The 225,976-nt window shown below is 67.6% G+C and carries 203 protein-coding genes and 2 tRNA genes (2 of these 205 only partly in view); 112 read left to right on the top strand and 93 right to left on the bottom strand.

The window, feature by feature from the left end; all coding sequences use genetic code 11:
• The 5 genes from murJ to ACEN8G_RS05140 form a co-directional block, all read left to right on the top strand.
• Positions 1-1,046 carry the 3' portion of a murein biosynthesis integral membrane protein MurJ gene (gene murJ, locus ACEN8G_RS05160; RefSeq protein ID WP_413416351.1) on the top strand. 520 nt of this gene lie to the left of the window's left edge, so 1,046 of the gene's 1,566 nt are visible here — the last part of the coding sequence; the start codon falls outside the window, past its left edge; the stop codon is at positions 1,044-1,046.
• Between the two features lie 18 nt (positions 1,047-1,064).
• Entirely contained in the window at positions 1,065-1,367 is a 303-nt protein-coding gene (locus ACEN8G_RS05155; RefSeq protein WP_413416350.1) for a hypothetical protein, read from the top strand.
• A 402-nt stretch (positions 1,368-1,769) separates the two neighbouring features.
• The gene (gene trpS, locus ACEN8G_RS05150) at positions 1,770-2,759 is read left to right on the top strand and encodes a tryptophan--tRNA ligase (RefSeq protein WP_413416349.1); all 990 of its coding nucleotides are present in this window, start codon (positions 1,770-1,772) and stop codon (positions 2,757-2,759) included.
• A 202-nt stretch (positions 2,760-2,961) separates the two neighbouring features.
• Positions 2,962-4,005 (top strand): CAP domain-containing protein, encoded by a 1,044-nt coding sequence (locus ACEN8G_RS05145; RefSeq protein ID WP_413740748.1) that lies wholly within the window; start codon positions 2,962-2,964, stop codon positions 4,003-4,005.
• 89 nt (positions 4,006-4,094) lie between these two features.
• Positions 4,095-4,352, top strand: a complete 258-nt coding sequence (locus ACEN8G_RS05140) for a hypothetical protein (RefSeq protein WP_413418942.1) — start codon at positions 4,095-4,097, stop codon at positions 4,350-4,352.
• A gap of 183 nt (positions 4,353-4,535) precedes the next feature.
• Here ACEN8G_RS05140 and dnaA read toward each other — a convergent pair whose 3' ends face one another.
• From dnaA to mutM, 3 genes are all read right to left on the bottom strand, one after another.
• The gene (dnaA, locus tag ACEN8G_RS05135; protein ID WP_413418940.1) at positions 4,536-5,891 is read right to left on the bottom strand and encodes a chromosomal replication initiator protein DnaA; all 1,356 of its coding nucleotides are present in this window, start codon (positions 5,889-5,891) and stop codon (positions 4,536-4,538) included.
• Between the two features lie 457 nt (positions 5,892-6,348).
• Positions 6,349-6,612 (bottom strand): 30S ribosomal protein S20, encoded by a 264-nt coding sequence (rpsT, locus tag ACEN8G_RS05130; protein WP_183994207.1) that lies wholly within the window; start codon positions 6,610-6,612, stop codon positions 6,349-6,351.
• Positions 6,613-6,733: 121 nt separating this feature from the next.
• A complete protein-coding gene (gene mutM / locus ACEN8G_RS05125) occupies positions 6,734-7,543 on the bottom strand; it encodes a bifunctional DNA-formamidopyrimidine glycosylase/DNA-(apurinic or apyrimidinic site) lyase (protein WP_413418938.1) in 810 nt (269 codons plus the stop codon).
• Between the two features lie 182 nt (positions 7,544-7,725).
• On the opposite strand from mutM, the gene ACEN8G_RS05120 reads away from it, so the two are divergent.
• From ACEN8G_RS05120 to ACEN8G_RS05075, 10 genes are all read left to right on the top strand, one after another.
• Complete coding sequence (locus tag ACEN8G_RS05120) at positions 7,726-8,457, top strand: class I SAM-dependent methyltransferase (protein ID WP_413418936.1); 732 nt, start codon at positions 7,726-7,728, stop codon at positions 8,455-8,457.
• Positions 8,458-8,587: 130 nt separating this feature from the next.
• Positions 8,588-10,123, top strand: coding sequence for a 2-polyprenylphenol 6-hydroxylase (gene ubiB, locus ACEN8G_RS05115; RefSeq protein WP_413414764.1), 1,536 nt, complete (start codon positions 8,588-8,590; stop codon positions 10,121-10,123).
• On the top strand, positions 10,120-11,235 hold the full coding sequence (locus ACEN8G_RS05110) for a hypothetical protein (protein ID WP_413414765.1): 1,116 nt from the start codon (positions 10,120-10,122) through the stop codon (positions 11,233-11,235). Before ubiB ends, ACEN8G_RS05110 begins: the two co-directional genes overlap by 4 nt.
• Positions 11,232-11,711, top strand: a complete 480-nt coding sequence (locus ACEN8G_RS05105) for a hypothetical protein (protein WP_413414766.1) — start codon at positions 11,232-11,234, stop codon at positions 11,709-11,711. Before ACEN8G_RS05110 ends, ACEN8G_RS05105 begins: the two co-directional genes overlap by 4 nt.
• On the top strand, positions 11,708-12,886 hold the full coding sequence (coaBC, locus tag ACEN8G_RS05100; protein ID WP_413414767.1) for a bifunctional phosphopantothenoylcysteine decarboxylase/phosphopantothenate--cysteine ligase CoaBC: 1,179 nt from the start codon (positions 11,708-11,710) through the stop codon (positions 12,884-12,886). The genes ACEN8G_RS05105 and coaBC overlap by 4 nt, the downstream gene beginning before the upstream one ends.
• Positions 12,876-13,688 (top strand): alpha/beta hydrolase, encoded by an 813-nt coding sequence (locus ACEN8G_RS05095; RefSeq protein WP_413414768.1) that lies wholly within the window; start codon positions 12,876-12,878, stop codon positions 13,686-13,688. The genes coaBC and ACEN8G_RS05095 overlap by 11 nt, the downstream gene beginning before the upstream one ends.
• Positions 13,688-14,134 (top strand): dUTP diphosphatase, encoded by a 447-nt coding sequence (dut, locus tag ACEN8G_RS05090; protein WP_413414769.1) that lies wholly within the window; start codon positions 13,688-13,690, stop codon positions 14,132-14,134. The genes ACEN8G_RS05095 and dut overlap by 1 nt, the downstream gene beginning before the upstream one ends.
• Positions 14,135-14,160: 26 nt before the next feature.
• Positions 14,161-14,496, top strand: a complete 336-nt coding sequence (locus tag ACEN8G_RS05085) for a hypothetical protein (protein ID WP_413414770.1) — start codon at positions 14,161-14,163, stop codon at positions 14,494-14,496.
• On the top strand, positions 14,493-15,251 hold the full coding sequence (locus tag ACEN8G_RS05080; protein ID WP_413414771.1) for a HesA/MoeB/ThiF family protein: 759 nt from the start codon (positions 14,493-14,495) through the stop codon (positions 15,249-15,251). The genes ACEN8G_RS05085 and ACEN8G_RS05080 overlap by 4 nt, the downstream gene beginning before the upstream one ends.
• A gap of 42 nt (positions 15,252-15,293) precedes the next feature.
• Positions 15,294-16,292 carry an NAD-dependent epimerase/dehydratase family protein gene (locus ACEN8G_RS05075; protein WP_413414772.1) on the top strand — a complete coding sequence of 333 codons (999 nt, stop codon included), beginning with the start codon at positions 15,294-15,296 and terminating at the stop codon, positions 16,290-16,292.
• A gap of 85 nt (positions 16,293-16,377) precedes the next feature.
• Here ACEN8G_RS05075 and ACEN8G_RS05070 read toward each other — a convergent pair whose 3' ends face one another.
• Entirely contained in the window at positions 16,378-16,572 is a 195-nt protein-coding gene (locus tag ACEN8G_RS05070) for a hypothetical protein (RefSeq protein ID WP_413414773.1), read from the bottom strand.
• A gap of 208 nt (positions 16,573-16,780) precedes the next feature.
• Positions 16,781-17,179 (bottom strand): hypothetical protein, encoded by a 399-nt coding sequence (locus ACEN8G_RS05065; protein WP_413414774.1) that lies wholly within the window; start codon positions 17,177-17,179, stop codon positions 16,781-16,783.
• Positions 17,180-17,432: 253 nt separating this feature from the next.
• Here ACEN8G_RS05065 and ACEN8G_RS05060 point away from each other — a divergent pair, with 253 nt between their 5' ends.
• The 4 genes from ACEN8G_RS05060 to ACEN8G_RS05045 all read left to right on the top strand — a co-directional run bounded on the left by ACEN8G_RS05060 (position 17,433) and on the right by ACEN8G_RS05045 (position 19,337).
• Positions 17,433-17,840, top strand: a complete 408-nt coding sequence (locus ACEN8G_RS05060; protein WP_413414775.1) for a DUF2314 domain-containing protein — start codon at positions 17,433-17,435, stop codon at positions 17,838-17,840.
• Positions 17,841-17,965: 125 nt separating this feature from the next.
• The gene (locus tag ACEN8G_RS05055) at positions 17,966-18,568 is read left to right on the top strand and encodes a TetR/AcrR family transcriptional regulator (protein ID WP_413414776.1); all 603 of its coding nucleotides are present in this window, start codon (positions 17,966-17,968) and stop codon (positions 18,566-18,568) included.
• 17 nt (positions 18,569-18,585) lie between these two features.
• Complete coding sequence (locus ACEN8G_RS05050; RefSeq protein WP_413414777.1) at positions 18,586-18,930, top strand: DUF3817 domain-containing protein; 345 nt, start codon at positions 18,586-18,588, stop codon at positions 18,928-18,930.
• Positions 18,930-19,337: a CopD family protein gene (locus ACEN8G_RS05045; RefSeq protein ID WP_413414778.1), complete on the top strand. Its 408-nt coding sequence runs from the start codon at positions 18,930-18,932 to the stop codon at positions 19,335-19,337. The genes ACEN8G_RS05050 and ACEN8G_RS05045 overlap by 1 nt, the downstream gene beginning before the upstream one ends.
• A 170-nt stretch (positions 19,338-19,507) precedes the next feature.
• Here ACEN8G_RS05045 and galU read toward each other — a convergent pair whose 3' ends face one another.
• Positions 19,508-20,380, bottom strand: a complete 873-nt coding sequence (gene galU, locus ACEN8G_RS05040) for a UTP--glucose-1-phosphate uridylyltransferase GalU (RefSeq protein WP_413414779.1) — start codon at positions 20,378-20,380, stop codon at positions 19,508-19,510.
• A 114-nt stretch (positions 20,381-20,494) separates the two neighbouring features.
• On the opposite strand from galU, the gene wecB reads away from it, so the two are divergent.
• Both wecB and wecC read left to right on the top strand, forming a co-directional pair.
• A complete protein-coding gene (gene wecB, locus ACEN8G_RS05035; RefSeq protein WP_413414780.1) occupies positions 20,495-21,631 on the top strand; it encodes a non-hydrolyzing UDP-N-acetylglucosamine 2-epimerase in 1,137 nt (378 codons plus the stop codon).
• A complete protein-coding gene (gene wecC / locus ACEN8G_RS05030) occupies positions 21,615-22,910 on the top strand; it encodes a UDP-N-acetyl-D-mannosamine dehydrogenase (RefSeq protein WP_413414781.1) in 1,296 nt (431 codons plus the stop codon). The genes wecB and wecC overlap by 17 nt, the downstream gene beginning before the upstream one ends.
• An 8-nt stretch (positions 22,911-22,918) precedes the next feature.
• Here wecC and ACEN8G_RS05025 read toward each other — a convergent pair whose 3' ends face one another.
• Positions 22,919-23,959, bottom strand: coding sequence for a peptidase M48 family protein (locus ACEN8G_RS05025; protein WP_413414782.1), 1,041 nt, complete (start codon positions 23,957-23,959; stop codon positions 22,919-22,921).
• A gap of 405 nt (positions 23,960-24,364) precedes the next feature.
• On the opposite strand from ACEN8G_RS05025, the gene ACEN8G_RS05020 reads away from it, so the two are divergent.
• The 6 genes from ACEN8G_RS05020 to ACEN8G_RS04995 all read left to right on the top strand — a co-directional run bounded on the left by ACEN8G_RS05020 (position 24,365) and on the right by ACEN8G_RS04995 (position 31,211).
• Complete coding sequence (locus tag ACEN8G_RS05020; protein WP_307118343.1) at positions 24,365-24,595, top strand: hypothetical protein; 231 nt, start codon at positions 24,365-24,367, stop codon at positions 24,593-24,595.
• A 240-nt stretch (positions 24,596-24,835) separates the two neighbouring features.
• Positions 24,836-25,609: a metallophosphoesterase family protein gene (locus tag ACEN8G_RS05015; protein ID WP_413414783.1), complete on the top strand. Its 774-nt coding sequence runs from the start codon at positions 24,836-24,838 to the stop codon at positions 25,607-25,609.
• Between the two features lie 148 nt (positions 25,610-25,757).
• Entirely contained in the window at positions 25,758-26,420 is a 663-nt protein-coding gene (locus ACEN8G_RS05010; RefSeq protein ID WP_413414784.1) for a polysaccharide biosynthesis/export family protein, read from the top strand.
• A gap of 25 nt (positions 26,421-26,445) precedes the next feature.
• The gene (locus tag ACEN8G_RS05005) at positions 26,446-28,638 is read left to right on the top strand and encodes a GumC family protein (RefSeq protein WP_413414785.1); all 2,193 of its coding nucleotides are present in this window, start codon (positions 26,446-26,448) and stop codon (positions 28,636-28,638) included.
• On the top strand, positions 28,628-29,854 hold the full coding sequence (locus ACEN8G_RS05000; RefSeq protein WP_413414786.1) for a tetratricopeptide repeat protein: 1,227 nt from the start codon (positions 28,628-28,630) through the stop codon (positions 29,852-29,854). Before ACEN8G_RS05005 ends, ACEN8G_RS05000 begins: the two co-directional genes overlap by 11 nt.
• Position 29,855: 1 nt before the next feature.
• Positions 29,856-31,211 carry an O-antigen ligase family protein gene (locus ACEN8G_RS04995; protein ID WP_413414787.1) on the top strand — a complete coding sequence of 452 codons (1,356 nt, stop codon included), beginning with the start codon at positions 29,856-29,858 and terminating at the stop codon, positions 31,209-31,211.
• Between the two features lie 13 nt (positions 31,212-31,224).
• On the opposite strand, the gene ACEN8G_RS04990 is transcribed toward ACEN8G_RS04995, so the two are convergent.
• The gene (locus ACEN8G_RS04990) at positions 31,225-32,343 is read right to left on the bottom strand and encodes a glycosyltransferase family 4 protein (RefSeq protein ID WP_413414788.1); all 1,119 of its coding nucleotides are present in this window, start codon (positions 32,341-32,343) and stop codon (positions 31,225-31,227) included.
• 103 nt (positions 32,344-32,446) lie between these two features.
• Between ACEN8G_RS04990 and ACEN8G_RS04985 the strand changes: the two genes are divergently transcribed.
• The 3 genes from ACEN8G_RS04985 to ACEN8G_RS04975 all read left to right on the top strand — a co-directional run bounded on the left by ACEN8G_RS04985 (position 32,447) and on the right by ACEN8G_RS04975 (position 35,242).
• Positions 32,447-33,580, top strand: coding sequence for an EpsG family protein (locus ACEN8G_RS04985; protein ID WP_413414789.1), 1,134 nt, complete (start codon positions 32,447-32,449; stop codon positions 33,578-33,580).
• A 103-nt stretch (positions 33,581-33,683) separates the two neighbouring features.
• Complete coding sequence (locus ACEN8G_RS04980; RefSeq protein WP_413414790.1) at positions 33,684-34,667, top strand: Gfo/Idh/MocA family protein; 984 nt, start codon at positions 33,684-33,686, stop codon at positions 34,665-34,667.
• Complete coding sequence (locus tag ACEN8G_RS04975) at positions 34,664-35,242, top strand: acyltransferase (protein WP_413414791.1); 579 nt, start codon at positions 34,664-34,666, stop codon at positions 35,240-35,242. The genes ACEN8G_RS04980 and ACEN8G_RS04975 overlap by 4 nt, the downstream gene beginning before the upstream one ends.
• Before the next feature lie 6 nt (positions 35,243-35,248).
• Here ACEN8G_RS04975 and ACEN8G_RS04970 read toward each other — a convergent pair whose 3' ends face one another.
• Positions 35,249-35,794 (bottom strand): serine O-acetyltransferase, encoded by a 546-nt coding sequence (locus ACEN8G_RS04970; protein WP_413414792.1) that lies wholly within the window; start codon positions 35,792-35,794, stop codon positions 35,249-35,251.
• A gap of 203 nt (positions 35,795-35,997) precedes the next feature.
• Here ACEN8G_RS04970 and hisH point away from each other — a divergent pair, with 203 nt between their 5' ends.
• Genes hisH through ACEN8G_RS04955 form a run of 3 tightly spaced genes read left to right on the top strand, consistent with a single transcriptional unit; the run spans position 35,998 to position 38,515 of the window.
• Positions 35,998-36,609, top strand: coding sequence for an imidazole glycerol phosphate synthase subunit HisH (gene hisH, locus ACEN8G_RS04965; protein WP_413414793.1), 612 nt, complete (start codon positions 35,998-36,000; stop codon positions 36,607-36,609).
• Positions 36,603-37,376 carry an AglZ/HisF2 family acetamidino modification protein gene (locus tag ACEN8G_RS04960; protein WP_413414794.1) on the top strand — a complete coding sequence of 258 codons (774 nt, stop codon included), beginning with the start codon at positions 36,603-36,605 and terminating at the stop codon, positions 37,374-37,376. The genes hisH and ACEN8G_RS04960 overlap by 7 nt, the downstream gene beginning before the upstream one ends.
• Entirely contained in the window at positions 37,373-38,515 is a 1,143-nt protein-coding gene (locus tag ACEN8G_RS04955) for an N-acetyl sugar amidotransferase (RefSeq protein ID WP_413414795.1), read from the top strand. Before ACEN8G_RS04960 ends, ACEN8G_RS04955 begins: the two co-directional genes overlap by 4 nt.
• A gap of 6 nt (positions 38,516-38,521) precedes the next feature.
• Here the strand turns inward: ACEN8G_RS04955 and ACEN8G_RS04950 are convergent, their stop codons facing one another.
• From ACEN8G_RS04950 to ACEN8G_RS04940, 3 genes are read right to left on the bottom strand one after another with little or no spacing between them, the layout of a single operon-like run.
• The gene (locus ACEN8G_RS04950; RefSeq protein WP_413414796.1) at positions 38,522-39,082 is read right to left on the bottom strand and encodes an acyltransferase; all 561 of its coding nucleotides are present in this window, start codon (positions 39,080-39,082) and stop codon (positions 38,522-38,524) included.
• Positions 39,079-40,356 carry an oligosaccharide flippase family protein gene (locus ACEN8G_RS04945; RefSeq protein WP_413414797.1) on the bottom strand — a complete coding sequence of 426 codons (1,278 nt, stop codon included), beginning with the start codon at positions 40,354-40,356 and terminating at the stop codon, positions 39,079-39,081. The genes ACEN8G_RS04950 and ACEN8G_RS04945 overlap by 4 nt, the downstream gene beginning before the upstream one ends.
• Before the next feature lie 37 nt (positions 40,357-40,393).
• Positions 40,394-41,407 carry an SDR family NAD(P)-dependent oxidoreductase gene (locus ACEN8G_RS04940; RefSeq protein WP_307118327.1) on the bottom strand — a complete coding sequence of 338 codons (1,014 nt, stop codon included), beginning with the start codon at positions 41,405-41,407 and terminating at the stop codon, positions 40,394-40,396.
• A gap of 126 nt (positions 41,408-41,533) precedes the next feature.
• Between ACEN8G_RS04940 and ACEN8G_RS04935 the strand changes: the two genes are divergently transcribed.
• Positions 41,534-42,844 (top strand): glycosyltransferase family 1 protein, encoded by a 1,311-nt coding sequence (locus tag ACEN8G_RS04935; RefSeq protein WP_413414798.1) that lies wholly within the window; start codon positions 41,534-41,536, stop codon positions 42,842-42,844.
• A 9-nt stretch (positions 42,845-42,853) separates the two neighbouring features.
• On the opposite strand, the gene ACEN8G_RS04930 is transcribed toward ACEN8G_RS04935, so the two are convergent.
• From ACEN8G_RS04930 to ACEN8G_RS04910, 5 genes are all read right to left on the bottom strand, one after another.
• Positions 42,854-44,668 (bottom strand): hypothetical protein, encoded by a 1,815-nt coding sequence (locus tag ACEN8G_RS04930; protein WP_413414799.1) that lies wholly within the window; start codon positions 44,666-44,668, stop codon positions 42,854-42,856.
• Positions 44,669-44,789: 121 nt separating this feature from the next.
• Positions 44,790-45,923 (bottom strand): glycosyltransferase family 4 protein, encoded by a 1,134-nt coding sequence (locus ACEN8G_RS04925; RefSeq protein WP_413414800.1) that lies wholly within the window; start codon positions 45,921-45,923, stop codon positions 44,790-44,792.
• 54 nt (positions 45,924-45,977) lie between these two features.
• Positions 45,978-46,937: a Gfo/Idh/MocA family oxidoreductase gene (locus ACEN8G_RS04920; RefSeq protein ID WP_413414801.1), complete on the bottom strand. Its 960-nt coding sequence runs from the start codon at positions 46,935-46,937 to the stop codon at positions 45,978-45,980.
• Positions 46,934-47,437 carry an acyltransferase gene (locus ACEN8G_RS04915; protein ID WP_307118322.1) on the bottom strand — a complete coding sequence of 168 codons (504 nt, stop codon included), beginning with the start codon at positions 47,435-47,437 and terminating at the stop codon, positions 46,934-46,936. Before ACEN8G_RS04915 ends, ACEN8G_RS04920 begins: the two co-directional genes overlap by 4 nt.
• Before the next feature lie 2 nt (positions 47,438-47,439).
• Positions 47,440-48,612, bottom strand: coding sequence for a DegT/DnrJ/EryC1/StrS family aminotransferase (locus ACEN8G_RS04910; RefSeq protein ID WP_413414802.1), 1,173 nt, complete (start codon positions 48,610-48,612; stop codon positions 47,440-47,442).
• 206 nt (positions 48,613-48,818) lie between these two features.
• Between ACEN8G_RS04910 and asnB the strand changes: the two genes are divergently transcribed.
• Entirely contained in the window at positions 48,819-50,834 is a 2,016-nt protein-coding gene (asnB, locus tag ACEN8G_RS04905; protein WP_413414803.1) for an asparagine synthase (glutamine-hydrolyzing), read from the top strand.
• Positions 50,835-50,837: 3 nt separating this feature from the next.
• Here the strand turns inward: asnB and ACEN8G_RS04900 are convergent, their stop codons facing one another.
• The 6 genes from ACEN8G_RS04900 to ACEN8G_RS04875 all read right to left on the bottom strand — a co-directional run bounded on the left by ACEN8G_RS04900 (position 50,838) and on the right by ACEN8G_RS04875 (position 56,827).
• Positions 50,838-52,385, bottom strand: a complete 1,548-nt coding sequence (locus tag ACEN8G_RS04900; protein ID WP_413414804.1) for a hypothetical protein — start codon at positions 52,383-52,385, stop codon at positions 50,838-50,840.
• 1 nt (position 52,386) lies between these two features.
• Positions 52,387-53,658, bottom strand: a complete 1,272-nt coding sequence (locus ACEN8G_RS04895) for a nucleotide sugar dehydrogenase (RefSeq protein ID WP_413414805.1) — start codon at positions 53,656-53,658, stop codon at positions 52,387-52,389.
• Positions 53,659-53,747: 89 nt separating this feature from the next.
• Positions 53,748-55,031, bottom strand: coding sequence for a sugar transferase (locus ACEN8G_RS04890; protein ID WP_413414806.1), 1,284 nt, complete (start codon positions 55,029-55,031; stop codon positions 53,748-53,750).
• A gap of 180 nt (positions 55,032-55,211) precedes the next feature.
• Entirely contained in the window at positions 55,212-55,814 is a 603-nt protein-coding gene (locus tag ACEN8G_RS04885; protein WP_413414807.1) for an FKBP-type peptidyl-prolyl cis-trans isomerase, read from the bottom strand.
• A gap of 93 nt (positions 55,815-55,907) precedes the next feature.
• Complete coding sequence (rpsU, locus tag ACEN8G_RS04880) at positions 55,908-56,114, bottom strand: 30S ribosomal protein S21 (protein ID WP_010545388.1); 207 nt, start codon at positions 56,112-56,114, stop codon at positions 55,908-55,910.
• A 143-nt stretch (positions 56,115-56,257) separates the two neighbouring features.
• Positions 56,258-56,827, bottom strand: a complete 570-nt coding sequence (locus ACEN8G_RS04875; protein ID WP_413414808.1) for a DUF3617 domain-containing protein — start codon at positions 56,825-56,827, stop codon at positions 56,258-56,260.
• 89 nt (positions 56,828-56,916) lie between these two features.
• Here ACEN8G_RS04875 and ACEN8G_RS04870 point away from each other — a divergent pair, with 89 nt between their 5' ends.
• From ACEN8G_RS04870 to ACEN8G_RS04855, 4 genes are all read left to right on the top strand, one after another.
• Complete coding sequence (locus ACEN8G_RS04870; protein WP_413414809.1) at positions 56,917-58,206, top strand: MFS transporter; 1,290 nt, start codon at positions 56,917-56,919, stop codon at positions 58,204-58,206.
• Positions 58,207-58,473: 267 nt separating this feature from the next.
• Positions 58,474-59,220, top strand: coding sequence for a response regulator (locus tag ACEN8G_RS04865; RefSeq protein WP_413414810.1), 747 nt, complete (start codon positions 58,474-58,476; stop codon positions 59,218-59,220).
• 3 nt (positions 59,221-59,223) lie between these two features.
• On the top strand, positions 59,224-60,486 hold the full coding sequence (locus ACEN8G_RS04860; protein WP_413740747.1) for an ATP-binding protein: 1,263 nt from the start codon (positions 59,224-59,226) through the stop codon (positions 60,484-60,486).
• 89 nt (positions 60,487-60,575) lie between these two features.
• A complete protein-coding gene (locus tag ACEN8G_RS04855) occupies positions 60,576-61,487 on the top strand; it encodes an intradiol ring-cleavage dioxygenase (protein WP_413419356.1) in 912 nt (303 codons plus the stop codon).
• Positions 61,488-61,595: 108 nt separating this feature from the next.
• Here ACEN8G_RS04855 and ACEN8G_RS04850 read toward each other — a convergent pair whose 3' ends face one another.
• The 3 genes from ACEN8G_RS04850 to ACEN8G_RS04840 form a co-directional block, all read right to left on the bottom strand.
• Entirely contained in the window at positions 61,596-61,985 is a 390-nt protein-coding gene (locus ACEN8G_RS04850; protein WP_307118310.1) for a response regulator, read from the bottom strand.
• A gap of 74 nt (positions 61,986-62,059) precedes the next feature.
• Complete coding sequence (locus ACEN8G_RS04845) at positions 62,060-64,525, bottom strand: ATP-binding protein (RefSeq protein WP_413415508.1); 2,466 nt, start codon at positions 64,523-64,525, stop codon at positions 62,060-62,062.
• Complete coding sequence (locus ACEN8G_RS04840) at positions 64,525-65,874, bottom strand: putative bifunctional diguanylate cyclase/phosphodiesterase (RefSeq protein ID WP_413415509.1); 1,350 nt, start codon at positions 65,872-65,874, stop codon at positions 64,525-64,527. The genes ACEN8G_RS04845 and ACEN8G_RS04840 overlap by 1 nt, the downstream gene beginning before the upstream one ends.
• 533 nt (positions 65,875-66,407) lie before the next feature.
• On the opposite strand from ACEN8G_RS04840, the gene ACEN8G_RS04835 reads away from it, so the two are divergent.
• From ACEN8G_RS04835 to ACEN8G_RS04825, 3 genes are read left to right on the top strand one after another with little or no spacing between them, the layout of a single operon-like run.
• Positions 66,408-67,724: a UDP-glucose dehydrogenase family protein gene (locus tag ACEN8G_RS04835; RefSeq protein ID WP_413415510.1), complete on the top strand. Its 1,317-nt coding sequence runs from the start codon at positions 66,408-66,410 to the stop codon at positions 67,722-67,724.
• 25 nt (positions 67,725-67,749) lie between these two features.
• The gene (locus ACEN8G_RS04830) at positions 67,750-68,574 is read left to right on the top strand and encodes a carbon-nitrogen hydrolase family protein (RefSeq protein ID WP_413415511.1); all 825 of its coding nucleotides are present in this window, start codon (positions 67,750-67,752) and stop codon (positions 68,572-68,574) included.
• Positions 68,571-69,944 (top strand): glutamate--cysteine ligase, encoded by a 1,374-nt coding sequence (locus ACEN8G_RS04825; RefSeq protein ID WP_413415512.1) that lies wholly within the window; start codon positions 68,571-68,573, stop codon positions 69,942-69,944. Before ACEN8G_RS04830 ends, ACEN8G_RS04825 begins: the two co-directional genes overlap by 4 nt.
• Here the strand turns inward: ACEN8G_RS04825 and ACEN8G_RS04820 are convergent.
• On the bottom strand, positions 69,941-70,225 hold the full coding sequence (locus ACEN8G_RS04820) for a hypothetical protein (protein WP_413740746.1): 285 nt from the start codon (positions 70,223-70,225) through the stop codon (positions 69,941-69,943). The genes ACEN8G_RS04825 and ACEN8G_RS04820 overlap by 4 nt on opposite strands.
• A 188-nt stretch (positions 70,226-70,413) precedes the next feature.
• Between ACEN8G_RS04820 and ACEN8G_RS04815 the strand changes: the two genes are divergently transcribed.
• Genes ACEN8G_RS04815 through nagA form a run of 3 tightly spaced genes read left to right on the top strand, consistent with a single transcriptional unit; the run spans position 70,414 to position 73,302 of the window.
• Positions 70,414-71,307 carry a BadF/BadG/BcrA/BcrD ATPase family protein gene (locus ACEN8G_RS04815; protein WP_413415514.1) on the top strand — a complete coding sequence of 298 codons (894 nt, stop codon included), beginning with the start codon at positions 70,414-70,416 and terminating at the stop codon, positions 71,305-71,307.
• Positions 71,297-72,178, top strand: coding sequence for an N-acetylmuramic acid 6-phosphate etherase (locus ACEN8G_RS04810; RefSeq protein WP_413415515.1), 882 nt, complete (start codon positions 71,297-71,299; stop codon positions 72,176-72,178). The genes ACEN8G_RS04815 and ACEN8G_RS04810 overlap by 11 nt, the downstream gene beginning before the upstream one ends.
• Complete coding sequence (nagA, locus tag ACEN8G_RS04805) at positions 72,175-73,302, top strand: N-acetylglucosamine-6-phosphate deacetylase (protein WP_413415516.1); 1,128 nt, start codon at positions 72,175-72,177, stop codon at positions 73,300-73,302. Before ACEN8G_RS04810 ends, nagA begins: the two co-directional genes overlap by 4 nt.
• Positions 73,303-73,453: 151 nt before the next feature.
• Here the strand turns inward: nagA and rfbB are convergent, their stop codons facing one another.
• Both rfbB and rfbA read right to left on the bottom strand, forming a co-directional pair.
• Positions 73,454-74,536: a dTDP-glucose 4,6-dehydratase gene (gene rfbB, locus ACEN8G_RS04800; protein ID WP_413415517.1), complete on the bottom strand. Its 1,083-nt coding sequence runs from the start codon at positions 74,534-74,536 to the stop codon at positions 73,454-73,456.
• Entirely contained in the window at positions 74,533-75,456 is a 924-nt protein-coding gene (gene rfbA, locus ACEN8G_RS04795; RefSeq protein WP_413415519.1) for a glucose-1-phosphate thymidylyltransferase RfbA, read from the bottom strand. Before rfbA ends, rfbB begins: the two co-directional genes overlap by 4 nt.
• 403 nt (positions 75,457-75,859) lie before the next feature.
• Between rfbA and cysD the strand changes: the two genes are divergently transcribed.
• From cysD to ACEN8G_RS04775, 4 genes are all read left to right on the top strand, one after another.
• Complete coding sequence (gene cysD, locus ACEN8G_RS04790) at positions 75,860-76,804, top strand: sulfate adenylyltransferase subunit CysD (RefSeq protein WP_413415520.1); 945 nt, start codon at positions 75,860-75,862, stop codon at positions 76,802-76,804.
• 166 nt (positions 76,805-76,970) lie between these two features.
• Complete coding sequence (cysN, locus tag ACEN8G_RS04785) at positions 76,971-78,884, top strand: sulfate adenylyltransferase subunit CysN (RefSeq protein ID WP_413415357.1); 1,914 nt, start codon at positions 76,971-76,973, stop codon at positions 78,882-78,884.
• Complete coding sequence (locus tag ACEN8G_RS04780; RefSeq protein ID WP_413415356.1) at positions 78,881-79,606, top strand: 3'(2'),5'-bisphosphate nucleotidase CysQ; 726 nt, start codon at positions 78,881-78,883, stop codon at positions 79,604-79,606. Before cysN ends, ACEN8G_RS04780 begins: the two co-directional genes overlap by 4 nt.
• Before the next feature lie 104 nt (positions 79,607-79,710).
• The gene (locus ACEN8G_RS04775) at positions 79,711-80,862 is read left to right on the top strand and encodes an SET domain-containing protein (RefSeq protein ID WP_413415355.1); all 1,152 of its coding nucleotides are present in this window, start codon (positions 79,711-79,713) and stop codon (positions 80,860-80,862) included.
• A gap of 166 nt (positions 80,863-81,028) precedes the next feature.
• On the opposite strand, the gene ACEN8G_RS04770 is transcribed toward ACEN8G_RS04775, so the two are convergent.
• Both ACEN8G_RS04770 and ACEN8G_RS04765 read right to left on the bottom strand, forming a co-directional pair.
• Positions 81,029-82,888: a CHASE4 domain-containing protein gene (locus tag ACEN8G_RS04770; RefSeq protein WP_413415354.1), complete on the bottom strand. Its 1,860-nt coding sequence runs from the start codon at positions 82,886-82,888 to the stop codon at positions 81,029-81,031.
• On the bottom strand, positions 82,888-84,783 hold the full coding sequence (locus ACEN8G_RS04765) for a putative bifunctional diguanylate cyclase/phosphodiesterase (protein WP_413415353.1): 1,896 nt from the start codon (positions 84,781-84,783) through the stop codon (positions 82,888-82,890). Before ACEN8G_RS04765 ends, ACEN8G_RS04770 begins: the two co-directional genes overlap by 1 nt.
• A gap of 159 nt (positions 84,784-84,942) precedes the next feature.
• Between ACEN8G_RS04765 and ACEN8G_RS04760 the strand changes: the two genes are divergently transcribed.
• Genes ACEN8G_RS04760 through ACEN8G_RS04750 form a run of 3 tightly spaced genes read left to right on the top strand, consistent with a single transcriptional unit; the run spans position 84,943 to position 88,343 of the window.
• A complete protein-coding gene (locus ACEN8G_RS04760; RefSeq protein WP_413415352.1) occupies positions 84,943-85,815 on the top strand; it encodes an HpcH/HpaI aldolase/citrate lyase family protein in 873 nt (290 codons plus the stop codon).
• Between the two features lie 36 nt (positions 85,816-85,851).
• Complete coding sequence (locus ACEN8G_RS04755) at positions 85,852-87,990, top strand: PAS domain S-box protein (RefSeq protein WP_413415351.1); 2,139 nt, start codon at positions 85,852-85,854, stop codon at positions 87,988-87,990.
• Positions 87,987-88,343: a response regulator gene (locus tag ACEN8G_RS04750; RefSeq protein ID WP_413415350.1), complete on the top strand. Its 357-nt coding sequence runs from the start codon at positions 87,987-87,989 to the stop codon at positions 88,341-88,343. The genes ACEN8G_RS04755 and ACEN8G_RS04750 overlap by 4 nt, the downstream gene beginning before the upstream one ends.
• Positions 88,344-88,630: 287 nt before the next feature.
• Here the strand turns inward: ACEN8G_RS04750 and ACEN8G_RS04745 are convergent, their stop codons facing one another.
• Positions 88,631-96,226 carry an IPT/TIG domain-containing protein gene (locus ACEN8G_RS04745; protein ID WP_413415349.1) on the bottom strand — a complete coding sequence of 2,532 codons (7,596 nt, stop codon included), beginning with the start codon at positions 96,224-96,226 and terminating at the stop codon, positions 88,631-88,633.
• Positions 96,227-96,706: 480 nt separating this feature from the next.
• Here ACEN8G_RS04745 and ACEN8G_RS04740 point away from each other — a divergent pair, with 480 nt between their 5' ends.
• Positions 96,707-97,342: a phage tail protein gene (locus ACEN8G_RS04740; protein WP_413415348.1), complete on the top strand. Its 636-nt coding sequence runs from the start codon at positions 96,707-96,709 to the stop codon at positions 97,340-97,342.
• A gap of 58 nt (positions 97,343-97,400) precedes the next feature.
• Here ACEN8G_RS04740 and ACEN8G_RS04735 read toward each other — a convergent pair whose 3' ends face one another.
• Entirely contained in the window at positions 97,401-97,691 is a 291-nt protein-coding gene (locus ACEN8G_RS04735; protein WP_413415347.1) for a DUF6916 family protein, read from the bottom strand.
• Positions 97,692-97,811: 120 nt separating this feature from the next.
• On the opposite strand from ACEN8G_RS04735, the gene ACEN8G_RS04730 reads away from it, so the two are divergent.
• Entirely contained in the window at positions 97,812-98,366 is a 555-nt protein-coding gene (locus ACEN8G_RS04730) for an N-acetyltransferase family protein (RefSeq protein ID WP_413415346.1), read from the top strand.
• Here ACEN8G_RS04730 and glmS read toward each other — a convergent pair.
• Genes glmS through glmU form a run of 3 tightly spaced genes read right to left on the bottom strand, consistent with a single transcriptional unit; the run spans position 98,353 to position 101,969 of the window.
• Positions 98,353-100,176, bottom strand: coding sequence for a glutamine--fructose-6-phosphate transaminase (isomerizing) (glmS, locus tag ACEN8G_RS04725; protein ID WP_413415345.1), 1,824 nt, complete (start codon positions 100,174-100,176; stop codon positions 98,353-98,355). The genes ACEN8G_RS04730 and glmS overlap by 14 nt on opposite strands.
• A gap of 30 nt (positions 100,177-100,206) precedes the next feature.
• Positions 100,207-100,611: a hypothetical protein gene (locus ACEN8G_RS04720; RefSeq protein ID WP_413415344.1), complete on the bottom strand. Its 405-nt coding sequence runs from the start codon at positions 100,609-100,611 to the stop codon at positions 100,207-100,209.
• Complete coding sequence (gene glmU, locus ACEN8G_RS04715) at positions 100,611-101,969, bottom strand: bifunctional UDP-N-acetylglucosamine diphosphorylase/glucosamine-1-phosphate N-acetyltransferase GlmU (protein ID WP_413415343.1); 1,359 nt, start codon at positions 101,967-101,969, stop codon at positions 100,611-100,613. The genes ACEN8G_RS04720 and glmU overlap by 1 nt, the downstream gene beginning before the upstream one ends.
• Before the next feature lie 73 nt (positions 101,970-102,042).
• Here glmU and ACEN8G_RS04710 point away from each other — a divergent pair, with 73 nt between their 5' ends.
• Complete coding sequence (locus ACEN8G_RS04710; RefSeq protein WP_413415342.1) at positions 102,043-102,726, top strand: HAD-IA family hydrolase; 684 nt, start codon at positions 102,043-102,045, stop codon at positions 102,724-102,726.
• 85 nt (positions 102,727-102,811) lie between these two features.
• On the opposite strand, the gene ACEN8G_RS04705 is transcribed toward ACEN8G_RS04710, so the two are convergent.
• The 5 genes from ACEN8G_RS04705 to ACEN8G_RS04685 form a co-directional block, all read right to left on the bottom strand.
• Positions 102,812-103,177, bottom strand: a complete 366-nt coding sequence (locus ACEN8G_RS04705; protein WP_307118282.1) for a VOC family protein — start codon at positions 103,175-103,177, stop codon at positions 102,812-102,814.
• An 84-nt stretch (positions 103,178-103,261) separates the two neighbouring features.
• The gene (locus tag ACEN8G_RS04700) at positions 103,262-104,272 is read right to left on the bottom strand and encodes a nucleotidyltransferase family protein (RefSeq protein WP_413415341.1); all 1,011 of its coding nucleotides are present in this window, start codon (positions 104,270-104,272) and stop codon (positions 103,262-103,264) included.
• Complete coding sequence (locus ACEN8G_RS04695; protein WP_413415340.1) at positions 104,269-105,114, bottom strand: HprK-related kinase A; 846 nt, start codon at positions 105,112-105,114, stop codon at positions 104,269-104,271. The genes ACEN8G_RS04700 and ACEN8G_RS04695 overlap by 4 nt, the downstream gene beginning before the upstream one ends.
• Complete coding sequence (locus tag ACEN8G_RS04690; RefSeq protein WP_413415339.1) at positions 105,111-105,380, bottom strand: HPr-rel-A system PqqD family peptide chaperone; 270 nt, start codon at positions 105,378-105,380, stop codon at positions 105,111-105,113. The genes ACEN8G_RS04695 and ACEN8G_RS04690 overlap by 4 nt, the downstream gene beginning before the upstream one ends.
• A gap of 318 nt (positions 105,381-105,698) precedes the next feature.
• On the bottom strand, positions 105,699-106,085 hold the full coding sequence (locus ACEN8G_RS04685; protein WP_307118278.1) for a hypothetical protein: 387 nt from the start codon (positions 106,083-106,085) through the stop codon (positions 105,699-105,701).
• A 245-nt stretch (positions 106,086-106,330) separates the two neighbouring features.
• Here ACEN8G_RS04685 and ACEN8G_RS04680 point away from each other — a divergent pair, with 245 nt between their 5' ends.
• The 11 genes from ACEN8G_RS04680 to ACEN8G_RS04630 all read left to right on the top strand — a co-directional run bounded on the left by ACEN8G_RS04680 (position 106,331) and on the right by ACEN8G_RS04630 (position 117,014).
• Entirely contained in the window at positions 106,331-107,527 is a 1,197-nt protein-coding gene (locus ACEN8G_RS04680) for an ATP-binding protein (protein ID WP_413415338.1), read from the top strand.
• Between the two features lie 93 nt (positions 107,528-107,620).
• Positions 107,621-108,652: a substrate-binding domain-containing protein gene (locus tag ACEN8G_RS04675; protein ID WP_413415337.1), complete on the top strand. Its 1,032-nt coding sequence runs from the start codon at positions 107,621-107,623 to the stop codon at positions 108,650-108,652.
• A 52-nt stretch (positions 108,653-108,704) separates the two neighbouring features.
• On the top strand, positions 108,705-110,081 hold the full coding sequence (gene pstC / locus ACEN8G_RS04670; protein WP_413415336.1) for a phosphate ABC transporter permease subunit PstC: 1,377 nt from the start codon (positions 108,705-108,707) through the stop codon (positions 110,079-110,081).
• On the top strand, positions 110,074-111,372 hold the full coding sequence (gene pstA / locus ACEN8G_RS04665) for a phosphate ABC transporter permease PstA (RefSeq protein WP_413415335.1): 1,299 nt from the start codon (positions 110,074-110,076) through the stop codon (positions 111,370-111,372). The genes pstC and pstA overlap by 8 nt, the downstream gene beginning before the upstream one ends.
• The gene (gene pstB, locus ACEN8G_RS04660) at positions 111,372-112,160 is read left to right on the top strand and encodes a phosphate ABC transporter ATP-binding protein PstB (protein WP_413415334.1); all 789 of its coding nucleotides are present in this window, start codon (positions 111,372-111,374) and stop codon (positions 112,158-112,160) included. The genes pstA and pstB overlap by 1 nt, the downstream gene beginning before the upstream one ends.
• Positions 112,161-112,171: 11 nt before the next feature.
• Entirely contained in the window at positions 112,172-112,873 is a 702-nt protein-coding gene (phoU, locus tag ACEN8G_RS04655; protein ID WP_413415333.1) for a phosphate signaling complex protein PhoU, read from the top strand.
• Between the two features lie 19 nt (positions 112,874-112,892).
• Positions 112,893-113,585: a phosphate regulon transcriptional regulator PhoB gene (gene phoB / locus ACEN8G_RS04650; RefSeq protein ID WP_086128782.1), complete on the top strand. Its 693-nt coding sequence runs from the start codon at positions 112,893-112,895 to the stop codon at positions 113,583-113,585.
• Between the two features lie 206 nt (positions 113,586-113,791).
• Positions 113,792-114,085: a hypothetical protein gene (locus ACEN8G_RS04645; RefSeq protein WP_307118271.1), complete on the top strand. Its 294-nt coding sequence runs from the start codon at positions 113,792-113,794 to the stop codon at positions 114,083-114,085.
• 110 nt (positions 114,086-114,195) lie between these two features.
• Positions 114,196-114,609 (top strand): Fe-S oxidoreductase, encoded by a 414-nt coding sequence (locus ACEN8G_RS04640; RefSeq protein WP_307118270.1) that lies wholly within the window; start codon positions 114,196-114,198, stop codon positions 114,607-114,609.
• A 194-nt stretch (positions 114,610-114,803) separates the two neighbouring features.
• Positions 114,804-115,697, top strand: a complete 894-nt coding sequence (locus ACEN8G_RS04635) for an SDR family NAD(P)-dependent oxidoreductase (RefSeq protein ID WP_307118269.1) — start codon at positions 114,804-114,806, stop codon at positions 115,695-115,697.
• 207 nt (positions 115,698-115,904) lie between these two features.
• Positions 115,905-117,014, top strand: a complete 1,110-nt coding sequence (locus tag ACEN8G_RS04630; protein WP_413418899.1) for a hypothetical protein — start codon at positions 115,905-115,907, stop codon at positions 117,012-117,014.
• Positions 117,015-117,105: 91 nt separating this feature from the next.
• On the opposite strand, the gene ACEN8G_RS04625 is transcribed toward ACEN8G_RS04630, so the two are convergent.
• A complete protein-coding gene (locus ACEN8G_RS04625) occupies positions 117,106-117,999 on the bottom strand; it encodes an EamA family transporter (RefSeq protein WP_413418897.1) in 894 nt (297 codons plus the stop codon).
• Between the two features lie 109 nt (positions 118,000-118,108).
• Here ACEN8G_RS04625 and ACEN8G_RS04620 point away from each other — a divergent pair, with 109 nt between their 5' ends.
• A complete protein-coding gene (locus tag ACEN8G_RS04620) occupies positions 118,109-118,591 on the top strand; it encodes an Lrp/AsnC family transcriptional regulator (protein WP_413418895.1) in 483 nt (160 codons plus the stop codon).
• Between the two features lie 142 nt (positions 118,592-118,733).
• Here the strand turns inward: ACEN8G_RS04620 and ACEN8G_RS04615 are convergent, their stop codons facing one another.
• Together ACEN8G_RS04615 and epsC are read right to left on the bottom strand one after the other, a co-directional pair.
• Complete coding sequence (locus ACEN8G_RS04615) at positions 118,734-119,072, bottom strand: DUF2794 domain-containing protein (protein WP_413418893.1); 339 nt, start codon at positions 119,070-119,072, stop codon at positions 118,734-118,736.
• Positions 119,073-119,762, bottom strand: a complete 690-nt coding sequence (epsC, locus tag ACEN8G_RS04610) for a serine O-acetyltransferase EpsC (RefSeq protein ID WP_413418891.1) — start codon at positions 119,760-119,762, stop codon at positions 119,073-119,075.
• 156 nt (positions 119,763-119,918) lie between these two features.
• On the opposite strand from epsC, the gene ACEN8G_RS04605 reads away from it, so the two are divergent.
• The 6 genes from ACEN8G_RS04605 (at position 119,919) to ACEN8G_RS04580 (ending at position 125,532) form a co-directional block, all read left to right on the top strand.
• The gene (locus tag ACEN8G_RS04605; protein ID WP_413418889.1) at positions 119,919-120,680 is read left to right on the top strand and encodes a sulfite exporter TauE/SafE family protein; all 762 of its coding nucleotides are present in this window, start codon (positions 119,919-119,921) and stop codon (positions 120,678-120,680) included.
• 231 nt (positions 120,681-120,911) lie between these two features.
• Complete coding sequence (locus tag ACEN8G_RS04600) at positions 120,912-121,094, top strand: hypothetical protein (protein WP_413414379.1); 183 nt, start codon at positions 120,912-120,914, stop codon at positions 121,092-121,094.
• A gap of 267 nt (positions 121,095-121,361) precedes the next feature.
• On the top strand, positions 121,362-121,925 hold the full coding sequence (gene ahpC, locus ACEN8G_RS04595; protein WP_413414378.1) for an alkyl hydroperoxide reductase subunit C: 564 nt from the start codon (positions 121,362-121,364) through the stop codon (positions 121,923-121,925).
• 238 nt (positions 121,926-122,163) lie between these two features.
• A complete protein-coding gene (gene ahpF / locus ACEN8G_RS04590) occupies positions 122,164-123,741 on the top strand; it encodes an alkyl hydroperoxide reductase subunit F (protein ID WP_413414377.1) in 1,578 nt (525 codons plus the stop codon).
• A 60-nt stretch (positions 123,742-123,801) separates the two neighbouring features.
• Complete coding sequence (locus ACEN8G_RS04585; RefSeq protein WP_413740745.1) at positions 123,802-124,554, top strand: hypothetical protein; 753 nt, start codon at positions 123,802-123,804, stop codon at positions 124,552-124,554.
• A 72-nt stretch (positions 124,555-124,626) separates the two neighbouring features.
• Complete coding sequence (locus tag ACEN8G_RS04580) at positions 124,627-125,532, top strand: hydrogen peroxide-inducible genes activator (RefSeq protein ID WP_413414375.1); 906 nt, start codon at positions 124,627-124,629, stop codon at positions 125,530-125,532.
• A gap of 91 nt (positions 125,533-125,623) precedes the next feature.
• Here ACEN8G_RS04580 and ACEN8G_RS04575 read toward each other — a convergent pair whose 3' ends face one another.
• From ACEN8G_RS04575 to ACEN8G_RS04530, 10 genes are all read right to left on the bottom strand, one after another.
• The gene (locus ACEN8G_RS04575; protein ID WP_413414374.1) at positions 125,624-125,806 is read right to left on the bottom strand and encodes a hypothetical protein; all 183 of its coding nucleotides are present in this window, start codon (positions 125,804-125,806) and stop codon (positions 125,624-125,626) included.
• 63 nt (positions 125,807-125,869) lie between these two features.
• Positions 125,870-126,307 carry a molybdenum cofactor biosynthesis protein MoaE gene (locus ACEN8G_RS04570; RefSeq protein WP_413414373.1) on the bottom strand — a complete coding sequence of 146 codons (438 nt, stop codon included), beginning with the start codon at positions 126,305-126,307 and terminating at the stop codon, positions 125,870-125,872.
• Positions 126,304-126,555: a molybdopterin converting factor subunit 1 gene (gene moaD / locus ACEN8G_RS04565; protein ID WP_413414372.1), complete on the bottom strand. Its 252-nt coding sequence runs from the start codon at positions 126,553-126,555 to the stop codon at positions 126,304-126,306. Before moaD ends, ACEN8G_RS04570 begins: the two co-directional genes overlap by 4 nt.
• On the bottom strand, positions 126,555-127,106 hold the full coding sequence (pgsA, locus tag ACEN8G_RS04560; protein ID WP_413414371.1) for a CDP-diacylglycerol--glycerol-3-phosphate 3-phosphatidyltransferase: 552 nt from the start codon (positions 127,104-127,106) through the stop codon (positions 126,555-126,557). The genes moaD and pgsA overlap by 1 nt, the downstream gene beginning before the upstream one ends.
• Before the next feature lie 207 nt (positions 127,107-127,313).
• Positions 127,314-129,335 (bottom strand): glycoside hydrolase family 97 protein, encoded by a 2,022-nt coding sequence (locus ACEN8G_RS04555; RefSeq protein WP_413414370.1) that lies wholly within the window; start codon positions 129,333-129,335, stop codon positions 127,314-127,316.
• A gap of 23 nt (positions 129,336-129,358) precedes the next feature.
• Positions 129,359-130,399, bottom strand: coding sequence for a cupin-like domain-containing protein (locus ACEN8G_RS04550; protein WP_413740744.1), 1,041 nt, complete (start codon positions 130,397-130,399; stop codon positions 129,359-129,361).
• Positions 130,392-131,834, bottom strand: coding sequence for a tryptophan 7-halogenase (locus ACEN8G_RS04545; RefSeq protein WP_413414368.1), 1,443 nt, complete (start codon positions 131,832-131,834; stop codon positions 130,392-130,394). Before ACEN8G_RS04545 ends, ACEN8G_RS04550 begins: the two co-directional genes overlap by 8 nt.
• Positions 131,831-133,393, bottom strand: a complete 1,563-nt coding sequence (locus tag ACEN8G_RS04540; protein WP_413414367.1) for a tryptophan halogenase family protein — start codon at positions 133,391-133,393, stop codon at positions 131,831-131,833. The genes ACEN8G_RS04545 and ACEN8G_RS04540 overlap by 4 nt, the downstream gene beginning before the upstream one ends.
• A gap of 67 nt (positions 133,394-133,460) precedes the next feature.
• Complete coding sequence (locus tag ACEN8G_RS04535) at positions 133,461-136,817, bottom strand: TonB-dependent receptor (RefSeq protein ID WP_413414366.1); 3,357 nt, start codon at positions 136,815-136,817, stop codon at positions 133,461-133,463.
• A 493-nt stretch (positions 136,818-137,310) separates the two neighbouring features.
• The gene (locus ACEN8G_RS04530) at positions 137,311-138,855 is read right to left on the bottom strand and encodes an MFS transporter (RefSeq protein WP_413414364.1); all 1,545 of its coding nucleotides are present in this window, start codon (positions 138,853-138,855) and stop codon (positions 137,311-137,313) included.
• 58 nt (positions 138,856-138,913) lie between these two features.
• Here ACEN8G_RS04530 and ACEN8G_RS04525 point away from each other — a divergent pair, with 58 nt between their 5' ends.
• Together ACEN8G_RS04525 and ACEN8G_RS04520 are read left to right on the top strand one after the other, a co-directional pair.
• On the top strand, positions 138,914-139,927 hold the full coding sequence (locus ACEN8G_RS04525) for a LacI family DNA-binding transcriptional regulator (RefSeq protein WP_307118247.1): 1,014 nt from the start codon (positions 138,914-138,916) through the stop codon (positions 139,925-139,927).
• 223 nt (positions 139,928-140,150) lie between these two features.
• The gene (locus tag ACEN8G_RS04520; protein ID WP_413414363.1) at positions 140,151-141,422 is read left to right on the top strand and encodes an MFS transporter; all 1,272 of its coding nucleotides are present in this window, start codon (positions 140,151-140,153) and stop codon (positions 141,420-141,422) included.
• 27 nt (positions 141,423-141,449) lie between these two features.
• On the opposite strand, the gene ACEN8G_RS04515 is transcribed toward ACEN8G_RS04520, so the two are convergent.
• Positions 141,450-141,620, bottom strand: coding sequence for a hypothetical protein (locus ACEN8G_RS04515; protein WP_183994034.1), 171 nt, complete (start codon positions 141,618-141,620; stop codon positions 141,450-141,452).
• A gap of 81 nt (positions 141,621-141,701) precedes the next feature.
• Positions 141,702-142,709 carry a LacI family DNA-binding transcriptional regulator gene (locus tag ACEN8G_RS04510; protein WP_413414362.1) on the bottom strand — a complete coding sequence of 336 codons (1,008 nt, stop codon included), beginning with the start codon at positions 142,707-142,709 and terminating at the stop codon, positions 141,702-141,704.
• An 84-nt stretch (positions 142,710-142,793) separates the two neighbouring features.
• Between ACEN8G_RS04510 and ACEN8G_RS04505 the strand changes: the two genes are divergently transcribed.
• Both ACEN8G_RS04505 and ACEN8G_RS04500 read left to right on the top strand, forming a co-directional pair.
• Positions 142,794-143,546, top strand: a complete 753-nt coding sequence (locus ACEN8G_RS04505; protein ID WP_413414361.1) for a kinase — start codon at positions 142,794-142,796, stop codon at positions 143,544-143,546.
• A 141-nt stretch (positions 143,547-143,687) separates the two neighbouring features.
• A complete protein-coding gene (locus ACEN8G_RS04500; RefSeq protein WP_413414360.1) occupies positions 143,688-144,647 on the top strand; it encodes a helix-turn-helix transcriptional regulator in 960 nt (319 codons plus the stop codon).
• A 394-nt stretch (positions 144,648-145,041) separates the two neighbouring features.
• Here the strand turns inward: ACEN8G_RS04500 and ACEN8G_RS04495 are convergent, their stop codons facing one another.
• The 3 genes from ACEN8G_RS04495 to ACEN8G_RS04485 all read right to left on the bottom strand — a co-directional run bounded on the left by ACEN8G_RS04495 (position 145,042) and on the right by ACEN8G_RS04485 (position 167,443).
• A complete protein-coding gene (locus ACEN8G_RS04495; protein WP_413740743.1) occupies positions 145,042-164,226 on the bottom strand; it encodes a YDG domain-containing protein in 19,185 nt (6,394 codons plus the stop codon).
• An 11-nt stretch (positions 164,227-164,237) separates the two neighbouring features.
• Complete coding sequence (locus ACEN8G_RS04490; protein ID WP_413414357.1) at positions 164,238-165,950, bottom strand: ShlB/FhaC/HecB family hemolysin secretion/activation protein; 1,713 nt, start codon at positions 165,948-165,950, stop codon at positions 164,238-164,240.
• Positions 165,951-166,282: 332 nt separating this feature from the next.
• Positions 166,283-167,443 (bottom strand): helix-turn-helix transcriptional regulator, encoded by a 1,161-nt coding sequence (locus tag ACEN8G_RS04485; protein WP_413740742.1) that lies wholly within the window; start codon positions 167,441-167,443, stop codon positions 166,283-166,285.
• 213 nt (positions 167,444-167,656) lie between these two features.
• Here ACEN8G_RS04485 and ACEN8G_RS04480 point away from each other — a divergent pair, with 213 nt between their 5' ends.
• On the top strand, positions 167,657-168,337 hold the full coding sequence (locus ACEN8G_RS04480) for a response regulator (RefSeq protein WP_413414355.1): 681 nt from the start codon (positions 167,657-167,659) through the stop codon (positions 168,335-168,337).
• Positions 168,324-170,252: an ATP-binding protein gene (locus ACEN8G_RS04475; RefSeq protein WP_413414354.1), complete on the top strand. Its 1,929-nt coding sequence runs from the start codon at positions 168,324-168,326 to the stop codon at positions 170,250-170,252. Before ACEN8G_RS04480 ends, ACEN8G_RS04475 begins: the two co-directional genes overlap by 14 nt.
• Positions 170,253-170,258: 6 nt before the next feature.
• Here the strand turns inward: ACEN8G_RS04475 and ACEN8G_RS04470 are convergent, their stop codons facing one another.
• Positions 170,259-171,230, bottom strand: a complete 972-nt coding sequence (locus ACEN8G_RS04470; protein WP_413414353.1) for a GlxA family transcriptional regulator — start codon at positions 171,228-171,230, stop codon at positions 170,259-170,261.
• A 109-nt stretch (positions 171,231-171,339) separates the two neighbouring features.
• Between ACEN8G_RS04470 and ACEN8G_RS04465 the strand changes: the two genes are divergently transcribed.
• The 3 genes from ACEN8G_RS04465 to ACEN8G_RS04455 all read left to right on the top strand — a co-directional run bounded on the left by ACEN8G_RS04465 (position 171,340) and on the right by ACEN8G_RS04455 (position 173,084).
• Complete coding sequence (locus ACEN8G_RS04465) at positions 171,340-171,981, top strand: HD domain-containing protein (RefSeq protein WP_413414352.1); 642 nt, start codon at positions 171,340-171,342, stop codon at positions 171,979-171,981.
• Between the two features lie 97 nt (positions 171,982-172,078).
• Positions 172,079-172,861 carry an HAD-IIA family hydrolase gene (locus tag ACEN8G_RS04460; RefSeq protein WP_413414351.1) on the top strand — a complete coding sequence of 261 codons (783 nt, stop codon included), beginning with the start codon at positions 172,079-172,081 and terminating at the stop codon, positions 172,859-172,861.
• A 97-nt stretch (positions 172,862-172,958) separates the two neighbouring features.
• Complete coding sequence (locus tag ACEN8G_RS04455; RefSeq protein ID WP_413414350.1) at positions 172,959-173,084, top strand: hypothetical protein; 126 nt, start codon at positions 172,959-172,961, stop codon at positions 173,082-173,084.
• A 99-nt stretch (positions 173,085-173,183) separates the two neighbouring features.
• On the opposite strand, the gene ACEN8G_RS04450 is transcribed toward ACEN8G_RS04455, so the two are convergent.
• Together ACEN8G_RS04450 and ACEN8G_RS04445 are read right to left on the bottom strand one after the other, a co-directional pair.
• A tRNA-Ala gene (locus tag ACEN8G_RS04450) sits at positions 173,184-173,259 on the bottom strand.
• Positions 173,260-173,342: 83 nt separating this feature from the next.
• Positions 173,343-173,663 (bottom strand): FYDLN acid domain-containing protein, encoded by a 321-nt coding sequence (locus ACEN8G_RS04445; protein ID WP_413414349.1) that lies wholly within the window; start codon positions 173,661-173,663, stop codon positions 173,343-173,345.
• 102 nt (positions 173,664-173,765) lie between these two features.
• Here ACEN8G_RS04445 and aroA point away from each other — a divergent pair, with 102 nt between their 5' ends.
• The 3 genes from aroA to cmk are packed head-to-tail and all read left to right on the top strand — an operon-like array spanning position 173,766 to position 176,772.
• Positions 173,766-175,091, top strand: coding sequence for a 3-phosphoshikimate 1-carboxyvinyltransferase (gene aroA, locus ACEN8G_RS04440; protein ID WP_413414348.1), 1,326 nt, complete (start codon positions 173,766-173,768; stop codon positions 175,089-175,091).
• Positions 175,088-176,074 carry a proline iminopeptidase-family hydrolase gene (locus tag ACEN8G_RS04435; protein WP_413414347.1) on the top strand — a complete coding sequence of 329 codons (987 nt, stop codon included), beginning with the start codon at positions 175,088-175,090 and terminating at the stop codon, positions 176,072-176,074. Before aroA ends, ACEN8G_RS04435 begins: the two co-directional genes overlap by 4 nt.
• 59 nt (positions 176,075-176,133) lie before the next feature.
• On the top strand, positions 176,134-176,772 hold the full coding sequence (cmk, locus tag ACEN8G_RS04430) for a (d)CMP kinase (protein WP_413414346.1): 639 nt from the start codon (positions 176,134-176,136) through the stop codon (positions 176,770-176,772).
• Between the two features lie 15 nt (positions 176,773-176,787).
• Here cmk and ACEN8G_RS04425 read toward each other — a convergent pair whose 3' ends face one another.
• Both ACEN8G_RS04425 and ACEN8G_RS04420 read right to left on the bottom strand, forming a co-directional pair.
• Entirely contained in the window at positions 176,788-176,994 is a 207-nt protein-coding gene (locus tag ACEN8G_RS04425) for a helix-turn-helix domain-containing protein (RefSeq protein WP_413414345.1), read from the bottom strand.
• Positions 176,995-177,003: 9 nt separating this feature from the next.
• Entirely contained in the window at positions 177,004-177,498 is a 495-nt protein-coding gene (locus ACEN8G_RS04420; RefSeq protein WP_413414344.1) for a DUF2975 domain-containing protein, read from the bottom strand.
• Positions 177,499-177,578: 80 nt separating this feature from the next.
• Here ACEN8G_RS04420 and ACEN8G_RS04415 point away from each other — a divergent pair, with 80 nt between their 5' ends.
• The 6 genes from ACEN8G_RS04415 (at position 177,579) to ACEN8G_RS04390 (ending at position 183,455) form a co-directional block, all read left to right on the top strand.
• Positions 177,579-178,856 carry an aspartyl protease family protein gene (locus ACEN8G_RS04415; RefSeq protein WP_413414343.1) on the top strand — a complete coding sequence of 426 codons (1,278 nt, stop codon included), beginning with the start codon at positions 177,579-177,581 and terminating at the stop codon, positions 178,854-178,856.
• 301 nt (positions 178,857-179,157) lie between these two features.
• Complete coding sequence (gene rpsA / locus ACEN8G_RS04410; protein WP_307118226.1) at positions 179,158-180,870, top strand: 30S ribosomal protein S1; 1,713 nt, start codon at positions 179,158-179,160, stop codon at positions 180,868-180,870.
• A gap of 178 nt (positions 180,871-181,048) precedes the next feature.
• Positions 181,049-181,327, top strand: coding sequence for an integration host factor subunit beta (locus tag ACEN8G_RS04405; RefSeq protein ID WP_116838546.1), 279 nt, complete (start codon positions 181,049-181,051; stop codon positions 181,325-181,327).
• Positions 181,328-181,379: 52 nt separating this feature from the next.
• Positions 181,380-181,466, top strand: a tRNA-Leu gene (locus ACEN8G_RS04400).
• A 112-nt stretch (positions 181,467-181,578) separates the two neighbouring features.
• On the top strand, positions 181,579-183,039 hold the full coding sequence (locus ACEN8G_RS04395) for an ABC transporter substrate-binding protein (RefSeq protein ID WP_413414342.1): 1,461 nt from the start codon (positions 181,579-181,581) through the stop codon (positions 183,037-183,039).
• 20 nt (positions 183,040-183,059) lie between these two features.
• Positions 183,060-183,455, top strand: a complete 396-nt coding sequence (locus ACEN8G_RS04390) for a DUF4112 domain-containing protein (RefSeq protein WP_413414394.1) — start codon at positions 183,060-183,062, stop codon at positions 183,453-183,455.
• 219 nt (positions 183,456-183,674) lie between these two features.
• Here ACEN8G_RS04390 and ACEN8G_RS04385 read toward each other — a convergent pair whose 3' ends face one another.
• The 3 genes from ACEN8G_RS04385 to nadC are packed head-to-tail and all read right to left on the bottom strand — an operon-like array spanning position 183,675 to position 185,694.
• Entirely contained in the window at positions 183,675-184,115 is a 441-nt protein-coding gene (locus ACEN8G_RS04385; protein WP_413414341.1) for a hypothetical protein, read from the bottom strand.
• Positions 184,116-184,117: 2 nt separating this feature from the next.
• The gene (locus tag ACEN8G_RS04380; protein WP_413414340.1) at positions 184,118-184,840 is read right to left on the bottom strand and encodes a ribonuclease T2 family protein; all 723 of its coding nucleotides are present in this window, start codon (positions 184,838-184,840) and stop codon (positions 184,118-184,120) included.
• The gene (gene nadC / locus ACEN8G_RS04375; protein ID WP_413414339.1) at positions 184,840-185,694 is read right to left on the bottom strand and encodes a carboxylating nicotinate-nucleotide diphosphorylase; all 855 of its coding nucleotides are present in this window, start codon (positions 185,692-185,694) and stop codon (positions 184,840-184,842) included. The genes ACEN8G_RS04380 and nadC overlap by 1 nt, the downstream gene beginning before the upstream one ends.
• 224 nt (positions 185,695-185,918) lie before the next feature.
• On the opposite strand from nadC, the gene ACEN8G_RS04370 reads away from it, so the two are divergent.
• Positions 185,919-186,911, top strand: coding sequence for a phytanoyl-CoA dioxygenase family protein (locus ACEN8G_RS04370; RefSeq protein ID WP_413414337.1), 993 nt, complete (start codon positions 185,919-185,921; stop codon positions 186,909-186,911).
• Positions 186,912-187,070: 159 nt separating this feature from the next.
• Here ACEN8G_RS04370 and nadA read toward each other — a convergent pair whose 3' ends face one another.
• From nadA to ACEN8G_RS04340, 6 genes are all read right to left on the bottom strand, one after another.
• A complete protein-coding gene (gene nadA / locus ACEN8G_RS04365) occupies positions 187,071-188,090 on the bottom strand; it encodes a quinolinate synthase NadA (protein WP_413418484.1) in 1,020 nt (339 codons plus the stop codon).
• A gap of 51 nt (positions 188,091-188,141) precedes the next feature.
• Positions 188,142-188,912: a hypothetical protein gene (locus ACEN8G_RS04360; protein WP_413418486.1), complete on the bottom strand. Its 771-nt coding sequence runs from the start codon at positions 188,910-188,912 to the stop codon at positions 188,142-188,144.
• A 181-nt stretch (positions 188,913-189,093) separates the two neighbouring features.
• Positions 189,094-189,798, bottom strand: a complete 705-nt coding sequence (locus tag ACEN8G_RS04355) for a DUF4230 domain-containing protein (protein WP_413418488.1) — start codon at positions 189,796-189,798, stop codon at positions 189,094-189,096.
• On the bottom strand, positions 189,795-190,661 hold the full coding sequence (locus ACEN8G_RS04350) for an MBL fold metallo-hydrolase (protein ID WP_413418490.1): 867 nt from the start codon (positions 190,659-190,661) through the stop codon (positions 189,795-189,797). Before ACEN8G_RS04350 ends, ACEN8G_RS04355 begins: the two co-directional genes overlap by 4 nt.
• Before the next feature lie 136 nt (positions 190,662-190,797).
• Entirely contained in the window at positions 190,798-192,411 is a 1,614-nt protein-coding gene (locus ACEN8G_RS04345; protein WP_413418492.1) for a M56 family metallopeptidase, read from the bottom strand.
• Positions 192,408-192,776, bottom strand: coding sequence for a BlaI/MecI/CopY family transcriptional regulator (locus ACEN8G_RS04340; protein WP_307118212.1), 369 nt, complete (start codon positions 192,774-192,776; stop codon positions 192,408-192,410). The genes ACEN8G_RS04345 and ACEN8G_RS04340 overlap by 4 nt, the downstream gene beginning before the upstream one ends.
• 526 nt (positions 192,777-193,302) lie before the next feature.
• Between ACEN8G_RS04340 and ACEN8G_RS04335 the strand changes: the two genes are divergently transcribed.
• The gene (locus tag ACEN8G_RS04335; protein ID WP_413740741.1) at positions 193,303-194,508 is read left to right on the top strand and encodes a hypothetical protein; all 1,206 of its coding nucleotides are present in this window, start codon (positions 193,303-193,305) and stop codon (positions 194,506-194,508) included.
• On the opposite strand, the gene grxD is transcribed toward ACEN8G_RS04335, so the two are convergent.
• The 14 genes from grxD to ACEN8G_RS04265 all read right to left on the bottom strand — a co-directional run bounded on the left by grxD (position 194,505) and on the right by ACEN8G_RS04265 (position 205,324).
• Entirely contained in the window at positions 194,505-194,828 is a 324-nt protein-coding gene (grxD, locus tag ACEN8G_RS04330) for a Grx4 family monothiol glutaredoxin (RefSeq protein WP_183993931.1), read from the bottom strand. The two genes, ACEN8G_RS04335 and grxD, sit on opposite strands and share 4 nt — an antisense overlap.
• A gap of 6 nt (positions 194,829-194,834) precedes the next feature.
• Positions 194,835-195,074 carry a BolA family protein gene (locus ACEN8G_RS04325; RefSeq protein WP_184169471.1) on the bottom strand — a complete coding sequence of 80 codons (240 nt, stop codon included), beginning with the start codon at positions 195,072-195,074 and terminating at the stop codon, positions 194,835-194,837.
• Complete coding sequence (locus ACEN8G_RS04320; protein ID WP_413418497.1) at positions 195,074-195,397, bottom strand: DUF1476 domain-containing protein; 324 nt, start codon at positions 195,395-195,397, stop codon at positions 195,074-195,076. Before ACEN8G_RS04320 ends, ACEN8G_RS04325 begins: the two co-directional genes overlap by 1 nt.
• Positions 195,398-195,571: 174 nt before the next feature.
• Complete coding sequence (locus tag ACEN8G_RS04315; protein WP_413418873.1) at positions 195,572-196,567, bottom strand: NADPH:quinone oxidoreductase family protein; 996 nt, start codon at positions 196,565-196,567, stop codon at positions 195,572-195,574.
• Entirely contained in the window at positions 196,530-197,159 is a 630-nt protein-coding gene (gene leuD / locus ACEN8G_RS04310; RefSeq protein WP_413418871.1) for a 3-isopropylmalate dehydratase small subunit, read from the bottom strand. The genes ACEN8G_RS04315 and leuD overlap by 38 nt, the downstream gene beginning before the upstream one ends.
• A gap of 146 nt (positions 197,160-197,305) precedes the next feature.
• Entirely contained in the window at positions 197,306-198,748 is a 1,443-nt protein-coding gene (gene leuC / locus ACEN8G_RS04305; RefSeq protein ID WP_413418869.1) for a 3-isopropylmalate dehydratase large subunit, read from the bottom strand.
• Positions 198,749-198,814: 66 nt separating this feature from the next.
• The gene (locus tag ACEN8G_RS04300; protein ID WP_413418867.1) at positions 198,815-199,666 is read right to left on the bottom strand and encodes a c-type cytochrome; all 852 of its coding nucleotides are present in this window, start codon (positions 199,664-199,666) and stop codon (positions 198,815-198,817) included.
• A 65-nt stretch (positions 199,667-199,731) separates the two neighbouring features.
• Positions 199,732-200,568: a c-type cytochrome gene (locus ACEN8G_RS04295; RefSeq protein ID WP_413418865.1), complete on the bottom strand. Its 837-nt coding sequence runs from the start codon at positions 200,566-200,568 to the stop codon at positions 199,732-199,734.
• A gap of 62 nt (positions 200,569-200,630) precedes the next feature.
• Positions 200,631-201,593, bottom strand: a complete 963-nt coding sequence (locus tag ACEN8G_RS04290) for an NAD-dependent epimerase/dehydratase family protein (RefSeq protein ID WP_413418863.1) — start codon at positions 201,591-201,593, stop codon at positions 200,631-200,633.
• Positions 201,594-201,737: 144 nt separating this feature from the next.
• Positions 201,738-202,421 (bottom strand): ferritin-like domain-containing protein, encoded by a 684-nt coding sequence (locus tag ACEN8G_RS04285; RefSeq protein WP_413417759.1) that lies wholly within the window; start codon positions 202,419-202,421, stop codon positions 201,738-201,740.
• A 127-nt stretch (positions 202,422-202,548) separates the two neighbouring features.
• Positions 202,549-203,199, bottom strand: coding sequence for a 3-oxoacid CoA-transferase subunit B (locus ACEN8G_RS04280; protein ID WP_413417761.1), 651 nt, complete (start codon positions 203,197-203,199; stop codon positions 202,549-202,551).
• Positions 203,199-204,236, bottom strand: coding sequence for an HAD family acid phosphatase (locus ACEN8G_RS04275; RefSeq protein WP_413417763.1), 1,038 nt, complete (start codon positions 204,234-204,236; stop codon positions 203,199-203,201). The genes ACEN8G_RS04280 and ACEN8G_RS04275 overlap by 1 nt, the downstream gene beginning before the upstream one ends.
• Positions 204,233-204,940 (bottom strand): CoA transferase subunit A, encoded by a 708-nt coding sequence (locus tag ACEN8G_RS04270; protein WP_413417765.1) that lies wholly within the window; start codon positions 204,938-204,940, stop codon positions 204,233-204,235. Before ACEN8G_RS04270 ends, ACEN8G_RS04275 begins: the two co-directional genes overlap by 4 nt.
• Before the next feature lie 102 nt (positions 204,941-205,042).
• Positions 205,043-205,324 carry a hypothetical protein gene (locus ACEN8G_RS04265; RefSeq protein WP_413417767.1) on the bottom strand — a complete coding sequence of 94 codons (282 nt, stop codon included), beginning with the start codon at positions 205,322-205,324 and terminating at the stop codon, positions 205,043-205,045.
• Positions 205,325-205,540: 216 nt separating this feature from the next.
• Between ACEN8G_RS04265 and ACEN8G_RS04260 the strand changes: the two genes are divergently transcribed.
• The 3 genes from ACEN8G_RS04260 (at position 205,541) to ACEN8G_RS04250 (ending at position 207,329) form a co-directional block, all read left to right on the top strand.
• Positions 205,541-206,056: an outer membrane protein gene (locus tag ACEN8G_RS04260; protein ID WP_413417769.1), complete on the top strand. Its 516-nt coding sequence runs from the start codon at positions 205,541-205,543 to the stop codon at positions 206,054-206,056.
• A 149-nt stretch (positions 206,057-206,205) separates the two neighbouring features.
• Positions 206,206-206,883 carry a hypothetical protein gene (locus tag ACEN8G_RS04255; RefSeq protein ID WP_413417771.1) on the top strand — a complete coding sequence of 226 codons (678 nt, stop codon included), beginning with the start codon at positions 206,206-206,208 and terminating at the stop codon, positions 206,881-206,883.
• Positions 206,880-207,329: a DUF4952 domain-containing protein gene (locus ACEN8G_RS04250; protein WP_413417773.1), complete on the top strand. Its 450-nt coding sequence runs from the start codon at positions 206,880-206,882 to the stop codon at positions 207,327-207,329. Before ACEN8G_RS04255 ends, ACEN8G_RS04250 begins: the two co-directional genes overlap by 4 nt.
• A gap of 7 nt (positions 207,330-207,336) precedes the next feature.
• Here ACEN8G_RS04250 and ACEN8G_RS04245 read toward each other — a convergent pair whose 3' ends face one another.
• Positions 207,337-208,089, bottom strand: a complete 753-nt coding sequence (locus ACEN8G_RS04245; protein ID WP_413417775.1) for a glutathione S-transferase family protein — start codon at positions 208,087-208,089, stop codon at positions 207,337-207,339.
• Between the two features lie 96 nt (positions 208,090-208,185).
• Between ACEN8G_RS04245 and ACEN8G_RS04240 the strand changes: the two genes are divergently transcribed.
• The 3 genes from ACEN8G_RS04240 to ACEN8G_RS04230 all read left to right on the top strand — a co-directional run bounded on the left by ACEN8G_RS04240 (position 208,186) and on the right by ACEN8G_RS04230 (position 211,068).
• The gene (locus tag ACEN8G_RS04240; RefSeq protein WP_413417777.1) at positions 208,186-209,019 is read left to right on the top strand and encodes an energy transducer TonB; all 834 of its coding nucleotides are present in this window, start codon (positions 208,186-208,188) and stop codon (positions 209,017-209,019) included.
• 81 nt (positions 209,020-209,100) lie between these two features.
• Positions 209,101-210,753, top strand: coding sequence for a thiamine pyrophosphate-binding protein (locus ACEN8G_RS04235; protein ID WP_413417779.1), 1,653 nt, complete (start codon positions 209,101-209,103; stop codon positions 210,751-210,753).
• Between the two features lie 75 nt (positions 210,754-210,828).
• Positions 210,829-211,068 carry a hypothetical protein gene (locus ACEN8G_RS04230; RefSeq protein ID WP_307118192.1) on the top strand — a complete coding sequence of 80 codons (240 nt, stop codon included), beginning with the start codon at positions 210,829-210,831 and terminating at the stop codon, positions 211,066-211,068.
• A gap of 129 nt (positions 211,069-211,197) precedes the next feature.
• On the opposite strand, the gene ACEN8G_RS04225 is transcribed toward ACEN8G_RS04230, so the two are convergent.
• Entirely contained in the window at positions 211,198-211,686 is a 489-nt protein-coding gene (locus tag ACEN8G_RS04225) for a winged helix-turn-helix transcriptional regulator (protein ID WP_413740740.1), read from the bottom strand.
• Positions 211,687-211,755: 69 nt separating this feature from the next.
• Between ACEN8G_RS04225 and ACEN8G_RS04220 the strand changes: the two genes are divergently transcribed.
• Positions 211,756-212,562 carry an SDR family NAD(P)-dependent oxidoreductase gene (locus tag ACEN8G_RS04220; RefSeq protein ID WP_413417783.1) on the top strand — a complete coding sequence of 269 codons (807 nt, stop codon included), beginning with the start codon at positions 211,756-211,758 and terminating at the stop codon, positions 212,560-212,562.
• A gap of 151 nt (positions 212,563-212,713) precedes the next feature.
• On the opposite strand, the gene ACEN8G_RS04215 is transcribed toward ACEN8G_RS04220, so the two are convergent.
• Positions 212,714-212,917 carry a CsbD family protein gene (locus ACEN8G_RS04215; protein WP_413417785.1) on the bottom strand — a complete coding sequence of 68 codons (204 nt, stop codon included), beginning with the start codon at positions 212,915-212,917 and terminating at the stop codon, positions 212,714-212,716.
• 90 nt (positions 212,918-213,007) lie between these two features.
• On the opposite strand from ACEN8G_RS04215, the gene ACEN8G_RS04210 reads away from it, so the two are divergent.
• Entirely contained in the window at positions 213,008-213,604 is a 597-nt protein-coding gene (locus tag ACEN8G_RS04210; protein ID WP_413417787.1) for a class I SAM-dependent methyltransferase, read from the top strand.
• Positions 213,605-213,738: 134 nt separating this feature from the next.
• Here ACEN8G_RS04210 and ACEN8G_RS04205 read toward each other — a convergent pair whose 3' ends face one another.
• Both ACEN8G_RS04205 and thiS read right to left on the bottom strand, forming a co-directional pair.
• Complete coding sequence (locus tag ACEN8G_RS04205; RefSeq protein ID WP_413418875.1) at positions 213,739-214,536, bottom strand: alpha/beta hydrolase; 798 nt, start codon at positions 214,534-214,536, stop codon at positions 213,739-213,741.
• Positions 214,536-215,543, bottom strand: a complete 1,008-nt coding sequence (gene thiS / locus ACEN8G_RS04200) for a sulfur carrier protein ThiS (protein ID WP_413418877.1) — start codon at positions 215,541-215,543, stop codon at positions 214,536-214,538. The genes ACEN8G_RS04205 and thiS overlap by 1 nt, the downstream gene beginning before the upstream one ends.
• 188 nt (positions 215,544-215,731) lie before the next feature.
• Between thiS and aroQ the strand changes: the two genes are divergently transcribed.
• From aroQ to ACEN8G_RS04170, 6 genes are all read left to right on the top strand, one after another.
• Entirely contained in the window at positions 215,732-216,166 is a 435-nt protein-coding gene (gene aroQ / locus ACEN8G_RS04195) for a type II 3-dehydroquinate dehydratase (RefSeq protein WP_413418879.1), read from the top strand.
• A gap of 34 nt (positions 216,167-216,200) precedes the next feature.
• On the top strand, positions 216,201-216,686 hold the full coding sequence (gene accB, locus ACEN8G_RS04190) for an acetyl-CoA carboxylase biotin carboxyl carrier protein (protein ID WP_413418881.1): 486 nt from the start codon (positions 216,201-216,203) through the stop codon (positions 216,684-216,686).
• Positions 216,687-216,691: 5 nt separating this feature from the next.
• Complete coding sequence (gene accC / locus ACEN8G_RS04185) at positions 216,692-218,047, top strand: acetyl-CoA carboxylase biotin carboxylase subunit (protein WP_413418883.1); 1,356 nt, start codon at positions 216,692-216,694, stop codon at positions 218,045-218,047.
• Between the two features lie 103 nt (positions 218,048-218,150).
• Positions 218,151-218,489, top strand: a complete 339-nt coding sequence (arsC, locus tag ACEN8G_RS04180) for an arsenate reductase (glutaredoxin) (protein ID WP_413418885.1) — start codon at positions 218,151-218,153, stop codon at positions 218,487-218,489.
• A gap of 261 nt (positions 218,490-218,750) precedes the next feature.
• Positions 218,751-219,830: a diguanylate cyclase domain-containing protein gene (locus ACEN8G_RS04175; protein ID WP_413418887.1), complete on the top strand. Its 1,080-nt coding sequence runs from the start codon at positions 218,751-218,753 to the stop codon at positions 219,828-219,830.
• Between the two features lie 215 nt (positions 219,831-220,045).
• On the top strand, positions 220,046-220,924 hold the full coding sequence (locus ACEN8G_RS04170) for an AraC family transcriptional regulator (protein WP_413417571.1): 879 nt from the start codon (positions 220,046-220,048) through the stop codon (positions 220,922-220,924).
• A 38-nt stretch (positions 220,925-220,962) separates the two neighbouring features.
• Here ACEN8G_RS04170 and ACEN8G_RS04165 read toward each other — a convergent pair whose 3' ends face one another.
• Positions 220,963-221,346 (bottom strand): PAS domain-containing protein, encoded by a 384-nt coding sequence (locus ACEN8G_RS04165; protein WP_413417573.1) that lies wholly within the window; start codon positions 221,344-221,346, stop codon positions 220,963-220,965.
• A gap of 377 nt (positions 221,347-221,723) precedes the next feature.
• Here ACEN8G_RS04165 and purL point away from each other — a divergent pair, with 377 nt between their 5' ends.
• From purL to ACEN8G_RS04140, 5 genes are all read left to right on the top strand, one after another.
• Positions 221,724-223,943 carry a phosphoribosylformylglycinamidine synthase subunit PurL gene (gene purL, locus ACEN8G_RS04160; RefSeq protein WP_413417575.1) on the top strand — a complete coding sequence of 740 codons (2,220 nt, stop codon included), beginning with the start codon at positions 221,724-221,726 and terminating at the stop codon, positions 223,941-223,943.
• A 37-nt stretch (positions 223,944-223,980) separates the two neighbouring features.
• Positions 223,981-224,391, top strand: a complete 411-nt coding sequence (locus ACEN8G_RS04155; protein ID WP_413417577.1) for a hypothetical protein — start codon at positions 223,981-223,983, stop codon at positions 224,389-224,391.
• 66 nt (positions 224,392-224,457) lie between these two features.
• A complete protein-coding gene (locus ACEN8G_RS04150; RefSeq protein ID WP_413417579.1) occupies positions 224,458-225,126 on the top strand; it encodes a nitroreductase family protein in 669 nt (222 codons plus the stop codon).
• Positions 225,127-225,157: 31 nt separating this feature from the next.
• Positions 225,158-225,601 (top strand): hypothetical protein, encoded by a 444-nt coding sequence (locus ACEN8G_RS04145; protein WP_413417581.1) that lies wholly within the window; start codon positions 225,158-225,160, stop codon positions 225,599-225,601.
• Positions 225,602-225,976, top strand: partial view of a DUF418 domain-containing protein gene (locus tag ACEN8G_RS04140; RefSeq protein WP_413417583.1) — the start only. 879 nt of this gene lie beyond the right edge of the window; 375 of the gene's 1,254 nt are visible here — the first part of the coding sequence; its start codon is at positions 225,602-225,604; the stop codon falls past the right edge of the window.

Raw genomic sequence — 225,976 nt, 5'->3', positions numbered from 1 at the left:
TCGCGATGGTGACCGCCCTGTTCGTCTTCCACGGCACGCCCGAGGAGACGGCGCGCGCCCAGGCGATCTCGATCCCGATCGGCGGCCTGATCCAGCTGCTCTGGCTGTGGTTCGCCTGCCGCGCCGCCGGCGTGTCGCTGCGCCCGCGCCTGCCCCGGCTCGATCCCGAGGTGAAAAGGCTGATGAAGCTGATCCTCCCTGCCGCGCTCGGCGCCGGGGCGGTCCAGCTCAACCTCGTCATCTCCACCGCGCTCTCCGGCTATCTGCTCGGCGAGGGCTCGATCTCGTTCATCTATTATGCCGACCGGCTCAACCAGCTGCCGCTCGGCATGATCGGCATCGGCCTGGGTACCATCCTGCTCCCCACCGTCTCGCGCCTGCTCGGCGCCGGCAAGGATGCGGAGGCGATGGAGACCCAGAATCGCGGCATGGAGCTGGCGCTGTTCCTCACCCTGCCCGCGATGGTCGCGCTGATCGTCGCCGCCGAGCCGATCGTTCGCGGGCTGTTCCAGTACGGCCACTTCACCGCCGACGACACGGTGAAGTGTGCCTGGGCGCTGGCCGGCTTCTCGATCGGCCTGCCCTCCTATGTGCTGGTCAAGGTGCTGACGCCCGGCTTCTATGCCCGGCAGGACACCCGCACCCCGGTGCGCTTCGCCACCATCTCGGTTGCGGTGAACATCGCGGCGAATCTCACGCTGATCCCGCTGATCGGCCATATCGGCCCGCCGCTGGCGACCGCGCTGTCGTCCACCGTCAATGTCTGGATGCTTTACGCCGAGCTGCGGAAGCGCGGCCATTTCGTCGCCGACGCCCAGCTCAAGCGCCGCCTCCCCCGCCTCGCGCTCGCCGCGCTGCTGATGGGCGCCGCGATCTTCGGCTTCGACCGGCTGCTCGATCCGTGGCTGAGCGGGCAGCTCTGGCAGCGTTACGCAGCACTGGTGGTGCTGGTCGGCGCCGGCGTGGCGATCTATGCTGTCGCCTGCTTCGTGACGCGGGCCTTCCGCCTGTCCGACCTCAAGGCATTGGTCCGCCGTCGCCGCTGACATTCCGGAAGGATGCCGATGCTGGTCCTAGCCGCCGCACTGCTGCTCGACCCCGCCCCGGAACGCTGCGCTACCGTGCGCGGAAACTACCAGATCTTTGCCGATGGCGACGCACTCCGGATCCAGGGCAGCCGGCATCGGCTCCGCGTCGTGGTGCCGGCGCTCGACAAGGAACTGACCCGGCGCGGCTGGATCGAGACTGTCGCACACGGCACCTTCCGCATCTGCGCCGCCAATCTGCGCGATCCGCTGAAGCTTACCATCCGTGATCGGGTTCGCGTCACGCGCTATTCCGGCATCGGCTACCGCACGCGCCGCTAGCGTGCTTTTGTCGAAGGTGAAGCGCACGGTTACCGCTGCAGACTGTACCGTTCCCCGGCGAAGGCCGGGGCCCAGTTGCAACGTCGTTCGAGAGGTTTGACCACCCTAACCAGGTCCGTCGAGACTGGGCCCCGGCCTTCGCCGGGGAACTGAAGGGGGCGATCGACCTACCCGCCCCAATCCGTCATCCCGACGAAAGTCGGGATCTCGTGCGGCGCCTTCCCCGCGCTACGGCATGGGATCCCGGCGTTCGCCGGGATGACGAAATGGGTCTTACCCTCGTGATACCCTTCGACTAGGACGCCTCGTCCCTGACATCATCGTGCGGCTGCGTCCCCGCCGTCTCGGACCCGCGGCCCGTCCAAAGGCCGAACGGTCAGCCCGGGCGTGGAAGGAATGAACATGCGTGTCGTCTCCGGCATCCAGACCACCGGCAATCTCCACCTCGGCAACTATCTCGGGGCAATCAAGCAGTGGGTGGCGATGCAGGACCAGGGGGAGTGCCTCTTCTTCCTCGCCGATCTCCATGCGCTGACGGGCAATATCTCGCCGCAGGAGCTCGCCAATTCGACGATCGAGATGGCCGCGACGCTGATGGCGTCGGGCATCGACGATCGCGCCATCCTGTTCAACCAGGCGCGCGTTCCCGCGCATGCCGAGCTGTGCTGGATCCTCAACGGCACCGCGCGCATGGGCTGGCTGAACCGCATGACCCAGTGGAAGGACAAGGCCGGCAAGAACCGCGAGGGTGCCTCTGTCGGCCTGTTCACCTATCCGGTGCTCCAGGCGGCCGACGTCCTCGTCTACAAGGCGACCCATGTCCCCGTGGGCGAGGACCAGAAACAACATCTCGAGCTGGCCCGCGACATCGCGACCAAGTTCAACACCGACTATGAGGTCGACCTCTTCCCGCTGCCCGAGCCGTTCATCTCCAAGGCGGCGCCGCGGATCATGTCGCTGCGCGACGGCAGCGCCAAGATGAGCAAGTCCGATCCCTCGGACCTGTCGCGCATCAACCTGTCCGACGATGACGACACGATCGCGCAGAAGTTCAGGAAGGCGAAGACCGATCCCGAGCCACTGCCCGATTCGTTCGACGCGCTCGCCGAGCGCCCCGAGGCCAAGAACCTGGTGACGATCTTCGCCGCGCTGTCGGACCGCGATCCCCAGTCGGTGGTCGCCGAGTTCGCCGGCCAGGGCTTCGGGTCGTTCAAGCCGGCGCTCGCGGATCTCGCCATCGCGACGCTCTCGCCGGTGCGCGAGCGGCTCAACCAGCTGCTGGGCGACCGCGAGGCCGTCGGCGCGCAGCTCGCCAAAGGTGCGGCGCGTGCGAGCGAACTCGCCGCCCCGACGCTGCTCGCCGCGCAGAAGGCGGTCGGGCTGCAGGTGTAAAGCCTACCTACTACTTCGTCATCCCCGCGAAGGCGGGGATCCAGGGTAACAGAGCGACGTCCCTGGCGACTCTGGATCCCCGCCTCCGCGGGGATGACGGTAGAAAAACGCATGCAAAGGCCCTTCCCTCCCCGGAATTTACCGAACTCCAACAAGGGAACAGTTACAGGTACCGCCGGGTTTCTGTGCCGGAGAGTGCTTGATGCGTAGACTGATCCCCCTGCTCCTTCTCGGGAGCGCGATCGCGGGCTGCAGCGGCGGCGGAGGCTCGGACGGCGGCACCGTCGTCACGCCGACGCCGACGCCGACCCCCACGCCCACCACGACGCCCACGCCTTCGCCGACGGCGACCCCCACCCCGACCAGCAACGAGCCGGCCACGGGCTCCGATTTCCTCAGCTCGGTCGCGTTGCTCTACAGCGCCCAGCCGAACATCGCCGCCTGCCAGGCGGGCACGCTCAAGGCCGAGGTCGGCGCGCGCGTGCTGGCGACGCTCAACGATATCCGCGCCCATCACCGCCTGCCCGCCGTCACCTATGCCGCTGCCGACGAGCCGGCCGTCCAGCAATCGGCGCTGATGATGGCCGCCAATGGCCAGCTCAGCCATTTCCCGCCGAGCAGCTGGGCCTGCTACACCAGCGCCGGCGCCACCGCGGCGGGGCAGAGCAACATCTATCTGGGCACGGGCGGGCTGCGCTATTCGCAGGATGCCGACATCCTGATCGGCTGGCTCACCGACACCAACAACATCACCGCGAACAATATCGGCCATCGCCGCTGGCTGCTCTACCCCTTCCTCTCGACCATCGCTTATGGCCGCGTCGCCGGGGTGTGGCAGACCAGCAACCGGGCCGACGGCGCTTCGATCAAGGTGATCAACTCCACCCAGAACACCGCCGGCCCGCTGCCCGACTATGTCGCCTATCCGTTCGAGGATTATCCTGCCCGCTATTTCGAGAATGGCGCGCTGCTCTCCTTCGGCGTGATCGCCAACAAGAGCTCCAATTTCGGCGCGAACCAGACGGTCAATTTCTCGGGTGCGACGATCGCCGTCCGCGTGCGCGGCGGCGCGGCGCTCAGCGTGTCGAACATCTCGTTCGACAATGAAGGCTATGGCCTGCCCAACAACCTGCAATGGAGCGTGTCCGGGCTCACGGCGAACACGACTTATGACGTCACGATCAACAACGTCGTCGTCAACGGTACCGCACGCAACTACAGCTATTATTTCAAGCTGGTGCCCTGATCGGAGCAAATCCGCCATTTCCGTTGCAGATCGACTAGGTTGCGGCGCCACCGCAACCTAGCCTGTGCTTTCCACAAAGGGAGGCACTTATGCGCAAGAAGATCGGTTACGCGCTCTCACTGCTCGCCGCTGCCGGTTTCCAGGCCGTCCTCGCCCAGCCGCTCCAGGCCCGACCGAACCTCGAATGCGCCAACCCGCCCTCGGTCACCTGCACCAGCTACCGCGCCCGCGGCTTCTCCAGCTATGGCGACTGCGTGACCTATTACAGCGAATATTGCCCGCTGCTCGAAAGCGGCGAAGGCGGCTGCGTCTATGATCCGCGAATCGGCCAGACGATCTGCTGGTAAGGCGCAGGATAGGATCGGTCCCCGAGGGAAATCGTATCCCACTTATGTCTAGACAAAAAGGCCGGAGCTCCCTGGGAGCCCCGGCCTTTCCGTTTTGAAGGGTGGAGGCGTGACCGATCTGCGTTGCCCCGCTCTCAGCTCCTCCACCCCGCCCGCCCCTGAAAGGAGCGGGATTGTAGCCTGTTAGCCCTCCAGCGTGCGCATCAGCGTGCGCACGGCGGTGTCGATCTCCACGTCCTTGGCGCGCAGGTCCTCGATGCGCTTCACCGCGTGGATCACGGTCGAATGGTCGCGATTGCCGAACTTGCGCCCGATCTCCGGCAGCGAGCGCGTGGTCAGCCGCTTGGCCAGATACATCGCGATCTGGCGCGGCCGGGCGATGGCGACGGCGCGGCGCTCGGAGATCAGGTCGATCTGCTTCACCTCGAAATGCGCCGAGACCGCGCGCTGGATCTCGTCGATGGTGATTCGGCGCTGGGCCGAGCGCAGCACTTCGCCGAGCACATTGGTGGCGAAGTCGATCGTGATCACTTCGCTGTTGAGCTGGGCATAGGCGACCAGGCGGTTGAGCGCCCCCTCGAGCTCGCGGACATTGGTGGTGATTCGCGCCGCGAGCAGGTCCATCACCTCGTGCGGCATGCTCACCGCCGGCATGTCGAGCAGCTTGCGGCCGACGATCGCGCGGCGCAGCTCCAGCTCGGCCGGCTTGATGTCGGCGACCAGGCCCGAGCCGAGACGACCGGCGAGGCGCGGCTCGAAGCCTTCAAGCGCCTGCGGAGCCCGATCCGCCGCGATCACGAGTCGCTTGCCCGAGGACATGAACTCATTGACCGTGTGGAAGAATTCCTGCTGCGTCGCGTCCTTGCCGCCGATGAACTGCAGGTCGTCGATCATCAGCAGGTCGACCGAGCGCAGCCGCGCCTTGAACGCGTGGGTGTCCTTGTTGCGCAGCGCCTGGACGAATTCGAACATGAAGCGCTCGGCGGTCACGTAGGTCGCGGTCGCTTCCGGATTCGCGTCCAGGAACGCATGGCCGATCGCGTGCATCAGGTGCGTCTTGCCCTGGCCCGTGCCGGCATGAAGATAGAGCGGGCTGAACTGCGGCGCGCCCGGCTGCGCCATCGCCTTGGCGGCGTTGCAGGCGACGCGGTTGGTCGCGTCGATGACGAATCGCTCGAAGGTGAAGCGCTGGTCGAACTGCGGGCGCTCGACCGCGGCCGCCGCCACCGGCGCCGAATCGGCGACCGGCGCCACCGGTGCCGCGCTCAGGACGCGCTTGGGCTCTTCCGCCACCGTTTCGATCGAGACGGCGCGCACCGCCGGGATCTGGCCCCGGAACTCAAGCAGCAGCCGCTCGGCATAGTGGTTCTTCACCCACTGCGTCATGAACGCCGAGGGCAGGCCCAGACGAACGATCTCGGCATTGCTGCCTTCGATCAGGACGACCGGCTTGAGCCACTGGTCGAACAGGCGCTGGCCCGCAGAGCGCCGCAGATTAGCGCGCACATGCGACCAAGCCTTGGCAACCGCAGCTTCCATTCCGTCCCGATCCAAGGCCTGAACCTGAGTCACCCTGACGCACCCCTCCTTCGCGGGAAGCAGCTGCATCCCGCGCGCCAATTCAATCCGACAAGAGGCCCCCCGACACCGGACATCCCCGGTCCCTGTGTAGAGGGCTTCGCTAACACCCCGGCGAGAGCTCGCCTGGGAGGTCTGTTTTAGGAACCCCTTTCTGAGTCGATCAAGGGGGTCGGCTGTAAAGATACTGAAATAGTTTTGTTGACTCGCCGTAACCCACGGAAAACCGTGGGCACTATCTAACAAACCCATGAAAACACTGGCTTCTTCAGATTATTGCAAGTCCAAGACACTGCGACTCGCGCGAATCTCAGGGTTCCAGAACACTAACCACGATTCGTTCCGCAAGCCCTTTCGGACACGACAAAAACCCCGCGGAACCGGGGTCCCGCGGGGCTTTGTTACGGAAAAGTTACGGTTATGCCAGCGCTTCGACGCGCTTGTTCAGACGCGCAAACTTGCGCGAAGCCGTATTCTTGTGAAGCACGCCCTTGGCGACGCCGCGCGCCATCTCCGGCTGCGCAGCGGCGAGCGCGGCAGCGGCCGCAGTCTTGTCGCCGGCCTCAAGGGCCGACTCGACCTTCTTCACGAAGGTGCGGATACGGCTCACGCGGGTGCCGTTGATCTCCGCGCGGCGCGCATTGCGCCGGATACGCTTCTTCGCTTGCGGCGTATTCGCCATGCCGTGTCGTTCCTAGCTCGAAATGTTTAGGGCGCGGGGAACATGCCGCCACGCCCGGAAAGACGGGCCCCTTAACCCCACAGGTGATTCGGGTCAACCGTCTCGTGCCCCAAGGCCGGGATTACTTCTGGCACCGCGGGCACCAGAAGGTCGACCTGCCCGAATCGACACGCCGCTCGACCAGCCCGCCACAACCGCACGGCTCGCCCTCCCGACCGTACACCCGCCATTCCTTGGCGAAATAGCCGAGCTCGCCGTCGGGCTGCGCATAATCGCGAATCGTCGAGCCCCCCGCAGCGATCGCGCTCTCCAGCACGTCGCGAATCGCCACGACCAGCTTCTCCAGCCGCGCCCTGCTGATCGTTCCGGCTTCCCGGACCGGCGAGATGCGCGCGATATAGAGCGCCTCGCACACATAGATATTGCCGAGCCCCGCCACCACGCGCTGGTCGAGCAGCAGCGCCTTCACCGGCGCCACCCGGTCCTTGAACATCCGCGCGAGATGCGCGGCGTTGAAGTCCAGCCCCAGCGGCTCAGGCCCCAGCGCGACGAAGGGCGGCCAGGCGGCCAGCTCGGCGGTCGGCACCAGGTCGACCGAGCCGAATCGCCGCGGATCGTTGAGCGCCAGCCGGTGATGCTGCGTCTCCAGCACCATGTGATCATGCTTGCCGATCTCGCCCGGATCGATCCGCCAGCGCCCGGACATGCCGAGATGGAAGATCAGCGTGTCGCCGCGATTCGTCTCGATCAGCCCGTATTTCGCCCGCCGGCCCATGGCCGTCACGGTCGCGCCGGTCAGCCGCTGACCCAGTCCTTCTGGAAAGGGCCGGCGCAGGTCGCCGCGGTGTAGAGTGACGCGGGTGATCGTCTCGCCCTTGAGCACGGGCTCCAGCCCGCGGACGGTGGTCTCTACTTCGGGGAGTTCTGGCATGGCCCGTCCGTACCCGTCCCGTCACCCCGGCGAAAGGCTCTCCTGAGCAAAGTCGAAGGACCGGCATCTCGTGCGGCACCTCCCCGCACCACCGCCTGAGATCCCGGCTTTCGCCGGGATGACGGAAGTGCTGTGTGCGGCAGGGCTTTGCGCGACGCATATGCCCCGCTAGAGCCGCTCGCATGACCGACACCGTCTCCTTCGGCTACGAAGACGTGGCCCCCGAGGAAAAGACCCGCCGCGTCGGCGAGGTCTTCTCCAGCGTCGCGGCCAAATACGACCTGATGAACGACGCCATGTCGGGCGGTCTCCACCGCCTGTGGAAGGACAAGTTCGTCCGCCGGGTGAAGCCGCGCGAAGGCGAGCATATCCTCGACATGGCGGGCGGCACCGGCGACATCGCCTTCCGCATGGCCCCTTCGGGCGCCGCGATCACCGTCGCCGACATCAACCCCGAGATGCTCGCCGTCGGCGTCGAGCGCGCTGCCGAGCGCGGGATCGACGGGCTGGTGTGGAGCGAGGCCAATGCCGAGACGCTGCAATGGCCCGACAAGTTCTTCGACGCCTACACCATCGCCTTCGGCATCCGGAACGTCACCGACATCCCCAAGGCGCTGCGCGAGGCACACCGCGTGCTCAAGCGCGGCGGACGCCTTTATGTGCTGGAGTTCTCGACCACCCAGTGGCCGGGCTTCGCCGAGGTGTACGACGCCTATTCGCACAAGCTCGTCCCCAAGCTCGGCCAGATGCTGGCGGGCGACGCGGACAGCTATCGCTACCTGATCGAATCGATCCGCCGCTTCCCGAAGATGCCCGAGTTCGAGCGGATGATCCGCGACGCCGGCTTCACCCAGACCAAGGTCGAGCCGCTGCTCGGCGGGCTCGTCGCGATCCATTCGGGCTGGAAGATTTGATGGCATGCATTGCACTTGAGCCCCTCCCCTTCAGGGGAGGGGTTTGGGGTGGGGCATGTGTCTCACCGAGACCTGAGCTCGCGGACAGCCCCCACCCCAACCCCTCCCCTGAAGGGGAGGGGCTAGTAAGGTGACCGCCCCCGCCATCCATCTCTGGCGCCTGCTCAAATGGGGCCGCATCCTCGCGCGCCACGGTGCCCTGCGCGGCATCGAGCAGGATCCGCACACGCCCCGGCCTGTCCGCCGCGTGGCCCGCATCGCCCGCTTCGGCGCGCGCGTGCCCAAGGTCCCCCATTATGCCGATGCGTTCCAGGCGATCGGCCCCGCGGCGATCAAGCTCGGCCAGACGCTCGCCACCCGGCCCGACCTGGTCGGCGACGAGGCCGCGCACGACCTGCTCCGCCTGCAGGACGCGCTACCGCCGCTCCCCTTTGCGGTGATCCGCCAGCGCATCGAGGGCAGCTTCGGCCGCCCGCTCGAGACCTTCTTCGCCGAATTCGACGAGCATCCCGTCGGCGCCGCTTCGATCGCGCAGGTCCACCGCGCGATCACCACCGATGGCCGCCAGGTCGCGGTGAAGGTGCTGCGCCCAGGCATCGAGGCCGAGTTCGCCAAGGCGATCGACACCTATGAATGGGCCGCCGCCCAGGTCGAGGCGATGGGCGGCGAGGCCTCGCGCCTGCGCCCGCGGCTGGTGATCGAGACATTCAAGCGCTGGACCGCGCGCGAGCTCGACCTGCGCCGCGAAGCCGCCTCCGCCTCGGAGCTGGCCGAGGGGATGCAGGCCGAACCGGACTTCATGGTCCCCCAGATCGACTGGCAGCGCACCACCGGCAAGGTGATGACGCTCGAGTGGATCGACGGCATCAAGCTCTCGCACCGCGACCGCATCGTCGCCGCCGGCCATGATCCCAGCGTCCTCGCCAGCCGGCTGATCAAGGCGTTCCTCCGCCAGGCGATCGCCGAGGGCTTCTTCCATGCCGACATGCACCAGGGGAATCTCTTCGCGCTCCCCGACGGCCGCATCGCCGCGATCGACTTCGGCATCATGGGCCGGATCGACCGCCGCGCCCGCGTCTGGCTGGCCGAGATCCTCTACGGGCTGATCACCGGCAACTACAAGCGCGTCGCCGAGATCCATTTCGAGGCCGGCTACGTCCCCCCGCACCACAATGTCGCCGAGTTCGCCACCGCGCTCCGCGCCGTCGGTGAGCCGATGCGCGGGCTACCGGTCAAGGACATGTCGATGGGCGCGATGCTCGACGGCCTGTTCTCGATCACCCGCGACTTCGACATGCAGACCCAGCCGCACCTCCTGCTTCTCCAGAAGACGATGGTGATGGTCGAGGGCGTGGCGCGCACGCTCGATCCCGACATCAATCTGTGGGACGTCTCGGCCCCGTTCGTGCGCGAATGGATCCGCACCGAGCTCGGCCCCGAGGCCAAGATCGCCGACCGGCTGGTCGAGGATATCCGCACCCTCGCCCGCCTGCCCGACCTGATCCGTAACATCGAGCTGCGCTTCCCCGCCCCGGGCGGCGCCCCGCCCGCGCCGCCGCTCAAGGAGATCGAGCGGATCCGCGTGGTCGGCGGCTGGCGCTATGCGGCAGTGGCGGTGCTCTCCGGCGCGGTCGGCGCGGCGATCATGATGTACCTGCTGTCGTGAAGCTGCCCGCGGTCCAGTGGCTGGCCGAGCCGACGCGCTTCGCCGCGCTGAACCGCGGCCGCGCCCGGATCGCGCTCGCCCTTCTCGGCCTGTTCCTGCTGCTCTCGCTGACTGCCCTGGTCACCGCCGGCCCGCCCCCGGTGAGCGGCGATCCGGCCAAGCGCGCCGACGACCAGAGCGACGTCGTCCTCTATGAGAGCATCGTCGCCGGCGTCGCGCATGGCGGCAATTACTATGCCGTCACCGCCGATGCGCTGCGTGCCGGCAATTATCCACTGCGCCCGTTCGTCACCTTCCGCCTGCCCGGCCTGGCCACGGTCGAGGCGCACCTGCCGCGCCTGGCGATCCTCGGCCTGCTCTATGCCCTGGTCGCCTCGGTCTTCGCCGTCTGGGCTATGAAGCTGCGCAAGGGGATGACGCGCTGGCCGCCGATGGCGATCGGCCTCACCTTGCTCGCCGGCGGGCTGATGGCCTTCGTCCAGCCCGATCTCTGGGCGTTCCACGAGATCTGGGCGGGCCTGCTTGTCGCCCTCGCCCTCGGCATCCGCCGGCCCGGCCGCTGGATCGAGGCGGTCGGCATCGCGTTGATCGCCATGCTGATCCGCGAGACCGCCGCGCTGTTCGCCCTGGTCATGCTCGCCACCGCCTGGTTCGAGGGCCAGCGCCGCGAGGCGATCGGCTGGGCCGCCGCGCTGGCCTGTCTCGCCGTCGCGCTCGGCTTCCACGCCCATGCCGTCGGCCAGGTCACCAGTGCCGCCGATCCCGTCTCGCCCGGCTGGGCGGGGCTGCACGGCTATGGCTTCTTCGCCAAGGCGATGGTGCTGTCGAGCGCGCTCCAGCTCTTCCCGATGGCGCTCGCCGTGCTGCTCTTCACCCTCGCGCTGTTCGGCTGGGCGGGCTGGCGCGACCAGGCCGCCGGCCGCGTCTTCCTCACGCTGGCTGCATATGGCGTGGCGCTCGGCCTGTTCGCGCGGCCCGATACCTTCTATTGGGCATTGATGGTCGCCCCGCTCTCGCTGATCGGCCTGGCCTTCGTGCCCGACGCCCTGCGCGACCTGTTCCGCCAGGCGCTCGACAGGCGCAGGATCACCGTGACAAAGGTGGCGCGATGAGTGACGTCGGGCCCGGCACGCGCGCACAGGGATCCTGGCTGCTGGCCTGGCTGGCCGGCGCGGGTGCGGCGCTTCTGCCCGGCCTGCTCGTGATGTCCGCCCTGGTGCAATGGTACGCCGTGGAAGCCCCGGACAACACTGCCGAAGGCCTGGACGGATGGATCAGGACGCTTGCCGTCCTCTATCTGCCCTTGGCGGTTGTGGTGTTGCTGAGCGCGTTGTGCCTGGTCGCGATGGCGGCGCTCGCCGAACGCGACACAGCCAAGCCAGCGACCCTCTGGTGCCTGCTCGGTTTGATAGCGACCACGCCGTCGGCGTTCTTCCTGTGGATGATGCAGCATCTCGCGAAATGCCCCGGGAGCTGCGGCGCGGTGAGTGAATTCCATTATGCCTGGCCCGGACTGCTCACCTACGTCTTCGGGCTGCTGGGCACCCTCGCCGCCTATCGCGTTCGCCATGGAGTCTGGCACGCATGACCAAGAAGATCCTCCTGATCGTCGGCGGCGGCATCGCTGCCTACAAGGCGTGCGAGCTGATCCGCCTGTGCCGCAAGGCCGGGATCGAAGTGAAGTGCGTGCTGACCGCCGGCGGCCAGCATTTCGTCACCCCGATGACGCTGGCGGCCCTGAGCGAGAACCAGGTCTACACCAACCTCTTCGACCTCAAGGACGAGGCCGAGATGGGCCATATCCAGCTCAGCCGCGAAGCCGATCTGGTCGTGGTCGCGCCCGCCACCGCCGACCTGATGGCGAAGATGGCCGCCGGCATCGCCGACGATCTTGCCACCACCCTGCTGCTCGCCACCGACAAGCCCGTGCTCGCCGCGCCCGCGATGAACGTGCGCATGTGGCAGCACGCCGCCACCCGCCGCAACGTCGCCACGCTGCGCGGCGACGGCGTGACTGTGCTCGAACCCGATGAGGGCCCGATGGCCTGCGGCGAATACGGCCCCGGCCGCCTGCCCGAGCCCGAGGCGATCCTGCGCGCGATCCAGGATCACGGCGGCAGCGGCAGCCGCAAGCTCACCGGCAAGCACATCCTCGTCACCGCCGGCCCCACCCATGAGCCGATCGACCCGGTGCGCTACATCGCCAACCGTTCCTCGGGTAAGCAGGGCTATGCCATTGCCGGCGCGCTCGCCGCGCTGGGCGCCCGCGTCACCCTGGTCTCCGGCCCCGTCACCCTCGCCACCCCGCCGGGCGTCACGCGCGTCGATGTCGAGACCGCGCAGGACATGGCCAATGCCGTGGCGCAGGCGCTCCCCGCCGATGCGGCGGTGATGGTTGCCGCGGTCGGCGACTGGCATGTCGAGGCGGCCGCGCAGAAGCTCAAGAAGGAAGGCGGCGCCCCGCCCACGCTCCACCTCTCGGAGAACCCCGACATCCTCGCCATGCTCGCCGCCAGCCCACGCCGGCCGGCGCTGGTGGTGGGCTTCGCCGCGGAAACCGAGCGGGTCGTCGATCATGCCGTCGCGAAAAGGACTCGCAAGGGCGCGGACTGGATTGTCGCCAACGATGTTTCGGGCGATGTGATGGGCGGTGAAGCCAATGCCATCCATCTCGTCACCGCCGACGGTGTCGAACACTGGGAAAGACTGCCCAAGCAAGACGTCGCCCGCCGGCTGGCGGAGCGTATCGCCGATGCGCTCTAGCCTCGCGCTGCTGCTGCTCGGCGCAAGCCTCGCCGCCTGCTCGCCGCGCGCGGGTGCCCCCGCCGAGCCGCCCGCACCCGTCAACGGCCTGTACAGCCAGAGCTTCGGCAACACGCCCGCGAAGCAGGTCCGCACGATGATCGTCGTGCTGCACGGCGATTCGCCGGCGGCCAAGCCCGATTATCACTACGCCTTTGCCCGCGCCGCCTCTGAAGCGGTGCCGGACAGCATCGCGGTCGCGCTGCTGCGCCCCGGCTACGAGGATCCGCAGGGCCACCGCTCGCCCGGCGAGCGCGGCGAGACGACCGGCGGCAATTACACCGCCGACCGGATCAATGCGGTCGCCGCGACGATCCGCCATCTCCAGCGCCGCTACGCCCTGGCCCGCACCGTGCTGGTCGGCCATTCGGGCGGTGCCGCGATCGCCGCCGATCTCGCCGCGACGCATCCCGGACTGGTCGACGGCATCGTCCTCGTCTCCTGCCCCTGCGCGCTGCCGGAGTGGCGCAAGCACATGAAGAAGGTGTCGCCGACGCCGCTCTGGGACGCGCCCGTCACCAGCCTCGATCCGGTCCAGCTGGTCGGCGGCATGGCACCCAGCCTGCGTGCCGCGGTTCTGGTCGGCGCCGACGACAAGACCACGCCGGTGCGCTTCTCGCGGACCTTCGCCGAGGCCCTGTCTCTGCGCGGCATCGCCACCGACTATCGTATCATCCCCGGCAAGGACCATGAGCTGCTCGGCGATCCCGAAGTGATCTCCGCGCTCCAGCGCCTCGCCGCCGCCCTGCCTGGAAAGTCCTGATGCTCGCTCCGATCCGTATCACCCTGCAACGCCTCTCGCATGGCGAGGGCCTGCCGCTTCCCGCCTATGCCACCGCGGGCGCCGCCGGCATGGACGTGGTCGCGGCCGAGGATTTGGTGCTCGCCCCCGGCGCGCGCCATGCGGTGGCGACCGGCTTCGCGATGGCGATCCCGCCCGGCTACGAGGTCCAGGTCCGCCCGCGCTCGGGCCTTGCGCTCAAGCACGGCATCACCTGCCTCAACACCCCCGGCACGATCGACAGCGACTATCGCGGCGAGGTTAAGGTGATCCTCGCCAATCTCGGTGACGCGGCCTTCACCGTCGCGCGCGGAGACCGTATCGCACAACTCGTGCCCGCGCCGGTCCAGCACGCGGAGCTCGAGGAGGTGGGGACGCTCGACGAAACGGCGCGAGGCATCGGGGGCTTCGGATCGACGGGTACGTGAGCGGATTTTTGCTTCTTGCCGCGGCGATGCAGACATCGCCGCTCAACTGGGATGCGCTGCCGCCCCTCCCCTGGCGCGCGCCCCCCATCGTCACGCCGGACATGCAGGCCTTCGTCCAGCGTGAAGTGAAGCTGCGCAGATGCGCCACGGCCAAGCCCGGCACGCTCGAAGTCGCGGTCGCGGTGCTGGTCGACGAGAATGGCAGCATCCGCACCACGGTGCCGCGCGCCATCGCCTGCCCCTCGGTCGAGCAATATGCCGCCGCGCTCGCCGCCGGCTTCGCCCGCAACAACCTGCTCCCGCGCCCCGGCGCGACCGAGCAATGGTACCGCACGACCCTCAGCTTCACCTGGACCAAATGACTCTCTCCGACGCGGAGCTGGAGCGCTACGCCCGCCATATCGTGCTGCGCGAGATCGGTGGCGGCGGGCAGATGCGGCTGAAGGCAGCGCGCGTGCTGGTGATCGGCGCGGGCGGGATCGGCTCGCCGGCGATCGAATATCTTGCAGCGGCGGGCATCGGCACGCTCGGCGCGGTCGATGACGATCAGGTCTCGCTCTCCAACCTCCAGCGCCAGACGCTCTATGCCACCACCGACGTCGGCCGGGCCAAGGTCGAGGCAGCCCGAGCCCGCGTCGCCGCGCTCAATCCCAAAATCCTGTTCACCGGCTTCGACCAGCGCATCGACGCGCGCAATGCCGATGCGCTGATCGAGAGTTTCGCGCCCGACGTGATCCTCGACGGCTGCGACAATTTCGCCACCCGCCTCGCCGTCGCCGACGCGGCGCTCCGCCACCGCATCCCCCTCGTCTCCGCCGCGGTCTCCGAGTTCGAGGGCCAGCTCGGCGTCTTCCGCGGCTGGGAGGCGGACAGGCCCTGCTATCGCTGCTTCGTCGGCCATGATCCCGAGCGCCCGGGCATCAGCTGCGCCGAACAGGGCGTGCTCGGCGCGCTGACCGGGGTGATGGGCAGCCTCGCCGCGCTCGAGGCGATCCGCGCCATCGCCCCCTTCGGCGAGGACCCGGCCGGCAAGCTCCTCCTCGTCGATGCCCTCGCCTTCCGCTTCCGCACCCTCACCCTGCCGAAGGACCCCGGCTGTCCGTCCTGCAGCCAATAGAGAAACTGGACTTCCCCCCCTGCTTGGGGCACCTGCCGCGCCATGATCCGCGTCCTCGTCACCGGCTCGGCCGGCTTCATCGGCTTCCACACCGCCAGCAAGCTGCTCCAACGCGGCGCCACGGTGCTCGGGGTCGACAATTTCAGCGACTATTATGATCCGGCGCTGAAGGAAGCGCGCAACGACGTGCTGTCGAACCACCCGAACTTCCGGGTGGCGCGCGTCTCGATCGACAATATGGAGGCGTTCGGCGCCGCCTGGGCCGAGTTCCAGCCCGATGTGGTGATCCACCTCGCCGCCCAGGCGGGCGTGCGCTATTCGATCGACAATCCGGAAAGCTACGTCGCGGCCAATCTGATCGGCAGCTTCAACGTGCTCGAGCTGGCCCGCCGCCACAAGACCGGCCACCTGCTCGCCGCCTCGACCAGCTCGGTCTATGGCGCCAACACCGACATGCCGTTCACCGAGACGCAGCGGACCGCCACCCCGATGAGCTTCTACGCCGCCACCAAGGGCGCGACCGAGCTGATGGGGCACAGCTACGCGCACCTCTACAAGACGCCGATGACCTTTTTCCGCTTCTTCACGGTCTATGGCCCGTGGGGTCGGCCGGACATGGCGCTGTTCAAGTTCACCAGGGGCATCCTCGCCGGCGAACCGATCGACATCTACAACAACGGCGAGATGGTCCGCGACTTCACCTATGTCGAGGACCTGGCCGAATCGATCGTCCGGCTGACGGAGGCGGTGCCGGGCAGCGTGCCGGTCGAGGGCGACAGCCTCTCCCCCGTCGCGCCCTTCCGCGTGGTCAATATCGGCGCCGGCCAGCAGACCCAGCTGATGGACTATATCGCCGAGATCGAGCGCGCGCTCGGCAAGGAAGCGATCCGGAACTTCATGCCGATGCAGCAAGGCGACGTGCCGGCCACCGAGGCAAGCTCTGCGCTGCTCCGGAACCTCACCGGCTACGCCCCGTCCACCCCGCCGAGCCAGGGCGTGCCGGCGTTCGTGACCTGGTACCGCGAGCATTACCAGGGCTAGGGCGTACCGACATTCGGCTTTTCCTGCTCCCCGGCAAAACCAGCCACTGCATCCGGATGTCGATACGAGCCAGGCCCACAGCCCGTCAGCTTGCGCCCCAATTGCGGCCATCCGCTTGCCAGCGCATACCGGCAATATGGAAGCTGTTTTCGTCCTTCATCATGTCCGGTCCGATGACGAATTTGGCGACGACGCCAAGCTTATCGGGGCGTATCGAACGGAGAGTGACGCACTGGCCGCAATAGAACGCCTGTCCAATAAGCCAGGGTTCGCGGATCATCCCGAAGGCTGGCAGATCGACTGTTATGCGCTGAACCAAGACCATTGGACCGAAGGGTTCGTAATGGTATAGTCGAGCGACGGCCAACCACCCAATTGTCGCTCGCCCAGCCGGGCAGCCGCTCGTCAGAAGCGGACAGGCGTCCAACGCCCAAAGTCTGCCATTGTGCTGCTCGGATCAGTGCCGGAAAGCGGACGCCTCTTGTTGATCAGGAGCGCCCGGGTTTGCATTTCCCGGTTATCGACCACCCACCATCGAGACCGCCTCCGGAAGCTTTGAAGATCAGGCTCTTTCGATCGAGGTGGAAGACTGCCGTGTAACCCGGGTCATGGTGGGGAACGCTTCGAACCTGAACCTGCACAATCTCACTGCTCATTGTGACGGCGCAGGTGGCCCCCTGAATGCAGAATTCATAGTCTCCGTCGCGAATGGAGACCTGCTGACCTTCACCTTCGATGCGATACTTGGTCTCACTGATTTTTCGAACGCCCTCATTGCCCTGTGATCTACCAGTTCCCACGCAGGTGAGCCTGAAGGATTCCGAATGAGCCGGTTTGCTGCCCGTAGCTACGGCGAGAGCAGCAACAATCCCGATCAGCGTTTTCATTCACCCCTCCGCGCATTTGTGCGTCAGCTCGCTGTCGAGCATGCCCCGAAACGCTCTGTCTGCAAGCCACCTAATTGCGGACATGCAGCCTACGCCATACTGATTTCAAAGCTGCCGGGCTGCTAACCGCCCCAATTGCGCACCCTCGACTGAGCTAAGAGGGCTTCCACGCAACCGATTGGGTAGGATGATGTGGCCTTTCCGAAAGAAGTCCGTGCCAGAAATCTCCTGGTTCAGTGGAGAAAGCGCCGAGATGAACGAGGCGATCGCTGAGGCTCAGGCCACATTTCCCCACTTCTCGGACGTGCTCGCCGGAAAGGGTGACCATCCGTCACTGCCCGATTTGGCGCTTGTGAAATATGGCTTCAGGGCAACCAGGCCGGGCGCCGTGGTGGAGCACATCTTTGTCGGCGACGTCGTCGCGAAGGACGGAGATCTTTGGGGCGTGGTCAACGCAGACCCCGCATACACGGATGAAGTTGCCGAAGGGGACCTCATAAAGATCGACAGAGATAGGGTTTCGGACTGGCTCTACGTCATCGATCAAAAGGGAACGGGCGGCTTCACATTCAAGCTGATGTGGAAGAACTTCTCGCCGGCGGAGCGGGATGCCTACCGGGATCAAGCTCCCTTTGTCTGGTTGGTGAACCAATTTTCCTGATCTGGATGCAGCTAAGCGACATCGCCTGAGGCACGCGACCTCGCGGCCACCCTCCATCCATTCGCATCCTCCTTTAGCCCGCAACCACGCTTGCAAAATAGCACGACCGTTCGTACTAAATCAGAATGAAAGCAGAGACGACTCGAACCCGAGTGATCGAAGAAGGGCTGCAGACGCTCAGCCAGGGCGGGCTCGCGGCCGTCACCATCGGGCGGCTGGCGGAGGCGACCGGGCTGTCCAAGAGCGGGCTGTTCGCGCATTTCCGGTCGCGCGAGGCGTTGGAGCTCGCCCTGCTCGACGAGACCGTCCGGCTGGCCTGGCGCAACGTCGTCGAGCCGGCGATGCGTAATCCCGAGGGGCTGTCGCGGCTGATGGCGCTGGTCGGCCTGTGGTTCGGCTGGTCGGCGCGCGCCGGCCTGCGGGGCGGCTGCCCCGTCGCCGCCGCGATGTTCGAGCTCGACGACACGCCGGGCGTGGTGCGCGACCGCGTCGCCGAGCTGGACGAGGAATGGCGGCAGGTTCTCCACACCCATGTCCGCCAGGCGATCCACCTCGGCCACCTCCATGCCGAAACCGATGCCGATCAGGTCGTGTGGGAGCTGCGCGGCATCTATCTCGCGCACCACAGCACGATGCGCTTCCAGCGTGATCCGGATGCCGATCGGCGCGCCCAGACCGCGCTCGTCGCCCTGCTCCAGCGCTGCGGCGCCGATCCCGTCAATCTCTAGTGCCGGAATACGGACCCATGCCGCAACAACCGCCCGCAGCCGTCGCCGAGGATATCGCCCAGATAAGGCGGCTGCGCCTGGCCTCGTTCATCGAAGCCACCACGCTTCTGGTCCTGGTCTTCGTCGCCGTCCCGCTCAAGCACCTGTTCGACTATCCCCTCGCGGTCCGGCTGATGGGGCCGGCGCACGGCGCCGCCTTCATCGCCTATGGCTGGAGCCTGGTCACCACGGTCTCGGGCGGCGGCTGGTCTCGGGGCGAGATCGCGCGGCTGGGGTTCGCTGCCTTCCTGCCCTTTGGCGGCTTCCTCAACGCCGGGCTGCTGCGCCGCAAGCGCGCCGCCCTCGCCGAGGCACGCGCCTGATGCCCTATCTCTGGCTGAAGGCGGTGCACGTCGCCGCGGTCCTGCTCTTCATCGGCGGCCTGTTCGCCCAGACCTTCGCCCTCGCCGCCGCGCAGCGCGGGGAAGCCGCGGCCACCGCCCCGCTCGCCCGCTGGGACCGGCTGGCCACGGTCCCGGCGATGCTGGTCGTCTGGGTGACCGGCGCAACGATCGCCGTCGAGGCCGGCTGGTTCGCCAGCCCCTGGCTATGGGCCAAGCTAGCCTTCGTCCTCGCCCTGACCGGGCTGCACGGCATCCAGTCCGGCAAGCTCCGGCGGCTGCGTGGCGGAGATCTGCCGCCCAGCCCCATCCCGGCCCTTCGGGTCGCGGGATTCATCGCCACAGCCGTCGCGTCGATCGCCGTGCTGGTGGTCGCCAAGCCTTTCTAGCCGCTACCTCCGGGCGCCGACACCTTGCAATGTAGGATTTCGTCTGATTGGCTCAGACGGCCGGGCTTCCGCCCGACCGCTCTTTGACCTTGGAAATAACGCGCCCCGCGCATCGGGACGGACGACCGTCCCCGCGCGTGCATGTCGTGAACTTAGTGAACTTCCGCGGCTCAGCCCGGGCAGCGGCTCGTCATGAAATCGCGGATCGCCGGGGCGATGTCCTCGCGCTCCAGCGCCACGGCGATGTTCGCCTGGATGAAGCCGGCCTTGTCGCCGCAATCGTAGCGCGTGCCCTCGAAGGTCACGCCGTGGAAGCGCTGGCCGCCGATCATCTGGGCCATCGCGTCGGTCAGCTGGATCTCGCCGCCCGCGCCCTTTTCCTGGTTCTCCAGCACGCGCATCACTTCGGGCTGCAGGATGTAGCGGCCGATCACCGACAGGTTCGATGGCGCGGTGCCCGGCGCCGGCTTCTCGACCAGCCCCTTCACTTCGGTCAGCGCGCCGTCCTGCGCCCCCGGCGTGATGATGCCATAGCGGTGCGTCTGGTCGTCGGGCACGATCTCGGCGCAGATCAGGTTGCCGCCGACCTTGTTATAGGCGTCGACCATCTGCTTCAGGCAGCCCGGCTTGCCGAGCATGAAGTCGTCGGCGAGCAGCACCGCGAAGGGCTCGTCGCCGACGATGTCGCGGGCGCACCACACGGCGTGTCCCAGCCCCATCGGCTCCTGCTGGCGGACATAGGCGACCGCGCCGGGCTTGAGCCGGGTCGCATCGAGGATCTCGAGCGACTTGCCGCGCGCCGACATCGTCGTCTCGAGTTCATAGGCGATGTCGAAATGGTCCTCAATCGCGCTCTTGCCGCGGCCGGTGACGAAGATCATCTGCTCGATGCCGGCTTCCAGCGCCTCGTCCACGGCGTACTGGATCAGCGGGCGGTCGACCACCGGCAGCATCTCCTTGGGAAGCGCCTTGGTGGCAGGAAGGAAACGCGTACCCAGGCCGCCAACGGGAAACACGGCCTTGCGCAGGGGCTTGATGGTCATTCGGGAAACGCCTCTCCGGATCAATCGCGCGCCAATAGCGATGGCCATCGGGTTTCGCAATTATGTCGCACACCGTAACCACATGGTGACGGGATGGCGGATAAGGGAGCCGGAATGAACGGAACAAGCAAGCGCGTCCTGCTGATCTTCGGCACCCGTCCCGAAGCGATCAAGCTCTTCCCCGTCGTCCGCGCCCTTGCCGGCGTGCCGGGCCTGGACGTGCGTACCTGCGTCACCGCGCAGCATCGCGGACTGCTCGACCAGGTGCTGTCGATCGCCGGGCTTACGCCCGACATCGATCTCGACCTGATGGAGCCGGGCCAGACGCTCGACCAGCTCACCGCCCGGCTCCTCACCGGCCTCGGCAAAGTTATGGACGAGGAGAAGCCCGACCGCGTGATCGTCCAGGGCGACACCGCCACCGCGATGGTCGGCGCGCTCGCCGCCTATTACCGCAAGGTGCCGGTCAGCCATGTCGAGGCGGGTCTGCGCTCGGGCGACATCTACCAGCCCTGGCCCGAGGAAGTGAACCGCCGCATCGTCGCGCCGATCGCCGACCAGCATTTCGCCCCGACCGAGACCGCCGCCGAGGCGCTGCGCCGCGAGAATATCGACCCCGCGACGATCCATGTCACCGGCAACACCGTGATCGACGCCCTCCTCGCCACCCGCGCCCGGATCGAGACCGAGCCGGCGCTGGCCGCCGGGCTCGATCCCATCGCCGCCCGCTTCGCCGGCAAGCGTATCGTCCTCGTCACCACGCATCGTCGCGAGAATTTCGGCGGCGGCATGGAGGACATCGCCCGGGCGCTGGGCCGCATCGCCGACCGTGACGACACCGCGATCCTCTTCCCGATGCATCCTAACCCCAATGTCGTCGCGGCAATGGACAAGGTGCTGGGCAACCGCGCCAATGTCGCCCGCATCGAGCCGCTCGACTATCCCCACTTCATCCGTGCGCTCGAGCTTTGCCATGTCGTGCTCAGCGATTCGGGCGGCGTGCAGGAAGAGGCGCCGGCGCTCGGCAAGCCGGTGCTGGTGATGCGCGAGACCACCGAGCGCCCCGAAGGCGTCGTCGCGGGCACCGCCAAGCTGGTCGGCACGAGCCCGGAACGTATCGTTTCCGAAATCTCAACCCTCCTCGACGTACCATCCGCCTATTCGGCCATGGCCCGCGCCCACAATCCGTTCGGCGACGGCCATGCCTCTGAGCGGATTGCGGGGATCGTCGCACATGGTTTCGGATTCTGAGCTCAAGGTCTGTGTTCTCGGCCTTGGCTATATCGGGCTTCCCACGGCAGCGGTGATCGCGCGTACCGGCGCGAGGGTGCTGGGCGTCGACGTGCACGAATCGGTGGTCGACACCGTGAACTCGGGCAAGGTCCATATCGAGGAAATCGACCTCGACGGCCTGGTCTCGGGCGTGGTGGCGCGCGGCAATCTGCGCGCCTCGCTCCAGGTCGAGCAGGCCGACGTCTTCGTCATCGCCGTGCCCACGCCGTTCGGCGAGAATCACGCGCCGGACATCGGCTATGTGCTGAAGGCCGCGACCAATGTCGCGATCACGCTCAAGGCCGGCGACGTGGTGATCCTCGAATCGACCTCGCCGGTGGGCACCACCGAGAAGGTCGCCGAGCTGCTCGCGAAGCTCCGCCCCGACCTGAAGGTTCCGGGCCACTGCGCCGGCGTCGCCGATGTCGCCATCGCCTATTGCCCCGAGCGCGTGCTGCCCGGCCGCATCCTGGTCGAGCTGATCGACAATGACCGGGTGATCGGCGGCATCACCCCGCGCTGCGCCCGCAAGGCGCTGCAATTCTACCGCCGCTTCGTGCGCGGCGCCTGCGTCACCACCACGGCCAAGGCCGCGGAGATGACCAAGCTCACCGAGAATGCCTTCCGCGACGTCAACATCGCCTTCGCCAACGAGCTGAGCCTGGTGGCCGAGAAGATGGGCGTCGATGTGTGGGAAGTGATCCGCCTCGCCAACCGCCACCCGCGCGTCAACATCCTGTCGCCGGGCCCGGGCGTGGGCGGCCACTGCATCGCAGTCGATCCCTGGTTCCTGGTCAGCGCCGCGCCCGAGCAGACGCCGCTGATCCGCACCGCCCGCGAAGTGAATGACGGCAAGACCGACTATGTCATCGGGCACGCCGCAGCGATGATCGAATCCAACCCGGCGGCACGCGTCGCCTGCCTGGGCCTCGCCTTCAAGGCGAACATCGACGATTTCCGCGAGAGCCCGGCGCTCAAGGTCGCCGAAGCACTGGCCAAGCGCTTCGGCGAGCGCATCCAGATCGTCGAGCCCTATGCGAACACCCTGCCCTCCGCCTTCGATGGCACGGGTGCCGGGCTGATCGACATCGACAGCGCGATCGAGAGCTGTGGCATCTTCGTGGTCCTCGTCGATCACGACGTGTTCAAGTCGGTCCCGCTCGACGAGCGCGCCGACAAGCAGGTCTATGACACGCGCGGCATCTGGCCCGATCAGCCGCGCAGCGTGGCAGGTGAGCCCCTCCGACTGGCGAGCTGAAGCAACCTCTAGTTACGCACCAGGATCGACTGCCAGTCGCCGTCCAGCGGCTTGTCGCGGTCCGCGATCAGCCCCGGCACCAGGGGCCGCGAGGACAAGGGCGCCACCTTGGCAGCTTCGGCCTCCAGCGTCGCCACCCGGTCGCGCCAGGCGGGGTGCGAGCGGCTGCGGAGGATTCCGCCGGCCTTGCTCGGTCCGAAGCGCTTCCAGAATGCCGCCGGCGCCTGCGCCGGATAGCCGGCATTGGCGAGCAGATAGACCGAGAGCAGATCGGCCTGCACTTCGGTCTGACGGAAATACTTCACATTGGCCCCAAGACCCGAGAGCATGCCGAAATCGACACCTCGTGCCTTCAGCCGGTCGCGATGGTGGAGGATGTTATGCGAGAATTCATGCGCGACGACCGCGGCGAACTGATCGTCGGGATATTCGAGAAAGCCCGAGCCGATCTTGACCATCACGCCTTCCGCCGAAGCGGTGAAGTCATCATTGTACACAAGCTCGAAGCGCGTCTTGCAGACTGCTATCGGCCGGATCGTGAGGTGCAACGGCTTGTCGCCGCGCACCACATCGACTTCGACCGGCGCATCGGCCGGAAGCGCGGCGATGGCGAGCTGCGCCGCGACCAGCCGATCGGTCGTCCCCGGCTTGCCGGAAAGCTTGGCGATCTCGACCCGGCCGATACGGACCAGCGAATCATCGGCACGGACCCCCGCCTGCTCGGCCGGGCTCCCCGCGAACACGCCTTCCACGGCGACCGGCGTTGCGAATCCAAAATGCCGCGCCGCGAAATCGCGATTGGCCGCAGCATATTGGTCGAGCGTGTGAACCTGCAGCCCGGTCCCCGCCTCGACGCGGTCGCACAGCGCCCGATTCGCGGTCGCGAGCCGCCAGCCGACCGTGGCAAGCCGCATATCCGCGTCGCGGACGGCTTCGAACACGGCGACATCGTCGGCGCGTGCCGGCGGCGCACGGAATTCGACAGCCAGCGCCCCAAGGGCGATTGCGGCAGCAGCGCAGGATGGAAGAACACGGCGTAGAGCGATCATAACGCCTCTGTAGGCGGCGTCTGCGTCCTCCGCCAGCCAACGGCGGCAGTGCGACATTTCGTTGCGGACGCGATTCGCCGCCTCATTTCCGTTCCGTCACCGGCACAAACCCCCTCGCAGCAACAGGATTGTCACAGAAAGCCGCCATGAGGACCGGGTGGTTTCCGGCTTGAGGGATCATTAACCCCTTGGCGATAGCAGTGCGCCACGTTAAGAGCCCGGCGCCATCAAGGGGCCTGGTCTGCCAAAGAATAGAGCACCGGAACCAATCCGGGCCGTGTTGCTTCTGGATCACGACAGCAGATTTCTTGTCGTGGCAAAGGTTTGAGGTGTTGCGGAAGGTTTGGTCTTGTGTCATAGGCCGGCCTGACGAGAGCACCAGAGCTCGAAAGAGGGAGAAAAAGAGTGTTCACTAAGCTTCTTACGGCTGCTGCCATCGCGTCGATGGCGACTGCCCCGGTTCTGGCAGCTCCGACGAGCTCGACCTCGCTGTCGAGCGTTCGCGCTGCGGCCACCGCCGGCGAAAACGAGAGCGAGCTGGCTCCGGCCGTTCTGATCGGCGTCCTCGCGACCGTCGCCATCATCGGCGGTGCGGTTGTGCTGGCCGACAGCGACGACGAGCCGAACAGCCCGTAGTCCTCGGAAATTTCCGAATTAAACGGCGGCCAATTGGCCGCCGTTTTTTTATGTCCGCGACACCTGCCCCGCCCCATTCCGGCCGCCAGGCTCATCGTGCGACCACCATGCCCGCTGCACCGCGCCAAGCTTGACGCTCAGTCAAACGACTGAAATAGCGCGCATATCGACTATCCATCGTGGAGACGGATTCCCGGCATGGGCCTTTGGGATCGAATTGCGAGCGCCTGCGGCCTGACGATGCCCAAGCCCCAAGGCGCCGCCGGCATGCGGGCCTATGCGGTGGGTGACATCCATGGCCGGCTCGACTTGCTCGAGGAATTGCTCGAGCAGATCGAGGCCGACCTGCGCTCGAGCAGCGCGCGGCGCAACTTCATCGTCTTCCTCGGCGATTTCATCGATCGCGGCCCTGAATCCCGGGGCGTGATCGAACGGCTGCGCAGCTACAATCCGTCCAATGCCGAACCGGTCTTCCTGGCGGGCAACCATGAGGAATTCTTCCTGCGCGTGCTGCAGGGCGAGAAGTCCATCCTCGACAACTGGCTGAAATATGGCGGCCTCGAATGCGTCGAAAGCTATGGCCTCGACGCCACGCGCCTGATCGCGATGGAAGAAGAGGCCGCCCTCCGCGCGCTGCGCGAGGCGGTGCCCCAGGCGCATGTCGAGTTCCTGCGCAAGCTTTCCGATACGTTCCGCTTCGGCGACTATCTCTTCGTCCATGCCGGCATCCGCCCCGGCGTGCCGCTGGAGGCGCAGGATCCCCGGGACCTTCGCTGGATCCGCGAGCCGTTCCTCGAGGACCGGATCGATCATGGCTTCATCGTGGTCCATGGGCACACGGTCGTCGACGAGGTCGCCGAGCGGCCGAACCGCATTGCGATCGACACCGGCGCCTACCGTACCGGGCGACTTACTGCTGCAATAATCGAAGGCGACAAGCGCCGCTTCATCTCGACCATGGGGCCGGCCGCCGGACAAACCTCTGCCGATCGCCAACGAGCATTTGCCCAGTAGTTTCGGCTGCGGAATGCAAGGCGTCTCAACCGCCTTGCCTATGCATCGAGCCTGTGCGTATGGATCGCCACCATCTTCCGTTTACGTCTGTTGGAGCTTCATCGATATGGCCGCTCGAGCGAAAAAGCCGCTCCTTGCGCTCGCGTTTGTGCTGATCGGTCTCGGACTGTCGGCCTGCGCCAACAAGCGCGGCGGCCCGATCCCCTATGACGTTCCCGATTTCGTCGCCCCCGATGCGGCCAAGCCTGCACCTCCGGGGATGGACTATCGGCTGGCGCCGGGCGACACGATCTCGATCATCGTGTTCCGTGTCGAGGACCTCTCGCGCGACTATGAGATCGATCCCAGCGGCAACATCGCGGTTCCCCTGATCGGCTCGGTGCCGGTGGCCGGCATGACCACCCCCGAGATCCAGCAGGTCGTCCGCGAGCGGCTGTCCGAGCGCTATCTGCGCAATCCGGACGTCACGGTGACGGTGAAGAACGCCGCATCGCGCGTCGTGACGGTCGACGGCTCGGTCCGCAATCCCGGCGCCTACCCCACCACCAACGAGATGACGCTGGTGAAGGCAGTGGCACTCGCCCGCGGCACCGACGAATTCTCCAATCCGCGCCGCGTCGCCGTCTTCCGGACGGTGAAGGGCCAGCGCATGGCGGCGGCCTTCGACCTGACCGCCATCCGCCGCGGGCAGGCACCGGACCCCGAAATCTATCCAGGCGACGTCGTCGTGGTGGACGGCTCGCGCAATCGTCAGGTCTTCCGCGACCTGCTGAACACCCTGCCGCTCCTCGCCCTGTTTCGGCCCTGGTAAGTAGCGGACTCCTAAGGAAAGCATGATGGCTAGGAAGCAAATGGAGCCCCGGGGTGTCGCGGCTGTCTGGACCGGCGCAGAGCAACCGCAGGTGATCGATCATTCGCCGCACGCGAAGCAGCAGAATATCGACCTCAACCTGGCGGCGCTCTGGCGCATCGTGTGGCTGTGGCGCTGGGTGCTGCTGGCCTCGATCACCGCCGGCATCGCCGCGGCGATCGTCGTCACGCTCCTGACCACGCCGCTCTACCGCGCCAAGGCGGTGATCGAGCTCAACCCGCCCGCCGTCGAAGTGATGGAGGGCAAGGGTCCGCAGTTCGCGCAGAACGACCAGTCGTTCGTCGAGACCCAGGGCGGCCTGCTCCGCAGCCGTGCGCTTTCCGCACGCGTCGCGCAGGACCTCAACCTGGCGTCGAACGAGGCGCTGGTCCCCAATCCGGACCTCGACCGCTCGGTCCGCCAGCGCATCGCCACCGACATCCTGAGCTCGAACCTCAAGGTCACCGCGAGCGACCGCACCCGCCTGGTCGAGATCTCCTACAGTTCGCCCGATCCGCAGCTCGCCGCGCGCATCGTCAACGGGTTCGCCGACAGCTATATCCAGACCAGCCTCGAGCGCCGCTACCAGGCTTCGTCCTATGCCCGCGACTTCCTGCAGCGCCAGATCGTCAAGGTCCGTCGCGACCTTGAGAATTCGGAGCGCCAGCTCGTCGCCTATGCGCAGCAGCAGGGCATCATCCGCACCCAGCAGGGCGAAGGCGGCGGCAGCTCCGACACCAACTCGCTGGCCGGCGCCTCGCTGGTCGCGCTGAACGACGCGCTCGCCGCGGCGGAGACCAAGCGCATCGCCGCCGAGCAGCAGTATCGCGAGGCGACCCGCAACGGCAATTCCACCGAGAGCGCCGCACAGACCTCGCTGCTGCGCGGCGAGCGTGCCAAGCTCGAGAGCGAGTATCGCGAGAAGGCGACGATCTTCAAGCCGGACTATCCGGAACTGGTCGCGCTGCGCTCGCGGATCGATGCGCTGGACGAAGCCGTCCGCAAGGAAGCCAATGCAGTCCAGGCCGGTCAGGCCGGCAGCCGCCGCGCCGAGTACCAGGCCGCCGCCGCCACCGAGAGCGAGCTTCGTGATCGCGTCGAGCGCCTGCGCAGCTCGGTGCTCGACCTGCGCGGCCGCAGCATCCAGTACACGATCCTGAAGCGCGACGTGGACACCAACAGCGCGCTCTACGAGGCGCTGCTGCAGCGCTTCAAGGAGATCGGCGTGGGTGGCGGCATCGGCGCGAGCTACGCCTCGATCGTCGATCGCGCCGAAGCGCCGCAGGCCCCGTACAAGCCCGACATGCTCATGAACCTGCTCCTCGGCCTGCTGGCCGGCGCGGGCCTGGGCCTGGGCGCGGCACTTGCCTTCGAGTTCATCAACGACACGATCAAGACGCCGGACGATGTGCGCGAGCGCCTGCATCTCGCCTTCCTTGGCGGTATCCCGACCTCCAAGGGTCAGCGTCCGGTCGAGGCGCTGCGGGAATCGACCTCGCCGCTCACCGAAGCCTATTTCTCGGCGGGTACTGCGCTGCAGTTCACCACCGAGGACGGCGTGCCCAAGACGCTGCTCGTCACCAGCACGCGTCCGGCCGAAGGCAAGTCGACCACCACCTGGGCGCTGGCGCAGCATTTCGCCCGCCTCGGCAAGCGCACGCTGCTGATCGACGCCGACATGCGCAAGCCCGCCTTCGTGACCGGCGACGAGAAGGATGACGGCCTGTCGAACATGCTGACGACGCATGATCCGCTCGAGAAGCATGTCCGCCAGACGGATTCGGAAAATCTCTGGCTGCTCCCCTGCGGCCCGATCCCGCCCAACCCGGCGGAGCTGCTGGCCTCGGCACGCATGCCCGCGATCCTGGCCCAGGCCGAAGAAGCCTATGACATGGTCATCGTCGACGGTCCGCCGATCCTGGGCCTCGCGGATTCGCCCTTGCTCTCGACCGCGGCCAATGGCGCACTGCTGGTCGTCGAGGCCGGCAAGACCCGCACCCGTGCGGCCGTCGAGGCGCTCAACCGCCTGCGCGGTGCCGGGGCCAATGTCGTGGGCGCGATCCTCACCCGCTATCGCCACGAGTCCACGGGCTATGGCTACAACTACGATGCCTATACCTACCGCGCCTCGGAAAATCGCAACCGGCAGATCCGGGCGGTAGCCGGCCGTGGCGAGTAAGAGGAAGTTCGGGCGCGTCGCGCCGGCTACGCTGGTCAAGGCCGGGCTGCTCGGCGTCGTCGGCATCGGCATCGGCGGGCTGATCCTCAAGGTCGAAGCCGGCGAGGCGCTTGCCGACCGGCGCGACCAGCCGCCGGCATTCGCCCAGAGCGACGACACGGTGTTCCGCCGTGCCGCGGTCGAGCTGGTGACCGGCACCCGGCGCCTCACGCCGACGCGCATCGCCCAGATCAAGGGGGCGGCATCCCGCCACCCCCTCGCTGCCGAGCCCTTCTCGCTGCTCGGCGCCGATGCGATGGCGCGCGGCGACACGCGCCGCGGCGAAGCGCTGCTGATCGAGGCCCGTCGCCGCAACCCGCGCGACCGCCTCGCCCGCCTGTCGCTGCTCGAATTCTATCTGAAGACCAACCAGATCAAGGCCGCGACGACCGAGCTGACCGTCCTCACCCGGCTGGTCAGCCGCGCCGGCGATCTGGTGGTTCCCCTGCTCGCCCAGCTCGCCGAGAATGGCAGCTCGCGCGCCGCGGTCGCAGCAGCGCTGCGCGGCGATCCCCTGCTGGATGCGGTGCTCGACCGGCTGACCGAGACGCATGCCGCACCGGCCGTGGTGCTCGACCTCGCCAAGGGCCGCAAACCGGCTGCCCCGGGCGGCTATCCGCCTGCCTGGCAGTCTGCGGTGGTCAACGACATGATCGCCGCGGGCGACGGCCAGCAGGCACGGGCGCTCTGGGCGAAGTTCAACAACGTCCCCGCCAGTGCGGAAGGCGTGGTGTTCAATCCCAAGTTCCAGCGCCTGGGGGCAACGCCTCCGTTCAACTGGGACCTGACCAGCAACAGCCTGGGCGCGGCCGAGATCAAGCGGCGCGGCGGCCTGATGGTCGAATATTACGGACGCGACAGCGGCGATCTGGCCAAGCAGACGCTCCTGCTCACGCCGGGCGCCTATGAGCTCCGCATCACCCTGGAGGGCAATGCCGACGGCCAGGGCAGCCGGCTGGTCTGGAAGCTCGGTTGCGTCGGCGGCAAGACCGCGCTGCTCGAGATTCCGATGAAGGGCATCAAATATTCGCCCAAGACGCTGCTCGCGGCGTTCAACGTGCCCTCGGGCTGCGCGGCACAGGTGCTCAGCCTCGAAGGCGTGGCCCAGGAATTCCCGACGAACCAGTCGCTCGAAGTGAGCGAAGTCCGTATCGATAAGGCGGGGACGAAGAAGTAACATGAATCCGCGCCAGGCGATTATCCCGGGCTATCTCGTCTTCAGCCTGCTGCTCGGCGGCGCCAGCGCTGCGGGCTATATGGCGAACATGCTCCTGCAGCTGGTGGCGGTGGCGCTGCTGCTGTTCGCCTTCGGAACCCCGCGTGGCAGCCCCTTCCCGCCTCCGGCGCGGCAGCTGATGACGCTGCTGATCCTGCTGTTTGCGATCTTCGTGATCCAGCTCGTGCCGCTTCCGCCGGCGCTGTGGACCGCGCTTCCGGGCCGCCACGACATTGCCGAGGGCTATCGCCTGCTCGGAGTGCAGCCGCCCTGGATGCCGATCTCGCTGGCGCCGGATGACACCATCTTCTCGCTGTTCTGGCTCCTCCCCGCCTTCGCCGCGATGCTCGGCATCCTGCGCCTCGGCGACTATCGCGCCTCGTGGATCGCCTGGGCGGTGGTCGGCGTCGCGATCCTGTCGATCGTGCTCGGCGGCCTCCAGGTCGCGGCCGGCGGCATCTGGTATCTCTATCGCATCACCAATCGCGGCGTGGCGGTGGGCTTCTTCGCGAACGCCAACCACCTCGCGACCCTGCTGCTGATGGTGATCCCGCTGCTCGCCGCCCTGCTCTCGATCGAGTGGCAGAAGGGCGAGCGCCGGCGCAGCTCCGGCCTCACCATGATCATCGCCTCGCTGTTCGTGGTGCTGCTCGTCGGCCTCGCGCTCAACCGCTCGCTCGCCGGCTGGGGCCTGGCGGTGCCGGTCGCGATGGCGAGCGCGGCCCTGCTCTTCGCCGGGCGGAAGCTGCCGCGCTGGGTGCCGATAGCCGCGGCGCTGATCGGCATCGCCGCGATCGCGGCGGTCTTCACCACCCCTTTCGGCAACAACCTGACCGGCGACGATGCGCGCGGCTCCTCGCTCTCGCGCTACACCTCGTTCACCCGCACCTCGGCCAAGGCGGTGGATTATCTGCCCTTCGGTTCGGGCGTCTCAACCTTCGTCGAAGTCTATCGCGACGGCGAGGACACCAATTCGACGACGCGCTTCTTCATGAACCACGCGCACAGCGATTTCCTCGAGGTGGCGCTGGAAACCGGCCTGCCCGGCGTCGCGCTGCTGCTGCTTTTCCTGTTCTGGTGGGCGCGCCGTACCTTCGCGATCTGGCGGAACCCCGATGCGGACCCATTCGCCCGGGCCGCGACCATCGCCTCGGCCGCAGTCATCGCGCACAGCCTGGTCGATTATCCGCTGCGCACCGCAGCGATCTCGGCACTGTTCGCGGCTATGCTCGCGCTGATGGCCGAGCCGCGCGTGCGGACCCGGCGGAGCCGTGACGGCGGCGAAGGACCGAGCCAGGCGCGTCACCTGACGCTCTGACCCGGTTCGCGCTTCAGCCGGCGTCCAGCGCCTCGAGATAACGGCGAACCACGATCTGCTCGTCATATTCGCGTTCGGCGATCTCCCGGCTGCGCGCACCCATTGCGGCACGTTCGGCCGGGGACATGGCGATGAAGCGGAGCATCGTGGCGGCCAGCGTCTCGGGGTCGCGCGGCGGCACCTGGAAGCCATTGTCGCCGTCCCGGACGATCTCGCGGCAGCCCGGCACGTCCGAGGCGATCAGCGGGCGGGCCATGGCGGCTGCCTCGAGCAGCGAGCGCGGCGTGCCCTCGGGATAATAGGTTGGCAGCACGACGCAGTCGCTCTCGGCCAGGAACGGGCGGACATCGTCCGAACTGCCCAGGAACTCGATCGAGCCATCGGCCTCCCAGCCCGCGATGGTCTCGCGGGAAAGCGCCCCCTTCCCTGATTGCAGAATGCCGAGCAGGCGGAAGCGCGCCGAGGGATATTGCCGCCGTACGATCCTGGCGGCGGCGGCATAGTCCGCGATCCCCTTGGCCTCGAGCAGGCGCGCGACGAGCAGGAAGGAGATGCCCTCCGCCTCGTCCCGCGGCGCGCTCGGCGGGGTGAAGCGCGACAGGTCGATCCCCGAGCCAGGCAGCAACCGGCTGCGCGCGGCGTCGACGATGCCGTTGTCGACGAACAGCGCGCGGTCGTCCGGGTTCTGGAAGAAGATCACCCGGGCGCGCGAGAGCGCCACGCGGTAGAGGAAGCGGACCAGGCGGTTGACCGGGCGGCGATCGAGGAAGGTCTCGCCCAGCCCGGCGATGTTGTTGATCGTCGGAATGCCGACGAGATGCGCGGCGAGCGAGCCGTAGATATTGGGCTTGATGGTATATCCCAGGAAGGCGGCGGGCCGCACCCGGCGCAAGGTGCGCCAATAGCGCCAGAACAGCGCGATGTCGGCCAGGATCGAGGTGCCGCGCGGCTCCATCGCGATCGGCAGATATCCGATCCCATGGTCCGCAAGCTGCTGGGTGTAAGCGTCTTCCGGTGCGAGCGCGACGACCTGATAGCCGGCCTCCTGCAACCCGCGCACCAGCCCCAGACGGAAATTCAGGATATTCCACGACGCATTGATGGAGAGTATAACCGTCTTGCCCGCGCTCATTTGCCCTCGCCAATGCTGAACGGCCCGGCCTTAATACGCCCGGCCCGAAACCAAAACCCGAATTGCGGGTCCCGCGCGCCGCTGGCGACTTGCGTGCACGACGGTGGAGCGATACGCGGGCACCGAGAAGCGCGGTCCGCTGGAGGCCGGTGATGTCGGCACGGAGACCGCCTTGTTTCCCTATTGGGTGCTGTTCTCGATCTTCGCCTTCGGAGCGATAACGCACGTCCTGCGTCCGCGTGGCGAGAAGCAGGCGACGATCCTGCTGTACGTCGCGATCTTCGTCCTGATGCTGATGGTCGGCCTGCGCTACAAGGTCGGCGCCGACTGGAAGAACTACGAAGAGATCTATCGCTATCTGCAAGGCGCGACGGTGCCGGAACTCCTGCGCATGCAGGACCCGGCCTATATGCTGCTCAATCACCTGGCGCAGACGCTGAATCTCGATGTGTGGTTCGTCAATCTGTGCTGCGCCGCGCTGTTCTCCTGGGGCCTGTTGCGCTTCGCCGAGCGCGAGCCCAACCCCTGGCTGACCATTGCCGTGGGCGTGCCGTACCTGATCATCGTGGTGGGCATGGGCTATACGCGCCAAGCGACTGCGATCGCCATCGTCATGGCCTCGCTTCGGGAATTCGAGGATCACCGCTATTTCCGGACCTTCGTGCTCTTCATCCTGGCGGCTAGCTTCCACAAGAGCGCGATCCTGATCATTCCGCTGATCGTGGCGTCCAGTCTCCGGCACCGTTTCGCCATCTACAGCGTCGGCGCCGCGCTCGCCGCGCTGCTCTTCTTCGTGTTCCTCGATCAGTTCGTCGACACGCTCTTCTCGAACTATCTCGATGCGGAGCGCAGCTCGCAGGGCGCCGGCATCCGCATCGCGATGAACCTGCTGCCCGCGGTGCTGTTCCTGACCTTGCAGAGCCGGTTCGCGATAGGGGAGCAGGAGCGCCAGCTCTGGCGGAACTTCTCGCTGGCGACGCTCGCGACCGTGGCGGGGCTGATCCTGATCTCCTCGTCCACCGCAGTGGATCGCCTGGCGCTCTATCTCATCCCGCTCCAGCTGTTCGTGATGGGGCGTCTCCCCTATGCCTTCCCGGCCCGGGGCAGGCGCAGCGACGTGCTGGTCTTCGTCGTGCTGCTCTATTCGGCGCTGGTCCAGATCATCTGGCTGGTCCTGGCCCAGCACGCCGAATATTGGCTGCCCTACCAGACGGTCATCCCCAACCTTCTCGGCTGACGGCCTTCAGGCAAGCGGGGTTGCGCTGGACGAAGGCCGCTTCTAATCAGCGGCTGAAATCCGGGAGCGCGGAGCTCCGATCAGACCGAAGGCGGGACGGATCATGTCGACAATCAAGAACTTCGCGCTCATCGGCGCAGCCGGTTACATCGCCCCGCGCCACATGGGCGCGGTAAAGGCCACGGGAAACCGTATCGTCGCCGCCATGGACCCCAACGATTCCGTCGGCATCCTCGACAGCTACTTCCCGGACAGCGCGTTCTTCGTCGAGTTCGAGCGGTTCGACCGCCATATCGACAAGCTGCGCCGCAAGGATGACGGCCGCAAGGTCGACTATATCTCGATCTGCTCGCCCAACTATCTGCACGATTCGCACATCCGCTTCGCACTGCGCGCCGGTGCCGATGCGATCTGCGAGAAGCCGCTGGTGGTGAACCCCTGGAACGCCGAGGCGCTGCAGGAAATCGAGGCGGAGAGCGGCCGCAAGGTCCACACTATCCTCCAGCTGCGCCTGCATCCCAGCATCATCGCGCTGCGCCAGCGCGTCGCCGATGCGGTGGCCGCCGATCCGGACGCGCATTTCGAAGTCGACCTCACCTACATCACCAGCCGCGGTGCCTGGTATTTCGCGTCCTGGAAGGGCGAGGAGACCAAGTCCGGCGGTATCGCCGCCAATATCGGCGTCCACTTCTTCGACATGCTGCTCTGGGTGTTCGGCCCGCTGGTCGAGAACAACACCCATCTGCTGACCTGGGACGTCGGCAGCGGCGTGCTGCGCTTCAAGAACGCCAGCGTGCGCTGGTTCCTCTCGGTCAACGCCGAATATCTGCCCGACTGGGTGCAGGCCAAGGGCCAGCGCACCTATCGCAGCATCACCATGGGCGGCGAGGAGATCGAGTTCTCCGACGGCTTCACCGACCTCCACACCGAGAGCTATCGCCAGATCCTGGCCGGTAACAGCTTCGGGCTCGACGACGCCCTGCCGGCGATCCGCCTGGTGCACGAGATTCGGACCGCGCCGCAGCTCAAGTCGTCGAGCGCGATCCACTCGCTCGCCGACCTCGCCGTACGCACCGCGGCGGAATGAGCTACACCAGGCACGACAGCGCGATCGTCGACGAAGGCGCGCAGATCGGCGAGGGCTCGCGGATCTGGCACTTCGTCCATGTCTGTAGCGGCGCACGGATCGGCGTGAACGTCTCGCTGGGCCAGAACGTCTTCGTCGGCAACGACGTGGTGATCGGCGACGAGTGCAAGATCCAGAACAACGTCTCGGTCTATGACGGCGTGCGCCTCGCGGATGGCGTGTTCTGCGGGCCGAGCATGGTGTTCACCAATGTCTACAACCCGCGCTCGCTGATCGTCCGCAAGAGCGAATACCGCCAGACCAATGTCGGTCGCGGCGCGACGCTGGGCGCCAACTGCACCGTGGTGTGCGGTGTCACGATCGGCGAATTCGCCTTCGTCGCCGCCGGCGCGGTAGTGAACCGCGACGTGCGCCCCTATGCGCTGATCGCCGGCGTTCCGGGCCGCCAGATCGGCTGGATGAGCCGGTTCGGCGAGCGGCTTGAGCTTCCGGTGGAAGGCGATGGCGAGACCGTCTGCCCGCACACCGGCGAGCGCTACCGGCTCAGCCAGGGCGAACTCCAGCTCCTCGCCTGAGGGCGCTCAGGCGCCCTTCATCACGCGCTCCCCGGCCCCGCCCTCGGCGATCACCTTGGCGGGCACGCCGGCGAGCGTGACGCCCGGTTGCTCGAACGACTTGGTGACGACCGCATTGGCGCCGATCACGCAATTGTCCGCGATCCGGATCGGCCCGTAGAGCTTGGCGCCCGGGCCGATATAGACATTGTCGCCGATCCGCGGCGAATATTTGTGTGCCTCTTCCGGATCGACGAAGAACGCCGCCCCGCCGATATGCGCGCCCATGTGAATGCGGCAGTTCTTGCCGATCCGGGTGGTCGGGTCGATCACCAGCAGCCCGTAATGGACGATCGCCAGGCCCGGACCGAAGATGTTCGGCCCCAGGCTGAAGCCGAGCCGTACGGAAAGACGGCGGAACCAGAGCTGGATCGGAATGCGCATCAGCTTCGGCTTGCCGGTGTTCAGCAGATACTCGTAGTAGCGCAGCAGCAGGGTGAAGCGCGCCACCGGGTCGAGCAGGATCGTCCGCAGCGTCAGCGGCGAGCCGATGCTCGTGAAATCGGCGCGCACGAAAGCGCGAAAACTCTGCCAGCTGTCGATCACCTGATACCCCCGCGAGACTGGATAACGCCTCCTACGCGAGCACTTCCAATTTGTCAGCCGTCACGGGGACTTGGCGAGGTGGCAGCGGGCGGCTAAGCGGAAGTCATGCTCGCAGTGCAACATGCGGAGGGGTGCCGCCGGCCCGGCCAGCGGCAGGGAATGCCATGGATGTGACAATCGTTGACTGCGGGATCGGCAATATCAAGTCGGTCCAGCGGATGTTCCAGGCGGCGGACGGCTCGGCGGAGATCGTCGACGATCCGGCGCGCCTCGATGGCTGCAAGCGCCTCGCCCTGCCCGGCGTCGGCGCCTTCGACGCGGGCATGACCGCGCTCGCCCCGGGCTGGATCGAGCGGCTCAACCATTTCGTGCTCGAGAAGAAGGTGCCGATCATCGGCATCTGCCTCGGCATGCAGCTGCTCTGCCGCCGCAGCGAGGAAGGCACCCTGCCCGGCCTCGGCTGGATCGCGGCGGACGTGGTGAAGATCGACACCGGCGGCGACAAGGCGCTGAAGATCCCGCACATGGGCTGGTCGGTGGTCACGCCCACGCGCCCCAACCCGCTCCTGCCCGATGACGAGGGCGAGCAGCGCTTCTACCATGTCCACAAATATCGCGCCGTCTGCGATCGTGGGGAAGATGTGCTCGCCACGGCGAATTACGGCACCACCTTCACCACCGCGGTGCACCGCGACAACATCTATGGCGTGCAGTTCCATCCCGAGAAGAGCCATCGTTTCGGGCTGGCGCTGATGCGCCGTTTCCTGGCGGTCCCATGCTGATCCATCGCGTCATCCCCTGCCTGCTGCTCAGCCAGAGCCGTGGCGGCCTCGTGAAGACCCTCAAGTTCGGCAAGCCGAAATATGTCGGCGACCCGATCAACGCGGTGAAGATCTTCAACGAGAAGGAAGTCGACGAGCTGATGGTGCTCGACATCGACGCCACGCGCGAGCGCCGCGGGCCCGACTTCAAGATGATCGAAGAGCTGGCGAGCGAATGCTTCATGCCGCTCTGCTATGGTGGCGGCATCCGCACGGCCGAGGACGCGCGGACATTGTTCAGCCTTGGCGTCGAGAAAGTGGCGCTTCAATCCGTTGTAGCGACGAATCCCGGCATCATCCGCGAGATTGCCGACCGTGCCGGCGAGCAGGCTGTGGTCGTGTCGATCGACGTCAAGCGCAACTGGCTCGGGCGGCCCCAGCCCTATAGCGCGGCGGGCGTGAAGCAGCCCTCCAGCGACTGGCGCGACGCGGTCCGCCAGGCCGTGGCCAATGGCGCGGGCGAGATTCTGCTCAACGCAGTCGACCGCGACGGCACGCTGGCCGGCCCCGACCTCGAACTGATCCGCGAGGCAAGCGCCCTTGCCGACGTGCCGCTGGTGGCGATCGGCGGCATCGGCTCGCTGGACGACATGAAGGCGGCAACCGATGCCGGCGCCAGTGCCGTCGCCGCCGGCGCCTATTTCGTGTTTCAGGGCCCGCACCGCGCGGTGCTCATCACCTATCCCCGCTACGAGGAGCTTCAGGCCCTCTGGAGTAAGAACGCGTGATCCCGAATACCCAGACCTGTTCGCGGTGCATCATGGACACCACCGCGCCCGACATCCAGTTCGACGAGCAAGGCATCTGCAACTATTGCACCGCCTTCCTCGAGAAGAAGGCCAAGCACCTGCCGCTCGACGAGGAGGACCGGCTGCGCCGGCTCGGCGCGCTGGTCGACATGGTCAAGGAAGCCGGCAAGGGGAAGAAGTACGATTGCATCGTCGGCCTGTCCGGCGGCGTCGATTCGAGCTGGTCGCTGGTCCAGGCAGTCCGCCTCGGCCTGCGCCCGCTCGCCGTCCATATGGACAGCGGCTGGAACTCCGAGCTTGCCCAGAACAACATCGCCAACCTGGTGCGCGGGCTGAACGTCGATCTTTACACCCATGTGATCGACTGGCCGGAGATCCGCGGCCTGATGGAGGCCTTCTTCGCCTCCGACGTGATCGACGTCGAAGTGCTGTACGACAACGCCATGCTCGCGGTGAACTACCAGCAGGCGGCGAAGCACGGCCTGAAATACATCCTTGCCGGCACCAACATCGCCACCGAGGGCGTCGACATCCCCTCGACCTGGAACTGGCACAAGGCCGATAAGCGCAACATCGTCGGCATCTCCAAGCGCTTCAAGGGCCCGAAGCTCAAGACCTTCCCGTCGATCAGCACGCTCGACATGGTGCGCTATATCGGCGTCCAGAAAATCAAATGGGTCTCGTTCCTCGACTATCTCGACTATCGCAAGAGCGACGCGCTCGAGGTGCTGAAGCGCGACTTCGGCTACAAGCCCTATGCCTACAAGCACTATGAGTCCGTCTTCACGCGCTTCTACCAAGGCTATCTCCAGCCGTACAAATTCGGCGTCGACAAGCGCAAGCCGCACCTCTCCAGCCTGATCATGACCGGCGAGATGACCCGCGACGAAGCGCTCGAGCGCGCCGGCGGCATCGCCTATCCGAGCGAGAAGGACATGGAGGCCGACCGCCTCTATTTCATCAAGAAGATGGGCTGGTCGGAAGAGAAGTTCCGCGACTACATGTCGCGCCCCGAGAAGCCGCACACCGACTATCCGTCGGAAGCGGCCTTCTTCCAGAAGCTGCTGGCGCTCTACCGGCGGATGAACCTGCGGGTCGGCCGTATCGTCTGGAAGTGAGGTCGGTCAGTCGAAGCGGCTCTTGAGCCGCTTCGCGGGCACGCCGCCGATGATCGTGTCGGGTTCGGTGACCGAGCGCGTCACCACCGCCCCAGCCGCGATCACCGTGCCGCTGGCAATGGTCACACCCGGCAGGATCGTCACATTGGCGCCGATCCAGACATTCGAACCAATCACCACCGGCGCGCGATCGACCGGCTGATATTTGATCGGCGCCACCGGATCGGCAAAGCCGTGATTGGTGGTCATGATCGAGGTGGCGTGGCCGATCGCGACATGGTCGCCGATCGTCAGCCCGCCGCCCGCGGAGATGTTGCAGCTGCGGTTGATCGAGACGTGATCGCCCAGCTGCAGGCCGTAATAATCCTCGATGAATACGTTCGGGAAGACGAACAGCGCCGCGTGGCGCCGGCCCAGCATCCTGTCGACCAGCCGGGCGCGTGGGCTCATCCAGCCATTCGCCTCCAGCCGCGCGGTGGCGAGATAGGCACGATAGGCGAGCTTGGCGCCGATCGAGAGCGATTCAGGCCCGCGCGGGGCCGGCAGGGGCTGGCTGGTCTCGGTCATTTGGACACGCGCCTCGCAACGAGAGGGCCCGACACGGGCTGCTTCCGCCCGCGCCAGGCCGCCAGGATGAGCCAGAGCGCGAACGCGCCATATTCGACGATGAGCAGCCCTGCGGCCAGCCAGAGGAAGCTGTTGAGCTCAAGCCCACTCGCCCGCGCGATCAGATAGGCGATGCCCAGAACGGCGGCATTGGCGATGTTGTGCAGCAGCAGCCAGTGCGCCCGGCGCAGCACGAACACCGTGGTGCCGATCGACATGCAGAGGCTGCGCACCGCCAGCATCGGCGCCAGGATGATCAGGATATCGCCGGCAGGCGCCCAGCGCTGGCCGAGATAGATGGTGATGAATGGCTTGGCGAGCAGCCACACGCCGCACAGCACGCCGATCGAGAGCAGGCCCGAGGCGATGACGTTGAACTTCATCTCGTTCCAGAAATCGCCCCGCTCCTCCTGCGCACGCGCGGCTTTCTGGAAGAAAACCTGGCTCAGCGCGTCGTTGAAGAGTTGGAGGGGGAGGATGGCGATACGGTTTCCGAGAGAGTAATAGCCGACAGCCTGCTCTCCGTAGAGCGAAAGCAGCAGGAACGTGAGCAGATTGAGCGATACCGCGGCGATGAAGGTGCTGGGGATGTCGACCGTCACCTGGCGGCGATAGCGCGCGAACATCGCCCGCATCTGCGACAGGCGCGGCCGCCTGGGCGGGACGAAACGCCAGACCGCCCAGGCCAGCAGCAGCGCCTGCGCGGCGAAGCCGGCGGTGAAGCCGACGATCAGCGACATCGGATCGCGCCAGACAAAGGCCAGCCCGATCTGGACGAGCACCGTGCCGCCGGTGCGCAGCAGCAGCGAGGCCGAATTGAGCCGATAGGCGTCGTGCCGCATCAGATAGAGCGACGAGGCCGCGCAGAAACCGGTGAGGAACACGCACAGGCCGAGCATCAGCGGCAGCACCGGCGACACCCCGGCGCCGGTCACGCCCCAGTAGAGCGCCGAGCCGACGGTCGAGACCAGCCCCATCCCCGCTGCGATCGCAAGGCACAGCCAGTAGATGGCATAGCGACCCGCCTTGGGCGCGGTCGGCACCGCCAGGTCGAAGCGGCCGCAGGCGATCGCCCCGGGGATCGCGGACACCGCCACGAACATGGCGAAGACACCGAAATCGACCGGGGAATAGAGCCGCCCGAGCAGCGGGTAGCTCGCCAGATTGGCGAGCTGCGCACCGGCCGTGCCGCTGAATAGCACCATGAAGTGCTTGAGATATTGGCGCCGGTCCACGAACCCCTGCTTCCGCCGCGGGAGGAAGAAAGGCCCCTCAGGCCGCAGCTTCGGCCTTGTCGGTCTTTCCGAGGAAAGAGTCGATATCCGCCAGCGCGGTCTTCAGCGTGCCCCAGAAATCGCCCTCGAACTCGATGCCGAGCTCTTCGCGGATCTTGGTGTTCGACACGTCGAATTCCATGATGTCGCCGATCAGCGGCTCGCCATGCTCGACCGCCAGCTTCTGCTGGGGATCGAGGATCTCGAGCATGCCCTTGGCGAGCTCGTTGATCGTCACCCGGATGCCCGAGGCGGCGTTGAACGCCTGGCCGGTGGCGCGCGGGCTCAGCGCGGCGCGCAGATTGGCCTCGACCAGATCCTTGACCCAGGTGAACGAGCGGACCTGCTCGCCATGCCCGAACACGATCGGGTTCTGGCCCTGGGTGATCCGGCGCAGGAAGATCGAGACGACGCCGCCGAACTCGTTCGATTCCTGGCGCGGGCCATAGACGTGGAAATAGCGCAGGATCGTCGTGTCGAGCCCGTAGAGCTTGTGGAACACGTCGACATAGCGCTCGCCGGCAAGCTTCGAGACGCCGTAATAGGAGACCGGCTCGAAGGGATGCGTCTCGGTGGTCGGGAAGATCTGCGGCTCGCCATAGACCGAGCCGGTCGATGCCTGGACGAACTTGCGGACGCCGTGCTTCATCGACATCTGCAGCAGGTTGAGTGCGCCGCCGGCATTCACGTCGAGATCGCGGTGCGGGTTGATCAGGCAGATGTTCTTCTTCGACGCGGCATTGTGGAAAACGGTGTCGACGCCTTCGAACACCGCATCCATGGCCGGCCCGCTGTCGCACACGTCGAGTTCGGCGAAGCGGAAGTTCGGGCGGTTCGACCGGTTCTCCAGATGCGCGACATTGTCGCGCTTGCCGGCCGAGAGATCGTCCATGCAGATCACTTCGGCGCCGATATCGACCAGCGCCTCGCACAGGTGCGACCCGATGAAGCCGGCGCCCCCGGTCACGATCACCTTACGACCTGCAAGCTGCGCGGTATCGACGTCCGTCATCTGAACCCCTTAAACTGGAAAGGCCCCGGAGGGCCGTCTGGCGGCCGCATTAGCGGCAGCGCCGGGCGCGGGTCAATGCGACGTCGCGCGTTGCACACGCCGCTGCATGGCCCTAGGGCCCGGCGCATGCCGATCGCCGCCACCGATATCGACGCCGGAGCCCCACCCCAGGACAAGGCGGCGCGCCGCCCTTCCCTGCTCGTGCTGGACATGTCCTACACGCTGGAGATGATCCGCGAGCGCGGGCTGGAGAATTCGGTGACCTGCCGCGACCTGGACGGCTTCTTCCGCCATGTGTGGAGCGTCCACCCGATGGCGAGCCTGATGACCTCGCCGGGCTGGGCGAAGCGCTTCGGAAAGCCGGACTGGCACGAGCTCGGGCCGAGCCACACCTTCATCGAGGGCAAGATCGGCGCCTTTTCCTGGCTCTCGCGGGTATTCCCGATCAACTTCCTGATCAGCCAGACGGCGCTGTTCTTCACTTTGTGGCGGCTGATCCGCCGCGAGGGGATCGAAGTGATCCGCGTCGGCGATCCGCTCTATCTCGGGCTGTTCGGCCTGGCGCTTGCGCGCCTCACCGGGGTGCCGATGCTGATCCGGGTCAACGGCAACAACGACAAGATCCGCGAGAATACCGGCCGGCCGCTCTATCCCAAGCTGTTCCGGACGATCGCGATGGAGAAGCGGATCGAGCATTTCATCCTGCCGCGCGCCGACCTGGTCGCCGCGCCGAACCAGGACAATGTCGATTACTCGCTCGCCAACGGCGCGCATCCCGATCGCGTGACGATCTTCCGCTACGGCAATCTGCTCGCCCCCGAGCATCTCGAGGCGCCCGAGGCGCGCGTGTGCGACACGGCGTTCTTCGCGGGGCTGGGCCTGCGCCCTGGCCACTATCTCCTGTGCATCGGCCGGCTGCAGCCGCTCAAATATCCGGAGGACGTGCTGAAGGCGTTCGCGCTGGTCCGTGCCGAGATGGGCGATATCGACCTCGCCTATGCCGGCGACGGCCCGATGCGGGACGAGCTGGAGGCGATGGCCCGGGAACTCGGCGTGGCGGAGCATGTCCGCTTCATCGGCAACCAGAACCAGCGCGGTCTTGCCCAGCTCAACGCCTTTTCCGGCGCTGTGATCTCGCCGCTCACCGGCCGGGCGCTGTCGGAATCGGCTTTGGGTGGCGCGCCGATCGTCGCCTATGACCTCGATTGGCAGGCGGACCTGGTCCAGACCGGCGAGACCGGCGAGCTGGTGCCGTTCCGCGAGCCCGAGGAGCTTGGCCGCCGCGCGCTCAAGCTGTTGGGCGACCGGGATTATGCCGGCGCGATGGGCCGTGCGGCGCGCGCGCGGGCACTGGAAATACTCGACCCGCAGGCGCTCGATGACCATGAGCGGGCCGAGTATACCAAGCTGCTCACCCGCACCGCCAAGCGCGGATGAGCTTGCAGGTCAGGTGAAGTCGACGGCCTGGATGCTGAAATTGCACCGCAGCGACGGGATGTTGACCGCGGTGTCGCCGGACACGCCCACCCAGACTTCGTAATAGTCGCCCGCCGTGACATCGATGACGCCCGAGCCATAGGACATGCCCTGGGCGAGCACGTTGCTCGACACGCTGGTCGAAAGCGGCTTGTTGCCGTTCCGCACCAGGCTCATCTGGATCGTCGCCGTGGTCACCAGGTCCTGCACGGTGACATTGGCGTTGATGATCGCCCGCTTGATGCCCCTGGGGATGGTCAGGCGGCTGGGCGTGGCCGAATTGAAATAGCCGTCGGTATCGAAGGCTGCCGTGTCCCAGTTGAGCGGCGGGCCGGCGGACAGGTCGATGCCGGTGCGATTGGCGGTCAGCACCAGGTTCGCTGCCGAGAAGCTCGCATTGGGACCCGCGGGCACCAGCCTGGTGTCGTTGGTCTTGATGAAGCGGCTGTCGCTGGCAACGCTCGTCCAGAACCGCCCGTTTTCCGGGCCATAGGCCTCGAGCGAGCCGCCCGACCAGCGCAGGCTGCTCCCGCCGGTGACGTTGATGCCATAGGCCGAGGCGCTGCCGCTCGGATCGACGCGCCCGATCGACTTGCAGTTGGTGAAGGACATGGTGGACTCAGTCCAGTCCGAGCCGATCGCACCACCGTCGAAGATGCACTGCACCGCGCTGCCCTCGACCCGGGACATGTCGACCGCGCCGCTGCCGCCGACGCAGCTGAAGCTGCTGGCGAGAAGCTGGAGGTTGGTGACCTGGCTCGCCCCGGACTGCACGAGCGCGGGGACTGCCCCCAGCATCTGGATGGTGCACCCGATGATCCGGATATTGTCCATCGGCCCCGAGGCATCGGCGATCAGCTCGATGCCGGCAAAGGCGTTACCGGTGGCGCTGCACGCGATATAGGTGATGTTGCGCGACTGGGTGAGGGGATGGAAATAGGTCCCGATCAGGTCGCCGTCGCCATCACGGGCGTGGCAATTCTCCAGCAGCACGCCGTCGGACGCGGTCTGCTCGAAATTGATCTGGCAATTATAGCTCCAGCAATCGCGGAAAGTGCCCGAGGCGAAGAAGAAGCCACCCGGATCACCCTGCGCGAAATGACCATAGCCGGTGCAGTTGGACGAGCTGGTACGCTCGACCACGAAGCGCTGCCCGCGCATCTGGAAGCCAGTCAGCCGCACCGTATCACCGGACGCGCGTATCTTGGCGCCGTCCACGGCCAGGTCGTGCACCGCCACGTCGGTGACGTCCGGAGGCATGTAGATCAGACCGTTGGTGCTGACCGTGTCGTCGAAGCTGTCGAGCGCGACGATCCGGGTCAAGCCGGCGCCAGCGCCGCGCAGGGTCTTGCCGGTCTCGAGAACGATCGACGAGGCGATGCCGAACGTCCCTGCCGGCAGCACGACGATGCCGGAGGCGCAATCCTGCAGCGCCGCGTTGATCGCGAACGCCGCGTCGTCGAGCGGATCGCACGGCAGCAGGGGCACGATGCCGAACGGGGCCATCGCCGCCTCGACCAGGCCGGCCGAGACGCTGTCGACATAGTCCTTGCTCGCCGCATCGGTCGGGTCGACCGGCCAGGCCATGTTGGTGCCGCGATAGCCGCCATGGTCGAGATCGGCGGTCATCCCCGCCTGCCCGTCACGCGTGAGGCAGTCGCTCAGCGCATCGGCGATGTCGAGAATGGTGGTGTTATAGTCGGCCGGCGGGATGGGCACGAGCGGATCGGCCGGAAATACCGGGGGCGCGGGCGGAACATAGGTACCGGAGCCGTTGAATGGCATGTCTTGCCTCCATCATGGTGGGGATCCCACGCAGGAGGTCACACCCTCAAATCCTATATTGCAAGCAAACACATGTGTCTGACCGGTGCGTTTCCGAAACAAAATCCTTAACGCAGGCCGATCAGCGCGATTCCGCCCCGGCGCGGGCGTAGAGCGCCTCATAGGCGCGGGCCATCGCCCCGGCGCTGTGATGGGCGAGCACATGGGCGCGCTGGCGTTGGGAGAGCGCCGTGCGCTCGCCGGCATCGGCGAGCAGGCGCGCCGCTTCCTGCGCCACCAGCGCCGGATCGGGATCCGACCAGATCCAGTCCGCCTCGCCGCGGCGATGCTCGGCGAGCGCCTGCACCGCGACGACCGGGGTGCCGCCCGCGGCAGCCTCCAGCCCGGCAATGCCCGTGATCGGGCCGACATTGACGCTGACATAGACGTCCATCGCCGCCATCGCCGTGCGCGGGCTCAGAACCATGCCGGGAAGATGCAGCCGGTCCCCGATCCCCAGGCGCTCGCCCTCGGCGCGCACCGCATCGAGCATCGGCCCGGTGCCGCCCATCAGGAAATGGACGCCCTCGCCAGCCTGGTGGGCAATCCCGGCAAAGGCGGCGACGATCGCCAGCGGATTGCGCTCCGCCTGGACGCGCCCGATCGTGCCGACCAGCGGCGCATCCGCGGGGATGCCGAGCCCGGCACGATAGGCGGTACGCTCCGCGGCGCCCACCGGGGCATCGTCCACCGCCACGCCATTGGGGATGATCGCCAGCGGCAGCGCGGGATTGCGCTCGGCGAAGCGCGTCCAGTGCGCATCGCGCGCCATCAGCGCCAGGCCGTCGCGGCCCCGCGCCAGGAAGGTCGACAGCAGGAGCTGTTGCCGCCGGATCGGCATGCCGACGCCGTGGAAGGTCTCGACGATGCGCGGACGCTTCGATCCGGTGATCCGCCGCAGCCAGCGCAACTGGGTGCCGAGCGCGGCGGCGAAGGTCAGGTGGCAGTGCACCACATCCTGCTCGCGCAGCCAGGACCAGTTGGCGAGCAGCCAGAAGGGCAGCCGCAGATAGCGCCGATAGCGCGACGGCGCGCCGCGCATGTGGCGAACGGTGATTTCGGGGCGGAGCATCCCCTCGCCCAGCGCGGGATCCTCGGGATGCGCGACGACGACCGTCACCGCGTGCCCGGCGGCGCTCGCCTCATTGGCCAGGTCGATCAGCACCCGCTCCGCGCCACCCTTGGTGAGCGCGGGGATCACATGGGTGATCTTCATGCGCGCGTTCCCTGCCGGTCCGACATGCGGACCGGACGCGGGTCGGCAAGTGCCTCAGCCAAGGATCGCCTTCAGGATCTGGTCGCAGACGATCATCGCATCCACGCCCTCGCGCACGCCCGGCGCACCCGGCGCCGGATTGCCGCGGCACGAGCCGAGGAACGCCTGGAGCTCGAGCTGCAGCGCCTCGCGCGGCTGGACCTCGATCTTCTCCTCCAGCGCGGTGATCCGATAGGGCTCGCCCGGACGCTGCTCGACTTCGGACTGGCGGCTGAGCGTGATCTCCTTGCGGAGCAGCTCGCAGTCGACGAACATGTCCTTGCAGGTCGCCTGGATGCTGCGCATCTTCTTGTCGGTGATCCGGCTCGCCTGGATCCGCGAGAAGCGGCCATTGGCATGCGTGAGCAGCGCCGCGGCATAGTCGATCATGGGGCCCTCGGCGACGCCGTGCGCGGAGACCGCGACGGTGGGGCCGTTCAGGTAGAGCGCCAGGTCGATGTCGTGGATCATCAGGTCGGTGACCACGTCGACGTCGGTGATCCGCGCGCTCAGCTTGTTGGTCCGCACGAAATCGACGCTGACCACCTGCTCCGATCGGTCGAGCAGCTTCTTCATCTGGTCGACCGCCGGGTTGAAGCGCTCGATCAGGCCGACCTGGAAGTTGAGGCCTCGGCCCTCGACGAAGTCACGCATCGCGAGCGACGTCTCTAGCCGGTCGGTGACCGGCTTCTCGACGAAGATGTTCGAGACGTGCTTGGCCGCCAGCTCGATATAGGCCTGGTGCGTGGTGGTCGGGCTGGCGATCACCACCGCCTCGACCTCGCTCAGCGCCTGCTCGATGTCGGTTGCGACGGCGACGCCCGAGCTGCCGACGATCCGGCGCGCATTGTCTGCGTCGAGATCGTAGACGAAGCGCAGGTCGGCGCCGGCGAGCAGCGACAGGACGCGAAGATGGTTCTGGCCCATCCGGCCGAGGCCGATGATGCCGATGCGTACCGGTGCGGTTGCGTTCACGGCCTGCCCTCCACGCGGTTGCCCGCCTCATCCACATAGCCGACGCAGCGCGCCGGATTGCCCATCATCAGCGCGAAGGGCTCGACGTCCTTGGTCACCACCGCGCCGGCCGCGATCATGGCGAACTCGCCGATCACCGATCCGCAGACGATGGTGGCGTTCGCCCCGATGCTCGCGCCGCGGCGGACCAGGGTCGGCGTGACCTTCCAGTCCGGATTGTTGGCGCGCGGCACCTTGTCGTTGGTGAAGCAGGCATTGGGGCCGACAAAGACCTCGTCCTCGATCGTCACGCCATTGTAGACCGAGACCGAGTTCTGGATCTTGCAGCGGTCGCCGATGATCACGGCGTGATCGACATAGACGTCCTTGGACAGGATGCAGTCCCGGCCGATCCGGGCGCCTTCGCGCACCTGGACGTTGATCCAGATGCGCGTCCCCTCCCCGATCTCCGCGCGCGCGTCGACGCTCGCGGTGGGGTGGATATAGACGTTGTCGGCCACGCTCAGCCCTTCATCGCTTCGACGATGGTCTCGATCTCGGCATCCGGCAGATAGGGATGCATCGGCAGGCTGAACACGCGGCCGCCGAGATCCTCGGAGACGGCGAAATCGCCATCGGCATAGCCGAGATAGGCGAAGGCCTGCTGCTGGTGCAGCGCCTTGGGATAGTAGATCGCGGTGGGCAGGCCCTTGTCGGCGAGCTTCTTCTGGAAGGCGCTGCGCGCAGCGGCGTCCTTGGCGACCACGGTGTACTGCGCCCAGGCGCTCACCTGGTGGCCGGGGACCACCGGCGCGACGAGGTCGAGCCCGCTTGCCGCGATCGCCTTGCGATAGCTCTCCGCGACACGCTGGCGCTGGACCATCTCGTCGTCGAACACGTCGAGCTTGACCTGCAGGATCGCCGCCTGGACCGCATCGAGGCGGCCGGTGATGCCGAGGCGGACATTGTCGTACTTGTCCGAGCCCTGGCCGTGCACGCGGATCGAGCGGAGCACTTCGGCGAACGCCGGATCGTTGGTGAAGATCGCGCCGCCATCGCCGTAGCAGCCGAGCGGCTTGGCCGGGAAGAAGGAGGTGCAGCCGATCTCGGCTAGGCCGCCGGCGCGCGCATTGTTGGCGCTCGCGCCGAAGCTCTGCGCGGCGTCCTCGAGCACGAAGAGGCCATTCGCATCGGCAATGGCGTTGAGCGCGGCATAGTCCGCTGTCAGGCCGAACAGATCGACCGCGATGATGCCCTTGGGCTTGAGCGCCTTCAGCTCCTCGTCGGGGATGCGCGGCAGCGGGTGGATCGAGCGATCGGCAGCAGCCAGCGCCTTCACTGCGCGATCGAGCGCGGCGGGATCGATGTTGAAGCTGTCCGCCTCCACATCGACGAAGATCGGGGTCGCGCCGACCGTGGCGATCGCCTCGGCACTGGCCATGAAGGTGAAGGGCACGGTGAAGACCGCGTCACCCGGGCCGACGCCCTTGGCCATCAGCGCCATCACCAGGGCATCGGTGCCCGAGGCGCAGGAAACGCAATGCTTTACGCCAACATAATCCGCGAGCCGCTCTTCCAGCTTCGTCACTTCGGGACCCAGGATATATTGCCCGCTGCGCAGGACACGGAGCACCGAGGCTTCCACATCTTCCTGGATACGCGAGTACTGGGCCTGCAAATCGATAAAGGAAACCATGGGCGGCTTTCATTTGCTTGACACGAACGCCGCGGGAATGGCGCGAGCCCCCTCCCCAAGCGCAGGGCGCCCGTAGCACGGGCGGATCGGAAAAGGAAAGGCGCCATCCGTCGGTTCGGCGCGGCTGGGCACTGGCGCGCCGGAGGCTGCTTCGATAGACGCGCAGGCGGCGAACAAGGCGCGCCGCAAGTTACGGAGCATGAAGCATGTGCGGTATTGCAGGCCTTCTGACGCGGGGCGCAGTCGACCCGGCCAGCCTGCGCGGCATGGCCGAGGCGCTCCACCATCGCGGCCCCGACGACCAGGGCGTCTGGCAGGACGATGCGGCCGGCATCGGCCTCGCGCATCGCCGGCTTGCGATCGTCGATCTCTCTCCGGCCGGGCATCAGCCGATGCAGGACGCGAGCGGGCGCTATGTGCTCGTCTATAACGGCGAGATCTACAACCACGCCGCGCTGCGTGCCGAGATCGGCGCCGCAGCCGAGGCGGCGGGCGCGCCGATCGCCTGGCGCGGGCATAGCGACACCGAAGTACTGCTCGCCTGTATCGACCGCTGGGGCCTGGAGGCGACGCTGGAGCGCGCCGCCGGCATGTTCGCGCTGGCGCTATGGGACCGGCGCGACCGGGTACTGCGGCTCGCCCGCGACCGGTTCGGCGAGAAGCCGCTCTATTTCGGCTGGGTCGGCGGCAGCTTCGCCTTCGCCTCCGAGCTGAAGGCGCTGCTCGCGCTGCCGGGCTTCGACAATCCGATCGACCGCCGGGCGCTGTCCCGCTTCGCATCGCGCGCCTTCGTCCCCGCTCCGCTCAGCATCTACGAGCGCATCTTCAAGCTGCAGCCGGCGCATATCCTGTCGATCGACGCGGGCGCGGTTCCCGCGTCCCAGTCCACGCCCCCGGTTCCCGGCAAGGCCGAGAACGGCATGCGGCTGGAGCCTTACTGGGCCTATCGCGACGTGGTCGAGGCCGGGCTGGCCGATCCGATCACCGACGAGAAGGAAGCGCTCGACCAGCTCGAAGCGGCGCTGGCGGAGTCGATCCGCGAACAGGCGATGGCCGATGTGCCCGTCGGCGCCTTCCTCTCCGGCGGCATCGATTCCTCCACGGTCGTCGCGCTCTATCGCAAATATACCAGCGGCACGGTCCGCACTTTCTCGATCGGCTTCGAGGAAGGGGGCTTCAACGAAGCCGAATATGCCAAGGCGGTCGCCGCGCATTTCGGGACCGAGCATAACGAGCATTATGTCTCGGCTCGCGAGGCCAGGGACGTGATCCCCCATCTGCCGCAAATCTATGACGAGCCCTTCGCCGATGCCTCGCAGGTGCCGACCTATATCGTCAGCGGCTTTGCCCGCGAGCAGGTGACGGTCGCGCTGTCCGGCGATGGCGGCGACGAGCTGTTCGGCGGGTATAACCGTCACCTCGCCGTCCCCCGCGCCTGGCGCATGGCGCAGCGCGTGCCAGCACCGGTGCGTAGCCTGATCGGCAGCGGGGTCGAGCGGTTGCCCGCCCATATGTGGAACCGCATCGCCCAGTCGGTGCCCGGCTGGGGCCGGCCCGAGGTGGGAGCGAAGCTGCGCAAGGCGGCGGGCGTGATGATGCGCTCGCACAGCTTCGCCGATGCCTTCACGTCCTTCGTCGACGAATGGCATGGCGAAGCGTCGCCGGTGCTGCTGGACGAGGCGATGCCGGCGAACGACACCAGCCTGCCTTCGGCCGCCGACACCATCCAGGCGATGTATGTCGATGCGATGACCTATCTGCCCGACGACGTGATGTGCAAGGTCGACAGGGCGGCGATGGCGGTCAGCCTGGAGACGCGGGCGCCGCTGCTCGACCACCGGGTCGCCGCGGTGGCGGCGCGCATCCCGCTGGACATGAAGGTGCGCGACGGCAGCGGGAAGCACATCCTGCGCACGCTCCTGTTCCGCAACGCGCCTGCTGCGCTGTTCGACCGTCCCAAGGCCGGCTTCGCCGCGCCGGTGGGCGAATGGATCAAGGGGCCGCTGCGTGACTGGGCGGAGGCGCTGCTCGACGAGACGCGCCTGCGCCAGCAGGGCCTGCTCGACGCCGCCAGCGTCCGCGAGCGCTGGCGCCAGCACCTCAGCGGCGAGCGCAATTCCGAGCAGGCGATCTGGTCGATGCTGATGTTCCAGGCCTGGCTCGATGCCGGGAACGGCGTGCCGCAGCCTTCCTCCCCGCCCCGGCTGGCTACGGCGGGCTGAGGCTCAGCCCTCCCCCTTGCGGGGCGGGCAGCGGCCGGCGGCACACGTCGCGGGGAAGCGGCGCGTCACCCCGCCGCGAGTGAGCGTCCAGGGCGTCTCGCTGTTGCCGGCATTGCGGCTGCCCTCGGCACCGCCGGGGAGCGCCAGGATGGTGCCGCCCGCCTCGACGAAGCGGCAGTTGCGGAAGCGGCCATAGAGCGCGATCGCGCCGTGGGTGGCGCGGATCGTCACGCCGTCGAGCAGCATCTGGTCCTGGTTGGCGTTCGAGCCACCCGTCCCGCCCGCCTGGCGGATCTCGCCGCCGATGATGCGCACGCCGGTCACGCCGTCGGGGATCAGGAAGCCGCCCGGGCTGTAGGGCTGCGTGCCGCGCGGCGCGAGCGCGGGATCGTTGGTGATCAGGCAATTCTCGAACAGCTCGCCCCTGGGCCCGCCGCGCAGGTTGACCACCGCGCCGACGATCGTGGTGCCGCGGAAGCGCATGTTCTCGGCACCGGCGCTGTAATAGGCCCAGGTGCTGGTGCCGATGACCCGGCAATCGACCACGTCGATGTCGCTCACCTTGCCGCCGCCATGGAGCAAGGCCGGGCCGGCATTGTCGCTCATCTCGCATCGCTCGAAACGGATCCCGCGGACGATCTTCTCGCCTTCGGCCTCGAGATCGACGCCGGCACCCGGCGGGCTGCCGACCTGGGTGCCGCGGCGGGTCCGCCGGAACTTGCTGTCGGCGAAGACATGGCCGACGCCGCCGACCACGCTGAGCGCCTGGCGGCCATTCTCGTAGAAGTCGCACCCGGAGGTGCCCGAACCCGAGGGCGGCGTGTTCGGGGCGCCGGGATCATCGACCAGCAGGCCGTCCAGCGGATGATCATGCGCACGGACGTTGCGGACCTGCCACTTGCCGGTGTTGTTGCGGAACACCAGCCCCGAGCCCGGCAGCTGGATGCCGGCATCGCCCCAGGTCCCGCCGACCACCGCACGGCGCATGTTGCCGTCGAGCTCGAGGTCCTGGATCGAGACCGGGCCGCTGCATTCCTCGACGAAGACGAGCGCCGAATAGCCCGCCGCGATCTGCGGGCCGAAATAGGGCATCTTGTTGCGGGTGATCGCGCCGCTGGTGTCGAACGTGCCGTAGCGATAGCCGTTGACGGCGCGCAACGTGGCGCCGTTGCCCAGCACCGTCACTGCGTTGCGGCAGCCGCGGAAGCGGAGCACGTCGCGGGGCACGAAGGTGTAACCGCCGGTCGACTTGGGATCGGCCGAGCGGGTCTGGCCGCCGACGATGTAGGTCGCGCCCTTGCGCAACGAGACGGTGCCGCCGCCGGCGCGGTTGACCGCTTCCGACAGCGCCGCGAACGCCGCCCCGTCATTGGCGATCCCGTCCCCCCTGGCGCCGAACGCCTCGGGCGTGAACTGCGGCCCCTCGGGCTTGAACGCGCCGGCCGAGCAGCTCGCGAACGGCACCATCGCTGTCGCGAAGGCGCTCGCCACGAAGCCGCGCCGGCCGATCAGCGGGCCGGGAACCGCCGTGCCGGGGGCCGGCCCGCCCATCTCAGAGCGACCAGCGGGCGATATGGCCGGGCAGGCTGCGCTTGCCGAACAGGTTCTTGAGGTCGGCGAGCAGACCGCCCTCGGCGACCAGCGCCTCGAGCTGCGCGTCGGGCAGTTCGGCATAATGCGCATGCGGCACCGCGACGAGCACCAGGTCGTAGCGCCGCGACAGCGCCTCGGCGTCCAGCTCCAGCCCATATTCGTGGCGCGCCTCGTCGGCATCGGCGAGCGGATCATGGACGGTGATGTCGTGGCCGAGCGCCGCCAGCCGCTTGATCACGTCGACGACCCGGCTGTTGCGCAGGTCGGGGACATTCTCCTTGAAGGCCAGGCCGAGCACCAGCGTCGAGCCCGCACGGCCCAGCCGCGCATGGAGCTGGTCGGCGACCCAGGCGCCCATGTTGTCGTTGATCGAGCGACCCGAGAGGATGACATTCGGGTTGTGGCCGAGCTCCTGGGCGCGGAAGCTCAGATAATAGGGATCGACGCCGATGCAGTGGCCGCCGACCAGCCCGGGCTGGAACGGCAGGAAGTTCCACTTGGTCCCCGCCGCCTCGAGCACTTCCCAGACCGAGATGTCGAGCCGGGCGAAGATCTGGGCGATCTCGTTCATGAAGGCGATGTTGATGTCGCGCTGGGCGTTCTCGATCACCTTGGCGGCCTCGGCGGTCTTGATCGAGCTCGCCTCGAACACGCCGCCGCTGGTGATCGCGCCGTACATGTCGGCCAGGCGGCGGGTGACCTCGGGATTCTCGCCCGCCACGACCTTGGTGATCCGCTCGACCGTATGCTCACGGTCGCCCGGATTGATGCGCTCGGGCGAATAGCCGAGGAAGAAATCCACGCCCTGCTTCAGGCCGGTTTCCTGCTCGAGCAGCGGGCCGCAGATATCCTCGGTGACGCCGGGATAGACGGTGCTCTCATAGACGATGATCGGCTTGCGGGCCGGATCGAGCAGCTTGGCGACGCTGCGGCTGGCCGAAACGATCGGGCCGAGGTCGGGCCGGTTCTCGCCGTCGATCGGCGTCGGCACGGTGATGACGTAGATATCGGCGCCCTTGCCCTCCGCCGGATCGGCGGTGAGCGCGATCGACGACGCGGTGAGCGCATCGCCTTCCACTTCATTGGTCCGGTCATGGCCGCTCTTCAGCTCGGCGATGCGGCCGGCATCGATGTCGAGCCCGGTGACCCGGAACTTGCGCGCCAGCGCCAGGGCGAGCGGCAAGCCAACATAGCCAAGACCGACGACGACGATATGCTCGTTATTCGACATAAACCCCGTTTTCAGATTAAGCCGTACGGAAACGCGGCACGACAGACAGCACCAGACGCGACCGATATCCCAGGATCTTCACTCCGCTTCTACTTGGAGCCGAAGCCTGAGAACACGATGCCGATGGTGCGTACGATGATCAGCGCATCGAGCCACGCAGAGAAATATTTGATGTAGTAAAAGTCGTAGTGCAGCTTCTTGTGCACGGCATCCAGGTCGGTCACGTGCCCCTGGTTGACCTGAGCCCAGCCGGTGAGGCCCGGCCGCACGATGTGGCGATAGCGATAGAAGGGAAGCTCGCACTCATACCATTGGGAGAGCGGCAGCGCCTCGGGGCGCGGGCCGATCAGGCTCATCTCGCCGCGCAGCACATTGACCAGCTGGGGCAGCTCGTCGATGCGGGTACGGCGCAGGAAGCGGCCGATGCGGGTGACGCGCTGGTCGCTCGACTGGGTCATCGCGCTGTTGCGCGCATCGCCGGCGCTTTCCGGGGCGTGCTGCATGGTGCGGAACTTGACCATCTGGAACGGACGGCCGCGATAGCCCATCCGCGTCTGGCGGAAGAGCGCCGGCCCCTGCGAATCCATCCGGATCGCCACGGCGAGGACGAGCAGCGGGATCGACAGTATCGGCAGCGCGACCAGCGCGATGCCGATGTCGAACGCCCGCTTGATCTTGCGATAGGCCAGGTTGGGCAGCAGCGAGCCGAAGCTGTTCTCCGAGAGATGCTCGAGCTCGACCTTGCCGCTGAGCGATTCCCGCAGCTGCTTGGTATGGTAGATCACCCGGCCCGAGATCGCCGCCTCGGCCAGCATCCGCTCCCATTCGGGGGCGTGATCGTGGCGCAAGTCGGCGACGATCGCGCCGCGCCGGTCATCGACCGGGATCGACGGCTCGTGCATGAGGATCCACTCGATCCCCTCCACCTCGTCCATGATGCCGACATTGCCGAACGGCACGAGGTAGAATTGCCGCCGCGCCATGCGCTGGGCGAGATAATGGGCGAGGAAGCCGAAGGCGAGCGAGGAGACGAAGCCCGCGCTCAGCATCAGGCCGCTATAGGGCAGGCGGAAGCCGAGCAGCACCGTGGCGGCGACGCCATAGGTGATGGCGAAGGCCGGCATGATATAGGCGAAGCCGCGCGAGCCGGGGAAGCTCGCCACGCGCCGATAGATGAGCAGCGCGAAGACGGCCGCGGCAAACGAGGCAATCGCGCTGCCGATGATGAACGGCCCGCCCTGGGCGAGCACGTTGCTCTCGCTCAGCGCGAGCAGGAGAGGCACCGCCACCGAGCCGGCCAGGATCCCGAGCAGCTGGAAGCTGAGCGATTCGAGAAAATGGCGGGCAATGGGGGGCGCTGGTTCGCGGGTCATGAGCATATGGGCGATATCACCTGTCATTCCCCCCCGGCAGACCGTGATTGGCTTACTCTATTACTTCGCCCATCGCCCTATTCCTTTTCCGCAGGATTGCAACGCACGCATCCGGCGACGGAGGAATGGCATGGGCAGAATCAAAACCGCCGGCGGTGTGGCCGCCGGCGGTTCGAATTCCTAGCGGCCGCCCTCGGGACCACCCGGCGGAGGACCGCCCGGCGCGCCACCCTGTTGCTGCTGCATCATCTGCTGCTGCATCATCATCTGGCGCAGCTGCTCGGCGGGAATGAGATCCTTGAGCTCGAGATCGAACTGCAGGAGCTTGCCGAACAGCGGGTGCTGCGGGCCGGCCTTCTCATAAGCCTGGTTGGCCGGGATCCAGATGCGCAGCTTCGAGCCCTTGCTCATCATCTTGAGCGCTTCGTCGAAGCCGGGGATCGCGCCGCCGACCGGGATCTGGATCACGCCCGCCGGCTGGAAGACCGTGCCGTCACGCAGGGTGCCGACCGTCCAGACCGAGGCGCCATCGCCTTCCTGCGCCTTGGGGCCGGAGCCTTCCTTGAGCAGCTGATACTGGAGGCCCGAAGCCGTGGTCTGCACGCCGAGCTGGCTCTTGTTCCAGGCGAGGAACTTCGCGTCGTCGCCCTTGGCAGCAACGGCCGCACGCGTACCCGTCCAGGCCAGCGCCACCGCAATGGCGATCGCCAGAACCAGACCGGCCCAGAGCCAGGTCTTGTAGCTGCGCTTGACGGGCTGGAGCGGAACAGCGGTCACGGACATGCGATTGGGCTCCAGGCGCGGGTATCAGGCTACCGAAAGTTCACTAAGTTCACGATAGCCACGCGCGAGGACCGCGCGTGGCCGAATCGCGAATCAACGGGCGCTGTCGCGCTCCATGCGCTTCCGCTCGAGCTTGCGGGCGCGGCGGACCGCGGCGGCACGCTCGCGGGCACGCTTCTCGCTGGGCTTCTCGTAGTGACGACGGAGCTTCATCTCGCGGTACACGCCCTCGCGCTGCAGCTTCTTCTTGAGTGCGCGCAGTGCCTGGTCGACGTTGTTGTCGCGAACGATGATCTGCATAAGCCCGTCAGTGCTCCGGTCTATTCAATAGAAAAGGGTTCGCCGGAACGCGGGGTTGCGGCGTCGTGGCGGCCACCTAACAGCGCAATTCCAATTTTTCAAGCGCGAACAGGCCCTGCCTCCTCTCAGGCGCGGCGAGCCGATCAGCTCTGGGCGCCGCCCTGGCAGAGTCCGAGCCGCTTGCCATAGACCCGCATGCGAATCGCGGCATAGCCGGGCTGGCCCTTCGCGCCGCTCTTCTGGTCGACGGTCACGTCATAGGCCTGCTTGTCCATGGTGCCGGCATAGACGAGCGTGGTCTTCGCGCCGCTCGCCTGGGTGCACTGGATTTCGACGTCGAGCTTCCCGCCCTTCTGCACGAAGCGCGGGAAAGTGCAGGTGCCGGCGACCTTTTCGAGATTCTCGATGTCGAGCGGCTTGAGATCGCTCGCGGTCTGGCACTTCACCGCATGGCGTTCCTGCTTGCGCACCGCGGCCAGCTGGCTCTCCTTGTCCGGCCCGTCGCTGAAGTCGGCGGAAAGGACCTGCGTGCCCGAATCCCAGGTGCCGGGCTGCATCAGCGTCTTCGAATGCGCGGCGCGGGAGAGGCTGGCGACCTCCTGCATCGAAGCATTCCGCACGTCGATCTCGCCCGTGGCGGCGGCCTGGCGTTCCGCTTCGGACTGGCAACCGGCGAGGACAAGGGCGGCGCCGACGAGCAGCATGGCACGCATGTTCAGGAAATCCCTCTTCAAATTCGTGGCGCCACTCAGCCGATATCGCAACCAAAGACAAGCGCGATTCCTGGCGGCATAGTGCGGCGATGACCTCTGCCGACAGCGCCGCCCCGCCCCGACACCGCCTGCGATCGATCCTGGGGGGATCGGCGGGCAATCTGGTCGAATGGTATGACTGGTACGCCTATTCGGCCTTCACCCTGTATTTCGCGCCGCATTTCTTCCCCAAGGGCGACCAGACCACCCAGCTGCTCAACACCGCCGCGGTGTTCGCGGTCGGCTTCCTGATGCGGCCGATCGGCGGCTGGCTGATGGGCATCTATGGCGACCGCTATGGCCGCAAGGCGGGGCTGACGCTGTCGGTGACGCTGATGTGCGCCGGATCGCTGCTGATCGCGGTCACCCCCGGCTATGCGACGATCGGCGTCGCCGCGCCCGCGCTGCTCGTGCTCGCCCGGCTGATGCAGGGCATATCGGTGGGCGGCGAATATGGCGCCAGCGCCACCTATCTCTCCGAAATGGCCGGCAAGCGGCATCGCGGCTTCTGGTCGAGCTTCCAGTACGTCACGCTGATCTCCGGCCAGCTGGTCGCGCTGCTGGTGCTGCTGGTGCTGCAATCGCTGCTGAGCGAAGCCGATCTCGATGCCTGGGGCTGGCGCATCCCCTTCCTGATCGGCGGCGTGCTGGCGGTGATCGTGTTCTGGCTGCGCCGGCGGCTGGCGGAGACCGAGAGCTTCGAGAACAGGAAGAGCGGCGGCCAGTCGAGCCTGTTCGCGCTGTTCCGGCATCACCCGCGCGAGGCGGCGCTGGTGATGCTGCTCACCGCCGGCGGCACGCTCGCCTTCTACGCCTATTCGATCTACCTGCAGAAATTCTTGGTCAACACTTCGGGCTTCGACCGCGCGACGGCATCGCAGATCAATGCCGCCGCCCTGTTCGGCTTCATGCTGATCCAACCGCTGGCGGGCGCGCTTTCCGACCGGATCGGACGCAAGCCGCTGATGATCGGCTTCGGGGTGCTGGGCGTGCTGCTGACCTGGCCGATCTTCACGGCGCTGGAGAGCGTGCGCAGCCCCGTCCTCGCCTTCCTGATCATGCTCGGCGCGCTGGTGATCGTGACCGGCTACACCTCGATCAACGCGGTGGTGAAGGCCGAGCTGTTCCCCGCCCATATCCGCACGCTGGGCGTCGCCCTGCCCTATGCCATCGCCAATGCGGTGTTCGGCGGGACGGCGGAATATGTCGCGCTATGGTTCAAGGACGCCGGCTGGGAGCAGGGCTTCTACTGGTACGTCACCGCGATGATCGGGGTGTCGCTGGCCACCTATCTGCGCATGCGGGACACTGCGAAACATTCGCAGATTATGGAGGATTGATGAGCTATTGCTAATCATTAGCACATTTTTACCCCTGCTCTCGCCACCCAGAACTTGTTCCGGGGCCCACCGGGAGGTGAGCTTCGGACAAGAGGCCCAAACGTCAGAACGGGAGGCTTTGTGGACCCCGGCACAAGGCCGGGGTGACGTTGAAGAGGAAGGCAACGACCAACCCTTTACGGCTTCAGCCCCATCGCTCCGTCTATATGTTTCCGTGCGTTGCAGCCCTGCAATACCGGCGTTAGGCTCGTGCCCTAACCCTATGGGATGCAACTTGCAGCTTTAGCACCAGCCTTGGACATCGAGACCCGCCTGCTGATCGTCGACGACGATCCCGGTATCCGCGAGCTGACCGCGGCCTTCCTGTCGCAGCACGGCTATGTCGTGGACACGGCGTCGGGCGCGATCGAGATGCGCACGCTTACCGCGCGCCATGACTATGCCCTTGTCGTGCTCGACGTGATGATGCCGGGCGAGGACGGGCTCTCGATCCTACGCTCGATGGACCGCGAGGCCGGGCCGGCGGTGATCCTCCATTCGGTGATCGGCGAGGATATCGACCGGATCGTCGGACTGGAGATGGGCGCGGACGATTATGTGCCCAAGCCCGCCAATCCGCGCGAGCTGCTGGCGCGCATCCGCTCGGTGCTCCGCCGCAGCCAGAACGACCGCGCCGCGCCGGCGGCGACGCCGATCCGCGCCTTCATGCGCTTCGCCGGCTGGCGGCTCGATCCCGTGGCGCGCCAGCTCTGGGATCCGGACGATGTGATCATCAACCTGTCCGACGGCGAGTTCCGGCTGCTGCTCGCGCTGGTCGAGCGGCCTCGCCGCGTGCTGACCCGCGACATGCTGCTCGACATCTCGCGCGGGCCCAATGCCGAGCATTTCGACCGGGCCATCGACGTGCAGATGAGCCGGCTGCGCAAGAAGCTCGCCCGCCCGGGCTCGGAAGACCTGATCCGCACGATCCGCAACGAAGGCTATATGTTCGTCACCGAAGTGGCGACCAAATAGCCCGTGACCCGGCGCTCGATCACCGTCCCGATCGTATTGCTCGTCATCGCCGCGGCGCTGATCGCGACGACGACGCAGTTCACGATCATGTTCAACGGCCCGCCGCCGGGGCCGGGACCGCTGCCGCTCGCCCGCCTTGCCGAGGCGCTGCGCACCGGCATCGTGCCGACCACCGCGCAGGCGCGGATGACGGTCGCCCGCACGCAGGAGGACAAGTTCGGCCGCGAGAACGAGCGCCCCTCCCCCCCGCGCGACGCGGCGATCGCCCGGCTCATCGGCGTGCCGGTCGAGCGGATCCACGGCCTCTACCAGTTTCCCGCGCGCGATCCCGAGCAGGACATGCACGGCAGCTTCACCGTCGCGCTGGAGGACGGCAATGGCTGGATCGTCGCATCGAGCCTGTTCCGGCCTGCCTTCACCCGCTGGCACCTTGCCCGGCTGCTCGGGATGCTCGGCGTGCTGCTGGTGCTCTCGCTGCTCGCCTGGGGCGTGGCGCGGCGCATCTCGCGGCCCATCCGCGAGCTGGCCGGCGCCGCGACCCGGGTGCGGCTGGGTGCCCGCCAGCCGATCCCGCAAAAGGGCCCGCGCGAGGTCCATGAGCTCGCCCGGGCACTCGATTCGATGCAGGAGCGCATCCTGCACGAGGCGGAGAACCGCAGTGCGATGCTGGGCGCGATCGCGCACGACCTGGGCACGCCGCTGTCGCGGATCGCCTTCTGGGTGGAGCAGCTGCCCGACGACTCCCGGCTGCGGGCCGAAGCGGACATCGAGGAGATGCGCGCGATGCTCAAGGCCGCGCTGAGCTTCACCCGCGACGGCCGCGACGGGGCGCCGCACGAGAAGCTCGACCTGGGCAGCCTGATCGAGAGCCTGGTCGACGACCTCGCCACCGCAGGCAAGCCGGTGAGCGTCGAGGCCGGGCCGCGCGCGGTGGTGCGCGGCAACAGCGCGGCGCTGCGCCGCCTGTTCGCCAACCTGATCGAGAATGCGGTGCGCTATGGCGAGCGCGCGCGGCTGCGCTGGAGCCTGGGCGAGGGCAAGGTGGACGTGCTCGTCGAAGACGATGGGCGCGGCTTCGACCTGGCGCGGGCAGAGGCGCTGTTCGCTCCCTTCGTGCGCGGCGAGACTTCGCGCAACCGGGAGACCGGCGGCACCGGGCTGGGTCTGGCGATCGTCCGCTCGATCGCCGAGGCGCATGGCGGCGAGGTGTCGCTGGAGAATCGCCCGGACGGCGGCGGGCGCGTGCGGGTGCGACTGCCGGCCTGAACCTGCAAAACGCCGCAACATTCCGCGACCGTGCGAAATCCCCTTGTGTGTCCGGCATGTGACTGAAGCCTCCCGACCAAGGAGGCAAGATGGACCATCACGACGCGCACGACCTGGGCCTGGCCCATGACCTGAAGGCAATGACCCGGCTGGCCAGCCGCCGCCGCGCACTAGGCTGGTTCGCCGGCGCGAGCGGCGCGGCGGTGCTGGCCGCCTGCGACGGCGGATCGGGCAGCGGGAGCACGAGCAGCAGTTCGAGCGCGGCAACCGCGACGCCGACGCCGACCCCAACGGCCACGACCACCCCGACACCGAGCGCGAGCGCGACCGCCACCAGCGGCAGCTGCGTGGCCGATCCGACCGAGACCAACGGGCCCTATCCCGCCGACGGCACCAACACTTCGAGCGGCGTCACCTCGAACGTGCTCACCGCCGCGAACGTGGTCCGCAGCGACATCCGCGCGTCCTTCCTTGGCAGCTCGACCGCCACCGCGGCGGGCGTGCAGGTGGTGCTGACGCTCACTTTGGTCGACGTGAACGCCGCCTGCGCGCCGCTGGCCGGCTATGCCATCTATATCTGGCACTGCGACCGAGACGGGAAATACTCGCTCTACGACCTGCCGGCGGAAAGCTATCTGCGCGGCGTGGGGGTGACCGACAGCAACGGCCAGGTGCGTTTCAACACCATTTTCCCCGGCTGCTATGCCGGGCGCTGGCCGCACATCCATTTCGAAGTGTTCTCGAGCCTGGCGAACACCACAGGCGGGCGCTACGCCACCCTGGTCTCGCAGCTCGCCCTGCCGAGCGCGGCGTGCAGCACGGTCTACAACGGATCGAGCGGCTATTCGTCGAGCATCCGCAACTTCGCAGGCGTGAGCCTGAGCGGCGACAATGTGTTCGGCGACAACAGCAGCGCCCAGATCGCCCAGCAGACCCCGGCGATGAGCGGCAGCGTCGCCGACGGCTATACGGCAAGCGCAGTGATCGGCATCGCCAGATAGCTTGCCCGCTTTCGCGGGGATCGGCGCCAGCCCGCACCCCCACCCGGCCACCCAACGGCAGTATCATATGGGTGGCCGCGTGGGGGTGCGGGCCGGCGCCGCCTAAAGCTAGAGGATCATGCCCCCGCCGCCCCGGATCGCGAGCACGCGGCCGATCGAATCGAACAGCGCGTCCATCGCAACCGGCTTGAACAGCACGTCGTCGGCACCCACGGCGAGGCAACGCTCGCGCAGGTCGAGCGCGGTGTCGGCGGTGACGACGATGACCGGAATCTCGCCCTTCGCATCGCCGCGTGCGCGGATGCGCTCGATCGTCTCGAATCCGTCCATCCCCGGCATGCGCAGATCGACGAGCACGACGTCGAAGGTCTCGGCGTCGAGCATGGCGAGGCCCTCCTCGGCCCAGCTGGCTTCGGCCATCGTGGCCCCTGCGACGTCGAGCATGTCCTTCACGACCCGACGGTTCATCGGATCGTCTTCAATGAAGAGGATGTTCATGCCCGTCCGCCCGTGGCGACCGGTTTCCCCGAGATGCGCGCGACCGTTTTTGTCATGTCCGGTGTGCTATCGCCCTAAGCCGCCCGAGATACAAGCGGGTCCCCCTTCCGCTCATCGGAATTTTCTTCCGAGGGGGGAATGATAGCATCGATCAGGCTTGCCCCGGTAATGGGTTTTTCGATTATCCTGCCGCCACTTGCCGCAATCAGCTCAGCCGATGTCTCGGCATCCGGCCTGAGCCAGAGAATGGTGTGGGCAATGCCTTCCCCGCCGACACGCAGCGCGGCGAGCGCCTGGACGGGGCCATCCGCCTCGGCTTTGAGCGTCGCCTCGTCGGCGAGCAGGTGCCCGACATCCCCTTCCGCGAGCATCGGCAGCGCCTCGGCGACCGAGCCGGCGAAGCGCAGCCGGGCGACGCGCGGCTCGAGCAGGGTGCGCAGCATCGAGCGGGCGATCGGGTTGCGGTCGAGCACGACCAGGTCGAGCCCGCCCGCGCTTTCGGTGACGGCGGCTGCCTCGGGCGCCTCGGCCAGGACCAGGGGCAGATCGACGACGAAGCGCGAGCCCTTGCCGTCCTCGCTCTCGACCATGATGTCGCCGCCCAGGGCACGGGCGAGGTTGCGGCAGATGGCAAGGCCCAGCCCGGTGCCGCCGAAGCGGCGCGTGGTGCTGGTGTCGACCTGGCGGAAGCTCTCGAAGATCTCCTCGAACTTGCCCGCCGGGATGCCGATGCCGGTGTCCTCGATGGCCAGCTTGAGGCGGCGGGCATCGCCCTCCCCCTCGGCCACGGCGCGCAGGGTGACGCCGCCCTTCTCGGTGAACTTGATCGCGTTGGAGAGCAGGTTGAACACCACCTGGCGCAGCCGGGTGGCATCGCTGACGATCCAGTGCGGCGCGTGGCTCAGCTCGAGCCGGAAGCTCAGCCCCTTGGCGCGCGCCTGCTCTTCCCAGAGCTTGGTGACGTCGCGCAGCGTGGCGCAAAGGTCCACCGGCGCCGCCTCGACGCTGAGGTTGCCCGTCTCCATCTTGGCGACGTCGAGAATGTCGTCGACCAGCGCGCGCATGGTGACGCCGGCGCCGTGGACGATGCCGATCCGCTCGCGGATCTGCGCCTCGAGCTTCGGATCGGACAGCATGACCTGGGTCATGCCGAGGATGCCGTTCAGCGGCGTGCGGATCTCGTGGCTGGTCGTCGCGAGGAACTCGGTCTTGGCCTTGAGCGCCTTTTCCAGCGCGACATTGGTCTCGCCCAGCACGATATTGGCGGCGCGCACCTGGTTGCGGCTGCGGCGGATCGTGAGAAGGCCCCAGCCGAGCGCACCCATCACGATCACCGTCGCTGCGCCGACCAGCAGGAAGATGGTCAGCTGGTAGCGGGCGCGGCCCTCGGCCTCGCGCGTCTTGAGCTGGAGGATGTCGTTCTGCTGCTTGGCCCAGTTGAACTGCGCCGCCATCAGCGCGGCGCCGGTGGTGGTCGCCACCTTGGTCGCCTCGTCGTTCAGCCGCTTCAGCGCCTCGAGATGCCCCAGCGCCGAGCGCGCATCGCCGGCGCGGGTGAAGATCTGATAGGCGAAATAATGGTCGTTGCGGAACTCCACCCGGCTCTTGGCAAGGTCGATGCCGTCAAAGGCCTGGCGGATCATCCGCAATGCCCGGTCATTGTCGCCGCGCTGCGAGGCGACCTCGGCCGCCGTCGCCAGCATGTGGCGGCGCAGGACATCCGCATCGGCGCCGCGCAGCAGCTCGAACCCGCGGGTGACGGTGCGGTCCGCCGCGTCGAGCTGCTTGAGCGCGATCTGCGCACGGGCGAGGTTGCTGAGCATCCATGCCTCGAGCACGGGCTTGCCCATCTGGCGCGCGATGGTGATCGCCGCGTCATATTCCTTGATCGCCTCGGCATTGCGATCGAGCGTCTGCAGCACATTGCCGCGGCTGTTGTGCAGCGAGAGCGACAGCGCCGGATCGTCGTCATAGATCTCGGCGGCCTGGCGATAATATTGCTCGGCGCGGGCATCGTCGCGCGCCACGCTGTACAGCGACCCGATACCCTGCAGCGCTATCGCCTGGCTGCGCGGCTCCTTCACGTCGCCAAAGACACGATAGGCATTCTGATAGCTGTCGAGCGCCTGCACGGCCTGATCGCGCGACATGAACAGCGCGCCCTGCGACATCAGCAGGTCGCCGCGCAGCTTGATCGATTCCTGGATCGGCTTGACCAGCCGCAGCCCCTCGGTGAGCAAGGGCGCCGCCTGGGCCGGCTCGTCGTTGCGCAGATGCGCCTCGGCCGCCAGCCAGCGCGCAGTGGCGAGCGCGAGTACCCGCTGCCGCTCGTCGGGAAGCTTCTGCGCCAGCGTATCGATCGCCCCGGCATGGCGCAGCGCCTCGGCCTGGTCGGACATCATGTTGTCCTTGGCCGCCTGGATCTCCTGCTGGATCGCCAGGGGGAATTCCGACTTGGCCTGGGGCGCGATCTGCGCGGCAGCCGGCAGGACGGTGAACAGCGCCGCAAGGGCAAGGAAGAAGCGCGGAAGGGCGCGCATCAGGCGCGCTTCCAGAAGCTCTCGGGGCGGACGAACGAAGCGGGGCCGTTCGCATTTTCGAGATGGCCATCGTCCGCGAGGAACTTGCGGAACGCATCGAGCCCAAGCGGGCGCGAGATCAGGAAGCCCTGGACCATGTCGCAGCCCATCACGCTGAGCAGCGCGAGCGCGGACGGCGTCTCCACGCCCTCAGCGGTGACTTCCATCTCCAGGGCATGGGCAAGGTCGATCGTCGAGCGCACGATCAGCGGATCGCGGTTGCTGCTGGTCAGCTGCAACACGAACATCTTGTCGATCTTGAGCTCGCGCGCCGGCAGCTTCTTCAGATAGGCGAGCGAGGAAAGCCCCGCGCCATAATCATCGATGGCGAGCGTGACCCCGCTGTCGGCGAAGAACTGCAGGTGGCGGATCGCGCTTTCCGGATCGCGGATCACCGCGGTCTCGGTGATCTCGAAGCCGAGCTTGGCATCGGTGTTCGCCAGCATCTCGCACACTTCGTTGACGAAGGCGGGATCGGCGAGGAGCTGGCCGGAGATGTTGACGAAGAGCAGCATGTCGAAGCCGTCCTCGCGCAGCTTCCTCTGGTCCTCGATCACCTGGCGCAGCGTCCACAGCGTCAGCCGGCTGATCTCGCCCGCCTGCTCCGCGACCGAGATGAAGTCGCCCGGCAGGATCAGGCCGCGGGTCGGGTGCTGCCAGCGGACCAGCGCCTCGGCACTGGCGATCTCCTGGCGGCGGACATGCACCTTGGGCTGATATTGCAGGAACATCTCGCCATTGGCGATCGCGCGGGGCAGCTCGCGCATCAGGGTGAGCTTGTCGAAGGCGAGGTCGGCGCGCGACAGGTCGAGCATCACCACCCGGCCATCGACCCGTGACTGGTCCAGCGCGGATTCGGCGGCCTCGGCGAGCAGCACCTCGTCGTCCTCGACCGAAGGCGCGGCGGCGACGCCGAAATGCATTTGGAGCTGGTGGGGCTCGCCGTCCAGGTCGAGCGCGCGGAGGAAGGCCTTGCTGATCCGCTCGATGTCGTCGGCGGCGGCTTCGGGCGATTCCCGCTCGAACATGATCTCGATGATCGCGCGGCTTGCGGCGGCGATACGGACGTCCGGGACGATCTCGGAGAGCCGCTGGGCCACGTCGAGCACCAGCGAATCGGCGCGCGCCCGGCCCAGATGGCGGCGGAGCGACGCGAAATTGGCAATCTCGCAAAGTCCGAGAATGCTCCAGTAACGACCTTCAATGTGACGATCGTTACTTGCCCGGTGCAATTCGCGCTTGCCCGGCGCGCCGGGGCGGCGTTCGCGCAGATTGATCTCCGCGCCTTCGCGAGAACTCTGAATTCGCACAAATTCCCTCGCGATTTCCGCGTGTTCCACGGAATTCGGTACCGCGCTGGGCGCAGCGATGGCCAAGGGCGCCAAAGGCTCTTTGCGTGCCGACATGCCCCCTGGGTCTAGCCCCAAACCCTTGAAGGAACGGTTAAATCACGCCCGCAAAACGCTTTTGCCAAAGCCAACTCCGCAGAAATCCGGATTGATTCATCGTTAAGCTATCTTTAACCACGCGAATCGCGCACTCGTGCGCACCGATGGGAGACTACCAATGTTCGCGTTTTTGACCCTTCTGTTCCGTGAAGGTGGCGGCAGCGAGATCCGTCCGTTCTAAAAGGAACGTTCATCCGGGCCGGCGGTGGAGCGACCTCAATCGAGGCCGTGCTGACCGGCCCGGACGACAAATCTGGAAGGCGGCCTGAGGCCGCCTTTTTTGTTGCCCACGCTTTTCTCGCCCACCACGCCGGAGAGGAGCGCCACGCGGCCCCTTGCCCCGGACGCAGGCGTCGCTATCTGCGCAGCATAATTTCTTCCCAAGGGGATCCACGTTGCGCATCGCGATGATCGGCACGGGCTATGTCGGCCTGGTTTCTGGCGCCTGTTTCTCGGATTTCGGCCATGAGGTGGTCTGCGTCGACAAGGACGCCCGCAAGATCGAGCTCCTCCATCAGGGCGTGATGCCGATCTATGAGCCCGGGCTCGACGCGCTGGTCGCCTCGAACGTCAAGGCCGGTCGCCTGTCCTTCACCACCGATCTGGCCGAAGGCGTCAAGGACGCGGACGCCGTGTTCATCGCGGTCGGCACCCCGAGCCGCCGCGGTGACGGCCATGCCGATCTCAGCTATGTCTTCGCGGCCGCGCGCGAAATTGCCGAGAACCTGAACCGGCCCAGCGTGATCGTCACCAAGTCGACCGTGCCGGTGGGCACCGGCGACGAAGTCGAGCGGATCATGGCCGAAGTGGCACCGAACGCTGGCGCCAAGGTCGTCTCCAACCCCGAATTCCTGCGCGAAGGCGCCGCGATCGAGGACTTCAAGCGCCCGGACCGCGTCGTCGTCGGCACCGACGACGAGGCCGCCCGCGAAGTGATGCGCGCGATCTACCGTCCGCTCTCGCTCAACCAGAGCGCGCCGATCCTGTTCACCGGCCGCCGCACCAGCGAGCTGATCAAATACGCCGCCAACGCGTTCCTGGCGGTCAAGATCACCTTCATCAACGAGATCGCCGACCTGTGCGAGGAAGTCGGCGCCGACGTGCAGGAAGTCGCGCGTGGCATCGGCCTCGACAACCGCATCGGCTCGAAGTTCCTCCATGCCGGCCCGGGCTATGGCGGCTCGTGCTTCCCCAAGGACACGCTGGCGCTGCTCAAGACCGCCGGCGACAACGAAACGCCGCTGCGCATCGTCGAGGCGACCGTGCAGGTGAACGACGCCCGCAAGCGCGCCATGGGCCGCAAAGTCATCAAGGCGATGGGCGGCGATGTTCGCGGCAAGACGGTCGGCATCCTCGGCCTGACCTTCAAGCCGAACACCGACGACATGCGCGATGCGCCGAGCCTGTCGATCGTCGCCGCGCTGGAAGATGCCGGCGCGACGATCAAGGCCTATGATCCCGAAGGATTCGAACAGGCGAGGCCGTTGCTGCCGAACGTCGAGTTCAGCGAGAGTGCCTATGCCGCGGCGGACGGTGCCGACGCGTTGGTGATCGTGACCGAGTGGGACGCGTTCCGTGCGCTCGATCTCGACCGGATCAAGTCGCTGCTCAAGGCGCCGTTGCTCGTCGACCTGCGCAACGTCTATCCCGCCGTCGATGCCGAGCGCGCCGGCCTGAAGCTGGTCGGCGTCGGCAAGCCGAAGAACGGCTGATCCCGGCCAACGGGGGAGGAAATCGATGAAGGCCAGCCTGCTGCAGATGACGAGCGGGATCGACCCGGCCGCCAATGCGCGCACCATCACCGATGGCGTGGCGAAGGCGGCGACGGAGGGCAGCGCGATGCTGTTCACGCCCGAAATGTCCGGCCTGCTCGACGGCAATCGCGAGCGCGCACGCCAGCATGTCGTGGCCGAGGAGCAGGACCTGGTCCTCGCCGCGACCCGCGAGGCGGCGGCGAAGCACGGCATCTGGGTCCATCTCGGTTCGCTCGCACTGAAGGGGGAGGGCGGCAAGTTCCTGAACCGCGGCTTCGTCATCGACGGCACCGGCGCGATCAAGGCGAGCTACGACAAGCTCCATCTGTTCGACGTCGACTTGGCAACCGGCGAGAGCTGGCGCGAGTCCAACACCTATAATCGCGGCGAGCGGGCGATCCTGGTCGATACGCCGATCGGCAGGCTGGGCCTCGCCATCTGCTACGACATGCGCTTCCCGGACCTGTTCCGCGCGCTGAGCGATGCGGGCGCCACCGCCCTCTCCGTCCCCGCCGCCTTCACCCGCCCGACCGGGCAGGCGCATTGGCACGTGCTGCTGCGCGCCCGCGCGATCGAGGCGGCCGCGTACCTGATCGCCACCGCCCAGACCGGCGAGCACGAAGATGGCCGCGCCACCTATGGCCATTCGCTGGTCATCGATCCCTGGGGGGAAGTGCTGCTCGACATGGGCGAGGAGGCCGGGCTCGGTTCGGCCGAGATCGACCTTGCCCGCGTCGAAGACGTACGTTCGCGCGTTCCCGTATTGCGCCACCGGCGCCAGATCCCTCCCGTCGAGACCTTCGCATGAGCACCAAGACCGAGAGCAACAAGGTTTCGGCCCCGATCGAGGACCGCGCCCAGCTGATCGAGTATTTCGCCAAGGGCGAGAAGCCAAAGGAACGCTGGCGCATCGGCACCGAGCACGAGAAATTCGTGTTCGCGACCAAGGACTTCCACGCCCCCAGCTATGACGAGCAGGGCGGCATCCGCGACCTGCTGGGCGAGCTGACCCAGTTCGGCTGGACGCCGGTGCTGGAAGGCGACAATGTCATCGCGCTGTCCGGCCCGGACGGCACGGTCAGCCTGGAGCCCGCGGGCCAGCTCGAGCTTTCTGGCGCGCCGCTGGAGAATCTCCACGAGACGTGCGGCGAGACCGGCCGGCACCTCGAGCAGGTGAAGCAGGTCGGCGACAAGCTCGGCCTCAACTTCCTCGGCCTCGGCATGTGGCCCGACAAGACCCGCGCCGAGCTGCCGATCATGCCCAAGGGCCGCTATGCCATCATGCTGCGGCACATGCCGCGCGTGGGCAATCTCGGCCTCGACATGATGCTGCGCACCTGCACGATCCAGGTGAACCTGGATTATGCGTCCGAGGCGGACATGGTGCAGAAGTTCCGCGTCGGCCTGGCGCTGCAGCCGCTGGCGACAGCCCTGTTCGCCAACTCGCCCTTCACCGAGGGCAAGCCCAACGGCTTCCTCAGCTTCCGCTCGAACATCTGGTCGGACACCGATCCGGCGCGCACCGGCATGCTGCCCTTCGTGTTCGAGGACGGCTTCGGCTATGAGCGCTACGCCGAGTACGCGCTCGATGTGCCGATGTACTTCGTCTACCGCGACGGGAAGTACATCGATGCCGCCGGCCAGAGCTTCCGCGACTTCCTGAAGGGCGAGCTGCCCGCCTATCCCGGCCACAAGCCGACGATGGACGACTGGGCGGACCATCTCTCCACCGCCTTCCCCGAAGTGCGCCTCAAGACCTTCCTCGAGATGCGCGGTGCCGATGGCGGCCGCTGGGGCCGGATCTGCGCCCTGCCCGCGCTCTGGGTCGGCCTGCTCTACGATCAGGGCGCGCTCGACGCCGCCTGGGACCTGGTCAAGGGCTGGTCGATGGAAGAGCGCGAGACGCTGCGCAGCTCGGTGCCGAAGCTCGCGCTCGACGCGCCGCTGCCGGGTGGCGGCAAGCTCAGGGACATCGCCGGCGAAGTGCTCGACATCGCGGCAGCAGGGCTCAATGCGCGCGGCCGGCTCAACGCCTCGGGCGACAACGAGAGCGGCTTCCTCGATCCGCTGCGCGAGGTGGTGCGCACCGGCAAGGTGCCCGCGCAAATCCTGCTCGACCGCTTCAACGGCGACTGGGGCGGCGACATCCGCCGGGTCTATGAGGAAGCGCGGTTCTAGCCTTCCCGGCCCGGGGGAGCACCGCCGGGAAGGCCAGCCCCCTGCCTGCGCGCCAGCCGCTCGACTTCCCGCAGCCGCCCGTCGATCGCCGCGACTTCGTCGTCGTCACCCTTGCGGATGGCGGCAACGATCAGGTCGATCAACTGCTGTGGGGTCGAGGCGCCGAAGCGCAGAAGCAGTTCTTCACCCGAGAGGACCGCGACATCACGGAGCGCCATGCGCCCGCAGGCGCTGATCTTCGCTTCGGATTCGGGCTTTCTACGCTTCACACTCGCTTGCATGACCGCTTCACTCACTGAACCGGCACGAACCCTGCGCCCGGCCGGCGCGCGGGAAAACTGGTAAATTTACGTATTTGTCGCGGGGCACCGAAAGGCCCCACCTGACCTTGCCCAGCCATATCTGTGGATTATGGCCCCCGGGCGGTTCGGCATGGCAAAGCCCGGCACGGCTGCTGTAGGGAGCGAACATGGCCTATTTCCTCGGCATAGACGCAGGCGGCAGCCATTGCCGCAGCCGGTTGACCGATGCGGACGGCAGGGTCCTGGGCATCGGCGAGAGTGGCCCGGCCAATACCCGGATCGGCATCGAGAAGCTCCACCTTGTGCTGCGTGACGTCGCCGGCCAGGCGATCGGCGCCGCCGGGCTCGACGAAGCGCAGGTCGCGACGATCCGCGCGGGCATGGGCATCGCCGGCATCTCGCGCCCCGGCATGCGCGAGCAGCTCGCCGCCCTGCCCTTCCCCTTCGCCTCGACCGAGTTCGTCACCGACGCGGCGATCGCCAATCTCGGCGCGCATGGCGGCGCGGAGGGCGCGACGCTGATCATCGGCACCGGCAGCGTCGCCGAGGTCCGCGTCGGCTCAACCAGCTTCACCATCGGCGGCTATGGCTTCCCGATCTCGGACGAGGGCAGCGGCGCCGCGCTCGGCCTCAGCGCGATGCGGCATGCGCTGCGCGCGCTCGACGGCCGGAGCGAGGTCACCCCGCTCAGCCACGCCGTCACCGCCGGCTTCGGGCACGACACCGCGCGCGCCGTCGCCTGGATGGATGCGGCGACGCCCAAGGACTATGCCGCCTTCGCCCCGCTGGTGATGGACTATGCCGAGAACAACGACGCGATCGCCCGATCGATCGTCGAGGACGCCGCCCAGCATATCGAGCGCTTCATCGAGACGATCTTCGCCCGCGGCGCCGTCCGCTGCGCGCTGGCCGGCGGCCTCGCCCTGCGGATCAGGCCCTGGCTGCGCGCGCGCACCGTGGCGCGGCTCACCGACGCCGTCTCCGATCCGCTCGACGGCGCGCTGCTGCTCGCCGGCCTGCCTGCCACCGCCCTGCCGACCCGGAAGCCCGATGCCAACTGAGACTGCCGACCCCCGCTATCGCGAGATCGACCGCTGGCCCACCGAGACCGCGGTGGAGGCGATGCTCGAGGCACAGATCGCCGCCCTCGCCGCGCTGAAAAGCCAGACCGTCGCGATGGCGGCCGCGATCGACGCCGCCGCCGATCGCCTGCGTCATGGCGGACGCATCGCCTATGCCGGTGCCGGCACCTCGGGCCGGATCGGCGTGCAGGACGGGGTGGAACTCACCCCCACCTTCAACTGGCCCTTCACGCGGCTGGCCTTCCTGATCGCCGGCGGCCCGGCCGCGCTGACCCGAACTCAGGAAGGCGCCGAGGACAGCCGCGAGGCGGCACTCGCCGCAGTGGCCGCCGAGGAGATCGGGCCGAACGACGTGCTGATCGGCGTCGCGGCGAGTGGGCGCACCCCCTATGTGATCGCCGCGCTGGAAGCCGCGCGGGCGGCCGGTGCGCTGACCATCGGCCTTTCCAACAATGCCGGCACGCCGGTGCTGGCGGCGGCGGAGCACGCGATCCTGGCCGATACCGGGAGCGAAGTGGTGGCCGGATCGACCCGGATGAAGGCGGGCACGGCGCAGAAGGTGACGCTCAACCTGATCTCCACCGGGATCATGTTGCGCCTGGGGCTCGTTCACCACGGGCTTATGGTGAACATGCAGGTCTCCAACGCCAAGCTGCGCGTCCGCGCGATCCGGATGGTCGGGACGCTGGCCGGCGTCGGCGAAGGCCCGGCCGAGGCGGCGCTCGATGCCGCCGGGCTGGACATCAAGAAGGCGGTGCTGGTCGCCCGCGGGCTCGATGCCGGCGATGCAGAGGCCAGGCTCGCGGCGGCGCAGGGCAGCCTGGGCAAGGTGCTGGACGCCCTCGCATGAAGGCGCTGGTCAATGGTCGCATGCTGCTGGCCGAAGGCTGGCGCGACGATGCATGTGTAGTGACCGAAGGCGAGCGGATCGCCGCGATCCTGCCCGAACCGCCGGCGGGCGCCGAACGGATCGACCTGGGCGGCGGCACCCTGCTTCCCGGCTTCATCGACGTGCAGGTCAATGGCGGCGGCGGCCGGCTGTTCAACGACGATCCGAGCGTAGAGACGATCCGGGTGATCGCCGAGACCCACCGGCGCTACGGCACCACCGGGCTGCTGCCGACGCTGATCAGCGACGACCTGTCGGTGGTCGAGGCCGGCATCCGCGCGGTCGATGCCGCGATCGAGGCGGGCGTGCCCGGCGTGCTCGGCATCCATATCGAGGGGCCGTTCCTCAACCCAGTCCGGCGCGGCATCCATAGCGAGAGCAAGATCCAGCCGCTGCGCGACGAATTCCTGGCGCTGCTGGAATCGGGCCGGCGCGGCAGGACGCTGGTGACGCTGGCGCCCGAGACGGCGACGCCGGAACAGGTCGCTCGGCTGGTCGCCGCCGGGGTGATCGTTTCGGCCGGCCATTCCGATGCCGGGTACGAGACCGTCCGCGATGCCATCGACAATGGGCTGACCGGCTTCACCCATCTCTTCAACGCGATGTCGCCGCTGCTCAACCGCGCGCCTGGCATGGTCGGCGCGGCGCTGGAGGATCCCGAAGTCTTCGCCGGGATCATCGCCGATGGCTATCACCTCCACCCGGCGACGCTGCGCGTGGCACTGCGCGCCAAGGGCCCCGAGCGGCTGATGCTGGTGACCGACGCGATGCCGAGCGTCGGCAGCGACGAGACCATCTTCCTGATCCATGGCCGCGAGATCCACCGCGACGGCGACCGGCTGCTCGGCGCCGACAACACGCTGGCCGGATCGACGCTGACCATGGCCGGCGCGGTGAAGGGGATGATGGAACAGGGCCGCGTGGGGCTGGAGGTCGCGGCGCACATGGCCTCGGCGACGCCGGCGGCGTTCCTGGGGCTCGGCGGCGCGCTGGGCCGGATCGCGCCGGGGTACCGGGCGGACATGGTGCTGGTGGATGACGCGCTGGACGTGACGCGCAGCTGGATCGGCGGGGTCTCGAACTGAGTCTTTCCCCGGCGAAGGCTGGGGCCCAGGCTAAACAGTGCGCGTCGAAGACGCGCCAAGGCGCGTCACTTTCAAGTACTGGGCCCCAGCCTTCGCCGGGGAAAGTAAGGAAGGGTCATGCCGCAACCGTTCCCGTCATGCCGGGCCTGGTTCAGAGAACCCCCAGCCGCTCGCCCTGATAGGTCCCGGCGCGGATCGGCTCCCACCAGTCCCGGTTCCCCAGATACCAGTCTACCGTCTTCGCCAGCCCGGTCTCAAAGCTCTCGCGCGGCGTCCAGCCCAGCTCCGCCCCGATCTTCGACGGATCGATGGCATAGCGCCGGTCATGCCCCGGCCGGTCACTGACGAAGCGGATCAGGTCGCGATGTTGCCGCCCGCCGACCTTCGCATCGAGCAGGTCGCAGATCGCCTCTACGACCTGAAGGTTGGTGCGCTCCTGCCGGCCGCCGATCAGATAGGTCTCGCCGGCCCGGCCCCGAGTCAGCACCTGCTCCAGCGCCTCGGCATGGTCATCGACGTACAGCCAGTCGCGGACGTTCGCGCCCTTGCCGTAGATCGGCAGTTCCCTGCCCTCGAGCGCGTTGAGGATGACCAGCGGGATCAGCTTCTCGGGGAAGTGATGCGGCCCGTAATTGTTCGAGCAGTTCGACAGCACCACGGGCAACCCATAGGTCTCGTGCCAGGCGCGGACGAAATGATCCGAGGCGGCCTTGCTCGCCGAATAGGGCGAGGACGGCGCATAGGGGGTCGTCTCGGTGAACACCCCGCTGTCGAACGGCAGGTCGCCGAACACTTCGTCGGTGGAGATATGGTGGAAGCGGAAGCCCGCGCGCTTCGCCTCGGGCATCCCGCGCCAATGCTCGAGCGCGGCGTCGAGCAGGCGGACGGTGCCGAGGACGTTGGTCTCGACGAACGCTGCCGGGCTGTCGATCGAGCGATCGACATGCGTCTCGGCAGCCAGATGCATCACCCCCTCGATCCGCTCGTCGCGCATCAGCCGGTGGAGCTGCGCGGCGTCGCCGATATCGGCGCCGACGAAGCGGAAATTGGGACGGCCCATGATGCTGCCGAGCGACGCCATGTTGCCGGCATAGGTGAGCTTGTCGACGCAGACGACGCGGTAGCGCTTCGCCACCAGCAGCCGGCAGACTGCCGAGCCGATGAAGCCCGCACCACCGGTGACCAGCACCCGGCGCATTTTCGGGGCCGAGGCGATCGGCTCGAGAAAGGTCATGCGGCAGCCGCTTCCACGCAGCGGCGCAGGTACCGCGCATAGTCGGTCTTGCCCATCGTATCGGCGCGAGCGAGCAGCATCTGTGCGTCGAGATAGCCCAGGTCGAAGGCGATCTCCTCCGGGCAGGCGATCTTGATGCCCTGGCGGTTCTCGATCGTCCGCACGAAACTGCCGGCATCGTGCAGGCTGTCATGCGTGCCGGTGTCGAGCCAGGCATAGCCGCGGCCGAGCCGGTTCACGTTGAGATTGCCCCGCTCCAGATAGGCCGAGATCACATCGGTGATCTCCAGCTCGCCGCGTGGGCTGGGCTTCAGCGTACGGGCGATGTCGACGACCTGGTTGTCGAAGAAATAGAGCCCGGTCACTGCCCAGTTCGACCTGGGCTCAGCAGGCTTCTCGACGATGCTGGTGGCCTTGCCGGTCTCGGGATCGAAGGTGGCGACGCCGTAGCGCTCGGGATCGTCGACCTGATAGGCGAAGACGCTCGCCTGGCCCTGCGCGGCGGCCTCGGCGGCGGCGCGGCCCTTGGCCGCCAGCCCGTCGCCATGGAAGATGTTGTCGCCCAGGATCAGCGCGGCCGGGCCGCCATCGAGGAACTGCTCGCCGATCAGGAAGGCCTGGGCCAGGCCTTCGGGGGCAGGCTGCTCGGCATATTCGAAGTTGATCCCGAAGGCCGATCCATCGCCCAGCAACAGGCGGAACATCGGCAGGTCACGGGGCGAGGAGATGATCAGGATGTCGCGGATGCCGGAGAGCATCAGCACCGACAGCGGATAATAGATCATTGGCTTGTCGAAGACCGGCAGCAGCTGCTTCGAGATCGAGAGCGTCGCGGGATACAGGCGCGTGCCGGCACCGCCCGCAAGGATGATCCCCTTTACCGGCCTGTCCGACGATACGGCGGATATGGAAGCAGCCACCAATTCCCTCCCCGGCGCCCAGGCGCTTGGAAGCGCGGCGCACCACCGGATTGTGCACCGAAATTGGTTCAAGAACTGCTAACCGTGGAAATCAGGCGGGCTGCGGCTCGACCGGTACTTCGGCAAACGCCGCCTCTGCTATCGGCGTTTCGGCAGGCGGTGGCGCGATAGGAACCATCGACCAGCCATCGAATGCAAACGCCTTCGGCTCCGCGTAGGAACGCGGCCCTTCAAACCCCTCTTGGTGCATCCTCGGTCTCTCCGACTCGATTTGCCCCCGCCCGAACAACGCCTTACGCCTGTTACATGCCGCTGGGTAGCCGGTATGCCGCGCTAAACATTATCTAGATCGCGCCGCCGCGAGCGGCTTCCTAAATCGCCCGCCATGCTGCATTCCGGGAACATGACGGAGACACAGGCGAGCGCTGGCGCTGCGGGAACGATTCCGGCCGCGCGGCTGACGCACCTCCAGCGGCTCGAAGCCGAGAGCATCCACATCCTGCGCGAAGTCGTCGCCGAGGCCGAAAGCCCGGTGATGCTCTATTCGATCGGCAAGGACAGCGCGGTGATGCTCCACCTCGCGCGAAAGGCCTTCTACCCGGCGCCGCCGCCCTTCCCGCTCCTCCATGTCGACACGACCTGGAAGTTCCGCGCGATGTACGATCTGCGCGACAAGGCGGCACGCGACGCCGGCATGGAGTTGATCGTCTACAAGAACCCCGAGGCCGAGGCGCAGGGGATCAATCCCTTCGACCATGGCGGCCGCCACACCGACATGTGGAAGACCGAGGGGCTCAAGCAGGCGCTGGACAAATACGGCTTCGACGCGGCGTTCGGCGGCGCGCGGCGCGACGAGGAGAAGAGCCGCGCCAAGGAGCGCGTGTTCAGCTTCCGCACCGCGACGCATCGCTGGGACCCCAAGAATCAGCGCCCCGAGCTGTGGCGGCTCTACAATGCCCGCAAGCAAAAGGGCGAGAGCATCCGCGTCTTCCCGCTCTCCAACTGGACCGAGCTCGACATCTGGCAATACATCCTCGCCGAGGGGATCGAGATCGTCCCGCTCTATTTCGCCGCACCCCGCCCGACGGTGGAACGCGACGGCTTGCTGCTGATGGTCGATGACGAGCGCTTCCGGCTCAATCCCGGCGAAGTGCCGGTGGAACGCTCGGTCCGCTTCCGCACCCTCGGCTGCTACCCGCTCACCGGCGCGGTCGAGAGCGAAGCGGATACGCTGGAGGCGGTCATCCAGGAGATGCTGCTGACCACCACCAGCGAACGCCAGGGCCGCGCGATCGACCACGACCAGGCGGCGTCGATGGAGAAGAAGAAGCAGGAGGGGTATTTCTGATGCGGCCCGCTTCGACCTCTTCTCTCTTCACCACCCCCACCCCCTTCCCCGTCATCCCCGCGAAGGCGGGGATCCAGAGTCATGAAGGACGTCGCTCTGTTACCCTGGATCCCCACCTGCCCGGGGATGACGGGTTGGGAAATGACGACGGGCTGGGAGAACACGCATGACCTCCTACCGCCCCGACGCGCTCATCGCGTCCGACATCTCCGCCTATCTCCAGCTGCACCAGAACAAGTCGCTGCTGCGTTTCATCACCTGCGGCAGCGTCGATGACGGCAAGTCCACGCTGATCGGCCGGCTGCTCTACGATTCGAAGATGATCTTCGAGGACCAGCTCGCCAGCCTAGAGGCCGACAGCAAGCGCGTCGGCACCCAGGGCGGCGAGATCGATTTCGCGCTGCTGGTCGACGGCCTCGCCGCCGAGCGCGAGCAAGGCATCACCATCGACGTCGCCTACCGGTTCTTCGCAACCGAGAAGCGCAAGTTCATCGTCGCCGACACGCCCGGCCACGAACAGTACACCCGCAACATGGTGACCGGCGCCTCGACCGCCGACCTTGCCGTGATCCTGATCGATGCGCGCAAGGGCGTGCTCACCCAGACGCGGCGCCACTCGTATCTATGCCACCTGCTGGGCATCCGCCGCATCGTGCTGGCGGTGAACAAGATGGACCTGATCGGCTATGATCTGGCCGCGTACGACGCAATCGTCGCGGACTATCGCGCGTTCGCCGAGAGCATCGGCATCACCGCCTTCACCCCGATCCCGATCTCGGGCTTCAAGGGCGACAACATCACCGGACCGAGCGCGAACACGCCCTGGTATGCCGGGCCGGCGCTGCTCGAGCATCTGGAGACGGTCGCGCTGGATGCGGATGCCGATGCCGCACGCCCCTTCCGCTTGCCGGTGCAATGGGTGAACCGCCCCAACCTCGATTTCCGCGGTTTCGCCGGCATGATCGCCTCGGGCAGCGTCAGGCCCGGTGACAAGGTGCGCATCCTGCCCTCGGGCCAGACGACCACGGTGGCGCGGATCGTCGGCTTCGGCGGCGACAAGGCCGAAGCCGTTGCCGGCGAGAGCGTGACGATCACCCTCGCAAACGAAGTCGATTGCTCGCGCGGCGACGTGATCGCCACCGCCGATGCGCCGCCCCAGGTCGCGGACCAGTTCCAGGCGACGATCGTGTGGATGGACCAGGCCGAGATGCTGCCGGGCCGCGCATATTGGCTCAAGCTCGGCACCCAGATGGTAAGCGCCACCGTTCAGCCGCCGCGCCACGCGATCTGCGTCAACACCATGGCCGAGCTCAGCGTGAAGACGCTGGGGCTCAACGACATCGGCGTGGCCGAGGTCTATACCGATCGCGGCATCGCCTTCGAGGCCTATGCCGACAGCAAGGATCTGGGCGGGTTCATCCTGATCGACAAGGCGACCAACGCCACCGTCGCCGCGGGCATGCTCAACTTCGCGCTGCGCCGCGCCCAGAACGTCCATTGGCAGGCGGTCGAGATCAACCGCGAGGCGCATGCCCGGCAGAAGCACCAGGCCCCGCGCCTGCTGTGGTTCACCGGCCTTTCCGGCTCGGGCAAGTCGACCATCGCCAATCTGGTCGAGAAGCGCCTCCACGCGATGGGCAAGCACAGCTTCCTGCTCGACGGCGACAATATCCGGCACGGGCTCAACAAGGACCTGGGCTTCACCGATGCCGACCGGATCGAGAACATCCGCCGCGTCGGCGAAGTCGCCCGGCTGATGACCGATGCCGGGCTGATCGTCCTCACCGCCTTCATCTCCCCCTTCCGGGCGGAGCGCGAGCTGGTGCGGGCGATGCTGCCCGAAGGCGAGTTCTTCGAGATCTTCGTCGACACCCCGCTCGACGTGGCCGAGGCGCGCGACGTGAAGGGGCTCTACAAAAAGGCCCGCGCCGGCCAGATCGCCAACTTCACCGGCATCTCCAGCCCCTATGAGGCGCCGCAGAACCCGGAGATCCGCGTGAACACGACGAAGGAGACGCCGGAGGAAGCCGCCGAACGGATCGTTGAGACGATCATGGGCACCTGGAGTCCGGTGATTTGACCGACGCCGAACTCGCCCGGGAAGTCGCCGAGGAGGCAGGCGCGCTGCTGCTGCGCATCCAGGGCGAATGTGCCGGTGGCGACCGCGGCGACCGTGAGGCCAACGCCCTGATCCTCGCCGCGCTCGCGCTCGCCCGTCCAGACGACGCAATCCTCTCCGAGGAATCCGCCGACGACCCCGCCCGGCTCTCCGCCAGCCGGGTATGGATCGTAGATCCGCTCGACGGCACCCGCGAATTCGCCGAGCGCCGCGGCGACTGGGCGGTGCATATCGCACTCGCCATCGACGGCGCGCCGGCGGTGGGCGCCGTCGCCCTGCCCCGGCTGGGCTGCACCCTCTCCAGCGACTGCCCGCCCGCGCTGCCTGAAGGGGAACTGCCCCCGCGCATGCTGGTCAGCCGCACCCGCCCGAGCGCGCTCTGCGCCGGCGTCGGCGAGCGGATCGGCGCGGTGCATATCGGCATGGGCTCGGCCGGCGCGAAGGCGATGGCGGTGGTCCGCGGCGAAGCCGAGATCTACCTCCATTCGGGCGGTCAGCACCAATGGGACAATTGCGCGCCCGTCGCAGTGGCGCTCGCCGCCGGCCTCCATGCCTCGCGGATCGACGGCAGCCCGATCGTCTACAACCAGCCCAGCACGAGCATCCCGGACCTGCTGATCTGCCGCAAGGAATGGGCGCCGATCGTGCTGGAAGCGGTGAAGGATTGCGGGGCGGATCTCTGAGCTTCCACCGCTAAGTGACTTCCTGCGACTCGCGGATTCACCGCGAGTCGCGCGTAGACGGCGAATCCGGGACATGGTAAACGCTTCGTTTGGGAGGGAGCGTTTTGACCGCCGATATCTGGTTCTTTCTGGCGATCGGATTCAGCTTTGCGGGCTATGCGACCTACCTGATCGGGCTGCGTCGCGAGCTGGTCGAGCCGAACCGCGCGTCCTGGCTGATCTGGAGCGCGGCGACCACGCTCGAGGCGCTGACCTATGCCGCGGTGAACCCCGGCGCGCCGCAGGGCTGGGTGTTCGCGCTTAGCTCGGTCGCCTGCATCGCGGTCACGCTCGGCATCTGGCGCCGCTCGTCCTGGGCCCCGCCCTCGCCCACCGAGACTTTCTGCATCGCCGCCAGCCTCTCCGCGCTGATCCTGTGGCTCGCCTTCCGCGAGGCCTTCTGGGCGCACATGCTCGTCGTCCTCGCCGTGCCGGTGAGCTTCTGGCCGACCTGGGCGAGCGTGTGGACCGATCGCAACCGCGAGCGCTCGCCGGCCTGGGGCCTCTGGACCTTCGGCGATCTCGCCACGCTGCTCGTCGCCGTCCGCGCGACCGATCCGGGCGTCGCCGAACTCGGCTATGTGATCGTCGAGTTCCTCTGCCATGCCAGCGTCTGGTTCCTGATCGGCCTGGCGACGATCAACCCGCTGCGCTCCTTCGGCACGCGCCGCGGCGGGCTGCGCTGGTTCGATCGCTACCGGCCTTCGAGCAACCTCTTCAAGGTGGGCGACAACCATCTGGGCAAGGCCGTCTATGCGGCGAGCGCCTTTGCCGAGGGCGACGTGCTGATCGAGTTCACCGGCCGCCGCTTCCGCGCCGACCAGATCCCCAGCCTGATGCGCGGCCGCGGCGACCGCTTCGTCCAGGTGACGCCCGACCATTATATGGGCCCGTCCGGCCGGATCGACGACCTGGTCAACCATAGCTGCGTCCCCAATGCCGGGCTGCGCTTCACCGATGCCGGCGTGTTCCTGGTAGCGGTCCGCGCGATCGAACCGGGCGAGGAGATCGCCTGGGACTATTCGACGACGCTCAGGGAATCGAACTGGCACATGATCTGCCAGTGCCGCGCGGAGGGCTGCCGCCGGGTGATCGGCAATTTCGACAGCCTCGATCCCGACCGGCAGGAATGGTTCCGGGCAAGGAACCTGGTCGCGCCATATCTGCGGCGGAAGGACGAGGTTGCGGGGACGCGTAAGGCTGTGGGGCGACGCTGATCCAATCCTACCTCGGAGCGCAGCTCCGGGGGAGGGGGACCGCGCGACGCAGTCGCGTGGTGGAAGGGGTAGAGGCCCTCCGAGCAATCCATCGCCTGTGGAGAAGCCCCCTCCACCATTCGCTATGCGAATGGTCCCCCTCCCCCGCTTCGCGAGGGAGGATTTTCTAAGCCGCCAGCCCGCTCGGCTGGGCCAGCCGCGCCGTGCCCAGCGTCAGGATCGCCTTGGCCCCCGTGCCCTTGCCGTCGCTGATCAGCTCGAGCTTGCCTTCCATCGCCAGCATGGAGTTCGCGCACCAGTGCAGCCCCAGCCCGCCGGACTTGTGCGCCCGGGTCGAGAAACCCCGCTGGAACAGCGTCGGCGCGACCGAGGGGTCGAAGCCCTCACCGTCGTCGCGGATATGGATTTCGGTGCTGTCGCCCTTGTCCCGGATCGTCACCGAGATCGAGCCGCTGCCGCGCCCGGTCGCCGCGATCGCCTCGGCGGCATTGGCGAAGAGGTTGCCGACCACCTGGCTGAGGATAACCCGGTTGGCCATTACCCAATGCGCCCGCGACGGGAAGCTGAACGCGATCGAGTTCTCGCCCGAATAGCGCGCGATCGTGGCGTTCTGGGCGACGATGTCGGTGATGTCGCAGGCATCGAGCGGCGGGCGTTCGTGCGCGGCTTCCTGCTGCTGGCCGATGATCTCGAGGACGTGGTGCAGCGCCTCGCGGCCAATACCGATCTGCTCGCGCCGGTCCGCCCGCTCCTGCTCGATGCTCTCGATCGCAGCGGCCAGGAAGGCGACCAGCTTCTGGCGGCGCACTGCAGGCACTTCCTCGCCCGCCAGCTCGGAAAGCGCGCGGTCGAGCAAGGCCCGGTCCATCGGCGCGCCGGCACCTAGTCCCTGGCTGAGCACCGTGCTGATCGGGTTCAGCGCATTGCGGACATTGTGCATCACCGCCACCGCGCTCTCGCTGCGGCCCAAAGTGAAGCTCTGCACCTCGAGCTGCTCGCGCAGGTCCTTGAGCTGCTTGAGCATCGAATTGAAGCTGGTGACCAGGCTGCCGATCTCGTCGTCGCGCTGCTTGTCGGTGAGCATGCCGAGGGTGCCCGAGGCACGGACCACGCCCATATGGCTCTCGACACGCTTGAGCGGCGCAAGCACCAGCCGCGCGATCATCCGGCGCAGCACGAGCAGGACGATCGCCAACAGGATCGACGACCCGACCACGGCGAGGACCAGCATGCGGGTGCCGAGCGTCGATAGATCGCGCGGCACGCTATAGGTGGCGGTGGCGACGGCGCGGCCGTCCGGCCCCGGGATCGGCACGGCGATCTGCGTACGGGTGGCGCCGGGAGTCTGGGTGACTTCGGCCACCGGGTTGTCGAGCGGCAGGTTGACCTGCAGCTCGAGCAGCTTGCTGAGCTGCGCCGCGGTGACGGTGCGCGCCATCAGCACATAGCCGCGCGGATCGCCGCTGCCATCGCTGCGGCGCACCTGGGCGATGCCCATGGCGACCAGCGTGTCGCCCAGCCGCAGGAAGAAGCCCGTGGAGTTCTTCTCCTTCGACGCGGCCAGTACCTTGGCGAAATCCAGTCGCGCGATCGCATCGGTCAGCCGCGCCCGCATCGCCGGCACATCCGCCTGCTTCTCCAGGTCGAGCCAGCGCGCGATCACGATCGAGCGGTCGGGCCGGACATAGGCCATGGCGTTGACGTCGAGATTGACCATGGCGAGTGTCGAGAAGCTCTCCTTCTCGAACGCGCGCGTCGGGTTGGCCATGTAGTCGTAGGACGACGTCCAGTCGCCATAGTCGCGCACCGCCAGCTCGACCTTGGCCGAGACGTCGTGGACCACGGCCTGGGTGCGCGCGACATGGGCGTCGACCGCGTCATGCTCCAGCTTGCTGAAGCTCGGCGTGATGACGGTGGCCAGCATCAGGGTGAGCGCGACCGCGCCGATCACGCCGACGCCGGTCAGGATCAGGACCAGTTTCGCGCCGAGCGAGGCCGGCGCCTTCAGGCGCCTCGCGATGGCCATCAGCCGTGCGTCCCGTTGCCCAGCTCGAGCTCCACGGGCTCCGCGTCACCAATATAGCCCCTGTTGGCGAGGACGAGCGCGTCCTCCACATCCATCGGGCGGGCGAGATAATAACCCTGGAGATGGCTGCACCCGGCCAGGCGCAGCGCCTGGAGCTGGGCCTCGGTCTCGACGCCCTCGGCAACCACTTCCATGCCCAGCGCGCGGCCGAGATGGATGATCGAATGGACGATCGCGGCGCTCTCGCGCTCGCGGCCCATGCCGTCGACGAAGCTGCGGTCGATCTTCAGGCAATCGAGCGCGAAACGGCGGATGTTGTAGAGGCTAGAATAGCCGGTGCCGAAATCGTCCAGCGCGATGCGGAAACCCATCTGGCGCAGCTTGAACAGCGTCTCGGCGGCGCGCTCGACATCGTCGAAGATCGCCGTCTCGGTGATCTCGATCTGGAAGCGGCCCGGCTCGACGCCGGCATTGGCGACGCGCTCCATCACATGCGCCACGAAGTTGTGGCGGCGGAACTGGCGCGGCGAGAAGTTCACCGAGACATATTGGCCCGGCCAGGTCTTGAGCGTCTCGACCGCGCGGTCGATCACCCAGTCGCCCAGCTCGTGGATCAGGTTCGATTCCTCGGCGATCGGGATGAACATGCCCGGCGAGACCATGCCGTATTCGGGGCTGCACCAGCGGATCAGCGCCTCGAAACCGGTGACTTCGAGCTGGTCGCGGCCGACGATCGGCTGGAAGACCAGCTTGAGCTCGCCCTTGGCGATCGCCTCCGACAGCCCACCCTCGATCTGGCGGCGGAAGCGGATCGACTCGTCCATCACTTCGTCGAACAGGCGCACCATGCCGCGTCCGCCATGCTTGGCTTCGTTGAGCGCTAGGTCGGCGCGCCGCATCACGTCGATCGGGTCGTGGATCGTGCCCGGCTGGACGACCATCAGGCCGACCGAGGCTCCACCCTGCACCGAATGGCCGAATACCTTGAAGCTGATCGATACCGCCTTGAGCATCCGCTCGGCGGCCATCTCGGCCTCGTCCTCGCCGGTGACCGGATAAAGCATCGCGAACTCGTCGCCGCCCAGGCGGGCGACAAAGCCTTCGGCCGGCACCTGCTCGCGCAATATCTCGCAGACCATGCGGATCAGCTCGTCGCCGGCGAGATGGCCGAGCGTGTCGTTGACGATCTTGAACCGGTCGAGGTCCATCATCGCCATGGCGAAGCAGCGGTCGCCCTTCACGGCCTTGCCCAGCATGTGGAGGAAGGCGAGGCGATTGGGCGCGTCGGTCAGCGAGTCATGATTGGCGATATGGACGGCGCGCGATTCATTGGCGGCCAGCTCGAGCTTCTGCTCCTCGAGCAGCGTGATGGCGCTGCGCAGCTTGGCGTCGGCTTCCCAGCGATGGGCGAGCGCGGTCGCGGTCTGCATCACCTCTTCTGCCTGGAAGGGCTTGGCGATGTAGAAGATCTTGTCCGCCGGGCCGGCGGCGCGGCTGATGTCGAGGGGCGAGAAGTCCGAATAGCCGGTGACGATGACCAGGTTGATGTCGGGATCGAGCGCGCGGATACGGCGGGCGGTCTCCTTGCCGTCGATGCCCGGCGGCATGCGCACGTCGATGAAGGCGACGGCGAAGCGCGCACCGGTCTCGATTGAATCCTGGATCGCCTCGACGGCGTCGAGGCCCTGGTTGAAATGCGCGCAGTCGAAATCGATCAGGTCGCCGGCCGATGCCTTGGTCACCGGCTCCTCGTCGCCGAACAGCTCGGCCGCCAGCGTGTTCAGCGCAGTCGCTTTGCCGGCGCTGCGGGCCCCGAACACCTGGCGATACGACTCGTGCATCGCCGGTTCGTCGTCCACGATCAAAATGCGCACTTGCGAAATCCCCTCGCTCATCTCTTCAAACGAGGTAAGCGGACAGCGTTAAGGAGCGGTAAAATCGCGAAGATGCGGAGAGGAAAAGCGTGCGGAGAGGGTTAAGGCCCGGGCCATGATCTGCGTTGGTTTACCCGCCCGTCGCCAGGCGATAGCAAGGCCCGCACAACAGGAGGATGCATGACTGAACCGCTGGCCGCCCGATCGCTGCTGTTCGCGCCCGGGGATTCCGAGCGCAAGCTCGCCAAGGCGGGCGCGAGCGAGGCCGATCTGGTGCTGCTCGACCTGGAGGACGCGGTGGCCGAGGCGAACAAGGGCGCGGCCCGCGCGCTGGTCGCCGAGCATCTGAAGGCCGGTACGCGTGCCCAGCCGCAATGGGTGCGGATCAACCCGCTCGACACGCCGCACGCGCTTGCCGATCTCGCTGCGATCGTGCCGGGCCGGCCCGACGGGATCATGCTGCCCAAGGCCACCCGCGCCGAGGCGGAACTGCTCCATCATTACCTCACCGCGCTCGAGGCGGCGCACGGCCTGCCCCAGGGCGAAATCCGCACGATCGTGGTGGCGACCGAGACCGCCCCGGCGATCTTCGGGCTGGGCGATTATGCCGGCTGCCCGCGCCTCGCCGCGCTCACCTGGGGCGCGGAAGACAGCGCCACGGCGCTGGGGGCGACGCACAATCGCGACGAGAGCGGGGAGTATGATTTCCCCTATCAGGTGTTCCGGGCGCTCGCCCTTGCCGGGGCAGCGGCGGCGGGGGTGACGCCGATCGAGACGATCCATGGCGACTTCCGCGATCTCGCCGGGCTGGAGAAGGTTGCAACCAAGGCGCGCCGCGCGGGTTTCCGCGGGATGCTCGCCATCCATCCGGACCAGGTAGCCGTCATCAACCGCGCCTTTTCGCCCTCTTTGGCGGAAATCGAGAGGGCGAACCGTATCGTGGATGTCTTCGAATCCAATCCGGGTGCCGGGACGATCGGCCTGGATGGGGAGATGCTCGACATGCCGCACCTCAAGCGCGCCCAGGCGGTGCTGGCGATGCGACGGCAGTAACGCCATGAATTTGCGGATCTATTCCAGCGGGCCTCGATGACCGAAACGCCGGCCGAACCCCTTCCGGTCGGGGAAGACGAGTTCCGCCTGATCGCGGACAGCGCCCCCGTCGCCGTCTGGGTCACCCGCCTCGACCGCAAGCGCAGCTTCGTCAACCGCGCCTATGTCGAGTTCCTCGGCGTAACCTACGAGGAAGCCCTGGATTTCGACTGGCGGCGGATCATCCATCCAGACGATGCGGCGCGAATCCTGGCGGCATCGATCGCGGGCGAAGCGAGCCTGACCACCTTCGCGCTGGAGGGGCGCTACCGCAGCGCCACCGGCGAGTGGCGCTGGCTGCATTCCACCTCCCAGCCCCGCCGCGACGCGCAGGGCCGGCACATCGGCTTCATCGGCGTCGCGCATGACGTGACCGAGGCGAAGACCGCCGAGCTCGCCCTTCGGGAACGCGAGGCACAGCTTTCCGCCTTTATCAACCAGACCACCGCAGGCTTCGGCCAAGTCGATCTGGAAGGCCGCTTCACCCTGGTCAACGACCGGTTCTGCGAGATCGCCGGCTGGAGCCGCGACGAGCTGATGGGCATGACCATGCAGCAGATCACCCATCCCGACGACCTGGCCCGGAACGAGCCACTGTTCGAACGGGCGGTGCGCGAGGGTACGCCCTACACCCATGAGAAGCGCTATATCCGCAAGGACGGCGGGATCGTCTGGGTGAACAATTCGGTGGCAGTAATCCGCCGGCCGAGCGGCGAACCCTTCGGCGTGCTGGCGGTGGCGCTGGACGTCACGCGGCGGCGCGAGGACGAGGAGGCGCTGCGCAAGAACGAGGAGACGCTGCGCCTCGCCACCGAGACGGCGGGCATGGCGACCTGGGAAGCCGATCTGGAGACGCGGGAGGGCGAATGGTCGCCCAACCGCTTCGACCTGCTCGGCATGCCGCGGCGGCCGGACAATCGCGGCACCTTCGAGGAATGGATCGAACGGGTCCATCCCGAGGACCGCCAGATGGCGCGCGCCGCAGCCGAGCGATGCTTCCGGGACGGCGTACCTTATACGATCGAGTACCGGATCTGCCGCGCGGACGACAATAGCGAGCGCTGGCTGCAGAGCCATGGCAACCGGATCGACTATGGCGACAGCCGGCCGAGCCGCTTCGTCGGCGTCTCGTTCGACATCACCGGCCGCAAGCGCGCCGAGGAGGAACTGCGCGAGAGCGAGGCGCGCTTCCGGACGATCTTCGAGCAGGCCAACGACTTCCTGATCACCACCACGCTCGACAATCGCGTCACCTCGGTCAACCCGGCGGTGGTCGCGGCGCTCGGCTATGCCGAGGACGAGCTGATCGGCCACTCGATCCGCGAGTTCATGGACGAGGACCAGTTCGCGATCAGCATGGACGCGTTCAACCGCAAGCTCGAGCATGGCGGCTCGACGCGGCTGACCGTCAAGCTGCGCGCCAAGGACGGACGCGAGCTGATCTGGGAAGTCAATTCGCGACTCAGCCTCGACGAGCAGGGCCGGCCGACGGCGCTGCACGCGATCGGGCGCGACATGACCGAGGCGAAGCGCGCCGAGACACATCTCCGGCTGCTGATCGACGAGCTCAACCACCGGGTGAAGAACACGCTGGCGATCGTCCAGGGCATCGCGCAGCAGAGCTTCAAGGACGACGTGCCGCCGCGCCAGGCGCGCGCCGCGTTCGAGGGGCGGCTGGCGGCGCTTTCCGAGGCGCACAACCTGCTCACCCGCGAGCATTGGAGCCTCGTCTCGATGCGGCAGATCATCGAGGACGCCCTGCGTCCGCACGGCGAGGCGAGCCGCTTCACCCTCGACGGGCCAGACCTGACGATCCTGCCCAAGACCGCGATCAGCCTGGCGCTGGCGATCCACGAGCTGGCGACCAATGCCGTCAAGCACGGCGCACTCTCCTGCCCCGAGGGACGCATCTCGGTGGCCTGGCAGCGGATCCGCGGCGACGGGCCGGCGCGGCTGGCGCTGCGCTGGGAGGAATCGGGCGGCCCGGCTGTCGAGCCGCCGACGCGGCGCGGCTTCGGCACGCGGATGATCGAGCGCGGCCTCGCCGCCGAGCTGGGCGGCACGGTCAAGATCGACTTCCGGCCGGGCGGGCTGGTCTGCACCGTCGACGCGCCGCTGCCCGAGGGCGCCGAATGAGCGGGTTCGAAGGGCTGCGCGTGCTCGTCGTCGAGGACGAGCCGGTGGTCGCCATGTATCTCGAGGACCTGCTCGACGCGCTGGGCTGCGAGACGATCGGCCCGGCGAGCCGGCTGGCCGACGGGCTGGAATTGGCCGAGCACGGCGACTTCGACGTGGCGATCCTCGACATCAATCTGGGCGGCGAAAGGAGCACGCCGATCGCCGATGTGCTGCGCCTGCGCGGGCTGCGCTTCGCCTTTGCCAGCGGCTATGGCGTGCCGCCCGAGGGCTTTGGCGAGAATGTGCCGATGATCGAGAAGCCATATCGCGAGGCGCAGGTCGCCGGGGCGCTCACCCGGTTGCTGGCCTAGCCTCTCCTATCACGCGGTGGCGGGCGACGCGCCAAAGTCCACGAAGTTCACGCCAGAAGCGGGTTTTCGCGCGGGCTAGATTGACACGGTTCCCGCAAACGCGCCGCATCTCGCAACATCCTTGCGTCGGCGTGATCCTATTTTTCCAACGGAGCAAAGAGCGGCCGGACCTAGTCCCGGCCGGAGAAGCCGAGCAAACAAAATCCTACATTGCAAGCGCGCGGATGACGAAACAGCGGTAGGCCCGGGACGGCGACAACGCCGCCGTCCCGGGCCCTCCCCCTCTATCACCAGCGCTTCGACAGGCGGATCTGCAGGGTGCCCGACTTCTCGCCCTGGCCGGCGCGCAGGCCGGTTTCGAAGTCGAACGACCAGCCGCTGCTCAGGATGTCGAACCGCGTGCCGATGCTCAGCTGGAGCTGCTCGCGCTTCCAGCTATTGGCCGAGAGGCCGTAGAGCGCTGTGCCCGGGATATCGGCATAGTCGAGCCACTGCGCATCGAGATCGGCGAACTCATGGTTCCACTCGGCGCGGATGCGCGGAGTGACCGAACCGAAGCTCGTCTTCTGGCGATACTCGAGACGCCCGCCGATCGTACCGGTGATCGAGCTGACCTCGCGCGCATCGAAGCGCAGATTATAGCGCCCGGCCCCGGTCTCGACATAGGCGTCGAGATCGGCGTCGAGATACTCACCGCGGCCATAGATCGACCATTGCAGCGGACCGCTCCGGCTATCGATGCCCACCGAGAGCGCGGCGACGCTGTAGCTGCCGTCGCGGCTGCCACGCGCCGTCGCATTCACCGCGGCGGCGAGGCGCCGGGTGGTGAAGTCGAGCTGGCCGCGGCCGACCATGCCGTCGATGAACGCCCCGCCGACAGGCTGGATGCTGGCATAGGCGGCATAGAGCGTGCTGGTGCCGCGCACCTGCGCCGCCGTGCCGATCTGGCTCAGATCATTGCCATAGCCGCCGCCCAGGCCGAGCAGCACCCCTTCGGAGAGCTTGATGTCGGCACCGGCGCTGAGGCCCGCGGTGGTGGCGGTGATCTTGCTGCGATCGGTCCGCCGGTCGCGCGTGCCGATGTCGATCGCGCCACCCGCCCAGGTGGCCAGCGAGCCGACCCGGCGGTTGCCGTCCTCGTCGACGCTGCCCGAGCCCGGCGCGGCCTGCTTGGCCCCGCTGGTTCCGGCGACGCCGCCCGAGCCGCCCAGGCCAGCCGCACCGCCGGTTGCGGCGACCGTCCGGCCATAGCCGAGCTGATCGGCGCGCGAGAGCGGCGACTGGGCGTCGTTGGCGAACTGGCCGATCGCGGGATCCTCGCCCGAGAAGCGCATGCGATCGGTGATCGCGAGGCTCCAGCCCTTGTCGGTCGGCCGCTCGCGCACCGCCATGCCGTCGCGCGAACCGAGCGTGACGCCCATGGCGAGGCCGGTAGCGCCGCCGCCATTATGGAGCTGCTCGGTGCGCCGCATGAAGTTGGCGACCTGTGCCCGGGCGAAGCGGCGTGCCGTCTCGGCCTGGGCATCGCTGATCGCCGCCACGTCCGGATCGTTGCGCGGATCCGGGCGTGCCTGGACGGTCAGCGTGACGGTCGACGGTGCCGAGGCGCCGTAGACGTTGCTGAGCGTGTAGGTGACGACGATCGTCCCGCCGAAGCGGTTGTTCGGCGTCACGTCGAGGCGATAGCTGCCACTGCCCGCCGCGACGATGTTGGTGGTCGCCGCATTGGCCGGCGACACGCTCACCACGTTCGCGCCGGTGAACGGCCCGCGCGCCGCGCCCTCGGTGAGCATCACCGAGACCAGCTGGCCATCGCCCGCCGTCGCGGTCTTGGGCGCCGCGACCGGCACCTGGCCGACCACGGTGATCGTCACCGTCCCCGGTGCCGAGGTGCCGCCCGGGCCGACCGCGACATAGGTGAAGCTGTCGGTGCCGGCATAGTTGGCGGCCGGAGTGTAGGTCGCGATGTAGGGCGAGGTCGGCGCCGCAGCGACCGGGGTCAGGCTCGGCCCGGCCCCGCCACTGAGCGTGACGGTGCCATGCGCCGGCTGGCTCGCGATCTGGATCGAGTCATAGACGCCGGTCACCAGCGACGAGAGGTTGATCTGGACGCTGGTCCCCGCCGTGGTGGTGCTGCCCGCCACGGTGGAGGTGCCCGGCCCCGCGCTCGGCGGCGGCGGCGTATCGACGGTGAGGCTCACCGTTGCGGCCGCCGAGGTGCCGCCCGGACCGGTGACGGTATAGGCGAAGCTGTCCGCTCCGAAATAGCCCGCGGTCGGGGTGTAGGTGACCACATCGCCGCTGACCGTGGTGGTGCCGTGGGTCGGCGCCGTGGAGACGGTCAGCGTGCTGTGGACGCCGGTGATCGAGGTGCTGAGATCGATGGCGGTGCCCGAGCTGTTATAGCCCACGGTCACGCCGGTCCGGTTGGCGGCGGTCGGCGCGGCCGGAGTCGCCACCGTCAGGCTCACGGTCGCGGGGGCCGAAGTGCCGCCCGGGCCGGTCGCCGTATAGGTGAAGCTGTCCGCGCCATAATAGGTCGCCCCCGGCGTATAGGTGACGACATCGCCGGCAACCGTCACCGTGCCGTGCGTCGGCGCCGTGCCGATCGCGATGCTCGAATGCACGCCGGTGATCGAGGCCGACAGGTCGATCGCCGTGCCGGTGCTCGCATAGGGCACCGCCACGCCGGACTTGTCCGCCGCGGTCGGGGCGGCGGGCGTCGCCACCGTCAGGCTAACGGTCGCGGGAGCAGAAGTGCCGCCCGGGCCGGTCGCCGTATAGGTGAAGCTGTCCGCACCGAAATAGCCGGCAGTCGGGGTGTAGGTCACCACATTGCCGGCAATCGTCACCGTGCCATGCGCCGGCGCCGTGCCGATCGCGATGCTCGAATGCACGCCGGTGATCGAGGCCGACAGATCGATCGCCGTCCCGGTGCCGTTATAGGGCACCGCGACGCCGCTCTTGTCCGCGACCGTCGGCGCCGGCGGAGTTGCCACGGTCAGCGTGACATTGGCCGGCGCGGAGGTGCCGCCCGGGCCGGTCGCCGTGTAGGTGAAGCTGTCAGCGCCATAATAACCGGCGGTCGGCGTATAGGTCACGACATCGCCGGCAATGCTGGTGGTGCCGTGGGTCGGCGCGGTGCCGATCGCGATGCTCGAGTGCACGCCGGTGATCGAGGCCGACAGGTCGATCGCCGTCCCGGTGCTGTTATAGGGCACCGCGACGCCGGTCTTGTTGGCCACCACCGGCGCCGACGGGGTCGCCACCGTGATGCTCACCGTCGCGACGTTCGAGGTGCCGCCGGCACCCGTCGCCGTATAGGTGAAGCTGTCGGTGCCGAAATAGCCCGCGGTCGGCGTGTAGGTAACCACATTGCCGGCGATGCTGGTCGTGCCGTGGGCCACGGCAGTACCGATGGCGATGCTGCTGTGCGGCCCGCCGGTGATCGAGCTCGTCAGGTCGATGGCGGTGGCGGTGTTATAGGCCACGTTCTCCGACTTGTTGGCCGCGACCGGCTTGTCGATGAACGTGTAGGTCGCCGATCCGCTGGTCTGGCCGTTGACGGTGACCGTCACGGCCTGCGCGCCCGAGCCGACGGCCGGCGCAGTGACGGTGAGCGAGGTCGCGCTCGCCCCGGTGACCGTGCCGTTGCCGGCGCCGCCAAAGGCGACGGTGTTGTTGGCCGGCGTGGTGCTGAAGCCGGTGCCCGAGATCGTCACCACCTGGCTGACCGGGCCCGAATTGGGCGCGATCGAGGTCAGGGTCGGCACGACGGTGAGGGCATTGCCCGCCGTCGCCGGAGTGGTCGGATAGCCGGCCGGGGTGAAGGCGCCGAGCGAGAAGCCGCCCGACGAGCCGGCGGTGGTGCCGGTGTAGCTGAGTGTGATCGTGCAGCTGCCCGACGGGATGGCGAAGCCGTTGAACTGATAGTTCGCGCCGGCATCCGCCCCGCTGGCCCCGCAGCTGCCGCCCGGCGACCCGCCATTGTGGGTCAGCAGCGCCGATCCGCTGAGCAGCGGCGCGACGGCCGGGGTGGCCGAGGCGTTCGGGTTGTTCAGGGTGATCGTCAGCGTGCCGGTCGCGCCCGCGCCGAGCGACGCCGGCGAGAAGTCGACGGTGGCAGTGACTGCGCCGGCATTGCCGACGGCGAAGCTCTGCTGAACCTGCGCCGCGGCGTTCCAGTTGGTATCGCCCGCCTGGTTGGCGTTGATCCGGCAGGTACCGGTCGAATTGAAGGTGACCGTGTTGCCCGCGAGCGCGCAGCCGGTGCTGGCGCCGTCGAGCGTAAAGGTCACGCCCAGCCCCGAGCTGGCGGCGGCGGTCACCGTATAGGCCGCGCCGCCCACCGTCGCGGTGGGCGCGGTCGAAGTGAAGGCGATCGTCTGGTTGCCCTTGGCGATCGTGACGGTGGTGACCGGCGTGTCCGCCGTGACCGGCTGGCCATCGGTGACCCGGATGATGTAGCTGAACGAGCCCGCAACGGTCGGCGTGCCCGAGACGGTGCCGGTGCTCGCGCTGACGGTCGTGCCCGGCACGAAGGCACCGGCGCCGAGCGAATAGCTATAGGGAGCGACGCCGCCCGAAGCCGGATTGGCCTGGGTATAGGCAGCGCCCACCTGCAGGCCGGAGGCGGCAGCGGGAGTAATCACCAGCGTGGCCGGCGTCACCGTGAAGCTCTGCGGGACCGTGGGCGCGGCATCATAGGCCGCATCGCCGGCCTGGTCGGCGTTGATCGTGCAGGTGCCGGTGGTGAGCAAAGTCACCGAATTGCCCGCAACGGTGCAGACGCCGGTGGTGGCCGAAGTGAAGGTCACGGCCAGGGTCGAGCTGGCGGTAGCCGAGATCGCGACGGGTGAGGCCGAGAGCGAGGTGGTGGACGGGCCGGTGAAGCTGATCGTCTGCCCGGTCTTGCCGACCGTGATCGAATAGGATTCGCTCGCGGTGAAGGCGCTGCCGGCCACCGGCGCCGAGCCGTCCGAGACGTCGACCGTGAAGTTGAACGTGCCTCCCGTCGTCGGCGTGCCGGTGAGCACACCGCCTGCCGAAAGGGTCAGGCCCGGCGGCAGGGTGCCGGTCGAGCTGAAGCTGTAGGGCGAGGTGCCGCCGCTGGCGGTGAAGGTCTGCGAATAGGCGCTGAGCGTGGTGGCGCCGGGCAGCGCACCGGCCGCCGGCGAGATCACCACCGGGGCGATATAGGTGTAGTGGTCCGCCGCGCCGGTCGCGCTGGTGCCGCCGATATTGGTGACGCGGATGTCCACCGTGCCCGCCGCGCCGGCGGGCGAGGTCGCGGTGATCTGGTTGTTGCTGTTGACGGTGAAGCCGGTCGCCGCGGTGCCGCCGAAGGTGACCGCGGTCGCGCTGGTGAAGCCGGTGCCGGTGATCGTCACCGTGGCGCCGCCGGTGACCGAGCCGCCCTGGGGCGAGACCGCGGTGACGGTCGGCGCCGAGATATAGGTGTACTGGTCCGACGCGCTGGTCGCGCTGGTGCCGCCGGCGGTGGTGACCGTGACGTCATAGGTGCCGGCAGCATTGGCCGGCGAGGTCGCGGTGATCTGGGTGTTGCTGTTGATCGTATAGGTCGCGTTGGTCGCGCCGAACTTCACTGCACCCGTTGGGTTTGCCACCGCGAAGCCGGTGCCGGTGATCGTCACCGTGGTGCCGCCGCTGGTCGGGCCCGCGGTCGGCGAGACCGAGGTGACGGTCGGCGCCGAGACATAGGTGTACTGGTCCGACGCGCTGGTGGCGCTGGTGCCGCCCAGGGTGGTGACGGTGACGTCATAGGTGCCGGCAGCATTGGCTGGCGAAGTCGCGGTGATCTGGGTGTTGCTGTTGATCGTATAGGTCGCGTTGGCCGCACCGAACTTGACCGCCCCGGTCGGGTTCGCCGCCGAGAAGCCACTGCCGGTGATGACCACGGTGGTGCCGCCGCCGGTCGGGCCGGCGATCGGCGAGACCGAGGTGACGCTGGGCGCAGCGACATAGGTGTACTGGTCGGCCACGCTAGTCGCGCTGGTCCCGCTGGGGGTGGTGACGCGGATGTCCACCGTGCCCGCCGCACCGGCGGGCGCCGTCGCGGTGATCTGGGTCGCGCTGTTGACCGTGAAGCCGGTCGCCGGGCTCGCCCCGAAGGTGACGGCGGTCGCGCCCGACAGGTTGGTGCCGGTGATCGTCACCGTCGTGCCGCCGCCGGTCGGGCCGGCAGTCGGCGAGACCGAGGTGATCGCGGGCGCCGGGATATAGGTGTACTGGTCTCCCGCGCTGGTCGCGCTCGTGCCGCCGACGGTGGTGGCGCGGACGTCGACCGTGCCGGTGCCCGCGGGTGCGGTCGCGGTGATCTGGGTCGCGCTGTTGACCGTATAGCCGGTCGCCGGCGTTCCGCCGAAGGTCACGGCGGTCGTGCCCGACAGGTTGGTGCCGGTGATCGTCACCGTCGTGCCGCCGCCACCCGGGCCGCTGGTCGGCGAGATCGAGGTGACCGTCGGCGCCGGGATATAGGTATACTGGTCCGCGGCACTGGTCGCGCTCGTGCCGCCGACGGTGGTGACGCGCACGTCCACCGTGCCCGAGCCGGCCGGCGCGGTCGCAGTGATCTGGGTCGTGCTGTTGACCGTATAGCCGGTCGCGGCGGTGCCGCCGAAGGTCACCGCGGTCGTACCGGAGAAGTTGGTTCCGGTCAGCACCACCGTGAGGCCGCCGCTCGTCGGGCCCGTGGTCGGCGAGATGGCGGTAACCGTCGGCGCCGAGACATAGGTATATTGGTCGGCGGCGCTGGTCGCGCTGGTGTTGCCGCCATTGGTCACGGTCACGTCATAGGTGCCCGCGCTGTTGGCCGGGGCCGTCGCAGTGATCTGGGTGTTGCTGTTGACCGTGTAGCCAGTCGCATTGGTCGCGCCGAACCGCACCCCGGTGGCGCCGGTGGTGCCGTTGAGGTTGGTGCCGGTGATGACCACCGTCGTGCCGCCGGAGACCGGGCCCGCCGTCGGCGAGATCGAGGTGACCGTGGGCAGCATGGTTATCGTGTCGGGCGCGGTTGGCGTGTTCGCCGCCCCGCCGCCGCTTACTCCTACCGTCACGCTTCGGGACAACGCCGAGTTGGTCGCGACCGCGGTGGTTATCGATAGCGCGGTGTTCGAGGCTCCGGCCGCGATCGTGCCGGTGAAGGCGCAGGTGACGTTGGTGCCGCTCGAGCCTGCGCAGTTCCAGTTGGTGCCGGTGGCGCTGCTGTAGGTGAGGCCGGCCGGCAGCGTCGAGGTGAGCGTGATGGTGCCCGAAGTCGCCGCGGTGCCGGTGTTGCTCACCGTCGGGGTCAGCGGGAAGGTGCCGCCCTGCGCCGGGGTGCCGCCATGGGTCAGGCTGATGCCGAGCGTCGGGGTCGGCGCGGTGCAGCTGATCGTGAAGGTGACGCTGGAGTTGTTGCGGCCGGCTTCGGCAGCGTTGGTGACGCCGTTCGCGGCATCGACCGAGTAGTTGGTGACGGCGATGTTGAAGACGTCGTTCGCGGCGCCGACCGTGATGCTGCCCGAGCCCGAAGCGGCCGTGACGTTCTCGGTCGAACCCGAGCGCAGGGTGAAGCCGCTCTGCTCCTGCAGCGTGACCTGGACATAGCCGGTGCCTGAATTGCGGGTCCAGCTGAAGTTGATGACCTCACCCGGCGCAAGCGCCTGGGTGAAGTCGGAATAGTTGCTGCTCGACAGCTGCTCGCCGCCGAAGCTCTGGTTGCCGATCGAATAGGTGCCGGACAGCGTCCCCGGGGCATTGTTGCCCGCGCCGGTGGCGATCTGGTTGTTGTTGATCGACTGGCACTGGCCCGAGATCGCCCAGGCGCTGGTCGGCGCCATGACCAGGATGCCCGCAGCGAGCGCGCCGCCCATGCGGCGCATGAGCCGCCCAAGGGGCTTGGGCCTGTTCGACCTGGAGGTTGGTGTCGCGCGCTCCCCGACGCGCTGTCCACCCGAAACGGCTGCCGCGATCCGAACGCAAACGGAACGCGCTTTCCCCAAGCCCCACACCATGCCGACAATACCCCCAACGCCCGTAAAAGGCGGCCTTGTTCTACATACAAGCAATAAACCCGGCAACAGCGGTTAAACCGAGGAAATATCCAGACATTCTCGAATCAGGATATTTAGAACCAAAATGGTATCAATCGCTCCACCAATTACGCGATTCGCGGAAAGGCCCGGATTCTGTCAATAAAGTGTATTAATCCCCGCTTCTTCATGATTGGCCCCGCGAAAAGCACGAAAGTGAAGTAATAGCCCCTTGTCTGCCATCGGGATCGGGTATCTAACACGCCCGCTTGCGGGAAACGGCGCGGCATTCCGCCCAGCCGACCGCGGCTACATTCCGGGGGTAGGACGATGTCTGAACCGTTTATGGGCCAGATCATGCAGGTCGGCTTCAATTACGCGCCGCGCGGCTGGGCTTCGTGCAACGGGCAAATTCTGGGTATTGCGCAGAATAACGCCCTGTTCGCACTGCTCGGCACCACGTTCGGCGGCAACGGCGTGACCACCTTCGCCCTGCCGAACGCCGCGGGCCGCGGTTTCGTCGGCCTGGGCCAGAGCACTGCGGGCGGCACTACCTATGTCTGGGGCCAGGCAGCCGGCACCGAGAACGAGACCCTGACGATCGCGAACATGCCGGCGCACAACCACGTCGCCACCTTCACCGGCATCGCCGGCCAGACCACGGCGAGCGGATCGATCCAGGCCGTCACCGGCGTGGCCACCCAGACCAACACGCCGACCGATGGGTCGCTGCTGGCGAACTGCGCCAATGCCGGCGCGGCCCAGGTGAAGATCTATGCGCCGGCGGGCACCACCGGGACCATGGCGAACCTCGCCGGCGTCAACATCACCGGCGGCAACTTCACCCCGCAGGGATCGGTGCAGGTCGGCATCACCGGCAGCAACATCCCCTTCTCGATCATGAACCCCTATCTCGCGGTGCAGACCAACATCGCGCTCGAGGGCGTCTTCCCCTCGCGCAACTGATCGCGCACGGGCGAAAGCTTTCCGGCTCCGTCGCGCAGGCGGCGGAGCCGGTTCCGTTTCAGGCGAAGACCGCCTGGTAGACGCGCCGATCGGGATGGGGCTGGAGCTGGGTGAGCAGGATCGCATGCGGCCCGCCCTTGCCGCAGTCCAGGTCATAGGTGCCGTCGAGCAGATAGACTTCGAGCGGCGATTCGAAGAAGAGCGAGAAGGGATCGCGCACGTCGAACCCGCGCAGCACGCCGCGGCGCTGGATGCTGGAGAGGGTGATCTCCACCGGCTCGGGGATCGTGGCGACGCGGACCTTGCGACCGACCCAGGGTTCGAAATCTTCCGGTGTTAGCAATCGCATGTCGTATACTTCCCCCTCCCGCGGAACGGACAGTCGCTCCAGCCGTGAGACGGCCATCCTGCCGGGTCCGGCGGGGCGCGTGAAGCCGGTCCGCGCCGTTTCGGAGCAAAAGTCGACGAGATGACGCGCGCGCCGCTACCGCCCTTCCCTGCCCCGCGCCCCCTGCCCGCCCTGGCGGACACGCTGGCGGCACAGCACCTGGCACTGCCGCCCGCCGGCACCGCCGAACTGCCCTTCCTCGCCGATCTCTACGCCGCCTCGCGCATGGCCGAACTGCTCTTTGCGCCCTGGCCGGCGGAGCAGAAGCGCGCGTTCCTCGACGAACAGTTCGCGCTCCAGCACGCCCATTTCGTGAAGACCCATCGCAAGGGCGATTTCCGGCTGGTGATGCGGGCGGAGCAGCCGGTCGGCCGCTTCTATTTCAACCGCAGCGGGCCGGAATGGGTGCTGATCGATATCCTGCTCGCCGCCGGGACGCAGGGCAGCGGGATCGGCGGCGCGCTGGTCGGCTGGCTGCAGCAGGCCGCGGCCGATGCGGGCGCGGACCGGCTGCGACTGAGCGTCGCCTATAGCAACCCGCGCGCCCACGCCTTCTACCAGCGGCTCGGCTTCGAGGATGCCGGCGACGTCGCCGGCACCCATCTTTCGATGCTCTGGCGGCCTATTCGACGGTGACCGACTTGGCGAGGTTGCGCGGTTGATCGACGTCGGTGCCCTTGGCCACCGCGACATGATAGGCGAGCAGCTGCACCGGCACCGCATAGACGAGCGGCGCGATCAGCGGGTGGACCTTGGGCATGGTGATCGTCGCCACCGTGCCCTCGCCCGCCGCTTCGATCCCGTCATAGTCGGAGATCAGGATCACCTTGCCGCCGCGCGCCTGCACTTCCTGCATGTTGCTGACGGTCTTCTCGAAGAGCGGCCCCGAGGGGGCGATCACGATCACCGGCACAGCATCGTCGATCAGGGCGATCGGGCCGTGCTTCATCTCGCCGGCGGCATAGCCCTCGGCGTGGATGTAGCTGATTTCCTTGAGCTTCAGCGCGCCTTCGAGCGCCAGCGGATAATCGGTGCCGCGGCCAAGATAGAGCACGTCGCGGGCGGCGGCGACGACATGGGCCATCGCCTGGATCGCCTCGTCATAGGCAAGCGCGCCGTTGAGCGCCGCGGGCGCCTCGGCGAGGTGCTTGACCAGCGCCTTCTCCTCGGTCTCGGACAGCTTGCCCTTGGCCTTGGCGAGATTGGCGGCGAGGGCGGCGAGCACCGCGAGCTGGCAGGTGAACGCCTTGGTCGAGGCTACGCCGATCTCCGGGCCGGCATGGGTCGGCAGCAGCAGGTCCGCCTCGCGCGCCATCGAGCTGGTCGGGACGTTGACCACCGCGGCGATCTTCTGGCCTTCGCTGCGGGCATGGCGAAGCGCGGCGAGCGTGTCGGCGGTCTCGCCTGACTGGCTGATGACGATCATCAGCCCACCCTCTTCCATCACCGGCGCGCGGTAACGGAACTCGGAGGCGACATCGAGATCGACCGGCACCCGGGCGAACTGCTCGAACCAGTATTTGGCGACCATACCGGCATAGAAGCTGGTGCCGCAGGCGACGATGGTGACGCGCTTGATCGCCGAAAGGTCGAAATCGGGGATCGGCAGCGTGACCTGCTCTTCCATCCGCTGCAGGTACGAGCGCAAAGTCTGGGCGACGACGATCGGCTGCTCGTAGATCTCCTTGAGCATGTAGTGGCGGTGGTTGCCCTTGGAGATCAGCTCGCCGGTGACGCCCGAGATGGTGATCGGGCGTTCGACGGGGTTGTTGTCCTTGTCGAAGATCTGCGCGCCGTCGCGGGTGATGACGACCCAATCGCCTTCCTCGAGATAGGCGATGCGCTGGGTCAGCGGCGCGAGCGCGAGCGCGTCCGAGCCGAGATAGGTCTCGCCCTCGCCATAGCCGACGACCAGCGGCGAGCCTAGGCGGGCGCCGACCAGCAGGTCCGGATGCTGGCGGAACAGGATGGCGAGCGCGAAGGCGCCGTGGAGGCGCGGCAGCACCTCGGCAACGGCTTCGGCGGGTGCCATGCCGGCCTCGACCTTCTCGCTGACCAGGTGCGCGACGACCTCGGTGTCGGTCTCGCTCTCGAAGACGCGACCGCGGGCGATCAGCTCGTCGCGCAGCGCCTTGAAGTTCTCGATGATGCCGTTGTGGACCAACGCGACTTCGCCGGTGGCGTGCGGGTGCGCGTTGTTGGTGGTCGGGCCGCCATGCGTCGCCCAGCGGGTGTGGGCGATGCCGGTGGTGCCGGGCAGCGGGTTCTCCGCCAGCTCCTTGCCGAGGTTGACCAGCTTGCCCGAGGCGCGGCGGCGCTCGATCCGGCCATCGACATCGGTGGCGATGCCGGCCGAATCATAGCCGCGATATTCGAGGCGCTTGAGACCGTCGTACAGCCGCTCCGCGACGTCTTCCTTGCCGACGATTCCGACGATTCCGCACATGCTTTGGGTGTTCCTGCCTGAGCCCGGCGATCAGCCGAGGATTTCGATCTGGTCCGCCGTCTCGACGGCGATGCGAATCTGGAAATGGGAGCCGGTGGGGACGCGGCGCGCGATGCCCTTCACGCGGATGCGCTTGCCCTTGAGCATATCCTCGGCATGGCCGCCGAGCTTGTCCTTGAGCGCGTTGCGCCCCGGGGTGTTCAGCACGACCGAGAGGTTGCCCGGGTCGCGATAATCGGTGGCCGAGTTGAGATAGGCGTTGAAGCCGCCCGCGCCGGTGGACGCGACGACGAATTCGAAAGTGCCTTCGACCTCCCCGGTCTTTGAGGCGGCAACCGCCTCGATCGCCTGGGTGGGATTCATCGCTGCGGTCTGCGCAAAGGCAGGCGCCGCGACGGCGAGGGCGAGAGCAGAGATCAGGGTCATCGTGCGCATCACTTCTTCGCCGCCTCCTTCTTCGCCTTCATCTTCTCGCGGAACGTCCGCGCCCAGCCCGGCTTCACCTGCTGCTCGGCCCGCACGATCCCCAGCGCATCGCCCTCGACATCGCGGGTCACCACCGATCCGGCGGCGACGATCGCGCCGTCGCCGATGGTGACGGGCGCCACGAGCGCGCTGTTGCTACCTACAAAAGCGCCGTTACCGATCACTGTCCGGTACTTTAAGAAACCGTCATAATTGCAGGTGATCGTGCCCGCGCCGATGTTCGCCCCCGCCCCGACGGTGGCGTCACCGATATAGCTGAGATGGTTGGCCTTGGCGCCGGGGCCGATCACCGCCTTCTTGATCTCGACGAAATTGCCGACCTTGGCACCCTGCTCGATCCGCGCGCCAGGACGCAGCCGAGCATAGGGGCCGATATCGGCGCCCGAGAGGATCTCGGCGCCTTCGAGATGGCTGAAGGCGTGGATCACGACCCGGTCGGCCACGGTGACGCCAGGGCCGAACACCACATTGGGCTCGATCGTGACGTCGCGGCCGATCACCGTGTCATAGGCGAACCATACCGTCTCGGGCGCGACCAGCGTGGCACCCTCGACCATCGCGCGGGTACGGCGGCGTTGCTGCCATTCCTGCTCGAGCCCGGCCAGCTCGCCGCGGCTGTTGACCCCGGCGACTTCGATCGCATCGGTCTCGATGCCGACCGAGAAGCGGCCCTCTGCCCGGGCCAGCTCGACCAGGTCGGTGAGGTAGAATTCGCCGGCGGCATTGTCGTTGGTGAGCTGGGCGAGCAGGCGGAAAAGGTCCGCCGAACGCACTGCCATCAGGCCGGAATTGCAGAGGGTTACCGCGCGCTCCTCGGGGCTCGCGTCCTTGTATTCGACGATCTTGTCGAGCCGGCCGTCGGGGCCGACGATGACGCGGCCATAGGCGCCGGGATCGGCGGGGCGGAAGCCGAGCACCACCACGCCGGGATCGCCTTCACCGTGGAGCGCGTCGATCATCCGGCGCATCGTCTCGGTCGTGACGAGGGGCACGTCGCCATAGAGGATGAGGACGTCGCCCTGGAAATCGGCCAGCGCCTGCTCCGCCATGCGCACGGCATGGCCGGTGCCGAGCTGCTCGGCCTGCTCGGCGGTCTCGACCCCGAGCGGGTGCACCGCGGCCTCGACCTGTTCCTTGCCGGCGCCGACCACCACGACTTCGCGCTCGGCGCCGAGCGCCTTCACGCTGTCGACCAGATGGAGCAGCATCGGCCTGCCGGCGATGGGATGGAGGACCTTGTGGGTGTCGGACTTCATCCGCGTGCCCTTGCCGGCCGCGAGGATGATTGCTGCGATCGGTGCCGTCATTGTCCCTCCGTTGGCCGTCCCCTGCCACGTTAGTCTTGCCAATTCCATAGGGCAGCTGGCAGGCAGCGGCGACATGACCGATTTCCCCTTCGACATCGTCGGATTCGACCTGGACGGCACGCTGCTCGACACCAGCGCGGACCTGCTCGGCGCCACCAACCACGCGCTCGACCTGGCCGGGCGGCCGAGGCTGGAGATGGCGGCGGTGATGACGATGGTCGGGCGCGGCGCCAAGCACATGCTCGAGCAGGCGCTGGAAGCCTCGGGCGGCTATGACGAGGCGCTGATGGCGCGGCTCTATCCGGCGCTGCTGGAATGGTACCGCGACCATGTCTCCGACCATTCGCGGCCCTTCCCGGGCATGCTCGACGCGCTGGACGAGCTGGCGGCGCGGGGCGTGACGCTGGGGATCGTCACCAACAAGTTCGAATATCTGGCGGTGAAGCTGATCGGGGAGCTTGGACTCTCCGCGCGTTTCGCGACGATCATCGGCGGCGACACGATGGGCAAGGGCAATGCCAAGCCCTCCGCTTTGCCGATCCAGGAGATGATCCGGCGCTGCGGCGGCGGGCGGACGGCGTTCGTCGGCGATTCGATCTACGACACGCTGGCGGCGAAGAATGCCGGGGTGCCGAGCGTGGCGGTCAGCTTCGGGTTCCTCTCCCAGCCGGTGGAGGAGCTGGGCGCCGATGCGGTGATCGACTCCTATGCCGAGCTTGTGCCGGCGCTGGAGCGGCTGGGGGTGCCGGCTACCTAAATGTGTTCCTGCGAAAGCAGGAACCCAGGGTAATCAGGTACTTCGCGGCCCTGGGCTCCTGCTTTCGCAGGAGCACATGAGGGGCCTAATCCCGGTTCTTCAGCTGGTGGAGCAGCACGGCATTGCCTTCGCTGTCCTGGATCACGCGCATCCGGCAGACCGGGGAGTGGATCAGGTCGGTCTTGAAGGTGACGCCCTTGGCCTCGAGGTCGGCGCAGAGCGCGTCGAGGTCCTCGACTTCGAAGGCGATCGTGCCGCCGGCGTCCGAGGCGGGCTTGTCGCCGGTGACCGTGGTGATCGCCAGGCAGCCGCCGCCGGGGAGATCATATTCCACCCAGGGAATGCCATATTCCGCGCTGGCGGCGGGCAGGCCAAGCGTCTGCTCGTAAAAGGCCCGGGCGCGATCGAGATCGATGACCGGATACAGCGTGAAAGCGACCTTGCGGAACATCGAACCTCTCCCTTTGAACGGCGCCCAGGATAGGTGCCGATCTCCAACAAGACAAGATTTTGTTCTCTATTTGTTTCAACACCTTCAGCCGACGGGCCGATAGCCCTTGCGGTATTTGGTCCAGAGGTGGCGGGCGAGCATCAGCGGCGGCATGCGCAGCCAGTGGCTGCGGACGTAGAAGCCGAGCCGGGTGAGCCTGCGGCCCTGGCGGCCCCAGCCGTCGCGGGCGGTGAGACGGCGGAGATAGAGGTGATCGAGGGGCTTGAGGGCCTGCCATTCGGAGGGGACCTCGGTGCCGTACAGGGCGTGGCTGAGGCGGCCGGCGCGGGCCATTTCCCGGCCCAGGCCGTGGTGGCGGGCGCGCTCGGCCAGGCCCATCGTGCCTCCGTCCTGTACCAGACAGTGAAAGTCCCAAAGGTTGCGCATCCCGCCGGCCAGATCGCCGTCTGCCAGGAGATGGGCGACCGCATGTACCAGACGGTCCGTCCGCGAAAGTGTGCGCAGGCCGTTCTCGAGCGGCTCGCTGTCCGCCAGCAGCGCCCCGGCGTCCGGACGGATTCGCGCAGTGAGTGGCAGGATGGTGTGGTGGACGTCGATCATCCGGTCCCGCTCGCGGTGGATGAGCGGGGGCAGCTCGTGCATCCAGCGGCGATAATAGGCGTCGTCATAGGGATCGGGCTTCACCCATTCCCAGCCGGCGGCGAGCAATGCGGCCTCCACTTCGTCCATGCGCTCGCGGGGCACGAGGATGTCGAGATCGCCGATGTTGCGGCCCAGGCTCGGCGAGAGGCCGGCGGCGGCGAAGGCGGTGCCCTTGAGCAGGACGACCGGCACGCCGAGCGGCGCCAGCGCACGGCGGGCCATCTCGGCCTCCCACAGCGCGGCGAGGCGGACCTGTTCCGCCGAGGCGATCGCGTCGTCGACCAGGCGCTGGACGGTCGGGTGGAGCGCGAGGCCGTCCAGACGGTGCGCGAGCGTTCCGGCCATCTGCTCCGCACGCGCGACGGCGAACAACTCCGTCCACTGGCGGGCCGAGAAATGCTCGGTCCGGCCGGGGTCGCGCAGCACCGCGGCGAGGCGCCAGCCGGGGGTCATGCCAGCGCCTCGACCAGGGCGATGCCACTATCCGTGTCCGGATAGTCTATTGCGCGCGCCGGAACGGACTGGACGAGCCGGGTCAGCGCATCGAAGCCGCGCTCGGCGAGATGGACGTAATTGGTCGAACTTTGCGTGAGGCGGACGAACGCTTCGCTGGGCGGCACCGGGCGCTCGGCGGCGTCGAAGCCGAAGCGGGGGAAGAGCAGCAGCGCGGGCTGGGCGGGCTCGGCCATCGCCTGGATCGCCCGGGCATCGGGGACGAGATGGCGGATGTCCCCCTTGGGCGTGCCGGCGAGCAGCGGGCCGAAGCGACCCTCGGGCATCGCGGCCTGGGCGACCGCGATCGCCTGGTTCTTGAGGCTGATCAGCCGGGGAAAACCATGGGCCAGGCCGGTGGCGGGGTCGATCAGGACGAACTCGTCGCCCATCAGCCGCCAGCCTCTGGCCATCAGCAGCGCCGCGAGGGTGGATTTGCCGGCGCCGGAGATGCCGGTCATCAGCACCGCCTTCCCGTCCCTTTCGACCGCGGATGCGTGCAGCAGCAGATAGCGGCGCTGGGCTAGCGCCATCTGGAGGTTCATCCCCATCTCGGCGGCGAGCAGACCCTGGGCGAGCGGCAGCGGCGCGGCATCGGGGATAGTATAGTCGCCGCCGATCATCACCGAGGGGCGGAGGAGCTTCCGCCAGGGCCGGGCGGCGAAGAGGTGGACATTGAAGTCCGGGATGCTCGGCTTCGGATAATCGCGATACAGGTCTTCGAGCTGCGCGATCGGCCCGCGCCAGTCGCTGCCGATGCGGAAACCGACGGGACCGATGCTGAGATGGGCGACGTGCCTCACAGCCGCTCCACCAGGCCGGCCTCGACCAGTTCGTCGAGGCGGATGGCGAGCGCAGCGGGGTCGGCATCGAGCAGGTCGTAGCGCTCGCTGAGGCGGGCGAGGAGCTGGTCTACGCTGAGATCGTCGCGGCCCAGGGCTTCAAGCATCTCGGGGACGGGCGCATCGACGACATGGGTGATGCCGGAGGCGCGGTGATAGACCAGGGTGAGCGCGTCGAGGGGGACGATGCGGAGGGTTTCGGGCGCGGCGGCGCGGTAGCTGGTCATTGATTCTGTTCGCGCAACGACGCGACGACGCGACGAAGAAGAGGAAGAAGGTGGTTCGCGCAGAGGCGCAGAGAACGCAGAGAGGTTGCACTCAGGGCAACTATGTGTGCCGCGCCAGCGGCAGGAATTGCTGGAGCGCTGAGATAGAGGGCGCCGCTGGCGCGGCGCGAGACAACTCTGCGCCTCTGCGCGAACACATTCTTCGTCGTCGCGTCGTCGCGTCGTTGCGCGAACAAATCTGCTGTGCGCCGACGCACGAGATCCCGGCTTTCGCCGGGGTGACGGGGATGGGCCAGGGATTTGGTGGCCGTCACGGCCTCAGCCGCGCGGCATCTGCAGCGAGGCGAAGCAGGTGAAGCCGCTGGTGCCCGACTGGAGGCGGCGGATGTAGTTGGTGTAGGCGCGGCTCTGTTCGTAGGTGGTGCCGGGCAAGGTGCCGCCGTTGAGGGCGTTCTTGACCTCGGCCGCCTTGAACGGCCTGCCCGCTGCCGGAAAGGCGCCCTGCGTGCCGGCAGGCACAAGCTTGCCGTCGGCCGCGACATATTGGCCGGCGCGGCCGGGATCGGGAACCGGGATCTCGCAGTTCATCACCGAGGCATTGGTCTGCGCCAGCGCCGGGCGGATCGAGACGATCGCCGAGGCGCTCGCCGCGCCCAGCATCAGCGCGCGGCGGCTAGCCTTCGGGGACTGGTCTTCGTCTGCCATGACGCATTGTCCTGCGCCCGGTGGCGTTTCGCAATCGTAAATTATGGGCGCGGCAGGCGAATCCGGGACGATCCTCCCCCGCCAGGGGGAGGTGGCACGCGCAGCGTGACGGAGGGGAGGAAGCACTGCGGCCGATTACGTCGCCTACCTCCCCCTCCGTCGCCTTCGGCGCCACCTCCCCCTGGCGGGGGAGGATAAAAGGGGCCGTTGCCGAGAAACACCCCCGCCCCTAGAAGAGCCGCCACATGCCCTATTCTCCCGGTATCAAGGCGCTCGTGGCGCTCGGCATCGTCGCCGCCGGCGCGCTGGCGGGGCTGTTGCTGAACGGCGATGTGCAGACCAGCCTGGTGATGCTGGTGTGCGGCGTCGCCGCCGTGCTGGTCGCCACTGCCGGCGCCGAGGCGCCCGGGGCGCTCGACACCACGCCGACCGTCAGCGAGGGGCCGGGCATCGCCGAGGTGCTCGACGCGATCGCCGAGCCGGTGCTGCTGATCGCCGACCGAAGGGTGACCGCCGCCAACCCGCCCGCGCGCGTCCTGCTCGGCCAGCATATCCTGGGCGAGGACGTGCGCGTCGCCATCCGCCACCCCGCCGCGGCCGAGCGGCTGATGAACAGCAGCGACCAGAATCCGGGCTCGCCGATCCACCTGGTCGGCCTCGGCACGCGCGACCAGCGCTGGGAGATGCGGGTGACGGCGCTGGGCGACGGGCGGCGGATCGTCCATCTGATCGACCGCACCGGCAGCTATGCCAGCGAGCGCATGCGGGTCGATTTCGTCGCCAATGCCAGCCACGAACTGCGCACCCCCCTCGCCTCGCTGCTCGGCTATGTCGAGACGCTGGAGGATGGCGCCGGCGAGGAGCCGGGGCTGCGCAAGCGCTTCCTGAAGATCATGCACGACGAGGCGCGCCGCATGCAGCGCCTGATCGACGACCTGATCTCGCTGAGCCGGATCGAGGCGGAGAAATACCGCGCGCCGGACAATCCGGTGGCGCTGGACGAGCTGATCGACGAGGTCTGCCTTGAGCTTTCGGGCGTGCCGCGCGCCGCCGATGTGGTGACCGAAGTGGCCGAGGTGCCGCCGGTGCGTGGCGACGCCTCGCAGCTCAGCCAGCTGCTTCACAACGTCATCGGCAATGCGATGAAGTACGGCAAGGAAGGCACGCCGATCCTGGTCAGCCTGATGCCCGAGGGCGAATCGATGATCCGCCTGACCGTGACCGACCAGGGCGACGGCATCGCCCCCGAGCATCTGCCGCGGCTGACCGAGCGCTTCTACCGGGTCGATGCCGGGCGCAGCCGGACGATCGGCGGCACCGGGCTGGGCCTGTCGATCGTCAAGCATATCGTCGAGCGGCATCGCGGGCGATTCGACATCACCAGCACCGTCGGCAAGGGCTCGACGGTCACCGTACTGCTCCCCGTCCAGAGACTGTCATGAACCTGTCACGCTAGAGGCCGAAGGGCGCGCTGGGGGGCGGCCGTCCGGCGCGCGCCTCCGCGATTCTTTCAATCCCAGGGACAGGAGACGGCGATGCTTGGCAGACTTGCGCTTTTCGCGTTTTCCGTGGTGGCTCTCTCGGCTTGCGACGGCAGCGCAGTGCGCCCGATCCGCGCCGTCGGGTCCTCGACCGTCTTCCCCTTCACCACCGCGGTGGCCGAGGCCTTCGTCAACCAGGACAAGCGCCGTGCGGCGCCGGTGATCGAATCGATCGGCTCGGGCGCGGGCTTCCGCGCGTTCTGCGAAGGCGTGGGCGCGCAATATCCCGACCTGGCCAATGCCTCGCGCCGGATGAAGCGCACCGAATATGACCTGTGCCAGAAGAACAATGTCGGCGAGATCCTGGAAGTGCAGATCGGTCTCGACGGCGTAGTGCTGGCCGAGAGCAACAACGGGCCGAAGCTGAAGCTGAGCCGCAAGGACCTGTACCTGGCGCTCGCCGCCAACCCGATGGGCAAGCCGAACACCGCCAAGACCTGGCGCGACGTGAACCCCGCGCTGCCGGCGATCCCGATCTATGTGATGGGCCCGCCCTCGACCAGCGGCACGCGCGACGCGTTCATCGAGCTGATGATGGAGCCGGGCTGCCTGGCCGCCTGGCCCGAGGCCAAGGCGATCAAGGACGGGCACGATCCCGCCAAGTTCCAGGATGCGTGCCTGCGCATCCGCGATGACGGCCCCTATGTCGACAAGGGCGAGAACGACAACCTCATCGTCCAGGGCCTGAGCCAGAACCCGAACGCGATCGGCATCTTCGGCTATTCCTATCTCGAGGAGAATATCGACCGGCTGCACGGCACCGAGATCGAGGGCGTGGCGCCGACCAACAACGACATCGTCACCGGCAAGTACCCCGGCGGCCGCCCGCTCTACATCTATGTGAAGAAGCGCCACATCAAGGCGGTGCGCGGGATGCAGGACTTCCTCAATCTCTATGCCACGATGTGGAAGCCCAAGGGCGAGCTGAACAAGCGCGGGCTGATCGCCCCCCCCACCGAGGTGCAGGACAAGTCGGCCGAGATCATCGAGAAGGGGATTGCGCTCGATCCCTCCCAGTTGCACTGAACGAGGACGTCATTTCCCACTTCCCTGAATCCCGGCCTGAGTTGACGTCCAAGTGAATGTCTTCGCGCTCCTGTTCGTCGTGGCCGGCCTTGGCCTGATCGGCTGGCTGACGGCGCGCGCCCGTGCCGTGCGGTTCGATCGCGGCGGACAGAAAAGGCTCCATTCGCTGCCGTCGCAGCATGGCTGGTACGTGGCGATGTGGACGGTGCTGCCGGCACTGCTGTTCATCGCGGTGTGGAGTGCGCTGAGCCCGGCGCTGATCAAGGACCAGGTGCTCAAGGCGCCCGCCGCCGCCCAGCTTTCCGACTTCGCCTTCGAGCGCGACACGATCCTGGGCGAGGCGCGCGACGCGGCGCTGGGCCGAGCCGAATCGACCTTCGACCCGAGCGCCGAGGCGCTGGTCGAGCCGATGCGCGACGCGATCCGCTTCTATGGCTGGACCGGCACGGGGATCGCGATCCTGCTCGCCTTTGCCGGCGGCGCCTTCGCGTTCAGCCGGACCAGCCCGGCCTTCCGCGCCCGCACGAGGGTGGAGCGCGGGCTGATGCTGATCCTGCTGCTCGCCTCGCTGATCGCGATCCTGACGACGCTCGGCATCTTCCTGTCGCTGTTCTGGGAATCGATGCGGTTCTTCGCGATGGTGCCGCCGCAGGACTTCCTGTTCAGCACGCATTGGAGCCCGCAGCTGATCGACCCGAACGATCCGGGCAAGTCGCTGGGCGCGGTGCCTTTGTTCTGGGGCACCTTCTTCATCGGCGCGGTGATCGCGATGCTGGTCGCGATCCCGTTCGGCCTGATGAGCGCGATCTACCTCACCCAATATGCCGCGCCGCGCGTGCGCCGCTGGATGAAGCCGATGCTCGAGATCCTCGCCGGCGTGCCGACGGTGGTCTATGGCTATTTCGCCGCGCTGACCGTGGCGCCGGCGGTGCGCAACCTGGCGGTGGCGCTGGGCATGCCCTTCGCCTCGGCGGAGAGCGCGCTGGCGGCGGGCCTGGTGATGGGGGTGATGATCATCCCCTTCGTCTCCTCGCTGGCCGACGACTCGATCGCCGCGGTGCCGACCGCGATGCGCGACGGCAGCCTGGCGATGGGGGCGACCAATTCGGAGACGATCTCGCGCGTGCTGCTTCCCGCGGCGCTGCCGGGCGTGGTGGCCGGCGTGCTGCTCGCCGTCAGCCGCGCGATCGGCGAGACGATGATCGTGGTGATGGCCGCGAGCGGCGCGGCGAACATCACGCTCAACCCGTTCGAGAGCGCGACCACCGTGACCAAGCAGATCGTCGACCTGCTGACCGGCGAGAGCGAGTTCGACAGCCCCAAGACGCTGGCGGCCTTCGCGCTGGGCCTGACGCTGTTCGTCATCACCCTGCTCCTCAACATCGTCGCGCTGCGCGTGGTGAAGAAGTATCGCGAAGCCTATGAGTAAGCGCGCCGCCCCTGCCCCCGCGCCCGAGCGGACGCCGACCGACTGGAAGAGCGCGGCGATGCAGAAGCGGATCCGCCGCCGCTATGCGAGCGAGCGCCGCTTCAAGCTGTTCGGGATGATGGCGGTGATCCTCTCCGCCGCCTTCCTGGCCTTCCTGATCGCGACGATGATCGCCAATGGCGCGCGCGGCTTCACCCGCAGCGAAGTGGCGCTGAGCGTCGACTTCCCGGCGATGGCGCTGAAGATCGACCGCTCGCACCTGAAGACGCCGGGGGCCGACCTGGCGCTGGCGGGTGCGGGGCTGCAGGACAAGGTGGAGACGCTGGCGACCAGCCCGGCGGGCTATTCGCTCGCCTCGAACAGCGCCTGGCTGACGGTGCGCGACCGGATCAAGGCGCGGCCCTCGGTCCTCGACGGCAAGGCGACGATCTGGGTGCCGGCCTCGACCGAGCTGGAGATGGGATCGCGTGGCGAAGGCCCGGCGGACGTCCAGGCGGATGCGCGCAGGCTGAGCCAGGCGGGGCAGCTGCGCACCGGGTTCAACTGGGGCTTCTTCAGCGCGAGCAATTCGAACGACCCGGTGGCGGTGGGCATCTGGGGCGCGCTCAAGGGCTCGCTGCTGACCATGCTGGTGACCTTCCTGATCGCCTTCCCGGTCGGCGTGCTGGCGGCGATCTATCTCGAGGAATATGCCCCGAAGAACCGCTGGACCGACCTGATCGAAGTGTCGATCAACAACCTGGCGGCGGTGCCCTCGATCATCTTCGGCCTGCTCGGCCTGGCGGTGTTCCTGGGCAGCTGGCAGATCGGCGGACACACGTTCGGCCCGCTCTTCCCGCGCTCGGCCGCGGTGGTCGGCGGGCTGACGCTTGCGCTGATGATCATGCCGGTGATCGTCATCGCCAGCCGCAACGCGATCAAGGGCGTGCCGCCCTCGATCCGCGACGCCGCGCTCGGCATCGGGGCGAGCCGGATCCAGGTCGTGTTCCACCACGTCCTCCCCCTCGCCATGCCCGGCATCCTGACCGGCACGATCATCGGCATGGCGCGCGCGCTGGGCGAGACCGCGCCGCTGCTGCTGATCGGCATGCGCGCCTTCATCGTCACCCCGCCGAGCGGCTTCACCGACCCCGCCACCGTGCTGCCGGTCCAGATCTTCCTCTGGTCCGACGAAGTCAGCCGCGGCTTCGTCGAGAAGACCTCCGCCGCGATCCTGGTGCTGCTGGTGTTCCTGCTCGCCATGAACGGGCTCGCCATCTATCTTCGCAACAAGTTCGAGACCCGCTGGTAATGACCGACGCCACTCCCCTTCCCACCGGCACCGGGCACAAGATGTCCGCCCGCGGCGTCAGCGTGTCCTATGGCGACAAGCAGGCGATCCGCGACGTCTCGATCGACGTCGACATGGATCACGTCACCGCCTTCATCGGCCCGTCGGGCTGCGGCAAGTCGACCTTCCTGCGCACGCTCAACCGGATGAACGACACCATCCCGAGCGCGCGGGTGACCGGCGACATAAGGCTGGACGGCGAGGACATCTATTCCTCCGCGATGGACGTGGTGCAGCTGCGCGCGCGGGTCGGCATGGTGTTCCAGAAGCCGAACCCCTTTCCCAAGTCGATCTACGAGAACGTCGCCTATGGCCCGCGCATCCACGGGCTGGCGAGCTCCAAGGCCGCGCTGGACGGGATCGTCGAGCAGTCGCTGCGCCGCGCCGGCCTGTGGGACGAAGTGAAGGACCGGCTCTCCGACAGCGGCACCGCGCTTTCGGGCGGCCAGCAGCAGCGGCTGTGCATCGCCCGGGCGATCGCGGTGGACCCCGAGGTGATCCTGATGGACGAGCCCTGCTCGGCGCTCGACCCGATCGCGACGGCGAAGATCGAGGAGCTGATCCACGAGCTCAAGGGCCGCTACGCCATCGTGATCGTCACCCACAACATGCAGCAGGCGGCACGCGTCAGCCAGAAGACCGCCTTCTTCCATCTCGGCCAGCTGGTCGAATATGGCGATACCGACAATATCTTCACCGCGCCGAAGCAGGAGCGGACGAAGGATTACATTACCGGCCGTTACGGCTAAGAGCAGGTATCATGTCGACCGGCCAGGAACATACCGTAAAGGCGTTCGATCAGGACATCGGACAGCTGCGCGCGCTCATCTCGCAGATGGGCGGACTCGCCGAGCAGGCGATCGAGGACGCGATGCTGGCGCTGTCGCGCGGCGATGCCGAGCTGGCCAACGAGGTCCGCCGCAAGGACAAGCAGATCGACGCGATCGAGGCCGAGCTGGAAAAGCTCGTCGTCCGGGTGATCGCGCTGCGCGCGCCGATGGCCGACGACCTGCGCGAGGTGATCGCCGCGCTCAAGATCGCCGCTGTGATCGAGCGGATCGGCGACTATGCCAAGAACATCGCCAAGCGCGTGCCGCTGATCCATGCCGAGGGCGAGGAGCGGATCGAAGTGGTCTCGATCCTGCCGTCGATGGGCCAGCTGGCGGCGGACATGGTCCACGACGTGCTCGACGCCTATTCGGCGCGCGATCCCGAGGCTGCGGTGCGGATCTGCAAGCGCGACAATGCGCTCGACGATTTCTACGATTCGATCTTCCGCACGCTTGTGACCTATATGGTCGAGAATTCGAGGACGATCAGCCAGGTAGCGCACCTGCTGTTCGTGGCGAAGAACCTGGAGAGGATCGGCGATCACGCCACCAACGTGGCCGAGATGGTCTATTTCGCGGCGACAGGCGAATACATGGCCGAGCGCGAGACCGGCGAGGCCGGAGCGAACTAAGCGGGGAAACGGGGAAAATATGGCCCGAGTTAAGATGCTTCTCGTCGAGGACGACGCCGCAATCGCGGAGCTGGTCGCCTATCACTTCAAGCGCGAAGATTATGAGGTGAAGCACACCCCGGACGGGGAAGAGGCGCTGCTGCTCGCCAAGGAGGCGACGCCGGATATCGTGCTGCTCGACTGGATGGTCGAGGGGCTGAGCGGCATCGAGGTGTGCCGGCGCCTGCGCCGCATGCCCGAGACGGCGAACGTGCCGATCATCATGCTCACCGCGCGCGGCGAGGAAGAGGATCGCGTCCGCGGGCTCGAGACCGGGGCGGACGATTACGTCACCAAGCCCTTCTCGCCCCGCGAGCTGGTCGCCCGGGTGGGCGCGGTACTGCGCCGCGTGCGCCCGGCACTGGCCGGCGAGGCACTGACCTATTCGGACATCGAGATGGACACGGTGGGCCACAAGGTCCGCCGCGCCGGCGAAGTGGTGCAGCTGGGGCCGACCGAGTTCAGGCTGCTGAAGCACTTCCTCGAGCATCCGGGCTGGGTGTTCTCGCGCGAGCGGCTGCTCGATGCGGTGTGGGGGCATGACAGCGACATCGAGAGCCGCACGGTGGACGTGCACATCCGCCGCCTGCGCAAGGCGATCAACAAGGGCAACCGGCCGGACATCATCCGGACGGTGCGCTCGGCCGGCTATGCGCTCGACGCGGGGAATTGAGGTAAGCCAAATAGCGTCATCCCGGCGAAAGCCGGGATCTCGTGCGGCTCCTGTCCCGCGCCTTCGCCTGAGATTCCGGCTTTCGCCGGGATGACGGTGATATCCACGGGCTTTTGATGACTTCGATTTAACGAAACCATCCCCCTCTCCCTCGCGTTGCTGAAACCGGGCGTAACGATCTCGCCCGGTTTCAGGAGACGCACCCCATGAAGCTCCTTGCCATGGCAGCCGCGCTGACGCTCGTCGCCGGCGCCGCTCAGGCCCAGACTTCGGCGCAGAAGGCCGAGGCTCCCACCAACAACGACGCCAGCAAGCTGGGCGGCTATGCCCCGGCCGCGCCGCTGTTCAGCACCGGCACCACCCCGCCGCCGGGCACCCAGGTGGTGTTCGTGCCGAGCACCCAGACGCCGACCGAGGCCTTCCCGCCGCCGGCGCCCAAGGCCGCCTACCCGGTCTGCAAGCGCGGCCAGTTCGACGGCTGCCGCCAGCGCGGCGGCTGACGCGCCGGACGCCCCTTTTTGCGGGACCGAATGTGCCGGGCGCGCAACGTCGTGCCCGGCACATGCGTTTTCGAGGGGTGCAGGGGGAGCGACAGAGAGGAAGTTTTTCGATGAAGTTCATGCTCCTGGCCTCGGCCGCCCTTGCGATCGGCGGCACCGCCATCGCGCAGGACATGCCCCAGACCGCTCCGCAGACCACTCCGGCCCCGGCGCCCACGCCGCCCACCCCGCCGGTCGACACGCCGACGACTCCGACCGCGCCGGCGGAACCGGCCACGCCGGCCGATCCGGCGGCCCCGCCGCCGCCCGCGACCAACCCGCCGCCTGCCGCTCCGGAGACGCCGGCCGCGCCGGATGCGGCGACGACTCCGCCCGCACCGCCGGCCGCTCCCGCGCCGGATACGACCGCGGATGCTGCGGCGCCTGCCGCCCCGGCAACTGCCGCCGCGCCGATGCCTTCGGACCCGAAGAGCTATCCGCGCTGCTCGAAGACCGTGAAGGATCATTGCCGCCAGGGGCGGTGATTGATGCGTCCGGGGGTGGGCCACCCCCACCCCCTTCCCGTCATCCCGGCGAAAGCTGGGATCTCGTGCGGCTCTTGTCCCGCGCCTCCGCCTGAGATCCCGGCTTTCGCCGGGATGACGGCCGTGGGGCGGATGACGGTTATTGTTGCGTGGTGGTGGTTGTGGCTAAGCTCTCCTGCAAAGGAGAGAGCTGCATGACCATCGACTTCAAGGACCGCGTCGCCATCGTCACCGGGGCCGGCGGCGGGCTGGGCCGGGCCTATGCGCTCGAACTGGCGAAGCGCGGGGCGAAGGTCGTGGTCAACGACCTGGGCGGATCGCGCGACGGCACCGGCCATTCGGACGCGGCGCTCAAGGTGGTCGAGGAGATCGAGGCGCTGGGCGGTGAGGCGATGTCGAACGGCGGCAGCGTCACCGACTATGCCCATATGGTCGCGATGGTCGAGGCGGCCAAGGCGAAATGGGGCCGGATCGACATATTGATCAACAATGCCGGCGTGCTGCGCGACAAGAGCTTCGCCAAGATGGAGCCGGAGGACTTCAGGTTCGTCGTCGACGTCCACCTGATCGGCTCGGCCAACTGCACCAAGGCGGTGTGGGAGACGATGCGCGAGGCGAATTACGGCCGCATCCTGATGACCGCATCCTCCACCGGGCTGTTCGGCAATTTCGGCCAGGCGAATTACGGCGCGGCCAAGCTCGGCCTCGCCGGGCTGACCAAGACACTCTACCTCGAAGGCGCGAAATACGGGATCAAGGTCAACACCATCGCGCCGGTGGCGGGCACCCGGATGACCGAGGACCTGTTCCCCGAGGAAGCCTTCAAGGCCTTCGCGCCGGAGAATGTCGCGCCGGCCGCGCTGTTCCTGGTTAGCGAGGACGCGCCGACCAACCAGATCGTCGGCGCGGGCGGCGGGGTGGTGCAGGCCGCCTATGTGACTCTGACCCAGGGCGCCAAGCTGGAGGCGCTGACGCCCGAAGCGGTGCAGGCGCAATGGGCGCAGATCACCGACCGGACGGGGGAGATCGTGCCGGGGTCGGGGTCCGAGCAGACGATGCTGATTTTGGGGAAATTGCAGCGGGGATAGGCTGGCAAGCTCCCCTCCCTGAAAGGGAGGGGTCGGGGGTGGGTCGAGTGCTCGCGATATTGCGCGGACAAGGCCAAGCCCATCCATATCGCCAGGCCTCCATCCACCCCTAACCCCTCCCTTTCAGGGAGGGGAACACTCACCGCCTTACCGTATTGCTTCACTAACACACATATGATACATCCTCCGCTACAGGAGGAGACTGCCATGTATAGCGAGAGCGATCTGGCCAGTGCCGTGGAAGCGGGGGCGCTTTCGCCCGCCGCGGCCAATGCGCTGCGCAACTATGTCGCCGAGCGCCGGTCGGCGCCCGCGGTGGACGAAGAGCATTTCAAGCTGCTCACCGGCTTCAACGACATCTTCGTGGCGATCGCCGCCGCGCTGATCCTGGTCGCGGCGGGGCGGATCGGGGCCTATTTCGGCGAGTGGCTGATCGGCGTCGGGCCGGAGGAGCGCATCGCCGGCGGCAACATGATCGGCGGGGGCTTCGCCGTGGCCGCGACGAGCTGGATGCTCGCCGAATATTTCACCGCCAAGCGCCGCATGGCGCTGCCCTCGATCCTGCTGCTGTTCGGCTTCGTCGGCGGCATCGCCGCGGGCCTCTCCGGCATCTTCGTCGCCAACATCCCCTGGCTCGAGGAGCAGCTGCACCTGGCGAGCGAGCTGCAGAAGCAGCAGCTGGGTGCCGGCATCGCCGCGACCGTCGGCCTGCTGACCGCGGCTGCGACCTGGATCCACTGGAAGCGCTTCATGGTGCCGATCACCGTCGCTGCGGGGGCGATGGTCGTGGTCGGCATGCTGGTCGCGATCGTGCTCGCGCTGGTGCCGCAGGCGAAGGACTGGGTGAACGAGATGCTGCTCGTTGCCGGCGTGGCGATGTTCTTCTTCGCGATGCGCTGGGACATGAGCGACCTGGAGCGCCGCACCCGCCGCTCGGACGTCGCCTTCTGGCTGCATCTCGCCGCGGCGCCGCTGATCGCGCACCCGGTGTTCCACATGCTCGGCGTGTTCGACGGCGACGTGACCGGCCCGGTCGCCGCGGTGGTGATCGCGCTCTATGTGGTGTTCGCCTTTGTCGCCCTGGCGGTCGACCGCCGCGCGCTGCTCGTCTCGAGCCTGATCTATGTGCTCTGGGCGATGTACGCGCTGTTCCAGGCGACCGGCGCGGTCGAGCTGGCCGCGGCGCTGACCGCGCTGGTGATCGGATCGGCGCTGCTGCTGCTCTCGGCCTTCTGGCAGCCGGTGCGCCGCAGGGTCGTCGGCCTGCTCGGCGGGCTCGAGGAGCGGCTGCCGCCCACCCAGATCGTCACGGCCTGACCTGACACAGGCGTTACGTAGGGAGCGCGGTCCCCAGCCCCGCTTCCGACACCCCTGCCCCTCCCGTGCCCCAAGGCACGGGAGGGGTTTTTCATGCGGGCTGTTCGCTCGCCTCGCCCGGCCGCGCGCTGATCGCGGTGCCGACCGAGGAGAGGACGATCAGGGCGACCGCGAGCCACTGGGTGCCGGTGAGGACCTCGCCGAGCAGCAGCAGGCCCATCAGCGCGCCGACCGCGGGCTCGGCGCTGAGCAGGGTGCCGAAGGTGTTGGCGGGGAGCCGGGGCAGCGCGATCATCTCGAGCGCATAGGGGATGGCGCTGGAGACGATGCCGACGAGCAGCCCGAGCAGCAGCGCCTCGGGCCGGAGCAGCGCGGTGCCTGCGTGGAGGATGCCCACCGGTGCGGCGAGGCAGGCGGCGATCAGCATGCCCCCGGCGGCGGCGGCAGGGCCATGCGCCTTGCCGGCATGGCGGCCGGTGAGGATGTACGCCGCCCAGCAGGCGCCGGCGACGAGCGCGAGGGCCACCCCGCGCCAGTCGAGATGGGCGGCGCCCTTCCAGATCGGCAGGAGGAGCAGCAGGCCGATGACGGCGAGGCCGATCCACAGGAAATCGACCCGGCGGCGCGAGGTGAGCACCGCCACCGCGAGCGGGCCGGTGAACTCCACGGCGATCGCGATGCCGAGCGGGATGTAGGACAGGGCCTTGTAGAAGCTGAGGTTCATCACCCCGAGGACGAGGCCGTAGCCGAGCAGCGAGCGCCAGCCGGCGTCGAGCCGGATCCGCCAGGGCCGGAAGATCGCCGAGAGGATCGCCGCGGCGACGATCAGGCGCAGCGCGGTGGCGCCCTCTGCCCCGACCAGCGGGAAGAGCTGCTTGGCGAAGGTGGCGCCGATCGTCACCGAGAGCAGCGAGACGAACAGCGCGGCAAGGGCGACGAGATCGAGGCGTGCGGCGGCGGGGCGCGGGGCAGCGAAAGCGGACATTTGCTACTCGGATATTGGCTGGTGTGGTGCCGAGAATAGGAATATCCGGCGATAAGGGTGGTTTATTTTGGCGCTTACACGATAAGGTTTATCGCCCTACCCTCGCAAAATGACGAAGATTGAACCGCTCGATTCGTTCGACCTCAAGCTGCTCGAGCTGCTCCAGGTCGATGTGCAGCAGCCGGTGGCGGCGCTGGCGGAGAAGGTCGGGTTGTCCGCCCCTGCCTGCTATCGGCGGATAAGGCGGCTGCGCGAGACGGGGGTGATCGAGCGGGAGATCGCGGTAGTGCGCCCGAAGACGCTCGGCTGGCCGCTGTCGATGATCGTGCTGGTGACGCTGGAGCGTGAGACCGCCGACACGGTGAGCGAGATGTTCGAGATCTTCCGCCGCGAGCCCGAGGTGATGGAGGCGTGGAACGTCACCGGCGACCATGACTTCGCGGTACGTATCCTCGCGCGCGACATGGAGAGCTATGACGATCTGGTCCGCCGGCTGTTCTCGGCCGACGAGCGGGTGCGGACCTTCGAGACGCTTGTGGTGATCCGCGAGACGGGCGGGATGAGTCCGGTGCCGGTGGGATTGGGGCGGTAGGAGGCAAGGCTCTCCCCTCCCTGCAAGGGAGGGGCCCGGGGTGGGTCGAGTGCTCGTGATACTGCGCGCACAAGCCAAGCCCATCCGTATCGCCCGGCCTCCACCCACCCCTAACCCCTCCCTTGCAGGGAGGGGAATTTTCTTATTCCTCCACCAGCTTCATCAGCCGGCGCTCGACCGGGGCGAGGACCGGGCCGAGCTCATGGCCGCGCTTGAGGATCGTGCCGGCTTCGCCCACCAGCATCCACATGCCCTGGCGGTTGCGCAGGCTGGGGCGCTTCTCGATCCGGTATTCGGGGCGCTCGGCGGCGCGGCGGAAGGCGGCGAAGATCGCGGCGTCGAGATCGAACGACATCGCATAGTCGCGCCAGTGCCCGGCGGCGACCATACGGCCGTAGAGATCGAGGATGCGGGTGAGCTCCGGACGCTCGAAACCGACCTGTCCGGGGCGTCCGAGCGGGAGCGGGGTTACGGTGCCCATCTACGCGCTGTCGCGCTGCTCCCCTTCGGTCCGCCGCTCGGCCAGCACGGCGTCGAGCCGCTTGCGCATCGCCTCCAACTCGCAGCGCATCAGTTCGAGCTTCTGGGTCTGCGGATCGAACACGTCGCTGCAGGGCGTGCCATAGGGCACGAAATCCTTCTGCCACTTCTCGGCCTCGACCAGGGTCGGCTTGGCCGGGATGCCGACCATCACCGCGCCGGGCGCGACGTCCCTGGTGACCACCGCATTGGCCCCGACCCGCGCACGCTCGCCGACGGTGATCGGGCCGAGCACCTGCGCGCCGGAGCCGAGGATCGCGCCGTCGAGCAAGGTCGGGTGGCGCTTGCCGGCCACGCCATTGTCCGGGCTGGTGCCGCCCAACGTGACGCACTGGTAGATGGTGACGTCGTTGCCGATCTCCGCCGTCTCGCCGATCACGACGAAGCCATGGTCGATGAAGAAGTTGCGGCCGATCTTCGCACCCGGATGGATGTCGATCGCGGTCACGAAGCGCGACCAGTGGTTCACCACGCGGGCGAGGAAGAACAGGCGGTTGCGGAACAGCGCATGCGCGATGCGGTGATAGCCGAGCGCCCAGACGCCCGGATAGAGCAGGATTTCCGCACGCGACCGCGGCGCGGGATCGCGCGCCTTGATCGAATCTAGATACGCCACCAGGCGCTGGAACATGGCCGGTCCCCTTTTATCGGGAGCCCACATAATAGCTGAACCCGCGGAATTCCAGAATGGCCCATTCTGGGCTTGGGCGCGGTAAAGCGTATGTATCTTGTTGGAACGTTCCGGGGCCGTCATCCATTCCTTCCCGGCCCAACCTTCAAGGTGCGAATGATCTTTGGAATCGACCTGACCCTCCTGCTGCCCTTCATCGCGGTGGGATTCGCCGCCCAGATGGTGGACGGCGCGCTGGGCATGGCCTTTGGCGTGATCTCCAACACCCTGTTGCTGAGCCTGGGGGTGCCGCCCGCGGCAGCCTCCGCCGGCGTGCACACGGTCGAGAGCTTCACCACCGCCGTCTCGGGCATCAGCCATGCGGTGCACAAGAACGTGAACTGGAAGCTGTTCCTGCGCATCGCCGTGCCCGGCGTGATTGGCGGCGGCCTGGGCGCCTATGTGCTGTCGAACATCGACGCGGGCACCGCCAAGCCCTTCATCCTCGCCTATCTGACCGGGATCGGCTTCTACCTGCTGTGGCGCAGCCGCCATTATCCGCCCAAGGAGAAGTCGCCCAAGATCGTCGAGCCGCTGGGCCTGGCGGGCGGCTTCCTCGACGCGGCTGGCGGCGGCGGCTGGGGGCCGGTGGTGACCAGCAACTTGCTCGTCCAGGGCGCGAGCCCGCGCACCACGATCGGCACGGTGAACACCGCCGAGTTCTTCGTTACCACAACGATCTCGGCGACCTTCATCACCCAGCTCGGCTGGGGCGCCTTCACGCTGGCGACGGTGGGCCTGCTGATCGGCGGCGTGATCGCGGCACCGTTCGGCGCGCTGCTCGCCAAGCGGGTGGAGCCCAAGACGCTGATGCTGATGGTCGGCATCGTGCTGACGCTGACGAGCTTGTATAATTTGTACCTGGCGGTGGGACGGTAGGGCTTTCTGGAATCCTCCCCCGCCAGGGGGAGGTGGCACGCGAAGCGTGACGGAGGGGGCGGTGGGCGAGACGATGGTGCGTCGCTTACCGCCCCCTCCGTCATTCCCGCTGCGCGGGAACGACACCTCCCCCTGGCGGGGGAGGATTGGAAGCCACCTTTACACCTTCCTTACGCCCTGCCCCATCTTCCCTCTCGAAGCTTAACGCCGATCCGCCCCACATCCCCGCGCATGTGGGACAGCAGCAGGAACAGCCGCCACGGGCGGATACGACGCATCGGGGCGCGGGAAAGCAGATGGCAGCGGCGCCGGGGCCGGATCGTCGACTGGCTCGGCGCCTGCCGGCCGCTCGACCTGATCCTGGGGAGCATGATCATGATAACCGTGATCGCGACGATCGCCCACGCCTTCTGATTCTCCACCGATCGGGCCAAACCCGCCCTTTTCATCTTGCGATGCAGCAGGCTCCGCCGCCGCGGCGCATTTGCGCGTCCGTGTGAAGAGCGGGGTGAGACAGCCATAGCTGCACGGCATTGCAGATAATTCAGCCGATCAATCAATTTATCGCAACTGATCGACTAAACCGATCAACGCGACCGGCTATTCCAATTTCACATTGCGATGCAGCGGGACTATCTCGCTTTTGCAACAACAACCCCCGTTCTGGAGGAATACCAAGCAATGGCTCTCATCGGCAGCACCATCAAGCCGTTCACCGCGCAGGCCTATAAGGAAGGCAAGTTCGTCCAGGTCACCGACGCGGACACGAGGGGCAAGTGGGCGGTGTTCTTCTTCTACCCGGCCGATTTCACGTTCGTGTGCCCGACCGAGCTCGAGGACCTGGCGGACATCTATCCGCAGCTCCAGAAGATGGGCGTCGAGGTCTACTCGGTGTCGACCGACACGCACTTCAGCCACAAGGCCTGGCACGACACCTCGCCGGCGATCGGCAAGATCAACTACTACATGCTGGGCGACCAGAACCACGTGCTGTCGACCAACTTCGACGTGCTTCGTGAGGGCCAGGGCCTGGCCGACCGCGGCACCTTCGTGGTCGATCCGGAAGGCGTGATCCAGCTGGTCGAGATCACCAGCGAGGGCGTTGGCCGCAACGCGGCCGAGCTGCTCCGCAAGATCAAGGCTGCGCAGTATATCGCGGCGCACCCGGGCGAAGTCTGCCCCGCCAAGTGGGAAGAGGGCGCCGAGACGCTGGCCCCGTCGCTCGACCTGGTCGGCAAGATCTGATCCCCCCGGCGCCCGTTAGCCCCCTTGCGGGCGCCCCCAGCGGCCCGGGACGGCGATACCCTTCTGTCCCGGGCCGTTTTGTGTCCAGCTCGCCCCTGCCCTTGCCGGGGTCCATCGAGCAACCGGTGACGCCTTCAGTGATTGCATTGGCCGCGTCCCCAACAAACAACCACCGCCAGTACCTCGCGGCACGGTGGACCCCGGAACAGGTCCGGGGTGACGAAAAAGGAAAGATGCCATGCTCGACGCCAACCTGACCCAGCAGCTCAAGGGCTATCTCGCGAACATCCGGGAGCCGATCGAGCTGGTCGCCAGCCTTGGTGACGATGCCAAGTCGCGCGAGCTGGAAGAGCTGCTGAACGAAATCGCCGCGCTGTCGGACAAGGTCTCGGTCGTCCGCACCGATGACGATGCGCGCAAGCCGAGCTTCCTGATCCACCGCACCGGCACCGATATCGGCGTGCGCTTCGCGGGCCTGCCGATGGGGCATGAGTTCACCTCGCTGGTGCTTGCCCTGCTCCAGGTCGGCGGCCATCCGAGCAAGGCGGCGCAGGAGCTGATCGAGCAGGTCAGGAACCTGGACGGCGACTTCGTCTTCGAGACCTATTTCTCGCTGACCTGCCAGAACTGCCCCGACGTGGTGCAGGCGCTGAACCTGATGGCGGTGCTCAACCCGCGCATCCGCCACACCTCGATCGACGGCGGGCTGTTCCCGGCCGAAGTCGAGGCGCACCAGATCATGGCGGTGCCGAGCGTTTTCCTGAACGGCGAGCCCTTTGCCAGCGGCCGGATGGAGCTGGAGCAGATCGTCGCGAAGATCGACACTGCGGCCGGCGCGCGCACGGCGGCGAAGATCGCGAGCAAGGAGCCGTTCGAAGTGCTGGTGGTCGGCGGCGGCCCCGCCGGCGCCGCGGCGGCGATCTATGCGGCTCGCAAGGGCATCCGCACCGGCATCGCGGCGGAGCGCTTCGGCGGGCAGGTGCTCGACACGATGAGCATCGAGAACTTCATCTCGGTGAGCCACACCGAGGGGCCGAAGCTCGCCGCGCATCTGGAGCAGCACGTCAAGGACTATGACGTCGACATCATGAACCACCAGCGCGCCGCCAGGCTGGTGCCGGCACGGCACGAGGGCGGGCTGCACGAAGTGGTGCTGGAGAATGGCGCGACGCTGAAGGCGCGCACCGTGATCCTCTCCACCGGCGCCCGCTGGAGGACGATGGGCGTGCCCGGCGAGGAGGAATATCGCAACAAGGGCGTGACCTATTGCCCGCACTGCGACGGCCCGCTGTTCAAGGGCAAGCGCGTGGCGGTGATCGGTGGCGGCAACTCCGGCGTGGAGGCCGCGATCGACCTGGCCGGGATCGTCGGGCACGTCACGCTGATCGAATATGACAGCCAGCTGCGCGCCGACGCGGTGCTGCAGCGCAAGCTGGGCAGCATGGCCAACGTCAAGGTGATCACCTCGGCGCTGACCATCGAGGTTGCGGGCGACGGGCAGAAGCTCACCAGCCTGACCTACAAGGACCGCAACCACGGCACCGAGCACCAGATCGAGCTGGAAGGCATCTTCGTGCAGATCGGCCTGGTCCCGAACACCGAGTGGCTGAAGGACAGCATCGCGCTGTCGCCGCGCGGCGAGATCGAGATCGATGCGCGCGGGGAAACCAGCCAGAAGGGCATCTTCGCAGCCGGCGACTGCACCACCGTGCCCTACAAGCAGATCGTGATCGCGATGGGCGCAGGCTCGACCGCGGCGCTCTCGGCATTCGACTACATGATCCGCCTGCCCGAGGAGCTGAGCGAGGCGGCCTGAACCGAAACGGGGCGTCCTGCGGGCGCCCCTTTACCGGCCCTCCCCCTTTCCGATAGCCTGGTGCAGGATATCGGGAGGGGATGGCCGATGCGCAGTGGCGGTTTCGCCGTGTGGTGCCTGATCGCCGCCCTGTTGCCTGGCTTTGGCAGCAGTGCCCGCGGGCAGGAGCTGGCGCGGGGCCAAGCAACCGGTGGCGGCGCCAAAATCGAGGGCGAACCACCGGAGACCGAGGTGATCCGCGCCGGTGCGAAGATCCTCGCCGAGGAACCGCTCTGCGTGCTGGCGCCCCGCGCGCTCGACCATAGCTGGGGCGAACACATGTTCGTCGAGGCCAAGGATCGTGCTGCGATCGAGCCCTTCATCCAAGCCGGACTGCTACAGTTCGTCGACAAACCGGCGGGCCAGCCCGATAATCCGGAACGACTCTGGTACGATGTCACGCCCTATGGCCAGCAATGGTCGGCGCCGTCCTGTCTGGTGAACCGATATGCCTATCCCGTCCATTTCGGCTGGGGCTTCCGGATCGGTACGCCGGAGATCGGGAAGACCTATCCGTTGATGATCCTCACGCGGGGGGAGTGCGAGACCAGCGCGAGCGTGATGTTCGAATATCGGATGAAGCTGGAGCCGTGGTTCGTGCCGGGTCGCTTCGAGACCAATTTCGGAACCAATGGCGGGATGCACTATTTCGACGCGGCGCAGAATGTCGGCCGCGCGCAGGTCCGTTATACCAGCGGTGACGGGAAGCACTGGACCGAGGAGCCGATCAGCTACGGCCACGGGGGATATGTGATATGCGAAAAGCTTAAGTGACCCCACCCGCTTGGGGATGGATTAATCGCCCGAAGCGCTTATCTACGCGCCAGTAATCGAAACAGGCGATCAATGGCGCAGACCACTTACCTCCCGACGCTCAAGCAGCTGCAATATCTCGTCGCGCTTAAGGACCATGGCCATTTCGGCCGGGCGGCGGAGAGCTGCTACGTGACCCAGTCGACGTTGTCGGCGGGAATCCGCGAGCTGGAGACGCTGATCGGCGTGGTGCTTGTCGAGCGGACGCGGCGGGTGGTGCGCTTCACGCCGCTGGGCGAGCGCATCGTCGAGAAGGCGCGGCGGGTGCTGCGCGAGGCGGACGAGCTGGGCGACCTCGCCCGCGCCGCCGGGCGGCCGCTCTCGGGCGAGATGCGGATGAGCGTGATCCCGACGATCGCCCCCTTCCTGCTGCCCCGCATCCTGCCCAAGCTGCGCCGCGACTATCCCGACCTGAAGCTCTACCTGCGCGAGGAGACCAGCGGCCAGGCCTGTGAGGGCCTGCACCATGGCCGCACCGACTGCGTGCTGCTCGCCTTGCCCTATGCGTGCGGCGACGTGGAGACGGCGCCGTTGTTCGACGACCGGCTGTTCGTCGCCTATCGCGAGGGCGAGATGGACCCGAGCGCCTCGATCCGCCCGGCCGAGATCGACGAGACGCGGCTGCTGATGCTCGAGGACGGGCATTGCCTGAAGGAGCATGCGCTGGCGGCGTGCAACCGTCCGGAGATGCGCGCCGAGGCCACGATGCTCGGCACCTCGCTGCACACCATGGTGCAGATGGTCGACAACGGCCTGGGCGTGACGATGCTACCCGAGATGGCGGTGGACGCCGGGATCCTCGACCACACCCAAGTCGCCGCGCGGCCGCTCGATGCGGACAATGCCTCGCGGCGGATCGCTTTGGTGTGGCGCAAGGCGTCGCCGAGAGAGCGGGACTTCCGGTTGCTGGCGGACGTGCTGGCGGAGGCCCGGCCTTAATTTCTACCCGTTATTCTCCGACGAAAGCCGAAACTCAGCACCACAAACACTTGCGCATAGAACTCTGGAGCCCGGCTTTCGCAAAGGAACTTCAATTTCTGCGCTGTTGGCTTGGCACTGAGTTTAAGATCACCAAACGCTCGGATTTGACGCGCTCAAAATCACATCTGACGAGTTGGCGGATATATTCTGCGGTTGTAGCGTAGCTTCCTAAGCTAGCTTGCTCCACGACAAACACTCGATCCGCATCGCTGATTTTGATGCTGAGCAGCATGTTGTGAAGCCTATACTGATCGGCTGCGCTGACAACCACTTACCTCCGAAGTGGAGCAGCAAATCATGTCCACCGCTCCGCAGCCAGCTCGTCGCTCGCGCGCGCCTCGACCCAGCTCGCCACCTCCCCGCGCCACTCCCGCTTCCAGAACGGCGCGTCGGTCTTGAGGCGGTCGATCAGATAGGCGCAGGCCTCCAGCGCTTCGCGGCGGTGCGCGGCGGCCGTGCCGATGAAGACGATGCGCTCGCCCACTTCCATGCGGCCAACGCGGTGGAGAATGGTGACCCCGAGCAGGTTCCAGCGGTCCATGGCCTGCTCCGCCAGGGTGCAGAGCGCGTCCTCGGTCATGCCGGAATAATGTTCGAGTTCGAGCGCGGTGACGCCGCCATCGCCGCGGACCACGCCGGTGAAGCTCGCCACCCCGCCCGCGCCGCGCTCCTCGAGCGCCGCCAGCTCCATGGCCAGCTCGATCGGGGCCGGATCGATCGAGACGCGGATCATCCGCCGGTCACCGGGGGGAAGAGCGCGACTTCCTTCGCATCGCCCAAGGGCGTGTCGAGCGGAACGAAGCGCTGGTCGATCGCGGCGCGCAGCTTCGCGGGGTCGGCAAAGGCGGCGGCATGGCCGGGGCTCTGCTCGGCCAGCCAGCAGATCAGGTCGGCGACATTGTAGACCGCCTCGGGCGGGTCGACACGCTCCTGCCCCACGCCCACCGCCTCGCGGACCCAGGCGAAGTAGAGCAGCTCCATCAGCTGTCCATGTGCCGCAGGCCGACGCGCAGATAGTCCCAGCCGGTGATCAGGGTGAGCGCGGCGGAGACCCAGAAGGCGGCGAGCGCCGCCTGCCACAGCCAGGCATAGGGCAGCGCACCGGCGAGGATCAGCCCGCCCAGCGCCACCAGCTGGAGCATGGTCTTCCACTTGGCGAGGCGCGAGACGGGCAGCGAGACCTGGATGCCGCCGAGAAACTCGCGCAGGCCCGACACGGCGATCTCGCGGACCAGTATGACCAGCGCGGGGATCAGGTGGAGATCGGTGATCACTCCGCGCCCGGAGAGGATCAGCAGCACCGCGGCGACCATGATCTTGTCGGCGATCGGATCGAGGAACACGCCGAGCTTCGACACCGTGCCCTGGGCGCGGGCGACATAGCCGTCGAAATAATCGGTGACGCCCATCAAGCAGTAGATCGCGAAGGCGATGCCATAGCCAAGCCGCCATTCGGGCCACCAGAGGAACGCCGCGAGCAGCGGCACCGTGATGATACGCGAGAGCGTGAGGATGTTGGGCAGCGTCAGCATTCGCGGATGCTTACCACCATCGCTTTAGGTTCGTCATCCCCGTGCAGGCGGGGATGACGGCGAACGCTTGCCTCTAGCAGTTCCCCGGCGAAGGCCGGGCCCCAGCTGCAATGTCATTCGAGAGGTGCTCACGCCTAACCGGGTGCGCCGAACCTGGGCCCCGGCCTTCGCCGGGGATCAGTTCAGCCCAATTCCGCAGGCTCCGCCCTACTTCACCAGCTTGAAGCGGATCGCCTGGCCGCCGCCGGGGGCAAGGTCCAGGTCGAGCGTATCGGCGCTGGTCACCACGCGCTTCTCGATCGCATAGGCGACCGGCTTCTTCACATAGTCCGCATCCGCCGCGTCACGGTAGATCTGCGCCTCGTAGCGCTTGCCCGGCGCGAGGAAGTCGAGCTTCACCGGCAGCTTGCGCGCCATCTCGTCGGTGATCGCACCGAGATACCAGTCCCCGCCCCCGCGCGGTTGGCGGGCGACCACGACATAGTCGCCGATCTCGGACGCCAGCGTCCGCGTCGTCTCCCAGTCGGTCGGCACATCGCGGATGAACTGGAAGGCGTCGAGATGCTTCTCGTAATTCTCGGGCAGGTCGGCCGCCATGTGGATCGGCGAGTAGAGCACGACATATTCGGCCAGCTGCGCCGCCAGCGTCGACTGGTTGCGCTCGGTCAGCAGCGTCTTGCCATGTTCGAGATCGAAGATGCCCGGGGTGAAGTCCATCGGCCCGGCAAGCATGCGGGTGAAGGGCAGGATCGTGAGGTGCTCGGGCGGATTGGTCGGACGGCCCCAGGCGTTGAACTCCTGCCCACGCGCGCCCTCGCGGCTCACCCAGTTGGGCCAGGTGCGGCGCAGGCCGGTGTCCTTGACCGGCTCGTGCGTATCCATGGTGATGTGGCGCTTCGCCGCCGCCTCGATCACCTTGAGATGGTGCTGGACCATGAACTGGCCGGCGAACCACTCCTTGCCGCCCTCACGATCGAGGATGTCGCCCGAGTGGCGGACATAGCCGGTCTTCACCGACGGCACGCCGACCTTCGCGTACAGATCGAGCGCATCCTCGAGCTGGTTCTCGTAGTTCACCACCGCGCCGGCGGTCTCGTGATGGCCGATCAGATGGACACCCTTCGACTTCGCGTATGCCGAAAGCATCGACAGGTCGAAATCGGGGTACGACTTGGTGAAGCTGAACTTGTCGCCGTTATCGATCCACTCGCCGTCCCAGCCCTGGTTCCAGCCTTCGACCAGCACGCCATCGAACCCGTACTTCGCGGCGAAATCGATGTAGCGCTTCACATTGTCGTTGTTGGCGCCGTGGGTCGGCCCGCTGCCCCAGGTGGTGCGGTTGAGATGCATCTCCCACCAGACGCCGACATATTTGCCGGGCTTGAACCACTTCTGGATGTCCGGGAGCTTGTTCGGCTCGTTGAGGTTCAATTCGATCCGGCTGTCGGCCAGCGCACCGGGCGTTGTGCCGACCAGCAGGGTGCGCCAGGGCGTGCTGAACGGGCCGTTCTTCTTCGCGCCGACGCCGTCGGGCCAGGGCATCAGCCAGGCAGTGAGCTTGCCCGCGCCGTCGCCCTGGAGGAGCATGCTCGGGAAATCGACCAAGGCCGCCTCGTGGATCGAGAGATAGAGGCCGTTGTCGCCCTTCAGCGTCAGCGGCGTCTCGGCGAGGGTGATCCGGCGCGCATCGGTCTGGGTGTAGAGATATTCGTCGCGCTCCTGGCCGAGCCCCTCGTACCACCAGGCCTGATAGCTGCCCTTGGTGCGGAACTGGGTGCGATCGGCAGTGACGCCGACCGCCTGCCCCGCCGGAATGCCGGCGTAGGTGTAGCGGAAGCCGACGCCGTCATCGAAGATGCGGAAGGTGACCTGCATCGCCTTGTTCAGCGCGGTGTCGCCGGCGATGGTGACGGCCAGTTCGCTGTGGTTGTCGCGGACCAGGCGTTGCTCGCCCCAGGGCTGCTCCCAGCTACTGTCCGAGGCCGACCGCCGGGCATCGGTGATCGCGGTGTAGCGCGCGGCCGGCTCGCCGGCGAAGCTGAGGCCGAGTTCCGAAGGCGCGATCACGGTCACGTCGCCGCGCTTCACTTCATAGCGCGCTGCGCCCCCCTCGACCGAGACGCACAGCTCCAGCACCTTGCCGGGCGACTGGGCGCACTCCCGGTCGGCCGCCATGGCGGTGGCCGGCGCGGCAAGCGCGAGAAGCGAGACGAGGGTACGAGAGATCATCCGGTTTCTTTCTTGTGGGGAGGTCATGATTTGAGGAACGCGGCGCGCAGGCGCTGGCGGAGCGATGCCCTCTCGCCGGGGCGCATCGTGCCGAGGGTGCCGCGCTGGGTGGGCGGGATATGGTCGGCGCCATGCTCGCCGAAGACATGTGCCTCGAACATCGCCCGCCAATAGGCGCGCTCGTGCGGCGGCAGGTGCTTGTAGGCGAGCAGGCTGGCGAGGAAGACGTCGTTGGGCTGATCGAGCCCGCTCGCGTCGTCGCCCCACCAATAGTTCACCATCGCGTTGAACGGGCTCAGCGAGCTGACATGATGCCACCAGCTGCGCGGGATGAAGAGCGCATCGCCGGGATCGAGGAACGCGACGCGGGCAGTGGCCAGCGCGTCCGCGAACAGCGGGAAGCGGACGAAGTCGGGTGCCTCGGGATCGACCAGCGAGAGCGGCGGCGGGTTGTCGAGCGGCCCCACATAGAGGTTGGCGACCTGCTCGGGCGGGAAGAGCAGGAAGCGGCGGCGGCCGGCCAGGACGCAGGCGAGATTGTGGTCGCGGTCGTTATGGGTGCGGGTGTGGACCGGGCCGCCGACCCATAGGCGCGGGGCGACCTCCGCCGGCAGCAGCGGCATCGGGTTCTGCGCGACGAAGCCGGGCATCTGCGCCGCCAGCGGCAGCATCTGCACCGCGACATAGGGCGCGTTCTCTTCGCCAGCGAGACGCAGGATGCGGTCGAGCGCATCGCTGAGGCTGGCGCTGCGGCGGCTGAAATTGAACTCGCGCAGGTCGGCGCCATAGCCGAACTTGCCCTGGGTGCGCGCGGGCGCCTCCATCACCGGGACGGGGGCGCCGCGATCATGCCCCTTGAGATAGGCGGACAGCTCCCCTGCCCCGGCCCGGCCTGCGGCGAGCGCGGGCCAGTGCTCGAACAGGCCCTTGAGGACCATGGGCACGCCGGCCTGGATCAGCTCGGCGAGATCGGGGGGGGGGGGCGGGGCGCGCGCGGCGACGCGCGGCAGGCCGTCGAGCGGGCTGGGCTCGGGATCGGATGCGCGGCGGAGCGGCTCAGGCACGGGCGAGCCACTCGGCCTGGGTCAGCTGGCGCAGCACCTGCTCGCGGACGAAGCCGAGCATGCGGCGGAACTGAACCTTCACTTCCTCGGGCGGGACGCGGTCGATCGCGGGCGGCCAGCTTTCGGGCTCGACGCCGTGACCGAGGAACAGGGCGCGCCAGCTGTCCGGGGGGAGATTCTCCTCCTCGAACGGGGCGAGCTCGGCGCGGGCGCGGAACAGGGCGATGGTGTGGGCGAGATCGGGGGAGACCTTGGTCTCGCGGGCAGCCTGCCAGAAGGGTCCGGTGTAGCGCGCGAGCGCATAATGGGCGGACTGGAAGTCGCGGAGACGGTCCAGTGCTTCCGGGATGACGCGGTTATATTCGGCGCGCTCGGCATCGAAGCCGGCGCCCGCCGGGAAATCGGCGAGAAGCTGGACCAGGCTGACCTGGAAGCCGAGCAGGTCGATGCCGTGGACCGGATCGAAGCTGGTGCCGAGCGTGACGCTGTTGCCGGTCCAGGGCTGGGCCGAGCGGCCGGGCTCGACGGTGCGGATCACCGCGCCTGCGAGCGGGAGGTCGGCAGCGGCGGTGGCGGCCTGGAGTGCCTGCTCGTCGCTGGCGAGGGCGCTCGACCAGGCATGGGTGACATAGGTCGCCGGGCGGCTGGGGTGGAGCGCGGTCCAGCCGGCGGGGCCGGCGCGGTTCTCGGCATAGACGGGGATGTTGGCGAAGGCGGGGGCGGCGGCGGTGAGGACGCGGTCGACCGGGAACTGGTCGCGCCAGCTGTGGAAGGAGTCGTTGCCGAGATGGGCGCCTGCGTCGACATAGAGGTCGGCGGTCAGGCGGCGGCCTTCGCCCAGATCGAGCGCAGTGATCGTCTCGCCTTCGCGTTCCACCGTAAGCCGCTCGGCGGCGTGGAGCGTCGCGCCGTAGCGGATCGCCGCTTCGCGGAGCAGCCGGGCATAGGGGATGGCCGGCAGGTGATAGCCATAGTCGCAGCGACCATAGATCGCGTTCTCCTCGTCGGGGAACATGAGCCGGCCCTGCCGCGCGGCGGCGGCGGTGAGCGAGAAGTCGTCGAGCGGGACGCCGAGGCCATAGCGGCGGGCCTTGACCCAATGGGCGAAGAAGTCGCCGTCGCCGATCCGGGCGCCGGCCGAGCCATAGGCGTGGAGGAAGGGTGGTTGCGCGCCGACCAAGTCCGTGAAGTTCTGGCCAAGCGTCAGGCTCCCCCCGGTGGCGTGGAGCAGGCCGGTCTCGTCAAGGCGGAGCTGGTTGTGCAGCGCCTCCAGCGCCGGGAAGGTCGCGTATGCGTCCGCGGGCGTGCGCGCGCTGGGCAGCTCGACCGCCTCGACCTTCACCCCCGAGGGGCCGAGCCCGCGGGCGAGCGCGGCGGCGGCGAGCCAGAGCGGGGCGTCGCGGCCGGCGACGATCACGGTGAAGGGGGCGGTCACGCCGACACCGCCTGGGTATCGGCCTTGCCGCTGCCGGCCGGGCAATAGCTGGCGATGAACTCGGCATGCAGGGGCAGCGAAGCGGCGTTGGTGGCGATGCGCTCCCTCAGGTCGGCTAGGCGATCGACAACTTCGTCGAGCGGCAGGCGATCGGCAGCGCGGTCGTGCGCGCGGGGTTCGATCCCCTGCCCGGCCAGCACCGCCAGCCAGCTATCGCGCGAGAACAGGCCGAGCTTGTAGTCGGGCGCGCGGCCGGCGGCGCGGAACAGCTCGATCTTGTGGGCGAGGCTGTCCGGCAGCGTCATGCTGCGGACATGGTCCCAGAGCGGTTCGCCGTGGCGGGCGTTGGCGGTGTAGTGAAGCACCAGGAAGTCGCGGGTGCGGTCGTAATGGATCTCGTAGAGCCGGTTGAACTCGGCGGCGAGGCGCGGATCGGGGCCGCGGCCGGGCACGGGCATCAGCTTGGCGAGATCGGTGATCGCTGCCTGGATCAGGAAGATGCTGGTCGATTCGAGCGGCTCGAGGAAGCCCGAGGAGAGGCCGATCGCGACGACATTGGCTTCCCAACCCTTGGCCCGGCGGCCGGCCTGGAAGCGCAAGGTGCGCGGATCGGCGAGCGGGGCGCCGTCGATCGCGCCGAGGATGGTCGCGCGCGCCTGCTCCTCGCTGCAGAAGGCGCTGGAGAAGACATAGCCGTTGCCGATGCGGTGCTGGAGCGGGATGCGCCAGGTCCAGCCGCCGGTCTGGGCGGTGGCGCGGGTATAGGGGGTGATGCCGTCGACACTGGCGCAGGGCACGGCCATGGCGCGGTCGCAGGGAAGCCACTGGCTCCAGTCGTGCCAGGCGACGCCCATCGCTTGCCCGAGCAGCAGCGAGCGGAAGCCCGAGCAGTCGATGAACAGATCGCCTTCGATGTTCGCGCCGGACTGGAGTGTGACGCTCTCGACAAGGCCGCTTTCGGCGTTGCGGGCGACCTCGGTGATCTTGCCCTCGATGCGCCGCACGCCACGTTGCGTGGCCCAGCCACGGAGGAACTCGGCATAGAGGCCGGCGTCGAAATGATAGGCGTAGGAGAAGGTCGAGCGGATCGAGCGGGTGTCTTCGTTGGGCAGGTCGAACACGCCTTCACGGCACATCGCCGCGGCGAAGCTGTATTCGGCGAGGTCTCCGACGTCGTGGCCGGCGGCGCGGGCACGCAGCCAGTGGTGCTGGAAGTCGGTGCCGCCCCAGCGCTCGCCGAACACGCCGAAGGGGTGGAAATAGCGGCCGCCGGGCCTGTCCCAGCCGACGAACTCGATGCCGAGCTTGAAGCTGCCCTGGGTGGCGCGCAGGAACTCGACCTCGTCGAGCCCGAGCATCGCGTTGAAGTCGCGGATGTGCGGCAGCGTCGCCTCGCCCACTCCGACCGTGCCGATCTCGTCGGATTCGATCAGGGTCAGCGCGTAATCGGTGTTGGGAAGCAGGCGGGTCAGGCCGGCCGCGCACATCCAGCCGGCGGTCCCGCCGCCGACGATGACGACGCGGAGAGGCGTCGCGCTAGGGTTCGACCTGGGCTGCATGGCACCCGCTCGTGAAGAGGAAAAAACTGGCGCCGCCGGGGAATGAAGCCGGCGGCGCCGAGGGGAGTTAGAACTTGAACCGGGCGCCGAACTGGAAGCGCCGGTCGACGCGGCTCCAGTTTGCGTCGCGGTAAACAGGCTTGGCGCCCGGCGTCGCCGAGGAGTCGCCGAAGATCTGCTGCTGGAACACCGTGGTGGTGCCGAGCAGGTTCGAGCCTTCGATCGACAGCTCGACCCACTTGGCCAGCGAGAAGCGCAGCGACCCGTCGAGGAAGCCCGCCGCCTTCTGGAACACCGGCAGGCCGATGCAGCAGTCGAGGTTGTTGGTCAGGAAGCGCGAGCGCCAGTTATAGGCGAGGCGCATGCCGATCGGGCCCTTCTCGTAGAGCGCCACGGCGTTGAACGTGTGCTTCGAGATGCCCGCCAGCTGGTGCGAGTCGATCACCACGCCGCGACCGCCCGACACGTCGAGGCCCGCGCCGAAGCCGCCGGTGCCGCCGGCATCGAGCGCGCCCTGGGTCACCAGGTTCGAGTTGTTGATGCCCGACTGGTCGACAAAGGTGTAGTTCAGCTGGGTGCCGAGGCCGCTCAGCACGCCCGGCAGGAAGTCGAAGAAGGTCTGGAACGCGACCTCGATGCCCTTCAGCGTGCCGCCATCGGCCGAGTTGCGCGGGCCGCGCATCTGCACCGTCTGGGTCGATCCGTTGTTGGTGAACGAGCGCAGGAACTCGCCATAGGAGATCGTGCCGTTGAGCTTCTTGTAGAAGCCGTCGATCGTGAACGAGCTGCTGCGGCCGAAGTAATGCTCGAAGGTCAGGTCGAACTGGTCGGCGGTGATCGGCTTCAGCGCCGGGAAGCCCGATTCCGCGCGGAAGACGAAGTTGTAGCCGGTGACAGTGCCGCCTGCGTTCTTCACCAGATAAGGCGAGTTGGGCGTGCCATCGAGGATCGGACCGTTGATCGAGACGAAGTTGCGCAGCAGGCCGAAGTCCGGCCGCGACATGCCGCGCGAATAGCCGAAGCGGATGAAGCTCTTGTCATCCAGGCCGAGGCGCAGGTTGAAGCTGGGCAGCCAGTTCTCGTAGCTCGACTTGTAGACGTTCGGCGAGCCGGCGCCATTGGCGAAGGCCGAGACCGCAGGCGTGACGAAGCACATCGGGTTGACCACCCAGCCTGCCGGCAGCGGGCCGCCGCAGGGGACGTAATTGTTGAAGGTGGTGGTCAGCGGATAGCCGACGCTGCCGTCCGAATCGATGTCGGTGCGGACGTAGCGCAGGCCGATATTGCCGCGGATGTTGACCCCGCCGATGTCCTTGCCCTCGCCGCCGAAGCGGAGCATCGCATAGGCCGCCTTGGTCTTCTCCTTGACGTGCATGATCTCGGACGGGAGGTAGCAGCCGTCCACGGTGCCGGTGCGCGAGCAGATCGGCTCCCAGCCCATCGGCGAGCCGGTGGTCGTGCCGCTGACGCCCTGCACCAGGCGCGCCCGGTCCATCAGCGTGTCGCGGTTCATATAGACCAGCGGATCATTGGCGTAGACGCCGCCATTGTAGAAGTTGTCGCCGAGCGTGACCGACTCCCACATGCCGGCGCCATAGCCCTTGAACGGCGTATGGGCGGCGTTGCAGGCCGGATAGTTGCCGCCGGTGGTGTTGTCGATGTTGAAGCCCGGGCCGTTGCAGTTCCACGAAGCCGCGACCGGCGACCAGTTGAAGGTCGAGTAGCGGACCGTCTGGCTGCGATCGGCATAGCGCACGCCGATCTTCAGCGAGTCCAGCCAGCTGCCTTCGTTGAAGTCATAGGCGACGTCGCCGCGGAAGGCGGTTTCCTTGGCGTCGTTGTTCTCCATGTGCGCCTGGATGAACGGCATCCAGTAATTGTGCGGGTTGGAGAGGCCGCCGGTGGCATAGTTCACGTTCGAGCCCGGCAGCAGCTTCACATTGGGCGTGCCGTCGCTGTTCACGCTGTACTGCATGTTGGCCATCGAGCCGACCGCGACGAGGATGTCGTCATTGGTCGTGTTGGCCCAGATGTGCTGGACGTCGAGATTGACGTGCAGGTTCTCGGTCGGATCCCAGCTGATGTTGCCCGACAGGTCCTGGGTGCGCTCGCGGTGATCGAAGTTGCGCGCCTCGTTCTGGAAGTAGTTGCCGTCCTGCAGCGTGGTGCAGACCGACGGTGCGGCGCAATTGTTGACGAAGGGCAGGCCCGGCACGGCCGAACCGGTGTTGATCGCGTCCTGCGTGCTGCTCCAGCTGCCCGCCCAGCTGCCATGCGCCTGGGTCAGCGTGCCCGACTGGAGCATGCCGTCGGGTCCGAAGACGAAGGCCGAGGTGCCCGGCGCCGCGCCGAGGATCGAGCTGGTGCGCGGGAAGAAGGCCGACTTGCCGTACGCATCGCCCTGGAAGATCACGTGGCTGGCGCGCTCGAGCCAGGCATTGTGATATTCGCTGTCGTTATACTGGGCGGTCATGCGGAAATTGCCCGCATTGTTCTCGTACTGCGCCGCCGCCGAGATGCCGCGGCGGGTGCGGTCGTAATCGACCTGCGAATAGCGGATGCCGTCCGGGATATAGGCCCAGCCCGAGCCACCGAACGGGTTGGAGGCGCAGGCGACAGAGCCGTCCGCATTGACGATTCCGCCGCCCGAAGCGTTGGTCGAGCCAGTGGTGCAGAAGGTGTCGATCTTGTCCATGATCACGCTTTCGGTGCGCGTGACGACATGGCTGCGGGCGAAATTGGCCATCAGGCCGAAGCGGCCGATCGCGGTATCCCAGGTGTTCGAGATCAGGCCCGAGAACTCGCCGGTCCACTCCTTCGAGCGGGTGCCGTAGGTCGCCTTGGCATTGCCGGCGATGAGCAGGCCCTTCTGGTCGAACGGCAGGCGGGTGCGCAGGTTGACCGTGCCGGCCAGGCCGCCCTCGATCATCTCCGCGGTCTGGTTCTTGTACGCGTCGACGCCGGCCATCAGCTCGGGCGAGACGTCGTTGAAATTGAGGCCGCGATAGCTATCGGCCGAGAAGCTGTCGCGCCCGTTGAACTCGGTGCGGACGAAGGTGAGGCCGCGGATGAGCACGCTGGTCGGCTCGCCCGAGGGGTGCGTGGAGTCGTCGGTCGACTGGAGGCGCGAGGTGGTGATGCCCGGAACGCGCTGGAGCGCGCCCGACACCGAAGTGTCCGGGAACGCGCCGATGTCGGTCGCGGTGATCGAATCGACAACGGTGTCGGAATCGCGCTTGATCGTCTGCGCGCTCTCGAGCGCCTTGCGGACGCCGACGACGACGATCGCGCCGCCGCTATCGTCCTCCTGCACCGTTTCGGAAGTGCTGGCCGGCGCGGTCTGCGCCTGGGCAATGCCGGCCAGGCCCATCAGGGCCAAGGCGGCTAACGAGGCGCTGCCCCGCAGGATCGTGGTCTGCTTCATCTTTCCTCCCTCCGTCGCGCCTTTGCGGCGCTGTTGCATGCAAGACGTCGCAGAGCCCCCGCCCCGCGACGTCGCGTCAGATTTCGTGTCGGTGTGCAGAGGTGCGGATGCGCGAAGGCCGCGCAGGGCATGGCCCCACGCTGTCGCTGCGCATGATCGCAAGCCGGCCGTGCCGTGCTTCCCCCAAGACACCCTCCATCGTGCCAGCCACGCTCTCCGGCGCGGCCATCCACTGCGAGCTACCCAGCCCGGGAAGCTCTTTGCGTAACTTTGCGTAAATTGAGCAAAGCCGCAAGAGGGAAATTTTCGAAAATGTTTCTAGAGCTATAAGATTATAAAATAACGATATTACTGAGATAATGCGCTCAGAATGGCCTGCCGGCGGGTGTGGGATGCGAGTCGCGCAATGCAATTTTGCCTTGCAATCAATGCAAGTTTTGCACAACCTGGCACGGCAATGCAAAGCGACGCACAGCCTTGCGCCCGCATAGGGCTATTGCCGGGAGCCGGTGTCGGCGCTGCGCGGAAGCGTGAGCGCGAAGCCGGCGGCGATCAGCAGCGTCGCGGCGGCGAGGACCAGCGCATATTCGGCCTGACCATGGAAGACGCGGCCGACCAAGGGCCCGAGCATCGTCGAGGCGACGATCTGGGGGATCACCAGGAACATGTTGTGGATGCCCATGTACACGCCGGCCTTGCCCGGCGGCACGCTGCCGGCGAGCATGGCATAGGGCATCGACAGGATCGCCGCCCAGGCAAGCCCCACCCCGATCGTCGGCAGCCAGAGCGCCACCGGATCGCCGACGAGCAGGAAGCCGACCAGCCCGGCCGCGCCGAGGGCCAGGCACAGCGCATGGGTCGCGCGGCGGCCGAGCCGCTCGCCGATGCCGGGGAGCAGCAGCGCGCCCAGCGCCGCGACGCCGTTATAGCCGGCGAACAGCACCCCCACCCAGTCCGCTGCGGCATTGTACCCCGGCGAGGCCGGATCGGCGGTGCCGTAGTGGCGGAGCGCCAGCGCTGGCACGGTGTAGATCCACATCGCGAACAGGCCGTACCAGGTGAAGAACTGGACCACGGCGAGGCGCTTGAGCAGCACCGGCATCGAGCGGATGTCCTCGACGATCTCGAGCATGCCGATCGAGCTGCGGCCGAGGCGGCGCAGGCGGACCACCACCGCCTGGAGCAGGCCGAACAGGAAGCAGATGCCGGCGATGACATAGATCTCGCGCTTCCAGCCGGCGAGTGCGGCGGCGCCGGCGATCCCCGCCCCGGCGAGCATCCAGGCGATTCCGTGGCGGACCAGCGAGGCGGCGCGCTCGGGCGAAAGGACATGCGGCGGCATCGCCGCTTCCGGCAGGCGCGGCGGCGCCGGGCATTCGCGGGTGGTAACGATCGTCCAGGCCACGGCGAAGAGCAGGCAGAAGCCGCCGATATAGAAGGCGGTGCGCACCGACTGGGGCAGCAGGTGCGGCTCGGGCTGGCCGCTCAGCCCTGCCCAATGGACCAGCATCCAGGGCAGTGCCGAGGCGAACACCGCGCCGATGCCGATGAAGAACACCTGCATCGCGAAGCCGGCGGTGCGCTGGCTTTCCGGCACCCGGTCCGCGACCAGCGCGCGGAACGGCTCCATCGCGATGTTGATCGAGGCGGTGAGCATCCAGAGCATGAGGCTCGCCGCCCACAGGCTGGTGGCGTTGGGCATCAGGAACAGGGCAAGCGCGGTGCAGACCGCGCCGGCCAGGATATAGGGGCGCCGGCGGCCGAGGGGGCCGCGGGTGCGGTCGCTCAGATGGCCGATGATCGGCTGGACGAGCAGCCCGGTCGCGGGGCCGGCGATCCACAATATGGCAAGGTCGTCGAGCTCGGCGCCCAGGGTCTGGAAGATCCGGCTGGTGTTGACGTTCTGCAGGCCCCAGACGATCTGGATGCCGAGCAGGCCGAAGCACATGTTCCAGATCTGCAGCAGGCGGAGCCGGCCCGTGCCGGGCGCTGGCGTGCAGGCGATGTCGATCGCCTCGCTCTGCCGGCCTGCTTGCAATGCTCCCCCCTCACCGTTCTAAACATGCCGTATTCGGCTTTCCTCAAGCTTGGGCACAATGGGCAGCAGTAGCAACAACAATACGACGCTGGAGGATCTGGCGAAGCTGGCGGGCGTGTCGATCTCGACCGTCTCGCGGGCGCTGAACGATCATCCGCTGATCAGCGCGCGGACCAAGCAGAAGATCTGGGCGCTGGCACGCGACCATGACTATCCCTTCCGCCCCTATATGCCGGCAGCGCCGGTGGGGGCCGAGGGGACGATCGTGATCGTCACGCCGTTCATGCGCGGGCGGCCGCTGCCGCTCTCCCACCCCTTCTTCCTCGAGCTGCTCGCCAGCATCGGCGAGGCGGCGCGTGCGCGCGACTGCGACTTCACGGTGAGCCACACCACCCCGGCCAATTACGAGGACCTGGTCGCCACCACCACGACCAGCCGCGCGAGCGGGGTGATCTTCCTCGGCCAGTCGATGCTGCACGACGCGTTCAACCAGCTGACCCAGACCAACGCCAATTTCGTGGTGTGGGGGGCGCAGATGGCGGGGCAGCTCTATTGCTCGATCGGATCGGACAACCAGCTGGGCGGCCGGCGCGCGACCGCGCACCTCGCCCGGCTGGGCCGCAAGGCGATCCTGTTCCTGGGCGGCACCGATCCCGAATCGATGCAGCGCAAGCGCGGCTATGACGAGGCGCTGAAGGAAGCGGGGATTCCCGCCGACCCCAAGCTGGTGGTGCCGGTCGATTTCGAGCTCGAATCGGCGGACGCGGCGGTGAGCCGGCTGCTGCGGCGGCACGTGCATTTCGACGGGATCGTCGCCTCGTCCGACCTGATCGCCCTGGGTGCGATCCGGGCACTGCGCCGCGCCGGCGTGTCGGTGCCGAACGAAGTGTCGGTGATGGGCTATGACGACATGCTGCTCGCCCGCCTCTCGACACCGGCGCTCAGCACGATCCGGCAGGACACGTTCGAGGCGGGGCGCCAGCTGGTCTCGCGGATACTGGACCCCTCGCCCGATCCCAGCGCCGAGCGGCTGCCGACGGATCTGATCGTACGGGAATCGTGCGGGGCTTGACCCCGTAAGTCCCCCTCCCTGGAAGGGAGGGGTCAGGGGTGGGTGGATGTACGCGTTACGGCAACCGCAAGGTCGACCCTCCCTTCCAGGGAGGGGAGCAGGTGGGAAACCGATTAACCGATTGCCGCCGCGCATGCCGCTCGGCTATGCCCGCGCGACATTCGGCGGAAAAACCGCAATCAGAGGTGAAGGTTAGCTTATGCATGGTGCGGCGCTCGGTTTGATGCGGGAGCGCCGGTTCCTGCCGCTCTTCGTCACCCAGTTCCTCGGCGCGTTCAACGACAATCTGTTCAAGAACGCGATGATCTTCTTCGCGACCTACCAGATCTTCAACTCGGTCGAGGACGAAACACGGTTCAGCGCGATCGCGACGGGCATCTTCATCCTGCCCTTCTTCCTCTTCTCCGCGCTCGCCGGCCAGCTCGCCGACAGCTACGACAAGGCGAAGATCATGCGGATCATCAAGGCCGCCGAGATCGGGATCATGCTGGTCGGCGCCTCGGGCATCTTCCTCAAGAATCTCGAGCTGATGCTCGCCGCCCTGGTCGGCATGGGCATCCATTCGGCGTTCTTCGGCCCGATCAAATATGCGATCCTGCCGCAGCATCTGGAGGAAGACGAGGTGCTCGGCGGCACCGGCATGGTCGAGGCCGGCACCTATATCGCGATCCTGTGCGGCACGATCGCCGGCGGCGTGATCAGCGCCAAGGCCGCGGCCTTCGCGGTGATCGGCGTGGCGCTGGTCGGCTGGCTGGCCTCGCAGCGCATCCCCTCCGCCCCGCCGCTGACCAAGCTCAAGATCGACTACAACATCTTCCGCGCCTCGTGGCGGCTGATCGCGGCCACCATGCACATCCGCCGGCTCTATCTGGCGATCATCGCGATCAGCGTGTTCTGGACGATCGCCGCGGTGCTGGGCGTGCTGTTCCCGCCGCTGGTGAAGAACGTGTTCCACGCCCAGAAGGACGTGGCGAGCGTGTTCCTGGGCATTTTCTCGGTGGGCATCGCGATCGGATCGGTGATCATCAACCGGCTGCTCAAGGGCCATGTCTCGGCCAAGTACGCCGTGCGCTCGGTGCTGACGATGATGATCTTCGTCATCCTGTTCTACTTCACCGCCCGCTTCTGGCCGGTGCATGACGGCCCGCTGCTCAAGACCGCGCACTTCATCACCATGCCGATGGGCTGGGCGGTGCTGGGCCTGTTGCTGGCGATCGCGACCAGCGGCGGCATGTTCGTGGTGCCGCTCTATGCCTTCCTGACCACCACCGTCGATAAGTCGCAGACCGCGCGCACCGTCGCGGCGAACAACATCGTCAATTCCGGCTTCATGGTGTTCGGATCGGTCGGCATCTTCGGGATCAGCAACATCCCCAAGGTCGGCGTCGCCGAATGCATCCTGGTGGTGGTGCTGCTCTGCCTGGCCTCGGCCTGGTGCGCCCACCGGCTCTACAAGGCCGAGGACGCGCCGCACGCGCCGGATGTGTTGCCCTGATTTAGGAGCGGGCCGGCGCCGCAGCCGTCAGGCGATGAACGTGAAGAAGCAGACGAAGAAGGCGGTGAAGCTCAGGGCGAAGAGCTTCACGTCGCTGTCGTCGCGCAACTTGCGCTGCTGCGCCACGGCGCGGCGGACATAGCGGCGGAACGGGTGGCGGCGGGGCGCGTAGCCCTCGAGGACGAGCTGGCGTTGCATGGCCAGCAGTTAACGACTTCTTAACTTTTACCGCCAGCGCCCACTTTGGTTAACCGAGTCCAATGGCGGGACGGCATTTGGTTACCGGGGCGCAGGCCCCGTGCTCGCCCGCACCATCAGCTTGTGCTCGAGCGTGACGCGCGGCTGGGGTGCGGCGCCGCCCAGGATCAGCTCGGCCGCGGCCGAGGCAAGCTCGTGCACCGGCTGGCGGATCGTGGTGAGCGGCGGCCAGACGGCGCGGGCCAGGTCCGAATCGTCGAAGCCGGCGATCGAGAGCTGGCCAGGCACGTCGATGTCGCTCTCATGCGCGGTGGCGAGCGCACCGGCGGCCATGTCGTCATTGCCGGCGAAGATCGCGGTGGGCCGGTTCTTCAGCGCCAGCAGCTCGCGCGCGGCGGCCGCGCCCGAGGCGAAGTCGTTCTCCGCCGCGACGACCAGCGCCGGATCGAAGGCAATGCCATGCGCCTCGAGCTCGGCCCGGTAACCGGCGAGACGGTCGGCCGAGGAAGCGTGGCTCTCCAGGCCGCGGATCATCGCGATGCGGCGATGGCCGAGCCCGATCAGGTGGGCAGTCAGCTCGCGCGCCGCGGCGACGTCGTCCATCGAGGCGGACAGGCCGGCATCCTTGCGGGTGCCCGGCGCGATCCGGACATAGGGCAACCCGCGCCGGTCGAGCTCGTCGAGCAGCGCGGTCGCCTCGGTCACCGGCGGCGACAGGATCAGGCCGTCGAGATGGGTCTCGTCGATCAGCGCGAGCACGTTCGAGACGAGATCGGGCGACTGGCTGTCGATCGGCTGGAGCAGCAGGCGGTACCCGAGCTCGGTGCAGCGCTGCTGCGCGCCGGTCTGGACGTGATAGATGTAATAGGGGCTGGGATTGTCGTAGAGCAGCCCGACCTGGAAGGACTTGCGCCCGGCAAGCGTGCGGGCGGCGTGGCTTGGGCGGAAGTTGAGCCGGGCGACGACTTCCTCGACACGGCGGCGCGTCTCTTCGCTGACATGCTTTTCATTGTTGAGCACGCGGCTGACGGTCTTGAACGACACGCCTGCGATCTTCGAGACTTCCTTGATCGTCGGACGACTGGACACATGCATTCCCCGCCAGGAGGCAGCCCCGGCCTGCAACAGCCATATTTGACAGCGCTGGCAGTGCGCAAGCACAGATGCTGGACGATGACCCCGGTTCCTCCCCTCTCCGCCGCAGAATGGATCGCCGCACGGCTGCGCCCCGGCACAAGGCGGCCGTTCGTGCTCGGCATTGCCGGGGCGCAGGGGAGCGGCAAGAGCACGGTCGCCCATGCCCTTGCCGCCCGTTTCGGCTGCCCGGTGCTGTCGCTTGACGACCTCTATCTGGATGGCAGCGCGCGGCAGCGGCTCGCCGAGACCGTCCACCCACTGCTGCGCACCCGCGGGGCGCCGGGCACGCATGACGTGGCGGCGGGGCTCGCGGCGATCGAGGCATTGGCGCACGGGCCCGCCCTGCTCCCCCGCTTCGACAAGGCGCGCGACGAGCCCGGCGCGCCCGAGCAGGTCCCGGGCCCGGCCGACATGCTGATCCTCGAAGGCTGGTGCCTGGGCGCGCGGCCACAGGCGGAGGCGGAACTCGCGGCACCGGTCAATGCGCTGGAGCGCGACCGGGATCCCGACGGCCGGTGGCGGCGCTGGGTCAACGACCAGCTCGCCGGCCCCTATGCGGCGCTCTGGGCGCGGATCGACCAGCTGGTGTTCCTCGAGGCGCCCGGCTTCGACGTGGTGGCGGACTGGCGGATCGAGCAGGAACGCAATGCGGGCGGCCCGATGACCGACGAGGCGGTCCGCCGCTTCGTCCAATATTATGAGCGGATCACCCGCCACATGCTGTGCCATGCAAGCGACTGGGCGGACCTGACGCTGCGGCTCGACGTTAACCGGACCCCGATCGCTTGATCTGGATCAATCCGCGCCCGGTTCGGGACTCCATCCTATAAAATCTGCGTGCAGGCGAATGTTTCCCGGGCTACAGCGGAATCCTGTAAGCGTAAGAAATTAAAACCAAACCCCAGAAACAAAAAGGCCGGGGAGTTTAGTTTGGTATCGCAGCCCCTTCGCGTCCATCGCTACTCTACCGAGAATGTCGCAGCCAAGGATCGCCACGAAGTGTGGCTAAGCCACTGGCCGAGCACGGCTCCGCTTTACCATACCGAGCCGTTGGAGGAGTTCCGCGTCTCAAGCAACATCGCGCAGCTCGGCGATATCTCGCTCGTCTTCACCGACATCTCCGCCCAGCGCTGGAAACGCGACAGCAAGCTCATCGACCGGGGCAACGACACGCTCAACCTGACGGTCAACCTCGACGGCAAGGCCTGGGGCGTTGCCGGCGCCGAGGAGCGGGAATGGGTCCAGATGCCGGGCTCCGCCGTCGTGGTCGACCGCCAGCAGACCTCGTCGCATATCTCGGCCGGCGGGCGCAGCATCAGCATCTCGGTGCCCCGCGCCCTGGCGACCGAGGCGGGACTCGACGTGGCCAGCCTGCACGGCGTGACGCTGAACCCCTCCGAACATGCGATGTTCACCTCGCACGCCCTGCATGTGCGCGACGTGCTGGCCCGCTTCTCCGAGACGGATGCGGCGCGGCTGGGCCGCACGATGCTCGACGTGCTGGTGCTGTCGCTCAAGGCCGCCCAGCGCAGCGATGCGCATGGCTACAAGGAGGATCCGAGCACGCTGCTGCTGCGCGCCGAGCGCGAGATCCGAGAGAATCTCGGGTCCCCCGCGCTGACCGTCGCCAATCTGTGCCGCCGGCTGAGCGTCTCGCGCAGCACGCTGCACCGGGTGTTCGAGGCGAGTGGCGGCGTGCAGGCCTATATCCGCGACATGCGGCTGGATGCGGCACGGCACGCGCTGCTCAACCCCGGCAGCCCCGAGCGGATAGGCGACCTTGCCGAGCGGCTGGGCTTCAGCGACGCGGCGCATCTGAGCCGGTTGTTCAAGACACGCTTCGGCGAAACCCCGAGCGATTGCCGCGCTCGCGCCGTCCTGCACCGCTGACGATGCGACCAACCGCTCGTAGCTGCGACATGGGTTCAAGCTACTGACAAGGATGTTCAAGACGGAATCGCCGGTCCTGACTTAAGCAGGTCCGCATATTCCGGCGCGTTTCCGCGATTCGCGGGCGTGCGCGTGGAGATCGGCTTCTAGCCGCGGCACGGCGCGGGGGGACTGGAATCCCGCTCCGCCCGTGTTGCAGGCGCCGGCCCTTTGGGGGGGCCGTGAGGGCCCGTGCAGTGGGGGACTGCGCGGGCCCTCTTTGCTACGTGCCAATACACCGGCCTGCAGCAACCGGTTTGCCGTGCATTGGGGCGCCGCGGCTCCCCCACCGCGACGCCCACCCCCTCCCCCGAGGGCCGAGAGCCCGCGCGGCCGTGCCGCACGGGCCCTCTTGCTACTTGCCGCCGTCAGCCGGCTCCTCGCCTTCGCCATCGCCCTCGAGATTCCGGGAAGGGTCCTGGTTGAGCGAGAAGCCGGTGCCGACACCGGACTGCAGCATCTTGAGGGCGTCGCCGGCATCGGCGCCCGATTGGGTGAAGCTGATCACCAGCGTGCCCGGCACGACGGTGAGCAGATAGTTGGCGGAGAGCGCGAGCGTCCCCTGCCCGATCGCATAGCGACCCACCTGCTCGCCCGCCTCACGGGCCAGCGCGCCGCTGAAACCGTCGCCGCCCACCACCGAGCCACCGGAGACAGTGTAGCCGAACACCGGATCGGGCTGGCCGAAGATCTTGGTCGTGCCGTTGACCGTGACGGTCACCGCGCGACGGGCGACGTCGGCGGTCACCGGGGTGGCGGACAGGGTGACGCTGTAATTGGCGGCGTCGGCCCCGGTCAGCGCCAGCCCGCTCACCTGCACCGTGCGGCCGGTACCGGCATTGGCATCGGCGAAGCGATAGCTGGCGGTGCCGGTCACCGTGTCGCCGGCGATCAGGCCAGTAAGCGCGATCCGGCCGGTGGCGATGTTGCTACCGTCATAGCCCCGGCTGTCCGCCGTCGCCGTGGCGGTGATTGCCTTCTGCCCGATCACCGCGGTGCCGGTGGCGGTGCCGCTGATCGTATAGTTGCCGGCATCGGCGCCATCCAGGGTAAGGCCGCCGGCGGTGGCCGTGCGGGTACCGGCATTCTTGCTGTCGAAGACGATGCCACTGGTGCCGACGCTCACCTGGTCGCCCGAGAGGACGCCGCCCAGGCTCAGCGAACCGGTGGCGGCGGTGGTGCCGTCATAGGTCTTGCCGTTCGCCGACAGCGTCACGGTGATCGCCTTGGCGAGGATGTCCGCCAGGGCAGTGACGCTCATCGACGAGAGCACATAATTGCCCGCATCAGCGCCCGAGAGGCCGAGGCCGCTCGCGGTCACGGTACGGCCGGCACCGGCATTCCGGTTGTCGAAGGCCAGGCCAGTGCTCGTGGCCGACACCGCATCGCCGACAACGACGCCGTCCAGACCGAGCGTGCCGGTGGCGGCAGTGGTGCCATCATAGGTCTTGCCGTTCGCCGACAGTGTCGCGGTGATCGTCTTGGCGAGGATGTCCGCCAGCGCCGTCGCCGTCGCGTTGACGGTATAGTTTCCTGCGTCTGCGCCCGAGAGGGTGATTCCGCCCGCGGTTACGGTGCGGCCGATGCCGGCGTTCCGGCTGTCAAAGGCAAGGCTGCCATTGGCGCTCACCTGGTCTGTGCCGACCAGACCGGCCAGCGACAGGCTGCCGGTGGCGGCGGTGGTGCCGTCATAGGTCTTGCCATTGGCCGACAGCGTCGCGGTGATCGCCTTGGCGAGGATGTCCGCCACCGCCGTCACGCTGGCGCCGCTGAGGACATAATTGCCCGCGTCCGCACCCGAGAGGGTGATGCCGCTCGCCGTCACGGTGCGACCGGCACCGGCATTCCGGCTGTCGAAAGCGTAGCTGCCGGTGGCGCTTACCTGGTCGGTGCCGACCAGACCGGCCAGCGACAGGCTACCCGTGGCGGCGGTGGTGCCGTCATAGGTCTTGCCATTGGCCGACAGCGTCGCGGTGATCGCCTTGGCGAGGATGTCCGCCAGATCGGTGACGCTGGTCGCCGAGAGGACATAATTGCCGGCATCCGCACCCGACAGGGAGAGGCCGCCAGCGGTGACCGTGCGAGTGCCGGCGTTCCGGCTGTCAAAGGCCAGGCCGGTGCTGCTCACTCCCACCGTATCGCCCGCGATCACGCCACTCAGGCCGAGCGTACCGGTGGCGCCCATCGTGCCGTCATAGGTCTTGTCATTGGCGTTCAGCACCGCGCTGATCGTGCGCGGATCGATGATCACCGTGCCGGGCACGAAGGTGAAGCCATAGCCCATCTCCGAAGCCAGCGTGCCGAGCGCGCTATAGGCGAAATAGGTGCCGGCATTGCTGCCGACGCCGCTGATCTCCGCGGCGCCCGACCAGGCATTGGCCGCGCTGTCACCGTTGATCAGGCCGGTGATCGTCGCGGTGACGACCGGCGTGGTGCCGTCATAGACGATATGGAGGCTGGACGGGGTGACGGTGAGGACCGGGCGATAGCCATAGACGAAGCGGTTGCCCGCGTTCGGCGCGGTGGCGAAGCTGCCGGTGCCGAAATCATAGGCGTCGCCATAATAGCTGACCCCCGCCAGCCCGCCGAAGTCATTGTTCGGATCGGAGATGCCCGGATTGCCGCCGCTCTGGGTGTAGACCAGCCAGCGACCACTGGCGGCGCTGAGTGTCGAGGCGCCGGCGAGGTTGGTGAACCGGCCGTCCGAGGCGAGCGTGATCGCATCGCCCGCCGCAGCGGAAGTGACGCTGCCGGCCGAGCCGATCGTCATCCCGCCATGCGAGGCGATCACCACCGCGCCGCCATTGCCCTGCACCGCGCCGTCGATCGTCAGTGCGGTGATGGTGCTGAGCTTCAGGCCGTTGCTGCTGAAATCGCCGAGCTGGCCGATCCGGTTGTCGCCGCCCAGCATCGTCGCGCCGGTAACCTGCCCCTCCAGGCGATCCGCGACGACATGGCCGCTGCTCTGGCTGAGCGCCCCGGCGACCCCGAGGTTCAGCGCGCCACCGACTTCGATCGCGCCGTCCAGGGCGAGATCGGCGAGGTTGCGGAGCCTGAAGCCGCCATTGACTGCCAGACCGGTCAGGCGGGCGACGTGCGAACCGCTGCCGCCGGCATCGAGATCGACATCGCCGTTCACCGTCACCACGCCGAGCGTCGCGGCCGAGACGCCCGCGCCGGTGATCGCGCCCGCCGCCTGGAGCGACACGTCGCCGCCGGTCACATGGCCGAGGGTCAGGCTGCCGGTGCTCGCGCCGAGATTAACGACGAAGTGGCCGAAGACATCGCCCAGGCTGGTGTTGCCCTGGCCGGAGATGTTGATGTGGCCGGCGCTGGTGGTAACGTCGCCCAGGGCAAGCCTGCCCGAGGGCCCCTGCACGACGATCGCGCCGACCGCGTCGATGTCGCCGGCGGAGAAATTACCGGTGGTGACGGCGATCTGCAGCGTCCCCGCTTCGATCGCACCCAGCGCGCTCGACTCGTAAAGGTTGATCGCGACATTGCCGCCGCCGGCCCGGATGGTGGTGCCGGTCAGGCTCGCGCCATGGTTGGTGAAGACGTTGCCGGTGGTGATCGAGGCGGCATCGGCCGCGCCGAAGCGCAGGTCCCCGCCGGCGATGAGCGACAGGCTGTTGGCGCCGGTACCGTAATAGCCGGCGCTGGCGAGCGACAGGTCGGTGGCAGCGTTCAGGCTGATCGCGTTGCCCGCCCGGAGGTTGCCGATGTTGAGCAGGCCCTGCGTGGCGCTGATCGAGATGGCCCCGCCGAACGACAGGTCAGTCGAGCCGAAGTCGAAGTTTCCGGCCGTGTCGGTGATTGTCAGCGAGCCGGCGCGGGCGGACCCGGGTGCCAGGGTCTCGCCGGCAAAGTCGCCGGCGGTGAGCGTGTAGTTGTTCTCCACGCCGACCGAGTTGACGATGTTCGCGGTGCCGGTGCCGGCGTCGATGGTGACGTTGTGGCCGGACACGCCGTAAAGGCGGACACCCTGCCCGATCGCCGTGACGTCGCCCTGAGCATCGAGCGACAACAGCCCGGTGATCGCCCCGTGCCGCGCCTCGACATGGATGTCGCCCGAGGAGAGGAGCACGCCGCTGGCGCCGAGATCGCCCGCGGTGTCGATGATCGTGATGTCGCCGAGCGCGCTGGCGCCGCCGGACAGGGTGGGATTGAGCGCGTCGCCACCGAAGTCCGCCGCGGTCAGCCTGTAGCTGCCGCCGCTGCTCCCGACGTCGAACATCGTCAGCACGCCGGCCACCGCGGCGCCGATATTGTGGCCGCGGAGCTGGTTGATCCCCAGATCGCCATTGCCGACCGCGATGGCCACGTCGCCCGCATCGGCGCGGACTTCGTCGAACACGCCGGTCACGCCGAACAGGTTGATCGAGACATTGCCGCCCAGCGAAACCACCCTTCCGCCGCCGCTGGCACCGCCCAGCGTGCCGCCGGTCGAGACCGCGTTGCCGGTGCCGGGCGTAGCGCCCGCATCGGCACCGAGCGTGACGTTACCCTGCGCCTGGAGGGCGAAGCCACCGGTCGCAGTAATGTCGCGGATCGTCGCGGAGCTACCCCCGGTGAGCTGACCGCTACCCACGATCGAGACCTGGTTGATCGCGAGATCGCCCGTGGTGGTGCTGACGGTCACGTTGCCGCCGGCAGAGAATTCGTCGATCGTGATCCCGCCCGCAGTGCCGTAGACCGCCGCATTGCCGTTCGAAGCGAGCGAGGCCGCCCGGACCGTTCCGCCCTCGACATAGAGATAGTTGGTGGCGGAGAGATTCGCGACGGCGGTCGTGTCCGTCACGCCGTCGCTGGTCAGGTAAAGATCATTGGCGGTGACCCCGCCGGCGCCCAGGGTCAGGCCGCCGCCGATCGCCCGGAGATTGACGATGGTGCCAGTAGCCGAACCGATCGAGAGCGAGCCGTCGCTCAGCAGCACCTTGGCGTTGCCGCTCTGGGCCCATAGCAGGCCGATCGACAGATCGCCGGACGCCAGGTTCACCTCGGCAGTGCCGGCCTGGATCAGGTCCAGCGCCGCCGAATGATGGAGGTTCACGGTCGCGCTGGTCGCCCCGGCGACCGTGATATTCCCGGCGGCCCCCGCCGCGCGCTCGAAATAATTGTCGGTGGTAATCGAGCTGGCGTCGTCCGCGCCGAGCCTTGCCGCGCCGCTGATGCTCTGCACGCTGAGCGTGCCGGCGGCGCCAGTCAGCTTGGCCTGGCGCAGGATCGCGTTGCCCGTCAGCGAGAAGACACTGATGTTCCCGCCCGCCTTGGCGGAGCCCGCGATAGTGGACCCGAACTGGGAGGTCAGGTTCACATCAGTGCCGGCCTCGATGCCGCCGGTCACGGTGAGGCCGGTATTGCCGCGCAGCGTCACGCTGCCTAGGGTGGCGCTGGCATCGACAAGGCGGAGAGCCCCGGCCGTGGCGGAAACGTCGATATTGGTCGCGGCCCAGATCTGGCTGAGATCGGCGGCATTGGCCTCGCCGGTCACCGCGCCCTGCATCGACCAGACCGAGCCGTTCTCGATCAGGCCGGCGACATGGAAGTCGATATTGCCCTTATAGTTGAGCGTGAGCCCGCCCAGGTTGAGGCCGGCAAGGCTGGTCAGGGTCCAGCTGCCCGCCTTGTCGCCGATCGGCGAGAGCGCGCCGTGCAGTAAGGCGCTGCCCTTCAGGACATAGTCCTGGCCGACCGAGACCTGCCCGACATCGACCGCGCCGGTGCCGTTGAGCGTCACGTCATAGGCGCTGCTCGCCGCGCCCAGCGTGATGTCGGTGCCGTTGACGGTGAGCGTGCCGTCCATGGCCAGGCCGGCGGCGAGCGTCGCCGTGCCGCCGAGGACATTGCCGGCCGCAGTGACGGTGGTGTTGCGGCGGGCGGCGATGCTGCCCGACAGGGTCAGGTCGCCGGCGGTATCGGTGATCAGGATGTCGAGCGGGTTGCCGCCCTGGAAGTTGAACGCGCCCGCGCCGATGTCGCCCGCGGTGACCGAATAGACGCCCGAGGTGGCGATGGAGTTGGCCGTCAGGTCGGTGCCGGCGAGCAGCGTGATGTTCGCGCCGGAGACATTGCCCAGCAGCAGCTGGTTGTTCGATTCCGCGTAGACATTGCCCGCCGCCGAGATGTTGATCGCAGCGTTGTAGACTTGGTCGACACCCAGCGTCGCGTTGCCGGTCGCCTGGATGGTGACCGTGCCCGGCGTGGCTCCTACGCTGTAGTCGACGACGTTCGAGCCCGTGATCGAGCCGCTATCGGCACCCAGCTTGACGTTGCCGCCCGAGATCAGCGCGTTGTAGCCGTCGCCCGCCACGTCGTTGTTGCCGGACCGGTGGAGCAGGCCGACCGCGACATTGCCGGTGCCGGTCACCGAGACGTCGTCGCTGGTGGTGATGGCGTCGATGGCCAGGTCGTTCGCCCCGCCCTGGACGGTGACCTTGTTGCCCGAGAGCTCGCGCATATAGCCGCCCGCGGCGGTGATGCTGATGTCCCCGTAGGTAAGGATGCCGGCATTGTTGGTGAAGTTGCCGTCGACGTTCAGCGTGACATCGCCCGAGCCGAGATTGCCGATCAGGATCAGGTCCCTGGCATTGGTGAAGCTGAACGCGGTACCGCTATGGGCGCTGCCCTGCAGCCTGTTGACCTGGTTCTGCCGGTCGACCGCGATGCCATAGCCATTGAGCGTGAGCAGCCCGGCCGTCAGCGTGCCTGCCGACTGGGTGATCTGGCCGTCGGCGTCGATGACCACGCCCATGGTCGCGACGAAGTTGCCGGTGAGATCGAGCGAGCCTGCATTGTAGATCTCGAAGTTGCCGGCGCTCACATTGCCCAGCGCGCTGAAGCTGACGGTGCGCGGGTTCATCGGGTTGCTGTAGAAGCTTGCCCAGGCGCCCGTGGTGAACACGTTCAGCGTGCCGCCGCTGACCGGATCGGCGCCGGTGATGCGGATGTCGCCGCCCGTAGTCAGCGTCATCGCCGAGCTGGCGCCGGCGGTGAGCGTGCCGGCGATGTCGAGGGCGCCGCTGGTCTTGAAGCTCAGGTCGCCGGCCGCGGTCAGCCCCAGGATCGTGCGGATCGTGTTGTTGCCGCCCAGCAGCATATTGCCGGTCGCCGAACCCGCGGCGCTCGCGGCGGTGATGACCGAGCCGGCGGACTGGGTGACCGAGCCGCTGAGCGCATCCGCGCGGAACGCCCCGGACGCCGTCACGGTGCCGGTCAGGCGGACATTCTGCGCCTGGAGGCTGACATCGCCCGCGGCGGTGATCTGGTCGCCGAACGCGCCGACATCGCCGCTGTCGAACGCGATTGCGATGCCGGTCTGGGCGCGGGCGGTGAGCGTGCCGGCCACGCCGCCGGTGATCGTGGAGCTGGCGATCCCTCCGCCCGAGGTGAGCGACAGATTACCGCCGACATCGACGATGCCGGTAAGCATCACATTGCCCGCCGTCTTGACGCTGGCGTTGCCCGCCAGGTCGAGGCTCAGCACGCCGAACTGGTTGGCGCTGCCCAGCGTGATGTCGCCGCCGGCGCTCGCGCTGAGCGTGGCGCCGTAGATCACTGCGTCCGGATTGGTCGCCTGGACGATCGAGCCGGTATCGGAAATGAGGGTCACGTCATGGCCGGCCGCCGCGATCGCGTCGGTCAGGCTCATATTGCCCACCACGTGCAGCGTCAGGTCGCCGGCCAGGGCGCGGAGCTCGCCGATGGTGCCGACCTGGTTCGCGTTGCCCAGGTTGATCCCGCCATCGGCGATGCCGCCAAGGCTGGTGGCGGTGATGATGCCGCCGCTCTGGTCGATGTCCCCGCCGGTCCGGAACCAGATGTTCTGGGCCGTGACGTTGCCGGTCAGCTTCAGGTTGGTCGCCCGCAGGTCGAGATCGCCGCCAGCGCTGATCACGCCCAGCGACAGGAAGCTGTTCGCGCCATTGTCGAGCGTGATGTCGCCCGCCGCGCGGAAGCTCGCCGCGCCGCCGATCGACAGCGCCGCCGACTGGGTGATCGAGCCGGTGTCGGAGATCAGCGTGAGGTCGCCCGGCGTGGTGAAGGCCGCGGCGTCGAGATCGCCCTGGTTGCGGAACAGCAGATTGCCGCTCGTCGTGGAGAGCGCGACGCTGGCGATCTGGTTCGGGCCGGCGAGCGACAGGCCGGTGCCCGCGGTGCCGGTGAAGTCGTTGGTGACGATCCTGGCGGCCGGGGCCTGATCGATGTCGGTATCCGCATCGAAGGTGACGCTGGTGGCCGAGACCGTGCCCGACGTCTGGGCGATCCGGCCGCCGTCGACGAAGAACGAGGCCTGGCTGCCGCCCGTCACATCGCCAGCGATCTCCAGGTCGCCGCTGCTGTTGACGGTGACGCCGGCGCCGCTCAGCCCGGTGATCCTGCCGATCTGGTTGGCGAAGTTGAGGGTGATGGCGCCGCTGGTCGTGCTCGCATCGAGCGATCCGACAAGGAGCGTGTCGAGCTGGCTGATCATGCCGCCCGCGCGCACGGTCATCGACGCGGCCTGGCCGCCGATCCGCAGCGCACCGGTGGCGCGCAACGTCGCGTCGCCGCCCGAGGCGACATAATATTCGGAGACCGCATTGGCGCCGTCGAGCGTGACGTCGCCGCCCGCAGCGATGTCGACATGCCCGCCGGTAAGGATGCCGCTGACCTGCTCGAGCGCGCCGGTGCCGGTGTTGAAGCTGAGGTTGCCGCCGGTGACATTGCCGTCGAGCGTCAGCCTGCCGAGGCTGGTCAGGCGGATCGCGGCGTTGGTGAACGAAGTCAGCTCGGTTACCCGGCCGATATGGTTGCCCTGCCGCAGGTCGATCGCGCCATAGGCGGTGGCGAGGAGGCTGCTCGCGCTGATGCTGCCGCCCGTCTGGGTGAGCGCGCCGAAATTCGGCCCGAAGCTGTTGTTCGAACGCAGCCTGAGGTTGCGCGCAGTGATGTCCCCCGCGATCTCGAGATCGCGGGTGGAGACGAAGGAAACGTCCGCGCCGGTGCCCGCCGAGACCCCGTCGATCCGCTGGATATCGCCGGCGAGCGACACGCCGTCGCGGCCATAGGCGGTGAGGCCGACCAGCTGGACGATTGCGCCGCCCGTCTGGGTGATCGCCCCCTGCTCGCTGCGCAGCGAGACGAAGGAATTGGGGGACACGATCCCGTCGATCAGCAGATTGCCAGTGTTGGTGAAGGCAGCGTTTCCGCCAGGCGTGTGGAGGTTGAGCGTGGCGACATTGTTGGCGGCGGCGGTCAGATCGACACCGACGCCGAACACATAGAGATAATCCGCGGTGATATTGCCGCCGCTGATCGCGAAACTGCCGTTGTTGAGGGTCACGCGGTGGCCCGCGGCCTCGATACGGTCGACCGTGATCGCGCTGCCATAGCCGCTGCCGTTGCTGTAGATGTCGACGTCGCCGCCGCTCTTCACATCGACATGCTCGAGCTGGTTGCCGTTGGTGGCCCCCAGGGTGACGGCGCCGGCCGCGTCGATGATCACCGAGCCGATCAGCGAGCCGGTGTTCCAGTCCTGCGTAACCGAACCGGTATCGGAGATCAGCTGGATCGTGTGCCCGGCAGCGCTGACCGTGCCGATCGCGATATCGCCGAGGTTGCGGAAGCGCAGGTCGTTGCCATTGGCATCCAGGCTGATCGTGCCGACGTCGTTCGCGCCGAGCAGCGAGATGCCCGAAGGGCCGGTTGCCTGCAGGGCGGCGGTGGTGATCGCCGAAGTCGCGGCATTCTGGGTGATCGCGCCGCCGGCGGTGAGCTTCACCAGGGTCGGCGCCGTGATGGCGCCCGTCAGCGCCAGATTGCCGAGGGTGTTCAGGGTGAAGCTGCCGTCCGTGGCAATGTCCTTCACCGCGCCGATCGTGTTGCCCTGGTCGAACACGATGTCGCCGTCGAGCGCCGTGGCGGACAGGGCACCGACGTTGATGCCGACGGACTGGGTGATGCCTCCCGTGTCCGAGACGAACGAAGCCAGGCCCGGCGTGCTGACGCTGCCGAGCAGGATGGCGTTAATCGAACGGAAGCTGATGTCGCCACCGGTCGAGAGGAACGCGTTGGCGCTCCTGGCGTCGATATCGTTTGCCCGGTCGAGCGAGATCGCACCCTGCGCCTGCGCGGACAGGCTATAGCCGGTGATCGTGCCGCCCTGCTGCCGGATCGCGCCGTTGTTCGAGGTCAGGACGATGTTCTGGCCGACGGTGACGAGGTCGCCGAGCAGGACCAGGTCGCCGGCATTGGTGATGGTGATGCCGTTGGTGCTGGTGTTGCGGACCGTGCCCAGCGTGCCGATGCTGTTGGCCTTGTCCAGCACGATGCCGTTCTGCGCCGTGAGGGTCACGAGCCCCGACGCGGTGAGCGTGGTGCCGGCGCCCTGGGTGATCGCGCCGATGAGCGTCTCCAGCGTGACGTCGCCGCCCGCGCTGAGGTTCGACAGCCCGATATCGAACATGTTCCTGAGGCGCAGGTTTCCGGTGGCGGTGCTGAGCGTGCCGAACGCATCGATGGTGTTGTTGACCATGAACAGGTCCAGCCCGGTGCTGGCCGAGGCGGACAGGCTCGCCGCTCCGATGGCGCCGCCGGTCTGGTTGATCGCGCCGTCGAGCGAGGCGAGCGTTACCGCGCCGCCGCTGTTGATGCCGCCGGTCAGTTCCAGCGTGTCGCGTGCCGTGAAGCTGATCCCGCCGCTGCCCGAGATATTGACCAGCCGCGCGACCTGGTTCGCCTGGGTCAGGATGATCTGGTTGCCCGCCACGACACTGAGCTGGCCGGCGGTGATGATGCCCGCGCTCTGGCTGATCGAACCGGCGATCGTCGCCAGCGAGACGTTGCCGCCGAAGCCGGCCGTGACGTTGCCGGCGAGATCGAAGCCATTGGTGCCGGTATAGGTGATGCCGCCGGTCTGGCTCACCAGGCGGAAGATCGTCCCGACATTGTTGGTGCCGGTCATGGCGATGCTGGTGCCTGCGGTGGTATCGAGCCCGCCCGCGGTGATCGAACCGCCCATCTGGGTGAGACCGCCGCCCGTGGCGAGCGTCAGGCGGCCGGTTCCGATGTTGATCGCGCCGTTGAGGGTGAGGTTGGCGCTGGAGTTGAACGCAGCGTCGCCGCCCGCGCCGACATTGCCGAGCGTGATGATCCGGCCGGTGAGCGAGATGGTGCCGGAGGTGCTCGCCGTCAGCGTATCGGCGTTGACGCCGCCGCTGAGATTGCCGCCGGTGACGGTCAGCGAGACGTTGCCGCCTTCCACCGAACCGAAGCTGGTGTTGCCGGTCGAGACGGCGGTGACGTCCCCGGAGCCGCTCGCGGTAGTGAGGTTCGCCCCGCCCAGCCTGTTGCCGCTGCGGGTCAGCGCGATGTTGTTGCCGAGGAGTTCGAGTACGCTGCCCGAGGCGCTGCTGTCGATAGAGCCGCCGCTCTGGGAGATGTTGCCGCCGGTGGCGCGGAGATCGAGATAGGTGGTGACGATCGTGCCGGTCAGGTCGACATTGCCGTTGGTGTAGATCTCGGCTCCGGTGCCGAGATTGCCGATCGCATCGATGTGGTTGCCGGTGCCGCCGATGCCGCGCAGGCTGAAGACCTGGCCGCCACTCATGTTGAGCAGCCCGGCCGAGACCACGCTGGTGCCAGTCTGGTTCACCGTGCCGATGGCGCCCGCCATTGCGAGCGACAGCGTCTGCCCCGCCGCGGCGATGTTGCCGGTGAGGTTGTAGCCGTCCGTGTCGGTATAGGCGATGCCGCCGCTGCTGCCGTTGCTCAGCCCGGTGATGGTCCCGACATTGTTGGTCGTGCTGGTGAGCGAAATGCCGGTGTCGGCGCTGGCGTTCAGCGAGCCGGCGACGATCCCGCCGCTGTTCTGGGTGAGCGCTCCGCCGCTGGCGAGCGTCACCGTCTGTCCGACGCCGGTGATGTCGCCGTTGATCGTCACGCTGTTCTGGCTGCGGAAGGCGATCCCACCGCTGGTGCTGCTGGTAAGGCCCCCGATGGCGTCGATCGTGTTGCCCGCATTGCTGAAGTCGATGCCCGTCGCCGCGCTGAGCGTAACACTGGTCGCATCCACGGCGACAGACTGGGTGATCGAGCCGGTATCGGAGATCAGCGTCAGCGCACCGCGGCCGTTATAGAAGCGGAAATCGCTGTTCGCCTCGATGCTGCCCTGGTTGCGGAAGGCGATGCTGGTGCCGCCCGAACTGAGGTAGTTGCCGACCGTGCCGATCTGGTTGGCCCCGAGCAGGCTGATGTCCCCACCAACCGCCGAAATGCTGCCTGCAATGATCCGGCCGGTGCCGGTCTGGGTGATCGCGCCGTCGGTGGACAGGCCGATACCGTTAGCGGCGGTGATCGTGCCGGCGCTCTGGCTGAGCGTGTGCCCGCTGAGCTCCATGCCGCCCGCCGCGGTGACGTCGCCGACGACGTTGAGGTTGGAGCTCGAAGCGTTGATCTGGATGTCGCTGCCGCTCTCGACCGTGTCGAGCGTGTTGAGATTGGTGAAGTTGAGATAGAAATAGTCTTCGGCGCTGCCGGTCAGCAGGTCGGCGCTGACATAGCCGGTGCCGTTGACTGCGCCGCCCGCATGGAGTGCCAGGGTGCCGCCCACGCTGCCGCCGGCCATCACGATGTCGCCGGGGCTGTTCACGGTCAGCGAGCCGCCGACCGACATGCCCGAGGCGATCGTGGTGGCGAGCGTCGAGCGTAGCGTCGCGTCGCCGCTGACGTTCAGCCCGAAGGCGCCGACGACATTGGCGTTGTCGAGAATGGCCGAGGCGTTGGGGCCCGTGGTCGTGACGTTGAGCCGGTTCGCGGTGATCACATTGCCGCTCGCCTGGCTGAGGCCGTCCTCCGCGGTGATCGAGACGGTCTGGCCGGCGGCGGTGATGTCGCCCTCCAGCAGCACGTTGCCGAGCAGGTTCAGCGCGATGCCGCCACTGCCGCTGTTGGTGACCGTGCCGAGATGATCGACGGCGATCTGCCCGCCGGCGCCCGCCCCGGAATAGATGCCATTGGCGGCGGAAAGGGTCAGCGTGCCGGCCGAGGACGAGCCCGCACCGGTGAAATTGATGTTGCCCTGCGAGGTGATCGTGGCCGCGCCGGTGGCGTTCAGTCGCAGGTTGAGGTCGCCATAGGAGAGGAAGCTGCCGCTCCCCATCGTGATATTGGCCTGGCCGCCGACGATGTTGATGACATTGCCCATGTCGAGCGTGCCGGCGGTATTCAGGTTCAGATTATAGGTGTTGATCACCCCACCCTGGCCCTGGGTGATGCCGGCCGCATTGGTGATCGTGGTGGTGCCGCTGACCACGATATTGCCGTTCAGGCCGAGCACGCCGGCCGAGAGGTTGGAATTGGCGATGAAGTCGCCGTTGTCGAGTCTGATCGAATCTAGATTGTCGAGGGCATTGGCGCCCAGCACGGCATTGCCGTTGACGATGTAGAGCCGCAATGCGCCCGCGGTGATCGTGCCGCTGTCCTGGATCAGCGAGCCGCTGCCGACATAGAACGAGACATATTGGCCCGGCGCGCTCACGTCGCCGGCGAGGTGCATATCGACATCGGAAGCGATGGCGATCCCGACATTGGTGGCGTTGCTGCTGTTGGTCAGGCCATCGATAGTGTGGATCTGGTTGCCGATCTGGTTGAGCACCAGCCCATCGACCGCCGAGGCGGTGAGGTGGTTGGCGATGACGGTGCCGCTGTTCTCGCGGATCGCGCCGGCATCGGCGATGAGCGTGACATGGTCGCCGCGCACATTGCCGGCGATCTGGAAGCCGTTGATGTCATGGAAGCTTACGTCGCCGTCGGCGGTGAGCGCACCCAGCGTACCCACGTCGTTGGCAGCACCCAGCGTGATTGCGCCGGTAGCGCCGCCCGCCGTGGCATAGAGCGACGCGGCGGTTAGCGTACCGTTGCTCTGGGTGATCGCGCCCTGGGCACCGAGCGTCAGCCTGCCGCCGACACTGATATTGTTGAGCAGGCCGAGCGACGTGCTGCCCGTCGTGATCGTGGCGTCGCCCGAGGCGCTGACCGCGCCGAGATAGATAAAGCTGTTGGCGGCATTGCCGAAGCTGACGGTGCCATGCTCGGCCACCGCGGACAGTGAGGAGGCGGCTATGGCGCCCGTCGAGGTGATCGAGCCATTGTCCGAAGTCAGTGCGAGGGTGCTGCCCGAGGTGTAGCCACCCATCGCATCGAGATCGATCGAACCGGCGTTGCGCAGGATCAGGCCGCCGTTCGCGGCCGTGGAAACGCTGCTCCCGGTGCTGTTGAAGCTGTTCGCACCGTTGAAGGTGATTGCGTAGCCGCTCAGCGCGATGGTGTTGGCGACGATCCGGGCGTTGCCGACCTGGCTCAGGTTGCCGCTGCCGGTCAAATGGACGTCGTTGCCGGTGATCGTCCCGTCGAGCTGCGAAATTGCACCCGCACCAGCCCGCAGGTCCACGGTGCCGAGCGTGCCGGAGCCCGCGGTGACGTCGCCGGTGATCTGGAAGCTGTTCGCGTCGGTGAGCAGGACATTGCCCGACGTGGTGGCCAGTTTGCTTATGCTGCTCACGTCCGTATTGAACGTGAGGTCGATCGCCCCGCCGGCGGTGAGCGACAGGTCGCCCGCCCGGATATAGGCTCCGAGCACGCCGCCCGCGGTGGTCACCACCGCGTTGCCCGTGGTGCTGATGCTCAGGTCGAGCGTGGATGTGCCGGCATTGTTGAAGGTGACGGCGCCGCCGCCCTGCGATGTGCCGCCGAAGCTGGAGAGGCTGTTGGCCTTGGCGAGCGTGATGCTGCCGGCCGCGCCAGTGAGCACGGTATTGCCGGTCAGGATGCCGGCGCTCTGGGTGATCGAGCCGGTATTGGCGATCAGGCTGGCGGCGAAGAAGTTGCTCGTCGCGGTCAGGTCGATGCTGCCATCGCCGACCAGCGTGAAGCCGCTGATGACCGAGGACGCGCCCAGCTTGATGTCGCCCGCGGTGTAGACCGTGGCGTTGACCGCGGAGACGGTGAGCGTGTCGGCATCGACCTTGCCGTGCGGAGTCGTGACGATGCCGACCGTGGTGGTGCCGGTGGTGATGTTGCCACCGCTGGCGAGCGCGACAGTGCCGGGCGCGGTGATGTCACCCTCGATGGCGAAGCCGTTGGTGTCCGCGATCCGGATGTCGCCGGCTGCAGTGATGAGCCCGTCGAGCGCTGTGAAGTTGTTGGCATAGGCCAGATTGATGCCGGTGGCGGCGTTCGCGATCAGCGTGGCAGCGGTAACGGCGTCAGTCTGGCCGATGCTGCCCGTGTCCGAGGTCAGCGTTAGCGTGCCGAAGGTGGTCGACGTGGTCGGCAGCACGATGCTGCCGAGGTTGCGGATCGTGACGTTCGTGCCGTTACCATGGCCGACTTCGGTCAGCGTGCCGAAATTGTTCGCGCCGCCGAGCAGCAGATTACCGCTGGTGCCGGCCGCCAGCCGGTCGGCGGTGATCGCGCCGGCGGTCTGGTTGATGCCCTGCGTGGCGTGGAGGATGACGCCGCCGCCGGTGATGTTGCCCGTCAGCCCCAAGGTGCTGTCGGTGAAGATGTCGATATCGGTGCCGCCGGTGTTCTTGGCTGTCAGGTCGCCGAGCGAACCGATTTGATTGTTGCCATAGGTGAAGACGAGCTTGCCGTTGGTGGCGGTGGCGCTCAGCCTGGTGGAGACGATCGGGCCGCCGATGATGTTGCCGGTATCGGAGATCAGCGTGGTGTAGTGGTTGCTGCCGGCCTGGTTGGCCGAGCCGCTCATGTCGATCGTGCCGACCGCGCGCAGCGTCAGGTCGTGGGTGACCGTGTAGGTGTTGATCCAGGAGAACTCGTTCGCGCCGATCAGCGACACGTCGGTGGCGCGGAGGCTCAGGCCGTAGTCGCCCACCACCACCTTGGCACTGGCATCCTGCGACACCGACTGGGCGGCATCGAGCTCGACGCTGTAGCCGGTGATCGTCCCGCTATTCTGCAGGAGCGAGCCCTGGCTCGAGTTCAGGCGGACCCAGTTGCCACTGGTCCCGCCGCCGGCGGTGACATTGCCGTCGAGCTTGATGTCGCGCTGGTTCTCGATGTCGATATAGCCGTCGGCGACGGTCAGGTAGCGGTAGCTGCCGATATCGACGTTGACCGTCTGGTCGTACAGGCTGATCCCGGTACCGGCCGTGATCCCCACCGATCGCACGGTCACGTCGCTGCTGTTGCCGGCAGAGCCCGCGGCGGTGACGGTGAGGTCGCCCGCGGTGCTCACCATGAAGTAGACGTCGGCGTCGCCGCTGAGATTGATGTTCCCGCCGCCGGTCGACGTCGCCCAGATGTTCACGCTGCCCGCGCCGGTGAGGTCTATTCCGCCTTGGGCGGTGGCATAGACCGCACCCGGGTAGCTGTTGGACACCGTCCCGCCATGCGTCGTGATCGCGCCGTTCGACGAATAGAGATACAGGTTGTGGTCACTGGTGCTGACGGCGCCGGTCAGGTCGATGTCGCCGGTGGTGGCCAGCGAGAATTCGCCGCCGGACGTGTTCACCGCGCCCAGCCTGATGTTGCCGAGCGCATCGAACGACGCGCCGCCGCCCGCGGTCACTTCCAGCGTGCCGGCGGAAAGATGGCCGGCGCTGGTGGTGATGTCGCCGTTGGTACCGAACTGAAGCAGCCCCGGCGCGCTGATGTCGCCCGCGATATCGAATCCATTGCCCTCGACGAACATGATGTCGCCGCTGGTGGTGGTCAGCCCGCCCACGGTGGTGACCGTGTTGCCGACGCCGCCATCGAGCCGCAGCCCCGTCGCCGCCTGGGCGATCAGCGTGTCCGCATAGATGCCGCTGCCCTGGCGGATGCTGCCGGCGTCGGAAATCAGCGTCAGCGTGCCGACGGTGATGCCGTAGCTGTTGTAGCGGAAGTCGCCGATCGAGCGGATCGTGACGTCCTTGCCGGTGCCCCCGGTCAGATACGCATCCTGGTAGCCGAGATCGTTCGCACCGCGCAGCAGCAGGTTGGTGGCCGCGTGCGCCTCGAGATAATTGCTCGTGTGAATGCTGGCGCTGGCATCCTGGTCGATCGCGCCCGCCGAGGCATTGAGCGTGACGTCGTTGCCCGAGATCGCCGTGCCGGCGCCCTGGCCGATCGAGGTCCCGGACAGGCTGACATTGGTTCCGGCGACGACATTGCCCGTCACCGAGAGCGCGCGGTTGGACGAGATTCCGATCATGCCGCCGGCCGTCACGGCGCCCAGCGAGTCGATCGCGCCCGAAAGGCCTATCGAACCCCAGGCCGAAGCGGTGATGCGCGATGCGGTGATGGGATCGGGGCCGATGATATCGCCGGCATCGGAGGTCAGGTTGAGTTCGCCACCCGCGGTGTAGCCACCGCTCACCACCGGGGTGAGATTGATCGTGCCGGCATTGCGCAGCGTCAGGTCGCCGCCGGCATGCAGGTCCTGGATGCTGGTGAAGCTGTTCGCGCTGCCCATCGTCACGGTGCCGCCGCTGGTCAGCGACAGGCCGCCGGTCTGGATGAAGGCGCCGTTGCTCTGGGTGATCGTGCTGTCCGCATCGAAAACGATCGAGCCGGCGGTGATGCTGCCGGTGACTTGCCGGATCGCGCCGTTGTTCGAGGTGAAGGTCGCGGCGCCGCCATTGCCCGCCTGGATGACACCGCCGAGGACGACATCGCCGTCCATCGTGACCGCGATATTGCCGCCCGCGCTCAGATCCCCGAACGCAGCGTCTCCGCCGTCGGAACTGAGGTTGATCGCGCCGCCCGCGGTCACGAACAGCCCTCCGGCGATCAGTGCGTTCGTGCCCGAAGACGTCGCATTGCCCCCGACGGTGAAGCGCGCGACCGAGAAGGTGTTCACTTTGAAGTCGAGATTGCCCGTCGCGTTGACCGTGACGCGCTCGCCATCGGCGGAATTGGCGGTGAGGCTGGTGAAGCTGTTGGCGCCGCCGAGGTCGATCTCGCCAGCGGCATTGGCGACGACGGCGCCGCCGCCGGAGATGAAGCCACCCGTCTCGCGGATCGCCCCGGTATCGGCAGTCAGCGTCAATGTATCGCCGAGGATCATCCCGAACTCGTTCGACAGCGTGATGCCGCCGGTCGCATGGATCATCACCGCGCCCTGGGATTGCCCGTAGCTTAGGTTGGCGTCGCCATTGACCTTGAACGAACCACCGCCGCCGAGAGACAGCTCCAGGCTGCCGGCGGTGATCGAGCCGGTCGTGGTATCCATGAAGCCGCGCGCGCCGAGCGTGACCTTGCCGGGCGCACTGATCGCGCCGGTGAGGATGACTCCGTCCTCGTCGCCGATATAGGCAAGATCGCCCGTGACAGTGCTGAGCACGCCGAGCTTGTCGACCCGGTTGGCGCTGAACGAGTTGAAGTTGATGCCCGTCTGCGCGCTGGCAGTGAGCGTGTCCGCCGTGATCACGCCGGCGTATTGCTTCACATCGGTATTGTCGCTGTGGAGATTGACGGTGGCGCCAGCCTCGCCGACATCGCCGCGCAGCAGCACGTTCTCGGATGCGACAAAGTCCACCTTCGGCCCCGCGACCGACCCGCCATAGGTAGAGACGTGTCCCTCCCCGATGCCGGAAAGTGGTGCCGCCGCCGCGGCGCCGTTCACGATATCGTGGTTCGCGCTGAGCACGATCGCGCCAGTCTCGTCGGTACCGACCGTGTTGGCGCTGATCGTGCCGGTGCTCATGATGCTGGCCACCAGGCCCGACTTCGAGACCGCAGCGACGAAAACGCGGTTGCCGCTGATGTCGCCGGCCAGGTTGATCGCATCGGAGCCGGAGGCACCGGCGCCGTCCGCCACCTCGAAGCTAAGCAGGTCCATGTCGTCGGTCGAGGTCGGCCGGAAGCTGACCTTGTACTTGGCCGCCGAGCCGACCAGCACATTGCCGCCGTCATTCGCCGAGATGCTCGATCCCGCCTCGGTGGTGACCACCGGCGCCACCAGCGCGATCGCGCCGCCATGGCTGGCGATCTGCGCGCCGTTCTGCACGGTGATGTTGCCGGTCCCCGCCCCGGTGAAGCCGAAGCTGGTCGCGCTGCCGTCGAGGAAGCCGCCCGCGCTGCTGTCGGTCGCCCGGTCCAGCGCCGCGGTGGTGACGAGCAGGCCGCCGGTGCTCACCCGGGCATTGGCCCCGATCACCACGCCATTGGCGTTGTAGATCCAGATATTGCCGCCCACCGCGCCGCCGGTGGAGCCGATCGTTCCGTTGAGATTGCCGTTGATCGTGCTGCCCGCGCCGCCCACGCGGTTGAGCACGATGTCGCTGCGATTGGCGAAGACGAAGTTCGCCGTATCGCCCGAATTGATGTCGAACTGGTTCCAGTCGATCACGGTGCGTGACCCGCCCAGCGTCACCGTGGTGGTGTTGGGAACCGACTGGTCGATCGTCGGTGCCGTGCCGTTGCTCTGCGCGGGCGTGCCGCCCTGGACGAGCTGGGCATGCGCGGGCGCCGCCCAGACCGCGGCGAGCGCGAGCGCGCCGAATGCCGAGGTGGTGAGCAGGCGGCGATTGGGGCGGCGGCGGAGAGCGGACATGATCTGAACCCTCAGAAGATCGAGGCGGTGAGGCTGACGAGGAAGCGGTCGCCGGGCTTGGGCGTGTTGGGCGCCACCCGGTCGAAAGGATGCGCCCAGGCGGCGTCGAGCGAGAACCAGGGCCCGATCTGCGCGCGGATGCCATAGCCGGCGGAGCGCAGCGTCGTCCGGTCGGCACCCGGCCCGATATTGGTCAGGCGCACCGCGTCGAGGAACGCATAGGGGCGGAAGACGGAGCGCTTGGCGAACTGGAAGGGCGCGGTGCTGATCTCGAGGGTCGAGCCCAGCGCCCGGTCGCCCGACGCGGCCGAGGGGTCGTAGCCCCGGCCGATCGACAGCGTGCCGGCGGAGAACTCCTCATAGGAAAGCAAAGGCGTGTTGGTGTACTGCCAGCTGGTCGCGATGCTGGCGGTCACCGGCCCGAACAGCCGCCCGCCTACCGAGAGATCGGCGCGGAACACGGTCGCGTCCGGCCGGCCGCCGAAGCGCGAGGCGACCGGATTGCCGAAAGGCGTGGCGCCGAGGCCGTTGACGCCCTTGCGCAGCTCGATCGAGCCGGTCGCCACCACGGAGTGCGAAGCCAGCTCGCGCGGTGCGAGGAAGCCGTCGAGCTTGGCGAAGAACACGCGCAGCTTGTCGTCGGTCAGCGTGGCGATGCCGCCGCCGAATTCGACCTTCTGGTCGATCCATTCGAGACCGCCCGACAGGTTCAGATTGTAGCGGCGGTGGCGCAGCAGCGGATAGCTCAGCCGGGCGTTGCCGGCAAAGCTGTTGCCGAGCAGGTCGAGCGGCGTGAGCGCTGCCCCCGGCCGGGTCCGCGCGAACGAGCCGGACAGGTCGAGCTGCAGCCCTTCCCCGCCCAGCTTGACGCTCTCGGTCAGCTGGATGACGCGCTGCTCGGGGCTGGTGATCGTGCCATAGCCGATGATCGTCGTCCGCTCGCCGAGCGGGGTGAAGCTGTTGTAATCGACCCGCGCGGTGGCGAGGTCGCGGCCGATCGATTCCGAGCCGTAATTGTTCGCCGCGAAGCTGGCCGTCACCGGCGTGCGCGAGACCGCGATGTCGAGATCGACCGCCCCCTTGCCGCCCGGCGTCTGCTTGAGCGAGGCTTGGACGATCACACCCGGAATGTCCGAGGCGAGCAACAGGTAGCGCTGGGCGACGTTGAGGTCGAACGGCGCCATGCCCTTGAGCTTGTCGAGATAGCGCTCGACCTGGCGCTGCGCCGGGCCGACATCGCCGTGATAATTGACCGAGGCAACATGCGCCTCGGTGACCGAGAGGACCAGCTTGCCGTCGGCGATGCGCTGCTGCGGGATCTCCACCGCAGCGAGGACGCCGCGACGCAGGTAGAGCGAGGCCACGCGGTCGCGGATCGTGCAGATCGTGGCGACCGGCACTTCGCGGCCGATCAGGTCGGCATAGGCGAGGCGCAGCCGCTCGTCGGAAAGCGCGAGCTTGCCGCTGGTACCCTGGAATTCGACGCCGGTCAGCGTGACCTTCAGGTCGCTGCCGGCAAAGGGGCACGGCCCCGCCTCCATGTCACGGAACAGCTCGCCGCGCGGGGCTGCCGGCACCGGCGATTGCTGGGCCGGGTTGAGCTGCTGGCGCGAGGGCAGCACCTGCGCAGCCGCGGGCGTGGCGAGCGCAGTGCCCGCGAGGAACGAAAACAGCGCAAGCGTCTTCCGCCCGCTGGAGCGGGTGTGCACGGCAACCTTCGGCATCGATCGGCCTTTTGTCTGAAACGGAGAAACTGGAAGGCCGCCCTGCCCCACGACCCGGTTGGGCGATCCTGCATCCGTAATGTACCGGAGGGGCGGTTTGGCGTCTGTCGCTACTAATAGTGACAGCCGTGGAACGACGTCACGGAAGCCGTCGCTAGCCGGCCCGAAACCCTGGCCGACGGCTAAGCCACGGCAGGAAAATCGCTTTTCCATCGGCACCATCCCCCTCCGCGGACGCGCACGCACGATCGCGAAGCTGGCTGCCTAGGAAGGCACGGCGGGAGCGAATAGCTCCCATATGGGGGTAAAATCCGCGCGCCGTTGCGCGCCGGTCAGACGAGCCGGATGGTCGGCACCGACATGGCCAGCCGCACCAGGTCCATCTGGCGATGGCAGCCAGTCTTGGCCTGGATCGTCTTCAGCCGGGTGCGCGCGGTCGAGAGCTGGATCCCCAGCTTCTCTGCCGCCTCGCCCAGCGGCACGCCGGCGATCACGGCATCGGCGAGCTTCTCCTCGGCCGGCGACAGGCCGAAGCGGCGCGCGATCCAGGCGACCGCGCCGGGCGGCGTGTCGTCGGGGTCGGAGATTACGAGCAGCACCTGCCCCGGCAGGCTCGGCAGCCCGAAGCTGGCGGCGCTGGCGACCGGCCAGAACATCGCATGGAGCGCCGCCCCGCCCGAGCGCCGCGGCAGCATCACACCGGGCAGGTCTCCGCCCGTCATCGGCGCATCCGCACCGGCGCGGCAGCTGGCAAAGGCGTCGTCGAGCGCACGGCTGCTCCTGTCGTCGAAGCTGCGCGGCTGGCCGAAGCGGCTGAGCGTGATCCCCTCCCCGCACGCCACCAGCGCCTCGGCCTTGCGGTTCATCGTCATCATCCGCCCCTCGGGGTCGAGCACGAAGGCGGCGTGCATCCAGCCGTCGAACACCGTCTGCGAGGCCATGCCGGCCGAGCGCATGTCCATCAGCGTCCGCCGCAGCTTGAACGCACGGCTGAAATGCGGGGCGAGCAGATGGAGCAGTTGCATCTGGTGCGCGCGCCGCTCGGCATCGTTCCAGCGATCGGCGAAGGACAGCGAGGCCCAGCCGCCGGGCTCGCGCTCGAGCACCATCCCCGTGCCATGCCGGCCGATCCGGTGCGGGCGCATGAAGTCGTTGTAATGCTCGGTGCGATAGAGTTCCTCGTCGCGGATGATCGCCTCGCTCCGCACCGGGTTGCCGACCCGGTTGCGCGGCACGAAGTCGACATAGGGACTGGTCGAGAAGTGCCAGGCCGCATAGTCGCGCAGCGCGGCCTCGGGATAGTTCGCCACCACGTTGAGCGCTGCCGAGGGCACGAGGCTCTCATGGCTGAACAGCGCCACGGTCATCTCGGGATAGATCGACTCGATGCGGTCGACGAGCCGCTGCCACAGGCACGGATCGAGCGCGGCCTCGTAGATGCCGCCGACCAGCTCCGCCACGAGCATCGGGGTCAAGGGTTCCGGGCTTGGCATGGCGCGACTCTTGTTTTGCCTGACCTGGGAAATGCGCGATTAACCCAGGCGGGCGTCCGGAACAAATTGTAACGAGCCCGAAATATTGCGTATGTCGCTATTTCTAGGGACAGGCCTGAGGCGAAACCGATGGTAAAGGCGAAAAAGCCGGGCGCAGCTGCGCGCCCTTCCGATCGCCGCGCACCAGGGCGCGGACCGCTCCAGGATGCCCGAATGGCCGATTCCGCTCCCTCCCGGCTCAAGGTCGCGCTGGTCGAGGACGACATCGCCTTCCAGAACAGCTTCGCCGCCGCGGTGGGCAGTTCGGAGGACATGCGGCTGATCGGCATGGCGCACAACGTTGCCCAGGCGCGCAAGATGCTGGCCGGCGATCCGCTCGACGTGCTGGTGGTCGATCTCGGCCTGCCGGACGGATCGGGGATCGACGTGATCCGCGACGCCCATGCCGCCTGGCCCGATTGCGGGATCATGGTCAGCACCACCTTCGCCGACGAGAAGCACGTCATCGCCTCGATCGAGGCGGGCGCGGCGGGCTATCTGCTCAAGGACAGCTCGGCCGAGAAGATCGCCGACGAGATCCGCGCGCTCCATGCCGGGGGCAGCCCGATCAGCCCGCGCATCGCCCGCCAGATCCTGCTGCGCTTCCGTCCCGCCGAGCCGGTGCCCGCCGCGGCGACGCTGGCGGAGGTTACACCGATCGCCACCCCGCTCTCCCCGCGCGAGCGCGAGGCGCTGGAGCTGATCACCAAGGGCTTCAGCTATGACGAGATCGCCGAGCTGATGCAGGTCTCGCGCAACACGGTGATGACCTTCGTCCGCCGCATCTACCAGAAGCTCGAGGTCACCTCGAAGGCCGAGGCGATCTTCGAGGCCCGCAACCATGGCATCCTCTAGGACGCTGCGGGCCTTTCTCCTCTATTCCGGGCTGGCGCTGCTGGTCCTGCTCGCCTGCTATTACGGATCGCGGCCCCAGGGCATCCACCTGACCCGCGCCGAGCTGCTGGTGCAGGACACCCAGGGCTACCCGCCGCCGCCACGCACCCAGGACTGGCGCGCGCTGCAGGGCCAGTGGCAACAGGTCGCCCTGCCCCACGCGCCGCGCCCCAAGATGGTGCCGGGCGCCGGCGATGGCGGGAAGCTGCCCACCCGGACTAGCTGGTATCATTTCAGCCTCGGCCCCCAGCACGCCGCCCCGCCCCATTCCTATATCTACATCCCGCGCTGGAAGACCGATGGCGAGCTGGCCATCTATATCGACGGGCGGCTCTTCTATCAGACCCATGCCAATCTCCAGTGGAACGGCTCGAACCGCCCGCTGTGGATCCCGCTCGAGGAAGCTGCCGAAAGCACCCCGCCCAAAGACATATTGATCCGCATCCGCCATGTCCGCGGCATCGGCGGCGCGCTCTCGACGCTGTGGATCGGCGACTACCGCCAGCTCGGCGCCGCTTACTACATGCGCGCCTTCTTCCAGGCCGAGCTGCCCTATATCAGCTCGGCGCTGTTCCTCGCGACCGGCGTGTTCGCCTTCCTGATCTGGCTGCGCACCCGCAGCGAGACGCTCTACCTGCTCTATTCGGTGATGACGCTGGTGACGTTCCTGCGCGTCATGCATGCCTATATGGGCGCGGACCGGCTGCCGATCTCCGACGCCTGGTTCGGCTGGATCACGGTCAATTCCGTCGGCTGGGCGGTGCTGATCACCCACCTCTTCCTCACCGCGCTGCATCGCCATCACGTCCGCGCGCTGACCTGGGTTATCACCCTGATGTGCATCGGCTTCGGCGCGATCACCCTGCCGCTGTTCGAGGGCACGACCGACGCGACGATCATCTCGCCGCTGATGTACATCACCATGGTGTCGGTCGGCGCCGTCACCTTCGCGCTGCACATCGTCTGGAGCCGCCGCGCCGGCACGCTGGAGGGCGCGGGCCTCGCCATCTGCGGCCTGCTCTCCTTCATCCTCGGCGGGCGCGACATGCTGCTCCAGAACAACATCATCGACATCGAGAGCCTGTTCGTCTCCTTCTACGCCCAGATCTCGCTGATCATCGTCTTCTGCCAGATCATGCTGAGCCGCTACCTCAAGGCGATGAAGGCAGTAGCCGAATCCAACGTGGTGCTCGCCCGCAGCCTCGCCGAGCGCGAGGCCGAGCTCACCGCCAGCCACCAAAAGCTGCGCGAGATCGAGCGGCGCGAGGTCCTCCTCCAGGAACGCCAGCGGCTGATGCAGGACATGCATGACGGGCTCGGCTCGTCGCTGGTCAGCACGCTGCGCATGGTCGAGCACGGCCATATCGACGAGGCCGACATCGCCCAGCTGCTCAAGGGCTGCATCGACGACCTCAAGCTCACCATCGATTCGATGGAGCCGGTCGAGACCGACCTGCTGCTGCTCCTCGGCACGCTGCGCTTCCGCCTGCAGCCCCGGCTCGAATCGACCGGCATCCGCCTGCGCTGGGAGGTGCGCGACGTGCCGCCGCTCGCCTGGCTCGACCAGCGCCACTCGCTGCATATCCTGCGCATCCTGCAGGAAGCCTTCACCAATGTGATCAAGCACGCCGGTGCGACCGAGATCACCGTCACCACCGGGGTGCGCGACGGCTGCGTCTGCGTGGGCGTGGCGGACAATGGCAAGGGCTTCGACGTGGCGGCGACCGGCCCGGGCCGGGGCCTGGGCAACCAGGCCCGCCGCGCGGAAGTGATCGGCGGACGGGTCGAGATGGAATCGAGTAGCCGGGGCACGCGCTTCACGCTGCTGCTGCCGGTCGAAGGCATGCAGCGCGGCGCCAGCCAGGCCATGCCCTGAAGCCTCTCAGCCCTGCCCGACCCGCCGGTGCTGCGCCCGATAGGCCGCCGGCGTGACTCCCAGCCGCCGCTGAAAGGCGCGGCGAAAGGTCTCGCCATCGGCAAAGCCGCAGCGCGCCGCGGCAAGCTTGGGTGCGACCCCGTCCTCGAGCAGCTGCCGGGCGGCCTCGATCCGCACGCCCTCCACCCAGAAGGACGGCGTCGCCCCGACTTCCTCATGGAACAGCCGGGCGAAATGCCGGGAGCTGATGCCCGCGCGCGCCGCAAGGCTGGCGACATCGTGCGGCGCGTCGGGATGGGCGATCACCCAGCGTTGCACCTCCTGCAGGATGCTCCGCCCCACCGGGCTCCCCTGGCGGTTCCGGCTATAGTGCAGCTGGCCACCGGGCCGACGGAAATACATCACCAGCTGGGCCGCGACGCTGCGCGCGATCTCCTTGCCCAGGTCCTCCTCGACCAGCGACAGGGCAAGGTCGAGGCCCGCCGTCACCCCCGCGGAGGTGCGCAGCCGGCCGTCCCGCACATGGATCGCGTCCATCTCGAGCTGGACGGCGGGGAAGCGCTCGGCAAAGCGTTCGGCGAGCGCCCAATGCGTCGTAGCCCGGCACCCGTCCAGCAGCCCCGTCTCGGCAAGAAGGAACGCGCCGGTGCAAACCGAGCCATAGCGCCGCGCCGCTTCCGCCGCGGTGCGCAGCCGCGCATAGAGTTCGGGATCGCGGGCGCGGCGATGCAGATGCGGCGCGCCCGCCACCAGCAGCGTGTCGACACCCAGGCTGGCTGGAGCCCCCAGCACCTCGTCGGCGACGATGCGCATGCCTGACGAGGCCTCGATCGTCCCCGGCGCGCTTCCGAGCACGCGGATGCGATAGGCTGGCTTCCCAGCCTGCACATTGGCTTCCGCGAACACGTCCGCCGGGCCCGACACGTCCAGCAGCTGCACACCGTCCATCGCGACTATTCCGATCGTGCGTGTCGCCATCGCCTGTGTCCGTTCGCTCCCAGCTTTGGCTGTATTATCCTATTTCCGTATAAACATGCCAGCGCGCGTGCACGCTATCCGATCGCCTCCCCTCCCAAAGGAGTTCGAGATGCCGATGATCGATCCTGCCGCCGCAATCCCCGACAGCAAGCTTGCCCGGGCCATTACCGAGTTCGTCCGCGACAATGAGACGGACCTGCTCTTCAACCATTCCAGCCGCGTCTATCATTTCGGCGCGCTCGCCGGGCTGCATCGCGGGCTGCTGTTCGACCGCGAGCTGCTCTACGCCGGCGCGATGTTCCATGACCTGGGGCTCATGCCGGATCATGCCAGCCCGCAGGAGCGCTTCGAGGTCGATGGCGCCAATGGCGCACGCGCCTTCCTCCGCGAGCACGGCGTGCCGGAAGAGGATGTCTATACCGTCTGGACCGCGATCGCGTTGCACACCACGCCCGGGATCCCGGTGCACATGCATCCCGTGGTCGCGCTGGTGACCGCCGGCGTCGAGATGGACGTGCTCGGCCTGACCTATGGCGAATATAGCGCGGCGGAACGCGATGCCGTGGTCACTGCCTTTCCCCGCACCCCGGCCTTCAAGGAAGACATCATCCAGGCCTTTTACGAGGGCCTCCGCAACAAGCCCGACACCAGCTTTGGCAACGTCAAGGCGGACGTCATCGCCGACAAGGAGCCGCATTTCCACCGCGGCAATTTCTGCCAGGTGATCCGGTCCTCGCGCTGGGCGGGGTGAGGCGGCGCCGCAAGCAGGATGGTCTTGCTCGCGTTTCTGCTCGACAAGCGGCACCGCGCCGATCATCCGGCGGGTGACCGCATCGAGGAAGGACGGCATGGCTGACGACAGGCGAACCGCCGAATGCTGGCTCACGGACATGGACGGAGTGCTCGTCCATGAAGGGCATGCCCTGCCCGGCGCAGCTGCCTTCCTGGCCCGGCTGGTCGAACGCGAGCGGCGCTTCCTGGTCCTCACCAACAATTCGATGTTCACCCCGCGCGACCTGGCCGCCCGGCTCGCGCGCGCCGGGCTCGTCGTTCCCGAACAGGCGATATGGACCTCCGCGCTGGCGACGGCGGATTTCCTGTCGCGGCAGCAGCCGCGCGGGACCGCCTTCGCGATCGGCGAGGCAGGGCTCACCACCGCGCTCTACGAAGCCGGCTACACGCTCACCGATACCAACCCGGACTATGTCGTGCTCGGCGAGACGCGGACGCTCTCCTTCGATGCGATCACCCGGGCCGTCCGCCTGATCGAGGGTGGCGCGCGCTTCATCGTCACCAATCCCGACGTAACCTCGCCGTCCCCGGACGGCCCGTTCCCGGCGACCGGCGCCATTGCCGCGATGCTTACCGCAGCCACCGGCGCCCAGCCCTATTTCATCGGCAAGCCCAATCCGATGATGTTCCGAAGCGCGATGACCCGCATCCAGGCGCATGCCGAGAGCACGGTGATGATCGGCGACCGGATGGACACCGATGTCGTCGCCGGCATCGAGGCCGGTCTCGATACCGTGCTGGTGCTGACCGGCTCTACCCGGCCCGCGGACATCCCGCGCTTCCCCTATCGGCCGACGCATGTGCTGGAGACGATCGCCGATGTGGTGCCGCTGATCTAGCGCATCGCTTGGGGATACTGCTTTGATCGCCTCGGTAGATTAGTCTCACCGATATTCCCCGCGAGACTGGCGAGGCGGCCTCGATCATATTTCCCGCATGATCGAGAAAGCAGATGCCGCGGAACACCGCATCCCAAACAATTGGGCGAGCGTGAAGCTCGCAACCGGCGCAGCGATAAACCTGTTGGGGGTCACGGCGCTGCTGGCGCACGTCTGGCCCTGACCCCAAGGGTCCCATCAGGCGATGGCCGGGCGCGTCGGCGGCGGCACCAAGTCCCAGAAACGAAAAAACCCGCATTTCTGCGGGCTTTTTCGGGAGGAATGGTGGAGCCGAGGGGGATCGAACCCCTGACCTTCGCAATGCCATTGCGACGCTCTCCCAGCTGAGCTACGGCCCCATTTCCTCGGGAGACGGGCCCTCTAGATGGGCCCTTCGGGTCTGGCAAGGGCCTTTTTTCGACCCCTGCCATTTTCCCGCAAATTACTGCTCGTCTTCGTCGCCGCCGGTCTCGACGCCCAGGTCGTCGTCGCCGCCCAGATCGACGTCGTCGTCGGCCGAGGGCTCTTCGTCCTCGCCGATGTCCAGATCCTCGTCGCCCAGATCACCGTCCTCGGTTTCGGGCTTCTCGCCGTCCTTCTTGACCATCTCGAACGGAAGCGGCTGCTTCGACTTCAGGATGGGCTCCGGATCCCAGGAGAAACTGCAATTGATGCAGGTGACGGGTTCGTCCTTGGTCAGATCATAGAAGCGCGTACCGCACTTCGGGCACGCGCGCTTGGTGCCCCATTCCGGCTTCACCATGTGTTGCCTCTTCGCCTTTCAAAATCTCGGATTTCGGGATGTTGTCCCGGAAAGTGGGGCGCGCCTTGCCATGCCGCAAGGGCGCTGTCAAAGCCGCGCGTTATGTCCACTGCCACGCCCCGCCCGCTCGCCGTCTCCTCCCGTGGTCCGCTGAAGGGCCGAGTCACCGTTCCCGGCGACAAGTCGATCAGCCATCGCTCGCTGATGTTCTCGGCGCTCGCGGTCGGCGAAAGCAAGATCGAAGGGCTGCTCGAAGGCGAGGACGTGCTGGCCACCGCCGCCGCGATGCGCGCTATGGGCGCGACGATCAACCGCGGCGAAGACGGCGTCTGGACGGTCAGCGGCGTCGGCGTCGGCGGGCTGCTCCAGCCCGAGACTGCGCTCGACATGGGCAATTCGGGCACCTCGACGCGTCTTTTGATGGGCCTTGTCGCCAGCCACCCGATCACCGTGACCTTCACCGGCGACGCCTCGCTCTCCAGCCGCCCGATGGGCCGCGCGATCGAGCCGCTCAGCCAGATGGGCGCGGAGATCACCGCCAGCCCGGGTGGCCGGCTCCCCTTGATGCTGCGGGGTATCAATCCTGCGGTGCCGATCACCTACACGCTCCCGGTCGCCTCGGCCCAGGTCAAGTCGGCGGTGCTGCTCGCCGGCCTCAACACGCCCGGCATCACTCGCGTGATCGAGCCGGTGCCGACTCGCGACCATAGCGAGCGCATGCTCAAGGGCTTCGGCGCCGAGCTGACCGTCGAGGACAGCCCCGAGGGCAAGATCATCTCGATCCGCGGCGAGGCGGAGCTCAAGCCCCAGCATATCGTCGTGCCGGGCGATCCCTCCTCGGCCGGCTTCTGGATGGTTGCCGCGTCGATCGTGCCGGGATCGGACATTACGATCGCCAATGTCTGCATGAACCCGACCCGTACCGGGCTGATTCAGGCGCTCCGCATGATGGGTGCGTCGATCGACGAGGTCGATTCGCGCGAAGTCGGCGGCGAGCCGGTCGCAGACCTGCGCGTCCGCCATGCCCCGCTCAAGGCGATCGAGGTCCCGCCCGAGCTCGCGCCCAGCATGATCGACGAGTATCCGATCCTGTTCGTCGCCGCCTCGGTCGCCGAGGGCCGCACCGTCGCCCGCGGCGCGCACGAGTTGCGCGTCAAGGAATCGGACCGGATCGCGACGATGCGCGCCGCGCTCGAAGCCAATGGCGTGGTGCTGGAGGAATTTGACGACGGCCTCGCGATCACCGGCACCGGCGGCGCGCCGATCCCGGGTGGCGGCGCTGCCGTGTCGAAGCTCGACCACCGCATCGCGATGAGCATGACCGTCGCCGGCCTCGCTGCCACCGCGCCGATCGCCATCGATGACGTGGCCCCGGTCCAGACCAGCTACCCCGCATTCTTCGACGTGCTGGACAGCCTGACCGCATGACCCGGATCGGCCGCCGCGCTTTCCTCGGCGGCCTCGCCGCCGGCGCCATCGCCCTGCCCGCCTGGGCGCGGATGCCGGCGGGCGACATCCGGTTCGCGCCGGACCGGGAGCTGATGGTCCCGGTCGAGGGCGGCAGCGTCTATGTCCGGGTGAATGGCGATCTCAAGGGCAAGCTTCCGCCGCTGATCTATGCGCATGGCGGCCCGGGTGGCGATCATTCGGGGCTGTTGCCCCTCACCGCCCTTGCCGGCGAGCGCGCGGTGATCCTGTGGGACCAGCTCGACTCCGGCCGCTCCGACGCGCCGCTCGATCCGAAGAACTGGAAGGTCAGCCGCTTCGTCGACGAGATCGACCGGATCCGCGACGCGCTCGGCATCACCCGCTGGCATGTCGGCGGCGGCAGCTGGGGCGGCACGCTGGCGATCGAGTACGGCGCGCGGCGGCGGCCCGACACCGCCAGCCTGATCGTCCAGTCCCCATTGGTCTCCACCAAGAGCTGGCTCGCCGACGCGAACCTGCTGCGCTCCCGGATGCCCGTCGAGGCGCGCACCACGCTGGAGAAGTGCGACACCGCCGCCCCGCCTCCGGAAGCGGTGTGTGAATCGGCGACCTGGGATTTCTACCGCCGCCACGTCATCCGCTCGCAGCGCGCCGACGGCATCGCCGAGTATCGCGCCCGGGCGCCACGCGACGCCGGGGACACACTCTACCACCGGATGTGGGGCAAGGCCGAGTTCGTCTCGACCGGCACTTTGCGCGATTATGACGGCGAACCGCTGCTCAAGAGGCTGGATGGGCCCAGAACCCTGTTCGTATGCGGAGAATATGACGAAGCCCGCCCGGAAACCGTATCCCGGTTTTCGAGGCAGGTCCCCGGATCGACCTTCCGCGAGGTCATGGGATCGGCCCATTCGATCCTCTCCGACCAGCCCGAGGCCTATCTCGCCCTGCTGCGCAACTGGATGGCCCGTCACGATATTTGATGGTGATTCGCCGCCGAATCGCTTGACGCCGCGCCCGCCTGCCGCGAACGCTCAGGCATATGATCATCGCAGTCGACGGACCGGCAGCCTCTGGTAAGGGCACCATCGCGCGCGCCCTCGCGCAGCATTACGGGCTGCCGCATCTCGATACCGGGCTGCTCTACCGCGCCGTCGCCGCCACCGTGCTGCGCGAGGACCTCGATCCGTCGCGCGAAGCCGATGCCGTCTCCGCCTGCAGCTTCGAGGACTACCTCCTCGACGATCCCTGGCTGCGCACCGACGAGGTCGGCAAGGTCGCCTCGGTGGTGTCCGCGCACCCGCTGGTCCGCGCCGCGCTGCTCAATCGGCAGAAGAAGTTCGCCCGCCAGCCCGGCGGTGCCGTGCTCGACGGCCGCGACATCGGCACGGTGATCGCGCCCGATGCCGACGTGAAGCTGTTCGTCAAGGCGACCCCGATGATCCGCGCCCAGCGCCGCCATCTCGAGCTGCGCAAGAACGGCGTGCTCACCAGCCTCGACAAGGTGCTCGCCGACATCCGCTCGCGAGACGAGCGCGATTCCAAGCGCACCGAGGCGCCGATGCTCCAGGCGCCCGACGCGGCGCTGCTCGACACCAGCTTCCTCTCGATAGACGCCGCCGTGCAGCGCGCGATCGCGATCGTCGAGGGCAAGACGAGACCCGCTAATACGCCTGCCTGAGAAGCGCGCCGGACCTCAGTCCTTCTCCCAGACGATGATGTCGCCCGGCTGACAGTCGAGATACTCGCAGATCTTGTCGAGCGTCTCGAAGCGGATGCCGCGGACCTTGCCCGATTTGAGCAGCGACAGGTTGCTTTCGGTGATGCCGACATGCGTCGCCAGCTCCTTGGAGCGGACCTTGCGCAGTGCCAGCATCACGTCGAGGCGGACGGTGATCGCCATAACCGGGCCTCAGACGATCGAGCGGCTGTCTTCTTCGAGGCGGGCAGCCTCGTCGAAGAGCCGCGACACGAGGAACAGCACCAGCGCGACGATCAGGAGCAGGAAGGTATCGGCGTCCATCCCGAAGGTGACGTGGTGCGCCGCGCCTGTCCCGGCCAGCACTAGCTGCGCCGCGCTCGGCAGCAGCGTCTCGGCAGCCGCTGCGAGCAGCAGGAACAGCGCGAAACGGCGGAAGGGACGCGTGACTTCCGGGCCGAACTGATCCCCGGCCTCGATCCGCGCGAGCATTGCCGCCAGCGCGAGCAAGGCCGCGGAGACCAGCAGCATCACCACCAGCGCCAACCCTGCCCCCCAGGCAGGCGGCAGGTCTCCTGCCTCGACATGCACAGCGGTGCCGGGCGCCAATGCAGCGGCCAGCGTCAGCAAAGGCAGGAGCGCCGCGCCGAAGATCGCAGCGAAGCGAAGGCGCCGGGCGTGGCGCGCCAGAGACAGAGAAGATGCCATTTTACAAAATATTCTTTCTGTTTTACGAAAAGATATTTTCACGATTCGAAAGATACGCCATGTCCAAACCCCACACAAGCATGCGCCGCCTCGGTGCCGCGCTGTTGCTCGCCGCATTTGTCCTCAGCCCCGCGGCCGCGCAGGATCGCGACGCCGCCGCCCTGATCGAGGAGACAGGCTCGGGCGAGCTCTCGCCCCTCGAGGCAGCGCTGGCGGCAACGAAGGGCAGGGCCGGCGCCGCGCTGCTCCGCGCCCGGATCGCCGCGCTGCGCCTCGACCGCCCCGCGGTAGACTCGGCACTGCGGGCCTTTGCCGAGTCGGGAGACGAAAAGCCCGCGCGCCGTGCCGCAGCACTTTCCATCCAGGCCGAGATCGCCTTCGCGGACGGCGACTATGCCGCAGCAGCCCGGTCGTTCCGCACGCTCGCGCCACTGCTCGACGCCAGTGGCAAGACGACCCAGGCAGCCGAAGCGCGCCAGGCGCTGTCGATCGCCGCCCTGCTTGCCAACACGCCGCGCCAGACGGTGGCGGGAGGAACACCCGGATCCATCCCGACCACAAGAGACAAGGCACGGCTGGTGCGTGCCAACGTCCGGGTGAACGACAGCGAGCAGGAAGCCGTGCTCGATACCGGGGCCAATCTCTCGGTCGTGACAGCCTCCGCGGCCAAGCGCCTTGGCCTGCGCATGATCGAAGGCGAGGCGAGCGTCGGTGCCAGCGGCAATGCCGACGTCGCGACCCGGCTCGCCATGGCCGATCGGCTCGTCATCGCCGGCGTCGAGCTGCACAATGTCGCCTTTCTGGTGCTCGACGATGCAGCGCTCAGCTTCCCGATTCCCGGCGGCTATCAGATCGACGCGATCATCGGTTTCCCGGTGTTCCGCGCGCTCGGCCGCATCCGCTTCGACCAGGCCGGCAGCTTCACCCCCGGGGGCAATGCGTCCCCCGGCGAGGCCAACCTGCGCGCAGCGGGCAATGATCTCTATGTCACCGCCCGGGTGAACGGCATCGCCACGACGCTGCACCTCGATACCGGCGCAAACGAGACGGCCCTGACTGCCCGCTTCGCGAAGGAACATGCCGATCTGGTCGCATCGCTGCCGCACGGCGAGCGGCGCATGGCCGGCGCCGGCGGCGCCATACAGCAGCCCGTCGCCTGGTGGCGACCGGCTTCGGTGACGATCGACGGGCATGGCGCCACCCTGCCCCAGATCCAGCTGGCCCTTGCGCCCGGGCCCGGCGGACGTGAGACTCGAAGCGGCGTGATCGGCCAGGATGTGCTTGGCGCCTTCGAGTGGTGGGCCATCGACTTCCGCGCCATGCGCTTCGAGTTCGGCCCTGCCCGCACCCCGCGCTAGCGGCCGATCCGTCCCGGCCCAAAGCCCGCACGCCGCATCCCGCCTGCGCTTCGCAATGCTTGCGGGAAAAGGCGCTTTCCGCTAAGGCGCGCCCGTCCGACGGGCAGTGCCCGCGGAGGAAGGCGCGGAGAGTCTGACTCTCACGCGCCCTTTTCGCTTTCACCGGCGGCTAGACCTTCCTCCGCTTGCTCCTGCGCGACGGATGCCGCGACCGGCGATCGGCCGCCGCGGCGACTCTGGCCCAAAGACCGTCGGACCCAACCGACTGGCCGGAAAAACATCGTTAGGAACTGAAACCCTTATGGCCACTACGGCAAATCCGAGCCGCGACGATTTCGCGGCCCTCCTCGAACAGACCCTCGGTCAGGCAGACGGCTTCGAAGGCCGCGTCGTGATCGGCACCGTCACCGGCATCGAGAACGACCTCGCGGTCATCGACGTCGGCCTCAAGTCCGAAGGCCGCGTGCCGCTGCGCGAATTCGCTGCGCCGGGCCAGAAGGCTGACCTCAAGGTCGGCGACGAAGTCGAAGTCTATGTCGACCGCGTCGAGAACGCGAACGGCGAAGCGATGCTCAGCCGCGACCGCGCCCGCCGTGAAGCCGCCTGGGACAAGCTGGAAACCGAATTCGCCAAGTCGGCCCGCGTCGAAGGCGTCATCTTCGGCCGCGTCAAGGGCGGCTTCACCGTCGATCTCTCGGGCGCGGTGGCCTTCCTCCCCGGCTCGCAGGTCGACATCCGCCCGGTGCGCGACGTCACCCCGCTGATGGACATTCCGCAGCCCTTCCAGATCCTCAAGATGGACCGCAAGCGCGGCAACATCGTCGTGTCGCGCCGCGCCGTGCTCGAAGAGACCCGCGCCGAGCAGCGTTCGGGCCTCATCCAGAGCCTGGCCGAGGGCCAGATCATCGACGGCGTCGTCAAGAACATCACCGATTACGGTGCGTTCGTTGACCTGGGCGGCATCGACGGCCTGCTGCACGTCACCGACCTGAGCTACAAGCGCGTCAACCACCCGTCGGAGATGCTCAACATCGGCGACACGGTGAAGGTGCAGATCATCCGCATCAACCGCGACACGCAGCGCATCTCGCTCGGCATGAAGCAGCTCGAGAGCGATCCGTGGGATGGCGCCGCCGCAAAGTACCCGGTTGGCGCGAAGCTGTCGGGCCGCGTGACCAACATCACCGAGTATGGCGCGTTCGTCGAGCTGGAGCCGGGCATCGAAGGCCTGGTCCACGTCTCGGAGATGAGCTGGACCAAGAAGAACGTGCACCCGGGCAAGATCGTCTCGACCTCGCAGGAAGTCGAAGTCGTGGTGCTCGAGGTGGACGCCGAGAAGCGCCGCATCTCGCTCGGCCTCAAGCAGGCCCAGGGCAATCCGTGGGAGGCCTTCGCGGCTGCCCACCCGGTCGGCACCGAAGTCGAGGGCGAAGTCAAGAACGCCACCGAGTTCGGCCTGTTCATCGGCCTGGACAACGACGTCGACGGCATGGTCCACATGTCGGACATCGCCTGGGGCATCTCGGGTGAGGACGCGCTCAACCTGCACCGCAAGGGCGAAGTGGTTAAGGCCATCGTTCTCGCCGTGGAGCCGGACAAGGAGCGTATCTCGCTCGGCATGAAGCAGCTCGAGCGTGGTGGCGTTGCCGCTGCCGGTTCGACCACTTCGGCCGATCGCCTGAACAAGAACCAGGTCGTCACCGTGACCATCCTCGAAGTCCGCGACGCGGGCCTCGAAGTGCAGGTTGGCGAAGACGGCGCGACCGGCTTCATCAAGCGCACCGATCTCGGCCGCGACCGCGACGAGCAGCGTCCGGAGCGTTTCGCCGTCGGCCAGAAGCTCGACGCGATGGTCACCGGCTTCGATCGTTCGAAGAAGCCGACCTTCTCGGTCAAGGCGATGCAGATCGCCGAAGAGAAGCAGGCGGTTGCGCAGTACGGTTCGTCCGATTCGGGCGCGTCGCTGGGCGACATTCTCGGCGAGGCCCTCAAGGCCCGCAACGAGAAGAACTAAGACATCGGGACGGGGAGCGGCAAAACCGCTCCCCGTTTTCGATTATTCCCGAATATCATAGGTTAATAGCAATCTGCGGGTTGATGCAGGTTGCTGAACGGGGCTAGAGAACCCCAACTGGGATTGACGCTCGCGCGGGGAAGTCCGCAGATCCGTGTGCGCAAAGGGAGGGTTGCGGATGATCCGCTCGGAACTGGTTCAGTTGCTCGTGCAGGACAATCCGGGCCTTTCGGTCCGTGAGGTCGAGAAGATCGTGTCGGTCTTCTTCGACGAGATCGTCGGGCGCCTGCAGGAAGATGGCCGCGTCGAGTTGCGCGGCTTCGGCGCCTTCTCCACCCGCGCCCGCGATGCGCGCACCGGCCGCAACCCGCGCACGGGCGAGACGGTGGAAGTGGACGCCAAGCGCGTCCCCTATTTCAAGCCCGGCAAGGAAATGCGCATCAAGCTCAACGTTTGAGCGCGCAGCACCGCTTGACGCTGGCGGCCCCATGCGCTTGCGTGGGGAGCATGCGGACGTGGCGGAACCGGTAGACGCCGGAGACTTAAAATCTTCTGCCCCTCGGGGCGTGCGGGTTCGAGTCCCGCCGTCCGCACCAGCCTTGTGAATATCCTGCTCGCAGCGATCCGTCGTGATCCGCACGATGCTTGCGGGGGTTGGCAGCCACGGCCCGCCGCCATACACCGGCTCTACCCAGCCGGATTTGCCTGATGCCCCCTCGCCTTCTCTGCCTGTTGCCTCTGCTCGCGCTTGCGGCGTGCGGCGGCTCGGGCCAGCGGCGGGACGACACGGCGGTGGTGGTCAGCGCGATCGGCACGGGCAATATGCTTGCCGACCCCGATGCCGGCCCCCTCGATCCCGCCGCCCGCGTGCTGCTCGGCGCAACCGCGCAGGGGCTGGTGCGCTTCGATGCCACCGGCCAGATCGAGCCGGGCCTGGCCGAGCGCTGGATCGTGATCGACGACGGCCGCAGCTTCATCTTCCGCCTGCGCGACGGCGCGACCTGGGCCGACGGCCAGCCGGTCACCGCCGAGCAGGTGGTCCGCACCCTGCGCCGCGCCATCGCGCCCCGCTCGCGCAACCCGCTTTCTCCCTTCCTCGCCGTGATCGACGAGATCGTCGAGATGACGCCGCAGGTGATCGAGGTCCGGCTGAAGCGTCCCAGGCCCGACCTGCTCAAGCTCTTCGCCCAGCCCGAGATGGCGGTGTTCCGCCTCGACAAGCTCGACGGCAGCGGCCCCTTCCGCGCCAGCCGCAACCGCGCAGGCATCCTGTTCCGGCCGGCACCGGAAGCGAGTGACGGCGATGATTCGTCCGGACCCCGTCCCGAGGACACCTTGCTCTTCCACGGCGAGCGCCCGGCCGTGGCCTTGGCCCGCTTCCGCGACGGCCAGTCCGACCTGATCCTCGGCGGCAGCTTCGCCGACTGGCCGCTGGTGGGCGTCGCCGGGATCGCCACCGCCAATGTGAAGCTGGACAATGCGCTGGGCCTGTTCGGGCTCGCCGTGACTTCCCGCGAGGGCTTTCTGGCCGATCCTGCAAATCGCGCCGCGATCGCCATGGCGATCGACCGCGCCACGCTCACCCACCAGATCCACCCGGACTGGGCGCCGGCCGAGACACTGCTGCCGGTCCAGCTCGATTCGGCCGCTCCGCCCGCCCAGCCGGCCTGGGCCGGGGCTGAGCTCGACCAGCGCAGGCAGAGCGCCCGGGCCAGCGTCGCAGCATGGCGGCGGGGCCATCCCGGCCCGGTCACCCTTCGCATCGCCCTGCCGACCGGCCCCGGCGCCACGCTGGTCTGGTCGCGGCTGGCCGAGGCGCTCTATGCGATCGGCCTGACCCCGGTCCGCACCGGCCCTAACGATCCGGCGGAGCTGCGCCTGATCGATGCCGTCGCCCCCTATGACAGCGCGCGCTGGTTCGTCGCGACCGCCTGCCAGGCCTGTTCGGACGATGCGCGGACCCTGATCGAGGCGGGGCGCGACGCCCCCGATCTCTACGCCCGCTCCCACCGCATCGCCGAGGCAGACGCGGCACTCACCGCCGACGGCGCATACATCCCTATCGCCCAGCCCTTCCGATGGTCTATCGTCGCGATGCGGCTCCAGGCGTGGCAGGGGAACGCGCGGGCCTGGCACCCGTTGAACCACCTGCGCAACGAAACGAGGTGAAGGTGGCGAAGACGACGCGGATGGCTTCGGCAGGCCTGCCCCTGGGCCGGCAGGCACAGGATGTGCGGCGCCGGATCGAGATGATGGAGCAGCTGCTCGAGCGCAGCGTGCCGATCCCGGGCACCAAGGCGAAGGTGGGCCTGGACGCGATCCTGGGCCTGGTTCCCGTGGGCGGCGACGTGATCGCGGCGCTGCTCGGCCTCTACATCGTCTGGGAGGCCCGCAACCTGAAGATGCCCAAGACGACGATGCTGCGCATGCTCGGCAATGTCGGCTTCGACTGGGCGATCGGCCTGGTCCCGGTGGTCGGCGACGCGGCCGACTTCGTGTTCAAGTCGAACAGCCGCAACCTCAAATTGATCCGGCGCCATCTCGACAAGCACCATCCCGGCACCAGCACGGTCGATCACCACTGATCATCCTACAGCGCTCCCGTTTTCGACTCGGCGGAACCGGCAAATCGGTGCTGAAAGTTCACTAAGTTCTCGACATCGACGGCGTCGCGCCTCTCCCAGCCTGCCTGCAACATCGTTGCGCGGCGGCGATCCTATTGTTCCAACAAGCCAAAGAGCGGCCGGGCGCAGGCTCGGCTGCACGAGCCAAGCAGGCGAAATCCTACATTGCAAGCCGCACCGCTAGCGGAAGGTGTCCTCGAGCACCTCGGCCGGCTGGGGCCCCTCGCCGCGCAGCCAGGCGCTCGCATCCGGCCGGAACAGCAACCACAGCATGACAAGCTGCACGCTCAACGAAAACGCCACGAAACCCAGATTCTTAGTCATGGCGATCGAGCGAAACTGCGACAGCGTCTGGTAGAAAAAATAGAGCCAGCCGACCAGCATCAGCACGGTGAAGATCGTGCGCGCCATCTGCCTGGGACGCACGACGATATAGCGCCAGAGCAACAGGTTCAGCGCGAGATGAAGCGCGATCACACCCCCCATCACGATCTGGAACGCCGAACCGACATGGCTATGGCTGCCGGCGAAGCGCACGATGACCCAGCATTCCCAGCCGATCGCCGCCGTCAGCCAGGCAAGATAGATCGCCCCAAGCCGGCGGATCGAGGCCGGCCGCATGCTCAGCGCCGCCCGCCGCCCCGCCAGATCCGGAGCGGGTTCGCATCCGCCGCACCACCGCTGTTCGGCTTGCAGCGCTCGTAGCGCAGGCCGGTGTCGAGGCAGAGCCACAGCTCGTCGAGCCAGTTCTCCTTGGTCACCGTCACGCGGATTGCCTCGGCGGGTATGTTCGGATTGGCGGCGGCGAAGCGGGCCTTGAACTGGCCGACGGTCAGGTCGCCACGCGACAGGCGGTCCATGTCGGGATAGCGAACGAGATCGTAGAGCCGCTTGGCCGTGGCGAAATAGGTGGCGGGCGACATGCTGGTGCAGGTCCCGTGCTTGGCCCATTCGTGCTGGAGCAACTGCGCCGAAGGCGTGGTGCACAGCATCTGCCTGATCTGCGCCGGCGGCAGGATGCGGGTATCGGCGCAATATTGCGGCCAGGTCTTGCCCGTGCCGTCGGGCCACAGGCCGTGCAGGGTGAAGCCGAAGCGCGCATTGCGGCTGCAGCGGAAGCGGTTCTCCGGATTGCCGGCATCGGCGCGGCACAGGCCGGGGTTCCAGGTGAGTGCCAGCGTGTAGCTGCCGATCGGCAGGATGCGGCGCGGCTGCTTGGCATCGGGCAGGTCCGGACGCGGGCGCTCGACGCCGCCGGCCGGACGGCACATCAAGGCCTGGGCGGAGGCGATGCCGGGGAGCAGTGCGAGGCCCGTGCCGATGATCCCGAGAACCGTCTTGCGCATCACGCGACTCCCTCTTGCGCGAAATCCAGGCCGATATCGGCGGCGGGCGCCGACTGGGTCAGCCGGCCGACGCTGACATAGGTGACGCCGCTTTCGGCAATCGCGCGGATCGTGTCGAGCCGCACCCCGCCCGAAGCCTCGGTCGGCACGCGGCCGGCGACCAGCGCCACCGCCTCGCGCAGCACCTCCGGCCCCATATTGTCGAGCAGCAGATGCGTCGCGCCCGCCTGCAGCGCGGGCTCGATCTGGTCGATCCGGTCGACCTCGACGATGATGCTCCCGATCCCCGCGGCCACTGCGCGGCGCGCCGCCTCGGCCACCGAGCCGGCGACCGCGACGTGATTGTCCTTGATCATCGCGGCGTCCCACAGGCCCATCCGGTGGTTGGTCGCGCCGCCCATGCGGGTCGCGTACTTCTCCAGCACGCGCAGGCCGGGCAGCGTCTTGCGGGTGTCGAGCAAAGTCGCGCCGGTGCCCGCGATCGCATCGACATAGCTGCGCGCCATCGTGGCGATGCCCGAGAGGTGCTGGACGGTGTTGAGCGCCGAACGCTCGGCGGTGAGCAGCGCGCGTGCCTTGCCGCGTAGCCGCATCAGATCGGTGCCCGCGGCGACGCGGTCGCCATCCTCGACCAGCCGCTCGATCTCGACTTCGGGATCGAGCGCGCGGAAGAACGCCTCGGCGATGGGCAGGCCGGCGACGGTGATTGCATCACGGCTGTCCATCACGCCGGTGAACACCGCGTCGGCGGGGATCACCGCGGCGGAGGTGATGTCGCCGCGGTCGCCCAGATCCTCGGCGAGGGTGGTGGCGACAAAGGCGGGAAGATCGAAACGATCGAGCGTGAAGGCCATGCGTCGCCCTTAAAAGCCGCGCCCGGCGGCGGCAATGGCGCGATGATGCCGCGCCGGTCTCGCCCGCAAAGTGAAGGGAGTCGAGGCAAGTCGTTTCACTTTGCCCGGAGCACCGGAGACAGGCGGGGAATCGGGTCGAATGCGGTGATCGCAAACCATAAGGCGATGGCAGCAGACGAAATCCAACATTGCAAGCACCCCGCCTGCCGGGCCATCGATAGGCCATGGCCGATGCTGAACCCCTGCCCTTTCCCAAGGTCCGCCGCCTCCATGAATATTGGGAGCGGCAGTCGCACTTCCGTCCTTCCCCGCCCGAGGAGTGGATGGCGGACAATATCCTGCTCGACGCACTGGGGCTGGGGATCGAGCAGACGGCCAGCTTCTTCAACGAGGGGCCGTGCGATTTCGCCGGCTTCTGCAACTGGATCCTCGCCACCGCCGGCCGGCCCGACCCGCTGGTGATCGCGCGCTATCACGCAATGCTCGACGGCGCCCCGCCGCCACCTGCCATCGCCGCGCGGCTCGCCGCGATCGATGCGATGCCGGACGCGCTGGATGCCGGGGACCTCGCCCATTGGGAGGTTCAGGGCTATGTGATCCTGCGCGGCGCGATCACGCCGGCGGAAGCGGCGGCCGCCGCCGACCTGCTCTGGGAGACGATAGGCGGCGACCCCGCCGATCCGGCGACCTGGCATTCGCAGCGCGGCCAGGGGATGATGGTCCAGCGCTTCCAGCATCCGGCGCTCGACGCGGTGCGGCGCTCGGCCCGCGTCCACAAGGCCTTTGCCCAGCTCTGGGGCACCAGCGACCTGTGGCCGCATGTCGACCGGATGAGCTTCAACGCGCCGCTGGCGGCCAATCGCGGCTTCACCTCGCCGCGGCTGCACTGGGACGTGAGCCTGATCCCGCCGATCCCCTATGGGATGCTGGGCGTGCTCTATCTGACGGATACGGCGGAGGACCAGGGCGCGTTCGAGCTGGTGCCCGGCTTCCACCACGGACTGGCGGCATGGCTGGAGTCGCTGGGCGGCGCCGATCCGCGCAAGGTCGATCTGAGCAGCCGGGCGGTGCGCGTGGCGGCGGGCGCCGGCGACCTGATCATCTGGCGGCACGACCTGCCGCACGGCGCCAGCCCGAACCGGACCGACACGCCGCGGCTGGCGCAATATGTGACCTTCTATTCGGCGGAGATGGCGATCCAGCCGGAGTGGCGGTGAGCCTGCTCACTCCCCTCCCTGAAAGGGAGGGGGCGGGGGGGGGTCGCGAGCTTAGCTAGCCCAGCGACGCGCGGCGGAGAAAAGAAAAGGCCGGGCATCGATCCCGGCCTTTTCTAACCCACCCCTAGCCCCTCCCTTGCAGGGAGGGGAACGGATGCCTCAATCCCCCTTGGTCGGGTCCCCGCCGATCGCGCCCAGGTCGCCCATGCCCACCGTGGCGCTCGCCATGTCGAGCATGCGGTCGAGGCTCTTCTTGGCCTGGAGGCGCAGCCCTTCCTCGATCTCGATGCGCGGGGTGAGGTCGCGCAGCGCGAGGTAGAGCTTCTCCAGGTTGTTGAGCGCCATGTACGGGCAGATATTGCAGTTGCAGTTGCCGTCGGCACCGGGCGCGCCGATGAAGTTCTTGCCCGGCATCGCCTTCTGCATCTGGTGGATGATGTGCGGCTCGGTCGCGACGATCAGCGTGTCGCCGTCCATGGCCTGCGAGAATTCCAGGATGCCGCGGGTCGAGCCGACATAATCGGCATGGTCGAGCACGTGCGGCGGGCATTCGGGATGCGCGGCGACCGGGGCGCCGGGGTGCTGTGCCTTGAGCTTGAGCAGCTCGGTCTCGCTGAACGCCTCGTGCACGATGCACACGCCCGGCCACAGCAGCATGTCGCGGCCGATCTTGCGCTTGAGATAGCCGCCCAGGTTGCGGTCCGGCCCGAAGATGATCTTCTGCTCGGGCGGGATCTGGGCGAGGATCTTCTCGGCCGAGGAGCTGGTGACGATGATGTCGCTGAGCGCCTTCACCTCGGTCGAGCAGTTGATATAGGTCAGCGCGATATGGTCCGGGTGCGCGGCGCGGAAGGCGGCGAACTGCTCGGGCGGGCAGCTGTCCTCGAGGCTGCAGCCGGCATTCATGTCGGGCAGCACGACGATCTTGTCGGGCGACAGGATCTTGGCGGTCTCGGCCATGAAGCGCACGCCGCAGAAGGCGATCACCTCGGCATCGGTCTCGGCGGCCTTGCGGCTGAGGTCGAGGCTATCGCCGACGAAATCGGCCAGGTCCTGCAGCTCGGGCTTCTGGTAATAATGCGCGAGGATGACCGCGTTGCGCTCCTTGCGCAGCCGATCGATCTCCGCCCGGAGATCGAGCCCGGCCAGGCTCCCACCGATGCCGTTGCGCGCGTCCATGCCTCAAAACTCCCTTGCCCGCGCCGCACATGGCGCGGCGGAGGCGCAGGTTCAAGGCTGAATGGGCGGCCAATGCGCGGCGAAGGGGCGATCGGCCCCCGGCGATCCGGCCACGACCATGCGGGTGATCCCCTCGCCCATCGGCGAGAAGGCGATCGCCTCGGCGAGCAGGAAGCTGCCGGTCATCACGCCCAGCCCCCAGATCCAGGCGGGATGCACCCGGCCGCTGCGCTTCACGTCGACGAACATGCCGATCAGCGGGAAGAGCGCCGGCGCGAGCAGCGCCGCGACCGGCCAGGACCAGGGGATCATGAAGGGCACGGGCAGGATGCGCCCGAAGCCCGGCCCGGTGATCACCGCCATCGAGCAGAGCATCAGCCGGCGGTGCCAGTCCGGCTGCCCGCGCTTCGAGACGGCGGCGAACACCAGCCCGGCGAAGCAGAACAGCCCGGCGGGGTTGCCGAACAGGAATTCGGGCAGGTCGAAAAAGGGCGGACCACCGTGATGGCGCACCGAATAGACGGTGATCGCCATGCCCATAACCACCATCGCCGGCACCCAGGCCACCGAGATCCAGCCGAGCCGGCGGTGGAGCGCGACATGCTCGGTCGCGACCAGCAGGTTCTGGGCAAGGAAGATCGCGATCCAGCCGATGAAGACCAGCGCATGGAGGTGGTAGATCAGCGGCAAGGCGAAGCTCGACCGGCCCATCGCCAGGTTGAGCGAGAAGCCGCCGACGATCACCGCGATCATCGCGAGCGACAGGATCAGGAAGAAGCGGTCGCGCCGCGCGCGCGGAATCGGTTCGGCAATCGTCGCCATGTTCAGTCCCCCCAGATGATGAACCTGCGAATTTGCGAAGCTATCGCGTTTCGGGGCGGAATGGCAACACTTCTCCCTCTCTTCTTCAGGGGAGAGGGCCGGGAGAGGGGCATGTCGGGACGGGTCGCCCTTGCCCCTCTCCCCTACCCTCTCCCCGCCAGCGGGGAGAGGGAGAATCGCCTCACCACTTGTTGGCGATCACGTCCTCGGGCCGGCGGGATTCGTCCCAGCGCTCGGTCGGGCGGTTGGCTTCGTCGGGGAAGAGCACCTCGACATCGGCGGCGATGCCGGTGGCGCGCAGCGGCATGGCGAAGCTGCGCTCGACCGCGCGGCGGGTCGCGTCGCGGGCCATGCGCATGTACGGGCCCGACTGGGCCTGGCGGAGCAGCTCCTGCTGGCCGGCCTTGCGATTGGCATCGTCGAGCTTGCCGCCGACATCGGTGACCGAGAGCAGGATGCCGCCATTGTCGTACTGGCGGACCTGGTCGAGATCGACGTCCGGCCCCATCGCCTCGACCGCGGGCAACCGGACGGTCAGGCGCTTGCTCGTGGCGTCCCAGCGGACATCCTCCTGGCGGAGCTTCGACAGGTCGACCTCGTAGCGGACGCTGCCCGGCATGATCATCGTCTTCTGCGCGGTGAGGCCGAGCTGGCTCTGCTTCGAGGTGACCACCGCGACGAACTTGGCGGCGAAGGCGGACAGGCGGTTCTGCTCGCGCAGCCCCTGCAGGCTCGCCTGCGCCACCGTCTCCGGCGTCGGGCCGGCGAATTGCTGCTTGATCGTGTTGCCAAGGAACCAGAAGCCGGCGCCCATCACCAGCACCACCGCCAGCACGATGGTGAGCGTCACGCCGAACAGCTTGAGGCAGCCCCCGCCCCGCTTCACGCCATCTTCCAAGCGTCACCCTCCTCGCCGACGAGCCCCCGGTCCCTGAGATCGATCAGATGCGCGAGCACCGATCGCCCGGCCGCGCCGTTGAGCCGCGGGTCGAGCCCAGCATACATGCGCTCGACCATCGCGGGAACCGTGCCGGTCCCGGCCCTGAGCAGGCGCAATATCTGCCCCTCGCGCTGCTTGCGGTGGCCGATCAGCCCGCGCACGAAGCGATGCGGCCGCTCGATCGGCTCGCCGTGCGCGGGGAAATAGATGCGATCCTGCTCACGGCCCATCAGCTTGTCGAGGCTGCGCATATAGGCGGCCATGTCGCCATCGGGCGGCGCGACCACGGTGGTCGACCAGCCCATGACATGGTCGCCACTGAACAGGCCACCGGTCTCCTCCAGCGCGAAGCAGAGATGGTTGGAGGTGTGGCCGGGGGTGGCGACGGCGGTGAGCGTCCAGCCGGGGCCGGACAGCTGCTCGCCATCCTCGAGCACCCGGTCGGGCGCATAGCCGGTGTCGAAGGCGGCGTCGGCGCGCGGGCCGGCATCGGCGAGGCTGAGCGGCGCGCAGCCGATGACCTGGGCGCCGGTCAGCACCTTGAGCGGCGCGGCGGCCGGACTGTGGTCGCGGTGGGTGTGGGTGCAGAGGATCGCGAGCAGCTTGCGCCCAGCGATCGCGGCGACCAGCGCGTCGAGATGCTCGGGATCGTCCGGGCCCGGATCGATCACGGCAAGCTCGGTGGTGCCCACCAGATAAGTCTGGGTGCCGGTATAGGTGAAGGGCGAGGGATTGGGCGCCAGGATCCGGGTGACCAGCGGATCCAGCGTCATGGCCAGGCCGGTCGGAGCGTCCGCGGGGATGTCCATGACCCCGAGATGGCCTTTGCCGCGCCGCAGCGCAAGCCTGTCACATGAAACGGGGCCGGCCGGAAGGAGATCGGCCGGCCCCGTCGAAAGGCGTTCGTGAAAGGGGCTTTTTGACGAACGCCCTTCCCCTCCATGGTTACTTGTCGGCGTCGGCAGTGCCCTTCTCGACCTCGGCGATCGCCTCATCGATGCCCTTGAGCGCCTTGGCGCGCTGCTCGGGGCTGAGATCCATCTGGTTCTCGATCGCGTGGCGGGACATGCGCAGGCCCATCATCGCCGAGCGCATGCCGACCTTCTTGGCCTCGAACGACATCTTCTCGGCGTTGATCGCGATCTTCTCGATCCGGTTCGAGCAGATGATCATGACCTTCTTGCCGTCGCGCTCGAACTTCTCGACGACCGGCTTGCCGTCCGCGGTCTCGGCGCACTTGTCGTTGCGGATCTCGGGCAGACGGGCCTGGATCGCAGCGAGGTCCGGCATTTCGCTCTCGGTCTTGCTGCCGTCGGCATGGACCATCACGATCCTGGTGACGCGCTTGCCGTCCTTGTCCTTGCCCTTGCCGTCCTCAGTGACGCGATAGACATGGACCCTGGCCGGCGCCTCGGGCGCTTCCGGCGCGGCGGCCGGTGCCGCCGGCGCGGCAGGCACGGCGGCCGAGGGCGAGGCCGGCGGCGCGGGCGGTGCCGGCACGTCCTGGCTCAGGTTCAAGCCGGTGACCTTCTCCACCTTCACCTTGATGGTCTCGGCGGCCTGGGTGCCCGAGGCGGTGAGGCCGAGCGCGGCAAGGCCGAGGGCGCCGGTGCCGACCAGGCCGGCGGCGAGACGTGCGGGGGAATTCTTGTGGGTCTTCGAAAGCATGCGGAGCCTCCCTTTGACTTCGTTGATCGTGTGCAAGTGACATGCCGCCGAGACCGCACCCCCATGCGCGGACTTGACGATCGCACGGCCATAAGCATGGCGCAGTGCCTGGGCGCGGCCGGCGAGCACCAGGGCGTCGCAGGCCATTTCCTGGTCGGCACGGAAGGCGCGGAAGGCCCTCCAGGCGACCGGATTGAACCAGTGGATGGCGAGGACAAACAGGGCGACCCAGTTCGCGATCAGATCGCCGCGGACATGGTGGCCGAGCTCATGGGCCAGCGCGAGGTCGCGCTCCTGCTCGTCGTAGCGCTCGTGGAAGTCGCACGGAAAGGCGACGTATTTGCGCAGCACCCCGAAGGCGAGCGGGCCGTGCACCGCGTCGGTCTCGATCACATGCACCTTGCCCTGGGCGATGGTGCGGTCGATGCGGGCGGCCTTGAGCAGCCGGGCGCAGTGGCGGCGATGCGCGATCAGGTGCCAGGCGAGAAAGGCCAGCGCGCCAATCGCCCAGAGGCCGAGACCCAGGATCAGCAGGCTGGGGCCGCTCGCGGCATAGGTGGGCGCGACCAGCGCCGCCGGGGCGGCATGGCCCGCCGTGCCCAGCTCGACGATGGTGACGGCGTTCTGGTCGATCCCGGCAGGCAGCGCCTCAGGCTTGATCACCCCGGTGACGATCCCCGGCACGTCCGCCTCGCGGACGAAAGGCGCGATCAGGCTGGTGAGCGTCCAGTCGCCGGGCAAAGGCGGCATCAGCATCCGGATGACCGGCATCGCCCAGAGCGCATAGGCCATTTGCGGACCGAACGCCTTGCGGACGGGCGCGCGCAGGACGAGCACCAGCAGCATCAGCAGCGTGCTCGCGATGAAGGTCTCTACGATCCAGCCGCTCATTGCTTCAGCTCCTTCAGAAGGGCCTCGATCTCGGCGATGTCTTGGTCGGTGAGCTGGTCGCGCTCGGCCAGATGGGCGACCAGCGGGGTGAGCCGGCCACCGAACAGCCGGTCCATCAGCTTGCGCGATTCCCCGGCGACATAGTCTCCGCGCACGACCAGCGGGCGATAGAGATAGCGGCGCCCCTCTTCCTGGTGCGCGATGATGTTCTTGGCGAGCAGGCGCCCGAGCAGGGTCTTGACCGTGTTGGCGCTCCAGCCGCGCTCGGCGGGCACGCGCTCGGCCACTTCCTGGGCGGTGAGCGGCGACTCCTCCCACAGCACTTCCATCACGGCGTGCTCTGCGTCGCTGATCCGTTCCGTCATCAGGGTCCCTCTTGAATGACTACGCCTGTAATCGTCACGATTACGTCTGTAGTCAAGCGAGTGAACGCTGGCTGAACGGAATCTGACAGCTTCCCCATCGTCATCCCCGCGCAGGCGGGGATCCAGGGTCGCAAGCGACGTCACCTTGGCTCTGGATCCCCGCCTGCGCGGGATGACGACGAAAGGAGAAGAGAGCCCGAAACTGTCGGAATGGCTTACAAGTGCGGGGCCCGGTTAAAATCCGCTAACCAGCGAAACCCACGCAAATCTGCGGTTCGTGCAAACTGGCACGCAGGCTGCAAAGTATAAGGCACCCCAAGCGTTCAACGCTTCATTCCAGGGTGGGTCGACCGCTACTTCCCCGGTCTCGCGTCGACCCACCCGACCCGGGTTCTCCAGACAAATCGACAGAGTGACGTCACGACGCCAGATGCATGGCGGCGTGCAGCCATGACGTCATGCAAGGCAAACAAGCTATTCGCCTCGCTTGCCTGCTGGTTTATGCAGATGTCCCAAGGGGGCATGCATGACCGACTCGCGCACCGAGGTCACCACATCGGCGAGCCAATCGCGGGAGGGACGGCTTTCGCGGCTGGCGCGCTCGGCGAAGACCGGCGCGATGAAGCTGGCCGGCACGGTGCGCACCGAGGCGGGCGAGGCGATCGAGGCCGCCGGCGTTTCGGTCGCGCGGCTGCACCGCCGCGTGATCCTGGCCGTCGTCGCGCTGATCCTGATCCTGCTGCTCGGCGCCCTGTTCCGTGCCTGGGGCTTGGCCTGGATGAACTATGCGCTGATCGCCCTGGTCGGCCTTGGTGCCGCCTGGGCCTTTCTCCAGCCCGCGCATCTGGCGGGCCTGCTGCTGGTCGGCGGCGGCGTCGCCCATGCCGCGCAGCGCCGCATGGGCGACGCCGGAGCGGCGGTGATCGGCTATGCCCGGCTCCTCGGCCGCCTGCTGCTCGCATTGCTCGTGCCGCTGCTGCTCTTCGCGCTGGCGCCGGGCGACCGCTCGCTCGGCGCCTCCCTGCCCTTCCTGGTGCTGGCGCCGTTCGTGCTGCTGGCGAGCTGGATGTTCGGGCGGCTCTCGCCCAAGGCCGAGCAGGCGCTGTTCGTCGCCCTGCCGCTCGGCGCGCTGCTGATCGCGCTGGGCAACATGCTGGTGCCCGAGCGCATGCTGGCCGCGCTCGGCGTCCCCGCCTGGCTGCGTGCCGGGCGGCCGCAGGACGAGGAACTCGCCAGGATCGAGCGGCTCAGGCTCGAGCGGGCCAATGCCGAGCGTGCGGAGCAGCTGCGCACGATCCGGCGCAAGCTCGAAGCCGGCAAGCCGCTCAATGCGGAAGACGAGGCGGTGATCCTTGCCGCGCAGAAGGACCGGGTGACGCTGACCGGCTGGTTCGGCGATCGCTACAATGATCTCGCGCGGCAAGTGAAGGGTCTCGCCGCCGCCCCCGCTCGGGCTTCCGCCGCGCCGGCCGTGCCGCCGCCGGGAACGATCGAGGCACCCCGCAAGGGCTGGTCGGCGAGAGTCGCGGTGCCGAGCGGCTTCCGCCTCTGCCATGAAGGCGCGCTCAGGGCGCAGTGCCATCCGGCGGGGAAGCCCGTGGACCTATGGCTTGAAGGCGCGCAACGCTGCCTCGATACGGCAGTGGACACAATGCGCTTCCGGGGCGCGCGCGGCGCCGCGACGGTGCGGTATCGCTTCGTCGCGGCGGGCGCGTCCTGCGCGGTGCGTTAGGCCGCAGCGTCCTTGGCGAGGAGCTGGGCGAGCTCGCCGCTCTCGTACATTTCCATCATGATGTCCGAACCGCCCACGAACTCGCCCTTCACATAGAGCTGCGGGATGGTGGGCCAGTCGGAGAATTCCTTGATCCCCTGGCGGATGCCCTGGTCCTGGAGCACGTCGACGCTCTCGAACTCGGCGCCGAGATGGTTGAGGATCGCAATCGCGCGGCTGGAGAAGCCGCATTGCGGGAACAGCGGGCTGCCCTTCATGAACAGCAGCACTTCGTTGCTGTCGACCAGCTGCTGGATGCGGGCCTGGGTGTCGTCGGTCACTTGGTCTTACTCCTCGACAGGCGCTTCGGTGGTGAGCTGGAGCGCGTGGAGCACGCCGCCCATGCGCCCGCCGAGCGCGGCATAGACCGCCTGGTGCTGGCGCACCCGCGGCATGCCCTTGAACATCGGCGCGACAACCCGCGCCGCATAATGATCGCCGTCACCGGCGAGATCGGTGATCTCGACCCGGGCATCGGGGATGCCGGCCTTGATCAGGTCCTCGATCTCGCTGGCCGCCATCGGCATCAGGCTTCGCCCATCAGCTGGCGGCGGGCCTCGACAGCCTGCTCCTCGAGCGCGCGGCGCACGGTGGCGTCATCGGTCTCGATGCCGGCGGCGAGCAGGTCGCCGAGCAGCTTGCGGACCACGTCCTCGTCGCCCGCTTCCTCGAAATCGGCCTGAACCACCGCCTTGGCATAGGCGTCGGTCTCTTCGGGGGTGAGCTTCATCTGCGCGGCGGCCCACTGGCCGACGAGCTTGTTGCGGCGAGCCGTGACGCGGAAGGCCATGTCCTCGTCGCGCGCGAACTTCGCCTCGAATGCCCGTTCGCGATCGTCGAAAGTCGTCATCATGGTCCCCTATATGGCGTTTGGTGCGGAGATAGGGGGGCGATGGGCATAGGGCAAGCAGAGGAAAGCCCCTCCCCTTCAGGGGAGGGGTTGGGGGTGGGGCATGTCCGCGTGCTATTCGCTAGGTGAGGCTTACAGGCCCCACCCCAACCCTCCCCTGAAGGGGAGGGGCTTTTAGACCGTCACCACGACCTTCCCGATCACCTGGCGCGCCGCCATCTTGGCGATCGCCTGGCCAGCATCGGCCAGCGCAAACGTCTCGGTCACCTTGGGCGCGATCCGGCCCTCGGCCCAGAGGCGGAAGAGATGCTCGACATGCGCCTGGTTGGCCTGGGGATCGCGTGCCGCGAAGGCGCCCCAGAACACGCCGCACACGTCGCAGCTCTTGAGCAGGGTCAGGTTGAGCGGCAGCTTGGGGATGCCCGCCGGAAAGCCGACCACGAGGTAGCGCCCTTCCCAGCCGATCGCGCGCAGCGCCGGCTCGGCATAGTCGCCGCCGACCGGATCGTAGATCACGTCGGCGCCCTGCGGCCCCAGCGCCGCCTTGAACTGCTCGGCCAGCGCCCTGGACTGGTCCTTGTCGAACGGTGCCCGGCCATAGACGAGCGCTTCGTCCGCCCCCGCCGCCTTCGCCGCCGCTGCCTTCTCTTCCGACGAGACCGCCGCGATCACCCGTGCGCCGAACGCCTTGCCGAGCTCGACCGCCGCCAGCCCGACGCCGCCCGCCGCGCCGAGCACGAGCAAATTGTGCCCCTCGCGCAGATGGCCGCGGTCGAGCAGCGCGTGGATCGTCGTCGCATAGGTGAGCAGCAGCGCCGCGCCTTCCTCGAAGCTGCGGCCCTCGGGCAGGCGGAACAGGCGGAAGGCCTCGATCGCGATCTTCTCGACCAGCCCGCCATGGCCGGTCACCGCGATCACCCGGTCGCCGACTTCCCAGCCGGTGACGCCCTCGCCCACGCTCTCGATCACGCCGGCGATCTCGCCGCCCGGCGCGAACGGCCGGGGCGGCTTGAACTGGTATTTGTCCTCGATGATCAGGAAGTCGGGATAGTTGATCGCGCAGGCCTTCACGGCCACCACCACCTGCCCCTTGCCCGCCGCCGGATCGGCGACCTCCTCCAGGATTAGAGTGTCAGGTCCGCCCGGTTGCTTCGAGAGCAGTGCCTTCATTCGCCGTCTCCACCGCGATCCACGGGCGGCTTTGCGCCATCCCGGATTCGAATTTCGAAATCGCGGTATCTTGTGCCAGCGTCAGGCCGATCTCGTCCAGCCCTTCCATCAGGCACTGGCGGCGGAAGGCGTCGAGCTCGAAGGCGAAGCGGTCCTGATAGGGGGTGGTGACGGTCATCGTCTCGAGGTCGACGGTGATCTCGTCGGTCTTCGCCACCTCGACCAGCCGGTCCACGGCGTCCTGCGGCAGCACCACCGGCACGATGCCGTTCTTGAAGGCGTTGCCCGAGAAGATGTCCGAGAAGCTCGGCGCGATCACTGCCTTGATGCCCAGGTCGGCGAGCGCCCAGGCGGCATGCTCGCGGCTCGATCCACAGCCGAAATTGTCGCCGGCGACCAGCACCGGCGCGCCGGCATAGCGTTCGTCGTCGAAGACATTGCCGGGCTGCGCGCGCACGCTTTCGAAGGCGCCCTTGCCCAGTCCCTCGCGCGTCGTGGTCTTCAGCCAGTGCGCCGGGATGATGATGTCGGTGTCGATATTCTTGGCGCCCCACGGATAGGCGCGCCCCTCGACCTTGCGAACGGCTTCCACTTTACACAACCTCCCGGATCAGCGGGCGGCTGCAGTCTCCGCCTTCGCTTCCATGCCCTTGCCGGTCGCGGCATATCCTGCCGCCAGCCCGCAAAGCACCGTGCTTGCAATCAACGCCACCAGCGCCCGCTTCATACTTCATCCCCTCACGCATCCGCCGACATCAGCTCCCTGACATCGGTGAGGCGCCCCCGGATCGCCGCCGCCGCCGCCATGGCCGGCGAAAGCAGGTGCGTCCGCGCCCCCGGACCCTGCCTTCCTACGAAATTTCGATTCGAGGTGGAAGCACAACGTTCCCCGGCGGGGACCTTGTCGGGATTCATCGCGAGACACATCGAGCAGCCGGGCTCGCGCCATTCGAAGCCCGCCTCGAGGAAGATGCGGTCGAGCCCCTCGGCCTCGGCCTGGCGCTTGACCAGGCCGGAGCCCGGCACGATCAGCGCCTGGCGGATGCGGTCCGCGACATGATGACCCTTCACCACCGCGGCGGCGGCGCGCAGGTCCTCGATCCGGCTGTTGGTGCACGAGCCGATGAAGACATGCTCGATCGCCACATCCTCCATCCGCATGCCGGGCGTCAGGCCCATGTAATCGAGCGACTTCTGCGCGGCGACGCGCTTGGCGGGATCCTCGAAGCTCTCGGGATCGGGCACGCTGCCGGTGATCGGCACCACGTCCTCGGGGCTGGTGCCCCAGGTGAGCGAGGGCGCGATGTCGCTGGCCTGCAGGATCACGCTCTTGTCGTACGCCGCACCGGCATCGGTCGGCAGCGTCTTCCAATAGGCAACCGCACGCTCCCATGCCTCGCCCCTGGGCGCCATCGGCCGGCCCTTGATATAATCGAACGTCGTCTGGTCCGGCGCGATCAGGCCAGAGCGGGCGCCGCCCTCGATCGACATGTTCGAGACGGTCAGCCGCCCCTCGATCGACATGGCGCGGATCACCTCGCCGGTGAACTCGATGACATAGCCGGTACCGCCGGCGGCGCCGATCCTGCCGATGATCGCCAGCACCACGTCCTTGGGCGTGACCCCGAAGCCGAGCGTGCCATCGACGCGGATCTCCAGCGTCTTCGACTGCTTCAGCAGCAGCGTCTGGGTGGCGAGGACGTGCTCGACCTCGCTGGTGCCGATGCCGAAGGCGAGCGCGCCCAGCGCGCCATGCGCCGAGGTATGGCTGTCGCCGCACACCAGGGTCGTGCCCGGCAAGGTGAAGCCCTGCTCGGGGCCGACGACATGGACGATCCCCTGCCGCGCATCGAGCGCGTCGATATAGGGCACGCCGAACTCGGCGACGTTCGAGCGCAGCGCGGAGAGCTGGCCGGCGCTCGCCGCATCGGCGATCGGCAGCTCGTGCCCGGCGGCATCGACGCGCGCCGTGGTCGGCAAATTATGGTCGGGGACCGCAAGGGTTAGGTCCGGACGGCGCACCGGCCGCCCCGCCGCGCGCAGGCCGGCAAAGGCCTGGGGGCTGGTCACCTCATGCACTAGGTGGCGGTCGATATAGATCAGGCAGGTTCCATCGTCCCGGCGCTCGACCACATGGTCGGCCCAGATCTTCTCGTACAAGGTGCGCGGTTGAACGGTCATGCGGGCGCTTTAGTCGATTCTTGCGCACAGGCAAGCGTTCGTGCAATTTTCCATCGCATAGTTGAACTATTCTCCGGGTCCGCGGCCAAGCCTGGCAGCCTCTCCCCTCAGATAGGAATGCAGCGCCGCGATCTCCACATCGCTGAGCGCCGCAGTGCTCTCGGTCGCAACGGCGGACATCAGGCCGAGGTCGCGCCCGCCCCTCCCCACGCCGGTGCGGAGCAGGCGGCGGAAGGCGGCGGGGTCATAGCTCGCCGCCATCGGCCCCAGCGCCGGCACGATCTCGCGGCTGCGTTCCACCGGCATGGGCACGCCGATCTCATGGCAGGCCGAACAGATCGCGTCGTAGAGATAGCGTCCGGTCTCGGCCGGGCGGCGCACCGAGGCGACACGGGTGTTGCGATAGCGTGCGGACAAAGCGCCGCTCAGCATGGCGATGCGCGGCAGCGGACCGAAGCTGGTCTCGGCACGCGAGTCCCGAGGGCCGGGCCTAAGGCTGCGCGCCCAGGCGAGGATACGGCCGAGATCCTCGTCGGACCAGTTGCGCAGCGCTGTGGTCGACATGAGGAAGACCGTGCTGCCGTCGCGCTTCACCCCGTAGCGGACCAGCCGGACCAGCTCGGCGTCCGAATAGAGCCCGATCTTGCGGACGATTGCCGGCGGGGCGACCGTTCCCTCCAGCCGGTCGCTCGACCAGACCGCGCCCTCGCCGTTCGGTCCGTGACAGCCACGGCAGCCCGCAAGCCGGGCGATCCGCGCGCCCTCGGCGAGCGAGGTTGAGTCGCGTGGGATCGCGACCACGTCATTCGGCACATCGTGCGGGCGGCGAAGGATCCATTCCGAGCCGACGAACACGCCCGCCGTCAGGATGACGGCGATCGCCACCAGCGCCTCGAACAGCTTGACCACGCTCCGCATCGGATTCCCCCCGGATCTCCGGGTGCGATGCAGAGCGCAGTTTGGTTACACGGTCGCGACGAACGCTATTTCGCCTTCGCAGCCTCGCCCTTCAGATAGGCCTGCACCGCGGCGATCTCGCTGTCCGTGAAGGCGGTGAAGCCGACCCGGGCGACCACACCCATCAGCCCCAGGTCGCGCCCGCTCATGCCCTGACCGGTGCGCATCAGCTTGCGGAAGGCGGCGGGATCATAGGAAGCGGCGACCGGCGCCAGCGCGGGCACCTTGGTCTTGCCGTCCTCCATCACGCTGTCCTCGTGCAGCTTGTGGCAGGCCTGGCAGGCGACGCCGACATAATAGCGGCCGATATCGGCGGGGCGCTTCGCCACCGAGACATTGCTGGCCGTCGCCATCGGCGGCAGCGCGCCGGTGAGCAGCAGGAAGCGCCCCATCGGCCCGAAGCCGGTCTTCACCTTGCTATCCTGCGGGCCGGGTTTGAGGCTGCGGATCCAGGCGATGATCCTGCCGAGATCGTCATCGGCGATGCGGCCGAGCGAATGGCTGGGCATGATGAAGGTCGAGCTGCCGTCGGGCTTCACGCCGTAGCGGATCACCCGGGCGAGCTCGGCATCGCTCATCTTCGCAGCCATCTCGGCGAGCGGCGGCGGCGCCACCGTGCCGACCAGCGGCACCGAGAACAGTATCTTCCCCTCGCCATTGCCGGCATGGCAGTCGCGGCACATCACGATGTTCGCCAGGCGGCCGCCCTCGGCAACCGAGGCGGCGTCCTTCGGCACCGTGACGGCGATATCGGGCGCCTTGTGCCCGGTGCGGATGATCCACTCCGAGCCACCATAGACGACGGCAAGCAACAGCACGACAAGGCCGGCCAGCACGGCCAGTCCGCGAACGATCCAACGCATCTGAGAACTTCCCAAGTCAGTAGTGTATTATGCCACTAATACACTTAGCAGCTTCGGGCAAGTCATGCCGTGGCCGCGTCTTCCTTGGGCGAGATGTAAGCCGGATCATGCGCGAAAGGCAGTGGCCTCCCCGCGCGCAGCGCATCCAGAACTTCAGCGAACCCGGTCTCACACCGAAAGCCGAGTCTCCGCTCGGCAAGGGCGGCGTCGTATACGCGGCCAATACCCCTGGGTAATTCCCAGTTATTCATACGGTATAACTGTTCCGCATCGGGGAAATGGCGCGCGATTACTGCCGGGGCATCGATCTTGATCTCGGAACACTCGCTCCGGCTGAACGGCGTCGGTGCCGATACTATAAACAGGTCAAAGCCGATTTCCGGAGCCTTTTCAAGCGCCAACAGGTGGGCGCGGGCAGCATCCTCCACAGTGAGCCGGCGGTGGAGCAGCTCGTTCGCCTTCATGTTCTCGCCCGAAAGCGCGCGGTGGGTATCGTCCTCCTCGGGGAAGAAGCGGCTGGTGCGCAGCACGATGCAGTTGAGCCCGTCATTCAGCCAGGCCAGCCGGCAGAGCTGCTCGGCGGCAAGCTTGGTGACGCCGTAGATGTTGCGCGGCTCGAGCGGGCCGGAATTCTCGTCGAGCCACACCGCCGCGTCGCCCGCCTCGTCGCGGATCGCCTGGCTGATCATCAGCGAGGTGGTGGAGGTGAAGACGAACCGGTCGTGCCCCGCCCTCGCCGCCGCCTCGAGCAGGTTGAGCGTGCCGGTGACGTTGACGTCGACGAACGCTTGCGCCGGATAGCGCGCGATGTCCGGCTTGTGCAGCGCGCCGCCATGGATCACCGCCTCGATCCCGCGCTCGGCGAAGATCCGGTCGATAAGCTTCCGGTCGGCGACCGAGCCGAGCACGTCGGTGTCCGCGCCGGGGGCGACGTCGAGGCCGGTGACGATGTGTCCCTTGGCGCGCAGCATGGGCGCGAGGAAGCGGCCGAGCCAGCCGGACGAGCCTGTCAGGAGGATGCGCATGGGGTGGATATGCCCGAGGCATAGCGGTGTCGAAAGCCCCTCCCCTTCAGGGGAGGGGTTGGGGGTGGGGAAGTGTCTCACCGAGACCGGAACACGCGGACAGGCCCCACCCCAACCCCTCCCCTGAAGGGGAGGGGCTTTAGCCTAGCCCAGCACCGGCACCGGCGAAGCCTTCCCCTCCGCCGGCTCATGCGCGTCCTGCCACTCCGTGCGCCGCTTCACCCCGAAGTTCAGGAACAGCACGGGCAGCTTGAGGAACAGCAGTTCCGAATGGATGAAGCTGTCGATCCCGCGCTCCCACCATTTCGGGTCGCGCTTGCCATTGGCCTTCAGCCAGCCGTCATAGGGCGCCCAGTGGCTCGGCTCGTCCTTCTCGATGATCCGGAAGATCTTCATCAGCACCTTGTCGCCGGTGACGAGCGGATGGCGGAGCAGGATCTCCACCTGCTTGTGCCCGCGCTGCTCGGTGAGCGAGATCACCCGGCACAGCTTCTCGAACTGGTCGTCCTCGGCGATGATCCGCTGGGTATCGAGCTCGTCGATCGTGTGGCGGAACATGATCTCGACGAACCGGTCGATATGGCCGCAGGTCCGGTCGACCTGGAGCGGCATGCGGCCCTGCAGCTCGAACCAGCGCTTGAACATCACATAATGCTTGCGCTCGTCGGCGCGGTGCTTCTCGATCGCGGCGATCAGCGCGTGATCGTCGGGCGCACGCGCCTTCACCGCCTCGAGCACCCGGTCGATGCTCGTATAGCCCCGGTGCTCGTTATAGATGTAAATCGAGCCCAGCAGGTCGAGATAACGGCGGCGGAACCAGGCTAGCATCGCTGGAAGCTACGCCTTTGCTTCCAACCCCGCCAGCCGTTGAAATATTAATTCGCATCCATCTCGGGCGTGCCCTGTCCGGTTTCGGCGCAGCTGGCCGAAGCCATGCGCCGAAACCTGCAATGGGTCAGGCGGTGGCGAGCGCCACTTCGTAGGCCGCGGTGGTCTTCTCCGCGACTTCGGCCTCGCTGACGCCCGGCGCCAGCTCGACCAGCCGGAAGGGCGAATCATGATCGGCGCGCTGGAACACGGCGAGATCGGTGATGATCATGTCGACCACGTTCTTGCCGGTGAGCGGCAGGTCGCAGCCCGGCACGAACTTGGGCGCGCCGTCCTTGGAGTTGTGCTCCATCACCACGATGATCTTCTTGACGCCGGCGACCAGGTCCATGGCGCCGCCCATGCCCTTGATCATCTTGCCGGGGATCATCCAGTTGGCGATGTCGCCCGTCTCGCTCACTTCCATCGCGCCGAGCACGGTGAGGTCGATATGGCCGCCGCGGATCATCGCGAAGCTCTGCTCCGAGCCGAAATAGACCGACTGGGGCAGCTCGCTGATCGTCTGCTTGCCGGCGTTGATCAGGTCGGGATCGACTTCGTCGTCATAGGGGAACGGGCCGATGCCGAGCATGCCGTTCTCCGACTGGAGCGTCACCTCGACCCCCGCCGGGATGTGGTTCGCCACCAGCGTCGGGATGCCGATGCCCAGATTGACGTAGAAGCCGTCCTGCAGCTCCTTCGCGGCGCGCGCCGCCATCTCGTCACGGGTCCAGGCCATTACTTCTTCTCCTCGGCCGGATCGGCCCATTGCTTGTCCTTGGGGAACACGTCGTCCATCCCGCCCTTCAGGCCGCTGCCGTAGACGGGGTTGGGCAGGATGAACCAGCCGCGGCCCCATAGCGGGGCGATCAGCGTGTTGCTGGTGGTGTTGCGCCGCGCCGGGGTCGACAGGTCCCTGGCGTTGAACAGGTCGCTGAAATCGCCCAGCTGGTCGCCGCCCATCGCGACGATGCAGTAGCGCTCGGCGATCTTCCAGCGCCGCTCGTCCTTGCCGCTGGGGGCAGCGTCGTCGCGCAGGATCAGCGTGTCGCCCAGCATCACCGGGCCGAGCCCGGCCTTGTTGAGCGCCTCGATCGTGAAGGGCGCGGTGCTCGCCGAGCGATTGGTGTTGTAGATCACGGTGATGCCATCGGCCCGGAGCGCGGCGATCGTCTCGGCAGCGCCGGGCACCGCCTCCACCTTGTCGGCGCCGGTCTCTTCCCAGCGGGTCCAGCGGCCCTGGTCATAGCCCGGCCCGCGCCGCGCCGCGTCGCTCTCGAAGCCGAGGTTGAGCAGCACGGTCTCGTCGACGTCGAACACCACGGCGAGCGGGCGCTTGCCGCAGGTGTCGAACTTGGGCGAGGTCAGCGTCGAATCGCGCGTCATCACCACCGAGCTGATCTTGCTGCGGTCGCGGCGGAAGCGCAGGTCGCCATGGATGTAATTCCACAGCGCCGCATAGGCCTGGAGGCTGAGCGCCGTGGCCTCGCCCGAGCCATAGAGGAACTGCATCTCGGGCGGCACCGTGCCCGGCGGCGGCGCCACGGGGGTCGGCGCCGGGGCGGGCATCAGCGCCAGCGCCTGCTCGCCCGGCGACGGGCCCTGCGACTGCGGCTGCGGCTTGTCCTGCCCACGCCGGGGCTTGCCGCCCTTCCCCTTGTCCTGCGTGGTCTTGACCACGCCGGCCGCGGCCGCGAGCGGCACCGCCGCGGCGATGCAGCCCGAAAGCCCGGTCGCGGCAAGCGCCAGACCGGCTATCGCCAGCGCTCGGCTCACGCCGCCTCGCGGGGCCGGGTCGTCCGGAACTCGATCTTCTTGTCGTAGGGCGACCCGACGATCAGCCGCTTCACATAGATGCCCGGCAGGTGGATCTGGTCGGGATCGAGGCTGCCGACCGGCACCACTTCCTCGACCTCGGCGACACAGATCTTGCCCGCCGTCGCCATCGGCTGGTTGAAGTTGCGCGCGGTCTTGCGGAAGATCAGGTTGCCGCTCTCATCGGCCTTCCAGCCCTTGATGATCGACAGGTCGCTGCGGATGCCGCGCTCGAGGATATACTCCTCGCCGTCGAAGACCTTCACTTCCTTGCCCTCGGCGACCAGCGTGCCGACGCCGGTCTTGGTGTAGAAGCCCGGGATGCCCGCGCCGCCGGCGCGGCAGCGCTCGGCCAGCGTGCCCTGGGGGCAGAATTCCACCTCGAGCTCGCCGCTCAGATACTGGCGCTCGAATTCCTTGTTCTCGCCGACATAGGACGAGATCATCTTCTTCACCTGGCGGGTGCGCAACAGCTTGCCCAGCCCCTCGCCGTCCACGCCGGCATTGTTCGAGGCGATGGTGAGGTCCTTGGTGCCCGCATCGCGGATCGCGTCGATCAGCCGCTCGGGAATGCCGCACAGGCCGAAACCGCCCGCGCAGATGGTCATGCCGTCGAACAGCAGCCCTTCCAGCGCTGCTTCTGCGTTGGGATAGAGCTTCTTCATCGGCGATTCTCTCCTGACTTCGCCCGGGGCGATAGTCCGGGGCGGAAGCTCCGGTCAAGCGAACCTGAACCGACTTTCAACTTCGGGGCGAAGCCGCCGCGCTCAGGGGTCGTACGGCCAGGGGTTGGAGCGGGCGCGCGAACCCTGGCGGATCAGTTCCTCATTGGGATCGCCTTCGGTGGGGACGTAGCGTCCCTGCCCTTCGTCCCAGCGCTCGGTCGGCGCGCGACCGCGGCGTTCCTCCTCCGCCTCCGCGCGGCGTCGGCTCTCGGCGGCGGTATGTGCGTTGACCCGGCGCATCTGGCGCCACATCGCCCGCATCAACAGGAAGGTGAGGCCAAAGACGATGGCCACCCCGGCAAAGGCTGTCAGCTGTTCCCCCATGGCCGCATGCTAGCAAGCCCGTCACGCGTCGCAAGGGAGCACGCGCAGCTTCCAACCAACCTGAACAGAACATGATCGAAAACGCGGGTGTGGCACAAAGGCAACACGGCCGGTTTGTAATTAAATTGCCATATTGCACTGCGGAATCGGAGGCCTACTTAGAGCCCCGGATGGCCATCCGAACCTGAGTAAATAAGTCCAAAGGTAGGAAATATAATGCGAATTCTCGCAGTGTCCGCGCTCGCCCTCGTGGCAGCCACCGCAGCCCCCGCTTTCGCGCAGGACAACACCGCGTTCAGCGGCCCGCGCATCGAAGCCGAAGGCGGCTGGGATCATGTCGGCTCCGAGGGTAACGGCCGTTCGGGCTTCGTCTATGGCGGCGCCATCGGCTACGACAAGCAGTTCAACAACATCGTGATCGGCGCTGACGCCGAGATCACCGGCGCGACCACCAAGGAAGGTGGCGTGGAAGCCGGCCGTGACCTGTATGTCGGCGCCCGCGCCGGTGTCGTCGTCGGCGGCTCGACGCTGCTGTACGGCAAGGCCGGCTACACCAACGCCCGCGTCAGCTTCGGCGACGACGGCATCAACAACGACGGCTACCGTCTGGGTGCCGGCGTCGAGCGCAATTTCGGCCGCTTCTTCGGCAAGGTCGAGTATCGCTACTCGCGCTACGAGAAGATCGACCTGAACCGCGACCAGGTCGTCGCGGGCGTCGGCGTTCGATTCTGATCGCTTGATCCGAAAAAAGAGGCCGCGCGACGCAAGTTCGCGCGGCCTTTTTCTTTTCCGGCTTGGCTGACACGAAGTCGAAAAGATACGCTGCCTATCCTCGTGCCGCGCGGCCAGACTCCGTGCGCACCGGTAAAGAGGATGCGTAGATGGCAGACAAGTTCACGCGGCGGGCCGAAGCTTCCGGCTGGCTTTCTGTCCGACTTACCCGAGGCGGATCGCTGGCATCGCTGTGCGAATACACGCGCGTTACCAATCTTCGCGAGAATGGCGGGCGCACCTACTTCACCATTGCCGATGGTTATGTCTCGGTCGGCGAGGAAGCATCGCTCACCAGCGCCAACGCCGCCAGATACCTCTCCGACACCGGCCCGGGCGGCACGGCATCGCTGATCGTCCAATATGGCGGCGCCCCCGCGGAAGAGAATTCGCGCTTCAAGGGCAAGCTCACCCAGCAATGGGCGACGCTGAGCTTCGGCACCCAGACCGCCCAGGTCACGCTCAACAGCGTCTGGAACAGCAGCTATCAGCCGATCACCCCGGGAAAGCACAACATCCTGGGCCCGGATTATTCGCACAAGGCGATCTCCACGGCGGGCTATGTCGGCGCGACGCCGGGCATGGTCGGCAATGATGTGTGGTTCCCGATCGGGCTGATGGGCTCGACCACCAACAGCAGCCGCTATATCCATGTCGGGCATCTGTCGGAGGGTTGCGTGACCGTCCACCAACTCGAGCGCTGGAGCGCGCTGTACGAATATCTGATCTCGCACCGGGTGCCCGGATCGAAGGGCAAGCTGGTCGGCACGCTGGAGGTACGCAAGTGAAGCGCGCGGCGCCGCTCCTCGCGCTTGCCCTGCTCGCCTGCACCGCAGCCGCCTCCGCGCCCGAATCCCCGGCACCGGCCTCGCCCCAGGCAGAGAAGGGCTGTGGCGATTTCCTCGCCCAGGCCGGCCGCAAGCCGGCAAATCTTGACTATGCCGGGTGCAGCTATGCGTCCGATCGCCAGGGCAAGCCGCTGGTGGCGACCTATCGCGTCGCGGGAAGCCATGCCGCCGCGGTCGAGGCTTACCTGGTCCGCACCGTGAAGCTCAACCGGCTGAAGCATGCCTGTTGCCAGTGGGATTCGCCGGCCAGCCAGTTCCGCGACCGCAAGGGGCGTGAATATTCGGTCACGATGGTATCGGGCGAGACCCTGGTTTCGCGCCGCGCCGACTGGGCGAAGATCCCCAGCTTCGAAGTGACGGTCGAGACCTTCACCGAGGAAATCTGAGCGGATCTCAGCCGGCCGGCCCGTCGTCGAGCATGATCGAGCGCTGCGGCGTCCGGTCGCCATAGCTCTTCTCGGCTACACGCGCGCCCGCCGCACGCAGCGCCTCGGCACGGTCCGCCGAGCGCACGCCGAAAATCGCCGCCTCGAGCCGCATCGTGCCCGCGAACGCCGGCACCGCCCGCACCCGCTCGAGCCAGCCGGCGGTGCGCGGCCATCGCCCGGCATCGACTTCGAATCCGGCGAGCGAGGCGTTGCGGAAGAAGCAGGCATAGGTGAAGTCGGCGGTGCAGACATGGTCGAACAGGAAGCCGTCCGCCGGCACCCGCGCCTCGATCCAGTCGAGCGCCTCTGGCAGGTCACAGGTCGTCACGCGCTCGATCAGCGCATGATCGGGCTCGCGCTTCCAGACATAGGGGACGATGGTGCGCTGGTAGAACAGTCGCCAGATGATCAGGTCGCCCAGCCGGCTGTCGGCGAATTCCTCCATCCATCGCGCCCGAGCCCGGTCGGCGGGTGACCTGGGCATCAGCGGCGGCTCGGGCCAGCGCTCGTCGACATATTCGGCGATCACGGTCGAATCGTTGAGGACCAGCTCGCCGTCGATCAGCACCGGGATGCGGCGCAGCGGGCTGACCCGGGTGAAGTCCTCGGTGCCGTAAAAGGGCACGATCGGATCCATCTCATAGTCGACGCCCTTGTGATCGAGCGCGACGAACACCTTGCGCGCATAGGGCGAGACATGGTTGCCGATGATGAGCATGGGGCTCCCCTCCGATTGGCGCAGGCCTATCAAGCGCCTCCGAAGCGGTCCAGTCGCGCGATTGACCGGCAGCGCGGCGGCGCGCAGGATACCGGCATGCGCTCTCCGGCCCTTCCGGCGTTGGCCATCGCTCTCGCGCTCCCCGGTTCCGCGCTCGCGCAGGCGCACTGGGCAAGCTTCGACGTCTGGGACATCGAACGCGACGCCACGGGCTGCACAGCACATCGGATCGATGGGAAGGGCGCCACCACGCACTTCGCGTTCCGGGTCGAAAGGCCGCTCAGCATGATCCGGCTGAGCGGCAAGGGATGGCGCTTCAAGCCCGGGCGGCCCTATCGCATCCGCCTCTCGCTCGAGGGGCGCGAAAAGGACGGGGCGCTGTTCGAGGCAACGGGCTTTGCCGGCCCGCGCGGCTGGCGCGGCGTTTCCATCCCGATCGATGAAGCGCGGGCGGCGCGCCTTTGGGAAGATCACACGCTTGCGGCAACCCGGGACGGCGAGACGGCGCCGTTCGCCCGGTTCGCGCAAGGCACATGGTCCGCACGTCCCGCGCGGGTCAATCATTGCGCCTCCCTCGTCGCCGCGCAGGACCCAGGCTCGGGCCGCCCGGCAGTGACACCGCCCAAGTACGCGCGGGACCGGCCGGCGGTCTCGTTCGACGATTATCTCGGCCCCGCCATCCGCGACAATCAGCAGGGCGACGTCACCGTCCGCCTGACAATATCGGCGAAGGGCCGCCCCAGCGACTGCACGGTCGTCCGTTCCAGCGGTTTCGCGCTTCTCGACGATCGCACCTGCCTGGTCCTGTCGCGAGGCATGCGCTTCGAACCGGCCCGCGATGCCCAGGGTCAGCCGACCGAGGGCCGCTACGACCAGGCCATTTCCTGGCGCATACCGCCCGGCTGGCGCGAAAGCAGGATCCAGGAATAGCGCCGCGCCATTGCCGCAGCCTATACGCCAGTAACGATCGCACGGGTTGGTCTCGCCGCATCGCCTCGCTAGACAGGCAGCATGACCGCGAAACGAACCGGGGGCCGGATCCTCGTCGACAATCTGGTCGCGCAAGGCTGCGACCGTATCTTCCACGTGCCGGGCGAGAGCTTCCTCGCCGTGCTCGACGCGCTGCACGACGTGCCGCAGATCGATGTGGTGACCTGCCGCCAGGAAGGCGGGGTCGGCTTCATGGCCTGTGCCGACGGCGCGATGACGCAGCGGCCGGGCGTCGCCTTCGTCACCCGCGGCCCGGGCGCGACCAATGCCTCGATCGGCGTGCATGTCGCGATGCAGGATTCGCAGCCGATGATCCTGTTCATCGGCGATGTCGACCGCTCGATGCGCGACCGCGAGGGTTTCCAGGAAGTCGATTTCCCCGCCTTTTTCGGCCCGATCGCCAAATGGGCGACGCGGATCGAGGATGCCCGCCGCATCCCCGAATATGTCGCCCGCGCCTTTGCGGTGGCAACCTCAGGCCGGCCCGGCCCGGTGGTGATCGCGCTGCCCGAGGACATGCTGTGCGACGTGGTCGAGGCGGTCGACCGCCCCGAGATCGCCCCGCCGATCCAGGCGCCCGACGCCTATGACCTCGACCAGATGTTCGCGCTGCTCGCCGAAGCGAAGCGCCCGGTGGCGATCGTCGGCGGTGCCGGCTGGGATGCCGAGGCGGGCGAGGACTTCGCGAAGTTCGCCGAGCGGATCGCCCTGCCCGTGGCCGGCGCCTTCCGCCGCCAGGATGCGATCCCGAACACCTCCCCGGTCTGGGCCGGCAATCTCGGCTATGGCCCGAACCCGAAGCTGGTCCAGCGGATCAAGGATGCCGACCTGTTGCTCGTGGTCGGCGCGCGCCTCGGCGAGGCGACGACCGACGGCTATACGCTGATCACCCCCGAGCACCCCGGCCAGAAGCTGGTCCATGTCCATCCGGACCCGAACGAGCTCAACCGCGTCTATTTCGCCGATCTGCCGATCTGCGCGCGCCCCTTCGAGTTCGCGGTCACACTGGCGGCCGAGGAAGACGTCGAGCTGCCGAGCTTCGATGCGGCGCAGGCGCATGCCGAATGGCTCGAATGGTCCACCCCCAGGCCCCGCGACGGCGTGGCGCTCGACCTCGGCCAGTGCGTCGCGGCGATGCGCGAAGCGATGCCGGCGGACACGATCATCTGCAACGGCGCCGGCAATTTCTCGAGCTGGTGGCACCGCTACTGGCCCTATGCCGCGCACCCCTCGCAGCTCGCCCCCACCGCCGGGGCGATGGGCTATGGCGTGCCCGCCGCGGTCGCCGCCGCGATCCGCTTCCCCGACCGCGCCGTGGTCGCGCTGGCCGGCGACGGCGACTTCATGATGAACGGCCAGGAGCTCGCCACCGCCGTCCAGCATGACGCCGGCCTGATCGTCATCCTGGTCGACAACGGCACCTATGGCACGATCCGCATGCATCAGGAGCGCGAATATCCCGCGCGCCTGTCGGGCACGGCGCTGAAGAACCCCGATTTCGCCGCGCTCGCCCGCGCCTATGGCGGCTGGGCGGAGACCGTGGAGCGGACCGGGGAATTCGCCCCAGCCCTTGCCCGCGCGCTCGAGCAGCCGGGCCTGCGCCTGCTCCACCTGAAGACCGATATCGAGTTCATCACGCCGGGGCTCACCGTCACCGGCCTGCGGAGCAAATAATCCCGCCGCCACGCCGCTTCGCCGGGTCCCTGTCCCCTATAATATCGGGATAGGGACCATTCGAAGAGGCAGCATATGGGCTGGCGGCATCTGCACGTCGGGCGCAAGGGCGACAATCTGACCATCCAGAACCACCGCGTCTGGCATGAGGAATGGCGCTGGATCAACGCCGAGACCGTCCGCCTGCCCGATCCGATGGTGCCGGTGGACGTGCTGTCGCACATGGTCTGCGAGATCGGCCCGAAGACCCGCCCGGTCCGCTTCGCCGCGCACAAGCTGCAGAGCGACCTGTGGAGCTTCTACATCCCGGATTGATCCAGGAGAGGCGTCCTTCTTCCTCTTCTTTCCCCGGCGAAGGCCGGGGCCCAGACTTGAAAGTGACGCGCCTTGGCGCGTCTTCGACGCGCACTGTTTAGTCTGGCCCCCGGCCTTCGCCGGGGAAAGCTAATCCAGCAACCACGACCGCTTCCCCGGCGCGCCCGACACCAGCGGATCGTCCGGCAGCGCCAGGCGCAGCTTCATCTCGGTGAGCGGCCTGCCGCTGACCCGGTCGATCACCATCGGCTCGACCAGCGCCTCCGTCTCGGTATCGACCAGCCGGCTGGTGCCGCCCTCGCCATTGTGGCGCCGGCCCCATTCCCCGATCACGTGCAGCACCGGCAGGAAGTCGCGCCCCGCATCGGTCAGCACATATTCGTCGCGCGGCGGGCGCTCGCTGTAGCGCCGCTTCGCCACCAGCCCCGCCTCGCCCAGCGCGCGCAGCCGCGCGGTCAGGATGTTCGGCGCGATCCCCAGGCTTGTGCGCAGTTCCTCGAAGCGGCTGAGCCCCAGGCTCAGGTCGCGCAGGATCAGCATGCTCCACGCATCCCCTACCTTGGCCAGCCCGCGGGCGACCGGACAGCAGGTCTGCGATTTTTCTTGGTCAACGTCCATTGCATAATGATAGTGAGTTACTATTAAAATGCAAGCGACTCGATCTCCGGGCCGCAACGGAGACGAACCATGACTGATTCCACCCTTGGCACTGCCCTGATCACCGGCGCATCCACCGGCATCGGCGCCGTCTATGCGGACCGCCTGGCCAAGCGCGGCCACGACCTGATCCTCGTCGCGCGTGACGCCGCCCGCATGCAGGCGCTGGCCGATCGCCTCACCGCCGAGACCGGCCGCAGCATCGAAGTGCTCCCCGCCGACCTCACCGACGGCGACGATCTCGACCGCGTGGCCAAGCGCCTCGCCGACGACGCCACGATCACCCTGCTGGTCAACAACGCCGGCATGTCGCTGAACGGCGGACTGCTCGACAATGAAGCCCCGGCGCTGGAGCGGCTGATCGCGCTCAACATCACCGCCCCCACCCTGCTCGCCTCGGCGGCCGGCAAGGCGTTCCAGGCGCACGGCAAGGGCGGCATCATCAACCTCGCCTCGGTGCTCGCCTTTGCGCCCGAGATGTTCGACGGCGTCTATTCGGGCAGCAAGGCCTATCTGCTCAACCTCTCGCTCTCGCTCGCCGCGCAGCTCGAGCCGAAGGGCGTGCGCGTCCAGGCAGTCCTGCCCGGCGCCACCCGCACCGAGATCTGGGAACGCTCGGGCAAGGATGTCGACAGCTTCCCGGCCGAGATGGTGATGGACGTCGACGACCTTGTCGATGCGTCGCTCGCCGGCTTCGACAAGGGCGAGACCGTCACCATCCCGCCGCTCGCCGATGAAGGGCTGTACGAGGCGTACAACAATGCCCGCCTGGCAATGGGCCCGCACCTCTCCAAGCGCGACGTCGCCCCGCGTTATCGCGAAGTCGTGGCAGCCTGAGCCCAAACCGTCGCCCCCGCGAAAGCCGGGGCCTCAGGCGGAGGCGCGATACGGCACGGGATCCCGGCTTTCGCCGGGATGACGAAAGTCCCAACGGAAAAGGCCGCCCCGGTTTCCCGGAGCGGCCTCCACCTGAGTATCCGCGGGCGGATCAGATGTCGTCGCCGAGTGCGCCCTTCACCTTGCCGATGAACTGCTCTCCCTTGCCCTTCAGCTCCTGGGCCTTGCCCTCGGCATCGAGCTTGTCGTCGGCGTGCGTACGCTGCGGATCGGCCGGATCGCCGGCGATCGCCTGCTTGGCCTTGCCGACCATCTCGTCGACGTTGCCCTTGATCTTGTCGGTAAGTTCACCCATGATTTCAATCTCCTACCGCGGATCGGCGCCTGGCCGCGCCTGTGATCCGTTCGACTGAAACAACGGTCCGCGCGGGAATTGGGTTCCGTCATGCCAGAACGGATTACCGAGCATTATGAGCGACATGCCCATGCGTTCGATCATGCGCGGCGCAAGCGCTTCGCCGAGCGCGCCTGGCTCGATCGCTTCCTGCTCGGCGTGGCCAGGGGCGCGCCGGTGCTCGACCTGGGCTGCGGTGCCGGCGAGCCGATCGCGCGCTATCTCCACGATCATGGCCATCCGATAACCGGGGTCGACGGATCGGCGGCGATGATCGCCCTGTGCCGCACGCGCTTTCCGCGCGAGCGCTGGATCGCCGGCGACATGCGCACCGTCGCGCTGGACGGCATGTTCGGCGGGATCCTCGCCTGGGACAGCCTGTTCCATCTGCCCGCCGACGACCAGCTCGACCTGATCGGGCGGCTCGCACTCCATCTGTCCCCCGGCGGCGCGCTGCTGTTCAATACCGGCCCGGCGCGCGGCACCGCGATGGGCTGCCAGTTCGGCGAGGACCTCTACCACGCCAGCGCCGACCCGGCGGAATATCGCGCGGTGTTCGCCACGGCCGGGCTGTTCGAGGTCGCCTACAAGCCCGAGGACCCCGCGACCGGCGGGCGATCGGTATGGCTGGTACGGAAGCCGCATTGAAAACTCCCCTCCCTGGAAGGGAGGGGTTGGGGGTGGGTCGATGCACGCGATACGGTTGAAGCTCGATCCGCAGCATCAGTATCGCCTGACCCCCACCCACCCCTAACCCCTCCCTTCCAGGGAGGGGAATCAGGTCAGGGCGCCACCTTCTGCAGGAACGCGATCACCGCCGCCCAGGCCGGCTCGGCGCCGTCCTTGTTCTTCGGGCGGAGCAGCGTCGAGGAGCCATGGACGCCGCCCTGCTTGGGCACGAACTGCTCCTTGTCCTTGCCCGGCACCGCCGCAAGGATCGCGCGCGCCGCGTCGATCTCGTGGCCGTCCTGTGCCGAGGTGACGAACACCGGCGCCTTCACCTTGGCCGCTGCGGTCTCGACCAGCTTCTTGTCGTCGAAATATTCGCCCGGCGAAAAGGCCATCACTGCCTTCACCGCGTCCGGATTCTCGGCCGCGAGCAGGAAGGCGAGCGACGCCGAATAGCTGCTGCCCCACAGGATCACCGGCAGCTTCCGCGCCCGTGCCCAGGCCAGCGCCGCCTCCAGATCGGGCTTGGCCGCCAAATATTCCGCCGAGGTCGCGACATGGCCCGGCTGCACCCCGACGCCCTTCGCCGTCTCGTTGCCGCCGAACAGGTCGCCGCCGGCGCGCTGGTCGATGCGCAGCGACTCATAGCCCCAGGTCGCGAGCCGCGGCGCTATCGTGGCATATTCGTCCTTGCCCGATTCGGCCTGGTGGAAGAGCAGGATCAGCGCCTTGGGCCGCTCCGTCCCGACATGGATACCGGCGATCTTCACGCCGTCGGCCGCAGTGAGCGTCACCGGCTCGGCGGAGATGGCGCGCGCCTCCTTGGGCACGTTGGCGGGCTTGGGATGGCAGGCGGAGAGCGCCAGCAGCGCCAGCGCCGCGGCTGCCGGCACCGCTGCCCTTTGGCGCATCAGATCAGCCCCGCCAGCGGGCTCGACGGATCGGCGTAACGGCGCTTGGCCATGCGCCCGGCGCGGTAGGAGAGCCGCCCGGCCTCCACCGCCGCCTTCATCGCCGCCGCCATCAGGATCGGGTCCTTGGCCTCGGCGATCGCGGTGTTCATCAGGATGCCGTCGCAGCCCAGCTCCATGCCGACCGCCGCATCGCTCGCCGAGCCGACCCCGGCATCGACCAGCACCGGCACCTTGGCACCCTCGACGATCAACCGGATCGTCACCTGGTTCTGGATGCCCAGCCCCGATCCGATCGGCGCGCCGAGCGGCATGATCGCCACCGCGCCGGCATCCTCCAGCCGCTTGGCGGCGATGGGATCGTCGACGCAATAGACCATCGGCTTGAAGCCTTCGTTGGCGAGGATCTCGGTAGCCCGCAGCGTCTCGACCATGTCGGGATAGAGCGTCCGCGCCTCGCCCAGCACTTCGAGCTTCACCAGCTCCCAGCCGCCTGCCTCGCGTGCCAGCCGTAGCGTGCGGATCGCCGACTCGGCATCGAAGCAGCCCGCGGTGTTGGGCAGGTAGGTGATCTTCTTGGGATCGATATAATCGGTGAGCATCGGCGCGTTCGGATCGCTGACGTTCACCCGCCGGACAGCAACCGTGACGATCTCGGCGCCGCTCGCCGCGACGGCGGCCGCGTTCTGCTCGAAATCCTTGTATTTGCCGGTGCCGACGATCAGCCGCGAGCGGAAGGTCTTGCCGGCGACGGTCCAGGTATCCTCGTCGACCGGGCGGCCGTGATCCCCACCGCCGACGAAATGGACGATCTCCAGCTCGTCGCCATCCTCGACGATCACTTCGTTCAGCGTCGAGCGCGGGACGACCTCGAGGTTGCGCTCCACCGCCAGCTTGGCGGGCACCAGCCCCAGCTCCTCGGCCAGCTGCGCGATGGTCAGCCCGGCGGTTACCCGCTTGTGCTCGCCATTGACCGTGATCGAGACGGTGCCGTCGATATGTGCCATCAAGTCCTCCAGATGCGGAGGCATCTAGGCGCGCTGCCTGCTTTGTCAAAGGGCCCCCGGCGCCGTCCCCCGCATTTCGCCAGGCGCGCCAATCGCCATTAAAGCGCCGTTCCCGCGCGTATGGCTTTTGCGCTCGACGTAACGAACCGCTATTGGGGCCGCTTCATCCCCTGCAGCGGACCCGAGCCTTGGCCGATACGATCTACGTCCTCAACGGTCCCAACCTCAATCTGCTGGGACTGCGCGAGCCGGAGATCTACGGGTCGGACACGCTCGACGACATTGCGGGGCGGCTGGAGGACCGGGCCAAGGAGCTCGATCTCGAGATCGACCTGCGCCAGTCGAATCACGAAGGCCATCTGGTCGACTGGCTGCACGAGGCCCAGGCGCGCGGCGCGAAGGCGGTATTGCTCAATGCCGGCGCCTTCACCCACACCAGCGTCGCGCTCTACGACGCGATCCGCGCGATCAGGACGCCGGTACTCGAAGTCCATCTCTCCAACCCGCTCACCCGGGAGGAGTTTCGCCACCACAGCTATGTGGGCATGGCCGCCCGGGGAACCATCGCCGGTTTCGGGGCGCTGTCCTACATGCTTGCGCTTGAAGCCGCCGCGCTCCTCTGACAAAGGGCGCGGTTTCATCGGAAGACGAGATCAAATGGCAGATAAGAACGACAAGACGGGCGCCATGCAGGTTGATATCGAGCTGGTGCGCCAGCTCGCCGCAGTGCTCGACGAAACCAACCTGACCGAGATCGAGGTCGAGGACGCAGACCGCAAGGTGCGTGTCGCCCGCACCGTGCAGGCCGCGCCCGCGATGATGGCCGCGCCGATGGCAGCCCCCGTCGCCGCCCCGGCCGCCGCTGCGCCCGTGGCCGCTCCGGCCGCCGAGGCCGCGCCCGCCGCCGCGCTCAACGCGGTCAAGTCGCCGATGGTCGGCACCGCCTATCTGGCGCCCAACCCCGAGGCGCCGAACTTCGTCGCGGTCGGCCAGGCCGTGAAGCCCGGTGACACGCTGCTGATCATCGAGGCGATGAAGGTGATGAACCCGATCACCGCCACCGCGCCCGGCACGGTCAAGGCGATCCTGGTCGACAATGGCCAGCCGGTCGAGTTCGACCAGCCCCTCGTCGTCGTCGAGTAAGCGCCTTGCCCGAGATCAAGAAACTCCTGATCGCCAATCGCGGCGAGATCGCGCTGCGCATCCACCGTGCCTGCCACGAGATGGGCATCAAGACCGTCGCGGTGCATTCCACCGCCGACAGCGACGCGATGCACGTCCGCCTCGCCGACGAGGCGATCTGCATCGGGCCGCCGGCCGCGGGCGAGAGCTATCTGAAGATCGACCGGATCATCGCCGCGGCGGAGATCTCGGGCGCGGATGCCATCCACCCGGGCTATGGCTTCCTCTCGGAGAACGCCAAGTTCGCCGAGATCGTCGAGGCGCACGGCATCATCTTCGTCGGGCCCAAGCCCGAGCATATCCGCACGATGGGCGACAAGATCGAGGCGAAGCGCACCGCCGGCGCGCTCGGCCTGCCGCTCGTCCCCGGCTCGGACGGCGCGATCAGCGATGTCGAGGAAGCCAAGAAGATCGCCGAGGCCGCGGGCTATCCCGTGATCATCAAGGCCGCATCGGGCGGCGGCGGCCGCGGCATGAAGGTCGTCACCAACCCGGCCGATCTCGAAGCGCAGATGCTCCAGGCGGGCAGCGAGGCCAAGGCCGCCTTCGGCGACGCCACCGTCTATCTGGAGAAGTATCTCGGCAACCCGCGCCACATCGAGGTGCAGGTGTTCGGCGACGGCAATGGCAACGCCATCCATCTGGGCGAGCGCGACTGCTCGCTCCAGCGCCGCCACCAGAAGGTGCTCGAGGAAGCCCCTTCGCCGGTCCTCTCGGCCGAGGAGCGCGCGCGCATCGGCGGGATCTGCGCCAAGGCGATGGCCGACATGGGCTATCGCGGTGCCGGCACGATCGAGTTCCTCTGGGAAAATGGCGAGTTCTACTTCATCGAGATGAACACCCGCCTGCAGGTGGAGCATCCGGTGACCGAGGCGATCACCGGCCTCGACCTCGTCCGCGAGCAGATCCGCGTCGCCGAAGGCCACGGCCTCACCCTCCGCCAGGAGGATGTCGAGTTCCGCGGCCATGCGATCGAGTGCCGCATCAACGCCGAGGACCCGCGCACCTTCGCCCCCTCGCCGGGCCTGGTGAAGGGCTATCACGCGCCGGGCGGCATGAACGTCCGCGTCGATTCGGGCCTCTACGCCGGCTACAAGGTGCCGCCTTACTACGACTCGATGATCGCCAAGCTGATCGTCTGGGGCCACACCCGCGAAGGCGCGCTCCGCCGCCTGCGCCGTGCGCTTGAGGAGTTCGTGATCGACGGGATGAAGACCACCATCCCGCTCCACCAGGCACTGCTCGACGACCCCGAGTTCCAGAAGGGCGAGTATACGATCAAGTGGCTGGAAGAGTGGCTGGCCCGGCAGGACGACCAATGACCGTCATTCCGCCCCGGACCTGATCCGGGGCGGGGTCTCAGGCAAGTAGAGCATTTCGTTTGCGGCATGAGATCCCGGCTTTCGCCGGGATGACGGAGTTTCCATGAAAGCCACGATCTACCACAATCCCCGCTGCTCCAAGTCGCGCGAGGCGCTGGCGATCCTGAACGAGACGCCGGGCATCGAGGTCGAGGTGGTCGAATATCTCAAGACCCCACCGGGCCGCGAGACGCTGAAGGACCTCTATGCCCGCGCCGGCATGACCGCCCGCGAGGGCCTGCGCATCGCCGAGGACGCCGCCAAGCCGCTCAAGGGCGCCGACGACGACACGATCCTCGATGCCATGGCGGCGAATCCGATCCTGATCGAGCGCCCGCTGGTCGTCACCGAAAAGGGCGTTCGCCTCGGCCGCCCGCCGGAAAAGATCCGCGAGATCCTCTAAATCCTTCCCTCGCCCAGGGGAGAGAAGCGCGCCGCAACGCCGAATATCCAAAATGGTTCCGCCCCGTTACCCAATTTGACGAAATCGACGCTGCGCCGGACAATTCCCCCGTCGCGGTAACCCGAAAATTAACGGTCCCCGCCTAATCCTGCACCCGAAAATATAGGATGGGGTGATGCGGATTACGGTCGGGAACGGGAAGCGGTGCACGGGCGCGAGCCCCATGCGAATCGGCGGCGCATCGCGCGGCGAGGCGCAGGCATGAACGCGCCCATCTCGCTGCATTCGCAGCTCGACCGCCTGACCTCCTGGTTCCGCCGCGGCGACTCGGTGCCCGATCGCGCCGCGCTGCACCGGCTGCGCTACGAGCAGATCGGCGCCCTGCTGTTCGAGCATGGCCTCGAGCCCAGCACGCTCAATTTCGATTTCGCCGGCCGCTTCCTCGACGGGCGGGAATTGCAGCTGCTCCAGGCGGCGGAGGACCTGATCGCCGCCAAGGGCAGCCTGACCGACCGCGACGTCGAGAAGATCATGGAGCGCCACGCCAGCGACGACACCTCCGACAAGCTCGAGAAGCTCACCCGCGAGCTGGAGACCAAGGTGGTCGAATGCCTTGGCGCGGTGGGCGATGCCACCGCTTCGACCAGCGCCTATTCCACCGCCCTCGGCCAGGCCGCCGGCGAGATGGAGCGCGCGCCGGGCGAGACCTATCGCCGCCTGCTCGAAGTCACGCTCGAAGTCGCCGAGACCACCCGCAAGATCGGCGGCCGGCTGGAGAGCACGCGCGAGGACACCAAGCGGCTGCGCGGCGATCTCGAGCGCGCGGTGCGCGCGGCCGAGGAGGATCATCTCACCGGCCTGCCCAATCGCCGCGGCTTCTTCGCTCGCATGGAGGAGCTGCTCGCCCGGCCCGACGCCGCGCCCTTCGCGCTGGCGCTGTGCGACATCGACAATTTCAAGGCGATCAACGACCGCCACGGCCACCACACCGGCGACCGCGTGCTGCGCTTCGTCGGGCGCACCCTGCGCGAGTTCCTCGGCCGGCGCGTGACCGTCGCCCGCTATGGCGGCGAGGAGTTCGTCTGCCTGTTCGAAGGCAGCGATGCCGAGGATGCCGCCGAGACGCTCGACGCCTGCCGTGCCCGGCTGCGCGAGCGGCTGCTGCGCGACCAGACCACCAACCTGCCGATCGGCCGGATCAGCTTCTCCGCCGGCGTCGCCACCATCGAGGCCGACTCCGCCGACGCGCTGCGCATCGCCGACGAGCTGCTCTATGCGGCGAAGCGAGCGGGCAAGGATCAGGTCGTGACCGTGACGACCCAGGTGGCCTCGGCCGCCTGAGCCTCCCCCCCTGTCACCCCGGCTTTGGGCGGGGGTCCACCGGGAGACGAGTCATGGACAAGAGGCTCCAGGGCATCGGGTGCGGCACGGTGGCCCCCGGCACAAGGCCGGGGTGACGACATGAGGTGAGGCGTCCCCCCCCCCCACTCCGCAGCATCCGTCAGGCGCCGCTCTCCCCCTTGCGGCATTCCCCGTCCCCAGGGAGACCAGGAACCGTGAAGCCAGACGCAAGCCAGCTCTATCTCGCCCGCATGCAGCGCGTGCTCGACCATGTCGACGCGCATCTGGATGGGGACCTCAGCACCGAAGCCCTGGCCGGCGTCGCCGCCTTCTCGCCCTTCCATTTCCACCGCCAGTTCGCCGAGCTCCTCGGGATCAGCGTCCATCGCTATGTCCAGCTCGCCCGCCTCAAACGGGCCTCGTTCGCCCTCGCCTATCGGAAGACCAGCGTGTTCGACGTCGCGCTCGATTCCGGGTTCGGCGGGCCGGAGGCCTTTGCGCGCGCGTTCCGGCAGCGGATCGGACAGAGCCCGAGCGGATTTCGCGATCGGCCGGAATGGGCTCCCTGGACCGCGGCCTTCGCGCCGCTCGAACAGGCAAGGAGCCAGACCATGACACCCAGTTTCACCGACGCCGATGTCCGCATCGTCGATTTCCCCGCCACCCCGGTCGCGCTGATCGAGCATCGCGGCGATCCCCTGGCGGTGGGCGACACGATCCGCCGATTCATCGACTGGCGCCGCGCCAACGGCCTGCCGCCGGCAAAGAGCGCGACCTTCAACATCCTCCACAATGATCCGGACGGCGTGCCGCCCGAGCAGCACCGGATCGACATCGCCTGCGCCGCCGACCGGGTGGCCGCGAATCCCGATGGCGTCACCGAAGGCCTGATCCCCGCAGGCCGCTGCGCCACGGTCCGCCTGACCGGCCCGGGCGACGACCTGCGCGCGCCGGCCCACTTCCTCTACGCCGACTGGCTCCCCCGCAGCGGCGAGGAACCGCGCGACTTCCCGATGTTCGTGCAACGGGTGAAGTTCTTCCCCGACGTGCCGGCAAACGAAGCGGTGACCGAGGTGTATTTGCCGCTGCGCTAACTCTCCCTCTCCCCGCCAGCGGGGAGAGGGAGAAGGCGTCACCGCCGCAAATGCGTGATGTCCTGCTTCAGCCCATAGAGATACACCGGCCGCCCGTCGCGCACCTCGACATCGGCCGTGACCCGCATCCAGCGGACCTCGCCGTCGGGCCGGCGGATCTCCGCGTCGAAGGTGAAGCTGCCACAGGTCGCGATCGCCTCGTCGCGCAGCCGCTTGAGCTCGGCGCGCGATTCCTCGCTGTACATGGCGACAACCTCGTCGCGCCGCACCGGGCGGTCCGCGGGCAGGCCGAAGATCTCGAACACCCCGGGCGTCCAGCGCAGCGAATCGTCGGAAAGGTCGCATTCCCAGGCGGCCGGCATCGGGGCGAGCACCGCCGGCACTTCGGACGGGACGACGTGCAGCTCGCGTGCCCAGCCCATCGGCACGCGCCCCACGCGTGGCTCTGCGACTCGGTCTATCCAGTGGCTTGGCACGCAGCGATCACCCAGACCCAACTCTCATGGCTCTTGCTACGCCCGAAATGGTTAAAGTCCAGCCCCAGGCACGTCCACGACGATCCGGTCTTTTAATGTAGGATTCCATCTGCTTGACTGGCCGGCATGCAGGCGCGTCCCCCTTCCCCCTCGAATCCGGCCTCCAGCCGACGGGTACCGGGCTCCCCCGCGCGTGCATGTCGTGAACTTAGTGAACTTCCGCGCCAGCCGCGCACGCGATGGCGATTCAAGGGATTCAACATTTTCGCCTCCGCCTCGCTCGGGGGTGACGTGGCCGAACGCCCTCGCTATGGGCTCGTCGCATGACTGAGATCACGCCCGAGATCGTTGCCGAGCACGGCTTCACCCCCGAGGAATATGAGCGCGTCCTGAAGGCGATGGGCCGCGTGCCCAACCTGACCGAGCTGGGCATCTTCTCGGTGATGTGGTCCGAGCACTGCTCGTACAAGTCGAGCCGCATCCACCTCAAGAAGCTGCCGACCACCGGCCCCCAGGTGATCTGCGGCCCGGGCGAGAATGCCGGCGTGGTCGATATCGGCGATGGCCAGGCGGCGATCTTCAAGATGGAGAGCCACAACCACCCGTCCTACATCGAGCCCTATCAGGGCGCGGCGACCGGCGTGGGCGGCATCCTGCGCGACGTATTCACCATGGGCGCTCGCCCGATCGCCAACATGAACGCGCTGCGCTTCGGCCGGCCCGATCACCCCAAGATGAAGCACCTGATCGCCGGCGTGGTCCATGGCATCGGCGGCTATGGCAATTGCGTGGGCGTCCCCACCGTCGGCGGCGAGGTCAATTTCCACAAGGCGTATGACGGCAACATCCTCGTCAACGCGATGACCGTCGGCATCGCCGATACCGACAAGATCTTTTATTCGGCCGCTTCGGGCGTCGGCAATCCGATCGTCTATGTCGGCTCGAAGACCGGCCGCGACGGCATCCACGGCGCGACCATGGCCTCGGCCGATTTCGGCGAGGACAGCGAGGAGAAGCGCCCCACCGTCCAGGTCGGTGATCCCTTCACCGAGAAGCTGCTGATCGAAGCCTGTCTCGAGCTGATGGCGTCGGACGCCATCGTCGCGATCCAGGACATGGGCGCCGCCGGCCTCACCTCCTCTTCGGTCGAGATGGCCAGCAAGGGCGGCGTCGGTATCGAGCTGGTGATGGACGATGTCCCGCAGCGCGAAACCGGCATGACACCGTATGAGATGATGCTGTCGGAGAGCCAGGAGCGCATGCTCATGGTGCTCAAGCCCGGTCGCGAGGATTTCGCCAAGGCGATCTTCGAGAAGTGGGAGCTCGACTTCGCCGTCATCGGCCATGTCACCGACACCGGCCGCATGGTGCTCAAGTGGAAGGGCGACACCGTCGCCGACATCCCGCTCGCCCCGCTCGCCGACGAAGCCCCGCTCTACGACCGTCCGCACGTGCCGACGCCGAAGCCGGCCGAGCTGACCAACGTGCCCGAGAGCGTCGATCCCGCCGCGGACCTGCTCAAGCTGGTCGGCACCCCGGACCTCGCCAGCCGTCGCTGGATCTGGGAACAATATGACCACATGGTCGGCGGCGACACCGCGCAGCGCCCGGGCGGCGACGCCGCGGTGGTCCGCGTCCACGGCACCGACAAGGGCCTGGCGATCACCACCGATTGCACCCCGCGCTATTGCTTTGCCGACCCCGTCGAAGGCGGCAAGCAGGCGATTGCGGAAGCATGGCGCAACCTCTCGGCGGTGGGCGCGACCCCGCTGGCGGTGACCAACTGCCTCAACTTCGCCAATCCGCAGCGCCCCGAGATCATGGGCCAGATCGTCGGCTGTCTCGAGGGCATGTCGGAGGCCTGCCGCGCGCTCGATTTCCCGATCGTCTCGGGCAACGTCTCGCTCTACAACGAATCCAAGGCCACCGGCGGCGGCTCGGCGATCCTGCCGACCCCGGCGATCGGCGCGATCGGCCTGCTCAAGGACTGGTCGAAGAGCGCGACCATCGCGTTCAAGGGCACCGGCGACATCATCCTCGCGATCGGCGAGCGCTCGGGCCATCTCGGCCAGTCGCTGTGGCTGCGCGAGCTGCATGGCCGCGAGGAAGGCCCGGCTCCCGAGGTCGACCTGATGATGGAGCGCCGCACTGGCGCCTTCATCCGCTCGGGCATCTGCACCGGCGCGATCACCGCCTGCCATGACGTGTCGGACGGCGGCCTCGCCGTGGCGATCGCCGAGATGGCGATGGCCTCGGGCATCGGCGCGATCATCGACCAGCCCCAGCCCTTCGGCGTCGCCGGCTCGTTCTTCGGCGAGGACCAGGGCCTGTACGTCGTCACGATCTGCGACACCTGCCTGGCCGACTTCCTGGTCGCCGCCGACAAGGCCGGTCTGGTCGCCGATCCGATCGGCCGCACGATCAAGGACCGCATCATCTTCGAGCTGGAAGAGGGCGATTTCTGCGTGAGCCTGGCCGATCTCAAGGCGGCGCACGAAGGGTTCTTCCCGGAGCTGATGGGAGAAGACGCCGCCCTGGCATGAGATTGCGCGTGCCCGGCCGGCAATGAGGGAGGTTTCCATGCCGTCCGCGGGCTATTCGGGCACGCCGCTCGCTCAGAAACTGGGGCTCAAGCCCGGCATGCGCAGCTGGTTCTGCGGCATGCCGGACAACGTCCGCGCCGAGATCGATCCCGGGGCGCTGGGCGTGGAGGAATATGAGGCCGCCGCTGCCGGGCTGCAGGCAGCGCACATCTTCGTCACCGAGCGCGCCAGGCTCGACCGCGAACTCGATGCGCTATTGGCGCTGATCGACCGCAACGGCTTCATCTGGGTCTCCTGGCCCAAGAAATCCGCAAAAATGCCCACGGACTTAACCGAGGATAGGATCCGCGAGGTTGCGCTCCCCAAGGGATTGGTGGACATAAAGGTCTGTGCCGTCGACGATGTATGGTCCGGCCTTAAGTTAGTGATTCGTCGCGAAAATCGTTGAAATCTCAGGAAAACCCCTGAGTGCCCGCGTGGGGGCGCGGATGGCATGCTCCCCCTCGGAAACCCTATGGCCGAGCATGAGACGCTGCCCTGGCAGCCCTATCCCGAACTGACCGACGAAGCGCGCATCGAGCGTGCCCGGACCTTCCTTGCCGACATGGTCAGCCGCCGCAGCTGCCGCGCCTTCAGCGACCGGCCGGTGCCCCGCGAAGTGATCGAGGCGGCGCTCCTGGCCGCCGGCTCCGCCCCCAGCGGCGCCAACCGCCAGCCCTGGCATTTCTGCGCGATCGAGACGCCCGAGGCCAAGGCGGCGATCCGCGTCGCGGTCGAGGAAGAGGAGCGCCAATTCTACACCAACCGCGCGCCGGAGGCATGGCTTTCCGCGCTGCGCCCGCTCGGCACCGGTGCCGAGAAACCCTATCTCGAGGTCGCGCCCTGGCTGATCGCGGTCTTCGCCCAGCGCTACGCCGAGGACGAGACCCAGCCGCGCAACTATTACGTCACCGAGAGCGTCTCGATCGCCACCGGCCTGCTGCTCGCCACGCTCCACGCCGCCGGCGTCGCCACCCTGGTCCACACGCCGCACCCGATGCGCTTCCTCAACCTGGTCTGCCGCCGCCCCGAAAACGAGAAGCCGCTGATGCTGATCGTCGCCGGCCACCCCGCCGAGGATGCGCTGATCCCCGCCTCGGTGGTCCGCAAGAAGGCGCTGGAGGAGATCAGCTCCTGGCTGTAGCGTCCCCCTCCAGGCTTGGAGGGGACATGACATGGCACAGGCTGGACGCCGGATCCTGACCGCGACTCTCGTCGCCGGCACGCTCGACATCATCGCCGCATCTTTGCTCGCCCTCCAGGCCGGCCGCACGCCCGACAAGATGCTGCGCGCCGTGGCCAGCGGCCCCTTCCCCGACGCGACCGGCTGGGGCACCGGCGGCGCGGCACTCGGCCTGGCGGTCCATTTCGCCATCATGGCAGTCATGGCCACGGTCTTCGTCCTCGCCGCCGATCGGCTGCCGCTGCTCAAGGCGCAGCGGATTCTCGCCGGCATCGGCTATGGGCTGGCGACCTGGGCGGTGATGAACCTCGTCGTCCTGCCGCTGCGCTGGCCGGCCGCCTTCCCGTATTTCGACCTGTACGGCACCGGCAGCCAGTTCTTCTGCCACATCGTGCTGGTCGGCATCCCCATCGCCCTGATCGCGGCGCGGCGCTGAATGGATTCCCCCACTGCGACTGCGGCCTCGCGGCTCGCTTCCCTCGATGTCGTCCGCGGCGTGGCGGTGCTGGGCATCTTGCTGCTCAACATCCTCGCCTTCGCCATGCCCGAGGCCGCCTATGTGAACCCGCGCGCCTATGGCGGCTGGCACGGCGCCGATCTCGCCACCTGGGCAGCGAACTTCATCCTGTTCGACGGCCGGATGCGCGGGCTCTTCTCCTTCCTGTTCGGCGCCTCGACCCTGCTGGTGATCGAGCGGGCCGAGGCCAGCGGACGCGATCCCGCCCGGGTCCATTACAACCGCATGGTCTGGCTGCTCGTCTTCGGCCTCGCCCATTTCTTCCTGGTCTGGCACGGCGACATCCTCGCCCAT

The sequence above is a fragment of the Sphingomonas sp. Sphisp66 genome (genome assembly GCF_047324325.1).
Lineage (GTDB): Bacteria > Pseudomonadota > Alphaproteobacteria > Sphingomonadales > Sphingomonadaceae > Sphingomonas.
Note: the sequence above shows the minus strand (reverse complement) of the source record. Positions and strands in the feature narration are given on the sequence as shown.

Excerpts from the sequence above, each read along its gene's own strand:
- ACEN8G_RS04730 (WP_413415346.1), top strand. The coding sequence starts at position 97,812 with ATGACGCGCGCGCCGCTACCGCCCTTCCCTGCCCCGCGCCCCCTGCCC.
- pgsA (WP_413414371.1), bottom strand. The coding sequence starts at position 127,106 with ATGCTGACGCTGCCCAACATCCTCACGCTCTCGCGTATCATCACGGTG.
- ACEN8G_RS04810 (WP_413415515.1), top strand. The coding sequence starts at position 71,297 with ATGCCAACTGAGACTGCCGACCCCCGCTATCGCGAGATCGACCGCTGG.
- ACEN8G_RS04895 (WP_413414805.1), bottom strand. The coding sequence starts at position 53,658 with ATGTCGAATAACGAGCATATCGTCGTCGTCGGTCTTGGCTATGTTGGC.
- ACEN8G_RS04265 (WP_413417767.1), bottom strand. The coding sequence starts at position 205,324 with ATGGGGGAACAGCTGACAGCCTTTGCCGGGGTGGCCATCGTCTTTGGC.
- ahpC (WP_413414378.1), top strand. The coding sequence starts at position 121,362 with ATGGCTCTCATCGGCAGCACCATCAAGCCGTTCACCGCGCAGGCCTAT.
- ACEN8G_RS05045 (WP_413414778.1), top strand. The coding sequence starts at position 18,930 with ATGCCCTATCTCTGGCTGAAGGCGGTGCACGTCGCCGCGGTCCTGCTC.
- ACEN8G_RS04540 (WP_413414367.1), bottom strand. The coding sequence starts at position 133,393 with ATGCAGCCCAGGTCGAACCCTAGCGCGACGCCTCTCCGCGTCGTCATC.
- ACEN8G_RS04535 (WP_413414366.1), bottom strand. The coding sequence starts at position 136,817 with ATGAAGCAGACCACGATCCTGCGGGGCAGCGCCTCGTTAGCCGCCTTG.
- cmk (WP_413414346.1), top strand. The coding sequence starts at position 176,134 with ATGATCATCGCAGTCGACGGACCGGCAGCCTCTGGTAAGGGCACCATC.
- epsC (WP_413418891.1), bottom strand. The coding sequence starts at position 119,762 with ATGTTCCAGCGCCTGGTGGCGTATCTAGATTCGATCAAGGCGCGCGAT.
- ACEN8G_RS04890 (WP_413414806.1), bottom strand. The coding sequence starts at position 55,031 with ATGACCCGCGAACCAGCGCCCCCCATTGCCCGCCATTTTCTCGAATCG.
- ACEN8G_RS04635 (WP_307118269.1), top strand. The coding sequence starts at position 114,804 with ATGACCATCGACTTCAAGGACCGCGTCGCCATCGTCACCGGGGCCGGC.
- ACEN8G_RS05095 (WP_413414768.1), top strand. The coding sequence starts at position 12,876 with ATGCGCTCTAGCCTCGCGCTGCTGCTGCTCGGCGCAAGCCTCGCCGCC.
- pstA (WP_413415335.1), top strand. The coding sequence starts at position 110,074 with ATGAGTAAGCGCGCCGCCCCTGCCCCCGCGCCCGAGCGGACGCCGACC.
- ACEN8G_RS04230 (WP_307118192.1), top strand. The coding sequence starts at position 210,829 with ATGGGCTGGCGGCATCTGCACGTCGGGCGCAAGGGCGACAATCTGACC.
- ACEN8G_RS05015 (WP_413414783.1), top strand. The coding sequence starts at position 24,836 with ATGCCCAAGCCCCAAGGCGCCGCCGGCATGCGGGCCTATGCGGTGGGT.
- ACEN8G_RS04390 (WP_413414394.1), top strand. The coding sequence starts at position 183,060 with ATGGCTTCGGCAGGCCTGCCCCTGGGCCGGCAGGCACAGGATGTGCGG.
- ACEN8G_RS04770 (WP_413415354.1), bottom strand. The coding sequence starts at position 82,888 with ATGGCCATCGCGAGGCGCCTGAAGGCGCCGGCCTCGCTCGGCGCGAAA.
- rpsT (WP_183994207.1), bottom strand. The coding sequence starts at position 6,612 with ATGGCGAATACGCCGCAAGCGAAGAAGCGTATCCGGCGCAATGCGCGC.
- ACEN8G_RS04975 (WP_413414791.1), top strand. The coding sequence starts at position 34,664 with ATGAGCTACACCAGGCACGACAGCGCGATCGTCGACGAAGGCGCGCAG.
- trpS (WP_413416349.1), top strand. The coding sequence starts at position 1,770 with ATGCGTGTCGTCTCCGGCATCCAGACCACCGGCAATCTCCACCTCGGC.
- ACEN8G_RS04420 (WP_413414344.1), bottom strand. The coding sequence starts at position 177,498 with ATGGCATCTTCTCTGTCTCTGGCGCGCCACGCCCGGCGCCTTCGCTTC.
- ACEN8G_RS04910 (WP_413414802.1), bottom strand. The coding sequence starts at position 48,612 with ATGGTTTCCTTTATCGATTTGCAGGCCCAGTACTCGCGTATCCAGGAA.
- ACEN8G_RS04315 (WP_413418873.1), bottom strand. The coding sequence starts at position 196,567 with ATGAAGGCACTGCTCTCGAAGCAACCGGGCGGACCTGACACTCTAATC.
- ACEN8G_RS04630 (WP_413418899.1), top strand. The coding sequence starts at position 115,905 with ATGTATAGCGAGAGCGATCTGGCCAGTGCCGTGGAAGCGGGGGCGCTT.
- ACEN8G_RS04845 (WP_413415508.1), bottom strand. The coding sequence starts at position 64,525 with ATGCGCGCCCTTCCGCGCTTCTTCCTTGCCCTTGCGGCGCTGTTCACC.
- ACEN8G_RS04325 (WP_184169471.1), bottom strand. The coding sequence starts at position 195,074 with ATGCCGATGGCGGCCAGCGAGATCGAGGACCTGATCAAGGCCGGCATC.
- wecB (WP_413414780.1), top strand. The coding sequence starts at position 20,495 with ATGAACGGAACAAGCAAGCGCGTCCTGCTGATCTTCGGCACCCGTCCC.
- ACEN8G_RS04520 (WP_413414363.1), top strand. The coding sequence starts at position 140,151 with ATGCGGGAGCGCCGGTTCCTGCCGCTCTTCGTCACCCAGTTCCTCGGC.
- ACEN8G_RS04475 (WP_413414354.1), top strand. The coding sequence starts at position 168,324 with ATGGCATCCTCTAGGACGCTGCGGGCCTTTCTCCTCTATTCCGGGCTG.
- leuC (WP_413418869.1), bottom strand. The coding sequence starts at position 198,748 with ATGACCGTTCAACCGCGCACCTTGTACGAGAAGATCTGGGCCGACCAT.
- ACEN8G_RS04465 (WP_413414352.1), top strand. The coding sequence starts at position 171,340 with ATGCCGATGATCGATCCTGCCGCCGCAATCCCCGACAGCAAGCTTGCC.
- ACEN8G_RS04225 (WP_413740740.1), bottom strand. The coding sequence starts at position 211,686 with ATGGACGTTGACCAAGAAAAATCGCAGACCTGCTGTCCGGTCGCCCGC.
- ACEN8G_RS04150 (WP_413417579.1), top strand. The coding sequence starts at position 224,458 with ATGGCCGAGCATGAGACGCTGCCCTGGCAGCCCTATCCCGAACTGACC.
- ACEN8G_RS04710 (WP_413415342.1), top strand. The coding sequence starts at position 102,043 with ATGACCGATTTCCCCTTCGACATCGTCGGATTCGACCTGGACGGCACG.
- ACEN8G_RS04850 (WP_307118310.1), bottom strand. The coding sequence starts at position 61,985 with ATGAACATCCTCTTCATTGAAGACGATCCGATGAACCGTCGGGTCGTG.
- ACEN8G_RS04320 (WP_413418497.1), bottom strand. The coding sequence starts at position 195,397 with ATGACGACTTTCGACGATCGCGAACGGGCATTCGAGGCGAAGTTCGCG.
- rpsA (WP_307118226.1), top strand. The coding sequence starts at position 179,158 with ATGGCCACTACGGCAAATCCGAGCCGCGACGATTTCGCGGCCCTCCTC.
- ACEN8G_RS04385 (WP_413414341.1), bottom strand. The coding sequence starts at position 184,115 with ATGCGGCCGGCCTCGATCCGCCGGCTTGGGGCGATCTATCTTGCCTGG.
- ACEN8G_RS04370 (WP_413414337.1), top strand. The coding sequence starts at position 185,919 with ATGGCCGATGCTGAACCCCTGCCCTTTCCCAAGGTCCGCCGCCTCCAT.
- ACEN8G_RS04485 (WP_413740742.1), bottom strand. The coding sequence starts at position 167,443 with ATGCCAAGCCCGGAACCCTTGACCCCGATGCTCGTGGCGGAGCTGGTC.
- ACEN8G_RS04900 (WP_413414804.1), bottom strand. The coding sequence starts at position 52,385 with ATGGGCGGGCCGGCCCCCGGCACGGCGGTTCCCGGCCCGCTGATCGGC.
- ACEN8G_RS04705 (WP_307118282.1), bottom strand. The coding sequence starts at position 103,177 with ATGTTCCGCAAGGTCGCTTTCACGCTGTATCCGGTCATCGATCTCGAT.
- ACEN8G_RS04455 (WP_413414350.1), top strand. The coding sequence starts at position 172,959 with ATGATCGAGAAAGCAGATGCCGCGGAACACCGCATCCCAAACAATTGG.
- cysD (WP_413415520.1), top strand. The coding sequence starts at position 75,860 with ATGACGGAGACACAGGCGAGCGCTGGCGCTGCGGGAACGATTCCGGCC.
- aroA (WP_413414348.1), top strand. The coding sequence starts at position 173,766 with ATGTCCACTGCCACGCCCCGCCCGCTCGCCGTCTCCTCCCGTGGTCCG.
- dnaA (WP_413418940.1), bottom strand. The coding sequence starts at position 5,891 with ATGGAAGCTGCGGTTGCCAAGGCTTGGTCGCATGTGCGCGCTAATCTG.
- ACEN8G_RS04935 (WP_413414798.1), top strand. The coding sequence starts at position 41,534 with ATGCCGATCGCCGCCACCGATATCGACGCCGGAGCCCCACCCCAGGAC.
- ACEN8G_RS04680 (WP_413415338.1), top strand. The coding sequence starts at position 106,331 with ATGCCCTATTCTCCCGGTATCAAGGCGCTCGTGGCGCTCGGCATCGTC.
- ACEN8G_RS04580 (WP_413414375.1), top strand. The coding sequence starts at position 124,627 with ATGGCGCAGACCACTTACCTCCCGACGCTCAAGCAGCTGCAATATCTC.
- ACEN8G_RS04290 (WP_413418863.1), bottom strand. The coding sequence starts at position 201,593 with ATGCGCATCCTCCTGACAGGCTCGTCCGGCTGGCTCGGCCGCTTCCTC.
- ACEN8G_RS04930 (WP_413414799.1), bottom strand. The coding sequence starts at position 44,668 with ATGCCATTCAACGGCTCCGGTACCTATGTTCCGCCCGCGCCCCCGGTA.
- ACEN8G_RS04675 (WP_413415337.1), top strand. The coding sequence starts at position 107,621 with ATGCTTGGCAGACTTGCGCTTTTCGCGTTTTCCGTGGTGGCTCTCTCG.
- ACEN8G_RS05075 (WP_413414772.1), top strand. The coding sequence starts at position 15,294 with ATGATCCGCGTCCTCGTCACCGGCTCGGCCGGCTTCATCGGCTTCCAC.
- dut (WP_413414769.1), top strand. The coding sequence starts at position 13,688 with ATGCTCGCTCCGATCCGTATCACCCTGCAACGCCTCTCGCATGGCGAG.
- ACEN8G_RS04750 (WP_413415350.1), top strand. The coding sequence starts at position 87,987 with ATGAGCGGGTTCGAAGGGCTGCGCGTGCTCGTCGTCGAGGACGAGCCG.
- nadA (WP_413418484.1), bottom strand. The coding sequence starts at position 188,090 with ATGGACGCGCGCAACGGCATCGGTGGGAGCCTGGCCGGGCTCGATCTC.
- coaBC (WP_413414767.1), top strand. The coding sequence starts at position 11,708 with ATGACCAAGAAGATCCTCCTGATCGTCGGCGGCGGCATCGCTGCCTAC.
- nagA (WP_413415516.1), top strand. The coding sequence starts at position 72,175 with ATGAAGGCGCTGGTCAATGGTCGCATGCTGCTGGCCGAAGGCTGGCGC.
- ACEN8G_RS04515 (WP_183994034.1), bottom strand. The coding sequence starts at position 141,620 with ATGCAACGCCAGCTCGTCCTCGAGGGCTACGCGCCCCGCCGCCACCCG.
- ACEN8G_RS04505 (WP_413414361.1), top strand. The coding sequence starts at position 142,794 with ATGACCCCGGTTCCTCCCCTCTCCGCCGCAGAATGGATCGCCGCACGG.
- ACEN8G_RS04615 (WP_413418893.1), bottom strand. The coding sequence starts at position 119,072 with ATGGGCACCGTAACCCCGCTCCCGCTCGGACGCCCCGGACAGGTCGGT.
- ACEN8G_RS04205 (WP_413418875.1), bottom strand. The coding sequence starts at position 214,536 with ATGCGCCAAAGGGCAGCGGTGCCGGCAGCCGCGGCGCTGGCGCTGCTG.
- ACEN8G_RS05120 (WP_413418936.1), top strand. The coding sequence starts at position 7,726 with ATGACCGACACCGTCTCCTTCGGCTACGAAGACGTGGCCCCCGAGGAA.
- phoB (WP_086128782.1), top strand. The coding sequence starts at position 112,893 with ATGGCCCGAGTTAAGATGCTTCTCGTCGAGGACGACGCCGCAATCGCG.
- ACEN8G_RS05155 (WP_413416350.1), top strand. The coding sequence starts at position 1,065 with ATGCTGGTCCTAGCCGCCGCACTGCTGCTCGACCCCGCCCCGGAACGC.
- ACEN8G_RS04525 (WP_307118247.1), top strand. The coding sequence starts at position 138,914 with ATGGGCAGCAGTAGCAACAACAATACGACGCTGGAGGATCTGGCGAAG.
- ACEN8G_RS04300 (WP_413418867.1), bottom strand. The coding sequence starts at position 199,666 with ATGCGGAGCGTGGTCAAGCTGTTCGAGGCGCTGGTGGCGATCGCCGTC.
- ACEN8G_RS04460 (WP_413414351.1), top strand. The coding sequence starts at position 172,079 with ATGGCTGACGACAGGCGAACCGCCGAATGCTGGCTCACGGACATGGAC.
- ACEN8G_RS04600 (WP_413414379.1), top strand. The coding sequence starts at position 120,912 with ATGTGGGACAGCAGCAGGAACAGCCGCCACGGGCGGATACGACGCATC.
- ACEN8G_RS04825 (WP_413415512.1), top strand. The coding sequence starts at position 68,571 with ATGAGCACCAAGACCGAGAGCAACAAGGTTTCGGCCCCGATCGAGGAC.
- ACEN8G_RS05085 (WP_413414770.1), top strand. The coding sequence starts at position 14,161 with ATGCAGACATCGCCGCTCAACTGGGATGCGCTGCCGCCCCTCCCCTGG.
- asnB (WP_413414803.1), top strand. The coding sequence starts at position 48,819 with ATGTGCGGTATTGCAGGCCTTCTGACGCGGGGCGCAGTCGACCCGGCC.
- ACEN8G_RS04480 (WP_413414355.1), top strand. The coding sequence starts at position 167,657 with ATGGCCGATTCCGCTCCCTCCCGGCTCAAGGTCGCGCTGGTCGAGGAC.
- ACEN8G_RS04980 (WP_413414790.1), top strand. The coding sequence starts at position 33,684 with ATGTCGACAATCAAGAACTTCGCGCTCATCGGCGCAGCCGGTTACATC.
- ACEN8G_RS04255 (WP_413417771.1), top strand. The coding sequence starts at position 206,206 with ATGGCAGACAAGTTCACGCGGCGGGCCGAAGCTTCCGGCTGGCTTTCT.
- ACEN8G_RS04490 (WP_413414357.1), bottom strand. The coding sequence starts at position 165,950 with ATGCCGAAGGTTGCCGTGCACACCCGCTCCAGCGGGCGGAAGACGCTT.
- ACEN8G_RS04875 (WP_413414808.1), bottom strand. The coding sequence starts at position 56,827 with ATGCGTGCCATGCTGCTCGTCGGCGCCGCCCTTGTCCTCGCCGGTTGC.
- ACEN8G_RS05025 (WP_413414782.1), bottom strand. The coding sequence starts at position 23,959 with ATGATCGCTCTACGCCGTGTTCTTCCATCCTGCGCTGCTGCCGCAATC.
- ACEN8G_RS04340 (WP_307118212.1), bottom strand. The coding sequence starts at position 192,776 with ATGACGGAACGGATCAGCGACGCAGAGCACGCCGTGATGGAAGTGCTG.
- ACEN8G_RS04700 (WP_413415341.1), bottom strand. The coding sequence starts at position 104,272 with ATGACCCCCGGCTGGCGCCTCGCCGCGGTGCTGCGCGACCCCGGCCGG.
- ahpF (WP_413414377.1), top strand. The coding sequence starts at position 122,164 with ATGCTCGACGCCAACCTGACCCAGCAGCTCAAGGGCTATCTCGCGAAC.
- purL (WP_413417575.1), top strand. The coding sequence starts at position 221,724 with ATGACTGAGATCACGCCCGAGATCGTTGCCGAGCACGGCTTCACCCCC.
- ACEN8G_RS04210 (WP_413417787.1), top strand. The coding sequence starts at position 213,008 with ATGCCAGAACGGATTACCGAGCATTATGAGCGACATGCCCATGCGTTC.
- ACEN8G_RS04960 (WP_413414794.1), top strand. The coding sequence starts at position 36,603 with ATGCTGATCCATCGCGTCATCCCCTGCCTGCTGCTCAGCCAGAGCCGT.
- ACEN8G_RS04395 (WP_413414342.1), top strand. The coding sequence starts at position 181,579 with ATGCCCCCTCGCCTTCTCTGCCTGTTGCCTCTGCTCGCGCTTGCGGCG.
- ACEN8G_RS04405 (WP_116838546.1), top strand. The coding sequence starts at position 181,049 with ATGATCCGCTCGGAACTGGTTCAGTTGCTCGTGCAGGACAATCCGGGC.
- ACEN8G_RS05140 (WP_413418942.1), top strand. The coding sequence starts at position 4,095 with ATGCGCAAGAAGATCGGTTACGCGCTCTCACTGCTCGCCGCTGCCGGT.
- ACEN8G_RS05080 (WP_413414771.1), top strand. The coding sequence starts at position 14,493 with ATGACTCTCTCCGACGCGGAGCTGGAGCGCTACGCCCGCCATATCGTG.
- ACEN8G_RS04820 (WP_413740746.1), bottom strand. The coding sequence starts at position 70,225 with ATGCAAGCGAGTGTGAAGCGTAGAAAGCCCGAATCCGAAGCGAAGATC.
- ACEN8G_RS04765 (WP_413415353.1), bottom strand. The coding sequence starts at position 84,783 with ATGAGCGAGGGGATTTCGCAAGTGCGCATTTTGATCGTGGACGACGAA.
- wecC (WP_413414781.1), top strand. The coding sequence starts at position 21,615 with ATGGTTTCGGATTCTGAGCTCAAGGTCTGTGTTCTCGGCCTTGGCTAT.
- ACEN8G_RS04865 (WP_413414810.1), top strand. The coding sequence starts at position 58,474 with ATGCAACTTGCAGCTTTAGCACCAGCCTTGGACATCGAGACCCGCCTG.
- glmS (WP_413415345.1), bottom strand. The coding sequence starts at position 100,176 with ATGTGCGGAATCGTCGGAATCGTCGGCAAGGAAGACGTCGCGGAGCGG.
- ACEN8G_RS04760 (WP_413415352.1), top strand. The coding sequence starts at position 84,943 with ATGACTGAACCGCTGGCCGCCCGATCGCTGCTGTTCGCGCCCGGGGAT.
- ACEN8G_RS04740 (WP_413415348.1), top strand. The coding sequence starts at position 96,707 with ATGTCTGAACCGTTTATGGGCCAGATCATGCAGGTCGGCTTCAATTAC.
- ACEN8G_RS04345 (WP_413418492.1), bottom strand. The coding sequence starts at position 192,411 with ATGAGCGGCTGGATCGTAGAGACCTTCATCGCGAGCACGCTGCTGATG.
- ACEN8G_RS04215 (WP_413417785.1), bottom strand. The coding sequence starts at position 212,917 with ATGGGTGAACTTACCGACAAGATCAAGGGCAACGTCGACGAGATGGTC.
- ACEN8G_RS04625 (WP_413418897.1), bottom strand. The coding sequence starts at position 117,999 with ATGTCCGCTTTCGCTGCCCCGCGCCCCGCCGCCGCACGCCTCGATCTC.
- ACEN8G_RS04570 (WP_413414373.1), bottom strand. The coding sequence starts at position 126,307 with ATGATCCGCGTCTCGATCGATCCGGCCCCGATCGAGCTGGCCATGGAG.
- ACEN8G_RS04260 (WP_413417769.1), top strand. The coding sequence starts at position 205,541 with ATGCGAATTCTCGCAGTGTCCGCGCTCGCCCTCGTGGCAGCCACCGCA.
- arsC (WP_413418885.1), top strand. The coding sequence starts at position 218,151 with ATGAAAGCCACGATCTACCACAATCCCCGCTGCTCCAAGTCGCGCGAG.
- ACEN8G_RS04685 (WP_307118278.1), bottom strand. The coding sequence starts at position 106,085 with ATGGCAGACGAAGACCAGTCCCCGAAGGCTAGCCGCCGCGCGCTGATG.
- ACEN8G_RS05005 (WP_413414785.1), top strand. The coding sequence starts at position 26,446 with ATGGCTAGGAAGCAAATGGAGCCCCGGGGTGTCGCGGCTGTCTGGACC.
- phoU (WP_413415333.1), top strand. The coding sequence starts at position 112,172 with ATGTCGACCGGCCAGGAACATACCGTAAAGGCGTTCGATCAGGACATC.
- ACEN8G_RS04605 (WP_413418889.1), top strand. The coding sequence starts at position 119,919 with ATGATCTTTGGAATCGACCTGACCCTCCTGCTGCCCTTCATCGCGGTG.
- ACEN8G_RS04495 (WP_413740743.1), bottom strand. The coding sequence starts at position 164,226 with ATGTCCGCTCTCCGCCGCCGCCCCAATCGCCGCCTGCTCACCACCTCG.
- glmU (WP_413415343.1), bottom strand. The coding sequence starts at position 101,969 with ATGACGGCACCGATCGCAGCAATCATCCTCGCGGCCGGCAAGGGCACG.
- ACEN8G_RS04270 (WP_413417765.1), bottom strand. The coding sequence starts at position 204,940 with ATGAAGAAGCTCTATCCCAACGCAGAAGCAGCGCTGGAAGGGCTGCTG.
- ACEN8G_RS04645 (WP_307118271.1), top strand. The coding sequence starts at position 113,792 with ATGAAGCTCCTTGCCATGGCAGCCGCGCTGACGCTCGTCGCCGGCGCC.
- ACEN8G_RS04870 (WP_413414809.1), top strand. The coding sequence starts at position 56,917 with ATGACCTCTGCCGACAGCGCCGCCCCGCCCCGACACCGCCTGCGATCG.
- cysN (WP_413415357.1), top strand. The coding sequence starts at position 76,971 with ATGACCTCCTACCGCCCCGACGCGCTCATCGCGTCCGACATCTCCGCC.
- ACEN8G_RS05050 (WP_413414777.1), top strand. The coding sequence starts at position 18,586 with ATGCCGCAACAACCGCCCGCAGCCGTCGCCGAGGATATCGCCCAGATA.
- ACEN8G_RS04245 (WP_413417775.1), bottom strand. The coding sequence starts at position 208,089 with ATGCTCATCATCGGCAACCATGTCTCGCCCTATGCGCGCAAGGTGTTC.
- ACEN8G_RS04720 (WP_413415344.1), bottom strand. The coding sequence starts at position 100,611 with ATGCGCACGATGACCCTGATCTCTGCTCTCGCCCTCGCCGTCGCGGCG.
- galU (WP_413414779.1), bottom strand. The coding sequence starts at position 20,380 with ATGACCATCAAGCCCCTGCGCAAGGCCGTGTTTCCCGTTGGCGGCCTG.
- ACEN8G_RS04950 (WP_413414796.1), bottom strand. The coding sequence starts at position 39,082 with ATGACCGAGACCAGCCAGCCCCTGCCGGCCCCGCGCGGGCCTGAATCG.
- ACEN8G_RS04620 (WP_413418895.1), top strand. The coding sequence starts at position 118,109 with ATGACGAAGATTGAACCGCTCGATTCGTTCGACCTCAAGCTGCTCGAG.
- ACEN8G_RS04240 (WP_413417777.1), top strand. The coding sequence starts at position 208,186 with ATGCGCTCTCCGGCCCTTCCGGCGTTGGCCATCGCTCTCGCGCTCCCC.
- moaD (WP_413414372.1), bottom strand. The coding sequence starts at position 126,555 with ATGGAGCTGCTCTACTTCGCCTGGGTCCGCGAGGCGGTGGGCGTGGGG.
- ACEN8G_RS04990 (WP_413414788.1), bottom strand. The coding sequence starts at position 32,343 with ATGAGCGCGGGCAAGACGGTTATACTCTCCATCAATGCGTCGTGGAAT.
- ACEN8G_RS05065 (WP_413414774.1), bottom strand. The coding sequence starts at position 17,179 with ATGAAAACGCTGATCGGGATTGTTGCTGCTCTCGCCGTAGCTACGGGC.
- ACEN8G_RS04575 (WP_413414374.1), bottom strand. The coding sequence starts at position 125,806 with ATGCTGCTCAGCATCAAAATCAGCGATGCGGATCGAGTGTTTGTCGTG.
- ACEN8G_RS04735 (WP_413415347.1), bottom strand. The coding sequence starts at position 97,691 with ATGCGATTGCTAACACCGGAAGATTTCGAACCCTGGGTCGGTCGCAAG.
- ACEN8G_RS04690 (WP_413415339.1), bottom strand. The coding sequence starts at position 105,380 with ATGACCAGCTACCGCGCCGCCGCGCCCGAAACCCTCCGCATCGTCCCC.
- ACEN8G_RS04415 (WP_413414343.1), top strand. The coding sequence starts at position 177,579 with ATGCGCCGCCTCGGTGCCGCGCTGTTGCTCGCCGCATTTGTCCTCAGC.
- ACEN8G_RS05105 (WP_413414766.1), top strand. The coding sequence starts at position 11,232 with ATGAGTGACGTCGGGCCCGGCACGCGCGCACAGGGATCCTGGCTGCTG.
- rpsU (WP_010545388.1), bottom strand. The coding sequence starts at position 56,114 with ATGCAGATCATCGTTCGCGACAACAACGTCGACCAGGCACTGCGCGCA.
- ACEN8G_RS04435 (WP_413414347.1), top strand. The coding sequence starts at position 175,088 with ATGACCCGGATCGGCCGCCGCGCTTTCCTCGGCGGCCTCGCCGCCGGC.
- ACEN8G_RS04470 (WP_413414353.1), bottom strand. The coding sequence starts at position 171,230 with ATGGCGACACGCACGATCGGAATAGTCGCGATGGACGGTGTGCAGCTG.
- ACEN8G_RS04425 (WP_413414345.1), bottom strand. The coding sequence starts at position 176,994 with ATGGCGATCACCGTCCGCCTCGACGTGATGCTGGCACTGCGCAAGGTC.
- ACEN8G_RS04925 (WP_413414800.1), bottom strand. The coding sequence starts at position 45,923 with ATGAAGATCACCCATGTGATCCCCGCGCTCACCAAGGGTGGCGCGGAG.
- ACEN8G_RS04235 (WP_413417779.1), top strand. The coding sequence starts at position 209,101 with ATGACCGCGAAACGAACCGGGGGCCGGATCCTCGTCGACAATCTGGTC.
- ACEN8G_RS04885 (WP_413414807.1), bottom strand. The coding sequence starts at position 55,814 with ATGTCCGTGACCGCTGTTCCGCTCCAGCCCGTCAAGCGCAGCTACAAG.
- thiS (WP_413418877.1), bottom strand. The coding sequence starts at position 215,543 with ATGGCACATATCGACGGCACCGTCTCGATCACGGTCAATGGCGAGCAC.
- rfbB (WP_413415517.1), bottom strand. The coding sequence starts at position 74,536 with ATGACCTTTCTCGAGCCGATCGCCTCGGCCCCGAAAATGCGCCGGGTG.
- ACEN8G_RS04280 (WP_413417761.1), bottom strand. The coding sequence starts at position 203,199 with ATGGCCTGGACCCGTGACGAGATGGCGGCGCGCGCCGCGAAGGAGCTG.
- ACEN8G_RS04360 (WP_413418486.1), bottom strand. The coding sequence starts at position 188,912 with ATGGCGACGATTGCCGAACCGATTCCGCGCGCGCGGCGCGACCGCTTC.
- ACEN8G_RS04145 (WP_413417581.1), top strand. The coding sequence starts at position 225,158 with ATGGCACAGGCTGGACGCCGGATCCTGACCGCGACTCTCGTCGCCGGC.
- accB (WP_413418881.1), top strand. The coding sequence starts at position 216,201 with ATGGCAGATAAGAACGACAAGACGGGCGCCATGCAGGTTGATATCGAG.
- ACEN8G_RS04745 (WP_413415349.1), bottom strand. The coding sequence starts at position 96,226 with ATGCGCCGCATGGGCGGCGCGCTCGCTGCGGGCATCCTGGTCATGGCG.
- ACEN8G_RS04830 (WP_413415511.1), top strand. The coding sequence starts at position 67,750 with ATGAAGGCCAGCCTGCTGCAGATGACGAGCGGGATCGACCCGGCCGCC.
- ACEN8G_RS04755 (WP_413415351.1), top strand. The coding sequence starts at position 85,852 with ATGACCGAAACGCCGGCCGAACCCCTTCCGGTCGGGGAAGACGAGTTC.
- ACEN8G_RS04640 (WP_307118270.1), top strand. The coding sequence starts at position 114,196 with ATGAAGTTCATGCTCCTGGCCTCGGCCGCCCTTGCGATCGGCGGCACC.
- ACEN8G_RS04995 (WP_413414787.1), top strand. The coding sequence starts at position 29,856 with ATGAATCCGCGCCAGGCGATTATCCCGGGCTATCTCGTCTTCAGCCTG.
- ACEN8G_RS04555 (WP_413414370.1), bottom strand. The coding sequence starts at position 129,335 with ATGATCTCTCGTACCCTCGTCTCGCTTCTCGCGCTTGCCGCGCCGGCC.
- ACEN8G_RS04155 (WP_413417577.1), top strand. The coding sequence starts at position 223,981 with ATGCCGTCCGCGGGCTATTCGGGCACGCCGCTCGCTCAGAAACTGGGG.
- ACEN8G_RS05070 (WP_413414773.1), bottom strand. The coding sequence starts at position 16,572 with ATGATCCGCGAACCCTGGCTTATTGGACAGGCGTTCTATTGCGGCCAG.
- ACEN8G_RS04220 (WP_413417783.1), top strand. The coding sequence starts at position 211,756 with ATGACTGATTCCACCCTTGGCACTGCCCTGATCACCGGCGCATCCACC.
- ACEN8G_RS04815 (WP_413415514.1), top strand. The coding sequence starts at position 70,414 with ATGGCCTATTTCCTCGGCATAGACGCAGGCGGCAGCCATTGCCGCAGC.
- ACEN8G_RS05055 (WP_413414776.1), top strand. The coding sequence starts at position 17,966 with ATGAAAGCAGAGACGACTCGAACCCGAGTGATCGAAGAAGGGCTGCAG.
- ACEN8G_RS04175 (WP_413418887.1), top strand. The coding sequence starts at position 218,751 with ATGAACGCGCCCATCTCGCTGCATTCGCAGCTCGACCGCCTGACCTCC.
- ACEN8G_RS04165 (WP_413417573.1), bottom strand. The coding sequence starts at position 221,346 with ATGGGCTGGGCACGCGAGCTGCACGTCGTCCCGTCCGAAGTGCCGGCG.
- ACEN8G_RS04940 (WP_307118327.1), bottom strand. The coding sequence starts at position 41,407 with ATGACGGACGTCGATACCGCGCAGCTTGCAGGTCGTAAGGTGATCGTG.
- ACEN8G_RS04350 (WP_413418490.1), bottom strand. The coding sequence starts at position 190,661 with ATGGACATCCCCGCGGACGCTCCGACCGGCCTGGCCATGACGCTGGAT.
- ACEN8G_RS04285 (WP_413417759.1), bottom strand. The coding sequence starts at position 202,421 with ATGCTAGCCTGGTTCCGCCGCCGTTATCTCGACCTGCTGGGCTCGATT.
- ACEN8G_RS04855 (WP_413419356.1), top strand. The coding sequence starts at position 60,576 with ATGGACCATCACGACGCGCACGACCTGGGCCTGGCCCATGACCTGAAG.
- ACEN8G_RS04335 (WP_413740741.1), top strand. The coding sequence starts at position 193,303 with ATGACCGACTCGCGCACCGAGGTCACCACATCGGCGAGCCAATCGCGG.
- mutM (WP_413418938.1), bottom strand. The coding sequence starts at position 7,543 with ATGCCAGAACTCCCCGAAGTAGAGACCACCGTCCGCGGGCTGGAGCCC.
- nadC (WP_413414339.1), bottom strand. The coding sequence starts at position 185,694 with ATGGCCTTCACGCTCGATCGTTTCGATCTTCCCGCCTTTGTCGCCACC.
- ACEN8G_RS04445 (WP_413414349.1), bottom strand. The coding sequence starts at position 173,663 with ATGGTGAAGCCGGAATGGGGCACCAAGCGCGCGTGCCCGAAGTGCGGT.
- ACEN8G_RS05060 (WP_413414775.1), top strand. The coding sequence starts at position 17,433 with ATGAACGAGGCGATCGCTGAGGCTCAGGCCACATTTCCCCACTTCTCG.
- ACEN8G_RS04295 (WP_413418865.1), bottom strand. The coding sequence starts at position 200,568 with ATGCGTTGGATCGTTCGCGGACTGGCCGTGCTGGCCGGCCTTGTCGTG.
- ACEN8G_RS05145 (WP_413740748.1), top strand. The coding sequence starts at position 2,962 with ATGCGTAGACTGATCCCCCTGCTCCTTCTCGGGAGCGCGATCGCGGGC.
- ACEN8G_RS04380 (WP_413414340.1), bottom strand. The coding sequence starts at position 184,840 with ATGCGCAAGACGGTTCTCGGGATCATCGGCACGGGCCTCGCACTGCTC.
- pstB (WP_413415334.1), top strand. The coding sequence starts at position 111,372 with ATGACCGACGCCACTCCCCTTCCCACCGGCACCGGGCACAAGATGTCC.